At 70.4% G+C, this 190,533-nt stretch carries 137 protein-coding genes, 2 tRNA genes and 5 pseudogenes (1 of these 144 cut by a window edge); 84 read left to right on the forward strand and 60 right to left on the reverse strand.

What is annotated here, in order from left to right; translation table 11 throughout:
* Together H8N03_RS20535 and H8N03_RS26660 are read left to right on the forward strand one after the other, a co-directional pair.
* A protein-coding gene (locus H8N03_RS20535) for a glycosyltransferase family 25 protein (RefSeq protein ID WP_187078096.1) crosses the window boundary here: on the forward strand, nt 1–745 show its 3' portion. It extends 17 nt beyond the left edge of the window; only the last 745 of its 762 coding nucleotides appear in the window; its start codon lies beyond the left edge, outside the window; it ends in the stop codon at nt 743–745.
* A 38-nt stretch (nt 746–783) separates the two neighbouring features.
* A complete protein-coding gene (locus H8N03_RS26660) occupies nt 784–1,971 on the forward strand; it encodes an O-antigen ligase family protein (protein WP_187078097.1) in 1,188 nt (395 codons plus the stop codon).
* 6 nt (nt 1,972–1,977) lie between these two features.
* On the opposite strand, the gene rng is transcribed toward H8N03_RS26660, so the two are convergent.
* Complete coding sequence (gene rng / locus H8N03_RS20545) at nt 1,978–3,453, reverse strand: ribonuclease G (RefSeq protein WP_187078098.1); 1,476 nt, start codon at nt 3,451–3,453, stop codon at nt 1,978–1,980.
* Between the two features lie 63 nt (nt 3,454–3,516).
* On the opposite strand from rng, the gene H8N03_RS20550 reads away from it, so the two are divergent.
* The 3 genes from H8N03_RS20550 (at nt 3,517) to H8N03_RS20560 (ending at nt 7,253) form a co-directional block, all read left to right on the forward strand.
* Nucleotides 3,517–4,923 (forward strand): PAS domain-containing protein, encoded by a 1,407-nt coding sequence (locus H8N03_RS20550; RefSeq protein WP_187078099.1) that lies wholly within the window; start codon nt 3,517–3,519, stop codon nt 4,921–4,923.
* A gap of 85 nt (nt 4,924–5,008) precedes the next feature.
* A complete protein-coding gene (locus H8N03_RS20555; protein WP_187078100.1) occupies nt 5,009–6,313 on the forward strand; it encodes a DUF3300 domain-containing protein in 1,305 nt (434 codons plus the stop codon).
* A 34-nt stretch (nt 6,314–6,347) separates the two neighbouring features.
* The gene (locus tag H8N03_RS20560) at nt 6,348–7,253 is read left to right on the forward strand and encodes a DUF2950 family protein (RefSeq protein WP_187078101.1); all 906 of its coding nucleotides are present in this window, start codon (nt 6,348–6,350) and stop codon (nt 7,251–7,253) included.
* Nucleotides 7,254–7,314: 61 nt separating this feature from the next.
* Here H8N03_RS20560 and H8N03_RS20565 read toward each other — a convergent pair whose 3' ends face one another.
* The 8 genes from H8N03_RS20565 to H8N03_RS20600 form a co-directional block, all read right to left on the reverse strand.
* Nucleotides 7,315–7,932, reverse strand: a complete 618-nt coding sequence (locus H8N03_RS20565; protein ID WP_187078102.1) for a hypothetical protein — start codon at nt 7,930–7,932, stop codon at nt 7,315–7,317.
* An 85-nt stretch (nt 7,933–8,017) separates the two neighbouring features.
* Nucleotides 8,018–8,623 carry a Maf family protein gene (locus tag H8N03_RS20570; protein WP_187078103.1) on the reverse strand — a complete coding sequence of 202 codons (606 nt, stop codon included), beginning with the start codon at nt 8,621–8,623 and terminating at the stop codon, nt 8,018–8,020.
* Entirely contained in the window at nt 8,616–9,083 is a 468-nt protein-coding gene (rlmH, locus tag H8N03_RS20575) for a 23S rRNA (pseudouridine(1915)-N(3))-methyltransferase RlmH (RefSeq protein ID WP_187078104.1), read from the reverse strand. Before rlmH ends, H8N03_RS20570 begins: the two co-directional genes overlap by 8 nt.
* Before the next feature lie 2 nt (nt 9,084–9,085).
* Nucleotides 9,086–9,748 carry a ribosome silencing factor gene (rsfS, locus tag H8N03_RS20580; protein ID WP_187078105.1) on the reverse strand — a complete coding sequence of 221 codons (663 nt, stop codon included), beginning with the start codon at nt 9,746–9,748 and terminating at the stop codon, nt 9,086–9,088.
* Nucleotides 9,748–10,347, reverse strand: a complete 600-nt coding sequence (nadD, locus tag H8N03_RS20585; RefSeq protein WP_255428316.1) for a nicotinate (nicotinamide) nucleotide adenylyltransferase — start codon at nt 10,345–10,347, stop codon at nt 9,748–9,750. Before nadD ends, rsfS begins: the two co-directional genes overlap by 1 nt.
* Nucleotides 10,344–11,258 carry an oxygen-dependent coproporphyrinogen oxidase gene (hemF, locus tag H8N03_RS20590; protein ID WP_187078106.1) on the reverse strand — a complete coding sequence of 305 codons (915 nt, stop codon included), beginning with the start codon at nt 11,256–11,258 and terminating at the stop codon, nt 10,344–10,346. The genes nadD and hemF overlap by 4 nt, the downstream gene beginning before the upstream one ends.
* Nucleotides 11,259–11,262: 4 nt before the next feature.
* Nucleotides 11,263–12,543 (reverse strand): phosphoribosylamine--glycine ligase, encoded by a 1,281-nt coding sequence (gene purD / locus H8N03_RS20595; RefSeq protein ID WP_187078107.1) that lies wholly within the window; start codon nt 12,541–12,543, stop codon nt 11,263–11,265.
* A gap of 85 nt (nt 12,544–12,628) precedes the next feature.
* Complete coding sequence (locus H8N03_RS20600) at nt 12,629–13,354, reverse strand: YebC/PmpR family DNA-binding transcriptional regulator (protein ID WP_187078108.1); 726 nt, start codon at nt 13,352–13,354, stop codon at nt 12,629–12,631.
* 62 nt (nt 13,355–13,416) lie between these two features.
* Here H8N03_RS20600 and H8N03_RS20605 point away from each other — a divergent pair, with 62 nt between their 5' ends.
* The 12 genes from H8N03_RS20605 to H8N03_RS20660 all read left to right on the forward strand — a co-directional run bounded on the left by H8N03_RS20605 (nt 13,417) and on the right by H8N03_RS20660 (nt 26,814).
* A complete protein-coding gene (locus H8N03_RS20605; RefSeq protein ID WP_187078109.1) occupies nt 13,417–14,937 on the forward strand; it encodes a helicase HerA-like domain-containing protein in 1,521 nt (506 codons plus the stop codon).
* Nucleotides 14,938–15,208: 271 nt separating this feature from the next.
* Complete coding sequence (locus H8N03_RS20610; protein ID WP_187078110.1) at nt 15,209–15,748, forward strand: REP-associated tyrosine transposase; 540 nt, start codon at nt 15,209–15,211, stop codon at nt 15,746–15,748.
* 69 nt (nt 15,749–15,817) lie between these two features.
* The gene (locus H8N03_RS20615; RefSeq protein ID WP_187078111.1) at nt 15,818–17,065 is read left to right on the forward strand and encodes a GTP cyclohydrolase II; all 1,248 of its coding nucleotides are present in this window, start codon (nt 15,818–15,820) and stop codon (nt 17,063–17,065) included.
* Entirely contained in the window at nt 17,062–18,330 is a 1,269-nt protein-coding gene (locus tag H8N03_RS20620) for a URC4/urg3 family protein (RefSeq protein WP_187078112.1), read from the forward strand. Before H8N03_RS20615 ends, H8N03_RS20620 begins: the two co-directional genes overlap by 4 nt.
* A gap of 13 nt (nt 18,331–18,343) precedes the next feature.
* Nucleotides 18,344–18,982 (forward strand): uracil phosphoribosyltransferase, encoded by a 639-nt coding sequence (gene upp / locus H8N03_RS20625; protein WP_187078113.1) that lies wholly within the window; start codon nt 18,344–18,346, stop codon nt 18,980–18,982.
* A gap of 5 nt (nt 18,983–18,987) precedes the next feature.
* Nucleotides 18,988–20,163, forward strand: coding sequence for a tetratricopeptide repeat protein (locus tag H8N03_RS20630; RefSeq protein ID WP_187078114.1), 1,176 nt, complete (start codon nt 18,988–18,990; stop codon nt 20,161–20,163).
* 89 nt (nt 20,164–20,252) lie between these two features.
* Complete coding sequence (locus tag H8N03_RS20635; protein WP_354005154.1) at nt 20,253–21,347, forward strand: HupE/UreJ family protein; 1,095 nt, start codon at nt 20,253–20,255, stop codon at nt 21,345–21,347.
* A 62-nt stretch (nt 21,348–21,409) separates the two neighbouring features.
* Nucleotides 21,410–22,399 carry a BMP family protein gene (locus tag H8N03_RS20640; RefSeq protein WP_187078115.1) on the forward strand — a complete coding sequence of 330 codons (990 nt, stop codon included), beginning with the start codon at nt 21,410–21,412 and terminating at the stop codon, nt 22,397–22,399.
* A 5-nt stretch (nt 22,400–22,404) separates the two neighbouring features.
* The gene (locus H8N03_RS20645; RefSeq protein WP_187078116.1) at nt 22,405–23,352 is read left to right on the forward strand and encodes a 5'-methylthioadenosine/S-adenosylhomocysteine nucleosidase; all 948 of its coding nucleotides are present in this window, start codon (nt 22,405–22,407) and stop codon (nt 23,350–23,352) included.
* Nucleotides 23,343–24,839 (forward strand): ABC transporter ATP-binding protein, encoded by a 1,497-nt coding sequence (locus H8N03_RS20650; RefSeq protein ID WP_187078117.1) that lies wholly within the window; start codon nt 23,343–23,345, stop codon nt 24,837–24,839. The genes H8N03_RS20645 and H8N03_RS20650 overlap by 10 nt, the downstream gene beginning before the upstream one ends.
* The gene (locus H8N03_RS20655) at nt 24,836–25,897 is read left to right on the forward strand and encodes an ABC transporter permease (protein WP_187078118.1); all 1,062 of its coding nucleotides are present in this window, start codon (nt 24,836–24,838) and stop codon (nt 25,895–25,897) included. Before H8N03_RS20650 ends, H8N03_RS20655 begins: the two co-directional genes overlap by 4 nt.
* The gene (locus H8N03_RS20660; RefSeq protein ID WP_187078119.1) at nt 25,894–26,814 is read left to right on the forward strand and encodes an ABC transporter permease; all 921 of its coding nucleotides are present in this window, start codon (nt 25,894–25,896) and stop codon (nt 26,812–26,814) included. Before H8N03_RS20655 ends, H8N03_RS20660 begins: the two co-directional genes overlap by 4 nt.
* Here H8N03_RS20660 and H8N03_RS20665 read toward each other — a convergent pair.
* Nucleotides 26,811–27,167, reverse strand: coding sequence for a nuclear transport factor 2 family protein (locus H8N03_RS20665; protein ID WP_187078120.1), 357 nt, complete (start codon nt 27,165–27,167; stop codon nt 26,811–26,813). The two genes, H8N03_RS20660 and H8N03_RS20665, sit on opposite strands and share 4 nt — an antisense overlap.
* A 117-nt stretch (nt 27,168–27,284) precedes the next feature.
* On the opposite strand from H8N03_RS20665, the gene H8N03_RS20670 reads away from it, so the two are divergent.
* The 3 genes from H8N03_RS20670 to H8N03_RS20680 all read left to right on the forward strand — a co-directional run bounded on the left by H8N03_RS20670 (nt 27,285) and on the right by H8N03_RS20680 (nt 29,919).
* A complete protein-coding gene (locus H8N03_RS20670; protein WP_187078121.1) occupies nt 27,285–28,556 on the forward strand; it encodes an amidohydrolase family protein in 1,272 nt (423 codons plus the stop codon).
* A gap of 156 nt (nt 28,557–28,712) precedes the next feature.
* Complete coding sequence (locus H8N03_RS20675) at nt 28,713–29,225, forward strand: hypothetical protein (protein WP_222623082.1); 513 nt, start codon at nt 28,713–28,715, stop codon at nt 29,223–29,225.
* Nucleotides 29,226–29,271: 46 nt separating this feature from the next.
* A complete protein-coding gene (locus H8N03_RS20680; protein ID WP_187078122.1) occupies nt 29,272–29,919 on the forward strand; it encodes a Crp/Fnr family transcriptional regulator in 648 nt (215 codons plus the stop codon).
* Here H8N03_RS20680 and H8N03_RS20685 read toward each other — a convergent pair.
* Genes H8N03_RS20685 through H8N03_RS20695 form a run of 3 tightly spaced genes read right to left on the reverse strand, consistent with a single transcriptional unit; the run spans nt 29,885 to nt 32,534 of the window.
* The gene (locus H8N03_RS20685) at nt 29,885–31,090 is read right to left on the reverse strand and encodes a hypothetical protein (RefSeq protein ID WP_187078123.1); all 1,206 of its coding nucleotides are present in this window, start codon (nt 31,088–31,090) and stop codon (nt 29,885–29,887) included. The genes H8N03_RS20680 and H8N03_RS20685 overlap by 35 nt on opposite strands.
* Nucleotides 31,090–31,701, reverse strand: coding sequence for a hypothetical protein (locus tag H8N03_RS20690; protein ID WP_187078124.1), 612 nt, complete (start codon nt 31,699–31,701; stop codon nt 31,090–31,092). The genes H8N03_RS20685 and H8N03_RS20690 overlap by 1 nt, the downstream gene beginning before the upstream one ends.
* Nucleotides 31,698–32,534, reverse strand: a complete 837-nt coding sequence (locus H8N03_RS20695; RefSeq protein WP_187078125.1) for a serine hydrolase — start codon at nt 32,532–32,534, stop codon at nt 31,698–31,700. The genes H8N03_RS20690 and H8N03_RS20695 overlap by 4 nt, the downstream gene beginning before the upstream one ends.
* Before the next feature lie 242 nt (nt 32,535–32,776).
* Here H8N03_RS20695 and H8N03_RS20700 point away from each other — a divergent pair, with 242 nt between their 5' ends.
* Nucleotides 32,777–33,448, forward strand: coding sequence for a hypothetical protein (locus tag H8N03_RS20700; RefSeq protein WP_187078126.1), 672 nt, complete (start codon nt 32,777–32,779; stop codon nt 33,446–33,448).
* 51 nt (nt 33,449–33,499) lie between these two features.
* Nucleotides 33,500–34,267: an HAD family hydrolase gene (locus H8N03_RS20705; RefSeq protein ID WP_187078127.1), complete on the forward strand. Its 768-nt coding sequence runs from the start codon at nt 33,500–33,502 to the stop codon at nt 34,265–34,267.
* Between the two features lie 3 nt (nt 34,268–34,270).
* Here the strand turns inward: H8N03_RS20705 and H8N03_RS20710 are convergent, their stop codons facing one another.
* Together H8N03_RS20710 and H8N03_RS20715 are read right to left on the reverse strand one after the other, a co-directional pair.
* Nucleotides 34,271–35,476: a multidrug effflux MFS transporter gene (locus H8N03_RS20710; protein ID WP_187078128.1), complete on the reverse strand. Its 1,206-nt coding sequence runs from the start codon at nt 35,474–35,476 to the stop codon at nt 34,271–34,273.
* Between the two features lie 51 nt (nt 35,477–35,527).
* Nucleotides 35,528–36,418, reverse strand: a complete 891-nt coding sequence (locus tag H8N03_RS20715) for a ketopantoate reductase family protein (RefSeq protein ID WP_187078231.1) — start codon at nt 36,416–36,418, stop codon at nt 35,528–35,530.
* Nucleotides 36,419–36,555: 137 nt separating this feature from the next.
* On the opposite strand from H8N03_RS20715, the gene H8N03_RS20720 reads away from it, so the two are divergent.
* From H8N03_RS20720 to H8N03_RS20740, 5 genes are all read left to right on the forward strand, one after another.
* The gene (locus H8N03_RS20720; RefSeq protein ID WP_187078129.1) at nt 36,556–37,956 is read left to right on the forward strand and encodes a cytochrome P450; all 1,401 of its coding nucleotides are present in this window, start codon (nt 36,556–36,558) and stop codon (nt 37,954–37,956) included.
* A gap of 142 nt (nt 37,957–38,098) precedes the next feature.
* A complete protein-coding gene (locus H8N03_RS20725) occupies nt 38,099–38,599 on the forward strand; it encodes a hypothetical protein (RefSeq protein ID WP_187078130.1) in 501 nt (166 codons plus the stop codon).
* 57 nt (nt 38,600–38,656) lie between these two features.
* Complete coding sequence (locus tag H8N03_RS20730) at nt 38,657–39,127, forward strand: EVE domain-containing protein (protein ID WP_187078131.1); 471 nt, start codon at nt 38,657–38,659, stop codon at nt 39,125–39,127.
* A complete protein-coding gene (locus H8N03_RS20735) occupies nt 39,124–39,885 on the forward strand; it encodes a TSUP family transporter (protein WP_187078132.1) in 762 nt (253 codons plus the stop codon). The genes H8N03_RS20730 and H8N03_RS20735 overlap by 4 nt, the downstream gene beginning before the upstream one ends.
* A gap of 151 nt (nt 39,886–40,036) precedes the next feature.
* Complete coding sequence (locus H8N03_RS20740; protein ID WP_187078133.1) at nt 40,037–42,082, forward strand: M3 family metallopeptidase; 2,046 nt, start codon at nt 40,037–40,039, stop codon at nt 42,080–42,082.
* 175 nt (nt 42,083–42,257) lie between these two features.
* Here the strand turns inward: H8N03_RS20740 and clpA are convergent, their stop codons facing one another.
* Nucleotides 42,258–44,603 (reverse strand): ATP-dependent Clp protease ATP-binding subunit ClpA, encoded by a 2,346-nt coding sequence (gene clpA, locus H8N03_RS20745; RefSeq protein WP_187078134.1) that lies wholly within the window; start codon nt 44,601–44,603, stop codon nt 42,258–42,260.
* A 48-nt stretch (nt 44,604–44,651) separates the two neighbouring features.
* A complete protein-coding gene (gene clpS / locus H8N03_RS20750) occupies nt 44,652–45,020 on the reverse strand; it encodes an ATP-dependent Clp protease adapter ClpS (protein WP_187078135.1) in 369 nt (122 codons plus the stop codon).
* A 231-nt stretch (nt 45,021–45,251) separates the two neighbouring features.
* On the opposite strand from clpS, the pseudogene H8N03_RS26445 reads away from it, so the two are divergent.
* Nucleotides 45,252–45,449, forward strand: a pseudogene (locus H8N03_RS26445) (cold-shock protein); the annotation flags it as partial.
* A gap of 174 nt (nt 45,450–45,623) precedes the next feature.
* On the opposite strand, the gene H8N03_RS26450 reads toward H8N03_RS26445, so the two are convergent.
* The 7 genes from H8N03_RS26450 to icd form a co-directional block, all read right to left on the reverse strand.
* Nucleotides 45,624–46,346, reverse strand: a complete 723-nt coding sequence (locus tag H8N03_RS26450; protein ID WP_187078137.1) for an RT0821/Lpp0805 family surface protein — start codon at nt 46,344–46,346, stop codon at nt 45,624–45,626.
* A gap of 134 nt (nt 46,347–46,480) precedes the next feature.
* Nucleotides 46,481–47,611, reverse strand: a complete 1,131-nt coding sequence (cax, locus tag H8N03_RS20765; protein ID WP_222623083.1) for a calcium/proton exchanger — start codon at nt 47,609–47,611, stop codon at nt 46,481–46,483.
* Nucleotides 47,608–48,285 carry a VIT1/CCC1 transporter family protein gene (locus tag H8N03_RS20770; protein WP_187078138.1) on the reverse strand — a complete coding sequence of 226 codons (678 nt, stop codon included), beginning with the start codon at nt 48,283–48,285 and terminating at the stop codon, nt 47,608–47,610. The genes cax and H8N03_RS20770 overlap by 4 nt, the downstream gene beginning before the upstream one ends.
* A 74-nt stretch (nt 48,286–48,359) precedes the next feature.
* The gene (locus H8N03_RS20775; protein WP_187078139.1) at nt 48,360–49,688 is read right to left on the reverse strand and encodes a DcaP family trimeric outer membrane transporter; all 1,329 of its coding nucleotides are present in this window, start codon (nt 49,686–49,688) and stop codon (nt 48,360–48,362) included.
* Between the two features lie 107 nt (nt 49,689–49,795).
* Nucleotides 49,796–54,283, reverse strand: a complete 4,488-nt coding sequence (locus H8N03_RS20780; protein ID WP_187078140.1) for a calcium-binding protein — start codon at nt 54,281–54,283, stop codon at nt 49,796–49,798.
* Between the two features lie 159 nt (nt 54,284–54,442).
* Entirely contained in the window at nt 54,443–56,680 is a 2,238-nt protein-coding gene (locus H8N03_RS20785; protein ID WP_187078141.1) for an NADP-dependent isocitrate dehydrogenase, read from the reverse strand.
* 127 nt (nt 56,681–56,807) lie between these two features.
* A complete protein-coding gene (gene icd / locus H8N03_RS20790; protein ID WP_187078142.1) occupies nt 56,808–58,064 on the reverse strand; it encodes an NADP-dependent isocitrate dehydrogenase in 1,257 nt (418 codons plus the stop codon).
* A 122-nt stretch (nt 58,065–58,186) separates the two neighbouring features.
* On the opposite strand from icd, the gene H8N03_RS20795 reads away from it, so the two are divergent.
* From H8N03_RS20795 to H8N03_RS20805, 3 genes are all read left to right on the forward strand, one after another.
* On the forward strand, nt 58,187–58,441 hold the full coding sequence (locus H8N03_RS20795; protein ID WP_187078143.1) for a hypothetical protein: 255 nt from the start codon (nt 58,187–58,189) through the stop codon (nt 58,439–58,441).
* 166 nt (nt 58,442–58,607) lie between these two features.
* Nucleotides 58,608–58,826 carry a hypothetical protein gene (locus H8N03_RS20800; protein WP_187078144.1) on the forward strand — a complete coding sequence of 73 codons (219 nt, stop codon included), beginning with the start codon at nt 58,608–58,610 and terminating at the stop codon, nt 58,824–58,826.
* 74 nt (nt 58,827–58,900) lie between these two features.
* The gene (locus H8N03_RS20805) at nt 58,901–59,335 is read left to right on the forward strand and encodes a DUF192 domain-containing protein (RefSeq protein WP_255428317.1); all 435 of its coding nucleotides are present in this window, start codon (nt 58,901–58,903) and stop codon (nt 59,333–59,335) included.
* 78 nt (nt 59,336–59,413) lie between these two features.
* Here the strand turns inward: H8N03_RS20805 and H8N03_RS20810 are convergent, their stop codons facing one another.
* On the reverse strand, nt 59,414–59,995 hold the full coding sequence (locus H8N03_RS20810; protein ID WP_187078146.1) for a superoxide dismutase: 582 nt from the start codon (nt 59,993–59,995) through the stop codon (nt 59,414–59,416).
* Between the two features lie 37 nt (nt 59,996–60,032).
* Complete coding sequence (gene xseA / locus H8N03_RS20815; RefSeq protein WP_187078147.1) at nt 60,033–61,340, reverse strand: exodeoxyribonuclease VII large subunit; 1,308 nt, start codon at nt 61,338–61,340, stop codon at nt 60,033–60,035.
* A gap of 371 nt (nt 61,341–61,711) precedes the next feature.
* Here xseA and H8N03_RS20820 point away from each other — a divergent pair, with 371 nt between their 5' ends.
* From H8N03_RS20820 to adk, 6 genes are all read left to right on the forward strand, one after another.
* Nucleotides 61,712–62,341 (forward strand): MotA/TolQ/ExbB proton channel family protein, encoded by a 630-nt coding sequence (locus tag H8N03_RS20820; protein WP_187078148.1) that lies wholly within the window; start codon nt 61,712–61,714, stop codon nt 62,339–62,341.
* A gap of 4 nt (nt 62,342–62,345) precedes the next feature.
* Nucleotides 62,346–62,771 (forward strand): ExbD/TolR family protein, encoded by a 426-nt coding sequence (locus H8N03_RS20825; protein WP_187078149.1) that lies wholly within the window; start codon nt 62,346–62,348, stop codon nt 62,769–62,771.
* Complete coding sequence (gene lpxK / locus H8N03_RS20830; RefSeq protein WP_187078150.1) at nt 62,768–63,718, forward strand: tetraacyldisaccharide 4'-kinase; 951 nt, start codon at nt 62,768–62,770, stop codon at nt 63,716–63,718. Before H8N03_RS20825 ends, lpxK begins: the two co-directional genes overlap by 4 nt.
* 7 nt (nt 63,719–63,725) lie before the next feature.
* On the forward strand, nt 63,726–63,932 hold the full coding sequence (locus H8N03_RS20835; protein ID WP_187078151.1) for a Trm112 family protein: 207 nt from the start codon (nt 63,726–63,728) through the stop codon (nt 63,930–63,932).
* Nucleotides 63,933–63,936: 4 nt separating this feature from the next.
* Nucleotides 63,937–64,698, forward strand: a complete 762-nt coding sequence (gene kdsB / locus H8N03_RS20840; RefSeq protein ID WP_187078152.1) for a 3-deoxy-manno-octulosonate cytidylyltransferase — start codon at nt 63,937–63,939, stop codon at nt 64,696–64,698.
* Between the two features lie 126 nt (nt 64,699–64,824).
* Nucleotides 64,825–65,490, forward strand: coding sequence for an adenylate kinase (adk, locus tag H8N03_RS20845; RefSeq protein WP_187078153.1), 666 nt, complete (start codon nt 64,825–64,827; stop codon nt 65,488–65,490).
* On the opposite strand, the gene H8N03_RS20850 is transcribed toward adk, so the two are convergent.
* The 3 genes from H8N03_RS20850 to H8N03_RS20860 are packed head-to-tail and all read right to left on the reverse strand — an operon-like array spanning nt 65,491 to nt 67,309.
* Nucleotides 65,491–65,958, reverse strand: coding sequence for a DUF6152 family protein (locus H8N03_RS20850; RefSeq protein WP_187078154.1), 468 nt, complete (start codon nt 65,956–65,958; stop codon nt 65,491–65,493).
* Nucleotides 65,959–65,969: 11 nt separating this feature from the next.
* The gene (locus H8N03_RS20855; RefSeq protein ID WP_187078155.1) at nt 65,970–66,389 is read right to left on the reverse strand and encodes a hypothetical protein; all 420 of its coding nucleotides are present in this window, start codon (nt 66,387–66,389) and stop codon (nt 65,970–65,972) included.
* Nucleotides 66,389–67,309, reverse strand: coding sequence for an asparaginase (locus tag H8N03_RS20860; protein WP_255428319.1), 921 nt, complete (start codon nt 67,307–67,309; stop codon nt 66,389–66,391). The genes H8N03_RS20855 and H8N03_RS20860 overlap by 1 nt, the downstream gene beginning before the upstream one ends.
* Nucleotides 67,310–67,398: 89 nt before the next feature.
* On the opposite strand from H8N03_RS20860, the gene lexA reads away from it, so the two are divergent.
* Both lexA and H8N03_RS20870 read left to right on the forward strand, forming a co-directional pair.
* The gene (lexA, locus tag H8N03_RS20865; RefSeq protein WP_187078157.1) at nt 67,399–68,070 is read left to right on the forward strand and encodes a transcriptional repressor LexA; all 672 of its coding nucleotides are present in this window, start codon (nt 67,399–67,401) and stop codon (nt 68,068–68,070) included.
* A gap of 112 nt (nt 68,071–68,182) precedes the next feature.
* Nucleotides 68,183–68,527 carry a hypothetical protein gene (locus H8N03_RS20870; RefSeq protein WP_187078158.1) on the forward strand — a complete coding sequence of 115 codons (345 nt, stop codon included), beginning with the start codon at nt 68,183–68,185 and terminating at the stop codon, nt 68,525–68,527.
* A gap of 1 nt (nt 68,528) precedes the next feature.
* Here H8N03_RS20870 and H8N03_RS20875 read toward each other — a convergent pair whose 3' ends face one another.
* Entirely contained in the window at nt 68,529–69,044 is a 516-nt protein-coding gene (locus H8N03_RS20875; RefSeq protein ID WP_187078159.1) for a DUF1993 domain-containing protein, read from the reverse strand.
* 95 nt (nt 69,045–69,139) lie between these two features.
* On the opposite strand from H8N03_RS20875, the gene H8N03_RS20880 reads away from it, so the two are divergent.
* Both H8N03_RS20880 and H8N03_RS20885 read left to right on the forward strand, forming a co-directional pair.
* Nucleotides 69,140–70,147 (forward strand): D-2-hydroxyacid dehydrogenase family protein, encoded by a 1,008-nt coding sequence (locus H8N03_RS20880; protein WP_187078160.1) that lies wholly within the window; start codon nt 69,140–69,142, stop codon nt 70,145–70,147.
* Nucleotides 70,148–70,205: 58 nt separating this feature from the next.
* Nucleotides 70,206–71,396 carry an MFS transporter gene (locus H8N03_RS20885; RefSeq protein WP_187078161.1) on the forward strand — a complete coding sequence of 397 codons (1,191 nt, stop codon included), beginning with the start codon at nt 70,206–70,208 and terminating at the stop codon, nt 71,394–71,396.
* Nucleotides 71,397–71,403: 7 nt separating this feature from the next.
* Here the strand turns inward: H8N03_RS20885 and H8N03_RS20890 are convergent, their stop codons facing one another.
* Nucleotides 71,404–73,323 carry a type IV pilus assembly protein FimV gene (locus H8N03_RS20890; RefSeq protein WP_187078162.1) on the reverse strand — a complete coding sequence of 640 codons (1,920 nt, stop codon included), beginning with the start codon at nt 73,321–73,323 and terminating at the stop codon, nt 71,404–71,406.
* An 84-nt stretch (nt 73,324–73,407) separates the two neighbouring features.
* On the opposite strand from H8N03_RS20890, the gene H8N03_RS20895 reads away from it, so the two are divergent.
* The 5 genes from H8N03_RS20895 (at nt 73,408) to H8N03_RS20915 (ending at nt 79,137) form a co-directional block, all read left to right on the forward strand.
* Nucleotides 73,408–74,928 (forward strand): 3-hydroxyacyl-CoA dehydrogenase, encoded by a 1,521-nt coding sequence (locus H8N03_RS20895; RefSeq protein ID WP_187078163.1) that lies wholly within the window; start codon nt 73,408–73,410, stop codon nt 74,926–74,928.
* The gene (locus tag H8N03_RS20900; protein ID WP_187078164.1) at nt 74,928–75,707 is read left to right on the forward strand and encodes an oxepin-CoA hydrolase, alternative type; all 780 of its coding nucleotides are present in this window, start codon (nt 74,928–74,930) and stop codon (nt 75,705–75,707) included. Before H8N03_RS20895 ends, H8N03_RS20900 begins: the two co-directional genes overlap by 1 nt.
* Before the next feature lie 282 nt (nt 75,708–75,989).
* Nucleotides 75,990–76,709, forward strand: a complete 720-nt coding sequence (locus H8N03_RS20905) for a Crp/Fnr family transcriptional regulator (RefSeq protein WP_187078165.1) — start codon at nt 75,990–75,992, stop codon at nt 76,707–76,709.
* A 16-nt stretch (nt 76,710–76,725) separates the two neighbouring features.
* Entirely contained in the window at nt 76,726–77,835 is a 1,110-nt protein-coding gene (locus tag H8N03_RS20910) for a phosphotransferase (RefSeq protein ID WP_187078166.1), read from the forward strand.
* A 27-nt stretch (nt 77,836–77,862) separates the two neighbouring features.
* Nucleotides 77,863–79,137, forward strand: a complete 1,275-nt coding sequence (locus tag H8N03_RS20915; protein ID WP_187078167.1) for an acyl-CoA dehydrogenase family protein — start codon at nt 77,863–77,865, stop codon at nt 79,135–79,137.
* Between the two features lie 80 nt (nt 79,138–79,217).
* Here the strand turns inward: H8N03_RS20915 and H8N03_RS20920 are convergent, their stop codons facing one another.
* Both H8N03_RS20920 and H8N03_RS20925 read right to left on the reverse strand, forming a co-directional pair.
* The gene (locus H8N03_RS20920) at nt 79,218–80,360 is read right to left on the reverse strand and encodes an IS4 family transposase (RefSeq protein ID WP_222623084.1); all 1,143 of its coding nucleotides are present in this window, start codon (nt 80,358–80,360) and stop codon (nt 79,218–79,220) included.
* 308 nt (nt 80,361–80,668) lie between these two features.
* Nucleotides 80,669–81,349, reverse strand: a complete 681-nt coding sequence (locus tag H8N03_RS20925; protein ID WP_187078168.1) for a hypothetical protein — start codon at nt 81,347–81,349, stop codon at nt 80,669–80,671.
* A 57-nt stretch (nt 81,350–81,406) separates the two neighbouring features.
* Here H8N03_RS20925 and H8N03_RS20930 point away from each other — a divergent pair, with 57 nt between their 5' ends.
* Nucleotides 81,407–82,105, forward strand: coding sequence for a glutathione binding-like protein (locus H8N03_RS20930; RefSeq protein WP_354005155.1), 699 nt, complete (start codon nt 81,407–81,409; stop codon nt 82,103–82,105).
* 6 nt (nt 82,106–82,111) lie between these two features.
* On the opposite strand, the gene H8N03_RS20935 is transcribed toward H8N03_RS20930, so the two are convergent.
* Both H8N03_RS20935 and H8N03_RS20940 read right to left on the reverse strand, forming a co-directional pair.
* Nucleotides 82,112–84,328, reverse strand: coding sequence for an ATP-binding protein (locus tag H8N03_RS20935; RefSeq protein ID WP_187078169.1), 2,217 nt, complete (start codon nt 84,326–84,328; stop codon nt 82,112–82,114).
* A 31-nt stretch (nt 84,329–84,359) separates the two neighbouring features.
* Complete coding sequence (locus tag H8N03_RS20940) at nt 84,360–85,697, reverse strand: MFS transporter (RefSeq protein WP_187078235.1); 1,338 nt, start codon at nt 85,695–85,697, stop codon at nt 84,360–84,362.
* 132 nt (nt 85,698–85,829) lie between these two features.
* Here H8N03_RS20940 and H8N03_RS20945 point away from each other — a divergent pair, with 132 nt between their 5' ends.
* Nucleotides 85,830–86,828 (forward strand): recombination-associated protein RdgC, encoded by a 999-nt coding sequence (locus tag H8N03_RS20945; protein WP_354005156.1) that lies wholly within the window; start codon nt 85,830–85,832, stop codon nt 86,826–86,828.
* A 15-nt stretch (nt 86,829–86,843) separates the two neighbouring features.
* Here H8N03_RS20945 and H8N03_RS20950 read toward each other — a convergent pair whose 3' ends face one another.
* Nucleotides 86,844–87,686 (reverse strand): PRC-barrel domain-containing protein, encoded by an 843-nt coding sequence (locus H8N03_RS20950; protein ID WP_187078170.1) that lies wholly within the window; start codon nt 87,684–87,686, stop codon nt 86,844–86,846.
* A 362-nt stretch (nt 87,687–88,048) separates the two neighbouring features.
* On the opposite strand from H8N03_RS20950, the gene H8N03_RS20955 reads away from it, so the two are divergent.
* On the forward strand, nt 88,049–89,680 hold the full coding sequence (locus H8N03_RS20955; RefSeq protein WP_187078171.1) for an ATP-binding protein: 1,632 nt from the start codon (nt 88,049–88,051) through the stop codon (nt 89,678–89,680).
* Nucleotides 89,670–90,293, forward strand: a complete 624-nt coding sequence (locus H8N03_RS20960; RefSeq protein ID WP_187078172.1) for a response regulator transcription factor — start codon at nt 89,670–89,672, stop codon at nt 90,291–90,293. Before H8N03_RS20955 ends, H8N03_RS20960 begins: the two co-directional genes overlap by 11 nt.
* Nucleotides 90,294–90,392: 99 nt before the next feature.
* On the opposite strand, the pseudogene H8N03_RS26695 reads toward H8N03_RS20960, so the two are convergent.
* A pseudogene (locus H8N03_RS26695) lies at nt 90,393–90,863 on the reverse strand (surface-adhesin E family protein); the annotation flags it as partial.
* 177 nt (nt 90,864–91,040) lie between these two features.
* Between H8N03_RS26695 and H8N03_RS20965 the strand changes: the two are divergent.
* From H8N03_RS20965 to H8N03_RS20980, 4 genes are all read left to right on the forward strand, one after another.
* Complete coding sequence (locus tag H8N03_RS20965; RefSeq protein ID WP_187078173.1) at nt 91,041–91,547, forward strand: hypothetical protein; 507 nt, start codon at nt 91,041–91,043, stop codon at nt 91,545–91,547.
* A 451-nt stretch (nt 91,548–91,998) separates the two neighbouring features.
* Entirely contained in the window at nt 91,999–92,205 is a 207-nt protein-coding gene (locus H8N03_RS20970; protein ID WP_187078174.1) for a hypothetical protein, read from the forward strand.
* A 10-nt stretch (nt 92,206–92,215) separates the two neighbouring features.
* Nucleotides 92,216–92,395: a hypothetical protein gene (locus tag H8N03_RS20975; RefSeq protein ID WP_187078175.1), complete on the forward strand. Its 180-nt coding sequence runs from the start codon at nt 92,216–92,218 to the stop codon at nt 92,393–92,395.
* An 8-nt stretch (nt 92,396–92,403) separates the two neighbouring features.
* Nucleotides 92,404–92,730, forward strand: a complete 327-nt coding sequence (locus H8N03_RS20980) for a hypothetical protein (protein WP_187078176.1) — start codon at nt 92,404–92,406, stop codon at nt 92,728–92,730.
* A 29-nt stretch (nt 92,731–92,759) separates the two neighbouring features.
* Here the strand turns inward: H8N03_RS20980 and H8N03_RS20985 are convergent, their stop codons facing one another.
* The 4 genes from H8N03_RS20985 to H8N03_RS21000 all read right to left on the reverse strand — a co-directional run bounded on the left by H8N03_RS20985 (nt 92,760) and on the right by H8N03_RS21000 (nt 95,700).
* A complete protein-coding gene (locus H8N03_RS20985; protein ID WP_187078177.1) occupies nt 92,760–93,326 on the reverse strand; it encodes a DUF4142 domain-containing protein in 567 nt (188 codons plus the stop codon).
* Nucleotides 93,327–93,344: 18 nt separating this feature from the next.
* A complete protein-coding gene (locus tag H8N03_RS20990; protein WP_187078178.1) occupies nt 93,345–94,598 on the reverse strand; it encodes a DUF4142 domain-containing protein in 1,254 nt (417 codons plus the stop codon).
* Between the two features lie 163 nt (nt 94,599–94,761).
* Nucleotides 94,762–95,268, reverse strand: coding sequence for a DUF421 domain-containing protein (locus H8N03_RS20995; RefSeq protein WP_187078179.1), 507 nt, complete (start codon nt 95,266–95,268; stop codon nt 94,762–94,764).
* A 39-nt stretch (nt 95,269–95,307) separates the two neighbouring features.
* Nucleotides 95,308–95,700: a hypothetical protein gene (locus H8N03_RS21000; protein WP_187078180.1), complete on the reverse strand. Its 393-nt coding sequence runs from the start codon at nt 95,698–95,700 to the stop codon at nt 95,308–95,310.
* 216 nt (nt 95,701–95,916) lie between these two features.
* On the opposite strand from H8N03_RS21000, the gene H8N03_RS21005 reads away from it, so the two are divergent.
* From H8N03_RS21005 to H8N03_RS21050, 10 genes are all read left to right on the forward strand, one after another.
* Complete coding sequence (locus H8N03_RS21005; protein WP_187078181.1) at nt 95,917–96,090, forward strand: hypothetical protein; 174 nt, start codon at nt 95,917–95,919, stop codon at nt 96,088–96,090.
* Nucleotides 96,091–96,254: 164 nt separating this feature from the next.
* Nucleotides 96,255–98,216: a penicillin-binding protein 2 gene (gene mrdA / locus H8N03_RS21010; protein WP_187078182.1), complete on the forward strand. Its 1,962-nt coding sequence runs from the start codon at nt 96,255–96,257 to the stop codon at nt 98,214–98,216.
* A gap of 24 nt (nt 98,217–98,240) precedes the next feature.
* On the forward strand, nt 98,241–98,756 hold the full coding sequence (locus tag H8N03_RS21015) for a hypothetical protein (protein ID WP_187078183.1): 516 nt from the start codon (nt 98,241–98,243) through the stop codon (nt 98,754–98,756).
* Between the two features lie 140 nt (nt 98,757–98,896).
* Nucleotides 98,897–101,362, forward strand: a complete 2,466-nt coding sequence (locus H8N03_RS21020) for a membrane-bound PQQ-dependent dehydrogenase, glucose/quinate/shikimate family (protein ID WP_187078184.1) — start codon at nt 98,897–98,899, stop codon at nt 101,360–101,362.
* Nucleotides 101,363–101,460: 98 nt separating this feature from the next.
* Nucleotides 101,461–101,802 carry a hypothetical protein gene (locus H8N03_RS21025; protein ID WP_187078185.1) on the forward strand — a complete coding sequence of 114 codons (342 nt, stop codon included), beginning with the start codon at nt 101,461–101,463 and terminating at the stop codon, nt 101,800–101,802.
* Nucleotides 101,803–102,144: 342 nt separating this feature from the next.
* Nucleotides 102,145–102,669, forward strand: coding sequence for a hypothetical protein (locus H8N03_RS21030; RefSeq protein ID WP_187078186.1), 525 nt, complete (start codon nt 102,145–102,147; stop codon nt 102,667–102,669).
* 88 nt (nt 102,670–102,757) lie between these two features.
* Nucleotides 102,758–102,967 carry a hypothetical protein gene (locus tag H8N03_RS21035; protein ID WP_187078187.1) on the forward strand — a complete coding sequence of 70 codons (210 nt, stop codon included), beginning with the start codon at nt 102,758–102,760 and terminating at the stop codon, nt 102,965–102,967.
* A 63-nt stretch (nt 102,968–103,030) separates the two neighbouring features.
* Nucleotides 103,031–103,279 carry an FmdB family zinc ribbon protein gene (locus tag H8N03_RS21040; protein ID WP_354005157.1) on the forward strand — a complete coding sequence of 83 codons (249 nt, stop codon included), beginning with the start codon at nt 103,031–103,033 and terminating at the stop codon, nt 103,277–103,279.
* Between the two features lie 256 nt (nt 103,280–103,535).
* On the forward strand, nt 103,536–106,223 hold the full coding sequence (locus H8N03_RS21045; RefSeq protein ID WP_187078189.1) for a PAS domain S-box protein: 2,688 nt from the start codon (nt 103,536–103,538) through the stop codon (nt 106,221–106,223).
* A complete protein-coding gene (locus tag H8N03_RS21050; protein WP_187078190.1) occupies nt 106,220–106,873 on the forward strand; it encodes a response regulator transcription factor in 654 nt (217 codons plus the stop codon). Before H8N03_RS21045 ends, H8N03_RS21050 begins: the two co-directional genes overlap by 4 nt.
* A 24-nt stretch (nt 106,874–106,897) precedes the next feature.
* Here the strand turns inward: H8N03_RS21050 and H8N03_RS21055 are convergent, their stop codons facing one another.
* Both H8N03_RS21055 and H8N03_RS21060 read right to left on the reverse strand, forming a co-directional pair.
* Complete coding sequence (locus H8N03_RS21055) at nt 106,898–108,511, reverse strand: methyl-accepting chemotaxis protein (RefSeq protein WP_187078191.1); 1,614 nt, start codon at nt 108,509–108,511, stop codon at nt 106,898–106,900.
* Nucleotides 108,512–108,655: 144 nt separating this feature from the next.
* On the reverse strand, nt 108,656–109,438 hold the full coding sequence (locus H8N03_RS21060) for a GntR family transcriptional regulator (protein WP_187078192.1): 783 nt from the start codon (nt 109,436–109,438) through the stop codon (nt 108,656–108,658).
* A gap of 89 nt (nt 109,439–109,527) precedes the next feature.
* Between H8N03_RS21060 and H8N03_RS21065 the strand changes: the two genes are divergently transcribed.
* From H8N03_RS21065 to H8N03_RS21075, 3 genes are read left to right on the forward strand one after another with little or no spacing between them, the layout of a single operon-like run.
* A complete protein-coding gene (locus H8N03_RS21065; RefSeq protein WP_187078193.1) occupies nt 109,528–110,538 on the forward strand; it encodes a Bug family tripartite tricarboxylate transporter substrate binding protein in 1,011 nt (336 codons plus the stop codon).
* Between the two features lie 14 nt (nt 110,539–110,552).
* Entirely contained in the window at nt 110,553–111,914 is a 1,362-nt protein-coding gene (locus tag H8N03_RS21070; RefSeq protein WP_255428320.1) for an acyclic terpene utilization AtuA family protein, read from the forward strand.
* Nucleotide 111,915: 1 nt separating this feature from the next.
* The gene (locus tag H8N03_RS21075; protein ID WP_187078194.1) at nt 111,916–112,233 is read left to right on the forward strand and encodes a DUF4387 domain-containing protein; all 318 of its coding nucleotides are present in this window, start codon (nt 111,916–111,918) and stop codon (nt 112,231–112,233) included.
* A gap of 12 nt (nt 112,234–112,245) precedes the next feature.
* Here H8N03_RS21075 and H8N03_RS21080 read toward each other — a convergent pair whose 3' ends face one another.
* From H8N03_RS21080 to H8N03_RS21090, 3 genes and pseudogenes are all read right to left on the reverse strand, one after another.
* Nucleotides 112,246–114,483: a xanthine dehydrogenase family protein molybdopterin-binding subunit gene (locus H8N03_RS21080; protein WP_187078195.1), complete on the reverse strand. Its 2,238-nt coding sequence runs from the start codon at nt 114,481–114,483 to the stop codon at nt 112,246–112,248.
* Complete coding sequence (locus H8N03_RS21085; RefSeq protein WP_187078196.1) at nt 114,480–115,502, reverse strand: FAD binding domain-containing protein; 1,023 nt, start codon at nt 115,500–115,502, stop codon at nt 114,480–114,482. Before H8N03_RS21085 ends, H8N03_RS21080 begins: the two co-directional genes overlap by 4 nt.
* Nucleotides 115,499–115,783, reverse strand: a pseudogene (locus H8N03_RS21090) ((2Fe-2S)-binding protein); the annotation flags it as partial. The pseudogene H8N03_RS21090 and the gene H8N03_RS21085, both read right to left, overlap by 4 nt.
* 29 nt (nt 115,784–115,812) lie before the next feature.
* Here H8N03_RS21090 and H8N03_RS21095 point away from each other — a divergent pair.
* Together H8N03_RS21095 and H8N03_RS21100 are read left to right on the forward strand one after the other, a co-directional pair.
* Nucleotides 115,813–116,196 carry an STAS/SEC14 domain-containing protein gene (locus H8N03_RS21095; RefSeq protein WP_187078197.1) on the forward strand — a complete coding sequence of 128 codons (384 nt, stop codon included), beginning with the start codon at nt 115,813–115,815 and terminating at the stop codon, nt 116,194–116,196.
* Nucleotides 116,197–116,934: 738 nt separating this feature from the next.
* The gene (locus tag H8N03_RS21100; protein ID WP_187078198.1) at nt 116,935–117,279 is read left to right on the forward strand and encodes a hypothetical protein; all 345 of its coding nucleotides are present in this window, start codon (nt 116,935–116,937) and stop codon (nt 117,277–117,279) included.
* Nucleotides 117,280–117,286: 7 nt separating this feature from the next.
* On the opposite strand, the gene H8N03_RS21105 is transcribed toward H8N03_RS21100, so the two are convergent.
* The 9 genes from H8N03_RS21105 to H8N03_RS21145 form a co-directional block, all read right to left on the reverse strand.
* A tRNA-Arg gene (locus H8N03_RS21105) sits at nt 117,287–117,363 on the reverse strand.
* A gap of 34 nt (nt 117,364–117,397) precedes the next feature.
* A complete protein-coding gene (locus tag H8N03_RS21110; protein ID WP_187078199.1) occupies nt 117,398–118,243 on the reverse strand; it encodes an efflux RND transporter periplasmic adaptor subunit in 846 nt (281 codons plus the stop codon).
* Nucleotides 118,240–120,258, reverse strand: a complete 2,019-nt coding sequence (locus H8N03_RS21115; RefSeq protein WP_187078200.1) for a preprotein translocase subunit SecA — start codon at nt 120,256–120,258, stop codon at nt 118,240–118,242. The genes H8N03_RS21110 and H8N03_RS21115 overlap by 4 nt, the downstream gene beginning before the upstream one ends.
* On the reverse strand, nt 120,251–122,401 hold the full coding sequence (locus tag H8N03_RS21120; RefSeq protein WP_187078201.1) for a site-2 protease family protein: 2,151 nt from the start codon (nt 122,399–122,401) through the stop codon (nt 120,251–120,253). Before H8N03_RS21120 ends, H8N03_RS21115 begins: the two co-directional genes overlap by 8 nt.
* 1 nt (nt 122,402) lies before the next feature.
* Nucleotides 122,403–124,253, reverse strand: a complete 1,851-nt coding sequence (locus H8N03_RS21125) for a GAF domain-containing protein (protein WP_187078202.1) — start codon at nt 124,251–124,253, stop codon at nt 122,403–122,405.
* A 65-nt stretch (nt 124,254–124,318) separates the two neighbouring features.
* Nucleotides 124,319–125,107, reverse strand: a complete 789-nt coding sequence (locus tag H8N03_RS21130; protein ID WP_187078203.1) for a SapC family protein — start codon at nt 125,105–125,107, stop codon at nt 124,319–124,321.
* Nucleotides 125,108–125,177: 70 nt separating this feature from the next.
* Entirely contained in the window at nt 125,178–125,939 is a 762-nt protein-coding gene (locus H8N03_RS21135) for a SapC family protein (protein WP_354005158.1), read from the reverse strand.
* Between the two features lie 2 nt (nt 125,940–125,941).
* Nucleotides 125,942–161,284: an OmpA family protein gene (locus tag H8N03_RS21140; RefSeq protein ID WP_187078205.1), complete on the reverse strand. Its 35,343-nt coding sequence runs from the start codon at nt 161,282–161,284 to the stop codon at nt 125,942–125,944.
* A 292-nt stretch (nt 161,285–161,576) separates the two neighbouring features.
* Nucleotides 161,577–161,653 (reverse strand) — tRNA-Pro (locus H8N03_RS21145).
* Nucleotides 161,654–161,849: 196 nt separating this feature from the next.
* Here H8N03_RS21145 and H8N03_RS21150 point away from each other — a divergent pair.
* Nucleotides 161,850–163,418, forward strand: a complete 1,569-nt coding sequence (locus H8N03_RS21150; protein WP_255428321.1) for a methyl-accepting chemotaxis protein — start codon at nt 161,850–161,852, stop codon at nt 163,416–163,418.
* A 22-nt stretch (nt 163,419–163,440) separates the two neighbouring features.
* Here H8N03_RS21150 and boxB read toward each other — a convergent pair whose 3' ends face one another.
* The 3 genes and pseudogenes from boxB to H8N03_RS21165 all read right to left on the reverse strand — a co-directional run.
* Entirely contained in the window at nt 163,441–164,865 is a 1,425-nt protein-coding gene (boxB, locus tag H8N03_RS21155) for a benzoyl-CoA 2,3-epoxidase subunit BoxB (protein ID WP_187078206.1), read from the reverse strand.
* Between the two features lie 118 nt (nt 164,866–164,983).
* Nucleotides 164,984–166,678 (reverse strand): 2,3-epoxybenzoyl-CoA dihydrolase, encoded by a 1,695-nt coding sequence (gene boxC / locus H8N03_RS21160; RefSeq protein ID WP_255428322.1) that lies wholly within the window; start codon nt 166,676–166,678, stop codon nt 164,984–164,986.
* A gap of 5 nt (nt 166,679–166,683) precedes the next feature.
* Nucleotides 166,684–167,610: pseudogene (locus tag H8N03_RS21165) on the reverse strand (helix-turn-helix transcriptional regulator); the annotation flags it as partial.
* A gap of 96 nt (nt 167,611–167,706) precedes the next feature.
* Between H8N03_RS21165 and H8N03_RS21170 the strand changes: the two are divergent.
* The 13 genes from H8N03_RS21170 (at nt 167,707) to glgA (ending at nt 188,665) form a co-directional block, all read left to right on the forward strand.
* Entirely contained in the window at nt 167,707–168,195 is a 489-nt protein-coding gene (locus tag H8N03_RS21170; protein WP_187078209.1) for a flavodoxin domain-containing protein, read from the forward strand.
* Between the two features lie 62 nt (nt 168,196–168,257).
* Nucleotides 168,258–169,829, forward strand: a complete 1,572-nt coding sequence (locus tag H8N03_RS21175) for a benzoate-CoA ligase family protein (protein ID WP_187078210.1) — start codon at nt 168,258–168,260, stop codon at nt 169,827–169,829.
* Nucleotides 169,830–169,903: 74 nt separating this feature from the next.
* Nucleotides 169,904–171,091 (forward strand): ABC transporter substrate-binding protein, encoded by a 1,188-nt coding sequence (locus H8N03_RS21180; protein ID WP_187078211.1) that lies wholly within the window; start codon nt 169,904–169,906, stop codon nt 171,089–171,091.
* 140 nt (nt 171,092–171,231) lie between these two features.
* Nucleotides 171,232–172,095, forward strand: a complete 864-nt coding sequence (locus tag H8N03_RS21185) for a branched-chain amino acid ABC transporter permease (RefSeq protein WP_187078212.1) — start codon at nt 171,232–171,234, stop codon at nt 172,093–172,095.
* Nucleotides 172,092–173,084, forward strand: coding sequence for a branched-chain amino acid ABC transporter permease (locus tag H8N03_RS21190; protein ID WP_187078213.1), 993 nt, complete (start codon nt 172,092–172,094; stop codon nt 173,082–173,084). Before H8N03_RS21185 ends, H8N03_RS21190 begins: the two co-directional genes overlap by 4 nt.
* Entirely contained in the window at nt 173,081–173,836 is a 756-nt protein-coding gene (locus H8N03_RS21195; RefSeq protein WP_187078214.1) for an ABC transporter ATP-binding protein, read from the forward strand. Before H8N03_RS21190 ends, H8N03_RS21195 begins: the two co-directional genes overlap by 4 nt.
* Nucleotides 173,829–174,542, forward strand: a complete 714-nt coding sequence (locus H8N03_RS21200; protein ID WP_187078215.1) for an ABC transporter ATP-binding protein — start codon at nt 173,829–173,831, stop codon at nt 174,540–174,542. Before H8N03_RS21195 ends, H8N03_RS21200 begins: the two co-directional genes overlap by 8 nt.
* Before the next feature lie 285 nt (nt 174,543–174,827).
* Nucleotides 174,828–176,777, forward strand: coding sequence for a 1,4-alpha-glucan branching protein GlgB (gene glgB, locus H8N03_RS21205; protein WP_187078216.1), 1,950 nt, complete (start codon nt 174,828–174,830; stop codon nt 176,775–176,777).
* Nucleotides 176,764–178,065, forward strand: coding sequence for a glucose-1-phosphate adenylyltransferase (gene glgC, locus H8N03_RS21210; RefSeq protein WP_187078217.1), 1,302 nt, complete (start codon nt 176,764–176,766; stop codon nt 178,063–178,065). The genes glgB and glgC overlap by 14 nt, the downstream gene beginning before the upstream one ends.
* Nucleotides 178,062–180,245 (forward strand): glycogen debranching protein GlgX, encoded by a 2,184-nt coding sequence (gene glgX, locus H8N03_RS21215; protein WP_187078218.1) that lies wholly within the window; start codon nt 178,062–178,064, stop codon nt 180,243–180,245. Before glgC ends, glgX begins: the two co-directional genes overlap by 4 nt.
* Before the next feature lie 22 nt (nt 180,246–180,267).
* The gene (gene treZ, locus H8N03_RS21220) at nt 180,268–182,073 is read left to right on the forward strand and encodes a malto-oligosyltrehalose trehalohydrolase (protein WP_255428323.1); all 1,806 of its coding nucleotides are present in this window, start codon (nt 180,268–180,270) and stop codon (nt 182,071–182,073) included.
* The gene (locus H8N03_RS21225) at nt 182,070–187,139 is read left to right on the forward strand and encodes a malto-oligosyltrehalose synthase (protein ID WP_187078220.1); all 5,070 of its coding nucleotides are present in this window, start codon (nt 182,070–182,072) and stop codon (nt 187,137–187,139) included. The genes treZ and H8N03_RS21225 overlap by 4 nt, the downstream gene beginning before the upstream one ends.
* A complete protein-coding gene (glgA, locus tag H8N03_RS21230) occupies nt 187,136–188,665 on the forward strand; it encodes a glycogen synthase GlgA (protein ID WP_187078221.1) in 1,530 nt (509 codons plus the stop codon). Before H8N03_RS21225 ends, glgA begins: the two co-directional genes overlap by 4 nt.
* Here glgA and H8N03_RS21235 read toward each other — a convergent pair.
* Nucleotides 188,657–189,589, reverse strand: a complete 933-nt coding sequence (locus H8N03_RS21235; RefSeq protein WP_187078222.1) for a LysR family transcriptional regulator — start codon at nt 189,587–189,589, stop codon at nt 188,657–188,659. The two genes, glgA and H8N03_RS21235, sit on opposite strands and share 9 nt — an antisense overlap.
* Nucleotides 189,590–189,701: 112 nt before the next feature.
* Here H8N03_RS21235 and H8N03_RS21240 point away from each other — a divergent pair, with 112 nt between their 5' ends.
* Nucleotides 189,702–190,352, forward strand: a complete 651-nt coding sequence (locus H8N03_RS21240; protein WP_187078223.1) for an FMN-dependent NADH-azoreductase — start codon at nt 189,702–189,704, stop codon at nt 190,350–190,352.
* A gap of 73 nt (nt 190,353–190,425) precedes the next feature.
* Here H8N03_RS21240 and H8N03_RS26700 read toward each other — a convergent pair.
* Nucleotides 190,426–190,533, reverse strand: a pseudogene (locus H8N03_RS26700) (IS30 family transposase); the annotation flags it as partial.

The following is a 190,533-nucleotide window of genomic DNA, read 5'->3' on the forward strand; positions in this document are numbered from 1 at the left end:
CCTCGTCGATGCGGTGTACGTGCTGTCGGTGCGCAGCTTCGCGCAGCGGCATGCGCACATCGAGCGCGAGCTCGCGCGCCACGGCATAGCGTTCCGCTTCATGTTCGACCACGACGCGGCCACCATGGACCCCGCGCTCGTCGCGGCGACCTTCGCGCCCTCCGACATGCGCGCCGCGCACCAGTCGCTGGTGCTGAAGAACATCCAGGTCTGGCGCGAAGCCGTCGCGCACGGGTGGCGGCGCGTGCTGGTGCTGGAGGACGACGCCGTCCTGGCGCCGGACTTCGCCGCCCGCTTCGCCGAAGCGATGCGGGCCGCCGACGCCCTCGCGCCCGGATGGCTGGTGTTCCTGGGCGGCCTGGACACCAAGGTCCCCGACAGCTACCTGCTCGCGCGCGGCCCGCTCGTCGCCATGCCGCTGGCCACCGCGGAAGGCTGCGTGCACGACCTCGAGGCGATGCGCCGCCGCCTGGCCTGGCTGGAGCGCAACAAGGTGACGCTCGCCGCCGACCACCTGATGCAGCGCATCGACCGCGAGTGCGGCACGGCGCAGTACTGGCTGCGCCACCCGATCGTCGAACAGGGCAGCGTCGTCGGCCTGTTCGACAGCGTCCTCGACGCGCAGCGGCTGAAGCACAGCCGCGCCTTCAACATCCTGCGCAACCGCTGGAACAAGTTCCAGCGCCGGCGCCTGCGCGAGTGGCGTCTGCGCCTGCTCCTGCGACTCGGTCTCCGCAAGCCATGATCCCTGCCCCCGCCCGTCCCTCCTCCCCGGTTCAGCCCGTGGCGATCGCCCGCTGGCTGCTGGTGGTCGCGGTCGTCGCGCTGATGGTCTCGCCGCCGCTCACCAACACCTGCGAGTTCCTGGTGGTGCTGCTCGTCCTCTTCTCGCGCGACCTGCGCCAGCGGCTGTGGGCGACCTTGCGGCAGCCGATGGCGCTGGCGGCGCTGGCCTTCTTCCTCGTCCTGGCGATCGCCATCACGTACAGCGCCGCGCCGGCGCACGAGGGGCTCGTGGCGCTGGGCTCCTGGCGCAAGCTGCTCTTCCTGCCCATCGCCATGAGCCTCTTCGACGAACCCGCGGCGAAGCGGCAGATGGCGGCGGGCCTGGTCGCGGCCGCCTCGCTGCTGGCGGTGGTCTCCTTCGTGTCCTTCGGGCTGGACATCCGCTTCTTCCCGAACGACTTTGCCGGCATCGTCGCGCGCAACCACGGCACCCAGGGCATGCTGTTCGCCGCGGCGGCGTTCGCGGCGGCCTGCCTGGCCACCGAACCGCGCGCGGGCCGCTGGCGCGCCGCGCTGCTGGCCGCGGCCGCGTTCCTCGCGCTCAACGTGGTCGTGGTCGGCCAGGCCCGCAGCGGCTACCTCGTGCTGCTGGCCTGCATGGCGCTCTTCGCATGGAACAGCGCCTGGTTCGGGCGCACCGGCACGGCCGGCAAGTTGGCCGCCACCGCCGCCGCCGTGCTGCTGACCGCGGGCGCCCTCGTCGCGAGCCCGCAGTCGCGCGACCGCGTGCAGGAGGCGCTGAACGAGGCGCTGAACTACGACACGCACACGACCGTCACGTCCATGGGCATGCGGCCCATCTTCTGGATCAACACCGTCTCGCTGATCGAGCAGCGGCCGGTGTTCGGGTGGGGCACGGCCAGCTTCGAGCACGTCTACCTCACCACCATCGTGGGCCGCACGGGCGTCGCCGCCACCCCCGCGGCCGATCCGCACAACCAGTTCATGAAGATCGCCGCGGAACAGGGCGTCGTCGGCCTCGCCGTGTTCCTCGCGCTGCTCGCCGCCTCGCTGCGCCAGCCCGCATCGGCGCCCTGGCGGCTGCTGGGGCTCGGCGTGCTCGCGTCCTGGTGCCTCACCAGCATGGCGAGCTCGCACTTCTCCACCTTCGCCGAAGGCACTTTCCTCTACATGTGGGTCGGGGCCATGCTTGCGCGGGAGCGCGAAGGCGCGCCCGCGGGCTGAACGGCCTCAGAGCAGCACGATGTCGTACTGCTCGGGCCCCATGGCGGACTCGCTCTGCAGCGAGATCGGCTTGCCGATGAAGTCCGACAGCCCGGCGAGGTGCTGGCTCTCCTCGTCGAGGAACAGCTCGATCACCTTGGGCGCCGCGATCACGCGGTATTCGCGCGGGTTGAACTGGCGCGCCTCGCGCAGGATCTCGCGCAGGATGTCGTAGGCCACCGTGCGCGGCGTGCGCACCGTGCCCTTGCCCATGCACGAGGGACAGGGCTCGCACAGCATGTGCGCGAGCGATTCGCGCGTGCGCTTGCGCGTCATCTCCACCAGCCCCAGCTGCGAGAAGCCGCCGGACATGGTCTTCACGCGGTCGCGGGCGAGCTGCTTGCGGAACTCCGAGAGCACCGCCTCGCGGTGGTCCTCGCGCTGCATGTCGATGAAGTCGACGATGATGATGCCCCCCAGGTTGCGCAGGCGCAGCTGCCGCGCGATGGCCTGCGCGGCCTCCAGGTTGGTCTTGAAGATCGTCTCGTCGAAGTTGCGCGAGCCGACGTAGCCGCCGGTGTTGACGTCGATCGTGGTCAGCGCCTCGGTCTGGTCGACGATGAGGTAGCCGCCCGACTTGAGGTCCACGCGGCGGCTGAGCGCGCGCTCGATCTCCTCGTCCACCGAGTACAGGTCGAAGATGGGGCGCTCGCCCTTGTAAAGCTGCAGCTTCGCGGCGGCGGCCGGCATGAACTCGCGCCCGAAGTCGGAGAGCAGCGCGAACTGCTCGCGCGAGTCGATGCGGATCGTCTGCGTCCCGTCGGTCACGAGGTCGCGCAGCACGCGCTGCAGCAGATTCAGGTCCTGGTGCAGCAGAGAAGGCGGCGGCAGCCGCGTGGCCGTCTCGCGGATGCGCGCCCAGGTCTTGCGCAGGTAGGCGATGTCCTCCGCCAGCTCCGCGTCGCTCGCCTCCTCGCCGTTGGTGCGCAGGATGAAGCCGCCGCCTTCCGGTCCCACGAGCTTGTTCAGGCGGCGCCGCAGCGCGTCGCGCTGGTCCGCCGGGATCTTCTGCGACACGCCGACGTGGTCGTCCTGCGGCAGGAACACCAGCAGCCGGCCGGCGATGCTGACCTGCGTGGACAGGCGCGCGCCCTTGGTGCCGATCGGGTCCTTGATCACCTGCACCATGAGCGCCTGGCCTTCGAACACCTGCTTCTCGATCGGCACCTGCGGCTGGCCGTTGCGCGCCACGGCGGGCGGCTCGCCCTCGGGCTGGCGCTGCCACACGTCCGCGACGTGCAGGAAGGCAGCCCGTTCCAGGCCCATGTCGATGAAGGCCGACTGCATGCCCGGAAGCACGCGCGCCACCTTGCCGAGGTAGATGTTCCCCACCAGCCCGCGCTCGAGCGTCCGCTCGACGTGCAGTTCCTGCACGGCGCCGTTCTCGACGATCGCCACCCGCGTTTCCTGCGGCGACCAGTTCACCAGGATGTCCTGCTGCATCTTCTTGTGGGCGCTCCTCGGCCACAGGATAACGCAGGAGCCGCTACACTGGGCGGTTCCTCCATGCCCGCGTCCCCACCCGTTCTCAAGTTCCTGGAAGGCGGCGGCGCCATGGGCGAGCGCATTCGCGCCTTCGACTGGGCGAGCCATCCGCTCGGGCCTGCCGAGCGCTGGCCCGAAGCGCTGCGCATGGCGCTCAGCCTCTGCCTGAATTCGAGCTTCCCCACCGCGATCTACTGGGGGCCGGACCTGCACGTCCTCTACAACGATGCCTGGTCGGTGATCCCCGCGGAGAAGCATCCCTGGATGCTGGGGCAGCCCGCGCGCGTGGGCTGGTCGGACATCTGGGACATCGTCGGGCCGCAGTTCACGCGGCTGATGGAAACCGGCGAGGGGATGGCCCTGTACGAGGAGATGCTGCCCATGGTGCGCGGCGGCCAGCCGCGCGAGACCTGGTGGAACTACAGCATCACGGCCATCCGCAACCCGGACCACAGCGTCGCCGGCATCTTCAACCAGGGCAACGAGATCACGCAGCTCGTGCTGGCACGGCGACGGCGCGAGGCCGAACTCGCCCGCTGGCGCGAGATGTTCCGGCAGGCACCCGTGCCGGTGGCGCTGCTGCGCGGGACGTCGCACACCTTCGAGTTCGCCAACGATGCCTACCTCGCCCTGGTGGGCGGCCGCGACCTCGTCGGCAAGCCTCTGCGCGATGCGCTGCCCGAGGTGGTGGAGCAAGGCTTCCTGGAACTGCTGGACGGCGTGCTGCACACGGGCGAACCCTACATCGGCGCCGGCGCCAAGGTGAAACTGCAGCGCGCCGCCGAAGGCCCGGTGGAGGAACGCGTGCTGGACTTCATCTACCAGCCGATGCGCGATGCCGCCGGCGAGGTGGACGGCGTGCTGGTGCTGGCCACCGACGTCACCGAGCGCGCGCGGGCCGAGTCGGCGCTGCGCCTGTCGAACTGGCAGCTCGGGGAGGAACGCGCGCGGCTCGCGTCGCTGATGGAGGCCGAACAACGCGCTCGCCTGGCCTTGCGCCGCTTCAACGAGACGCTCGAGGCGCAGGTGAAGAGCCGCACGGCGGAACTCACGCGGGCGCTCGAGGCGCAGCAGGCCGCCGCCGACCGGCTGCGCGCCGCGTTCGCGACGGACATGATCTTCCAGGGCTTCATGGATGCGGACGGCATCCTGCGCGATGCGAACCCCACGGCGCTGAACGCCATCCGCTGCCGGCTGGAGGAAGTGGTGGGCCGCCCCTTCTGGGAGACACCGTGGTTCACGGCGACCGCAGGCGCGCCGGAACGCATCCGGGCCGCGGTGGAGGAGGCGCGCCAGGGCCGCACCGTACGCGGCACGCTCGCCGTGAAGCTGCCTGCCGGCGAGCGCAGCTTCCGCTTCTCGATCCGCCCCGTCGCCAACGCGCGCGGCGAGATCGTGGGCCTCGTCCCCGAAGCGATGCCCGCCTGACGCGCGGGGCAGCGCCCGCTGCCTCGCACCCGATACGACCAAGGTCCCATTGGCCGTGCTGGAGGCGGGGCCTAGCCTCTGCGGCATGTCGTGCCTAACCCTGCGGCGCTGCGGCGTGCCGCTTGCCCTCCGAGCCATCGCGGCCGCAGCCGCCCTGGCCGCCTTCGTCCCCCTGCCAGCGGCCGCCCAGGCGCCCGCTGCGCCGGTCACGGCGGCGGCGCCCCTCAACGCGCAGGAGCTGGAGCAGCTCGTGGGCCCCATCGCGCTGTACCCGGACGACCTCGTCGCGGTGATCCTGCCGGCCTCGACCAACCCGCTGCAGATCGTCCAGGCCGACCGCTTCCTGGACCAGCGCAAGGCCAACCCGAAGCTGGAACTCAACGCGCAGTGGGACGACGCGGTGAAGACGCTGTGCAACTACCCGGACATCGTGAAGATGATGAGCCGCGACCTCGACTGGACCACGCAGCTGGGCGAGGCGGTGGTCGCGGACACCGGCGAGGTCATGGAGGCCGTGCAGCACTTTCGCCGGCGCGCGCAGCAGGCGGGCAACCTGAAGTCGGACGACAAGACCAAGGTCGTCGTCGAACAGGAGATCATCACGATCGCCCCGGCGAATCCCGAGGTGGTCTACGTGCCGACGTACAACCCGTCCACGGTGGTGGTCGCCGGCGGCTATCCGGCCTACACCTACTATCCCGCGCCCTACCCTTCGTACTGGTATCCGTATGCGCCCGGCGCCGCGTTCGCCACCGGCGTCATCTGGGGCGCGGCCCTGGGCGCCGCCTGGAACGGCGGCCACTACCACGGCGACTGGAACGGCGGCAACAACACCATCAACATCGACCGCGGCGACCGCAACACGACGATCAACCGTGGCGATCGCACGAACGTGTCCGGCGGCGACCGTACCAACGTCGGCAGCGGCAACCGCGGGCAGTCGACGAAGTGGACGTCCAACAAGAAGCCGGGCCAGGTCAGCAACTCGGTGGGCGCGGGCAACCGCGCACGCGCGGGCGACGCGCGTCCGGGCGGCAGCGGCAGCGCGCTCGGTGCGGGTTCCGGCAACTTCGGCGGCGGCGCCGGAGCCGGTGGCGGCAATTTCGGCGGCGGCGCGGGTGCCGGCGCCGGTGCGCGGCCCAGTCCGCAGCCCGCCAACCGGCCGAGCGGCGGGGGCGGTGGCGGCTTCGACAACATGGGCTCGGCGCGGCAGACGCAGATGGACAGCTCGCGCGGCGCGGCCAGCCGCGGCTCCGCGGGCGTGAGCGCGGGATCGCGGCCTTCGCCCAGCGCAGGCGCCTCGCGCTCCGCCGCACCGCGTCCTTCGGGCGGCGGCGGCGGCGCGCGCGGGGGCGGCGGTGGCCGCGGCGGTGGCGGCGGACGCCGATAGGAGACCCGACATGCCGATCAACAGGATGCCCGCGATGCAACACCCTTCCCGCCTCCGCCCGCTGGTGCTCGCCGCCGCGCTGCTGCTGCCCCTTGCGTCCAGCGCGCAGCAGACCACCTTCCCCAACCCGCAAGCGGCCGCCGATGCGCTGCTGCGCGCGCTGCAGGCCAACGACGACGCGGCGCTCGGCGCCCTCTTCGGCGAGAAGTACCGCGAAGTCGTGAGCAGCGGCGATCCCGCGTACGACACCGCGCGCCGTGCCGAGGCCGCCCGGGCCCTTGCCACCCGCCAGCGCCTGGAGGAGCTGGGTGCCGACCGGCGCATCCTGCGCATGGGCGCGCAGGACTGGCCCTTCGCCATCCCGATCGTGCGCGAAGGCCTGGGCTGGCGCTTCGCCACCGAGCAGGGCATCGAGGAGCTGACCAACCGCCGCATCGGCGCCAACGAGCGCAATGCGATCTACGTGATGAACGCGATCGTCGATGCGCAGCGCACGTACGCGCAGGCGGACCGCGACGGCGACGGCGTGCTGCAGTACGCGACGAAGCTCGGGAGCTCGCCGGGCAAGCGCGACGGCCTGTACTGGCCCGCCGATGCCGCGCGCGCCGAGGAGCAGAGCCCGCTCGGCCCGCTGGTGGCCGCCGCATCCACCGAGCTGGCCGGCCACAAGGAAGGCGAGCCCTACGGCGGCTACCGCTTCCGCATCCTCACGCGCCAGGGGGCGAGCGCACCCGGGGGTGCCTACAGCTACGTGATCAACGGCCGCATGATCGCGGGCTTCGCCGCGATCGCGACGCCGGCCGAATGGGGCAAGACGGGGATCATGAGCTTCATGATCAGCCACAACGGCAGGCTCTACGAGCGCAACCTGGGGCCGAAGGCCCCGGCGATCACGAGCTTCGATCCGGCGGGGTGGAAGGAAGTGCCGCCGGCGCCGTGAGCCGCGCACGCGCATGAAGAAGGCCGCGAGCGGGGCCTTTTCCTCGTGCGCGCCGGCCCGCCTACTTCGCCGCCTCCACCTTCACGGCCAGCGATTCGCGGTAGAGCGCCAGGACCTGGTCGCCCTTCTTGATGTTCTTCAGCTGCTCCGGGTCCTCCACGGCGAGGTCCACCATGTTTCCGGCCGGGCCCTTGAGCGTGACGAGCTTCTTCTTCGCGTCGACCTGCACCACGTCGGCGAGCACCTCCACCTCGCGCACGGCCTGCCCGCCCGGCTTCTGGCCCGGCTGCGAACGCGTCAGCTTGCCGGATTCGGCCGCGCCAGCGACGCCCTTCGTCTTCTTCAGCTCCAGCGCGATCGCCTGCGAGTACTCCACGCTCACCTTGTCGCCGACCTTCAGCTGGTCGAAGTTGCGCACATCCTCGCCCAGCGGAATGGACACGACCTTGCCGTCCTGGCGCTTCAGCGTCACGGTGCGGGTGGCCGCCTCGATGCCGACGACCGTCGCGCTGGTCTTCAGCGTTCCGTCGGCCATGGCCTTGCCGGGCGCCGTGGCCGCGCCGCCGCTGAACGTGGCCGCGGGCGTGTCGCCGGCGGGCTTCTGGGCGGCCGCGGGCAGGCTGGCGGCGGCCACGAAGGCCAGGGCCAGCAGCTGGGTCGAACGGGAACGGATGCGCATCGGACTTCTCCTGGAAAGGAATGGAAACCTTTCGAGGATCGCGGCCGCCCCGCGCCGCGTCCATGGGACCTAGGTCCCACCGCGCTCACTGCATGCGCACGCCGGCGGCCTGCAGCAGCCGCGCCGTCTCGTGCAGCGGCAGGCCCATGATGCCGGTGTACGAGCCCGCGATGCGCACGATGTGCGCGGCGGCGCGGCCCTGCACGGCGTACGCGCCGGCCTTGCCCAGGGGCTCGCCGCTCGCGACGTAGGCGCGGATCTGCGCGGGCGTCATCGCCGCGAAGGTCACGCGCGAATCGTTGAGGTCGGCCAGCCGCCTGCGTCCCGCCTGCACAGCTACCGCGGTGAGCACGCGATGCGTGTGCGCCGACAGCTCGCGCAGCATGCGCGCGGCATCCTGCGCGTCCCGCGGCTTGCCGTAGATCGTGCGTCCCAGCGCCACGGTGGTGTCCGAACACAGCACGGGCGCGGCGGGAAGGCCGCGCCGCTTCAGGCGCGCGAGCGCGGCGTCGAGCTTCAGTCCCGTGACGCGCCGCACGTAGGCGGCCGGCGCCTCGCCGGGATGCACCTCCTCGAGCGCTTCGCTGTCCTCGTCGTCGTCGGGCAGCAGCAGCTCGTAGCGGACGCCGATCTGTTCGAGGAGCTGGCGCCGGCGCGGGCTCTGCGAGGCGAGGTAGACGAAGTCACTCACGGTGGTAAGGGTGGCCGGCGTTGATGGACCAGGCGCGATAGAGCTGTTCGGCGAGCAGCACGCGGACCATGGCGTGCGGCAGCGTGAGGTCGGAGAGGCGCACGCGCTCGTGCGCCGCCTGGCGGAAGCCCGGGTCCAGCCCGTCCGGCCCGCCGATCACGAGCGCGACGGCGTCGTTTTCCAGCTGCCACTCCTTGAGCTTGCCCGCCAGGGCCATGGTGGTGAGCGCGGTGCCGCGTTCGTCGAGGGCGACGACCCGCGCGCCCCTGGGGATCGCCGCTTCGATGCGCTCGCGTTCGGCGGCCAGCAGAGACTGCAGCGTCTTGGACGCCCGCGGCTCCGTCTTCACGGCCTTGAGTTCGAGCTTCAGCTCGGGCGGGAAGCGCTTGGCGTAGTCGTCCCAGGCCACCTGCGCCCAGTCGGGCACGCGCTGGCCCACGGCCACGACCAGCAGGCGCATGCTCAGGACTTGCGGGCCGGAGCCTTCTTCGCTGCGGCCTTCTTCGCGGGCGCCTTCCTGGTCGGCGCCTTGCCGGCCGGGGCCTTCAGCGCCGCCTTGCCGGCCGCGGTGCGGGCGGTGCTCTTCGCGCCGGCACCCTTCACGGGAGCCTTCTTCGCGGGCGTCTTCTTCGCTTCGGCGGCCTTGGCGTCACGCTCCGCCGTCTTCACCGCGCTGCTGCGGCGCAGGGACGGGCTCGCGGCCTTCTTCGCGGCAGGAGCGGCGTCGGCCTTCTTCGCGGGAGCGGCAGGCTTGGGCAGGCCGACGCGCACGCGCACCGGCTTCTCGCCCCAGATCTCCTCCAGGTGGTAGTACTGGCGGATGGCGGGCTGCATGATGTGCGCCACGGCGGCGCCGCAGTCCACGATGATCCATTCGCCGTTCTCCTCGCCCTCGATGCGCGGCTTCGGGAAGCCGGCCTCGCGCACGGCGTCGATCACGCTGGAGGCCAGCGCCTTCGTCTGCCGGTTCGACGTGCCCGACGCCACGATGACGCGCTCGAACAAGGGGGACAGGTGCTCGGTGTTGAAGACCTGGATGTCCTGGCCTTTCACGTCTTCGAGGCCATCGACGATGGCCCTCTGGAGTTTCTGCGTGTCCTTCTTCGCGGCGGTTTCAGTCGTCATCAGGCGGTGGTGTAAAGAGAATGGGAGGCAATATAACGGGCAACGGCCGGCTCAACCAGCGCGGAGATGTCCTGCCCCGCTGTCAGCCGGGCGCGGATGTCGGTGGCACTCTCGGGCATCTGCGGGAGGCCAAGGGAATGCACGCGCACGCCGGGCAAGGCCTGCAGGGCACGGACGCCCTCGCCCGAGCCACGGCCGGCGACGGCCAGCACGGCGAGCTGGGCGATGTCCTGCCACGCGTGCCAGCGCGTGAAGCTCGCGGCCTGGTCCTCGCCCATGAGCAGGTAGAGCTGCGCAGCGGGATGCCCGGCCTGGAGCTCGCGCAGGGTATCGATGCTGTAGGTGGGGCCGGTGCGCTCCAGCTCGCGGTCGTCGACCTGCACGGCCGGGATGGCGGCGAAGGCCAGCTTCGCCATGGCGAGCCGGTGCTCCGCGGGCGTGAGCGCGCGGTCCTTGTGCCAGGCCTGGCCCGTCGGGAAGACGTAGAGCCGGTCCAGCCCGAGCTGCTCCACGGCGGCGCGTGCGAGCACGGCGTGCGCGCGGTGCGGCGGGTCGAAGGCGCCGCCGAACATGCCGACGCGCTGCAGGGGCGGGCTCAAACCCAGTCCCTTCGCGGCAGGAAGCGGCGCAGGAGCTCCTCTTCGCGCGAACCGGCTTCCGGCTGCTGCTGGTAGGCCCAGCTCGCGTGCGGCGGCATCGACATCAGGATGGACTCGGTGCGGCCGCCCGACTGCAGGCCGAAGTGCGTGCCGCGGTCCCAGACGAGGTTGAACTCGACGTAGCGGCCACGGCGCAGCAGCTGCCAGTCGCGCTCGCGCTGCGAGTATGGCCTGTCCTTGCGGCGTTCGAGGATGGGCCGGTAGGCCGCGATGAAGGCATCGCCCACCGAGCGCTGCAGCGCGAAGCTGTTCGCGAAGCCCTGCTCGAAGAAGTCGTCGAAGAAGATGCCGCCGATGCCGCGCGCCTCGTTGCGGTGCTTGAGGAAGAAATACTCGTCGCACCAGGCCTTGAAGCGCGGGTACTTGTCGGCGCCGAAAGGCGCCAGGCTGTCGCGGCAGGTGCGGTGGAAGTGCACCGCGTCCTCTTCCTCGCCGTAGTACGGCGTGAGGTCCATGCCGCCGCCGAACCAGTACACCGGCTCGGCATCCTTCGGCAGTGCGGCCAGCATGCGCACGTTCATGTGCACGGTGGGGGCGTACGGGTTGCGCGGATGGAAGACGAGCGACACGCCCATCGCCTCGAACCCGGCGCCGACCAGCTCGGGGCGGTGCTGCGTGGCCGAGGGAGGCAGCTTCGGTCCCGTGACCTGCGAGAAGGCACAGCCGGCGCGCTCGAACACCTTGCCGCCTTCCAGGATCATCGTGCGGCCGCCGCCCTGCAGCGGCTCGCCCGGCTCCTTCTGCCAGAGGTCGGCGCGGAAGGGCTGGCCGTCGATGGCGCCGAAGGCGTCGGTGATGCGCTGCTGCAGGTCCCAGAGGTACGCGCGGACCGCGTCGCGGTGCTGGTCCACCGGGCTAACCCTTCACGGCGCGGTGGCCGATGTCGCGGCGGTATTGCGCGCCGTCGAAGGTGATGTGGCGCAGCACGTCGTACGCGTGCGCCTGCGCGGCTTTCACCGTGTCGGCCAGGGCCGTCACGCACAGCACGCGGCCGCCGGCGGTGACCGTCTGGCCGTCCTTCGGCGCGGTGCCCGCGTGGAAGACGACGGCGTCCTCGGTGTCCTTCGGCAGTCCGTGGATCACGTCGCCCTTGCGCGGATCCATCGGGTACCCGCCCGCGGCCATCACGACGCCGAGCGCGGTGCGGCGGTCCCACTGCAGCTCCACCTGGTCCAGCGTGCCGGAAGTGGCGGCCATCATCACGTCGTACAGGTCGGACTTCAGCCGCATCATGATCGGCTGCGTCTCGGGGTCGCCCATGCGGCAGTTGAACTCCAGCGTCTTCGGGTGGCCGTCCGCGGCTATCATGAGGCCGGCGTAGAGGAAGCCGGTGTACGGGATGCCGTCCTTCTCCATCCCGCGCACGGTGGGCAGGATGATCTCGCGCATGGCGCGCGCATGCACCTCGGGCGTCACGACCGGCGCGGGGGAATAGGCCCCCATGCCGCCCGTGTTGGGGCCCTGGTCGCCGTCCTGCAGGCGCTTGTGGTCCTGGCTGGTCGCCAGCGCCGCCACGTTCTTGCCGTCGCACAGGACGATGAAGCTCGCTTCCTCGCCCTGCAGGAACTCCTCGATGACGACGCGGGCGCCGCCCGCGTTGTGCGAGACGCCCAGCTTGTTGTCCAGGAGCATGAAGTCGATCGCCTCGTGCGCCTCGGCCGGCGTCATGGCGACCACGACGCCCTTGCCGGCGGCGAGGCCGTCGGCCTTCACCACGATGGGTGCGCCCTTGCGGTCCACGTAGGCGTGGGCTTCGGCTGCGTCGCTGAAGGTCTCGTATTCCGCCGTGGGAATCTTGTGCCGCACCATGAAGGCCTTCGAGAAGGCCTTGGAGCTTTCCAGCTGCGCGGCGGCCTGCGTCGGCCCGAAGATGCGCAGGCCGTGGGCGCGGAAGTCGTCCACCACGCCGGCGGCGAGCGGGGCCTCGGGGCCGACCACCGTCAGCGCGATCTTCTGCTTCAGCGCCCAGTCGCGCAGCTGCCGCAGGTCGGTGATGGGCACGTTCTCCAGGCGCGGATCCAGCGCCGTGCCGCCGTTGCCGGGCGCGACGTACACGGCCTGCACCTTCGGCGACTGTGCGAGCTTCCACGCGAGCGCATGTTCGCGCCCGCCGCCGCCGATCACGAGGACTTTCATCGCGACCTCCGCCGGGCCGCCCCATGGAGGTCGCGCGCCCCCTCGGGGGGCAGCGACGACACGAAGTGCGGAGCGTGGGGGCCGGTCATTCAGCGATCTCGGCGTTCGTGTAGACGTTCTGCACGTCGTCGAGGTCTTCCAGCATGTCCAGCAGCTTCTGCATGCGCTGGCCCTCGTCGCCGGCCAGTTCGATGGTGTTCTCGGGCCGCATCGTCACTTCGGCCACTTCGGCCTTCAGGCCGGCGGCGTCCAGCGCGTTCTTCACCTTCTCGAAGTCGCCGGGCGCGGTCAGCACCTCGATGGCGCCGTCTGCATCGGTGATGACGTCCTCGGCCCCGGCGTCCAGGGCGACTTCCATCACCTTGTCCTCGCTGGTGCCGGGCGCCAGGATCAGCTGGCCGACGTGGCGGAACTGGAAGGCCACGGAGCCTTCGGTGCCCATGCTGCCGCCGTACTTGCTGAAGGCGTGGCGCACTTCGGCCACGGTGCGGACCTTGTTGTCCGTCATGGTGTCCACGATGATGGCCGCGCCGCCGATGCCGTAACCCTCGTAACGGATTTCCTCGTAGTTCACGCCTTCGAGGTTGCCCGTGGCCTTGTCGATGTTGCGCTTGATGGTGTCGGCGGGCATGTTCGCCGCCTTGGCCTTGTCCACCGCGAGGCGCAGGCGGGGGTTGTCCTTGACGTCGCCGCCGCCCTGGCGCGCCGCGACCATGATTTCACGGATGACCCGCGTCCAGATCTTGCCCCGCTTCTCGTCCTGGCGACCCTTGCGGTGCTGGATGTTCGCCCATTTGCTGTGACCGGCCACGGATGCTTCCTTGCTCTTCTGCGTTAATCTTGCTGGATCCCCCCATTCTACTTTTCGCACCCATGGCCGAACCGATGTTGATCGCCCAGAACGGCAAGACGCAGGCGCACCTCCTCCCCGCGCTGGCCAACCGGCACGGGCTGGTGACGGGGGCGACGGGGACCGGCAAGACCGTCACCCTGCAGAAACTGGCGGAAAGCTTCAGCCGCATCGGCGTGCCGGTCTTCCTGGCCGACATCAAGGGCGACCTCACCGGCATCAGCCAGGCGGGCAAGCTCGAGGGCAAGCTGGCCGCGGCGATCAGGGAGCGGGGCCTCCCCGAGCCGGAGCCCCTCGCCTGCCCGACCACGCTGTGGGACGTCTTCGGCGAGCAAGGCCACCCGGTGCGGGCGACGATCACGGACATGGGCCCGCTGCTGCTCGCCCGCATGCTGAACCTGAACGACACGCAGGCCGGCGTGCTGCAGATCGTCTTCAAGATCGCCGACGCGAACGGCCTGCTCCTGCTGGACCTGAAGGACCTGCGGGCGATGCTGCAGCACGTGGGCGACAACGCCAAGCAATTCACCACGGAATACGGAAACATCAGCGCGGCGAGCGTCGGGGCGATCCAGCGCGGGCTGCTGCAGATCGAGGCGCAGGGCGGCGACAGGTTCTTCGGCGAGCCCATGCTCAACATCGCGGATTTCATCCAGACCGATGCCCAGGGGCACGGCGTGGTGAACATCCTCGCCGCGGACAAGCTGCTGAACTCCCCGCGCCTGTACGCCACCTTCCTGCTGTGGATGCTCTCGGAGCTGTTCGAGACGCTGCCCGAGGTGGGCGACCTGGACAAGCCCAAGCTGGTGTTCTTCTTCGACGAGGCGCACCTGCTGTTCGACGAGGCACCCAAGGTGCTGGTGGAGCGCATCGAGCTCGTCGTGCGGCTGGTGCGGTCCAAGGGCGTCGGCGTGTATTTCGTGACGCAGAACCCGCTGGACATCCCCGACTCGGTGCTCGCGCAACTGGGCAACCGCGTGCAGCACGCGCTGCGCGCCTTCACGCCGCGCGACCAGAAGGCGGTGAGGGCGACGGCGGAGACCATGCGGCAGAAGCCGGGGCTGGACATCGCGACGGCGATCACGGAGCTCGCGGTGGGCGAGGCGCTGGTGAGCTTCCTCGACGAGAAAGGGCGCCCGAGCGTGACCGAGCGCCTGTACGTGGTGCCGCCCGGCAGCCAGATCGGGCCGATCACGCCGGAGCAGCGCAAGGCTCTGCTGGCGAATTCCGTCGTGGCCGGGGTCTACGAGAAGGCGGAAGACCGCGAGTCGGCCTACGAGAAGCTGAAGGGGCGCGCGGCGGAAGCGGCGGCGGCGGGGGCGGCGGGGAGCACGGGCGGCACGGCCGGCGCCGCGTCTCCTGGCGGCGGCATGTTCGGCGGGCTGTCGGACGTCCTCTTCGGGTCGACGGGGCCGCGCGGCGGCAAGCGAGAAGGCCTCGTGGAGAGCTTCGCGAAGTCCGCGATCCGCACGGTGGGGAGTTCCGTGGGAAGGGAGATCGCGCGGGGGGTGTTGGGGAGCATCCTCGGAGGGAAGAAGCGGTAGGGCGCAGGCGCCGATCGGTGGGGTTCGTTTCACTCACCGACGGCGGCTTTCGCCGCCCCACCCTACAGGAGTCGTGGACGCCGCATTCGTAGGGTGGCGGCGCGCCAGCGCCGGAAGGTGAGCGACGCGTTCGAGTGCCGGCAGGCCGGCACGTAGCCCGAAGAGAAGACGAAGTCGAGCCTCGGACACCCCACCGATCGGCACCCGATCACACACGCCGCCACGCAAACTGCCGCTGCGGGTCCGGCTCGTCGCCCGTTATGGGGCCACCATGCCCAACTACATCCGCGCCGACGCCGCCGGCGCCACCTTCTTCTTCACCCTCACCCTGCAGGACCGCGGCGCCCGCTACCTGGTGGACCACGTCACGGAACTGCGCGCCTGCCTGCGCACCGTGAAGGAACGCCACCCCTTCGACATCGAAGCCATGGTCGTCCTCCCCGAACACATCCACGCCCTCTGGCGCCTGCCGGTCGACGACGGCGACTACTCCACGCGCTGGATGCTGCTGAAGCAGTCCTTCACGCGAAGGCTCACGGAACTGGGCGTGCTCGCGCCCGAGGCAGAGAAACCGAAAGGCCGCCGCGGCGAGCGCTCCGTCTGGCAGCGCCGCTTCTGGGAACACCAGGTCACCGACGAGGCCGACTTCGCGCGCCACGTCGACTACATCCACTTCAATCCCGTGAAGCACGGGTGGGTGTTGCGCGCGCGAGACTGGCCCTACTCCAGCCTGCACCGCTTCGTGCGCGAGGGGAAACTGCCGGCGGACTGGGGCATCAGCGCCGCCATCGAGGGCGAGTTCGGCGAGTAGCCCTGCCATGGCCATCGCGCTGTGGCCCGCGCTTTGCTAGAGTGGGTTTTTGGCTCCCTGCGAGACACGATGGCTGCTGATCCTTCCGCTCCCCGCCACATCCGGCTGACTTCGCATGCCAGCGGCCAGGGGGCCCTGCCGATCCGGTGGGGCGCGTCCACGCCGGCGGAGCGCGGCCCGATCGTGGGCACGACCACGAAGCGCAGCCACCGCAACGTGATCGGCACCCACAGCGGCTCGTACAGCGTCTATCGCGCCCTCGCCGTCGCGGCCGGCGCGCTCAATCGCGACCACAAGGCCGACCTCACGAACACCGCGCCCACCGACCAGATCGGCCCCTACCCGCAGTGGACCGACCCCGGCAAGATCGTGAGCCTCGACCCGTGGGGTGCCACCGTCGCGGAGGTGTTCGCCAACGAACTCGCGGCCGGCTACGACATCCGGCCGACCATCGCCGTGACCAAGGCCCACGTCATCCTGCCCGAGGTGATCGAGGCCATCCAGAAGGGGCGCCTCAAGCCCGACAACCGCATCCTCCTGGAAGGCGGGGCCGCCTGCGTGACCAAGGCCGCGATCGAACCGGTGTGGTACCTGCCCGGCGTGGCGAAGCGCTTCGGCTGTTCCGAGTCCGACCTGCGCCGCGTGCTCTTCGAGGAGACCGGCGGCATGTACCCGGAGCTCGTCACGCGCAGCGACCTCGAGGTGTTCCTGCCCCCCATCGGCGGGCAGACGATCTACATCTTCGGCAATGCACGCGACCTCGCGAACCCCGACGTGGAACTCACCGCCCGCGTGCACGACGAGTGCAACGGCTCCGACGTGTTCGGCTCCGACATCTGCACCTGCCGCCCCTACCTCACCCATGCCATCGAGGAATGCATCCAGGGCGCGCAGCGCGGCGGCGTGGGCCTGGTGGCCTACTCGCGCAAGGAAGGGCGCGCGCTCGGCGAAGTCACCAAGTTCCTCGTCTACAACGCGCGCAAGCGCCAGGTGGGCGGCGACACCGCCGACCAGTACTTCGCGCGCACCGAGTGCGTGGCAGGGGTGCAGGACATGCGCTTCCAGGAACTCATGCCCGACGTGCTGCACTGGCTCGGCATCAGGAAGATCCACCGCCTGGTCTCCATGAGCAACATGAAATACGACGCGATCACGGGCTCGGGCATCGAGGTCGGCGAGCGCGTCGACATCCCTGCGGAGCTGATCCCCGCCGATGCACAGGTGGAGATGGAGGCCAAGAAGGCCGCCGGCTACTTCACCCCCGACGTCGTGCCCGATGCGAGGACGCTGAAGGAAACGAAGGGGCGCGCCTTATGAGCGATGCCCACTTCGTCGGCGGCAACCCGAGGGCCGAGGAAGCCGCGACGATCCTGCGCCGCACGCACACCGTGCGCGAACGCTGCCGGCAACTGCTGGACCGCGCACGCGCCGGCCAGTCGCGGTGGTTCACCGTGGACGACGGCGCCCTGCCCGGCACCGCCCGCCTCGTGGCCGACCTCACCCGCCAGCGCTACCCGAAGGGCCACATCCCGTTCCACAGCCGCTGGCGCCACCTCGAAGCCGGCGGCGTCGATCGCCGCGCGCAGCTCGAGCGCCTGCTCGGCGACGTGCCCAAGGCGGTGCGCGGCGAGGCGATGTTCGACCTCACCTTCGTCAGCGTACTGCTCGATGCCGGCGCTGGCCCGGACTGGAAGTACGTGGAGCCCGCCACCGGCCAGGCCTACACGCGCTCGGAAGGCCTCGCGGTCGCCAGCTTCCACGCGTTCACGAGCGGCCTGTTCTCCAGCGACAGGAACCATCCCCTGCGCGTCGATGCCGAAGGCCTGCGTTCGGTGCTCACCGACCACCTGGCCGGCGTGTTCCAGGTGCGCGAGAACAACACGATGGTCGGCCTGGAAGGCCGCGCCATCCTGCTGCGCCGCCTCGGCGAGGTGATGCAGGAGCAGCCCGAGGTCTTCGGCCAGGTGGTGCCCCGCCCATCCGGCATCTACACGCAGATCCTCTCGCCGGCGCCCGACGTGCCGTACACCGCCGACGTCGCCGCGCACGACGTGCTGTCGCAGATCCTGCTCACGTGCTCCGGCATCTGGCCGTCCGGCAACGAGATCGACGGCGTCCCGCTGGGGGATTGCTGGCGTCACGAGGCCGTGCGCGGCGAAGGGCTCACCGATGGCTGGGTGCCGTTCCACAAGCTCTCGCAATGGCTCACCTACTCGCTGCTGGAGCCCATCGCGTGGTCCGGCGTGCAGGTGCGCGGCGTCGACCAGCTCACGGGGCTGCCCGAGTACCGCAACGGCGGCCTGCTGCTCGATGGCGGCGTGCTGCGCCTGCGCGACGAAGGCATGGCGCAGCAGACCTGGCAGGCGGGCGACGAACTGGTCGTGGAATGGCGCGCCCTCACCGTGGCGCTGCTCGACGAAGTCGCCGTGGAGGTGCGCAAGCTGCTGCACCTCGACGCGGAGCGCCTGCCGCTCGCCTGCGTGCTCGAAGGCGGCACCTGGGCCGCGGGACGCGAGCTGGCCGCGAAGCATCGCAACGGCCTGCCGCCACTGAAGATCGCGAGCGACGGAACTCTCTTCTGAGAAAATCGACCCCATGGCCCTCCCCGACAACGTCCACGTCATCGACCACCCGCTGGTGCAGCACAAGCTGTCCCTGATGCGCAACAAGGAAGCCAGCACGAACAGCTTCCGCCGCCTGCTCAACGAACTCGCCGCCCTCATGACCTACGAGGTGACGCGCGACGTCGGCATGCAGGAGGTCGAGGTCCAGACGCCGCTCGAGACGATGAAGACCCGGGTGATCGACGGGAAGAAGCTCGTGTTCGTGTCCATCCTGCGCGCCGGCACCGGCATCCTGGACGGCATGCTGAGCGTCGTGCCGGGCGCGCGCGTGGGCCACATCGGCCTGTACCGCGATCCCAAGACGCTGATGGCGGTGGAGTACTACTTCAAGATGCCGCAGAACATGGAGGAACGCGACGTGATCGTCGTGGACCCCATGCTCGCCACCGGCAACTCCGCCATCGCGGCGGTGGAGCGGCTGAAGGAACTCAACCCCAAGTCGATCAAGTTCGTCTGCCTGCTCACCTGCCCCGAAGGGGTCGCGGCGATGCACAAGGCGCACCCGGACGTGCCCATCTACACGGCCGCCGTCGACCGCCAGCTCAACGACCACGGCTACATCCTGCCGGGCCTGGGCGACGCCGGCGACCGGATGTTCGGCACGAAATAGCCTCCATGCGACGCTTGCGATGCGCTGCAGCCGCGGCGGCGCTGCTGTGCGCCTTCGCGGCCGGCGCCGCGCCCTTCACGCCGGCCGCCGACGACGAAGTCGTCGAACGCCTGCCGCTCGCCAGCGACCCCGCCCTGCGCGCCGTGGAGTCCCTGCGCCGACAGCTCGCCTCGCGACCGCAGGACGCCGCGCTGCGCCTCGACATCGCCGAGCGCTACTTCGCGCTCGCCATGGCGCAGGGCGATCCGCGCTACGTGGGCTATGCGCTGTCCACCATCGCGCCGCTGGCCACGGCCGCCGCGAACCAGAGCCGGTACTGGCTCGTGCGCGGGCAGCTGCAGCAGTACGGCCACGACTTCGCCGGCGCGCTGGCCAGCCTGGACCAGGCGAGCCGGCTGGCGCCCGAAGCGGTGGAGCCGGTCGCCTGGCGCGCCGCCATCCACATGGTCCAGGCGAACTACGCCCTCGCCGCAGCCGAATGCGACCGCCTCGCGCGCATCGCCACGCCGCTGATGGCGCAGGGCTGCACCGCCTACGTGCGCGGCACCACCGGCCAGCTCATCCCGGCTTACGACATGCTGTCGGAGGCGGTGGCGGCGTCGGTCGACGCGCCACCCGGCCTGATGCTGTGGGCGCAGACGCGCCTGGGGGAGATGGCCGCGCGGCTGCAGCGCTTCGGCGACGCGGAGCGGCACTACCGCCTCGCGCTGGACCAGGGCCTCACCGACCAGTTCCTGCTCGCCTCGTACGCGGACTTCCTGCTGGAACGCGAGCGCCCGGCCGAGGCGCTGCGGCTGCTGGCCGGCTGGGAGCGTTCGGACGTGCTGCTGCTGCGCCTCGCGCTCGCCGGCCGCGCCGCCGGCGATGCCCGCGCCGCGGACTGGGCATCGCAGTTGCGCGCGCGCATGCAGGATGCGGCACGACGCGGGGATCGGCTGCACGAACAGGAGGCGGCGCGCTGGGCGCTGGAACTGGAGCACGATCCGGCGCGCGCGCTGGCGTACGCGCAGGACAACTACACCCGGCAGAAGGAGCCGCGGGATGCGGAGGTGCTGATGGAGGCGGCGCTCGCGGCGAAGAAGCCGGGGGCGGCGGCGCCCGCGATCGCGTGGTGGAGGGAGAGCGGATACGAGGATCCGGCGATGCAGGTGCTGGCGGGGAAGCTGGGGGCGGTGCGGTGAGGTGGCTGCGTGCGCTGGCGCGCCGGTGGGGTTCCCTTCGGTCACCTTCCGCGGCTGTCGCCGCGCCACCCTACATCCTGGCGTTGCTGTTGGCGGCAACCCCCGCCTGGGCCCACAAACCCAGCGACAGCTACCTCACGCTGCGCGGGGAAGAGGACGGCATCGCCGTCCGCTGGGACATCGCCCTGCGCGACCTCGACTACGTGCTGCAGCTCGATGCCGACGGCAACGGCGAGCTCACCTGGGGCGAGGTGCGGCGGCGGGAAGGCGACATCACGAAGCTGGCCATCGAGCGGCTCGCGCTGTCCTCGCAGGGCGAGGCCTGTCCGCTCTCCGCCACCGGGCCGATGATGCTGGACCGGCACAGCGACGGCACCTATGCGGTGCTGGCACTGCACGCCCGCTGTGCGCGGCTCGCGGGCAGCATCCAGGCGCAATACGGCCTGTTCGTCGACGTGGACCCCAGCCACCGCGGCCTGCTGCAGTGGACGCCGCCGGGTGCCTCGCAGCCGCAGGCCCGCGTGTTCGCGGCGGACAGCGCGAAGCAGGAGCTGCCGCTGGCGGCACCCGGCGCCTGGGAGACGCTGCGCCAGTACGTGGTTGAAGGCATCTGGCACATCTGGATCGGCTTCGACCACATCCTCTTCCTGCTGGCGCTGCTGCTGCCGTCCGTGCTGGTGCGCGATGCGGGCGGCTGGACGCCCACGCCCAGCCTGAAGCGCGCCGGCGTGGAAGTGCTGAAGGTCGTCACGGCCTTCACGCTCGCGCACTCCATCACCTTGAGCCTGGCGGTCCTGGGCCTCGTCAGCCTGCCTTCGCGCGTGGTGGAATCGGTCATCGCGGCTTCCGTGGTGCTCGCGGCCCTGAACAACCTGCGGGGCACCGTGGACCGGCGGCGCTGGGTCATGGCCTTCGTGTTCGGGCTGGTGCACGGCTTCGGCTTCGCGTCCGTGCTGGCCGACCTGGGCCTGCCGCAAGGCGCGCTGGCGCTGGCGCTGGTCGGCTTCAACGTGGGCGTGGAGCTCGGGCAGCTGGCCATCGTGGCCGTGTTCCTGCCCCTGGCCTACGCCTTGCGCACCACGGGTTTCTACCGGGTGGGCGTGCTGCGTTTCGGCTCCATCGCGGTCGCCCTGCTGGCCGGCTGGTGGTTCGTGCAGCGCGCCTTCGACCTCGCCCCCTCTTGACGCGGGCGGCGGCTGGCACGACGCTTGCACCTCGCCACGCCATCGCAACAACGAGGAACTCCATGACGCCGACCCGCCGCCACCTGCTCGCCCTTGCCGCCGCCCTTGCCGCCGCCAGCCCCGGGCTGGCGCTCGCGCAAGGCAAGCTCAAGGTCGCCGCCATCTACACCGTGCCGTTCGAGCAGCAGTGGGTGAGCCGCATCCACAAGGCGCTCAAGGCGGCCGAGGCGCGCGGCGAGATCGAGTACAAGGCCAGCGAGAACGTCGCCAACGCGGACTACGAGCGCGTGATGCGCGAGTACGCCACCGGCGGCAACCAGCTGATCGTGGGCGAGTCGTTCGCCGTGGAGGCGGCAGCGCGCAAGGTGGCGAAGGACTTCCCGAAGACCGCCTTCCTCATGGGCTCCTCCGGCAAGCCGCAGGCCCCGAACTTCAGCGTGTTCGACAACTACATCCAGGAGCCCGCCTACCTCTCCGGCATGATCGCCGGCGGCATGACGAAGTCGAACAAGATCGGCATGGTCGGCGGCTTCCCCATCCCCGAAGTGAACCGCCTGATGCACGCCTTCATGGCGGGCGCGCGCGAGGTGAACCCGAACGTGCAGTTCATGGTGACCTTCATCAACAGCTGGTTCGACCCGCCCAAGGCCAAGGAAGCCGCCTTCGCCATGATCGACCAGGGCGCGGACCTGCTGTACGCCGAACGCTTCGGCGTCTCCGACGCGGCCAGGGAGCGCGGCAAGCTCGCCGTCGGCAACGTGATCAACACGCAGGACAAGTATCCCGACACCGTCGTCGCCTCCGCGCTGTGGAACATGGAGCCCACCATCGACGCGGCCCTGAAGAAGGTGAAGGAAGGCAAGTTCGCCGCCGAGGACTACGGCCACTACTCGATGATGAAGTTCAAGGGCTCGGAGCTCGCGCCGCTCGGCACCTTCGAGAAGAAGGTGCCCGCCGACGTCGTCGCCAAGGTCAAGGCAAAGGAGAAGGCGATCCAGGAGGGCAGGTTCGCCGTCAAGGTGGACGACTCGCAGCCGAAGTCGGGCAAGTAAGCGGAATGGTCCGCCGTCTCCTCGCCGCCGCGCTCGCCGCGGCCGCCCTGCTCCTGCAAGGCTGCGCCGGCACGCCGGCCGCGCCCGCAGCCACCGCCACGCAATCGGCCTCGCTCGATCCGACGCCGCGCATCGCCATCGTCTCGGCCTTCCAGCCGGAGCTGGTGCTGCTGCGCAGCCGCCTCGCGCAGCCGCGCGTCCACCAGGCCAACGGCGTCGAATTCGCCACCGGCACGCTGCAGGGCAAGCCCGTGGTGCTGTTCCTGAGCGGCGTGAGCATGGTGAACGCCGCCATGAACACGCAGCTCGCGCTGGACCGCTTCCGCGTCACGCACCTCGTGGTGAGCGGGATCGCCGGCGGCGTCAACCCGCAATTGCACGTCGGCGACGTGACCGTGGCGCAGCGCTGGGGCCAGTACATGGAGGTGCTCGCGGCCCGCGAGGTGGCGCCGGGCCGCTTCCAGCCGCCCCCGTTCATGAAGGACGCGACGATCCCGCCCTACGGGATCTTCCACCCGCGCCCGGTGGAAGTGCGTTCGGCCGCGAAGCCGGAGGTCGAGCGCCGCTTCTGGTTCGACACGGACCCGGCGATGCTCGCCGTCGCGCGCCAGCTGCAGGGCGTGGCGCTGGAGCGCTGCGACGCGGAGCGCCGCTGCCTCACCCGCACGCCACGCGTGGTGCCGGGCGGCAACGGCGTCTCGGGCCAGGCCTTCGTCGACAACGCCGCGTACCGCGAATACACCTTCCGTACCTTCGAGGCGAACGTGCTGGACATGGAGACCGCCGCGATCGCGCACGTGGCCCACGCCAACGGCGTGCCCTTCATCGCGTTCCGCTCGCTGAGCGACCTGGCCGGGGGCGGCGAGGGCGAGAACGAGATGGGCACCTTCTTCCGCATCGCCGCCGACAACTCCGCCCGGGTGCTGCTCGCCTTCCTCGCCGCATGGAAGTAGCCGTCGCCGCGGCCCCGGTGCTGCGCATGGAGCGCATCGTCAAGCGCTTCGGCGCGCTCGTGGCCAACGACGACGTGTCGCTGCAGCTAGCGCCCGGCGAGGTGCTGGGCCTGCTGGGCGAGAACGGCGCGGGCAAGTCCACCCTGATGTCCATCCTGTTCGGCCACTACGTGGCGGATGCGGGCCGCATCGAGGTGTTCGGCCGCGAGCTGCCCGCGGGCCAGCCGCGCGCCGCGCTGGCCGCGGGCATCGGCATGGTGCACCAGCACTTCACGCTGGCGGACAACCTGACCGTGCTGGAGAACGTGGTGCTGGGCACCGAGCCGCTGTGGCAGCCGTTCAGCCGCCGCGACGCGGCCCGCGCCCGCCTGCTGGAGGTGGGGCAGCGCTTCGGGCTCGCCGCGGCGCCGGACGCGCTGGTGGCCGGCCTCTCGGTGGGCGAGCGCCAGCGGGTGGAGATCCTGAAGGCGCTGTACCGCGGCGCGCGCATCCTGATCCTCGACGAGCCCACGGCGGTGCTGACGCCGCAGGAGAGCGAGGCGCTGTTCCGCACCCTGGGCGACATGGTCGCGCAAGGGCTGTCCATCGTCTTCATCAGCCACAAGCTCGCCGAGGTGCTGCGGGTGGCGCAGCGCGTGGTCGTGCTGCGCGGGGGACGCGTCGTGGCCGAAGCGCCGGCACGCGACACCGATGCGGCGACGCTCGCGCGCTGGATGGTGGGGCAGGACGTCGCCCTGCCGGAAGGCCGCGCCAGCACGGTCGCAGAGCGCCCGGTCGTGTGCGAGCTGCAGCACGTGCACGCCGGCACGGGCCGCGACCGGCTCGATGGCGTCTCGCTGCAGCTGCGCGGCGGCGAGATCACGGCCATCGCGGGCGTCTCCGGCAACGGGCAGCTCGCGCTGGCACAGCTGCTTTGCGGCATGCTGCCGGCGCGCGCGGGACGCGTGCAGCTGCCTCCTTCCGGCATCGCGCGCGTGCCGGAGGACCGGCACGGCACCGGCGTCGTCGGCGACCTGCCCGTGTGGGAGAACGCGGTCTCGGAGCGCCTGCGCACGCGCGCTTTCCGGCGCGGCCCGTTCGTGCGGCGCCACGCCGCGCGTGCGCACGCGCAAGCCATCGCCACGGCCTTCGACGTGCGCGGCGCCGGCCTGGACGCGCCTGCCCGCGCGCTCTCCGGCGGCAACATGCAGAAGCTGATCCTCGGCCGCGCCCTGCTGGCCCCCGACGGCAGCGCCCCTCGCCTCATCGTCGCGCACCAGCCGACCTGGGGCCTGGACGTGGGCGCGGTGGCGTACGTGCAGCAGCAGTTGCTGGCTGCGCGCGATGCCGGTGCCGCGGTGCTGCTGGTGTCCGACGACCTCGACGAGGTCATGGCGCTGGGCGAACGCATCGCGGTGATGCATGGCGGGCACCTGACCGACGCGCGTCCGGCACGCGAATGGACGCGCGAGTCGATCGGCCTCGCCATGGCGGGAGGCGCCCCATGAGGCTCGAACGCCGCCCCGCCGCCTCCCCGCTGGCCCTCGCCGCCGCCCCGGTCGGCGCGATCGCCTTCACGCTCCTCGTGAGCAGCCTGCTCGTGCTCTGGGCCGGCGCACCCGTCGCGCCCACCTGGGCCGCCCTGCTCCGCGGCGGCTTCGGCTCGGTGTTCGCCTGGACCGAAACACTCACGCGCGCCACGCCGCTGATCCTCACCGGCCTGTCCGCGGCCGTCGCCTTCCGCGCCCGGCTCTACAACATCGGCGCCGAAGGGCAGCTGTATGCAGGCGCGCTCGCGGCGGTCGCCGTCGGCGGCATGCACGGCGGCACCGGCTTCGCCGCGCCGCCCGCGGTGCTGATGCCGCTGATGTTCGCGGCGGCCGCGGTCGCCGGCGCACTGCTGCTCCTCGGGCCCGCGCTGCTGAAGGCGAAGCTCGGCGTCGATGAAGTCGTCACCACGCTGCTGCTCAACTTCATCGTGCTGCTGGGCGTCTCGGCCCTGCTGGACGGGCCCATGAAGGACCCCACCGCCATGGGCTGGCCGCAGAGCGTCGCGCTGCAATCCGAACTCGAGCTCGGCAAGCTGCTGCAAGGCACGCGCGTGCACACGGGCCTGCTGGTCGCGGCGGTTCTCGCCGTGCTGCTCTGGGCCGTCTTCAAGTACACGGTATTCGGCTTCGACGTCCGCGCGCTGGGCGCGAACCCGCGCGCGGCTGCCTTCGCGGGCGTGCCGCCGCTGCGCACCACCGCCTGCGTCGCCCTGCTTTCCGGCGGGCTCGCCGGGCTGGCCGGCGCGATCGAGGTGGCGGGCCGCACCAGCTACGTGACGCTGGACATGTCGCCGGGCTACGGCTACAGCGGCATCGTGATCGCCATGCTGGCCGGATTGCATCCGCTCGCCCTGCTCGCGGCCGCGGTGTTCGTCGCGGGCGTGCTGGTCGGCGCGGACAGCATGAGCCGCGTCATCGGCGTGCCCACCTACATCGCGGACGTGATCGTCGCCGCGTCGCTGGTGTCCGTGCTGGTCGCCGCCTTGCTGGCGCAGTACCGGGTGCGGCGCACATGAGCGCCATCCTGGACCTGCTGGGGAATCCGGCGCTGTGGATCGCGGTGCTGCGCATCGCGACGCCGCTGGTCTTCGGCACGCTGGGCGTGCTGCTGTGCGAGCGCGCGGGCGTGCTGAACCTGGGCATCGAAGGGATCATGGTGGCGGGCGCGTTCACCGGCTGGCTGGCGGTCTACGCCGGGCTGCCGCTGTGGGCCGGCGTGGCGGTGGCCGCGGGCACGGGCGCGATCCTCGGCGCGCTGCACGCTTTCCTGACCGTGGCCCTGGCCCTGTCGCAGCACGTCTCGGGGCTGGGCATCACGATGCTGGCGACGGCGCTCAGCTACTACGCCTACCGCGTGAGCTTCCCCAAGGTGAACACCCCGCCGACGGTGACGCCCTTCACGCCCATGGAGTTCCTGGGCATCCCCGTCCTCTCGGCCCAGACGCCGCTCACGCTGCTGGCGCTGCTGCTCGTTCCCGCGATCGCGTGGTTCCTGTACCGCACGCCCGCGGGCCTGGCGCTGCGCATGGTGGGCGAGAACCCGCAGGCCGCGGAGAGCCAGGGGATTTCGGTGCTGGCGGCACGCACCGGCGCGGTGGTGGCGGGATCGGCGCTGATGGGCGTCGGCGGCGCGTTCCTCACGCTGTCCGCGTTCGACGCGTTCTTCTTCAACATGGTCAACGGCCGCGGCTGGATCTGCGTGGCGCTCGTGGTGTTCGCCTCGTGGCGTCCGGGCAAGGCGCTGCTGGGCGCGCTGCTGTTCGCGTTCTTCGACGCGCTGCAGCTGCGCCTGCAGCAGTCCGGTGCCGGCCTGCCGTACCAGGTGTACCTGATGCTGCCGTACGCGCTGTCGATCCTGGCGCTGGTGCTGGTGGCGCGGCGGGCGGCGTATCCGCAGGCGTTGATGAAGCCGTACCGGAAGGGGGAGCGCTAGGCGAAGAACCCCACGACCTTCAACAGCCGCCCCTCCCCATCCAGCTCCGCGAAGTCCACGCCCTGCAGCACCGCGGCGCCCTTCGCATCCACCAGCCGCCACCCATAACGCGCAAAGCCGTGGTGCGCATCCACCGCCGTGCTGCGCTCGAAGCGGTGCTGCGGAAACTGCGACAGCAGGGTCGCCGCCTGGTCGGCGATGCCCTGGTGCCCGCGGGCTTCCAGCGGGGGGTCGACGAGGCGGCCTTCGGCATTCCAGGCCTGGCGGATCGCCGCGGCGCGGCGGGAAGCATCGGCATCGCAATAGGCGGCGAGGTGGGCGTCAACGAGGCGTTCGAGGGTGGAAGCATCCATGGCAAGCTCCTTGCGTGGTGGTGAAAGAAGGCCCCATGGTGGGCATGACCGGGGCGCCCGGCGATGACCCCGGAGGTCATGGACGACAGGCGCCGGCAACGCAGCTATCCTCTTCCCATGCTCGACCTCCTCGTCACCAACGCCACGCTGCCGGACGGCCGCACCGGCATGTCCGTCGCCGTGCAGGACGGCCGCATCCGCGAGGTCGCCGCCGGCCTGCAGGCGCAGGCGCGCGAGACCGTGGACGCCGGCGGCCACCTGCTGTCGCCGCACTTCTGCGACCCGCACTTCCACATGGACGCGACGCTCAGCTACGGCCTGCCGCGCGTCAACGAGAGCGGCACGCTGCTCGAAGGCATCGCGCTGTGGGGCGAGCTCAAGCCGATGCTGAAGGCGGAGGACATGGTCCGGCGCGCGCTCGCCTACTGCGACTGGGCGGTCGCGCGCGGCCTGCTCGCGATCCGCAGCCACGTGGACACGAGCGACCCGTCGCTGCTGCCCGTGGAGGCGATGCTGGAAGTGAAGAAGCGCGTGGCGCCCTACCTCGACCTGCAGCTCGTGGCCTTCCCGCAGGACGGCGTGCTGCGCACCCCGGGCGGCCTGCAGAACCTGGAGCGCGCGCTGGACCTCGGCGTGGACATCGTCGGCGGCATCCCGCACTTCGAGCGCACGATGGCACAGGGCGCCGAGAGCGTGAAGCTGCTGTGCGAGATCGCCGCCGCGCGCGGCAAGCTCGTCGACATGCACTGCGACGAGACGGACGATCCCCTCTCGCGGCACATCGAATCGCTTGCCTTCGAGGCGCAGCGCCTCGGCCTGCAGGGCCGCGTGAACGGCTCGCACTGCACGTCGATGCACGGCATGGACAACTACTACGTGTCCAAGCTGATCCCGCTGATCGCGGAGAGCGGCGTGAGCGTGGTGGCCAACCCGCTGATCAACATCACGCTGCAGGGTCGGCACGACACGTATCCCAAGCGCCGCGGCATGACGCGCGTGCCGGAACTGCTGGCCGCGGGCGTGAACGTCGCGTTCGGCCACGACTGCGTGATGGATCCCTGGTACGGCATGGGCTCCGGCGACATGCTGGAAGTGGCGCACATGGGGCTGCACGTGGCGCAGATGACGAGCCAGAAGGGAATCCGCGCGTGCTACGAGGCGGTGACGACGAATGCCGCGCGCGTGATGCACCTGCAGGGGTACGGGCTGGAGCCGGGGTGCGACGCGAGCTTCGTCCTGCTGCAGGCGGGGGACGTCATCGAGGCGATCCGGCTGCGCGCGCACCGGCTGAAGGTCTGGCGCAAGGGCAAGCTGCTGTCGCAGGCGCCGGAGATGGTCGCCAGCCTGGCGCTGCCCGAGCGGCCGGTGCAGGTTCGCTTCGGGCGCTGAAGCCGCAAGCCCCGGATTCCCGCCTCCGCGGGAACGACGGGCGCTTTCCTTGATCTTTGCCAAGTCCGGCGACGCCGGCTGGAACACACTGGCAGGGCATGCCTCCCACGAGGACCGGCTGGCAATCGTCGCCGGCACCTCGGAACGGAGCACGCCATGATCGCACGCAAGCCCTTCATCTCCACCCTGCTGGTCACCGCCGCCGCGGTGATCGCCGCCTGCGCACCTGCCGCCTTCGCGGCGACGCCTGCAAGCGGCGCCCATGCACACGAACAAGCCGCCGGCAGCCCCGCGCTGCGCCTCGACCACGGGCGCAAGTGGGCCACCGACGCCCCGCTGCGCCAGGGCATGGCGCGCATCCGTGGGCTGGTGGCGCCGCAACTCGCCGCCGCGCACGGGGGGCGCCTGGAGCCGGCCGACTACGCCGCCCTTGCGACGAAGATCGATGCGGAGGTCGCGGCCATCGTCAAGGATTGCAGACTGCCCCCGGAAGCCGACGGCGTGTTGCACGTCGTGCTCGGCGAACTCCTGGCGGGCACGGGCACCCTGGCCGGACGCACCGCCGGCGCCACCCCCGTGGACGGCCTCGTGCAGGTGGTCGCCGCCGTCAACACCTATGGGCGCTACTTCGAGCACCCCGGCTGGAAGCCCCTCGCCGAAGCGCACTGAACGCGCGGCCCCGGGCGGCGTCCCGGCGGCGGCGCTGCTCAAGGCGGTGCCGCTGTTCCATGCCCTGGACTCCGGCACGCTGGCACGGCTCGCCGCCGCGAGCGTGCGCCTGCCGCTGCCCCGTGGTGCCTACGCGTTCCGCCGTGGCGACCCGCCCACGGGCATGTACGTCGTCGTGTACGGCCAGGTGCGGCTGCTCGGATGCGATCGCACCGGCGGCGAGCGCCTGGCGGGCGTCGTCCACGCCGGGAGCAGCTTCGGCGAGGCGGTGATGTTCCTGGGCCGCCCCGCCCTGGTGGACGCGCAGGCGGCCACGGACACCCTGCTGCTGCGCCTGCCCCTGGAAGCGGTGGATGGCGAGATCGAGCGCAACCCGCTCTTCGCCCGCCGGCTCCTTGCGGGCCTGAGCGCGCGCCTCGAAGCGTTCGTGCAGGAGCGGGCGCGTCACGATCTCGGCAGCGGCCGCGAGCGGCTGCTCGATTACCTGCGGCGCCTCGCGGGCGGCACGCCGGCCGAACCGTTCGCCTTGCCCGCCACGAAGCGCGCGATCGCCGCCCACCTGAGCGTGACGCCGGAGCACTTCTCGCGGCTGCTGCGGGACCTGGCTGACGAAGGCCGGCTGCGCGTCGAAGGACGGCGCATCACCTTGCTGCCTGCCGCTACGGCCGCTCCCACTCCCCCAGGTGCGGGATGAGGTCGTCGATCGCGATCACCTCGCGCTGCGCATCGTCCCGCTCGAACACCACCGCCGACCAGCCCCGCATGCCCACGGGCCGCAGGTGGTGCCCGTTGACCCGCAGCTGCTGCCCGGACACGGCGCGCATCACCACGCGCTCGTAGCGCGAGCGACCGAGCTGCGCGGGCGGGAACTGCGCGTCCCACGCGCAGAGCCGGCCCACGTCCTCGTATTCGTCGGGCCGGTCGTCCAGGTCGAGGAGCGAAGGGCTGCGCCCCTGGATCACGGCCACCAGGAGCCGGAAGGTGAAGGGATCGCACATGCGGCGGATCGAGCGCCAGAAGTGCCGCAAGGTGTGCCCCGCGATCGCCCGCAGGCTGAGGACCCGGTGCTCCTGGGTCGGCCACAGGTGGGTGTCGACGTCGCAGATGAACGGGTTCTCCGGGTAGCAGTCGAAGCGTGCCAGCCAGCCCTTGCGCGAGGTATGGGGCATGGGACGGAAGCCGCTGATGACGGGGATGCCGTGCCGGGAGAGCGCATCCAGCTCGTAGCTCGGCCAGTTCATCACCTCGCGCACCACGCCGACGATCAGGGCCGCCGTCGCGATCATGAGCGAGGGGCTGGGCGTGAAGTCCGACGTGATCTCGATGCGGTCCTTGCGAGGACGCACGCCGACGCCCGTGGAGCGCCGGTTGGTGGCGAGCAGCATCACGGGCGCGGGCAGGATGTACGTGAGCAGGCGCGCGAGCTGCTCGATGCTGCGGCCGTTGGCCGGCTCGCCGGCCGGCAGCTCGAACGACACGTTGTAGTGGGCGCTGAAGCCGACGAGCCGCGTCTCGTGGTGGTTGCGCGCGTCCCAGGCATCGAGCTCCCGGCGGATGATCTGCAGCGCCTCCCACAGCGAACGCCCCGCCCGCGCGGCGCAGCCGCGCTCGATCTCGATCACCGGGGTGGCCACCTCGATCACGCCCGTGTCGAAATAGACCGCGCCCCCGGTCGGCAGGTGGTACGAAGTGCCTTCGCGGTGCATCAGCTCGCCGCGGATGAAGTCGCGCGGGCTGCCGAACAGGGCCTCCGGCCGCGTGGGCTCGCCGTCCAGGACGAGCGAGCACTCGGCCTCCATGCCCATCGCGGCGAGCCGCAAGCGCTCGGGCGCGGACGGGTGCTCCTGCTTCTTGCGATCCACCATCAGCTTTCTTCCGTCGGTTGGCTGGCGTCCTGCACGTCCACGGGATCGAACAGCGTGTAGCCGATGTCGATGTGCAGGTGGTCGTCCGCTTCGCCGTCTTCCTGGCCCCAGGGGCGGATCCACGCCCCGGGAATGACGCGCCGCGCGATGGCCGCGTACTTCTCGATCTCCTCGCGGTTGTCGAGGTACGTGTCACCGATGCGGTAGATGTTGGCGGCCGTGCCCCAGCAGTGGCGCGAGGCGTGGCGGCTCAAGGCGTGCGCGGGCGAGCGGTAGCCGCCGTTCGCGGCGACGTGCACGTACGTGCCGACCTCGAGGCGAAAGAGTTCGAGGGCACCCGCGAGCAGCAGGATGGCGCAGGGCACGTAGCGCGGGAACGAACGCGCGAGCAGCGTCTCGCGCACGTCCACGCCTATGAGTTCCCAGGCCTTGAAATGCACCGTCAGGTCCGTTTCCAGCGCCTGGTGCCAGGAGTCGACCCGCAGGAAGGAGGACGGCAGCACGCGTTCGATGCCGGAGCGGTCCCGCAGCGTCTCGCCGGGGCGCAGCACCTGCCGCCATTCGCGGGGCAGGTCCCCGGGGAGCACGAGCGGCAGCGGCAAGGTGGTCATCCCTTGTGTCCCGTCATGTATTCGTACACGGCGCGCGAGATGCGCGCGATGGTCTCCTGCCGCCGGCCGTTCACGTCCGCCGCCCACTCGGTCAGGATGACGACGACGTAGGCATCGCGGCCATCAAGGTACACGATGCCCGCGTCGTGCGCCACGGTGGAGATCTCGCCCGTCTTGTTGGCCACGCGCGCGTCCTCCGGCAGGCCGGCCGGAATGCCGCTGCGGAACTGCTGCTGGTGCAGGATGTCGAGCATCGCCTGCGACGCCTCGGGCGAGATGGCCCTGCCCTCCTCGATCAGGCGCATCGCGTCGCAGAGGCCCGCCGCCGTCACGCGGTTGTTGATGCCCGCCTCCCACGCGGCCTCGTCCTCCACGCCACGCTGCAGGTCGATGCCGCCCAGGTGCAGCCGCGCGAGCGATTCGCGTGCCGCCTCGACGCCGACCAGGTCCAGCAGCAGGTTCGTGGCGAGGTTGCTGCTGGTCACGATCATGTGCTCGGCGAGCTCGTGCACGGTGAGCATGCGTCCGAGCGCGGCATGCACGGCCGCGTTCGCGTCCCGCTCCGGCCCCACGCGGAACGGCTTGCCGTCGACCATGCTGAGGAAGCGGTTGCGGACGTGCACGCGCGAGAAGGGCGCGAACCGGTGCTGCTCGATGGCCTCGTACACGGCCAGCAGCACCGGCACCTTGATCGTGCTCGCCGCGTGGAACCAGCGGTGCGCGTTGACCGACCACGTGGTGTGGTGCTCGAAGTCGTACGCCGCGACCGCGACGGCGGACGCGGCGGCATCCTCGGCGATGCCGAGGACGGTGTCGCGCAGCGTCGCGGTCATGCTGCGAGGCGGAGCGCTGTGGCCTGCGCGTTCTTCAATCCACCGTGTGCCATGGCTGTTCGTTGCAGTTGAGGTTGGGAGCAGCTCTCCGTCTGCTCCACGATGTTGGGCCAAGCCGGAGCGCCGACGCGTCGGACAGGGCCGAAAGTGGACGATGGGGCATCGACGGCGCGGCCGCCCCCGCAGGACTTTCGTTCTCCTATCCTGCGGTCATGTACCTCCTTCATGCTCAGCACTGAGCCATGCGCACCGCCCTCGACTTCAGCTCCTGGAGCACCCTCTTCTCCGGCCTGCTCGGGCTGGTGCTGGTCACGCTGCTCATGGTGGGCGTGCGGCTGCTCGTCATGCAGACCGTGCAGCGCCGGCGCGAGCGCGAGAACCGGCAGATCAACGAGCGGCTGCGCACGCTCATCGCGGCGTACAAGACGCTGGGCGGCTCCTTCACGGGCCGGCTGGAGGTGGACCCCACGCACCTGCGCGACCTGCGCAAGCAGGGGTTGCCGGAGCCTGCATCGGATCGCACCCGCCGCATCCGCGATGCGGTCGAGGCCGCGCTCTCGGACGTCATCCTGCTCGGTACCGCGGAGCAGGTGCGGCTCGCCGTGGCGGCGATCAACGACATGCTGGCCGGGCGTCCGGTGCACACCGCCGCGCTGGTGGTCTCGCTGCGCGACCACATCCGCGAGGTGCTGGACCTCGCCCCGGTCGGCGTCGACGTGCCGGCGCAAGGCCCGGCACGCATCGCCGGCGGCGGACGCGGAGGCAAGGCCGACGCGCGCGGCGGCCGCGAAGGCGGCGGTCGTGGCGGTGGCGGTGGCGGTGGCGGCGGCGGCGGCACCGCCGGCGCCATGGGCCTCGGCGGCATCGCAGGCGTCGTCGCCGACGACGGTTCCGCGGACGACGGCAAGCGCTGAGCTCGCGCCAGGCGGCCCCGCAGCTGCCGCACTTGCAGTACCGTTCCGGCCATGGCACTGGAACTCCCCCGCATCCGCGCCCTCTGCTTCGACGTCGACGGCACCATCGCCGATACGGACGACCACCTGGTCGCGCAGCTCGCGGCCCTGCTCGACGCCGTGCCCGGCGTGAGCGGGCGGCGCGCCGAGCGCCTCGGGCGCCAGGTGGTCATGGGCCTGGAGACGCCGGTGCACGGCGCCTACGCCCTGCTCGACCGACTCGGGCTCGACGTTCCCCTCACCCGCCTGCGCATGCGCCTCAAGGCCGTGAAGCGCCGCCAGGCCGACCCCGCCGGCACGCGCAACCCGGAAGCGATCGACGAGGTGCCGCACGACATGGTGGCGGGCGTGCAGGAGATGCTGCACACGCTCGCACGGCACTATCCCATGGTCACCATCTCCACCGGCATGGCGGAACGCGTGGAGCGCTTCCTGCACAAGTTCGGCGTGCGCGAGCTGTTCGCGGACGTGATCGGCGCGCAGACCACGCACCGCATGAAGCCGCATCCCGAGCCGCTCCTGTACGCGGCGAAGAAGATGGGCGTGCACCCGGCCGAGTGCCTCATGATCGGCGACACCACGATCGACATCCGCACCGGCGTCGCTGCCGGCGCGCAGACCGTGGGGGTGCTGTGCGGCTTCGGCACGCAGCGCGAGCTGAAGGAAGCCGGCGCCAACCTGATCCTGCGCACCACCTCGGACCTGCTGGCGGTGCTGCAGCCGGCGGAGGACCCGCTGGGCAAGACGGCCAGCCCGAAGCCGAAGGAAGCGGCGTCGTAGCCGTCAGGCGCGGGCCATGCGCGTCCGCGTATGCAGCACGAACTGCGCGGTGAGCCCAAGGCAGGCCCAGGCCAGCATCTGCAGCGCCAGGTTCACCTGCCCGTCGTGCGGCACCAGGCCCACGACGAAAGCCCCGAAGGCGCCACTGAGCTGCTGGATCAGCCCCGCGATGGCTGCGGCGGCCCCCGCGAGCGCGGGGACCAGCCCCACCGTGCCCGTGAGCGTCGGCGGCGCGAGCAGGCCGTGCCCGATGCCCAGGAGCAGCAGCGGCAGGGCCAGCGCCAGCGGCGTGCTGGCGCCCCCGAGCCCCAGCGCGAGCACGCCCAGCAGCCCCCCGAGCGTCCATGCCTGGCCGAGGGCCATGATGCGGCGGTCGCTCGTGCGCCGCACCAGCCGGCTGGTCCACAGGTTGCCGACGATGTACGCGAGCGGGATGCACATGATGTACCAGCCGATGCGCTCGGGCGTCACGCCGTAGTTGCGCAGCACGATGGGCGCGCCGCCGAGGAAGGTGTAGAAGGTCGCGGTGGTCGACGCGAGCAGCACCACGTACAGCAGGAAGGCGGGCTCGCGCAGCAGGCGGCCGTAGCCGGCCAGCAGCTCGCGCACGCCCCCGGCGCGCGGCCGCGGCGGCGCCGCGGGCAGCCCGCGCCACGCGGTGAACAGCAGCACCGCCGCGAGCACGGCCATCAGCGCGAAGTTGGCCCGCCAGCCGAAGCGCACGTGCAGCTGGCCGCCCACGAGCGTCGCGAGCGGCGGGCACACGCCCATCGTCATGCCGACGAAGGCCATGACCCGCGTGCGCTCGTTGCCGGTGAAGAGGTCCTGCACCATCGCGCGGGCGATCACCATGCCCGCCGCGCAGCCGGCGCCTTGCACCACGCGCGCGAGCGTCAGCAGCCCGAGGTTGGGCGCGAGCGCCGCGAACACGCTGCCCGCGCAGGAGAGCACGAGCCCCGCCAGCAGCAGCGGCTTGCGCCCGATGCGGTCGGACCAGGGACCCCACACCAGTTGCAGGCCCCCGTAGGCCGCGATGAAGGCGCTCAGCGTGAGCTGCACGGCCGCCTGGCTCGCGCCGAACTGCGCCGGCCAGTCCTGCATCGAAGGCAGGCAGATGGTCATGGCGAGCAGCCCGAAGGCGAGTTGCGAGATGAGGTTGGCGGTGAGCCAGTGTGCGTGGCGCGGGGCCGTGTCGGGATCGGAGCTCATGGAAGGCGCGGGCGCAAGCTTAACCGCTCGCGCCCGGCTGCCGCGAAAGGCTTACTTGCGCTCCAGCAGCTTCACCAGCGCCCACAGCACGCGGTTCGCCGGCGTGGCGATGCCCAGCGCCTCGCCGCGGCGCACGACGTAGCCGTTGAGGAAATCGATCTCGGTCGGCTTGCCGCGCGCGAGGTCCTGCGCCGTGGAGGACGACTGCGTCGGCATGGTCTCCACCAGCTTGCGTGCCGCTTCGTGCGGATCGACGGCCAGCGTCACGCCATCGGCCTTCGCGACCGCCAGGCACTCGTCGATCACGTCGCGGATGACCTCCGGGATGCCCGTGCCCGCCACCGTGAAGCCGTACGGCTTCTGCGCGATCGCGGAGACGGCATTGAACGCGCAGTTCAGCACCAGCTTCAGCCACAGCGCGCTGCGCACGTCGGGCGAGACTTCGGTGGGAACGCCGGAGGCCACCAGCGCCTGCACCACCGTCTCGATGCCGCGCGCCGGTTCCACGACCAGCTCGCCGCGGCCATGGTGCTTCAGGTGGCCCGGGCCCGCCATCTCCGTCGCCACGTAGACGACGGCGGCGGCCACTTCGTGGTCCGGCAGCACGGTGCGCAGGCGGTCGGCGTTGTCCACGCCGTTCTGCAGGCACAGCACGAGCGCGCCGGGCCGCAGCACCTCGCGCAGCTGGCGTCCGGCGGCTTCGGTGTCGAGCGACTTCACGCAGAAGAGGACGAGGTCCGCGTCGCGCGCCGCGGCCGCATCGGTGCCGGCCTGCAGCGCCACGCGCTCGTCGAACTGGCGCGTCTCCATGCGCAGGCCGCCGTCGCGGATCGCCTCGACGTGCTGGGGCCGCGCGACCAGCGTCACGTGGTGGCCGGCGCGCGCCAGCATGCCGCCGAAATAGCAGCCGACGGCGCCGGCGCCCATGACGGCGACCTTCAGGGGGGTGGTGGTGGTGTTCACGGGCCCCATGCTACCGGCCCGGCCTCACCCGAATGGGGGAAGGGGAGTTCCTTAAGTGCATGGCTCACTGTTCCCGCGTTGCGGGGCCCTTATGCTCCGGCGTGAGGGAGAGAACCATGCAAGCCGTCGCCGCTTCCGCCATGCGCATCGCCGACCTGCCGGGACCCGCCGGGCTGCCCCTGGTCGGCAACGCGCACCAGATCCGCCTGCCCCACTTCCACCAGCAGCTCGAGGCCTGGCGCGAGCAGTACGGCGACGCGTACCGCATCCGCGTGTGGACGCGCCGCTTCGTCGTCATCGCCGACCCGCAGCTCGCTGCGGAAGCCTTGCGCGACCGCCCCGGCACCTTCGGCCGCACGGCGCGCGTGTCGCTCGCGGCCACCGAGATGGGCTTCGGCGGCCTCTTCGCTTCCAACGGCGAGAGGTGGCGGCGCCAGCGGCCCATGGTGATGGCCGCCTTCGACCCCGGCCACGTGCGGCGCTACTTCCCCGCGCTGGTGCACGTGGGGCACCGGCTCGCGGCGCGCTGGCGGCGCGCGGGCGATGCGCCCATCCCGCTGCAGGCGGACCTGATGCGCTACACGGTGGACGTGATCTCCGGGCTGGCCTTCGGCACGGACATCAACACGCTGGACGGCGAGGGCGAGGTCATCCAGCAGCACATGGACAAGATCTTCCCCGCGCTGTTCCGCCGCACGCTCGCGCCCTTCCCGTACTGGCGCTGGGCGAAGCTGCCGTCCGACCGCCGCCTCGACCGGCACCTCGCCGCCTTCTCCGCCGCCATCCAGGAGTTCATCGCCGCGGCGCGCGCCCGCATGGACGCGGATCCGGGCCTGCGGGAGGCGCCGCGCAACCTGATCGAGGCCATGCTCTCCGCGCGCGACCGGCACGGCCTGCAGGACGACGACGTGGCCGCCAACGTGGGCACGATGCTGCTCGCCGGCGAGGACACCACGGCGAACACGCTCGCCTGGATGCTGTACCTGCTCTCGCGCCACCGCTGGGCGCTGGAACGCGCCACGGCCGAAGTCCGCCGCGTGCTGGGCGACGACCGCGTGCCCGCGCGCATCGAGCAGCTGGAGCAGCTGGAATTCATCGACGCCTGCGCGCACGAGACGATGCGGCTCAAGCCGGTCGCCCCCCTGCTGCCGCAGCAGGCCGCGCGCGACACGACGCTGGGCGGCATCGCCATTCCCGCGGGCACCATGTGCATCTTCCTCATGCGCGCGCCGGCCAACGACGCGAAGCACTTCCCGCATCCGGCGGCCTTCGACCCCGACCGCTGGCTGCGCGAGGACGCCGCGACCACGCGCCGCGTCTCCATGCCCTTCGGCGCCGGGCCGCGGATGTGTCCCGGGCGCTACCTCGCGCTGCTGGAAATCAAGATGGCCATGGCCACGCTGCTCGGCGGCTTCGATCTCCTGTCGGTCGCCGCCGCCGACGGCGGCGAGGTCAGCGAACGCCTGTCCTTCACCCTCACTCCCACGCCGCTCGCGATGCGCCTGCGCGCGCGCTGAGCCCGGCCGTCGCGCCATGTCGGTGCGGCGCCGACATGGCAGAGGTATCGGATGACCTTGCCGCGCGGTGGGCTCATGCAGGCTGCGCGTCGGGCGCGCCAGCACGAGGCGCCCTCCCGCAACCATCCACAAGGAGCCTCCCATGACTGCGAAGAATCCGAACAACGCCGATCCCATCACCGGTGAACCCGGCGCGCACCCGGCGGGCACCGCCGCCGGCGCAGCCGCCGGTGCTGCCGCGGGTGCCGCCGTGGGGTCCGTGGCCGGCCCCGTGGGCACGGTCGTCGGGGGCGCAGCCGGCGCGATCGCCGGCGGCCTCGCGGGCAAGGGCGCCGCCGAGCGCGTCAACCCCACCGCCGAAGACAGCTACTGGCGCGCCAACTACGACAAGCGTCCCACGTACAAGGCCGGCTACACGTATGACGACTACGCGCCCGCCTACCGGACCGGCTACACGGGCTGGGAACGCGCGAGCGCCTCGGGCGAGTCCTGGGACAGTTACGAGCCCAAGCTGCGCACGGAGTACGAGCGCAGCCGCGGCTCGTCGCGCCTGAACTGGGAAGAGGCCAAGGCCTCCGCGCGCGATGCCTGGCACCGCGTCGAGCGCGCCATCCCTGGCGACGCGGACAAGGACGGCCGCTGACCCCGGCTTGCCGCGAGGACGGCGGCCCACGCCGTCCTTGCGGATAATCGGCCGGCGATGAACTACTGGCTGATGAAGTCCGAGCCCGACGAGGTCTCGGTCGACGACGCGTTCGCGGCACCGCGGCACACGGTGCCGTGGACCGGGGTCCGGAACTACCAGGCGCGCAACTTCATGCGCGACCAGATGCGCGTGGGCGACGGCGTGCTGTTCTACCACTCGAGCTGCGCCGAACCGGGCATCGTCGGCATCGCGGAAGTGGCGTCCACGCCCTACCCGGACCCGACGCAGTTCGACCGCAAGTCGCCCTGGTACGACGCGGCTTCGAAGCCGGACGCGCCGCGCTGGCTGCTGGTGGACGTGAAGGTGCTGGAGAAGACGCGCAACCTCACGCTGCCGGAACTGCGCGAGGACCCCGCCCTCGCGGACCTGGTGGTGCTGCGCAAGGGCAACCGGCTGTCCATCACGCCGGTGGAAGCCAGGCACTGGCGGCACCTCCTGAAGAAGCTCGGCGCAAGTTCCGCATGACCGCCTGGGAGATCGCAGGCTTCCTGGCCTGCGTGGCGGTCGCCACCTGCGCGCAGAGCATCACGGGTTTCGCGCTGGCCCTCATCCTGCTCGGGCTCACCGGCCTCTTCGACCTCGCGCCCCTGCCGGACGTGGCGAACGTCGCCACCGTGCTGTCGCTCGCCAGTGCCGTGATCGCGCTGCGCGGCACGCGCAAGTCGCTGGACCGGGCGATCTGGCGCACGACCGTCACCGGGAGCATCTTCGGCTACGCGATCGGCGTCGCGCTCATGGCGTGGCTGAACGCGAACGTCGTGATGGTGCTGCGGCTGCTGCTCGGCGTGGTCGTGATCGCCTGCGCGGTCATCGTGCTGGTGCGTACCGAGCCGCTGGCGCAGCGCTCGTCGCCTGCGTCGTTCCGCGGCTTCGGGGTGCTCTCCGGCGTGCTCGGCGGCCTGTTCTCCGCATCGGGCCCGCCGCTCGTGTACCAGTTCTACCGCCAGCCGATGGACCTGGAGGCCGTGCGCGACACGCTGGTCGCGACGCTGGCGGCCGGGTCGCTGGTCCGCCTGCTGATGGTGGTCCCGGCCGGGCAGTTCAGCACGCGCTCGCTGCTGCTGTGCCTGCTCTCGCTGCCGCTCGCGATGGGGATCACCTGGTGGATGCGGCGGCACCCGCCGGCCTGGCCGCGGGCGGCGGTGCTGAAGGTCGTGTGTGCGTTGCTGGTGGTGACGGGGGTGGGGTTGATCGGGCCGGCCGTTGCGGCGATCTGGCGCTGAGCGGTGGGGTTCGCTGCGCTCACCTGCCGGCGGCGCGCCGCCGCCACCCTACGACGGGGGCACCGGCCGCATTCGTAGGGTGGCGCGGCGACAGCCGCGGAAGGTGAGCGACAGCGAACCCCACCGATGGCAGCGTCCCTAGAATGAACCGATGCCCCCGCCCGCCAATCCCCTCCTCGCCCCCTGGACCGCTCCCTACGGCCTGCCGCCCTTCGGCGAGATCGCCCCCGAACACTTCGAGCCGGCCTTCACCCAGGCCCTGCAGGAGCACCGCGACGAGATCGACGCCATCGCGCACGATGCGCGCGCACCGGATTTCGAGAACACCCTCGCAGCCTTCGACCGCTGCGGCCGGCGCCTGGGCCGCCTCTCGATGGCCTTCTACAACCTGTGCGCGTCCCACACCTCGCCCGGGCTGCAGGAAGTGCAGCGGCGCATGGCGCCCGTGCTGGCGGCGCATCGCAGCGCGATCTTCATGCACGGCGCGCTGTTCGCGCGCATCGACGCCCTGTACGAGCGGCGCGGCCGCCTGGGGCTGGACCCGGAGCAGCTGCGCCTGCTCGAGCGGACGCACCTGGACTTCGTCCGGGCCGGCGCGCGGCTGGGCCCGGACGCGCAGCAACGCTACGCGGAAGTCATGCGCGAGCTGGCGGCCTGCCACACCGCATTCGGGCAGAACGTGCTGCACGACGAATCCACCTGGGCGCTCGTGCTGCGCGACCCGCGCGACCTGGCGGGCCTGCCGGAGTTCGTGCTGTCCGGGGCGCGCGAAGCGGCGCACGAGCGCGGGCTCGGCGACGACCACGCGATCACCCTCTCGCGCTCCTCCATCCTGCCCTTCCTCACTTTCTCCGAGCGCCGCGAGCTGCGCGAGCAGGCCTGGCGCGCGTGGGTGGAACGCGGCACGCATGCGGGCGAGCACGACAACCGCCCGCTGATCGCCAGGATCCTGCAGCTGCGGCAGGAGCAGGCGCGGCTGCACGGCCATGCCACCTACGCGGACTACGCGCTCGTGGACCGCATGGCCGGCACGCCGGCCGCCGTCGACCGCCTGGTGCTCGACGTGTGGGACCGCGCCAAGGCGGCGCTGGAGCACGAACGCGCCAGCCTGGACGCAACGCGACGCGCGGCGGGCGACGCCGGCACGCTCGAAGCCTGGGACTGGCGCTACTGGGCGGAGAAAGTGCGCCAGCGCGACTTCGCCGTCGACGATGCCCAGGTCAAGCCCTACTTCGCGCTGGACGCGATGGTGCAGGCCGCCTTCGACTGCGCGGGCCGCCTCTTCGGGCTGCGCTTCACCGAGCGCCACGACCTGCCGCTGTACCACCCCGACGTGCGCGCGTACGAAGTGCACGACGCGGACGGCCGCGCGGTCGGCCTCTTCCTCCACGACAACTTCGCCCGCCCGAGCAAGCGCAGCGGAGCCTGGATGAGCAGCCTGGCCGTGCAGGCGCGCAACGGCGGCGCCGTGCTGCCCGTCATCCTGAACAACAACAACTTCGCCAAGGGCAGCCCCACGCTCCTGAGTTTCGACGACGTGCGCACGCTGTTCCACGAGTTCGGCCACGGCCTGCACGGGCTGCTGTCCAACGTCACCTATGGCGACCTCGCCGGCACGCAGGTGCTGCGCGACTTCGTGGAGCTGCCCTCGCAGCTGTTCGAGCACTGGATGGCGGAGCCCGAGGTGCTGCGCCGGCATGCGCGCCACGTGGAAACCGGCGCGGCGATTCCCGATGCGCTCATCGAGCGCCTGCGCGCGGCGCAGCAGTTCGGCGAAGCGTACGAGACGGTGCGCTACTGCGGCAGCGCCATCGCCGACATGGCGGTGCATCGCCATCCGGATCCGGCCTCGGTGCAGGACTGGACGGCGTTCGAGGAACGGGTACTGCGCGAACACGGCCTGCCGCCCGCCGTCGGCATCAACCACCGCCTCGCGCACTTCCAGCACCTGTTCGCGAGCGACGGCTATGCGGCCGGCTACTACGTGTACCTGTGGGCGGAAGTGCTGGACGCGGATGCGTGGGATGCGTTCGTGGAAGCGGGCAATCCGTTCGACGCGGAAGTGGCCGCGCGGCTGCGACGGTGCATCTATTCGACGGGGAACAGCGTGGAGCCGGGTGAAGCGTTCCGCGCGTTCCGGGGGAGGGATCCGGTGATCGCGCCGCTGCTGCGGCAGAAAGGGCTGGTGGGTGCGTAGGCCCTGCGGTGGGGTTCGCTGTCGCTCACCGTCCGCGGCTGTCGCCGCGCCACCCTACGAGCGGCGCGCTCTCCATGTAGGGTGGTGGCGCGACAGCGCCAGACGGTGAGCGGCAGCGAACCCCACCGCAAGGAAAAAGCCGCCCGAGGGCGGCTTTTTCTTTGGAGGCAACAGCTTACTGGTCGCCCGTGGAGATCTCCTCCGGCTCCGGCTTCGCCTTGCCTTCCTTCTTCGGCAGCGGCTGGATGTCCAGCTTGACGTCCGGCGTCTCGGTGCCCTTGTCGTCCGTCTTCAGCTCGATGTCCACCGTGAGGCGGCCACCTTCGGTGAGGCGTCCGAACAGCAGCTCGTCGGCCAGCGCACGACGGATCGTGTCCTGGATCAGGCGCTGCATCGGGCGGGCACCCATCAGCGGGTCGAAGCCCTTCTTCGCCAGGTACTTGCGCAGGCCATCGGTGAAGGTGACTTCCACCTTCTTCTCCGACAGCTGCTGCTCGAGCTGGAGCAGGAACTTGTCGACCACGCGCAGGATGATCTGCTCGTCCAGCGGCTTGAAGCTGACGATCGCGTCGAGGCGGTTGCGGAACTCCGGCGTGAACAGGCGCTTGATGTCGGCCATCTCGTCGCCCGCCTGGCGCTCGGTCGTGAAACCGATCACCGCCTTGTTCATCGTCTCGGCGCCCGCGTTCGTGGTCATGATGATGATCACGTTGCGGAAGTCGGCCTTGCGACCGTTGTTGTCGGTCAGCGTGCCATGGTCCATCACCTGCAGCAGCACGTTGAAGATGTCCGGATGCGCCTTCTCGATCTCGTCGAGCAGCAGCACCGCGTGCGGCTTCTTCGTGATGGCTTCGGTGAGCAGGCCGCCCTGGTCGAAGCCGACGTAGCCCGGAGGCGCGCCGATCAGGCGCGACACCGCGTGCCGCTCCATGTACTCGGACATGTCGAAGCGGATCAGGTCGATGCCCATGATGTAGGCCAGCTGCTTCGCCGCTTCCGTCTTGCCGACGCCCGTGGGGCCGGAGAACAGGAACGCGCCGATCGGCTTGTCGCCGCGGCCGAGGCCGGAACGCGCCATCTTCACGGACGCCGCGAGCACGTCGAGCGCCTTGTCCTGGCCGAACACCACCGACTTCAGGTCGCGTTCCAGCGTCTGCAGCTTGCTGCGGTCGTCGCTGGACACGGACGCCGGAGGAATCCGGGCGATCTTCGCCACGATCTCCTCGACTTCCGCCTTGGAGATGGTCTTCTTGCGCTTGTTCACCGGCAGGATGCGCTGGGCGGCGCCGGCCTCGTCGATCACGTCGATGGCCTTGTCCGGCAGGTGGCGGTCGTTGATGTACTTCGCCGAGAGCTCCGCGGCGGCCTGGAGGGCGCCGGCGGCGTACTTGACGCTGTGGTGCTCCTCGAAGCGGCTCTTGAGGCCCTTGAGGATCTCGATCGTCTGCTCCACGGACGGCTCGACCACGTCGACCTTCTGGAAGCGACGGGACAGGGCCGCGTCCTTCTCGAAGATGCCGCGGTACTCGGTGAACGTGGTCGCGCCGATGCACTTGAGCTGGCCGCTCGAGAGCGCCGGCTTCAGCAGGTTGGACGCGTCCAGCGTGCCGCCCGAGGCCGCGCCGGCGCCGATCAGCGTGTGGATCTCGTCGATGAAGAGGATCGCGTTGGGCTTGTCCTTCAGCGAACGCAGCACGCCCTTGAGCCGCTGCTCGAAGTCGCCGCGGTACTTGGTGCCCGCCAGCAGCGCGCCCATGTCGAGGGAGTACACGGTGGATTCCGCCAGGATCTCCGGCACTTCCTTCTGCACGATGCGCCACGCCAGGCCTTCGGCGATCGCGGTCTTGCCCACGCCCGCCTCGCCCACCAGCAGCGGGTTGTTCTTGCGGCGGCGGCACAGGATCTGGATCACGCGCTCGACCTCGTACTCGCGGCCGATCAGCGGATCGATCTTGCCGTCCTTGGCGGACTGGTTGAGGTTGAGCGTGAACTGCTCGAGAGGCGATGCCTTCTCGTTCTTCTCGCCGCCCTCCTCGCCTTCGCCGCCGGTGTTCTCGCCGCTCTTGGCGGGCTCCGGCGGGTCGCTCTTCTTGATGCCGTGCGCGATGTAGTTCACCACGTCGAGGCGGGTGACCCCCTGCTGGTGCAGGTAGTACACGGCGTGCGAGTCCTTCTCGCCGAAGATGGCGACCAGCACGTTGGCGCCGGTGACTTCCTTCTTGCCGTTGCCGGTGGACTGCACGTGCATGATCGCGCGCTGGATGACGCGCTGGAAGCCCAGCGTCGGCTGGGTGTCCACGTCGTCGGTCCCGGCGACCTGGGGCGTGTTGTCCTTGATGAAGTTCGCCAGCGACTTGCGCAGGTCGTCGATGTTCGCGCTGCATGCGCGCAGCACTTCGGCCGCGCTGGGATTGTCCAGCAGGGCCAGCAAGAGGTGCTCCACCGTGATGAACTCGTGGCGCTGCTGACGCGCTTCCACGAAGGCCATGTGGAGGCTGACTTCCAATTCCTGGGCAATCATGACTTTTCCTTCTGCCTGTCGTTCAACTCTACTTCCTCTGAGGCCGGTTCATTCGACCGGTTCACTCAAACATTGCAGGGGGTGGCCCGCCTGGCGGGCGGCCTCCTGGACTTGCTGGACCTTGGTGGCCGCGACGTCCCGGGAATAGACGCCGCAGATGCCTTTTCCGTCCAGATGGATCTTCAGCATGATCTGGGTTGCCGTCTCGCGATCCTTGTTGAAAAACTCCTGAATCACCACCACCACGAATTCCATGGGCGTGTAGTCGTCGTTCAGCATGACGACCTGGTACATCTGCGGGGGTTTGGTCTTCTGGGTTTTCCGCTCTGCCACCACAGAGCCGCCGTCGTCGTCCGACGGCCGGATGACGGGACCGGCCGGAGGAGGAAGAGGTGTCTGACTGGCCATGAATTTCATTCTATCGACGGCACACAGTGCCCGCCGACCCTGGGTGAATTGGTGGCGGTCCCGTCACATTCAAGCGACAAGCCCCTGTCGATAGCCATCGCCTTCATTGCTCCGTGCGCGGCCGAGCAGAAAGCCTTGTGCGACGCGCACTTGGACACCACTAAGTGAAAATATTGACAGTTGAGCGGTTCTCAAGGACACTCGCGCGCTCTGAGGGAACAAAAAACGGGGGCGCGCATCATGGCGACCGGCACAGTCAAGTGGTTCAACGATGCCAAGGGTTTCGGGTTCATCGAGCCCGATGGCGGTGGCTCGGATGTCTTCGCCCATTTCTCGGCGATCACGATGGAAGGCTTCAAGACGCTGAAGCAGGGCTCGCGCGTGAGCTTCGACATCCAGCAGGGGCCCAAGGGCCAGCTCGCCCAGAACATCCAGGCGCAGCCGGGGGCCATCCAGACGCAGCCGGCCGGGCCCGCCGACCGTCCCCCGCGCCAGCCGAAGGTCCGCGCCCCGCAGTTCCATGCGACGGGCGGGCACGGCGGCAACGACCACGCGAACAAATAGGGGCGCCCCGCCCCGAAAAAAAGCCGCCCCCGGGCGGCTTTTCTCGCTTCAGGCGGCGATCCACACTCCGTCCCCGCGCCGGCAGGCCGTGCCGTTGCTGCGCTGCGTGCCGTACGGCCCGCGCACTTCCACCGTGTACGGGCGGCAGTAGGTGCCCTGGCGCATGACGGCCCTGGCGGGCACGACGACGTAGGTCGACGGGCCTTCCACCCACTGCACGCGGTGGTTCACGGGCGCCACTTCCAGCACCTGGCCCACGCAGGCCTGGTTGCCGGCATCCATCCGGCGACCCACGTCACCCCCCACGAGCACGCCGGCGATGGCGCCACCGATCGTGGCGGCCGTGCGGCCATTGCCCTTGCCGATCTGGCTGCCCAGCGCGCCGCCCACGACGCCCCCGAGCACCTGGCCGACGGTCTCGCTGTTGCAGTAGCTCGCGCCGGTCACCACGCGCTGCGGCTGGTACTGCGGCACGTACGTGACCTCGTTGTGCTGCCGGTGCATCCAGGGCGGGTACACGTACACGACCTGCGGTTGCGGTTGCGGCTGCACGATCACGACGCGCTCCGGTGCCTTGCACTTGCGCTTCTCCTCGTACTCGCCGTGCTTCCACTTGCGTTCGACCTTGCAGTTGCCGTCCCAGTACTCCTCCTTGTGCTTGCCGTGGCCATGGCCATGGCCGTGGCCATGGTGGTGGTCGTCGCGGTCGGCGCGCGCGGCCGGCGCGGCAAGCACGGCGGCGGCGGCCAGCAGGATGAAGCTACTACGCATGCGGTCCCAACTTTCTCGAGTGATGCCGGGACAAAGGTAGCGGCGAAACGGCCGTGCCAGCCGTCCGTCACGAACAGTTGCGATGCCACTGCCAACGAATTCACGGGAATTCGTTGCACGCGTGCCAAAGGAGCTCAGGCCCTCGGTGGCAGCAGGTAGAGCGCGGTCGCGAAGGTGAGATAGACGGCAAGCAGCAGCACCCCCAGGAACCAGGCGCTGCGCCCGCCGCTGCACACGAGGGTGACGGTGAGGGTCGCGAGGAACATCATCGCCACCGCGCTGGGCCAGAACTGCAGCGTCATGGGTTCCGGCCCCAGGAAGTAGCTGGCCAGCACGAGCACGGGCGCCACGAACAGCGCGATCTGCGCGGAGCTTCCCAGCGCGATGCCGACGCTCAGGTCCAGGCGGTTCTTGCGCGCCGCGGAGAACGCGGAGGCGATCTCCGCCGCCGCGCCCACCAGCGCCACGACGACGAAGCCGACGAACGCGTCGCTCATGCCCAGGGCGTCGGCCGCCACCTCCACGGAACCGACGAAGATCTCGCTCACCAGCGCCACCAGCACGGTGACGCCCGCGAGCACGGCGACCGCAACGGCGGGAGGCCAGGTCGCCTCGTGCTCCCCTTCGTCGGCCTCCTGCGCGCGCGCGGAGCCGAAGAACTCCTTGTGCGTCTTCAGCGAGAAGTACAGGCCCAGCGCGTACGTCGCCGCCAGCAGCAGCGCGAGCACGAGGCTCAGCTCCTGGATGAACACCTGGGCCCGTTCGCCCTCGTCCGGCACCAGCGAGGGCACCAGCAGTGCGACGGTGGCGATGAACAGCATCGCCGCCTGCAGGCGGGCGGTGGCTGCATTGAACTCCTGCGTGTGGTGGCGCAGGCCCCCGAGCACCAGCGAGGCTCCCAGCATGAAGAGGCTGTTGGTGACGATCGCTCCCGCGATGGAGCCCTTCACCAGCATGTACTGGCCCGCACCCAGCGCGGTGAGCGCGATCACCAGCTCCGTGAGGTTGCCCAGCGTGGCATTGAGCAGGCCGCCGACCGCGTCGCCCGTGCTCGCGGCCACCGACTCCGTCGCGTGGCTCAGGAGCGCCGCGAGCGGCACGATGGCCAGCACGGACAGCACGAAGAGCACCTGGCCGCTCGCGTGCACGACGTGTTCGGCGACGAGGACCACAGGCACGAACACGAGCAGCCACAGCAGCCGGTTGTGCCGGACTTCCTGCCACACGAGCCGGAGGCCGCCGGGGCGCACGACGGCGTTCATCATCCACCCAGTGCGATGATGGCCGCGGTGAGCGCGACGCCGACGATCGTCATCGCCAGGCCGGAGCGCCAGCCGCCGCCGCCCGCGTGACGGCCGAGGGCGAGCCCGCAGGCGAACAGGATCACGAGCGTCAGCACGCGCGACACGAGGAGCGCCGGCCTGGTCTCCATCAGGAGGAAGGGCAGCGCCACCGGCATCGTTCCCAGCACCACGAGGGCGAACACGCCCGCGGCCGCCAGGTAGTCGGCTCCATGGAGCCTGGCGCGCGCCGGCAGGTCGGGCAAGGCCGACAGCCGCGCGCGCACCGCCTCCAGCTCCACGTCGCTCACCAGCGTGCGCATCACGCTGCCCATTTCCTGCCGCAGCTGCAGCACCCCCGACACCGCGTCGGGCTCCGCGCGCACGGCGTGCGCGACGGCGACGCGGCGGGCGCGGTCCGTCAGGGTGCGCACGAGGTACATCACGGCGTCCGCCAGTCCCCACGCCAGGTTGCAGCCGAGCGCCGTGTAGAACATCGTGCGTCCCGCCTCCGTGCCCGCCTCGGTGCCCGCCGTGGCGGCCGACACCGCGCCCACGAAGGTGAGCGCCATGAAGAGGCCGAAACACAGTTCGCACACGCGCTCCACGGGGCTGAGCACCGGTTCGCGCGCCTCGTCCGGCTGCTGGTTGGCTGCCATGCGGATCCTCCTGCCGGGGATTCTGCGTGCGCCGGGCCGTGCGCCCCATTGGCCTTTGGACGCATCCGGCGGCCTCAGAAGCTCACGCGCGTGGAGAACTGGAACCGGCTGTCGCCGGCGGCACTGCCGTCCTTGTTCTCGCGCCGGGCCCAGAGGTATTCGCCGCCGAGGAGGACGTTCGACGTGAGGGCGTACAGGAGGTTGGCGGAGGCATAGCTGCCCGCGTGGAAGGCGTTGCCCGCCTGGCCGCCGGTGTTGTCCTGCCGGTGCTGGCTGTAGCCGATGGAGCTGGTGAGCCTGTCACTCCACGCGTGGCCGAGGTACAGGAAGTACCCCAGCGAATTCACCGCCTGCGCCCGGAAGCCCGCATCCGGCGCCAGGTCGGTGCCTCCGTCGTTCATGTAGCTGGCGATGCCCTTGCCACCGGCCAGCCCCCAGCTGAGCGTGTCGCGCGACGAGGCCTTCAGCGCGCCGGTGAGGTTCAGGCCGTAGCCGGTCCGCTCGCGTGCAGGCTCGCCGCTCGTGGTCGTCGTGGTCTGGAAACCGATGCGGCGCACGAGGGCCGCCGCCTTGACGTGTCCCCAGTCGCGATCCAGCCGCACGGAGCCCACGAGGTCGGGCCAGCGGTTGTGCGCGGCCACCCCGGCGCCCAGCGAGGGATCGACCTGCGAGAGCTTGCCGGTGTCGATGATGGCGTTCGGCGCTTCGAGCGACACCGACCAGGTGGCGCCCTCCCCCGCGGCCGCCGTGTAGCGCAGCTGCGGGTTGCGCACGAACACCATGCCGGGCGGCCCCCAGTAGTCGATGATCCCGGGAAAGGCGTCGATGTCCATGAAGGCGGAATCCGTCTGCCCCACGCCCCAGCGCCCCAGCTCCGCCCAGGCACGCAGCCAGTGGATGCTGGTGCTGCCGTCGGTGCCGAACAGGTCGAAGGCCAGGTCCGTCTTCACCTCGCCGGCGGTCGTGGGGATCGCGGCGCGCACGCCCAGGCTGGACTGGCGCACGCTCATCGTGAAGGCGCCGTCCTTGCCGCACCCCGGGTCGCCGGGGCATTGCACCGGAATCTGCGAAGGCCGCAGCGCCGCCTGCCACGCAGGGTTCATGCGCTTCGCGTCGTGGATGGCATCGAGCATGGCCTGGCCGTAGACCTCGACCCGCGGCTTGGCGTCGGCCGGCGGCGGAGCCACCGCGGTCGCGGGCGGCGTGGCGGGTGCGGCCGCCTGCGGGGGCTGGGGCGATGCCGCTGGCATCCGTTGCTGCGCCTCCAGGGCCTGCACGCGCGCCTGCAGGTCCTGGATGGTCCGCATGGCGGCCTCCAGCATGTCCTTCAGTTCGCCGGCGGTCTGGGCTTGCGCCCCGGCGGCGAACGCCAGGGCGCTGGCAGCGAGGACGGTCTTGCGCATCGGGCCTCCGTCGGCCCGCGGGGATGGGGCCGCAGCGCCCCAGTATCCCCAGCGGCAGCGCGGCGGGAATGGGACCTAGGTCCCGCCCGCCGCGGCTGCGGCCTGCATCACACGATCCAGAAGTCCTGCGCCGTGGGCGTCCCCGTCATCCCTTGCAGGTCGATCACGGCGATCGGCGTGGAGTAGTACTGGCCGTCGGAGCCGTCGGGGTCGTACATCAGCGTGCCGGTCTCCGTGTCGAACGCGACGCGGATCGGGATGTTCATGGCGCTGCCGTACGGGCCGGCCTGGTACGCCATGTCCCACAGCTGCCCCTTCGGCAGGCCGTCGAACAGCGCGCCCGAGAGCTCGATGTGGTCCTCGCCCGCGACGAAGTTCGCGATGTACTCCACGCCTTCGCCCCGCAGCACGTAGGTGTCGGCACCCGCGCCGCCATCGAGCGTGTCGTTGCCCGCGCCGCCGTCCAGCGTGTCGTTGCCTCCCCAGCCGGCGATCATGTCGTTGCCGCCGAGGCCCAGCAGCGTGTCGTTGCCGGGCGTGCCGGGGAGCCAGTCGTCGCCTTCGGTGCCCAGGAGCGGCGGGGGCGCGGAGCCCGGCACCAGTTCGTTGCCGGTGCGGTCGCCGTCGTAGAAGCGGAAGATCTCGACGGTGGAGACGAGGTCGCTGCCGTCGCGGCCGCCGACCAGGTCGGTGACGGTGTAGCGCTGGTTCACGGCATCCCAGGTCACGTCGTATTCGTAGCGCCAGCCGCTGAAGACCGCGGCGTCCTGCCCCTCGCCGCCGTCGATGACGTCGTGGCCCGCGCCGCCGGCCAGGAGGTCGTCGTCCGCCCCGCCGCGCAACACGTCGGCGCCGTCCTGGCCCCTCAGCGCGTCGCTGCCTTCGTAGCCCTCCATCGTGTCCGCGCCGGGCGTGCCGATCATGTAGTCGTTGCCGGCCGTGCCCGGGAGCACCTGGCCGGGCCACGTGCCGTTGTACGTGCTCCAGATGTCGCGCATCCCGTCGTAGAAGCCGACCTGCTCGACGCCGACGAGGACGTCGCTGTCGTGCCCCGGCGAAACGCGGTCGATGAAGCGGAACTCGCCCGTGCCGGCGTCCCAGGTGACGTCGAAATCCCAGGAGTAGCCGCTGAACTGCACCGTGTCGAAGCCGTCGCCGCCGTCGATGTAGTCGTTGCCCGCGCCGCCATCGAGCGTGTCGTCGCCGGCACCGCCGTACACGAAGTCGTCGCCGGCGCGCGTGTAGACGTAGTCGTTGCCGCCGCCGCCGGACACGGTGTCGTAGCCCATGCTGCCGTACAGGCCGTCGTCGGCATCGGTGCCGGCCTGCACCACGCCGTCGCCCTGGCCGGCCACCAGGTTGCTCCAGTCGCGCCAGCCGTCCCGGAACTCGAAGTACTCCACGCGCGTGATCGTGTCGGTGCCGTCGCGCCCGTATCCGTACTGGTCGGCGATGGTGTACTCGCGCGTGAGCGCATTCCAGGTGATGGCGTATTCCCAGGAGTAGCCGCTGTAGCGCGCCATGTCCCACTCGCCGTCGCCGCCATCGAGGCGGTCGTTGCCCACGTTGCCCACCAGGATGTCGTCGCCCGCGCCGCCGTCGATCACGTCGTCGGCAAGCTGGCCGTCCAGGAAGTCCTGGCCATCCAGGCCCTGCAGCGTGTCGTAGCCGAAGCTGCCGTACACCGTGTCGTTGCCGTCGGTGCCGGCGAACGACTCGCCGTCGCCCGCGCCCTGCACGAGGTCGCCGATGGTGTAGGTGCCGTTGCGGAACGAGAAGACCTCGACCGAGCCCACGGTGTCCACGTCGTAGAACCAGTCGTTGTTGTTCTGGATCGTGTAGGTGCGCGTGGCGGCATCCCAGCTGATGCTGTAGTCCCAGCGATAGCCGTCGTAGAACGCGATGTCGACGCCCTCGCCCCCGATGATCACGTCGCGTCCCGTGCCGCCGGACAGCTGGTCGCTGCCGGCACCGCCCTCGAGCGTGTCGTCGGCGCCGCCGCCGTCGAGGCTGTCGTTGCCGTCCAGGCCACGCAGCCGGTCGTAGCCCACGCTGCCCCGCAGGAGGTCGTCGCCGGCCGCTCCATCGAGCAACAGCCCGTCGCCGCCACTGCCGTCGCCCACGTTGTAGATGGTCAGCGTGCCGTCGGCGAAGCCGAAGAACTCCACGCCGCTCACGATGTCGATGCCGTCGCGGCCCTGCACCATGTCGACCACCGTGTACTGGCGCGCCACGGAGTCCCACGTGAACGTGTAATCCGTCCAGCGGCCGGAGAAGCGCGCCATGTCGTCGCCGGCACCGCCGCGCAGCGTGTCGTTCGCGGCGCCGCCGACCAGCATGTCGTTGCCGTCGCCGCCCTGCAGCAGGTCGAAGCCCGCGTCGCCCTGCAGGACGTCGTCGCCTGCGGTGCCGGTGAGCACGATGCCGTCGCCCTCGCCCGGCAGCAGGTCGGCGATGCTGCGCACGCCGTCGGCGAAGTAGAAATGCTCGACGCCGCTCACGACGTCCGTGCCGTCGCCGCCCCAGGGACTCGTGTTCGCGAGGGTGTACTGGCGCGTGGCCGCGTCCCAGGTCACCAGGTAGTCCGCGCGCATGCCGCTGAATTCCGCGACGTCGCGGCCGGCGCCGCCGTCGAGGACGTCGTCGCCGCGCCCGCCGCGCAGCTGGTCGTCGCCGTCCATGCCGTGCAGCGTGTCGCCGGCATCGCCGCCGTCCAGGCGGTCGTTGCCGCGACCGCCCCAGAGTTCGTCGTAGCCGGCGTCGCCCGCGAGGAAGTCGTCGCCGCTCGTGCCGATGATGCGCATGCCGTCGCCCACGCCCGGGACGAGGTCGGCGATGCTGCGCATGCCGTCCGCGAACTGGAAGTACTCCACCCCAGCCACGATGTCCGTGCCGTCGGTGCCCCAGGGGGAGGTGTGCGAGATGGTGTACAGGCGCGTGGCCGCGTCCCAGCTTACCGTGTAGTCGGCGCGCGAACCGCTGAACTCCGCCACGTCGCGGCCGTCGCCGCCCGAGAGCATGTCGTCGCCGCGCCCGCCGCGCAGGCGGTCGTCGCCTTCCCAGCCCCAGAGGATGTCGCCGCCGTCGCCGCCATCGAGCAGGTCGTTGCCCTCCAGGCCGGTCAGGGTGTCGTAGCCCATGCCGCCGACCAGCACGTCGCCTTCGGACGTGCCCGTGAGCGAGACGCCGTCCCCCTCCCCGGGCACCAGGTCCGCGATGCTGTACGTGCCGTCGGCGAACTGGAACACCTCCACGCCGCTGACGACATCGGTGCCGTCGGTGCCCCACATGCCCGTGTTGGCCATCGTGTACTGGCGCGTGGACGCGTCCCAGGCCACGAGGTATTCCGCACGGCCGCCGCTGAAGTGCACGACGTCGGTGCCGTCACCGCCCACGATGGTGTCGTTGCCGCGGCCCCCGCGCAGGCGGTCGTCGCCCGCGCCGCCCTGCAGCACGTCGGCGGCGTCCCCGCCGTCGAGCGTGTCGTTGCCTTCCAGGCCCCACAAGGCGTCGTAGCCCATCGCACCGACCAGCACGTCGCCATCGGACGTGCCCGTGAGCGAGACGCCGTCGCCCTCGCCGGGCAGCAGGTCCGCGATGCTGTACATGCCGTCGGCGAACTGGAACACCTCCACGCCGCGCACGACGTCGGTGCCGTCCGTGCCCCACATGCTCGTGTTGGCGATCGTGTACTGGCGCGCCGTGGCGTCCCAGGTCACGAGGTAGTCCGCGCGACCGCCGCTGAACTGCACCACGTCGGTGCCGTCGCCGCCCACGATGCTGTCGTCGCCGCCGCCGCCGCGCAGCCGGTCGTCGCCCGCGCCGCCCTGCAGGACGTCCGCCCCGTCGCCGCCATCGAGCGTGTCGTTGCCGCCCAGGCCGGAGAGCGTGTCGTAGCCGACGCTGCCGGAGAGAACTTCGTTGGCCGACGTGCCGGCCAGCGTGACGCCGTCGCCACCCTGCACGGGCAGTTGCGAGATCGAGCGCGTGCCGTCGGCGAACTGGAAGAACTCCACGCCGGAGACGGTGTCCGTGCCGTCGCGACCTGCGATCGTGTCGACGATGGTGTACTGGCGCGCGGTCGCGTTCCAGGTGATGCGGTAGTCCGCGAGCGCGCCGCTGAAGACCGCGGTGTCGTTCCCCGTGCCGCCGTCGATGCGGTCGTTGGCCGCGCCGCCCTGCAGCCGGTCGTCGCCGGCGCCGCCGTTCAGCGTGTCGTAGCCGACGCCGCCCGCGAGCGAGTCGTTGCCGGACGTGCCGGTGAACGCGGTGCCGTCGCCGGCGCCGGGCACCAGGTTCGCGATGCTGCGCGTGACGTCGGCGAACTGGAAGTACTCGACGCCGCAAACGTAGTCGACGCCGTCGCGGCCCGAGCGGTGCTCGATGCGGTAGCGCGCCGCGACCGGGTCCCAGCTGATGTTGTATTCGGAGATGGCGTAGCGGAAGCGGACCGTGTCCGTGCCGGCGCCGCCGAGGATCGTGTCGTTGCCCGCGTTGCCGGCCAGCGTGTCGTTGCCCGCGTTGCCGACGATCGAGTCGTTGCCTCCCCCGCCGGAAATGTTGTCGTTGCCCGCGGTTCCCTGGTACGTCGCCATCGGCGCTCCCCCTTGGTTGTTGGGCGCGAGTCTCGCCGCACTCGCAGGGAGCCACCTCATCCGGAGGGATGACTGTTGTGAAAAAGCCCCGGAACGCTCGCACGTTCCGGGGCTCGTAGAGGATTGGAAGTAAGCCGGAGGCTTACGTCGCCGGGCGCATCAGCCCTGGGCCGCCGCGAGCGCGGCGTTGAAGGTCTGGCTCGGACGCATGATGGCGCTGACCTTCTCGCGGTCCGGGAAGTAGTAGCCGCCGATGTCGACCGGCTTGCCCTGCACCGAGTTGAGTTCCTCGACGATCTTCTTCTCGTTCTCGGCGAGCGCCTTGGCGAGCGGCGCGAAGCGCTTCGCGAGTTCCGCGTCGTCCTTCTGCTCCGCCAGGGCCTGCGCCCAGTACAGCGTCAGGTAGAACTGGCTGCCGCGGTTATCGAGCTGGCCGGTCTTGGGCGAGGGGCTCTTGTTGTTGTCCAGGAGCTTGCCCGTGGCCGCGTCGAGCGCGTCGGCGACGATCTTCGCCTTCTTGTTGCCGGTCTTGAGGCCTTCGTCTTCCAGGCTCACCGCCAGCGCGAGGAACTCGCCCAGGGAGTCCCAGCGCAGGTGGTTCTCCTCCACCAGCTGCTGCACGTGCTTGGGAGCGGAGCCGCCCGCGCCCGTCTCGTACATGCCGCCGCCCGCCATCAGCGGGACGATGGACAGCATCTTGGCGCTGGTGCCCAGCTCCATGATCGGGAACAGGTCGGTCAGGTAGTCGCGCAGGATGTTGCCGGTGACGCTGATCGTGTCCTTGCCGCGGATCACGCGCTCCAGCGTGTAGCGCATGGCGCGCACCTGGCTCATCACCTTGATGGTGAGGCCGTTGGTGTCGTGCTCCTTCAGGTACTTCTCGACCTTCTTGCGCAGCTCGGACTCGTGCGGGCGGTAGTTGTCCAGCCAGAACACGGCCTCCATGCCGGAGTTGCGGGCGCGCGTGACGGCCAGCTTGACCCAGTCGCGGATGGCGGCGTCCTTGACCTGGCACATGCGCCAGATGTCGCCCTGCTCCACGTCCTGCGAGAGCAGCACTTCGCCGGTGGCGAGGTCGGTGATGTTGGCGACGCCGTCTTCCGGCACCTCGAAGGTCTTGTCGTGCGAGCCGTATTCCTCGGCCTGCTGCGCCATCAGGCCGACGTTGGGCACCGTGCCCATGGTCTTCGGGTCGAAGGCGCCGTGCCACTTGCAGAAGTTGATGATCTCCTGGTAGATGCGGGCGAAGGTCGACTCGGGGATCACCGCCTTGGCTTCGTGCAGGCGGCCGTCGGCGCCGTACATCTTGCCGCCCTGGCGGATCATCGCGGGCATGGAGGCGTCCACGATCACGTCGTTGGGCGAGTGGAAGTTGGTGATGCCGCGGGCGGAATCCACCATGGCCAGCGCCGGGCGGTGCTCCAGGCACTTGTGCAGGTCCAGCTTGATCTCGTCCTGCTTGGACTCGGGTAGCGTGGCGATCTTCTCGTACAGGTTCGCCATGCCGTTGTTGACGTTCACCCCCAGCTCGTCGAACAGCTTGCCGTGCTTGGCGAAGGCGTCCTTGTAGAAGGTGCGCACGCAGTGGCCGAACACGATGGGGTGCGAGACCTTCATCATCGTGGCCTTCACGTGCAGCGAGAACATCACGCCGGTCTTGTGCGCGTCCTCGATCTGCTTCTCGTAGAAGGCGAGCAGCGCCTTCTTGCTCATGAACATCGAGTCGATGATCTCGCCTTCCAGCAGCGAGACCTTCGGCTTGAGCACCACGGTCTTGCCGGACCTGGTGATCAGCTCCATCTTGACGTCGCGCGCGCGGTCCAGCGTCAGCGACTTCTCGCTGGCGTAGAAGTCGCCGCCGACCATGTGCGACACGTGCGTGCGCGAAGCCGGGCTCCACTCCGCCATGCTGTGCGGGTGCTTGCGGGCGTATTCCTTCACCGCCTTCGGCGCGCGGCGGTCGGAGTTGCCTTCGCGCAGCACGGGGTTCACCGCGGAACCCAGCACCTTGGCGTAGCGCTGGCGGATCGCCTTCTCTTCGTCGTTCTTCGGGTTCTCGGGGTACTCGGGAACCATGTAGCCGCGGGCGCGCAGCTCGCGGATGGCGGCGATCAGCTGGTTCTGCGACGCGCTGATGTTCGGCAGCTTGATGATGTTCGCGTCCGGCTGCAGCGTCTTCCTGCCCAGGTCGGCCAGCGTGTTCGGGACCTTCTGGTCGTCCTTCAGGAACTCGGGGAACTCGCCCAGGATCCGGTTGGCCACGGAGATGTCGCTCTCCACCACGTCGATGCCCGCCGCCGCCGCGAAGGTGCGCACGATGGGCAGGAAGGAATGCGTCGCGAGGTACGGCGCTTCGTCGGTCAGCGTGTAGATGATCTTGGAACGGTCGGCAGCCAAGTGGATGTCTCTCAGGAAGTTGGTGGAGGTCGGCGCATCGCCACTATGCGAGCCCCTATTTTACGCTGTGGAAACGACCCAAGAAAAAAGCCGCCCGGGGGCGGCTTTGCTCTGGATCAGGCGCGCGTCACATGTTGTCGATCATCACCTGCCCGAAGCCCGAGCAGCTGACCTGCGTCGCGCCGTCCATGAGGCGCGCGAAGTCGTAGGTGACCTTCTTGGACAGGATGGACTTCTCGAGCGAGCTGATGATCAGGTCCGCGGCCTGGGTCCAGCCCATGTGGCGCAGCATCATCTCGGCCGAGAGGATCTCGGAGCCGGGGTTCACGTAGTCCTTGCCCGCGTACTTGGGGGCGGTGCCGTGCGTGGCCTCGAACATCGCCACCGAGTCGCTCAGGTTCGCGCCGGGCGCGATGCCGATGCCGCCCACCTGCGCGGCCAGCGCGTCGGAGATGTAGTCGCCGTTGAGGTTCAGCGTGGCGACGACGCTGTACTCCGCCGGCCGCAGCAGGATCTGCTGCAGGAAGGCGTCCGCGATCGCGTCCTTCACGATGATGTCGCGGCTGGTGCGCGGGTTCTTGAACTTGCACCACGGGCCGCCGTCGATCTCCACCGCGCCGAACTCCTTCTTCGCCAGGGCGTAGCCCCAGTCGCGGAAGCCGCCTTCCGTGAACTTCATGATGTTGCCCTTGTGCACCAGCGTGACGGAGGGCTTGTCGTTGTCGATCGCGTACTGGTAGGCCTTGCGCACCAGGCGCTCCGTGCCTTCGATGGACACCGGCTTGATGCCGATGGCGGAAGTCTCGGGGAAGCGGATCTTGTTGACGCCCATCTCCTTCACCAGGAAGTCGATGACCTTGCGCGCCTTGGCGCCGCCGGCTTCGTATTCGATGCCCGCGTAGATGTCTTCCGAGTTCTCCCGGAAGATCACCATGTTGGTCTTCTCGGGCTCCTTCAGCGGCGAGGGCACGCCCTTGAAGTACTGGATGGGGCGCAGGCAGACGTAGAGATCGAGTTCCTGGCGCAGCGCCACGTTCAACGACCGGATCCCGCCGCCCACGGGCGTGGTCAGCGGCCCCTTGATGGAGACGACGTACTCGCGCGAAGCCTCCAGGGTCTCGTCCGGCAGCCAGACGTCGGGGCCGTACACCTTGGTGGCCTTCTCGCCGGCGTACATCTCCATCCAGTGGATCTTCTTGCGGCCGCCGTAGGCTTTCGCGACGGCCGCATCCACCACCTTGAGCATCACCGGGGTGATGTCGAGGCCGGTGCCGTCTCCCTCGATGTACGGGATGACCGGCTCGTCCGGCACGTTGAGGGACATGTCGGCGTTGACCGTGATCTTCTCGCCTTGCGACGGGACCTGGATGTGCTGGTAGGCCATGCGGAAATTCTAGCCCGCGGCCGGGCGGCGGCCGGGCGCTGTCAACCGCCGCCGGCACTGCCGCGTTGGCGGGATGTCTGACATTCGTTAGGCATTTTCCAAAACGATCCGAAGGAAACACCATGAGCAAGATCCTCGCTGCCCTGATCGCCGGCCTGTTCTCCGCCGCCGTCTTCGCCCAGGCCACCCCGGCCACCCCCGCGACGCCCGCCACCCCCGCCGCTCCCGCCGTGAAGGCCGAAGCGAAGAAGGAAGAAAAGGCCGCCGCCAAGACCGAGAAGAAGGAAGAGAAGGCCGAAGCCAAGACCGAGAAGAAGAAGGTCGCCAAGAAGGACGCCAAGAAGGCCGAAGCCAAGAAGGAAGAGAAGAAGTCGTAATCCGGCGTCTTCCATCCCTGGAAGCAAGGGCCGCCCTCGGGCGGCCCTTGTCTTTGGTTCGGGAGAAACCCTCGGGTGTCAACGCGCCGCGGCCACATGCCGTTACGGATGGGCCGCCCTGCACGGGGTGGTCGAAGACACCTGAACCACCTCGAAAGGACTCTCCATGAGCAAGCTGCTGGCCGCCCTGGTCGCATCCCTGTTCGCCGTCTCCACCGCGTTCGCCGCGTCGCACGCGGGTGCCCCGATGGCGGGTGCTTCCGGTGCCAAGGCCGAAGCCAAGGCGGAGAAGAAGGACGTGAAGGCCGACAAGAAGACGACCAAGAAGTCCGCGAAGAAGTCCACCGCCAAGAAGGACGCCACGAAGGAAGAGAAGAAGAGCTGAGCCACGGCTCGCCCGGATCACGGAAATGCCCGCTGCGCGCGGGCATTTCTCATTCCCGCCCGACAATGCACCCCATGAAGAAGTCCCTCGCCCTTGCCGCCGCCGTGCTGGCGTTCGCCGCCTTCGCCCAGGAACCGCAGATGAACCTGCCGCGGGTCAAGCTGCGGGCGGGCATGCACGTCATCGACGCCCAGGTCGCCGCCACCAACGAGCAGCGCATGACCGGCTTGATGTTCCGCCAGGAGATGCCGCAGCACGAAGGCATGCTGTTCGTGTTCGAGCAGCCGTCGCAGCAGTGCTTCTGGATGAAGAACACCCTGCTGCCGCTGGCCATCGCCTTCGTGGCCGACGACGGCACGATCGTGAACCTCGACGAGATGCAGCCGCAGACCACCGACTCGCACTGCTCCACGAAGCCCGTGCGCTACGTGCTGGAGATGAACAAGGGGTGGTTCGCCAAGCGCGGGATCAAGGCGGGGGCGAAGCTGGAAGGGCCGCCGTTCAAGTAAGCCGGAACGACAAAAGGGCCGCGATGCGGCCCTTTCTGGGGAAGCCCTGGGTCCCCGCCTTCGCGGGGATGACGGACGTCAGGCGAAGTTCTTCGCCGCGAAGTCCCAGTTCACCAGCTTGTCGAGGAAGGTCTCGACGAACTTCGGGCGCAGGTTGCGGTAGTCGATGTAGTACGCGTGCTCCCACACGTCCACGGTCAGCAGCGCCTTGTCGGCGGTGGTCAGGGGCGTGCCGGCCGCGCCGGTGTTGACGATGTCGACGGAGCCGTCCGGCTTCTTCACCAGCCAGGTCCAGCCCGAACCGAAGTTGCCGACGGCGGACTTCACGAAGGCTTCGCGGAAGGCCTGGTAGCTGCCCCACTTGCTGTTGATCGCCTGCGCCAGCGCGCCGGTGGGCTCGCCGCCGCCCTGCGGCTTCATGCAGTTCCAGAAGAAGGTGTGGTTCCAGACCTGGGCGGAGTTGTTGTAGATGGCGCCCGAGGACTTCTTGATGATGTCCTCCAGGGGCATGTTCTCGAACTCGGTGCCCTTCTGCAGGTTGTTGAGGTTCACCACGTAGGCGTTGTGGTGCTTGCCGTGGTGGTATTCGAGCGTCTCCTGCGAATAGTGCGGCGCCAGCGCGTCGATCGGGTACGGCAGGGGGGGCAGGACGTGTTCCATCTTCTTCCTCGGTGGTTCGTGGTTTGAACGGGGGATTCTAGGGACGATTCTGCGCGCCGGGCGGCAGCACCCGCAGATCAACCTCGCCGTCGGCAAGGGCGGCGCGCACGTGCTGGCCCGCATGGGCCTGCGCCGCGCTGGTGACGGGGTGTCCCGATGCGGCGTCGGTGAGCAGCGCGTAGCCGCGCTGCAGCACGAGCCGCGGATCGAGCAGCTGCAGGCGCATCTCCAGGCGTTCGCAGCGCTGGCCCGCGCGCTCCAGGCGCGCCGTCGTGCCGGTGCGCAGGCGCTCGCGCGCGGCGCGCAGCTCGTCCTGTGCGCGGCGGGTGCGCGCGGCCAGTGCGAAGCGCAGGCGCTGGGCCTGCCGCTCGATGCGCAGGTGCTGCTGGGCCGTGCGCGACGAAGGCCGGCCGAGGTGCGCCGCAGCCTGGTCCAGGCGCTGGCTCGCGCGGTCCAGGCGCCGCAGCGCGGCTTCCTGCAGGCGCTCGTGCATCATGCCCAGCGCCGAAAGCCAGGTCTCCAGCGGCTGGGCCGCGAGTTCCGCGGCAGCCGTGGGCGTCGGTGCGCGCAGGTCCGCGCAAAAGTCCGCGATGGTGAAGTCCGTCTCGTGGCCGACGCCGCTCACCAGGGGCACCGGGCTCGCCACGATCGTGCGCGCGAGCTGCTCGTCGTTGAATGCCCAGAGGTCCTCGATGGAGCCGCCGCCGCGCACCAGCAGGATCACGTCGATCGTGCCGCGTTCGGCGAGCCGGTACAGCGACTGCAGGCTCGCGACGAGTTCACCGGCGGCCTGGCCGCCCTGCACGGACGAGGGGGCGAGCACCACGGGCACGTGCGGCGCGCGGCGGCGCAGGCAGGTCACCACGTCGTGCAGCGCCGCGGCACCGAGGGAGGTGACGATGCCGATCCCTTTCGGCAGCAGCGGCAGGTCGCGCTTGCGCGCACCGTCGAACAGCCCTTCGGCTTCGAGCTTCGCCTTGAGGCGGAGGAACTGCTCGAACAGCGCGCCCTGCCCCGCGCGCCGCATGCTCTCGACGACCAGCTGCAGGTCGCCGCGCGGCTCGTACACGCCGAGCCGGCCCGTGACTTCCACGAGCTCGCCGTCGCGCGGCACGAATTCCAGCAGGCTCGCGGAGCGGCGGAACATGGCGCAGCGCACCTGTCCCTGCGCGTCCTTGAGCGCGAAGTAGCAATGCCCGCTGGCGGCGCGCGAGAAGCCGGAGATCTCGCCGCGCACGGCCACGGGGTTGAAGCGGGCCTCGAGCGCGTCGGCCACGGCGCGGCAGAGCGCGCCCACGGCCCAGATGCGGCGCGTGCCCGCAGCGGGTGCACCGTCCGTCAACAAACCAGCGGTCCCTCCGGGTAAACCCCATGGAAATCCATCCACAGAGCTTGGAATGCAGGGCTGCGCGCGACGACGACCGTGGGGATGCTGATTTTTCCGAGCAAGCCCTTGATTTCAAACGGTTTTTTCCTGCTCATTTCGTCATCGTTCTGTCACGGTGAAGCGTGGGTGCGGCCCGGCGGCCTGGGGAGGGGGGTTTCTCAACAAAGTTATCCACAACTTTTGTGAGTGTCGTCCTACGGCCACGGCATTGCGTCCTACGCGCGCGGGGACGAATCCTACAGTGGCGGCGTCCCTCATAATCCGCCGCACGCGACGCGCGAAAAACGCGTGCTTGCAGCAGTAAAGAGACCCCGGCGGAGGACCCCCGTTTGCTTTCGATCATACAAGCCGCAGGCTGGCCGATCTGGCCGCTGGTAGCCTGCTCCATCCTCGCTCTCGCCCTCATCATCGAACGGTTCATCAGCCTCAAGGCCGGCAAGATCGCCCCGCCCCGGCTGCTCGACGAAGCGCTGGCCGTGTCCCGCACTTCGGTGCCCGCGCCCGACGTGGTGCGGCAGCTCGAGCAGAACTCCGCCCTCGGCGAAGTTCTGGCGAGCGGCTTCCGCGCCCTGAACTCGGACCCGCGCTGCACCGAGGCCGACCTGCGGGCCAACATGGAGAACACGGGCCGGGCCGTGGCGCACCGCCTGGAGCGCTACCTGAACGCCCTGGCGACGATCGCCTCGGCCGCGCCGCTGCTGGGCCTGCTGGGCACCGTCATCGGCATGATCGAGATCTTCGGCTCCCAGAGCCCGGGCGCCGCCACCGGCGGCAACCCGGCGCAGCTGGCGCACGGCATCTCGGTGGCGCTCTACAACACGGCCTTCGGCCTGATCGTCGCCATCCCCGCACTGATCTTCTGGCGCTACTTCCGCGGCCGGGTCGACGAGTACCTGCTCACGCTCGAACTCGCCGCCGAACGCTTCGCGCGCCACCTGAACCACCTGCGCCGCGCCTGAACGCATGAACTTCCGTCCCCGCGCCAAGGACGAACCGGAGATCAACCTGATCCCGTTCATCGACGTGCTGCTGGTCGTGCTGATCTTCCTGATGCTCACCACGACCTACAGCAAGTTCACCGAGATGCAGCTGAAGCTGCCGGTGGCCGACACCGAGGCGCAGCGTGACTACCCCCGGGAGGTCATCGTCGCCGTGTCGGCCGACGGCCGCTACATGGTGAACAAGGTGGCCGTGGACGGCCGCAGCGCGGACACCCTCGCCCCGTCGCTGGCCGATGCCGCCAAGGCCGGCAAGGACTCCGTGGTCATCATCAGCGCGGATGCGACCGCCCCGCACCAGTCCGTGATCACCGTGATGGAAGCGGCACGGCGCGTCGGCCTGTCGCAGATCACCTTCGCCACGCAGTCCTCGGCGGCGGCCGGCAAGTGAGCGCGCTGCAGCGCGCGTGGCTGCGCCGCGGCGCGGTCGCGTGCCTGCTGTATCCCCTCTCCCTCCTGTACGGCGCGCTGGTCGCGCTGGATCGCAAGCGGCGCCGGCCCGAGCGCCTGCCCGTGCCGGTGGTCGTCGTCGGCAACGTCGTGGCGGGCGGTGCAGGCAAGACACCCGTGGTGCTCGCCGTGCTGGACCACCTGCGGCAGCGCGGGATCCCCGCGGGCGTGGTCTCGCGCGGCTACGGGCGCGAGGGCGACGCCTGCATCGAGGTGCAGCCGGACGACCCGGCATCGCGCACGGGCGACGAGCCGCTGCTGCTGCGCCGGCGTTCCGGCGTCCCCGTTTTCGTGGCGCCTCGCCGCGCCGATGCGGGCCGCGCGCTGCTGCAGTCGTATCCCGCGACGCGCGTCATCGTGAGCGACGATGGCCTGCAGCACCATGCGCTCGCCCGGGACGTGGAGGTCTGCGTGTTCGACGGGCGCGGCGTGGGCAACGGCTGGCTGCTGCCGGCGGGCCCCTTGCGCGAACCGTGGCCGCGGCGCGTGGACCTCGTGCTCGCGCACGGGCAACCGCCCGGGGTCGACGCCACGCCCATGCAGCGCGCGCTCGCGCCCTTCGCCGTGCGCGCCGACGGCACGCGCAAGCCGCTGGCGGAACTGCGGGGCGTTCCCGCGCAGGCACTGGCCGGCATCGCCAACCCCGAGGTCTTCTTCGGGATGCTGCGCGACGGCGGCCTCACGCTCGCGGCGACGCACGCCCTGCCCGACCACCACGACTTCGCCGACGCGCAGCGCTTCGCCGCGGACGCGACGCTCGTGTGCACGGAGAAGGACGCGGTCAAGCTCTGGCGCGTGCGCCCCGATGCCTGGGCCGTGCCGCTGCAGGTAGAGATTCCCGCCGCCTTCTGGCAGGCCTTCGATGCGCTGCTGGACGCGCGGCTATGATCGCGCCATGGATCCCCGCCTCCTCGAGCTGCTGGTGTGCCCCGTGACCAAGGGGCCGCTCGACTACGACCGCGAGCGCCAGGAACTGCTGTCGCGCAGCGCGCGCCTCGCCTATCCCATCCGCGACGGCATCCCCGTCCTGCTGGAAGAGGAAGCCCGCACGCTCTCCGACGACGAACTCGAGCGCCTGCCCGCGCGCACCCCGCTCGTCTAGCGCGATGCGCTTCACCGTGCTGATCCCGGCGCGGCTGGCGTCCACGCGCCTGCCCGACAAGCCGCTCGCCGACATCGCGGGCCTGCCCATGGTCGTGCGCGTGGCGCAGCGCGCCGAGCAGTCCGGCGCCGCGCAGGTCGTCGTCGCCGCCGACAGTTCGCGCGTGGCCGATGCCTGCAGCGCCCACGGCGTGCGCGCGGTGCTCACGCGCGCCGACCATCCTTCCGGCAGCGACCGCCTCGCCGAAGCGTGCGAGCTGCTCGGGCTGGAGCAGGACGACGTGGTCGTCAACGTGCAGGGCGACGAGCCCTTGATCGACCCCGCGCTGATCGACGCGGTGGCGCAATTGCTCGAGCAGCGGCCGCAAGCCAGCATGAGCACGGCGGCGCACGCGATTGGCAGCGTCGACGAGTTCCGCAACCCGAACGTCGTGAAGGTGGTCCTGCAGGCCGACGGCCTGGCCATGTACTTCAGCCGCGCGCCCATTCCGTGGTGGCGCGACGGCTTCGCGAACGGCATCGCCGCCCTGCCCGCGCCCGCGCCGCTGCGGCACGTCGGCATCTACGGCTATCGCGCGGGCTTCCTGCGCGCATTCCCGAAGATGCCGCAGGCGCCGGTGGAAACCTGCGAGGCCCTGGAGCAGATGCGCGCGCTGTGGCACGGCCACCGGATCGCGGTGCACGTGACCGATGCGGCGCCCGGCCCCGGCGTCGACACGCCCGAGGACCTGGAGCGCGTCCGGCGCCATTTTTCCGCCCTGGGCTGACCCCCGCCGCGTCAGTTCCGCGTAGAGGGTGCGTGCTATCCTCCGCGGCAACAGGTGCGACGGCGGCGCGGGAGGCGCCTTGCCCGCAGTGCCGCGAGCGAATCCAAAACCATCCGAGGACCCCCGATGAGACTGATCCTGTTGGGCGCGCCAGGCGCCGGCAAAGGAACACAGGCCACCTTTCTCTGCCAGAAGTACGGCATTCCCCAGATCTCGACGGGCGACATGCTGCGCGCGGCCGTGAAGGCGGGCACGCCGCTGGGCCTCGCCGCGAAGAAGGTGATGGATTCCGGCGCGCTGGTCAGCGACGACATCATCATCGGCCTGGTGAAGGAGCGCCTCGCGCAGCCGGACTGCGCGCGCGGCTTCCTCTTCGACGGCTTCCCCCGCACGCTGCCGCAGGCCGACGCGATGAAGAACGCCGGCGTGAAGATCGACTGCGTGCTGGAGATCGACGTGCCCTTCCAGGCGATCGTCGAGCGCATGAGCGGCCGCCGCTCGCACCCGGCTTCGGGCCGCACCTACCACGTCAAGTTCAACCCGCCCAAGGTGGACGGCAAGGACGACGTGACGGGCGAGCCGCTGATCCAGCGCGACGACGACCGCGAGGAGACGGTGCTCAAGCGCCTGGAGGTCTACGCGGCGCAGACGCGCCCGCTGGTGGACTACTACAGCAACTGGTCCAGGACCGACCCGCAGAACGCACCCAAGGTGCGCAAGATCGACGGGCTCGGCAGCGTCGACGAGATCACCGCGCGCGCGCTCACGGCCCTCGCCGACTGCGGCGCCTGATCACGAAGCCGGGCTGGACCGCAGCCCGTACGCCCTGCCGTCCACGTAGAGGTATTCCGCCCGGACGACGGGCTCCTTCTCCCCCTGCAGCGTGTACCCCAGCACGCCCACCGTCGCGCCCACCTTCACGGGCGCGACGCGCCATGCGTCCAGGCGCGTGAGCGGCGCGAGCTCGATGGTCCAGCGGCGGTCCTTGCGCGCGGGCGCCACGGCGCGACCCAGCAGCACGCGGCCGTCGACGGGCGCGGCTTGCGCCGGCACCTCGCGCGAAGCCACGTCCGCCGGGAGGCGGTAGTCGGGGGGCAGTTCCAGTTCCAGCTCCGCGTGCGGGTTCTGCCAGCGCACGGCGACCACGCGGCCCTGCACGAAGACGGGGCGGTCCTGGTCGAAGCTGCTCCAGCCATGGTGGGCGCGGGCAGCGAGCGGGGCGGCCAGCGTGGCCAGCAGCAGGGTACGGCGGGTCGTCATCGTTGCTCCTTCTAGCGGTAGGCGATCCAGCGGCCGCAGGCGAGCACGGCCAGCCAGGTCAGGGTGGACAGCACGAGTTGCGCGCGCGCGGCTGCGTCGCAGCGCGCGAGCGAGTTGCGTCCGTGGAACCAGAGCGCATTGCATCCTGCCACGAGGATCAACAGCATCTTCAGGGTGAAGGCGCGGTTGGCGAGCAGCTCGGCCGGCTGGCTCGCGAACATCAGCAGGCCGCTGCCGGCCGCGAGCGCGAAGCCGCTCACCGCGATCGTCAAGGCGAGGCGCGCGAGCGGCAGCACCGGCAGCGCGGCGCCGCGGCCGAAGACGCGCAGCTCCAGCAGCACGAGGTTGCCCAGCAGCAGCGCGATGCCGAAGATGTGCACCATCTCCAGCACCGGGTAAGCCCACGGGTGCGACTGCAGGCCCGCGAACATCAGGCCATCAGCTCCAGCATGAGCGCGATGCGCGCCTTCACCGGCGAGAGCCCTTCCGCCGCGGGCAGGCGGCTCCCCGCATGCGGCAGGATGCGCCCGAGCGGACAGCGCGTGGCGCGCCGCACCGCGATGCCGCTGGCCTGGGCGCGCAGCAGCGCTTCTTCCAGCGCGTGGTGGACGGTGCCGTTGCCGGTGGTCGCGACGACGAGGCCGGCGACGCCGTCCTGCACCAGCGCGTCGACGACGGCGCTCCCGGCGCCGGCGTGGCTCAGGACGATCTCCACGCGCGGCCAGGTCTCGGGCAACGCGGTCACCGCGCGCACCGGCTTGCCTTGCGGCCACGCCCGCAACATGCGCACGCGACCTTCCTCGACGTAGCCCAGCGGGCCGGCGTCGCCCGACGCGAAGGCGTCCAGGCGGTACGGGTGCACCTTCTGCACGTCCGGGGCGCCGTGCAAGGTGCCCGCGAACACGACGCACACGCCCGAGGCCTGCGGCGAAGCGGCGACGGCGAGCGCATCCGCGAGGTTCTGCGGGCCGTCCGGCGCCGCGGAGGTGGCCGGGCGCATCGCGCCCGTCATCACGACGGCCTTATGCGGTGCCAGCACGGACTGCAGGAAGAACGCGGTCTCCTCCATCGTGTCGGTGCCGTGCGTCACCACCACGCCGCCGACGTCGCCCTGGTCCAGCCAGTGCGCGCAGCGCTGCGCGAGCCTGCGCCAGATGGCGAAGTCCATGTCCTTGCTGTCGATGTTCGCGACCTGTTCCGCCACGAGTTCGACGCCTTCCGGGGCCACGACCCCCGAGAGCAGGTCCGCCACGCCGACCTCGCCGGCCTTGTAGCCGACGTTGTCCGCGGCCGATGCGGCGCGGCCCGCGATGGTCCCGCCGGTACCCAGTACCACGATTCTTCGCTGCATCACTTGCATTCCCGCCCAAACTGTTCAAAAATACAGATACTGGATAACAACACAGTAACCCTCTCGCGCAAGCGCCAGGAGCCGCGTTCATGGACACACCGAAGCTGACGCCCCGCCAGCAGCAGATTCTGGACCTGATCCAGAGCGCCATCGCGCGCACCGGCGCCCCGCCCACGCGCGCCGAGATCGCCGCCGAGCTCGGGTTCAAGTCCGCCAACGCGGCGGAAGAACACCTGCAGGCCCTCGCGCGCAAGGGCGTGATCGAGCTCGTGAGCGGCACGTCGCGCGGCATCCGCCTGCAGGGCGAGACGCTGCGGGCGCTGCACGAGTCGCGCACCAAGCAGTTCCAGCTGCCGATGCAGAGTTTCGCGCAGCTGGCGCTGCCGCTGGTGGGCCGCGTCGCCGCCGGCTCGCCCATCCTCGCGCAGGAACACGTCGACCAGACCTACTACGTCGAGAGCGGGCTGTTCCAGCGCCGGCCCGACTACCTGCTGAAGGTGCGCGGCATGTCGATGCGCGACGCCGGCATCATGGACGGCGACCTGCTCGCCGTGCAGTCCACGCGCGAAGCGAAGAACGGCCAGATCATCGTGGCGCGGCTGGGCGACGACGTCACCGTCAAGCGCTTCCGGCGCAACAAGCACCTCATCGAGCTGCACGCGGAAAACCCGGACTATCCCACCATCGTCGTGGAACCGGGCGAGCCCTTCGAGGTGGAGGGCGTGGCCGTCGGCCTGATCCGCAACACCATGCTCATGTAACCCCCGCGGCGTCCGCAGGTGGCAGGCGTATGGCGAGGCATCGCCATCACCCTGCGGCCGCCGCATGTCCCAGTGAATCCTGCCTGTGTCTTTCCATCCAAGGAGTTGTCACATGGCAAACGCTTTCTTCCTCCCGCTGGCCAACCTCTTCGCGTCGCTGCAGGGCCTGGCTTCGTTCTTCGCCGGCCGGCCTGGCGCCACCGCGTACGTGCCGGAGCGCGCGCCCGTGCGCACGCCGGTGTGGCAAGGGCCCGTGCGCCAGCCGCCCGCGCGCCCGCAGCCGGCCAAGGCGCTGCGCATCGTGCGGGTGGTGGAGCCGTGCGCCTCGCGCGCCGTGGCGGGGCGCATGGTGATCTCCGGCCGCATGGCCGACGTCTGCGCGGAGCTCGACCGGCTCGCCGCCCTGGAAGCGGGCAACGACACGGGCACGCTCGCGCGGGCCGTGGGCTGGCGCTGAATTACTTCTGCGCGCCCGCCAGGTAATCGGCCTTGCCCAGGTCCACGCCGTTGTGGCGCAGGATCGCGTACGCCGTCGTCACGTGGAAGAAGAAGTTCGGCAGCACCCAGGTGGTGAGGTAGGCCTGCGCCGTCATGGTGCGGGTCTTGTCGCGGCCGACCGGGAAGGTGACTTCCTTGTCCTCCGTGCCGTCCAGCTTGTCCGCCGGCACGGTCGCGAGGTAGTCCAGCGTCTTCTGGATGCGCGCCTTCAGCTCGGGGAAGGTCGCCTCGGTGTCGTCGAACCTGGGCGCCTCGACGCCGGAAATGCGGGCGACGCCCAGCTTGGCGGCGTCGCAGGCGATCAGGATCTGGCGCGTGAAGGGCAGCATGTCCGGCGCCAGGCGCGCGGTCGCCAGCACGGAGGCGTCGAACTTGCGCACCTGGGCGCTGGCCTCGCCCTTGTCGAGGATGTGGCTCAGGTTGCGCAGCATGTGCTGGAAGACGGGGACGCTGCCGGTGTACATGGAAAGGGCCATTCGCGGGAACTCCTGGAAACGAAAAGGCCGCATCCTAGCGCCGCCGTGCGACGCCTGCCGCGGACAGCGCGGGACCCAAGGCACAATCGGGGGCAATGAACATCGTCATTCTCGATGACTACCAGGACGCCGTGCGCAAGCTGCAGTGCGCGTCCAAGCTCGAGGCCTACCCGGCCAAGGTCTTCACCAACACCGTCAAGGGCATCGGCCAGCTGTCGGTGCGCCTGCGCGACGCGGACGTGATCGTCCTGATCCGCGAACGCAGTTCCATCACGCGCCAACTCGTGGAGAAGCTGCCGCGCCTGAAGCTGATCTCGCAGACGGGCCGCGTCGGCGCGCACGTGGACATCGAGGCCTGCACCGAGCGTGGCATCGCGGTGGCCGAGGGCGTGGGCTCGCCCATCGCGCCGGCGGAACTCACCTGGGCGCTGATCATGACGGCCATGCGCCGCCTGCCGCAGTACATCAGCAGCCTGAAGCACGGCGCCTGGCAGCAGTCCGGGATGAAGTCCGCGTCCATGCCGCCCAACTTCGGCGTGGGCATGGTGCTGCGCGGCAAGACGCTGGGCATCTGGGGCTACGGCAAGATCGGCCAGCTCGTGGCCGGCTACGGCAAGGCCTTCGGCATGCGCGTGCAGGTCTGGGGCAGCCCCGAGTCGCGTGCGAAGGCGGAGGCGGACGGCCTCATCGCCGCTCCCAGCCGCGAGGCGCTGTTCACCGACAGCGACGTGCTCAGCCTGCACCTGCGCCTGAACGAGGACACCTTCGGCATCGTGAAGCTGGAAGACCTCAATCGCATGAAGCCGACCTCGCTGATCGTCAACACCTCGCGTGCCGAGCTGGTGGAGCCCGAGGCGCTGATCGCCGCCCTGAACCGCGGCCGCCCGGGCATGGCGGCCATCGACGTGTTCGAGAGCGAGCCCATCCTGCAAGGCCATGCGCTGCTGCGGCTGGAGAACTGCATCTGCACGCCGCACATCGGCTACGTGGAGCAGGAAAGCTACGAGCTCTACTTCGGTGCCGCGTTCGACAACGTCGTGAACTACATCCGCGGCACGCCGACGAACATCGTCAATCCCGGCGCGCTGCAGGTACGCCGCTAGGGTTATTCGAAACACGGATGATGCGCTCCCGTCATCCGTGAACCCGCCCCGGGAGCCCATGTCCGCGTCCGCCACCACCCTTGCCGCGCCCCCGCGGACCGCCCTGCCCGCGGTGCTGTGGCCCATGCTGTTCGGCAACTTCGTGATCGGCACGGGCGTGATGACGGTGCCGGGCACGCTCAACGAGATCAGCGGCAACCTGACCGTCTCGGTGGCCACGGCGGGGCAGCTCATTTCCGCGGGCGCGATCCTGATGTGCGTGGGCGCGCCGCTCTGCGCGGCGCTCGTGGCGGGCTGGGACCGCCGGCGGCTGCTCGCGCTGTCCATGCTCTGGTACGCGCTGCTCCACCTCGCGTGCGCCCTCGCGCCGAGCTTCTCGTTCCTGCTCGCGATGCGGGTGCTGGCGCTGGTCTCGCCGGCGATCTTCACGCCGCAGGCCGCGGCCTGCGTGGGCCTGCTGGTGCCGCCCGAGCAACGCGGCCGCGCGATCACCTTCATCTTCGTGGGCTGGTCGGTGGCCTCCGTCCTCGGCATGCCGCTCGCGGCCTACGTCGGCGGCACGCTGGGCTGGCGCGCCGCCTTCGTCGTGGTGGCCGTCCTGAGCGTCGCCAGCGCGGTGTGGGTGTGGCGTGCCATGCCCGACGGCGTGAAGCCGCCCGCCCTCTCCCGCGCCGCGTGGGCCGAGACCTTCCGTTCGCGCGCGCTCATGACCTGCGTGCTGGTGACCGTGCTCTACGCCGGCGGGCAGTTCGTGCTGTTCTCCTACTTCGCGCCCTACTTCAAGCGCGAGCTGGGGCTGACGCCGGGCGCCTTGAGCCTGTATTTCATGTGGTTCGGCGCCTTCGGGCTCGTGGGCAACATGCTGATGGCGCGCTACATCGACCGCATCGGCGCGGCGCGCGCGGTGATGGTCGGCATCGCGCTCATGGCGGCGAGCATGCTGCTGTTCCCGCTGGGCACGAGCCTGTGGCTCGCGGCCGCGGTGAGCGTCCCCTGGGCGCTCGGCTGCTTCTCGTCCAACTCCGCGCAACAGGCGCGGCTGGTCGGCATCGCGCCGGCGCTCGCGGCAGCCTCGGTCGCCCTCAATTCGTCGGCGATGTACGCGGGCCAGGCACTCGGTGCCGCGTCCGGCGGCTGGCTGATCGAGAACGCCGGCATGCACACGCTGCACTGGGCCGGCTTCGCGGGCCTGCTGGCCGCCATGGCCGCCAGCGCACTCGCAACGCACTACGCGCGGCGTGGCGCCTGAACGCGCGTCAGCGCTGCTTGTCCGCCGCGTCCGGTCCGTGGGCGGCCGGATCGAAGGTGCTGATGTCGAAGTCGAGTCCGGGCAGGTCCGCGGGGGTGGTGTCGGGCACGGCCTCGCCCCCGAGATCGATGTCCACGCCGAGCCGCGCGGACGCGGGCGGGATCATCAGCTTCTCATGCTCCGTCAGCGGCGGCTCGTCCGGAAGGTCCAGGCTGTTCAGGGGCTGCAGCGAGGTTTCGCTGAAGCCGGTGGTCGCACGCGGCGCGCTCGCCGGCTCCTCGCCCAGCATGTCCTGCGCGATGTGGTACAGGAGGACCAGCTCGCGGTACGCCTCCAGCGTGAACGGCTCCGCGCCCGGCAGGTGCGGCTTGCGGAAGATGGATTCCTCGATCACGTCCAGCACGCGCCGCGCGGGCCACAGGGCGACGATGCGGCTCAGCGCGCGGCCGTAGTTCTCCAGCGAAGCCGAAGGCTCGTCGAAGTGCTCGAAATCCGGCACCTGCGCCGCGAAGCGCTGGCCGAATTCGGCGCGCAGGCGCTCGAACTCCGCGCGCCGGCCCAGGGAGTGGTACAGCTCCAGCAGGTCCATCCACGCCAGCGCCCCCGTCTCCACCTGGTCGTGCACGTGGGCCTCGAGCACGGCGAGCGCCTGCTCGGTCTCGCCGATGGACAGGAAGAAGTCCGCCTTGTCGTGGACGTCGATCAGCTCCTGCACGCCGACCATGCGCAAGGTGCCGCCGCGGCTCGCCTGGAACTCGTCGCCCGCGCCCCAGGCCGAGGCCGGCGCTTGCGGGGAGGCCGGCGTTCGCGCCGGCGCGGGAGCGGACGGCCGCACCGCCGGCGCTCGCGCGACGGGCACAGGCACGACGGTCGGCTCGCGGGGTGCCGTCGGAGGTTCTTCCGGGATCGTGGGCGCATGCGCCTCCGTCGATTCGCCGTGCGCCTCGAACCAGCGGCCCACCTGCTCCAGCTGCCGTACGCGCCACCAGCGCCAGGCCAGCGCGCCAAGCAGCGCCGCCAATGCTGCGGCGAGCGCGAGCACCAGCCACAGGGCCACCTGCCGGCTGCCGTCGGCCTCCTGCACCTGCGTCTTGAGCTGCGCGAGTTCGGCCTGGTTCTGGCGGCTCGTGTCGCGCAGCGTGCCCAGCTCCTGCTGGAGAGCCTGCAAGCGGACGAACTCGTCCACGGACTGCTCGGGCGACCGTTGCAGCGCCTGCCACAGGGTGACGAGCTGCTCGCGGCGTTGCGGGTCCACGCCGGTCTGCGTGGCCAGCTCGGGCGAGAAGCGCAGCACGGGAGCGCGCTCGACACCCAGGTCCAGCGGTTCCAGCCGCAGGCGTGCCTGCGGCGGCTCGCGCCGCGCACGCGGGGCGGGTGCCGGAGCCCGGGCCCTGACGGGCGCGCGCGGTGCCGCGGAAGGTGCCGCCGCCGCTGACGGCGCCGCGCGGCTGCGGGGCACGGCGGCAGGCGCCGGCGCGGCCCGCGCCTGCGTGCCCGGTGCCGTCGGCTGCGCCGCGGCCCGCGTGGCCGCGGAACGCGCGGCAGGCTCTTCCTCCGGGGGGAGTTCGGCCAGGAGCACGAAACGCCGCGTGCTCGCCTGCGTGCAGCCGACCCGCAGGTACACGGTCACCATCGGCTCGTCCACGGGCGTGCTGGAGGTGATCCGCACCTGGCCCTGCGCCGGGCCGCTCGCCTCCCAGCGCACGGCAGGCGCGGCCACGCGCGCGTCGCCGTAGAACACTTCGACGTTCGGGCAAGGGCTGTCGCCGGTGGCCGCGTCGAGGCTGACCGGCACCGTCACTTCCAACGGCCGCCCGATCAGCGCGGCGCCGTGGGCACGCCCCAGGGTGAGCGCGCCGGCTTCCCCCGCCAGCAGCCATCCGCATGCCGCGACGGCGAGGATACGGACGGTAACGGCGTGCAACATCGGGGCGATTCTAGGCACGGCCGGGCTCCCGCGACAAAAAAGTTTCGCGAGGAAGGGGCCCCGTCAGGCACCGATAATCGCCTGATGGAGACCCGTTACAAAACGACAGGCGTGGCAGGAGCCGGCGCCATGGGGCGCGGCATCGCGCAGATCGCCGCCCAGGCCGGCAGCACCGTCCGCCTGTACGACACGCAACCCGAGGCCGTGCAGCGCGCCATCCAGGAGCTGGGCGCGCAGTGGGACCGCCTGCGCGAGAAAGGCCGCATGGACGAAGCCGCGGTCGCCGCGGCCAAGGAGCGCCTGCGCCCGGCCACCTCGCTGCAGGACCTCGCCGACTGCGACCTCGTGGTCGAGGCGATCGTCGAGCGCCTCGACGTCAAGCGCTCGCTGTTCTCGCAGCTGGAAGACATCGTCGGCCCGGACACCGTCCTCGCCACCAACACCTCCTCCCTGTCCGTGACCGCGATCGCCGCGGGACTGAAGCGGCCGCAGCGCTTCGCCGGCTACCACTTCTTCAACCCCGTGCCGCTGATGAAGGTGGTGGAGGTGATCGCGGGGCTGAAGACGGATCCGTCGGTCTGCGAGGGGCTCACCGCCTTCGCGAAGCAGATGGGCCACACGCCCGTGCAGGCGCAGGACACGCCCGGCTTCATCGTCAACCACGCCGGCCGTGGCTACAACACGGAAGCGCTGCGCATCGTCAGCGAGGGCGTGGCCGACTTCGCCACCATCGACCGCATCCTGCGCGACCAGGTCGGCTTCCGCCTCGGCCCGTTCGAGCTGATGGACCTCACCGGCCTCGACGTCTCGCACCCGGTGATGGAGTCGATCTACCAGCAGTATTACGACGAGCCGCGCTACCGGCCCAGCGTCATCACCGCGCAGCGGCTCGCGGGCAACGTGCTGGGTCGCAAGACGGGCGAAGGCTTCTACCGCTACGCCGACGGCAAGGCGCAGGTCGCCCCCGAGCCGGCGGTGCCGAAGGTGGACGAGATGCCGCCCGTGTGGGTGTCCACGCGCGCGGCGCGCCGCGCAGAGCTGTTCCAGCTGCTGAAGGACCTGGGCGCCACGATCGAGACGGGCCAGTCGCCGTCCATGCAGGCGCTGACGCTCGTCGCGCCCCTGGGCTTCGACGTGACGACGGTCGCCGTCGTGGAGCGCCTCGACCCCGCGCGCACGGTCGGCATCGACATGCTCATCGAGGATGCGGCCACCAAGCGCCGCGTGCTGGCCACGAACCCCGCGACGCGCGCCGACATGCGCGACGCCGCGCACGCCCTGTTCGCGCGCGACGGCAAGCCGGTGAGCGTGATCCGCGACTCCGGCGGCTTCGTCACGCAGCGCGTGGTGGCCACCATCGTCAACATCGCGTCGGACATCTGCCAGCAGCGCGTCTGCACCCCGCGCGACCTCGAGACGGCGGTCACGCTGGGCCTCGGCTACCCGATGGGCCCGCTCGCCATGGGCGACCGCTGGGGCCCCACGAACGTGCTGGAAGTGCTGTTCAACCTGCAGACCGTCTACGGCGACCCGCGCTACCGCCCCAGCCCGTGGCTGCGCCGCCGCGGCGCGATCGGGCTGTCCCTGCTGCAGGAAGAAGCCTGATGGCCGCCGAGCTGAAGAGCGCGAGCGAGGGCCGCACGATGGTCCTCACCATCAGCAACCCCGACCACCGCAACGCGCTGGGCCCGGAGATCTACGCCGCGGGGGTCGAGGCGCTCAACGCGGCCGACAGCAACCCGGACGTGCGCAGCGTGGTGATCACCGGCGCAGGCAGCACCTTCTGCGCCGGCGGCAACCTGCAGCGCCTGCTCGACAACCGCAGCAAGCCGCCCGAAGTGCAGGCGCAGTCCATCGAGGGGCTGCATGGCTGGATCGAAGCGATCCGCACCTTCCCCAAGCCGGTGATCGCCGCGGTGGAAGGCGCCGCCGCGGGCGCGGGCTTCTCGCTCGCGCTTGCCTGCGACTTCATCGTCGCGGCGGACAACGCGGTGTTCGTCATGGCGTACAGCACCGTCGCGCTCTCGCCGGACGGCGGCGGCACGTGGTCGCTCTCCCGCGCCCTGCCCCGGCCGCTCGTGAACGAGCTGCTCATGTGCGGCGAACGCGTGGGCAGCGCGCGCCTGCAGCAGCTGGGCCTGGTCAACCGCGTCACGCCCGCCGGCGGTGCGCTGCAGGAGGCGCTGGCGCTCGCGACCCGGCTCAACGAGCGGGCGCCCAATGCGCTGGCGAGCATCAAGGAACTGGTGAACGACGCCCCGCAGGCGACGCTCGTCCAGCAGCTCGCGAGCGAACGCGAGCACTTCGTGAGGAACCTGCACCACGCGAATGGCGGGATCGGGATCCGGGCCTTCCTGGACAAGCAGCCGCCGAAGTATTCGTGACGAGGCAGCTGGGGTTCGCTGGCGCGAAACCCAGCCTACGGGTTCGCGCCGGTTTCGTAGGCTGGGTTTCGCGCCAGCGAACCCCAGCGACGCGCCACGCGCCACCTCGTAGGCTGGGTTTCCCGCCAGCGAACCCCAGCGACGCGCCGAGGCGCCACCTCGTAGGCTGGGTTTCGCGCCAGCGAACCCCAGCGATGGGACGCTCAGGTGACAACCCTGAGCGACCGCCCGCGTCCCGGGCGTGACAATGCGGCGCAGCAGCAGTCGCTCACAAGACAGACCATGGACGACCCGATTCTTACCATCGAGGAACGCGCGGCAATCAACAGCGGCCGCTGGTTTTCCTCCCTGTCACCTTCCCTCCGCCACGACATCCTCCGATGCGCCTTCGTCAAACGCTTCAAGGATGGCGACCTGATCTGTGCCCGCGGCGATCCGGCCGAGTTCTGGAGCGCGGTGGCGCGCGGCTCGGTGCGGGTGAGCTCGACCTCGATCACCGGCAAGCAGGTGACGCTGCAGTACGTGGAGCCGGGCATCTGGTTCGGCGACGTGGCGATGTTCGACGGCGAGCGCCGCACGCACGATGCCTATGCGCATGGCGACACGACCATGCTGATGGTCTCGCGCGCCGACCTGCAGAAGATCCTCGCGCAGCACGTGGAGCTGTACGAAGCGCTGCTGCGCCTGCAGGCGCGGCGCATCCGCCAGCTCTTCGGCCTGGTGGAGGACCTGAACACCCTGCCCCTGCGCGCGCGCCTGGCCAAGCAGCTGGCGCACCTGGTGCGCAGCTACGGCGTGCCCTCGCTCGCCAATGGCGGCGAGGTGCGCATCGGCCTGCAGCTCGCGCAGGAGGAACTGGCGCACCTGCTGGGCGCCTCGCGCCAGCGCGTGAACCAGGAGCTCAAGCAGATGGAGCGCGAGGAAGTGATCCGCATCGAGCCGGGAGGCCTGGTGGTGCGCGACCGCGAGGCGCTGATGCGCATCGTCGAGGCCGACAACTAGGACGGGGAGACGCAGCATGAGCGACAACAACTACGAGCATTTCGTCGGCACCCGTCCCGTCTCCGACAAGCACGCGTTCGACACGGCGGCGCTGTCCGCCTGGCTGGAGAAGAACCTCGAGGGTTTCCGCGGGCCGCTGTCCGTGGAGATGTTCAAGGGCGGCCAGTCCAATCCCACCTACAAGCTCGTGACGCCGCAGCGCACCTACGTGATGCGCTCCAAGCCGGGCCCGGTGGCGAAGCTGCTGCCGTCGGCGCACGCGATCGAGCGCGAGTTCGCGGTCATGAGCGGCCTGCATGGCACGGCGGTCCCCGTGCCCCGCATGCACGCGCTGTGCGAGGACGAGTCCGTCATCGGCCGTGCCTTCTACGTGATGGAGTTCATGGAAGGGCGCGTGCTGTGGGACCAGGCGCTCCCCGGCATGACGCAGGCGCAGCGCGGCGAGATCTACGACGAGATGAACCGCGTCATCGCGGCGCTGCACACGGTGAAGTTCGCCGAGCGCGGGCTCGCGAACTACGGCAAGCCCGGCAACTACTTCGAGCGCCAGATCGGCCGCTGGAGCAAGCAGTACAAGGCCTCCGCCGACGGAGCCGGGCCCATGAGCCAGCCGATCCCGGAGATGGAGAAGCTGGTGGAATGGCTGCCGGCGCACATCCCCGCCGCCGCGCGCGACGAGAGCAAGGTCTCCATCGTGCACGGCGACTACCGCCTGGACAACCTGATGTTCCACGCCGGCGAGCCGCGCGTGATCGCGGTGCTGGACTGGGAGCTGTCGACGCTCGGCCACCCGCTGGCCGACTTCAGCTACCACTGCATGGCCTTCCACATCCCGCACGGTTCCTTCCGCGGCATCGGCGGCCTCGACCTCGCGGCGCTCGGCATCCCGAACGAGGACGAATACATGCGGCGCTATTGCGACCGCACCGGCCTCGCCACCGTCGCCGACCTGAAGGCCGACTGGAACTTCTACATGGCCTACAACATGTTCCGCATCGCCGCCATCCTGCAGGGCATCGCCAAGCGGGTGGAAGCCGGCACGGCCTCGAGCGCGCAGGCCGTCGCCTCGGGCAAGACCGCGCGGCCGATGGCCGAACTCGCCTGGACCTTCGCGCAGAAGGCCTGACCCCATCCACCCCCGGGAGAAAGCAACATGGACTTCGACTACTCCGACAAGACCAAGGAACTCCAGGCGCGCCTGCAGAAGTTCATGGACGACCACGTCTACCCGAACGAGAAGACGTACAAGCAGCAGCTGCAGGCGAACACGGAGGCCGGCAAGCGCTGGACGCCGCTGCCCGTGATCGAGGAGCTCAAGCCCAGGGCCCGGGCCGCGGGCCTGTGGAACCTGTTCCTCCCGGTCGACACCGCCGAAGCCTCCGGCTACAAGGGCGCGGGCCTCACCAACCAGGAATACGCGCCCCTCGCAGAGATCATGGGCCGCGTGCCGTGGGCGAGCGAGGTGTTCAACTGCTCCGCGCCCGACACCGGCAACATGGAGACGATCGCGCGCTACGGCTCCGACGAGATCAAGGCGCGCTGGCTCAAGCCGCTGCTGAATGGCGAGATCCGCTCCGCCTTCGCGATGACGGAGCCGGAGGTCGCCTCCTCCGACGCGACGAACATCGAGACGCGCATCGAGCGCCAGGGCGACCACTACGTCGTCAACGGCCACAAGTGGTGGATCTCCGGCGCGGCGGACCCGCGCTGCAAGGTCTTCATCACCATGGGCAAGACCGATCCCGAGGCGCCGCGGCATTCGCAGCAGAGCATGATCGTCGTGCCGGCGGACACGCCCGGCATCCGCATCGTGCGGCCGCTCAACGTGTTCGGCTACGACGACGCGCCACACGGCCACGTGGAGATGTACTTCGAGAACGTGAAGGTGCCGGCCGGCAACATCCTGCTGGGCGAAGGCCGCGGCTTCGAGATCGCGCAGGGCCGCCTGGGCCCGGGCCGCATCCACCACTGCATGCGCCTGATCGGCCTGGCCGAACGCGCGCTGGAACTGATGTGCCGCCGCTCGCTGTCCCGCGTGGCCTTCGGCAAGGCCATCGCGCAGCAGACCGTCACGCAGGAGCGCATCGCGGAAGCGCGCTGCAAGATCGACATGGCGCGCCTGCTGACGCTGAAGGCGGCGTGGATGATGGACGTGGCCGGCAACAAGGTCGCCAAGACCGAGATCGCGATGATCAAGGTGGTGGCGCCCAACATGGCCTGCCAGGTGATCGACTGGGCGATGCAGGCCCACGGCGGCGGCGGCGTCTCCGACGACTTCCCGCTCGCCAGCGCCTACGCCGGCGCCCGCACCCTGCGCTTCGCCGACGGTCCGGACGAAGTGCACCGCAACGCGATCGCGAAGTGGGAGCTGGGGAAGTACGGGAGCTACGGGAAGGATGCGAACGTGCCGGTGACGCGCGGGTCGTGACAATGAGCAAAGCGGCCTTTCGGCCGCTTTGCTTCTCCGGGTCCCCGCCTGCGCGCACTGCTGTCCGGAATAAATCCTGATCATCCAAACAGCCCCGGCTGAAGGGCTGTTTGGATTTCTTGTTGTTGGCGTCGTCGTCGCCACCAGGACTCGTCCTGCTGGGGGCGATGGAACAACCCGGTGCGCAGCTCCGCCAAGGCAGCCCATAGACTGGGGTGCCTGGCCTTTGCGTTGAGGATGGCTACCAGCACGTAGGCGATCAGCGCCGTGAGGATCTGGATGCGGATTGCGTTTTCGTTCTGGCCGAGGAAACGCCGCAGCCGCAGGTGCTGCTTGATCCACTTGAAAAACAGCTCGATTTCCCAGCGCTGTCGATAGAGCTGCGCGATCTCGGCAGCCGGCGCTTCCAGGTCGTTGGTCACCAGCACCAAGCTGTCTTCCCCTGCACGCGCCACCTCGATGCGCCGCAACAGCCCAGCGTAGGCATTGCAGTGGCCACCGCGATTGCTTCGATGCGTGAATCGCACCACCGCGTCGTTCAGGATCTGGCTCGCATCGGCTTCGGCAATGGCCCTGGCGCACACCTGAGTCACGGCCGCGTTGCGCTTCAGGCGCGTCACAAAGCGAGCGCCGCCGGCGTCGAGTCGGTTCCACCACGAGTAATCGCAGTAGCCTTTGTCAAAGACGTAGCTCGCTCCTGCTACCGGCTGCAGCTTGCGGCCCTCCTCGACATCGTTGACGTTGGCAGCCGTGATCGTCTGCTGCACGGGCAACTGCTGGTTGCTTGAGAACAGCAGGTGAAGCTTCAGACCCGGAGTGCGCGTGGCGCTGGCGTGCGTCCATTGCGAGCCGCGGCCGCGCAGCGCGATGGTTGTGGAATCCAGCAGCAGCAATAGCTCTTCGCCCTCGCGCTTCAGACTCGGCCTGGCTACCTGGATCAGCGCGCGTAGCGTCTCAGCAAAGATCTGAGGGTTACGCTTGCCGTTGGCATCGGCCAGCGTCGTGCGGTGCACCGCTCGCGTGTTCAGGTGGTAATGCTGGCTGCGATGCTGGTTGAACCCCGCCTCCAATTCGCGCAGGCTGCCCACGCCGCTTAGCTGCGCGTACACCATTGCCACCAAGTGGCTCCAGCAACTGAAGCCCTTGCTGTGGCGATCGCCTCGGTACTTGTCGACGGCGTTCTGGAACGCCCCGCGGGGCAGGCCTTGGAGGACCTGCTGCATTCGGCTTATCCTGTAAATGTTGCGGCCCCTTTCTTGTTGAGGCAAAGGTTTGGCGACCGGGGTTCTACCCCCTTCAGCGGAAACGCCGCAACACCTTTTCTCTCCCGTGCGCCTTCATAGCGCGCGATCTATCCAGTGGATAAACGACAAAGCCGCTCCAGGAGCGGCTTTGCGCGTGGGCCTCATCCAGCCCGCTTCAAGTCTTGCGATCTCCCGTGTGGCCTTTTTGATAACGCCACGCGGGCTTGGCGCAACACGCCAGATTTATTCCGGACAGCAGTGCGCCTGCGCGGGGATGACGGATTCGCCTACTTCCTGAACGCGTGCAGCCCGCTCTCGCAAGCGCTCACGAACACGTCGGTCGCGTGGTCCAGCGTGTGCATCTCGGGCGGCATGTACTGCATGCGCAGGTAGCACTTGCCGCGCAGCAGGACGATCATGAAAGGCACCTGCGCGGTCGGCGACGGGTCCGGCCACGACATCAGTTGGGAGACGAGGTGCTCGTCCACCCAGGCGAGCGCCGTCTCGCGCGCGTCCGCCAGCACCGCGTAGCGCGTCCAGAAGTCGTTGGCCGGGCCTTCCCAGCCGATCTCGTCGTACATGGCGAGCCAGCGCATCTCCTCGGGCAGGCGCGGGTCCGCCGTGGTCTGCAGGGTGTCGGTGATCATGCTGTAGGCGCGGCGCTCCAGCGCCTCCTTCAGCGGGCGGTTGATCACCATGGCGCCGACGTCGTCGTCGACGCCCAGTTCGGCGCGGGCGCGCAGTTCCTCGCCGGTGATGTAGTCGCGGGTGGGCCGGCCCAGCTCCATGCGCCAAGGCCGTCCGCCGACCTTGCCCTGCATGGTCATGGAGCTCCCCAGCGTGCCGCCGGAGAACGTCATGCCCCGCGACGCGGCCCACTCGGACACCGGCCCGGGGGCCTGTGCAAGGGTGCTGTCGCTGCGCTCCTTGACCTCCCGGTGGAAGGCTTTCTTGATGCGTTCGAACATGCGGGGGGCTTTCGCCTAAAGTGGCGCCATTATGGATTGAAACAGGAGGTTACGCGCGTGTCCACCATCGAGGTCCATTCCTGGCCGACGCCCAACGGGCACAAGGTCCACATCATGCTCGAGGAATGCGGGCTGCCCTGGCGGGCCATCCCCGTCGACATCGGCAAGGGGGAGCAGTTCCGGCCCGACTTCCTCGCGATCAGCCCGAACAACAAGATCCCGGCCCTCGTGGATCCGGACGGGCCGGACGGCCAGCCGATCTCGCTCTTCGAGTCGGGCGCCATCCTCGTGTACCTCGCCGGCAAGACGGGACGCTTCCTGCCCGCCGGCGACCGCGGGAAGTACGAGGTGCTGCAGTGGCTGATGTTCCAGATGGGCGGCGTGGGGCCCATGCTCGGACAGGCCCACCACTTCCGCATGTACGCCCCCGAGAAGGTGCCTTACGCCATCGACCGCTACACCAACGAGGCGCGCCGTCTTTACGCAGTGATCGACAAACGGCTGGCGCAAAGCGAGTGGCTGGGGGGCGCCGAGTACTCCATCGCGGACATCGCCACCTTCCCGTGGCTGCGCAGCTGGCAGAACCAGGGCATCGTGCTGGAGGAGTACCCGCACCTGAAGCGCTGGTTCGACACCATCGCGGAACGGCCGGCGGTGCAGCGCGGCGTGCAGGTGCTGGCCGGGCTGCGCAAGCCGATCACCGACGACAAGTCGCGCGAGGTCCTGTTCGGCGCGACGCAGTACCAGCGGCGCTGACCGGGATCAGGCGGCCACGGCGGCGCCGGCCGCGCGCAGCGCCTCGCGCAGCTGGCGCATGGTGTACGGCTTGCGCAGCACGGTGCGCGCGCCGTCGACCTCCTGCGCGGTGTAGCCCGTGGCGACGACCACCGGCAGCTCCGGGCGGTGGCGCTCGCACCAGGCGGCGAGGTCGAGGCCACTGGCCGCGCCAGGCATCACGACGTCGCTGAAGACCACGTCGCAGGCGCCGCCGCCCTGCAGCCAGGCGAGCGCCTCGTCGCCGGTCGCGCAGAGGGTCACCCGGTGGCCTTCGGCCTGCAGGGCCGGCTCGACGACGCTCGCCACGAGCACGTCGTCTTCCACCATCAGCACGTGCAGCGGCGCGGCGGGCGCGCCGTCGTCCGCCAGCGGGCCTTCGTCGGCGTCCACGTCCCCGGACGCGGGCAGGACGAGGGTCACGGTGGTCCCGCCGCCCGGCGCGCTGGCGAGGTGCACGTCGCCGCCGCTGCCGCGCGCGAAGGCCAGCACCTGCGGCAGGCCCAGGCCGCTGCCGGCGCCCACGGGCTTGGTCGTGAAGTAGGGGTCGAACACCTTGGCCTGGAGCTCCGGCGGGATGCCGGGGCCATCGTCCCGCACTTCCAGGCAGACGTAGGCGCCCGGCGCCAGCTCGCGCAGGTCGCCGGGTGCCGCGGGCCGCGCGCGCAGGGTGATCTCGCCACCTTGCGGCATGGCATCGCGTGCGTTGAACACCAGGTTGAGCAGCGCCAGCTCCATCTGCGTGGGGTCCGCGTGGACCGCGCGCACGTCCGGATGCACGTCGGCGGAGAGGCGGATGCGCTCGCCCACCGCGCGCCGCGTGAGCTCCTCGTGCCGCAGGAGGAAGTCGCGCAGCGGCACGGCCCGCGGCTGCAGGGGCTGCCTGCGGCCGAAGGCGAGCATCTGCCGCACGAGGGCCGCGCCCTTGCTGCAGGCGTTGAGCGCCGCCGTGACAGCGCGCGTGTGCACGCCCGCGGGCGTCGAACGCTCCACGACGTGCAGGCCCATGCTGATGGTCTGCAGGAGGTTGTTGAAGTCGTGCGCGATGCCGCCCGTGAGCCGGCCGATGGCCTCGTGCTTCTGCGCCTCGTGCAGGCGCAGCTCGGCCTGGCGCGCCTCGCGCACGGCCTCCTCCACCTTCTCCTGCAGGACGCGCCCGGAGGCTTCCAGCCGCTGGCCGGCGTCGTGCATCGCGAACGCCACGGCATCGGCCTCGCGCACGCCCGTCCCGGTGCGCGCGGGGACCTCGTTGCGCCCGAGGGCGTCGGCGGACGCCCTGAGCACCGCGAACGGACGCGCGATGCGGCGCGCGGCATAGAAGGCCAGCCCCAGGCCGAACAGCAGGAGCACGGCCGACGCGAGCGAGGCCTGCACCGTCAGGCGCCAGGCCGGCGCCTCCAGCGCGGACATGGGCAGGGCCGTGACGATGGTCCAGCCGTAGCGATTGGGCAGGCTGACGTAGCTGAGGGAGGCCACCCCGTCGAGCGTGACCGACTGGCCAAAGCCGCCTTTCGCGGAGCGCAGGCGCTCGCGGATCTGGCCGGTCGCCGCGACGCCGACCCAACGCGCGGGGTCGCGGCTGCGGGCGATCACCTGGAACTGGTCGTCGACCGCGGACGCGATCATCCCGTCGACGCCCACGCCGCGGTGCTGCGCCAGCACGCGCTGCAGCACCGCGGGGTCCACGGCCACGCCGACGTTGTAGCGCGCGGGGCGGCGAGCCTCCGGCGCGAACACGCCGAGCACCGGCTTCTCCACGACGGGTGCGGTGGCGATGAAGCGCACGACGGGCGCGCCGTCCACGAGGAAGACCCTCGGATCCGGCCGGGGCAAGGCGCGCGGCCCCGGCAGCAGGGTGTTCACGAGCTGCTGCTCGCGGTCGACGAGGAAGACCCAGTTGCCCTTGTCGCCCACCGCGCGGCCGGCCTCCCCGTGGAAGCGGACCAGGTCGCCCGCATGGAGCGCGTCCGACGCGCTGAGCGCCCGGGCCAGCACGACGGCCTTGTCCAGCTCCGCCTCCACCGTCGCATTGAGGTTCTCGGCCGCCGCCTGCATGCGGCCGCGCGCCGCGCCCTCCTCGCGCAGGTAAGTGGCATGGGCGAGCAGCGCCAGCGCCAGCATGGCGGGCAGCCACACCGACAGCACCAGCAACACCAGGCGCGCCTGGATGCTCCATGCATTCGGGCGGGAAAAGACGGCGGGCATCGGGCGAGTCTAGCCACCCGGCGCCAAAGCGCTAGGGGGCGCGCACCCGCAAGCTGCTGAATACCGCGGAAGCCGCGGCCAGCGCGGCGGCCAGCCCCAGCGCGATCGCGGGCCCGCCGTCCTGCACGCCCTGCACGCTGAAGATCAGCCCGAGCAGCACGGCACCGAGCGACTGCCCCGTGAGCCGCGCCGTGCCCAGCATGCCGCTCGCCGCGCCGGCGCGGTGCAAGGGCGCGCTCGTCACGATCGTGTGGTTGTTCGGCGACTGGAACAGGCCGAAGCCCGCCCCGCACAGCGCCATGGGCAGCGCGATGCGCCAGTCCGCGGGATGGTCCGGCAACAGGGCCAGCAAGGCGAGCCCGATGGCCAGCAGCGCCAGGCCCACGCCCCCGAGCACCCCGCCGCCGATGCGGTGGATCAGCCGCCCCGCGACCGGTGCGACCAGGACGATGGCGGCCGGCCAGGCGGTGATCAGCAGCCCCGCCTGGAAGTGGCTGCGGCCCTGCCCTTCCAGCAGCAGGAAGGGCAAGGCGATGAAGGCGAGCGTCTGCGCCGAGAACGCGCTCACCGAGGTGCACATCGACAGCGCGAACACGCGGATGCGCAGCAGGTCCACGGGAAAGAGCGGCTCCGCCAGCCGGCGCTGCCGCCGCAGGTACCACCAGCCGACCAGGCCGCCGAGCGCCAGCATGCCGCACGCGAGCGCCAGCCCGCGCGCATCGACCGCGCCGCCCTTGCGCGCGCCGAACGCGTCCGCGGCGAGGAACACCAGCGAGAACATGGCGATGTTCATCGCGACGTCGACGACGCGCGGACCCGTGGCAGTCGAGGGCCGCGCATTGCGCGGGAGCGCGCGGCGGGCGAGGACGAAGACGACCACGTCCAGTGGGAGCTGCACGATGAACAGCCACGGCCAGGACGCGACCGACAGCACCAGCGCCGCAAGGCTGGGGCCCGCCACGGAGGATGCCGCGACGACCACCGAGTTGAGCGCGATGCCGCGACCGAGCACGCTCGACGGATAGGTCAGGCGCACCAGCGCGGCGTTGACGGCCATCATGCCGGCCGCCCCCACACCCTGCAGCGCCCGCGCGGCGGCGAGCAGCGGCAGCGTCGGCGCCAGCACGCAGGCGAGCGAGGCCACGGTGAACACGGCGAGGCCCGCCACGTACACGCGCTTGTAGCCGAAACGTTCGCCCAGCTGCGCGCAGGGCAGCAGCACGCCGAGCGTGGCGAGCTGGTAGGCATTGACGACCCAGACGGCGGCCGCGGGCGAGGCGCCGAAGTGGCGCGTGATGTCCGGCAGGGCGAGGTTGACGATGCTGCTGTCCAGGACCGACAGCGCGATCCCGAGCAGGATGGCCGCCATGGCCCAATAACGTTCCGGCACCGGCAGGCCGTCGGCGACGGCTGCGCTCCCCTCTTCCACTTTCTTCTGCACCGGCGGCAGTCTACCCGCGCGCGGGTGCCCTTGCCCGCCCCACTAGAATCGCACGCTTTCGTGTTCGCCGCGTCCGAGCGGCACCAGGCTGTACTCCCGATGTTCAAGAGCGCGTGTTTCTTCCGCATTGCGGACCATTTCGAACTGCCCGACCTCGCCGCGCTGGAGCGCGTGCTGCAGAAGGGCCGCTTCGTCCCGTGCGGCCCGACCCAGCCCGAATCCAGCGGCTGGGTGCCGCCCCGCAACAAGAGCAAGGTGCTGGCCGAATCCATAGCCGGGCACCTGGTGCTGAAGCTCTGCACCGAGAAGCGCGCCGTGCCGTCGTCCGCCATCAAGGCGGCGGTGGAGGAACGCGTGGAGCGCTACAAGCAGGAGACCGGCAACGAGCGCGTGCCGTCCAAGGTGAAGAAGGAATTCAAGGAGGAGGTCCTGCTGGACCTGCTGCCGCGCGCCTTCAGCAAGAAGGCCAACACCCTGCTCTGGCTGGACCCGAAGTCGCGCATGCTGGTGGTCGACGCCGGCAGCCTCGCGGCCGCCGACCGCGTCGTGTCCTCGCTGCTCGCCGCGCTGCTGGAAGTGCCCGGCGGCGGCCCTGCGCTGGACCTGCAGATCGTGCACACGCAGAGCTCGCCGGCCGCGTCGATGTCGCACTGGCTCAGCACCCGCGAGGCCCCGTGGCACTTCACGGTGGACCGCGACTGCGAGCTCAAGGCCGCCGACGAACAGAAGTCCTCGGTGCGCTACGCGCGCCACACGCTGGACATCGACGAAGTCGCCCAGCACATCGCCGCCGGCAAGGTGCCCACGCAGCTCGCGCTGACCTGGAACGAGCGCGTCTCCTTCATGCTGACCGAAGCCGGCCAGCTGCGCCGCCTGAAGATGCTGGACGTGGTGCTGAAGGAAGCCGAGGACGCGAAGGGCAAGGACGACGACAATTTCGACGCGAACGTCGCCATCCTCACCGGCGAGCTGTCCCAGCTGATTCCGGACTTGCTGGAAGCGCTGGGCGGGGAGGCGGAGGCGCCGGCCGTGGAGCAGGCGGAGAAGCTGGCGGCGTGACGCCGCCGCCGCGTCCTAGCCCTGTCGCCTGGTGGCGGGCCGGTTCACGAAGCTGCCGTCGCCGAAGTAGCCATAGCGGTCGTCGGTGAAGGGCCGCAGGCCCTGCGCCATGGAGCGGTCGGTCACCAGCGTGAGCGCATGGGCGCGCGTGCTGCTGCGGTGCAGTGCGGCGATGTCGATGGCAGCGCGCTTGTCCGACCCGAGCCAGCCGCGATCGAAGTCCACGACGACGTACTGCACCTGCTGGCGGCCGGGCGCGAACACGACGTCTTCGACGGTACCGATCTGCTCGCCCGTCGTGGAGGACAGGATGGGGCTGCGCATCAGGACGGAGGCGCGCACGAGTTCCTCCGGCGCGCGATCGCCGAGGCCCCACTCGCTGTCCAGCCGGGCGATCCGCGCACGATCGCTGAAATAGTCCTTGCTCCAGCCAGCGCCCTCGATGCCCGAGCGCTCGAGTCGTTCGCGCGGGATGTCGACGACAACGTGGTGGTCGAGCATGCGCAGCCGGTCCGCCGGGATCGCGAACACGCGCTCGAACTGCAGGAACCCGGGGTCGAAACGCAGCACCGCGTACCGGGCCGCCCCGCTCGCGAGGTTCACGACGACGTCTTCGATCTGCCCGATGTCCTGCCCCATCGGGTTTCGCACGCTGCTGCCGATGACGCGGCTGGCGCGCAGCCCTTGATGCCGGGCCCACGTGCTGGGGCGGGCGTCGGCCGGCGTGCGTGTCGCGACCTGGCTGTCCGTGCGCGCAGCGGCCTGCGCGTGGACAGGACTGTGCAGCGATGCCGCGAGGGCGACGGAAAACACCGGAAGCGCGACAAGGCGGCCCAGGTTCGTTCTGGTTGCAGGCATGGGAAACCTCCTGATCGATGTTCGGACAACCCAGGTTGGATCTGCTCGGGACGCCTCCCAGCCGGAAACGCCCGGAGCAGCATGTAGGGCCCGACGTACCGTAAGGCGCGCCGCGTACGGGGGACACCGGAGGGTCGGCTCCTCTCGCGGAGGCGCATGCCCGGGCGGCGGGTGGCCCCGTAAGGACGAACCCGTCCTCCACCCTGCCAGCGCGTCGTCGGCGCGATTTCGTGCCTATAGTGGGATCGCCACGCGGTACTTCCGTCGAGGCTTGCTCATCATTCACCCCGCCGCGGCGGGGTGCTTTCTTGGCGCGGCAGCCCGGTCCCCCGGACGCACCTGCCGCAGGCCAGAATGGATGCATGTCGGGTGTTCCATTCCATTCCCCGGAGCCCGCATCCGAGCACGGCCTCCCCCCGCTGCGCACGGCGATGCTCTTCTTCGCGCTCTACATGGCGTTTGCGTGGATCAGCTTCGTCCATCCGATGCGCGGACTCAACATCACGCCGTGGAACCCCCAGGCGGCACTGGCCGTCGCCCTGCTGTTCGTGAAGGCCGGCGCCTGGCCGGTGGTCTGGATGGCCGGGGCGTGCGCGGAAGCGATCATCGGCACGGAGCGCCTGCCGCCCGCGGCCGTGATCGTGTCCACGGCCGCCATGACCGCGGGCTCCGCGACCATCGCGGCGGGCCTGCGCCGCTGGCTGGGGAGTGACTTCCCCGTCATCGCACGGCAGTCGGCGCTCGTCTTCCTGGCGCTCGCAGCCGGGGGCGCGCTCCTCGCGGCCTTCCTGCGCGCCGGCGCGCTGTGGGCCGTGGGCGTGGTTCCTTTCGAGCGGATTCCCGCCGTCGTCCACCGGGCGGCGATCGGCGACGGGGTGGGGCTGGTCGTGACGCTGCCCGTGCTGCTGGCGCTGGCCAGCGCGAAGCTGCGCTCGCTCACGCATTCCATGCTCCGGACGCCGGAGTGCTGGGTGATCGCCTCGGTCACCGTCGCGGCGGTCGTGTCCGTCTTCCACCAGGCACCCCAGGACCAGTTCAAGTACTTCTACGTGCTGTTCGTGCCGGTGGTGTGGGCGTCGACGCGTTTCGGCGCCATCGGTGCCATCTGGGCGGCTGCGCTCGTGCAGGCGCTGCTGATCGCCGCGCTGCAGTTCGGCCACTACCTGCCCCTCACCGTGTTCGAGTTCCAGCTTCTCGTCGCGGCCTTCACCTGCACGGGCGTGCTCCTGGGCGCGATCGTCGACGAGAAGCAGGCCGCCGAGGAGGCGCTGCGCAAGTCCCTGCGCCTCGCCGCCGCAGGCGACATGGCCGCGGCGCTCGCGCACGAGCTGAACCAGCCCCTCACGGCGATGGGTACGTATGCCAGGGCGTCGCAGGTGCTGGCGCGGCGTCTCGGGCCCCACGACGAGACCGCGCGGGGAATGCTCGAGATCGCCGACAAGCTCGCGCTCGAGGCGGCGCGCGCGGGCGACATGGTCAACCGCCTGCGACGCTTCTTCCGGGAACGTGCGACCGATCTGCAAGTCACACCGCTCACGGACCTGCTTCGCGAAGCGATGCGTTCGCAATCGGCGCGCGCCCGCGCGCTGCGCGTGCAACTGTCCGGGACCGAGGGCGACCCGCTCCCGAGCGTCCTGGTGGATCCCGTGCAGATCTCGGTCGTCCTGCGCAACCTCCTCGCCAACGCGATCGAAGCCGCCTCGGATCCGCGACGCCCGCCGGATGCGCCGCGCTGGGTGCGGCTGCAGGCGCACCGGCAGGGGACCGAAGTCGTCGTGACGCTCCTGGACAGCGGCGAGGGCCTCACGCCCGAGCAGGCGCGCGACATCTTCGACGCTCCGGCTTCGTCCAAGCCGGGCGGCATGGGCATCGGCCTGGCAATCAGCCGCGCCATCGTGGAAGCGCATGCCGGCCGGCTCTGGGCCGAACCGGGCGCGGGCGGCCGTTTCCATTTCACCATTCCGTTCGACACGGGAGCAGTGCATGACGAATGACGCGCATCGGCAGACGGTCTTCATCGTCGATGACGACCCCTCCATCCGCGATGCCCTGGCGCTGCTGTTCAGCCTCCACGGGCATGCCACGGCCCTGTTCGCATGTGCCGAGGACTTCCTGCACGCGATCGAACCGGCCTGGCGCGGCGTCGTCGTCGCCGACATCCGCATGGGGGGCATGTCGGGGCTCGAGATGCAGGAAGTGCTGGCGAAACACCCCTCCCAGTTGCCGGTGATCGTGATCACCGCGCACGCGGACATCGCGGCCGCGCGCCATGCCTTCCGCTTCCACGCGGTGGACTTCCTGGAGAAGCCGTTCGACCACGACCAGCTGCTCGCTTCGGTGGAGCGCGCCATGCGCGGGCTGCCCTCGGCCGCGGAGGCCATCGGCACGCGGCCCGCCGCCCACGCGCTCTCCGGCCGCGAGCGGGAAGTGATGGCGCTGGTGGTGGACGGCATGGACAACCGCAGCATCGGGGCGAAACTGGGCATCAGCCCGCGCACGGTGGAAGTCCACAAGTCGCGCCTCATGGCGAAGCTCGGTGCACGCAACCTCGCCGAGCTGATCCGCATCGCGCACGCCCACGAGGCCCCGCGCGCAGGCACCTGGTGAAACCGCGGCGTCCCTCCTGCTGCGTTCGGAACGTGCGCGGGATTCCGCTACGCACCGCGCTCCGCGGAGCCCGCGCCAAGCCTCGCCGCAGGCGGCCTTCACCAGGGACTGCCGCTTGCCCGCGGAGAGTTCCTGCAGGACGTCCGGGGCGATACCCTTGTGCGTGAGATCGCTTTCGCTCCCGAGCGCGTCTCCCATGGCACGGGGCTGTCCGAAGTACGTCACCGCCTGGGGCAGGAGATCGCCCGCGGCACAGTCGAACCAGAGCCACGCGCGGTAGGAGCGGTAGGCGAAGCCGTCCCGGTGCCGCAGCGCGTGGGGGCGGCTCACCCGCATGGCGACCACGAGACCCGCCTCGGTGTCGTGCAGGCTGTCGACGTCGATCTCCACCACCGCCTGGTCCTCGGGTCCGTCCACGCGCAGCCACTCGGCCGGCCAGCACGCGGAGGAAGCCGCCAGCAGGACGGCGCCGGCTGCGATGGAGACGAGGTTGATGGTTGCCGCACTTCCGCACCCACTGTGGGCCGCGTGCCGCGCGGGCGGCGTCAGCCCGGCGCGCGCCACAGGCACCGCTTCCTGCCTCCGGCCGGCATGCGGCCGATCCTACATGCCGCCCCACGCGCACGACGCGCCCCCCGGGTTCGCACGTAAGGGCCGTGGCCGGATTGGATTTGAGCCAATGCATATACTGGCCTTGCCGGCCGCGGACCGCCTCGTGGCGTGCCTGCGGGCCGCCGGAGAACTGCCATGGACATCCTGCCATCGGAGGCGACCAGCGCGCCCGCGCATGCAGTGAGCCAGCCCGTGGCCGGCGTCGTCGCCGGCCTGGTCGGCGGGGCCGCCTACCTGGTGGCCCAGGTGTCCTTCACCGGACTGGCGGGATCCGGCGGCGCGGCGCCGCTGCAAAGGATCGCCGCGATGCTGATGGGGCCGGACACCGCACCGCCGCCGACCGGCCTGAACTTCACGGTGTTCGGCATGGCGATGATCGTCCACTTCAGCCTGGCCATGGCCTACGGACGCCTGATCGGCGCGCTCGTCTGGCGGCGCCGGCACGGCGCGGCCACCCTGGTCGGCGCCGCGATCGGGCTGGCGCTGTTCGCGCTCAACTTCGGCTGGATCGCGCCGCTCGCCTTTCCCTGGTTCTCCGAATCGCTCGTGCCCGTCACCATCGCCAACCATCTCCTCTTCGGTGCCTTGACGGCCGCGGTGTGCGTGGCGCTGCGCGACCGCGGCGCCCCGCGAAGGTCGTGAACGCGCCGTAAGGGCGAACCCTCGACGGACGCAGGCGCTGCGCGATGGCGCCGGTGCGGTGCCAAACTGGTGGTGCCCGCTCGCCTGCCCGTGGTTCCAACCAGGGCCGGAGCCGGCCGGGGCGATCGGGACGAGGACGTGGCAGCTCGCGACGATCGCTCACGGCACGAGAGCCGTCCTGCCTGTCGCTCCGGCCGGGCAGCGCGAGCAGGCTCCACCCCCTCGCCGCTTCCCCGATCGTTGGCGAAAGGAGATCTCGCATGCCATGCAGTGCGAAGGAACCCACTTGGCCACACGCGCTTGCCTCGTCGCGGGTCGGCCCTTAAGGGCGGCGTGGAAGGCCCTCGCCCGGCGTCGGACGATGCTGCGGTCGGCTGTCGACATCGGCGCATCGCGCGCGTTGGAACGCGCCAGCACACTCGAAGCAACCGACGAAAAGAAGGAGCGGCCGATGAATGCATTCGAAGGCAGGCACTACGTACTGTGTTTCCGGTCCCTGTTCGACAGCGGACGGGGGTACGCCTTCCCCTGCGACGGAAGGGGCACCGTGGACCTGGACGGCTTGACCGAGCAGGCCCGCAACAACTATCTCTATGCGCGGGCCATGGTGGGGCGCGAACTCTCCACGCCGGCCGTCGAGCGCCTGCAGGACGATTGAGGAGCGCGCGATGTTCGGCATCCCGATGTACGTCTGGTTCTTCCTGTTCGCTGCGATCGCCGCGGTGGCGGCCCGCGTCCTCGCGGGTCCGGTGGGAGACGACGCCGGCTCCTTTCCCGGCTGGATCCTCTACGCGGTCGCGGCCGGCTGCGTCGTGATCGCCCTGGCCCTCATCGCCCTGGGGCACTAGGGGGCGCGATGGACCTGCGCAGGACCGCTCTCTGCCTCGCCGCCTCGCTGCTGCCCCTGGCGCACGCCCAGCGCGGGCCGGCCGCGCCGGACGATGCGCCCGTGTCGGCCGTGCTCGGCCCGCGGGCGCCCGACGGTGCCATGGGCGGCCTCATTCCGTCCGCGGATCCGGCGTGGCGCCCCGGCATGCCGGTGGATGCGCGGGAGGTGACGGGCAAGCTGCAGCCGCCGCCTGTCCTCGTGTCGCCGGTCCTCGGCCCCGTGGACGAGGACGGCGTCACCGGCGGCACCTTCCCCACCGCCATGCGGGCCCGGCAGCAACAGCAAGGACACTAGCCTAGGGCGTCTTGCCCGACGCCCGTGGCCTAGGAAGGATCCGCGAAGTTGCGCCGGCGCAGTTCGAACTGCGCCTGCAGGGCTTCTGCGGCCGCGAGGTGGCGCCGCAACGTGGGCAGCGTTTCCTCCGCGAAGCGCGACAGCCTGCGGTCCTGGCGCGATCGGGCCTGTCGCTCGTACGCGGCGATCGCCGCGCGCTCCTGGGCGACGCGGTCCTCGACGAACGCGCGGTCGAAGGCGACGCCACGCAAGCGGCCATAGGCCAGCCCCACCGGTGCCTCCCGCGCACCGAGCCGCCTCAGCCGCTGCGCGAGCTGCGTGTGGTCTCGCAGGACACGTTCGGCGAACTGGCGCACGCGCACGTCGTGCGAGCGATCGAGCGCCAGGTGCGCGGCGCGCGCCGCCACGGTACTGTGCCGCATCGCGTCGGCGGCAAAGGAAGCGTCGCGTTGCCAGCGGCTCGCATCGGCGGACGCGGCGAGCTCGTGCGGTGCGGCGACTGCCGGTGCCACGGAGGCGGTCGCCAGCAGGAGCGCGGTGACGAGCGCCGGAAGGGACAGGCGCACGAGGCGCCGCACGTCGAATGCATGGGGCATGGTGGATCTCGGGGCCCGTCATGCGCCGAGCACGCGGCCGAGCGCGTTGCCGTAGGGGTCTTCCATGCGGCCGCCCAGGATCGTGAGCGGCGTGGCATCGGATCGGCCGTAGTAGGCGCGGTTCGCCTCGTTGTCGGGCAGCACGTCCGTGATGCCCAGCGACACGCCCGCGTAAGCGCCCTCGGTATCCGACCAGACCACCACGTCCTGCACCTTGCCGGTGGACGACTGGCCGCGCGCGGAGTAGTTGCCGATGGTGAGGCCGGCGTCGGCGTTGAGCGAGATCTTGCGGTCGGAGCGGAACTGCTGCACCGCGCGTTCGGTCATGAGCAGGAAGGCGACCTGGCCGGCGGCCGCGCCTGCCTGCGCACCGATGCTGAGCCCGCCCATGTTGTAGAACGCGGGGCTGCCGAAGTCCTGGCCCTGGCGCGTCACCAGCAGCCCTTCCCCGGCCTGCGCGCCGAGGCCGAGCGCGGCGCGACCGTAGTTGGGGACGATGAACACGCCGTGCGCCCGCTCCAGCAGTTGCGCCAGGCGCGGGTCGGACTTCATCCTCTGCACGACCTGCACGGACTCCTGCACCTTCTGGCGCGCGTCGGCGAGCTCGCGGGCCTGGTCGGATGGCGCGCGTGCCTGCTGCCGCGTTCCGGTGGCTGCGGTCGCGGAGGCGGTATTCGCCGCCGCGGACTGCAGCCGCGCGTGCGTGCCCTCGGCGCGCTGCAGGTGCGCCTGCAGCGTGGGCAGCACCTGCAGCGCGTAGTTGCGCACGGCGGGCGCGCCGCCGGCGCGCTGCGCCTCTTCCTGGAACAGCGAGATGGCCTTGCGGTGGTCGACGATCATCTGCTGCAGGAACTCACGGTCGAAGGCCTGCGCCTGCAGCCGACCGAGCTGCTGCAGCTTCTGCTGCTGCGCGGCCGCCGGGCCGGTCGGCAGGGTGATGCCGCGCGCGTGCGCGATCTGCACGAGCTGCGTGTTCGCCTTCTGGTGGTCGTCGACCAGCATGCGTCCGTAGTCGCGCACGGACGCGTCGGAGCCGTGCGAGATCGCCAGCCGGCCCGCCGCGACCTCCGCGTGCCCGGATTCGGCGGCACGCGCCATGAACTGGCGGTCGGCCGCGGGGACCTTGCGCGCGACGCGCGGCTGGGCCTGCTGCCCAGTGTCGGCCGCTGCGCGCTGCTGCTGCACGGCGGGCACGCTGTCCTGCTGCGCCCGCGCGGCGAACGCGCAGCAGGCAAGCACGGCAAGGGCGAGGGGGCGAAGGGGTCTGTCCATGATCTCTCCTGGTTTTGCACAAATACAGATCGTCACCCCCGATGGAGTGCCTCCCCGGTCCCAGGTTGCCCGGTCGGGCAGCGCCAGGCGTGACGCGCGCGTTACGCACGTGACCGGATTCCGCTGTGCCACGCGATGCGCGTGAGGTGTGGCGTGCGCGGCCTCAGCGCCGCACGTCGTCGAGCGTGCTCGCGTCGCCCCGGGGCAGCTCGCGCAGCACGCTGAGCGATCCGTCCGTCTCGAGCACGACGGCGCCCACCCCCTCGATGCTCGCGATGCCCTGCTGCCGCAGGACCGCCAGCACGTCCGCGCGCGTGAGGCGTTCGGCATCCAGTGCGTCGTCGAGAAGACGGCCGTGGTGGAGCACCAGCCGCGGCTCGGCACGCACCAGCCGCGCGAACCCGCGCTGGCGCACCGAGAGCTTCGCCACCGCGTACTGGCAGGCGACGAGCACGATGAACGCCGCGAGGCCCTCGGCCACGGGTGTCTGCTTGCTCAGGACCACCGAGGCCAGGGTCGATCCCATGGCGACGGTGACAACGAGGTCGAAGGCATTGAGCTTCGACAGCGTGCGCTTGCCCGAGGTCCGCAGCAGCACGACCAGGAAGGCATATGCAGCCACCCCTGCCACCACGATGCGGGCGATGCCCCACCAGTTATCGAACCACATGGGCGGTGACTGTCCTTCCTTGGTTGCTGCTGAAGTCGCTCAACGGCAAGCCCACATCGCGGGCAAGCGCAGGCACCGGGCCGGCGCCACCGTCACGGCGGCGCCCGCGCCCATCGTGCGCGTCGACGGGGGGAACGCGGTGGCGTCGTAGGCATCGGCCATGGCCACCTGCGTCTGCAGCAGCGCACGGTTGGCGTTCCGGATGGCCTGGTCGCGTCGCGGCCCCGCGGGTTGCTGCGCCATCGCCTGTATGGATTCGCGCAACGCGTCGGCCGCAGCCATCAGCGCCTGCACGGACGCGTCATAGCCGGACGTGGTCGCCACCGTGCCGGACGAGCGGTGCTGCGGCGGCAGGTCGGGGCGAACCTGTGCCGAAGCTGCGGCCGCGACGAGCGCGAGCGCGAGGCAGGCTGTGTGTCTGATGGATCGCATCATGGTCTCCTTGCGTCTGGGTTGCTGGACTGGGTTGCTGGACTGGGTTGCTGGACTGGGGTCCGGGAAATGGATCCCCGGCAGCACCAGCTTGTGCCGGCGTCGCGCAATTGGATTTGGGCAAATGTTGATTCGGATGGCAGACGCATCCGACACGCCCGCGCGCCGGCACGCGCCCCGGTCCTGCTTGCATCGGCCCCCACCGAGTCGCCTCAAGTGGGCGGCGCCCGCGGCCGCGTGCCCGAAGGCGTGACCGGCAGCGGCGCGCCGAGCGACTACCCCGGCGAGCTGCAGGCGAACGAGTCGGTGCAGCGTGCGCCGGGATCGGGACTCGACGGCGGGCTGGGAGCGCCGGAGCGGGCCACCGCGGCCGCGAGCGGGCGGACCTGAAGCCGCGGCGTGCGCCGAGGGCTCGCCCTTAAGGGCCGACCCTCGTGTGCGCAAGGCGTTCCCCGCGAAGCCCCGGCGTCCTACAGCTGCAGCTCGACGCCGTCCCACAGCCCGCGGCGCATGCCGTCCTATGCTGGCCTCTCGCCGGAATGCAAAGGGACCGGATGCACGCTCCGAACATCGACGCCGAAGCCAGGCTGCTGCGATTCCGCAGGCGCGTGCTGGTGGCGTGCGCCGCGGTGCTGGCGTGCTTCGGCGCGCTGGTCGCGCGGCTGGTGTGGCTGCAGGTCCTGCACCACGAGGACTTCGAGACGCAGGCCGCGCAGAACAGCACGGGCTTCTTGCCCATCGTGCCGAACCGGGGGCTCATCACCGACCGCAACGGCATCGTCCTGGCCGCCAACTACCCTGCGTACACGCTGGAGATCACGCGCGCGCGCACCATGCAGCCGCTCGAGACGCTGGTCGCCGCGCTCGGCAGGGTGGTGGACATCGAGCCGCGCGATCGCGAGCGTTTCCAGCGGCTGCTGCGCGACACCCCGGACACCGAACCCGTGCCCATCCGCTCGCACCTGAGCGACACGGAGGTGGCCCGCTTCGCGGTGGAACGCTTCCGCTTTCCCGGCGTGCGCATCCAGGCACGCCTGTTCCGCAGCTACCCCTGGGGGGAGCTCGCCGCGCACGCGATCGGCTACGTGGGACGCATCAACGCCGCGGAGAAGGAGCGCATCGACGACGGGCCGGAAGGGCAACGGGCGAACTACCGCGGCACCGACGTCATCGGGAAGCTGGGCGTGGAGGCCGCCTACGAGCGGGAGCTGCACGGCACGACAGGGGTGCAGGAGATGCTGACCACGGCATCCGGGCGCGCGGTGCGTCGCGTGGGCGGGCGCGCGCCGCGGCCGGGGAAGACGCTGCGCCTCACCATCGACGCCCGGCTGCAGAAGATGGTGGAAGACCTTTACGGCGAGCGCCGCGGCGCGCTGGTCGCGCTCGATCCCCGCAGCGGCGAGGTGCTGGCCTTCGTGAGCCAGCCCGCCTTCGACCCCAACCTGTTCGTGGACGGCATCGCGCCGGGCCCCTGGCGCGAACTCAATACCTCGCCGGACAAGCCCCTCCTCGATCGCGCGCTGCGCGGAACCTACCCTCCCGGCTCCACCTACAAGCCCTACATGGCGCTGATCGGGCTGGAGACCGGCGCGCGGCAGCCCGGCGACACGATCGCCGACCCCGGGTACTTCTGGCTGGGCAACCACAAGTTCCGGGACGACAAGCCCGGGGGCCACGGCCGCGTCGACATGTACCGGTCCATCGTGGTCTCCTGCGACACCTACTACTACCAGCTCGCCAACGACCTGGGGGTGGACACGATCCACGACTACATGCTGCGCTTCGGCTTCGGCACGCCGACGGGCATCGACATCCCGGGGGAAGTCCCTGGCCTGCTGCCCTCCACCGACTGGAAGCGCGAGGCGTTCCGCCGGCGCGAGCAGAAGACCTGGTATGCAGGCGAAACCATCTCGCTGGGCATCGGCCAGGGCTACAACAGCTTCACCATGCTGCAGCTCGCCAACGCGGTCGGCGGGCTGGCCAATGGCGGCGTGCGCATGCGGCCCCACCTGGCGAAGGAGCTGGTGGACGAAATCAGCGGCGAGGCGCAGGCCGTGCAGCCGGAGGTGGCGGGCCGCATGGACGTCCTGACCGGGCACCTCGCGTTCGTGCAGCGCGCGATGCAGGGCGTGAACCAGGAGGGCACCGGCTCGGCGGCGTTCCGCGGTGCACCGTACACCAGCGCGGGCAAGACCGGCACCGCGCAGCTGGTGGGCCTGCGTGGCCAGCGCTACGACGAGGATGCCACGCACGAACGCCTGCGCGACCACGGCCTCTTCATCGCCTACGCGCCGGTGGAAGACCCGCGCATCGCCGTGGCCCTGGTGGTGGAGAACGCCGGGTTCGGGTCCACCTCCGCCGCGCCGATCGCGCGGCGCGTGCTCGACTTCGTCCTGGCCGGCCTGTATCCCGGCGCGGAAGACATGCAGGCCGTGCGCGAAGGCCGCGCCACGGCGCCGGTGGGAACGCCCCGCACCGTGGACGCTGCATGGCCGCCCCTGCACGTCGCGCCTTGAGCACGCAGCCACCGGGAGAGCCGCATGAACAGGATAGCCACCGCCCGGTGCGCCGGGCCTTCCGCTCCCCGCGGCATCGGCCGCCGTGGCGTCCTGCTGGCGGCGCTGGCAGCCGCCACCCCCGCCCGCGGCGCGCAGCGGTGGCCCGACGCCGACCGCCTGCTGCCCTTGTTCCTGCACGGCACGGTCGCCCGCGTCGAGCCGAAGGCGCAGGGGCTCGTGCTCGTCCTGCACCACGACGCTCAGGCCGGCGGGGCACGGGCGACGTGGCGGCGGCTCGCGAGTCGCAGCCAGGCGAGCCACGTGCTGCAGGAGATGCTGGAGGACTGCATGGTGCCGCCGGTGCTGGATTCCGGGGAATGGCGGGTCCTGCTTCCTTCGGCCGAAGCCCTGCGCAGCGCCCAGGTTCCCATGCCGCAACAGGGCCAGCGCCTGAGCGTGCTCGCCCACTGGGTCCCGCCGGTGCAAGGCACCTCCACCGCGCAGGCGCTGGCGCTGCTGATGGCCCAGCGAGCCTGCTTCCTCCCTGGCGGCCGGTGAAGCCGGCGCTATCGCGGCGCGCAGCAGGCCTGCACAGGTACCGGGCGCCCAGCCGGCTTCTTTTCGCGCACGGCGGAGCACACGGGCGGAGCTCCGCGCGCTAGGATGCATCGAAGCATTCAGACAAATGCTTCGCCGCCATGCAGCACGCCACCCACCCCGCATCTTCCAGCCCAGGCGCCGTCGCCCGCGTCGCCGCCGCTCTGCTGCTCGTGGGCGGCGCCTGCCTCGTCGGCGGCGGCGCATGGCTCGCCGGGCTCGGCGGTTCCTGGTACTACCTGCTCGCCGGCATCGTGCTGCTGGTCGATGCGTGGCTGCTGTGGACGGGGCGGCCCGGCGGCGTCTTCCTGTTCGCGCTCGCGTTCGCGGCCAGCCTCGCCTGGGCCCTGTGGGAAGCGGGGCTGGACTGGTGGCCGCTCGCCGCGCGGATGGACGTCCTCTTCCTGCTCGGGTTCCTGCTGCTGTTCGCGCGCAGGAACACGCGCTGGCCGTGGGAAGCCCGCTTCGGCCGCACCGCGCTGGGCTGCGTCCTGGGGGCGTTCGCGGTGGTCGCCGTCGCCACCTGGTTGGGCGACCCGCACGAGATCTCCGGCACGCTGGCCTCCAACACGTCCGTCACCGCCCCGGGCGGCATGGCCGCCGCGGACTGGACGTCCTATGGCGGCTCGCCCTTCGGGCAGCGCTACTCCGCGCTGCGCCAGATCACGCCGCAGAACGTGGACAGGCTCGAGCCCGCCTGGCACTTCAACACGGGAGACTTCCGCGGCCGCAAGGGCGACCCGAAGGAGACCACCTTCGAGGTGACGCCGCTGAAGGTCGGCAACCGCCTTTTCTTCTGCACGCCCCACCAGAACGTGATCGCGCTCGACGCGACCACGGGCCGGCAGGTGTGGCGCTACGACCCGAAGATCCAGGACAAGCTGGCGCTCCAGCACCTCACCTGCCGCGGCTTGAGCTGGCAGCCGCCCGCCTCCGCACCCGCCGCGGCGGCGGCACCGGCCGCGCCCGCGGCAAGCGCGCCCGGCGTGGCCCCGGCGCAGCCGGGCGAGCTCCCGATCGCGGCGCGCGACGGCCCCACCGACGCGCAGTGCGCCTCCAAGCTCTTCATGCCCACCGCGGACGGCCGCCTGATCGCGCTGAATCCGGACAACGGCCACGTGTGCGCGAGTTTCGGCGGCGGCACGGGGCAGGTGAACCTGTGGCGCAACATGCCGAACTACCGGCCCGGCGCCTACTACTCCACCTCGCCCGTCGTCGTCACGCGCAAGCTCGTCATCGTCGGCGGCACGGTCCTGGACAACGTCTCGATCCACGAGCAGTCGGGCGTCATCCGCGCCTTCGACATCGACACCGGCGACCTCGTGTGGGCCTGGGACCCCGGCAACCCGGACCGCACGGGGCCCCTGCCGCCCGGAGAGACGTATACGGCCAACTCGCCGAACAGCTGGAGCATCTCCTCGGTCGACGAGCAGCTGGGCCTCGTGTACGTGCCGCTCGGCAACCAGCCGCCGGACCAGTGGGGCGCCAATCGTTCACCCGCGGTGGAGAAGTATTCGTCGTCCGTCGTGGCGCTCGACCTCGCCACGGGCGCGCCGCGCTGGGTGTTCCAGACGGTGCACCACGACCTCTGGGACTACGACGTGCCGTCGCAGCCGAGCCTGCTCGACCTGCGCGTCCGCGGCGAGACCGTCCCCGTGCTCGTGCAGCCCACGAAGCAGGGCGAGCTGTTCGTGCTGGACCGGCGCACTGGACAGCCCGTGCTGCCGGTGCGCGAGGAGCGCGCGCCGCAGGGCGCCGTGGAGGGCGACCGGACCGCGCCGACGCAGCCGCGTTCGGCGGTGTCCTTCGATCCGGTGCCGCTCTCGGGACGCCACATGTGGGGCGCGACGATGTTCGACCAGCTGTATTGCCGCGTCGCGTTCCACCGCCTGCGCTACGAAGGCCGGTTCACGCCCCCGTCGCTGCAGGGGTCCCTCGTCTACCCCGGCAACTTCGGTGTCTTCAACTGGGGATCGGTGGCGGTCGACCCGGCGCGCGGCTGGGCCTTCACCACGCCGGCCTATCTCGCCTTCGTGTCCACGCTCGTGCCCCGCCCCGACGCGACGACGCTCGTCGTGCAGGGAGGCGGGCCACCGGAAGGCAGCCTGCCCGCGCTGAACGAGAACTTCGGCGCGCCCTACGCGGCGAAGATGCTCCCCTTCACGTCGCCGCTGGGCATTCCCTGCCAGCAGCCTCCCTGGGGCTACGTGGCCGGCGTGGACCTGGGCAGCGGGCGCATCGCGTGGCGGCACCGCAATGGCACCGTGCGCGACCTCGCGCCCGTGCCGCTGCCCTTCCGCATGGGCGTGCCGAGCCTCGGCGGCCCGCTCGTGACCGCGGGCGGCGTCGCCTTCCTCTCGGGAACGCTGGACGACTACGTGCGCGGCTACGACATGGCCACCGGCGAGGAGCTGTGGCGCAGCCGCCTGCCCGCGGGCGGACAGGCGACGCCCATGACATACGAGGGGAGCGACGGCCGCCAGTACCTGCTGGTGGTGGCAGGCGGCCACGGCTCGCTGGGGACGAAGGCCGGGGACGACGTCATCGCGTACGCTCTGCCGCGCTGAGGCCGCTGGCGCCGGCCCGTACGGTCCGACCCGCCTTGGCGACAACGCACGCGCCGCGCGGGGTAGATTGGCTGGCAAGCCTGCCAACGAGACCTGCCATGATGCCCGTACGCACCCCGGATACCATCGCCTTCGAAGCCGCCGCCGCGCTCGACGCGTATGAAGCCCGCATGGCGCGGATGGCCCGCGGCGTCGCGACGCCGGCGGACCTCGCGCTCGCCGCGGGAGACCTGCACAGGCTCTGTGCCAGGTGCATGCACCTGCCGCGCGTCTCCGCATCCTGCATCGGCCTGCTGCTGTCGCACTATCGCCTCCTGGCCTCGCTCGCGGGTGCTGACGACGCCTGCCTGGCACCGTCCCTTCGAAGGGCGCACCAGGCCTGCATCGAGCGCCTGCGGCAGGAATGCCGCGAGTTCTTCCTGGCGCCGCACCTGCACTAGGCAGAGTCCTAGCGCAGCCGCTGCCGGCGCATCCAGTAACGCGGGGCGACGCCGCCGACCAGGGCGAAGAAGCCCAGGGTGGCAAGCAAGAGGTGGCGAGTGGTGGATTTCATCATGGCTCCTGTGCGTGTGCGCCCCGAGAGGCGTGGAGCACCGACCTTGCGCCCGCATGCGGCTCTCGCAACGCCGCGATCGACGCACGCCCGTGTAGGGCGCTTCGCACCGTAAGGAGATCGCCGTACGCGCGAACCCGCTGATCACCGGGGCCGAGCGCATTCGCCGGAACCGCACCGGCCGGCGTCCGTCGAACTGGATGATGCGAACCAATCCTTGGGAGTGATCATGAGAGATAGCACAGCTTCCCGCGCGAGGCGCCTCGTGTTGCCGCTCGCAGCGGCCTTGGGCATGACGGCGGGCGCGAGCCTCGCCCAGGCGCCCTCTTCCGCAACGGGCCTGGATGCGTCGCGCTCCAGCGCCGCCATCACGCAGCGCGAGACGACGATCGACGACTCCGGCCTGTACCGAAGCGAGGTCCGCGACTGCCTGTCCGGCTGGTCGCAACAGGACAAGGCGACCTGCCTGAAGGAGGCCCGCCATGCGCGCGCCGCGGAGCGCCGCGGGCAACTGGAGAAGACCGGCGAGGACTACGCCGCGAACGCGCTGGCACGCTGCGAGCCCTTCGCGGGCGAGAACCGGATCGCGTGCCAGGCGCGCGTGATGGGGATCGGCGGCAGCAGCGGCAGCATTGCCGGCGGCGGCCTGCTGCGCTGGGTGGAAACCGTGGTGCTGCCGGTGGGCCAGCAGCAGGTGCGCATCGAGCGGCAGACGCTCGACCCGGTGGTGGTCATCGAGGACACCGCCAGCTGACCGCTTTCTTTTCCGCCCGGCTGCAGGCTCCCCGCGGAGGCGGAGCGGCTGGCGGCCTGAGCGCGGGCTTCGTACAATTCGGCCCGCCATGAACAGTCAGGCAGTGCAGGACTGGCTCCAGATCCGCCGTGAGCTGCTCCAGATGGAGTCCGAGTTCACCACGTTCGCCATCCAGGTGGCGAACGGGCAGGAATCGGAAGAACTGCTGAAGGCGAAGCGCCAGGTCCTGGAAGCGACCCGCGCGCTGTGCACCGCGGCGTACGAGCGCGCATTCCCGGCCAACACCGGCCGGGGTTGAGCATCCCTGGCGGGTAGGCCCCCGCAAGAGTGCAGTCCTTCCTACAAGGCGCGGCCGCCGGACGTGGAACAGTGGCAGTCCGCCATGCCCACCTACGACTACGCCTGCGCCCGCTGCGGCACGTTTGCCGAGTTGCGGCGCATAGCTGACCGCGATCGCGCCGCGGATTGCCCGAAGTGCGGGAACGCCGCCACGCGGGTCATCGCGGCCAGCCCCCACGTCGGCGGCATGGGCTCCCTGCACGCGCGCGAGACCGGGGACGGGCGCTATGCGCGGATGCGGCACGCGGCGGGATGCGGCTGCTGCGTGTGAGCGCGCAGCAGCCGCTATGCCTTTCCGGTTAAACGCGAGCCCCGCGCAGGCCTAGGCGATCCGCGCCTTTTCTCCCCGGCCGCTCGACCCTAAGCTCCTCTCCGGTTTCCGGTGCTCGCGCTCTTCGTTCGCGAGCTCCCGGCTGCCCTTCGCGACGCGTCGCCGTGACAAAGATCTTCGTTCACTCCTGGCACGCCGATTTTGCGCAGACCATCCGTGCTGCCGGGGGATTCGCGGCCTGTCAGAATCCGGGACGATGATGCGCAGCCTTCCGCCGCCGCGGACCGGCGCCCCTGCGCAGTCGTCCGGCGACCCCACCACCCGGACCCTCCTGAAAAGCGCACTGCGGATCGCGGGCCTGGGCTGCTGGACCTGGAACCTGTCGACCGGCGCGGTGGAACTCTCCGCGGAGGCTGAAGCGATCTTCGGAGGTGCCGGGCCGCTCCTGACCTTCGAGTCGTGGCTGCGGTGGGTCGAGCCGGCCGATGCCGGGAGACTGCCGGCGCTCGAGCAAGCGGTTCTCGCGGGGCAGCGCACCTTCAGCTTCGAATACTCCTTCACCGGCCCCGACGGTTCGCGCCGGAGGTTGAAGACCGACGGCGAGGTGGTTTCCCTGGACGAGCACGGTACGCCGCTCGTGGCTGCAGGCACGGTCCTCGATCTCGGGGACGCCAGACCGGAGCAGCCGCGCGACGCCGGCCTGTCGCACCCCGGCTGGTGGTCGGTGGCGGATCGCGCCGTCTCGTGGCGTTGGGAGCAGGACGCGAGTTACCGCTTCACCCTGCTGGAAGGCGGCGAGCAGAGGCGCATCCCCGAACTGGAAGCAGCCCTCGGGCGCGCGCGGTGGCAGCTTCCGCACGCGGTCCCTCTTGCGTCTTCCTGGGGTGAACACATCCGCATGCTGGAGGCGCGGCTGCCCTTCCGCGAATTCGAGTACCGCATCGGTGACGGGGCCCGGGCAGCGTCGTTTTCGGTCAGCGGCGACCCGGTCCACGATGCCGAAGGCCGGTTCCACGGGTACAGGGGCACGGCGCACGAGATCACGCGGCGCGTCCATGCGGAAGAGGATGCGCGGCATGCCCGCCTGCTCCTTCGGCAGGCCTCCCGGCTTGCCCGCGTCGGTGCCTGGACGCTGGGCATCCCCGGGATGTCCGTCGAATGGACGCCCGAAGCGGCGAGGCTGTTCGGCTGCGCGAGCGACGCACCCGTCGCCTGGGAGGCGGCTTTCGCCGCCCTGCAGGAGCCGTATCTCTCGGAACTCCAGGACCACGTCGCTGCCTGCGTCGCGCCAGGGCGGGCCTTCAGGATGGAGGCCCGCCTGTCACTGGAAGACGGCCAGGAGCGATGGCTCGAGATCGCCGGTGAACCGGAACGGTCGTTCAGCGGTCCGTGCCGGCGCGTGATCGGGGCGGTCAACGATGTCACGGAGCGGAAGCTGGCCGCCCACCGCCTGCACGAAGTCAACCAGCAGCTGGCGACGACCTTCGAGAGCATCACCAGCGGCTTCTACACGCTCGACCGCCAGTGGCGGTTCACGTACGCCAACCACGAGACCGAGAGAGTGGCCCAGCGGCCCCGCAGCGAGCTCCTGGGCCGTTCGATCCTGGAGCTGTTCCCATGGTTCGGGGGCAGCCCCCTGCACCTGGAGTACGAGCGCGCGCTCTCGCAAGGGCGTGCAGCGCACGTGGAAGTGTTCCTCGACGCGCTCGGAGTCTGGGGGGAGGTGCACGCCTATCCGTCGCCCCAGGGCCTCACGGTGTACTTCCAGGACATCACGGATCGCAAGCTGGCGCGGGACGCGTTGCGCGCCAGCGAGGAACGCCACCGCCTGCTCTTCCAGGTGAGCCTCGACGCCCTGGTGCAGGTGGAGCACGGCTCCGGCAGGATCGTTGCCGCGAACGCAGCAGCGTGCCGGATGTTCCGGATGTCGGAAGCACGGATCCTCGGGCGCGGACGATGCGCTCTCGTCGCTCCCCGCGAACCGCGGGCCGCGCAGTTGCTTGCCGAAGTGGACGCGGCGGGAAGCGGCCGGGGCTGCCTCACCCTGCTGCGGGGCGACGGGACCGAGTTCGACGCGGAGTTGTCGGGGGCGCTGTTCCGCGGTGCCGACGGCGTCGTGTATGCGAGCGTCGCCATCCGGGACATCAGCGAACGACTGCGGCAGGAAGCCGAAATCCGCGCCCTCACCGACAGCCTGGCGGAGAAGGTGCGGGAAAGGACGCTGGAACTCGAGGCGGCCAATGACGAACTCAAGGCCTTCGCGCATTCGCTCGCGCATGACCTGCGCACCCCGATCGCGGCGATCACTGCACTGTCCCACGTACTGGAACAGCGCATGCAGGGCGCCGCCGAAAAGGACCGGCAGTACGCAACGCGCATCCGGCAGGCTGCGCAGCAACTCGACGAGTATGTCGTGGCGCTGCTGGAGCACGCGCGCCTGTCGCAGGCATCCCTCACGCCGAGGCGCGTCAACCTGACCGCGATGGCCGAGGCCATCCTGGAGGACCTTCGCATGCGCGATCCCCATCGTGCAGTGGCGACGCACGTCCAGCCAGGCCTGGCCACCGTGGGTGACCGGACGCTCCTGCGCATGGTGCTGGAAAACCTGCTGGGGAACGCCTGGAAGTTCACCAGGGAGCGACCGGACGCGCAGATCCGGTTCGGCACGACCGGCGATGCCGACGGATCCAGCACGTTCTGCGTGTCGGACAACGGTGCCGGATTCGACATGGAGTACGGCCACAAGCTGTTCGGCGCGTTCGAGCGCCTGCACACCCAGGCGGAATTTCCCGGCACCGGCATCGGCCTCGCCAACGTGAAGCGCATCGTGGCGCGGCACGGCGGCCGTGTGTGGGCCACGGGAACGCCGGGGGCTGGTGCATCGTTCTTCTTCGCCTTGCCGCACGGGTCATCCGAGCCTGCGAGACCGGAAGGACCAGGATGATCACCGCCCCCTCTGCCCCGTCCCCGGTCTCCAGGGGCGTGGTGCTCGCCGACGACCACGACCTGGTGCGTGCGGGCATCCAGGGCCTCGTCGAGCTGCTGCCGGACGTCGAGGTCATCGCGCAGGCGGGTTCCGGGGAGGAATTGCTTGCGGTCCTGGAACGGGTGAAGCCTGACCTGGTGATCACCGACATCCACATGCCCGGCATGGACGGCGTGGAAGCCGTGGCAAGGATCCGGTCGCGTCATCCCGCCCTGCCGATCCTCGTCCTCTCGATGTTCGACAGCGCCGACATCGTCCAGCGCGCCGTCGCCAGCGGCGCGAGCGGGTACCTGATGAAGAACGCGGCGCCGCAGGAACTCCAGCATGCGGTGAGCGTGATGCTCGGTACCGGCAGCTACTTCAGCGCCCAGGTCGCGCGCCTGCTCATGGAGCGTGACGTGGCGGGGGACGACGGTCTCACGGACCGCCAGAAGGAAGTGCTCGCGCTGCTGGCCTCGGGGCTGTCGTCGAAGGAAATCGCCTTCCGGCTGAAACTCAGTCCGAAGACCGTGGACGTGCACCGCGCGCGCATCATGGAGCGCCTCGATGTCCGCGACGTGGCGAGCCTCACGCGGTATGCGGTGCGGCGGGGGCTGGTCAAGGCCTGAGTGCGCCAGGCCTGGGGAGGCAGCTCAGGCCGGCAGCAACTGGAGGGAGGGCGGGGTTCGCCAGGGCTCCTCCGGCTCCACGGCGGCGGCGTCGCCGAGCCGGAAACAGCTCACGGCATCGCGCAGCCCCTGCGCCTGTTCCCGCATGGAGTCCGTGGCGGCCGTGGCCTCCTCCACCAGGGCGGCGTTCTGCTGCACGACCTGGTCCATCTGGGCCACCGCGGTGTTCATCTGCGCGATGCCGACGCTCTGTTCCTCGCTGGCGGCGGCGACCTCCGTGATCAGGCCGCTGACCTGCCGCGCGGCCTGCACGATCTCCTGCATCGTGCGGCCCGCCGCAGCCACCAGCTCTTCTCCGCCCTGCACCTCCGCGACGGAAGTCGCGACCAGCTTCTTGATCTCGCGGGCGGCGTCGGCGCTGCGCTGCGCCAGCGTGCGCACCTCGGCGGCCACGACCGCGAAGCCGCGGCCCTCCTGGCCTGCACGTGCCGCCTCCACCGCGGCATTCAGCGCCAGGATGTTGGTCTGGAACGCGATCGCGTCGATCACGCCCGTGATCTCGGCGATCTGCGAGGAGGACCGGGAGATCCGCCCCATGGTGCTCACGACCTGCCCGACGACCTCCCCGCCGCGGCCTGCCAGTTCCCTGGCCTCGTCGGCGATGCGGCTCGCCCGGCGCGCGCTTTCCATGTTCTGCTCGATGGTCGCGGTGAGCTCCTCCATCTGGCTCGCCGTCTCCTCCAGGCTGCTGGCCTGCTCCTCGGTGCGCTGCGCCAGGTCCGCGTGGCCATGCGCCACCTGCGCGCTCGTGTCGGCCACGGTCCGTGCGCGCCCCTGCACCTCCTGCACCAGGCTGCGCAGTTGATGCGTCATGGCCGCGGTGGCCTCGAGGAGGCGGGCCGCTTCGTCGTGCCCGCGCACCTGCACCTCGCCGCTCAGGTCGCCCCGGGCCACGCGCAAGGCCGCCGCGATCACCTCCGTGATGGGCCTGCGCAAGCTGGTCACCACCCACGCCGCGAGCGCGGCCGACAAGGCCAGCGCCAACAGGAAGACGCCGCCCTGCACCAGCACGCCTTCGCGCGCCTGGGACGCCGCGGAGGCGATCATGCGCGCCTCGTCCTCCCGTGCGTGCCGCTGCAGCTGGCTGACGAGGGCATCCAGCTGGTTCTCGAAGGGCTGTTGCTTGAGGACCGCTGCATCCGTCGCTTCCGTGCGGCCGCCGCCGGACGCGACCCCGGAGGACAGGTACGCGTCGGTGAGGTCACGGTGCAGCATCGCCGCGCGGTCCAGGACCTGGACGCCGATGCCGATGCGCACCATGGCCGCGCGGACGGAAGCGAGATACCTTCCGACCAGGTCGGCCCGGCTCTTCAGGTTCTCGAGGAAGAACTGCCGGCTGGCGGCATCGTCCCCGCGTTGCAGGAGCGATTCGAACTCCTGCGCCTCGCTGCGATAGTTCGCCTTGGCGCTGTGCACCGCCTCCAGCATCCCGGTCAGTTCGTGCATGCGCTCGAAGCCGCGCGCGTTGCGGTCCTGCGCGGCGCGCAGTTCCCAGGCACCGTAGCTGCCCGTCACGGCCAGCGCAGTCAGAAGCAGTGCCACGAGCAGCCAGAGCCGGCCCGCTATCCCCAGTTTCATCCTCTTCCCCCGAACGACGTAGTAATAAGTTCCAACCGTCGTTCGAACTCTACCGCAGCCCGCTTCGTCGCCCCGTGGAGTTCTTCACGCTCGCAACCGTTCGCGCGCGGCTGCGGCGATTCGGCGACAGCGCGTGCCGGCGCGTCAGAGCGTGCGCCCTTGCGCCTGCCCTCGCTGCACCTGCACCTTCGTGTGGTGGACGAAGCGGCCCGCGGGATAGAAACCGATGCTCACCTGCGTCAGCCGCCCGCGTTCGTCACGGTACCTGCGCGTCACTTCCAGCCCGTGGCCGGCGGGATCGCTGCGCAGGAGGTCCGCCACCTCGCGCGTGGCGACCACCGCCGTGATCTCCTGCTCCATCTCCGCGACCATGGCGCCGTAATGCTGCTCCACGAGGGAGAACACGGCTTGCTCGCTCGCGTCGATCAAGGGAACGACCCCCGCGAACTCCGGTCGCAGGAAGATGTACAGGAACCCGATCGGCTGGCTCTCTCCGCGGACGTACCGCAGCAGTGTCAGCTGCAGCCAGCTTTCGCCGGCAAGGGCCTGCAGCTTGGCGGCCATGGCCTGGTCGAGGACGACCTGCTCGTGCGCGAGCAGCTGCATGCGCGTCGCGCGCGAGAACTGGAGCAGGTCCTCGATGGACTCGGAGCCGTGCACGAAGCGGAAGGCGGGCTGCGCCGCGCGCACGCGCGTGCCGACGCCCTGCTGGGTGTACACGTAGCCCTGCTCCTGCAGTTCGCGCAGCGCCTGCCGCACCGTGTGACGGCTCACGTTGAACTGCTTCTGCAACTCCGCTTCCGTGGGGAGCTGCTGGTCCACCTGGTACTGGCCTGCCTTGATCTGCTCCGCCAGGGTGGCGGCCAGGGTCCAGTACATCGGCCCCGGCCGGGCCGGATCCGCGCGGTGATTGATCAGTGGCGCCATGCCGCGATCTTAACCCTTGCTGCCTACTTGACCGAATCGTCCGTACAAGTATCATCCGGCTTGTCCGTACAAGTACCACAGGAGACGTTGTGCCCAAGCTGTTCCCTTCCTCCCCCGCCCTGCATTGCACCCGCCGCGCGGGCCTGGCATTCATCGCCGCCCTGGGCGCCGCGGCCGTCACCGGCGTGCAGGCGCAGGAGCCCTTCCCCAGCAAGCCGATCAAGCTCATCGTGCCGTTCTCCACCGGAACGGGCAGCGACGCCATCGCGCGGATCATCGCGAACGCGCTGCCGGCATCGCTCGGGCAGAACGTGGTCGTCGACAACCGCGGCGGGGCCGGCGGCATCACCGGCACCGAGCAAGGCGCGCGTTCGGCGCCCGACGGCTACACGCTGACCATCGGCACCACGAGCACGCTGCTGACCAACCCGGTGCTCAACCCGCAGGTCAAGTACAACGTGGAGAAGGACTTCGCGCCGGTGGCGGGCCTCGGCCGCGCCTATTTCGTGGTGGTGACCGCGAACACGCCCGACGCGCCGAAGACCCTCAAGGAGCTGCTCGAGCGGCTCAAGGCGAAGGGCGGCTCCTTCGGCTCCGCCGGCGTGGGCACCATCACCCACCTCGCCGCCGAGGCGCTGATCCTGCGCGCCAGGGTGCCAGCCACGCACGTGCCTTACAAGGGAAGCGGCGCGGCGCTCGCCGACGTGATTGCCGGCCACACCCTGTTCGCCACCGACACGATGGCGGCGACGCTGCCGCTGATCCGCAGTGGCCGGCTGCGCGCGCTGGCCGTCACCGCCCCTGAGCGGCTGCAGGCACTGGCGGATGTCCCCACCGTGGCGGACACCGGCGACTTCAAGGGCTTCGTGGTGGACGCGTGGTGGGGGCTGATGGCGCCCGCCGGCACGCCCGAACCCGTGCTGCGCAAGCTGGGCGACGCCACGCTCGCCGCCCTCGCCGCGCCGGAGACGCGCTCGCGCCTGGCCGCGCTGGAACTCGAGCCGCTGCCGCTCGGTTCGCAGAAGTTCGGCGCCTTCATCCGCGAGCAGACCCCCTTCTGGGTCAACTTCATCAAGCAGGCGAACATCAAGCTCGACTGAGCAGGGGAATCACGTTGGAAGAACTGAGAATCGTCGCCATCAACGGCATGCTGGGCTACGGCTACGAATTCGCGAGCCTGCAGGCCGGCATGGACCAGCAACCCCACCTCGTCGGCGGGGACGCGGGATCCACCGACCCGGGTCCCTACTACCTGGGCTCCGGGACCTCGCTGGTCAAGCGCGAACAGGTGCGCCGCGACCTGTCGTACGCGCTGCGGGCCTCCCGCGCCGCGGGCGTGCCGATGGTGATCGGCTCGGCCGGCATGGGCGGCGGCAACCCGAACCTGGCTTTCGTGCGCGAGATCCTGCTGGAAGAAGCGCGCGAGCACGGCCTGCACTTCAAGCTGGCCACCATCCCGTCCGAGATCGACAAGACCGTCGTGCTGGATGCCCTGCGCATGGGACGCATCCAGCCCATGCCGGACGTGGGCCCGCTCTCCGAGAAGGCGGTTCGCGAAAGCGTCCGCATCGTCGGCCAGATGGGGACGGATCCCCTGGCGCACGCCCTGGCACAGGGGGCCGACGTGGTCCTGGCCGGCCGCGCGTGCGACACGGCGATCTATGCCGCGCTGCCCATCTCGCGCGGCTACGACGCCGGCCTGGCGCTGCACATGGCCAAGATCATGGAATGCGGCGCGCAATGCGCCCTGCCCCTCGCCCCCAACGACAGCCTGCTGGGCGTCATCCGCAAGGACCACTTCCTGATCCGGCCGCTCGCGAAGAACCGCACCGTCTCGCCGGAATCCGTGGCCGCGCATACCATGTACGAACAGGGCGACCCGCTGGTGCTGTACGAGCCCGAAGGCAACGTCGACCTGAGCGCTTCGGAATTCGAGCAGGTGGATGCCCGGACGGTGCGGGTCAGCGGCTCGCGCTTCATCCCGGCACCCCGGCCCACGATCAAGCTCGAAGGTGCGCGCAGCATCGGCTTCCGCGCGTTCACGGTGGCGGGCATCCGCGACCGGACCGTGATCGCGAACCTCCCGGTCATCGAAGAGGCCGTGCGCGCCGCCGTGCGCCGCAACCTGGGGACGCACGTCAGCGACGCCTCGTTCGGCCTGCAGTTCCGCGCGTACGGGCGGGACGGCGTGCTCGGCACGCTGGAGCCCGAACGCGACCGGATCCCGCACGAGGTCGGCATGCTGATCGAGGTCGTCGCCCAGACGCAGGAACTCGCCAGCTACGTCCTGTCGCTCGCGCGCTCGTCCTTCCTGCATTGCCCCTTCCCGGGCCGCAAGACCACCGCAGGCAACCTGGCGTTCCCCTTCTCGCCTTCGGACGTCCAGGCCGGCGAGGTGTTCGACTTCAGCGTGTACCACCTGATGGAGACCGACGACCCGCTGGGCCTTTTCCCCATTCACACGGAACAGGTTTGACATGACACGCCTCCAAGACCTCGCCGACGTCCTGCGCAGCAAGAACGCCGGCCCCTTCCAGGTCACGATCGACCTCATGTTCAACGACCCGGGCGTGTACCGGCGCGTGCGCGACTCGGGCGTGCTGACGTCCGAGCGCATCGGCACTGCGTACAACATCGAGGCGAGTGCGGTGCGCGTGATCCCCTTCGACCGGGTACGTGCCATCAAGGTGACCATGCCGCGCCGCTTCGGCAGCAACGGCAGCGGCTCGGCTTTCGACCGCGACGTCTACGGCGCGCAGCAGCACGGGCCGCTGGCGGAGTTCCTGGTCCCCTGAGCACCGGTGCCGCTAGGGCGCCATCACCTTGTCGGGCGTCATCGGCAGCGACCGGATCCTGCGTCCGGTCGCGTGCCAGATCGCATTGGAGATCGCGGCGGCGACGCCCAGGCCGCCGATCTCGCCCACGCCCTTGGCGCCCAGGCGGCTGACGACGCGGTCGTCTTCGGGCACGAAGTGGACCTCCAGCGCATGGATGTCCGCATTCACCGGCACGTGGTAGTTGGCCAGGTCCACCGTCATGAAGCGGCCCAGCGCGTGGTCGATGAGCGTTCCTTCGTGCAGCGCCTGGCCCATGCCCCAGACGATGCCGCCCAGCACCTGGCTGCGCGCCGTGAGCTCGTTGATGATGCGGCCGCAAGCCACCGCGCTCACGACCCGCGTGACGCGCACGGTCCCCATGGCCTCGTCCACCCGCACCTCGCAGAACACCGCCGAATGCACGGCGCGCTCGTAGCGGCCCTGTTCGTCCTCGTCGGGCTCGAGGTGGAAGTGCGCCTCGAGTTCCTCGACGCCGGAGGTCGCCAGCACTTCCTGCACGGAAATCCCGTCGCCATCCCGACCGCGCAGCCGCAGCCGGCTGCCGGCGAACTCCACGTCCGCCAGCTTGCTGTCCGCCAAGGGTGACGCCGCCGTGGAGCGCGCGAGCTGCCAGGCCTTCCTGCGCAGCTTCTCGCACGCGCCGTCCACCGCCGAGCCCACGCTCGCCACGTGCGAGGAGCCGCCCTCGGTGGGCGCCTGCGGCAGGCGCGTGTCGGCAATGTGCACGCGCACGTCGTCCAACCGCACGCCCAGCGCGGACGCCGCGACCTGCGCCAGCACCGTGACCGTGCCGGTGCCGATGTCGCTGGCCGCCGTTTCCACGTCGACGTGGCCGTCGACGTGCCACACCACCCTCGCCTGCGCTTCCTCCTGCTCGGCGATCCATTGCCCGCTGGCCATGCCCCAGCCGACCAGCTCGTCGCCCTCGCGCCGGCTGCGCGGCTGCGGGTCGCGCGCCGACCAGCCGAAGCGATCCGCCGCGAGCGCGTAGCACTCGCGCAGCTTCTTGCTGGAATACGGCTTGTCGCCGGAGGGCGCGCGCTCGGCGTAGTTGGCGAGGCGCAGCGCCAGCGGGTCCATGCCCAGCGCCTGCGCCAGTTCGTCCATCGCGACCTCCAGCGGGAACAGGCCGCTCGCCGCTCCCGGCGCTCGCATGTCCAATGGCGTCGGCAGGTCCAGCGGCAGCACACGGTAGTCGCCGCGCAGGTTCTCGCAGCCGTACAGCGTGCCCGACCACCGGGTGACCATCTCGGTGAAATCTTCCACGCGCGAGGTCTCGCCCACCGCCTCGTGGATCAGCGCCTGCAGCGCGCCGTCGCGTGCGGCGCCCAGGCGCACGCGCTGCCAGATCTCGGGACGGTGCCCGAAGGTGAACATCTGCTGGCGCGTCAGCACCACGCGCACGGGTCGTCGCAGGTGCAGCGCCCCCACCATGGCCAGCAGCAGGTTGTATTGCGGCCGCAGCCCGGAGCCGAAGGCGCCGCCCACGAAGGTGTTCAGCAGCGTGAGCTGGCTCTCGTGCAGGCCGAACACCTTGGCCACCCTCTTGCGCGTGCCGTGCGCGCCCTGGTTCTTGTCGTGGATGGTGAGCGTGCCACCGGCCTCGGGAATCACCGTGCTCGCGTGCAGCTCCATGGGGTTGTGGTGCTCCACCGCCTGGTGGAACTCGGCGTCGACCTGCACGGGTGCGACGGCGAACGCGGCGTCGGCATCGCCGCGCGGCTTCGGCGGGGCCGTGTCCTCGTCGAGCTCCTTCGGGGCGCGCCCCTGCGCATGGTGCCGCGGCAGGTCGGTCCCGTGCGCCTGCGCCTCGTACTCGACGCGGACCAGGGCGGCCGCGTAGCGCGCGGCTTCCCAGGTCTCCGCCAGCACCAATGCCACCGGCTGGCCCGCGTAATGCACGCTATCGCTCACCAGCGGCTTGACCGGCACGGTGGAGAAGTCCTCGCCGGCTTCGAAGTAATGCGCGAGCTGCGGCGCCTGGCTGCGATGGCCGTGCCACAGCACGTCCAGCACGCCGTGGACCGCGCGCGCTGGCGCATCATCGACGGCCAGGATGCGGCCGCGGGCGATGGCGGCATTGACCACCACGCCATGCACGAGCCCCTCGACGACGACCTCGGCGGCATAACGCGCCTGCCCGGTCACCTTGGCGCGCCCGTCGATGCGCGGTACGGGCTGGCCGATCGCGACGAACCCGGCGCTCATGGCCCATCCTCCGCATGGTTGGTGACCGTGCCGGCGGTGGCGAGCGCCAGCGCACGGACGATGGCCCGCCGGGCCAGCGGGATCTTGAACGCATTGCTGCCCTCGCGCGCGCCCTGCGGAACGGCCCCCCGCAGCAGCGCGTCGGCGGCGCGGGCGAACGATGCTTCCGTGGCCGGCTGGCCGAGCAGCAGCGCTTCGGCGGCCGGATCCCGCCACGGCTTGTGCGCGACGCCGCCCAGGGCCAGCCGTGCGGCGCGGATGGTGCCGCCGTCCAGGTCCAGGGCCGCCGCCACCGAGACCAGCGCAAACGCATACGACAGCCGCTCGCGCAGCTTGAGGTACACGCTGTGGGCGCGGAATCCATCGGCGGGGGGCAGCGTGAGCGCGACGATCAACTCGTCCTCCGCGAGCGTCGTGTCCTGGTCCGGCCGGTCTCCAGGAAGGCGATGGAACTCTGCGAAGGGGATGCTGCGCTCGCCGCGCGGCGAAGCCACCTGCACCGTCGCTTCCAGCGCGGCCAGCGCCACGCACATGTCGGATGGATGCGTGGCGATGCAATGCTCGCTGGCGCCCAGGATGGCGTGCTGCCGCGCCAGGCCGGCGATCGCCGAACAGCCCGACCCCGGCTCCCGCTTGTTGCAGGGCGTGGCGATGTCGTAGAAGTAGCAGCAGCGCGTGCGCTGCAGCAGGTTGCCGCCGTTGCTGGCCATGTTGCGGATCTGCGCGGTGGCGCCGGAGAGGATCGCGGTGGCCAGCAGGGGATAGCGCTCGCGCACGAGCGGGTGCCAGGCGGTGGCCGCGTTGCGCGCGAGCGCGCCCAGCCGCAGGCCGCCCTCGGGCGTGGCCTCGATGGCATCGAGCCCGAGCCGGTTGATGTCCACCAGCCGCGTCGGCCGCAGCACGTTCACCTTCATCAGGTCGAGGAGGTTCGTGCCGCCGGCGATGAAGCGCGTCCCGTCGCCGGCCAGCCAGAGGGCCGCGGGAACGTCGCTGACGGGGAAGAAGGTGAACGGGTTCATGCCGGCTCTTCGGGTCCGCGCACGCGCGCATTCACCGTGGTTCCCGCGATCCACGGCCCGCGCGCTGCCTCGCTCGCGTGCGGCCCGGGTCCGAGCACGACCTGCGCCACCGCCTGAGCGATCTGCGCGTAGGCGCCGCAGCGGCAGAGGTTGCCCGACATCAGCTCGCGCACGTCGTCCAGCGACTTCGCGTGGCCCTCGTTCGCCAGCCCGACCGCGGAACACAGTTGCCCGGGCGTGCAGTAGCCGCACTGGAAAGCGTCGTGCTGCATGAAGCTACGGCATCCCCGCGGCGCGATAACATCCGGGGATGAGGAACGAACAGGTCTGGGTCGAGCCGGTGGGCAGCGTCATCGTGGCGAGGATCCGCGGCAAGCCCACCGCGGAAGTGCTGCGCGAGTGCGAGCGCCGCGTGGTCGAACTCGCGCGCGACACGCAGCAGGTCCGGGTGCTCTACGACGCGCTGGAGCTGGAGCCACCCGAGATGGAGCTGGTGCTCCTGCAGCAGCAGCTCGAAGCCCAGAAGCGGGACTCCCTGGGGTCGGAGTTGCTGCGCACGGCCATCCTGGTTTCCAACACGCGCATCGCGTACCTGGCACGCATCGCGTTCGGCCACGCCGGCGAGGCGAACTATCGCGTCTTCTACAACGACTTCGCGGCGGCTTTCCGTTGGCTCGAGAGCCGCGGCGCCTAGTGGTGCGCCGCACTTCCCTGCGCTCCTAGCACGGAAGCCTCGAATCTGTACATCGCTCGCGTTCAGGATGGCCCTGGCCTCTGCGAACCCGATGATGTGGGAGGATTCGATCGGAGGCGGTATGTGGCAGCTGCCAAGCCTTTCAGTGACGCGGTCGTGGGTCGTGCGGGTCCTGGTCGCGACAGCCACCGGCGCGCTCGCTCAGCCCGTCCGGGACACGGAGCTCCCCGAGGCGCTCGCCGGACGGACTTTCTCGTTCCTCAATCCGGAAGGCAAACGACTGGAGTTCCGTTTCGACACGGAGGGACGCTTCGTGGTTCGCCTCCCGTCCGGCGTCGTGCAGGGCGGCGCCTGGAGAGTCGATGCCGGCAGGCTGTGCATCGACAGCTGGATGGTGTTCTGCGCTCCGACGCGCCGGGTCGATGGTTCATGGCAGATCCGCCGTCCGGACGGCGCCTTCACTGCCCTCGAGGAGCAAGCGGGCCACGGTGCCCTGCCTGGCGGCATCACGCAAGGAGCGCTGGCACTGGTGCCCGGAGCAACGGTGCTCCCATGGTGCGCGTCGGGGACAGCTGGACTTACGATTCCGTCCAGCCTGACGGGTCCCGCACGTCCCGGACCGAGACCGTGCTCGCCGTCCACACGGATGGAACGGTCACGATCCAGCGAGGAAGGAGGGCCCAGAGGCTCTCACCCGCCCTGAACATCTACGACGCGAAGGGTGCGGAGCTTCCGCAAGTGCTTCTTCCACTCGCCGTCGGCCAGAGGTGGGAGAACACGGAGTACTGGTTCAGTGCGCCTTATCACGGCGAGAACAGGCTCACGTACAAGGTGGTCGCGCTGGAGCAGGTGCAGGTTCCCGCGGGCACCTACGAGGCCTTCCGGATCACCGCTGAAGGCTGGCAGGTGCTGCGTTCCCACCCGGCCGGCAGCCAGGGGCGCGTCGAGCAGACCTACTGGTACGCCCCCGCAGCCAGGCGGATCGTGAAATTCACCGGCTTCGTCCGATGGTCCACGCCCTGGGATCGGAACGAGGCCTGGACAGGGAACTTCGAGCTTCGCAGCGCCAGCGTTTCGCCTTAGGTGTGGGTGGCCTGCCCGGAGGGAATCGAACCCCCGACAACCTGCTTAGAAGGCAGGTGCTCTATCCAACTGAGCTACGGGCAGCCGGGCCCAATGGTACCCGGCTTCGCCCGGGCGCTCAGCGCGCCGCCGGGCGCGTGTAGGAGGCCGGCGTCACCAGCTGGCGCAGCTCGGGGAAGTCGACGCGGCAGCGGATCCCCGCCGGCACCCTGCCGCCCGCATTGGGCATCTCCAGGCGCACGCCGAAGGTGCCGCTCGCGGTGTCGAAGACGCTGTCGATGACCTTGACCGTGGCCGCGTGGCTGCCGCCCAGGCCCTCGGGCACCACGGTGGCGGCCTGCTGCGGCTTGAGCTTGCCCCAGGCGGCCAGCGGCAGCACCACCTCCACCCGCAGCGGCTCCACCTGCACGAGCTTGAGGATGGGCTTGCGGCCGGTGCCGGACTCGGCCAGGTCGCCGGGGTTGAGCATGCGGTCCAGGACGACACCGTCGAAGGGGCTGCGCAGCACCCGTCGATTCAGCAGGTCCTGCGCGTGGCGCGCATCCAGGATGGCCTGCTCCTTGTCCTCTCGCGCGGCGCGCAGCTCCGCTTCCAGGATCCGCTTCTCCGCCTCCGCCTCGTCGCGCGCCTGCACGGACACGAACTTCTGCGCCTCCAGCTGCGCCTGCCGCTCCAGCTTCTTGTGCGCGTAGTCCAGCCGGTTCTGCGCCGACTGCAGCCGCCCCTGCGACTCGGCGCGCACGCGGGAGAGCTGCACCGCGGACGTTTCCGCCGCCGACTCCAGCTGCACCAGCACCTGCCCGGCGCGCACACGGTCGCCGCGCTGCACGTTCACCTTCTCGATGATGCCTTCGACCGAGCTGCGGACCTCCACCATCTGGTAGGGCTCGATCAGGCAGTCGAAGGGATTGGCCGCCGCGGCGCCGCAGGCGAGCAGGCACGCCATGGGAATGGAGGACTTCATTCGCTTCTCCCGGTGAACGCCAGCAGCTTCTGCAGCTGCCGGTCCTGTTTCAGGTTGGCCATGCGGATGCCGTGCTGGCGGCGCTCCGCGGTGTGTTGCGCGTGGCGGCGCAGTGCGGCGAGCAGCGGCCCCGGCAAGCGGGTGCCGGCCTGCAGGGCCCGGGCGACGGCACCCGCGAGCCGCGGCGCGCAGAGGCGGAAGATCTCGTCTTCCAGCGACACGATCGCCTGGCAGCTGCCGGGGTCGCCCTGGCGGGCGCAGCGGCCCACGAGCTGGCGGTCCACGCGGCGCGAATCGTGGTACTCCGTGAGGATCACGTGCAGGCCGCCGGCAGCGGCCACGCCCTCGCCCAGCTCGATGTCCGTGCCGCGTCCGGCCATGTTGGTCGCCACGGTGATGCGTCCCGGCTGTCCGGCCAGGGCCACCACGGCGGCCTCCTCGTTGTCCTGCTTCGCATTGAGCAGCGCGTGCGGCAGGCCGCGGGCGCGCAGCACCGCGCTGACCTGTTCCGAGGCTTCCACCGAGCGCGTGCCGATCAGCACCGGGCGCCCCGCACCGCAGGCGAGCGCTTCCGCCGCATCGGCCACGCGCTCCCACTTGCGCGCCGTCGTGCCGACGAAGGCGAAGCCGTGGTCGATGCGGCGCGAAGGCTTGCGCAGCGGCACCCTCGCGGTGTCCAGGCCGTACACCACCTTGATCTCGCGCGCGACCTCGGCGCCGGTGCCCGTCATGCCGGAGAGGTGCACGTAGCGCCGGAACAGCCGCTGGTACGTGAGCCGCGCCAGCGTGTCGCGGCGCGCGGTAGGCTCCAGGCCCTCCTTCAGCTCGATCATCTGGTGCAGGCCGCGTTCCCAGGACCGGTCGGGCATCACGCGGCCGGTGGACTCGTCGACGATCTGCACCTTGCCTTCGACCACGACGTAGTGCTGGTCGCGGCGGAAGAGGTGCAGCGCGCTCAGCGCCTGCTGCACGAGTTCCTCCCGCCCGCGCACGGAAGTCCACGGCCCGTCCAGGTCCGCCGCGAACGCGTCCAGCCGTTCGCGCCCCGCGTCCGTGAGGTGGATGCTGCGCTCGAAGCCCTCGCAGGCGAAGTGCTCGCCCTCGGCGAGCGCGCGCGCGAAGTCCAGGGCCTCGCGCCCATGCTGCGCATCCTCGCCTGCATCCACCGTGGCCGACAGGATCAGCGGCGTGCGCGCCTCGTCGACGAACACGCTGTCCGCCTCGTCGACGATCGCGTAGTAGAGCCCGCGCAGCACCGTGCCCTGCTGCGCGGGCCCGTGGCCGGCGAGCCGGCGCACCGACTGGTGCAGGCGCGTGCCCTTGCCCTGCAGCGCGACGCGGTCGCGCAGGTAGTCGAACGCGAGCTCCTTGTTCGTCGCGTAGGTGATGGCCGCCGCGTAGGCCTGGCGGCGCTCGTCGCGCGGCATGCCTTGCACGACCACGCCCACGTCGAGGCCGAGGAAGCGGTACAGCGGCCCCATCTTCTCGGCGTCGCGCCGCGCGAGGTAGTCGTTGACGGTGATCACGTGCACCGGGTAGCCGGCCAGGGCCACCGCGCAGGCGGGCAGCGTCGCACAGAAGGTCTTGCCTTCCCCGGTCGCCATTTCCACCAGTCGCCCGCGCAGCAGCTCGTAGCCGCCGTGGAGCTGGGTGGCGAAGTGGCGCTGGCCGATCGTGCGCCCCGCGGCCTCCCGCACGAGGGCGAAGGCCTGCGCGACCTGCTCCAGGCGGAAACCCTCACGCCGCAGTTGCGGCCGCAGCGCGGCGGCGCGCGCCCGCAAGGCCTCGTCGCCCAGGCGCTGCAGCTCCGGCCCGAGCGCGTCCACCCGCTCCACGAGCCGGCGCGCATCTCCGCGCAGCACGTGGAGGTGCCGGCGCAAGGGCGCGAGGGCCGTCGCATCGAGTGCCTGCGCCAGCCGGTCGTGCCAGCCCTCCTCGCTTTCCGCACGCTCCGCATACGGACGCCCCGAGGCGAACAGCGCGGGCTGGAAGGGAAGCGCGCGGCTGCTAGACATGGAAGTGCGACAGGAAGGCGCGGCGCAGGGCGCGCAGCCACTGCTGCCCGAGCGGCTCGTCGGGATGCTCGAAGCGGACGTGCAGCCGTTCGCCGTAGAACAGCGGCACCGGCGCGCCGCCGGTCTCGACGGCCACGTCGAACTGGAAGGTGCGCTCCAGGGTGCGGGCGCCGCGCGAATCGCGCCCGTCGGTGGCCAGCTGGCCGCCCCCTTCCGTCGCCAGCGCCTTGCTGGGCAGGTACTCCTCGCCCGCGGGCACCTCGCGTTCGATGCGGCCGGGCAGCGCGCGGTCCGGCGCATGCGCCATGCGGACCTGCACGCCGGTGACGGCGGTGCGGACCACGTCGGCGGCCTCCTGCGGCGCCACCACGCGCGCCAGCGGCCGCGGCCGGTCGATCACGTAGCCCAGGAGGTCGCCTTGCCGGTGGAAGCGGCCGGGCAGGTCCTCGCCGCGCAGCAGCAGGAAGGTGCCGTCGGTGCCGGCGCGCACGGCCAGCAGCGCGAGCTTCTCCCGCGCCGAGAGCAGGGCCGCGCGCTCGGCGGCCAGCTGCTCCTGCACCATCGCCGCGCGGGCGCGGTCCGCCTGCATGGTGGACAGGTACACGGCCTCCAGTTCCGCGACCTTCGCTTCCGCGACGCGGGCCGCGGATTCCAGCGCGGGATTGCGCACGTCGACCAGCAAGTCGCCCTGCCGCACCGGCGTGCCCGATGCCACCAGCACGCGTTCCACGAAGCCGTCGTGGCCGGCGCGCACCAGCGCCGAGTGCGGCAGCCACGCGACGCCTTCCAGCACCGTGCGGAAGGGCGCCGGGACGGCGAACAGGAGCAGCGCCACTGCCAGCACGAACCCGCCCGTGACGCCCCACACGCGCGTGCGCCGGGTCCGCAGGCGCGGGCCGGCCAGGTGCTGCACGCCCTTGACGAGCGGCACGAGGGCCATCATGACGACGGCCCACAAGGCGAGCAGCACGCCGATGAAGAAGAACTGCTGCGCGATGAACAGCGCGATCGCCACCGTCACGAGGATGCGGTAGATCGTGGACAGCACGGCGTAGCCGGCGAGCCAGGCGGCCGTGCGCGCGCCCTCCTCCGGCGGCTCGGCATCGCGCAGGCCGAACACGTACCGGTCCAGCAGCCACGTCCAGTAGCGCGTGGCGCGCGTGGCGAGGTTGGGCATCTCCACGACGTCCGACAGGATGTAGTAGGCGTCGTAGCGCAGCAGCGGGTTGCCGTTGAACAGCAGCGTGGAGACCCCCGCGATCACCATCACGTTGAACAGGATGGCGCGCAGCAGGCCCGGCTCGACGAGCAGCCAGAAGTAGAAGGCGACGGCCGCGAGGAACAGCTCCACGCCCATGCCCGCGGCGCCGACCACGGCCCGCTGCCAGCGGGAGCGGAACACCGACGAGGCCGAAGCTTCCACGTAAGGCACGGGCATCAGCACCAGCAGCACGATGCCGACGTCGTGGACCTCGCCGCCCCAGCGCTTGCAGGCGGCGGCGTGGCCGAACTCGTGCAGCGCCTTGATCACGGGGAACACGAGCCACAGCACCAGCAGGTTGTGCGTGGCGAGCACGCGGTCGGAGAAGTTGCCGGTGAGCTCGTCCCAGTGCGGCGGCACCATGATCGCGGCCGGCACCACCACGGCGAGCCACAGCAGCGCGCCCCAGCGGCTCCAGAGCAGGTCGATCGCCGGCCGGATCGCGTTGAGGAAGCGGTCCGGGTCCAGCAGGTGCAGCCGCCACGCCATCGGGTTCATCCAGCTGCGCCGGCGCGCCTGCTTCTCCTGCCGCTGTCCGCGCTCGAAGAGCTCCGCCACGTCGGGCGTCGCGTCGCTTTGCAGCAGGTCGGCGCCATGCAGCTGGCCGAGGAGCTGGATGATGTCGTCCTGCGCCGGCGCGTCCTCGCCGAGCTGCCGGTTCGCGAGCTCCCACAGCTGCTGCACGCTGCGCTCGCCGTCCATGGCGGCGATGAGGAGCCGCGCGGCGGGCGTGAAGCGGTGCACGCGGCCGCTCACCGGGTCCTGCAGCAGGTACCAGAGCTCGCCGCGATAGCGCATGCGGTGCAGCCGCGCGTGCGTGCGCAGCCGCGGCTTCAGCCCGGCGACGCGGTACCACGAGCTGGAAAGCAGGGGCGTCGCCATCTCAGGTCACCCAGCGCCACAGGGCGAGCTGCACCCATTCGACGAAGGTATGGGTCCAGGTCCACAGCAGCTTGCGTTCGCCGACCTCGATCTTGCCCACGCCCTCCATGCCCGGCCGCAGGCGCACGGAAGCGCTGTCCAGCTGCGCCTCGACGCGGAAGAAGTTGTGCCCGTCCTGCGCCGTGGACACCGGCGTCACGTTGCGCACGGTGAACGGCAGGCGCTCGTACGGCATGCCGGCCAGTGCGATCTCGCCGCGCTGGCCGACGGCGACTTCGCCGATGTCGCGCTCGTCCACGTTGAGGATCACGCGGTAGCGGTCCAGCGGTGCCACCTCGAACAGCACCTTGCCCTGCTCCACCGGCGAGCCGAGCAGCTGGCTGAGGTCGCCCACGACCACCAGCCCGTCGAAGGGGGCCGACAGCGTGGAGCGCGCGAGGCGCTCTTCCACCAGTGCGAGCTGCGCCCGCGCCTGTTCCTCCTGCGCCGAGGAGATCGCCATGGCCGCGCGGTCCGATGTCGCCGCGGCCTGGCGGTAGCGGCGCGCCATCTGTTCGGCCTCGGCCAGCCAGCGGGCGCGCTCGAGGCGCAGGTCGCGGTCGTCGAGGCGGGCGAGCACCTGGCCGGCGCGCACCGACTCGCCGGCACGGACGTGGCTCTCGGCCACGTAGCCCTGGAACGGCGCCACGATGGAACGCTGCACGGCGCCTTCGATGGCCACCTTCGAGGCCACGCGGTACTGCGTCGTCGCGAGCGCCAGCACGGTCGCCACCGCCAGCACGACGAGCGCGACCAGCTTCAGGCCGGGGTGGCGCGGGCCGAACAGCATGGTGGCGCCGCGTCGCCAGGCGCCAACGGTGCGCTCGGTCCAGGGCATCTCGGCGCGGCGCTTCATGGCGAACACCGGGCCGAGCAGTTCGCCGGCGGCTTCGCACAGCAGGAGGTCCTCGGCGCCGAAGGGCTGCTCGCGCCGGCGTTCCAGCGTGAGCACGCCCACGGTGTCGTTGTCGTCCGCGAGCGGCACGGAGAGCACGGAGACGTCGCCGCGCGAGGCCGACAGGGTCGCGTGCGCAAGGCCGCCCACGGCATCGGCTGCCAGGGGCGGATGGACGAAGGACTGCCCGAGGTCCGGCACCTCCTCCATCGCCTCGGCGAGCAGCCGGACGAAGTCCGTGCGGCGATCGAAGGTGGCGGTGTGGGAGATCGCCTCCACCTCGCAGCGGTCGTGGCGCACCAGCCCGATGGCCACGCGCTCGCACCCCAGGCGCCCCGCGAGGTCGTTGGCGACGGCGAGCGCCGACGCGCGCAGCCCGGCGTCCTGCATGGCCGTCGCGAGCACCTCCTGCGCGACTTCCAGCCGCTGCGCCCGCGCCTCGACCCGGAGCGCGGCACGCTGCCGGAACTCCGCCACCAGCCAGGCGCTGCCCCAGTGCAGCAGGCGCAGGGCACGCTGCACCTCGGCCTCCGGCCGCGGCCGGATCTCCATCACGACGGCCCCGTGCAGGAACCCGTCGACTTCCACCGGATAGCCGATGAGCGTGCTCGCGGCACCCGGCTGCGCCGCCGCGCCTTCCTCCACGACGCCGCGCCGCTGCTGCAGCGTGCTTTCGGCGAGCGGCGCCAGGTGCCGCAGGTTGTGCGACGCATCGGGCCAGCTCGCGACCGGGCTGTACTCCCCATCCTCGCCGAGGAGCACCAGCGCGCCCGCGACGCGGTCCACCTGGCCGCACAGGATGGCGAGCCAGCCGGCGCAGAACTCCGAGAGGCTTCCCGGCGCGGAGAACCGCGCCCAGGCCGCGGATTCCTGCTTGGCCTGGGTGTCCGCCAGCGAATAGATCGAGGCTCCGCTCATCGTGCATGCGGGCGCCGCGGCGCCCGTCCCTCGCTACAGCCCGTCCTGCAGGGGCTGGTCCTGCATCACTTCGCGGCCGCGGCCTCGCGCTCCTCCGCCGCCGGCGCCGTGTCGGGCGCCGCGGCCTCGGGCACGCTCAGCACCAGCTTGTCCTTCACCGAGACGAAGTTGCGCAGGGACTGCAGGTGCAGGTAGACCAGCTCGAGTTCGTCGGTGGCGGCGAGCTGGGCGAGCGTCTCGGGCGGCAGCGCCTTCAGGCGCTTGCGGTCCACCGCATGGAAGCCGGTGAGCGACATCTTCTGGCCGTTCGCCAGCGTGAACTGCGCCTGCATCGGCTCCAGCAGGTCCAGCTCGGCGACCTTGCGGCAGAACGCCTGCGTGCGGTTGAACTGCGCGGTGTACTCCTGCAGGAAGCGCAGCACGTTGTCGACGTAGGGCGTCTGCTTGCCTTCGGCGTCGAACAGCGCGTTCCCGCGGCCCTGGTAGTTCAGGCCCTGGAAGGCCTCGTCGACGCACAGCGTGAAGGTCTTGCCGTCGCCCTTGGCCGCGAACACGAAGGGATAGCGGCGCACGAAGGCGGGGACGTAGCGGGCGTTCCAGCTGCCGTCCTCCTTCAGGTACAGGTTCTCCTCGGAGCGCGCACCCAGGATCACCACGGGCACGACCTCGTCGCCGCTCTTGGCGAAGACGATCGCGTACTCCGCCGCCGCGAGGGGGAACTCGACCGCCGTGAGCGGCACGGAGTTGATCTTGCGCGCGAAGCCGAAGCCCTTGCCCGGTTCGATGGCGGCCTTGCCATGCCGCCCACTCGAGACGGGTACGGCGGTTTCGTAGATGAGCAGCTGGGTCGTCATGGGGGAACTCCTGTCGAAGGTGGGCCGCCTCGGGCGGCCCGGTACGAACAACGGGCGGCGCGCGCTTCTCCTAGTGCACGGTCACCCTCTTTTCGGCTTCCGCCGCGGGCAGCGCCTCCGCCGCCGCGAACGGCAGGCGATGGTGCAGGGACTCGAAATTGCGAAGCGAATGCAGGTGCAGGTACAGCAGCTCCAGTTCGTCCTGCGCGGCCAGGGAGGCGAGCGCGTCACCCGGCAGGGCCTTCAGGCGCTGCCGGCCCACGGCCAGGAACCCGCCGAGCGACAGCGGCATGGTTCCCACCGTGAAGCGCGCCTGCATGGGTTCGAGCAGCTCCAGTTGCTGCAGCCGCTCGCAGAAGGCGCGCGTGCGGGCGAACTGCGCCCGGTACTCCTGCAGGAAGCGCAGCACCCGCCCCACGTATGGCGACGGTTCGCGCGCCGGCGTGAACAGCGGCTCGCCGCGCCCTTGCCGGTTGAAGCCGGGGAACGCCTCGTCCACGCACAGCACCATCTGCCGGTCCCCGGCGGCGGCGGAGAACACGAAGGGGTAGCGGCGGACGAAGGCCGGGATGTACCGTCCCAGCCACTCGCCCTGTTCCGTCACCATCAGGTTCTCCTCCCGGCGCAGGCCCAGGACCACGGCCGGCCACAGCGAGGCACCGGACTGGACGAAGACGATCGGGTATTCGCCCGCCGCGGAGCGGAACTCCACGGCCGTGAGCGGCACGGAGTTCACCCCGCGGCAGAACCCGTAGCCGCGCATCTCCACGAAGCACTCCGCATGTCGCGCGCCCTGCACGGGCACGGCGTCCTCGTAGAACAGCATCTGCACGGTCAACGGCTTCCTCCTTGTCCCGCCCCGAGCGTCGGCTTCAGGTTGATGCGCAGCGACGCGTTCGGGTTGCGTTCCTGCTCGTTCCTGCCCCGGTGGTTCAGGAAGTCGTCCATCCACGCCGGCGCGGCCGGGGATGCAGAGTGCACCGGTGGCGGCGCGACGACCAGCGGGTTTTCCCACACCACCATCGGGGGAGTGGAAACCAGGTCCGGCGCGGGCGCGATGCTGCGTTCGCCGGCGGCCAGGGTGTCGTCCATCACCCCCACCTCGTCGTGCCCCAGCCCCGCGGCATGGCCCAGCTCGTGGGCGATGACGCTCAGCAGGTCCATCTGCCCCGCGGCCGGGCCGGTGCCCGGCACCAGGAACTCGCGATCGTCAGTCGGCGTCGCGTCGACGAACCAGCCGTGGCCGGCGGCGTCCACGTCGATGTAGACCACGCCGTCGTCGTAGGCGCCCAGCTGGTCGCCGGCCAGGTCCACCACCTCGAACGCCACCGCGCGCATGGCGTCCAGCGTCGCCTCGTCGGCGGTGCGGACCCAGCGGCGCAGGGCTTCCTCGAACAGCGGCTGGATCTGCGCCACGGTCACGGTGGAATCCGCGCCGCGCGCGTCCGGCGTGCCTGCGGCCCTCAGCATCGCCGCGCCGCCGCCCAGCGCGGTGAACTGCGGGTCGTTGGTCTGCAGCGAGACGTCGTCGAAGGTGCTGGCCGCCCCGCGGGTGAACAGGCCCATGCGTCCGTCGACCGGAACGCCGTTGTAGGCGTGGCTGAACGCGACGGAGCCGTTGACGCTGACGGTCACCACGCTGTAGCGGATGGACAGCGACAGCGTGTAGTCGGTGCCGGCCACGATGTCGCGCGCGGCGACCTTGTCGATGACCCAGCCGTCGCGCGGCGTGCGGTGGCCGACCAGCACCTGGTCGGTCGCGGCGTCGATCGCGACGAACTTGAAGTCCGACGGGCCGTAGTAGTCGAACACGAAGCCCGCGCGGCCCTGCGTGTTGACGATCGCGGACAGGTCCAGCGTGGCGCCGGGCTGCAGGCCGTCCACCGCCAGCGTCGCCAGGCTGATCGCGGGTTCGCTGCCCGCACCCGGCGCGCCCCGGTAGCGGCCGCCACTGACCGACCACGTGCCCGTCGTGGCGTCGCCGTACAGCGGGCCGTCGCCGGATGCGAACTGCTCCTTGTGCTCGAAGGTGATCGTCGCCGGCAGCACGCGCAGCGAGACGTTGTCGAAGGTGCCGCGCGCCTGGTCTGACCCCATGCCCAGCAGGCCCTTGTTGAGGCCGTAGCCCACGCCGTCGATCACGCGCGGCGCGTAGGTGTAGCTGAAGTAGGCCTTGCTGTCGACCGTCACCGTCACGTTCGTGCCGTTGACCGCCACCAGCACTTCGTAGGCCTGGTTCGGCTTCACCTGCGTCGGCGACTGCGCGTCCAGCACCCAGCCGGAAGCGGTACGGTGGCCCATCTCGATCTTGTTGGTCGAGACGTTGATGCCGGCGTACTTGAAGTCGGTGGGCGAGAAGTAGTCGAAGATGACGTAGGCGTTGGCCTTCCAGCCGCCCGTGGGCTTGTCGCTCTGGACCGAGGCGACGACCTCGTAGTAGGTCGGCAGGTAGGTGTCGTGGTACCAGACCGCCACCGCGGCGCTGACCGTCGTGGCCGCGGAGACCGACAGCTTGCCGCCGGTCACGGCGAAGCTGCCGCTGTCCACCGCCATCGCGTCCATCGTGCCGGCATTGAAGTCCGCCGTGCGCCGGACGTCGCGGCCGCCGCCGGGGATGTTGCCCGGCTGCGGATCGGTCGGCCCGCCGGTCTGGTCCTGCCAGTAGCCGTGGTCCTTCTGCGTGATGAGGCCGATCTCGCTGTGGATGCCGCCCATCAGCCCGTTGACGTTGCTGTACTTGTCGTCGCCGTTGCGGTCGCCGGTGTCCGCGGTGCGCGTGATGTCCGCGCCGTCGCTGTACGCCTGCCCGTAGAGGAAGTCGAACAGCTGCGGCGGCACCTGGCGGCTCACCGTCGACATGCCGAACGGCGAGAACGGCACGATGTAGCTGTTGAACTCGCCGACCCAGTCGATCAGCCGGTCGCCGCCGGTGTTGCCGATCAGGATGTCCAGGCCCGCGCCGCCGAAGACCCGGTCTTCGTACGAGACGTGCGTGTCCGGCGCATCGTTCAGCGCGCCCGTCGTGTCGTAGGAGACCGCCTTCGCGCCGATCACGTCGTCGGCGTTCATGAGGTCGTTGCCCCAGCCGCCGTAGATGTGGTCGCGGCCGGTGCCGCCCACGAGCCAGTCGTTGCCCAGGTCGCCGAAGATCGCGTCCTCGCCGTCGCTCTCGCGGTACTGGAAGGACGACAGGATGGGCGTGCCGTTGTTGTTGAACTGCGTGTAGCCGCCGATCTTCACGCCCTCGTTCTCGGCGAAGTTCAGGAAGTACTGCTTCAGGTCCAGCAGCGTGCCGCCCGGAGGCAGCGGCGTGTCCTCGTCCCACACCGCGCCCGACGTGCCGACGAACAGGATCGTGCGGCGCGGGTCGTACTCGTCGTACAGGAAGAACTCGCCCAGGTGCGGCTGCACCGGCTTGGGCGCGTTCCACGGGTCGGTGTCGTCGCCGAAGTACAGCAGGTTGCCCGGGTTCCACGGACGCGTGAAGTCGGTGCGCACGAGGCCGGCCACCTGGCCATCCGCGCCGAAGCGCACCGTGTACGACTCGGACAGCGCTTCCGCTCCGCTGATGGCGTCGTCGCCGGCGCCGCCGTGCAGGAAGTCGTCGCCCAGGCCGCCGAAGATCACGTCGTCGGCATGCATCGGGTCGAAGCGCGGGTTCTCGCCCAGGCCCAGCGCCACCGGCGACAGCGAGTACGGCGTGAGGTCCACCGTCTTCTTCAGCTCGCCGGCGATGTTGAGCGTCTCGGTCTGGTGCTGGCCCGGGGTGTACGCGAACTCGTTGATCACGTTGCCCTGGGTCGTGCGCGTGTCCGGGTCGGACGCGAGCAGTGCATCGACGCCGTAGAGGCTCTCCGCGTTGGCCGCCACCGAAGTGTTGCGGCTGGTGGAGATGCGGCCGTCGTCGCCGATCACGCCGTCCTGCCCCGTGCCGCCGGAGATCCAGTCGCTGCCCCAGCCGCCGATGATGTCGTCGTCCTGGCCGTCGCCGAAGGCGATGTCGTTGCTGGCGCCGAGGTAGACCGTGTCGTCGCCCGCCTCGCCGTGCACCTCGTCGGCCCCGCCGATGTCGTAGCGCGCGTTCAGGCCGTTGACCGTGAAGAAGCCGGCCGCGGCGGCACCGAACAGGTCGGGCCGGTAGGCCGGACCGCCGGGCGTGTAATCGAGCTGGCTGACGCCGCGCACGATGATCTTCTGGTCGCCGTATCCCTGGCCGGGGTACAGGCTGTTGTTGTCGTACTTGAAGGACAGGTACAGCTGTCCGGGCAGCACGCCCTGGCCGTCCACGTGGTTCAGGCCCACGAGGCGGACGATGTTGCCGTTGTCGCCGAGGATGGTGTCGGCGTCCAGCGAGTGGCCGTTCGCGACGTGCGTCACCACGTCCTGCGGCGCATTGGTGCCGGCCGCATTGGTCAGCGTGGCATCGCCCAGGTCATTGCGCGCGGCGTTGGTGCCGGCGCCGCCGAACAGGATGTCGTCGCCGTCGGGCCGCTCGTGCTTCAGCGGGTTGGCGTTGGCCGCCAGGCCGAAGTGCGAGGAGCTGCCGCCGACGATGTCGTCCTGCCCGAGGCCGCCGAACACGACGTCGTTGCCGCCGCCGCCCTCGATGTAGTCCTCGCCGTCCGTGGCCGCCTCATACGAGGTGACGACGCTCAGCGGGCCGATCGGGTCGTTCACGCCGCCCGGGGTGCGCGTGGCCCCCACGTGCGCCGTGGCCGCGAAGGCGCCTTCGATGCCGCCGTCGCCCTGCACGACGTCGTTGCCCAGCTGGCCGAACACGAGGTCGTGCTTCGCGCCGCCCGCGAGGTAGTCGTTGCCGAAGCTGCCCTTGCCGACGAGGCCGCGATCCATGTCGATCGTATGCAATGCCTTGTAGGCTATCGTGTACTCGGCCCACCACGGCGCGCCGTCCGGGTCGCGGTAGTTGCGCGGCGTGCCGTCCACCAGCAGCAGGCCGCTGTTGGCCGCCGTGACGGTGCCGAAGCCTGCGGGCACGGGCTCGTCGGTGCGGCTGTAGATCAGCGTCCCGGCCAGCGTCTGGAAGCGCGTGCTGGTGATGTCGCCCGGGCGGCGCGTGAGCGCCGTCACGTTGTCGCCGAAGACCAGGTCGTCCGCCTCGTCGCCGTCGGCCATGTCGTGGCCCGTGCCGGCGACGATGATGTCGCGGCCCAGGTTGCCGAAGATCACGTCGTCGTCGCCGTTCTGCAGTTCCGCCGAGTGGATGCTGATCAACGTGCCGAGCGCCGTCGTCTGGATCTTCTGCGGGCGCGGATCGGGCAGGTTGGGATCCGCCACCGCCTGCACGATCACGCCGTGGTCGCCGAAGATGATGTCGTCGTAGGCGTACTCCGGTCCGCCGGTCACCGTGCCGGCGCCGTCGCCGTGGATCACGTCGCGGCCGGCCTCGAGGCTGTCGCGCACCGGCGACTTCACCGGCTGGAAGGTCGAATCGCTCGCCTGCAGGTCCGGGTCGACGCTCGGCGCCGGGCTCGCGTCCACCGTCGGGATCGTGAGCGCGCGCGTGAGGATGTCCACGTTGACGCCCGAGTCGCCGTAGATGTGGTCCACGCCGCGCTGGCCGAGGATGGTGTCGTCGCCGGAGCCGCCGGCGAGGTGGTCGCCGGCCTGGCTGCCGATGATCACGTCGTTGCCGGCGCCGCCGTAGGCCGTGAAGCCCACGGACGGCAGGTTGGCCGCCGCCACGCCCGCGAACAGCGCGCTCGCGTCGATGACGTCGTTGCCCGCGTACGTATACGGGTTGGCGATCGGGAACACCCACTCGTTGTCCTCGTTCTCGCCGTCCGGCAGGTACGGGAAGGGATCGAAGGGCTTGGGCCCGAACTCGAGGCCGAGCCGGTCGTAGCTGTGGCCGGAATACCAGACGCCGTCCTGGCTCGTGTCGCCGTACACGACGAGCGGGCTGTTCGGGCCGGCACCACCGGAGATGGTGATGTGGTCGCCGCCGATCTGCCTGCCACCATCGAAGCGCGCGTCGAAGCCGAACACCTTCACGGTGGGATTCGCCGCGCTGGAGCCGACGGAGGCGCTCAACGCGGCGCCCTGCAGCTTCATGTCGCTGGCGGAGAGCTGGGCGACGGTGAAGCCGCCCGCCACGCCTTCGATGTACACGACCTGGCCCACGTAGAAGCCATCGGCCAGCCAGCTGCCGCTGGTGCGGGACAGCGTGTCCACCGTGACGGTCAGGGCCACGTCGGCCTCGGTGCGCAGGGCTTCGGACACGTGCAGTTCGCTTTCCGCCGTGGCGGTCGCGAACGCCGGCCCGGACAGGACCATCCGCGAACCCGTTCCCCAGGTGGCGAAGGAGCCGGCGGGCTCCAGCCCCGCCCGCGCATCGGCGAAGCCGAGGATGACGCGCGTCTGCGCCTCGCCCGCCAGCTGGATGTGCTGGCCGACCGCGTAGCCGTCCGCCTGCCAGTTGCGCCCGTCCATGCGGGTCAGCTCGTTGGCGCCCGTGACCGTCTGCTGGTGGAACTCCCCTTCGGTCTCCAGGTACAGGTTGCCGCCGCCGTGGACGACGGTCAGCGAACCGTGCGGGCCCTGGACCCAGAACAGCTTCGTCACGTTGACCTGCGTCGCGAGCGGCACGCCCAGCAGCTCCATCGTGTCGCCTTCGATGGACAGCACGCGGTACTGCACGGCGTTCTCCGCCGTCCCGATGGACACCAGGTGCCCGGCGAGGAAACCGTCGTCCTCCCAGTCGGCGCCGTCGCGGCGCGTGACCACGCCGCCGGTGGCCGTCTGGGTGACGTCCACGGCCAGGTTCTCGATCACCAGCGCATCGACGGCCGTGATCTTGCGGTCCTGCAGGCCGCTGGGCAGCGGAGCGCCCGCCAGCACCAGGATGGAGTTGTCGTTCGGGTCCTGCAGGCTCACGAAGCCGCCCATGCCGTCGGGCACCAGCTCGATCGCATCCTGCACCTCGACGACCGTCCAGGTGCCCGCCACGCCTTCGATGGAGACCTGCTGGCCGGGCAGGAAGCCCTGCGCCTTCCAGTCGAAGCCTTCGCGCTGGATCGTGCCGCCGGAAGGCGTGCCCGTGAACAGGAACTCGTTCTCCGCCGACACGAAGGGCGCCGGGTTCAGCGTGCCTTCGATGTCGAGGTGGTCGTTGCCCTCGCCCAGCATCAGGTTGACGACTTCGATCGTGCTCTCGTTGTTGTCGGTGCCGAACCCGCCCGAGCCGAAGTTCACCTTGCCGAAGCTGATGCCGCCCGGGAACAGGCTGGATTCGCCGAAGGTCGGTCCCGCGATGGGGCCGAAGTCCAGGTCCTCCGCCATGCCGAAGCCGCGCAGCGTGGTCTCGTCCATCGTGCCGGTGCCGTCGGCCTGGCTGGAGTCGTTGAAGATGTTCAGCACGTCGATCTGCTGGCTCTCCGGCGGCTGCGCGCCGATGGCGATCAGGAACGTGTCCTTCTCGCCCGGCAGCTTCACGCCGTTGGTGAGCGAGCGGTCGGCGCCGGTGGGGCCGCCTTCCACCGCCAGCGGGCCGCGCAGCTTGGACAGCATGTGCGTCGAGACCGGGAAGATCTTGACGCCCTCGCGCATCGGCGGCACGACGAAGTCGGTGTCCGCCTCCAGCACGATGTTCTGCTGCTGGTACCAGTCGGCGCCGGTGAAGGTCGCCTGCGCGGCGATGCGCACCACCTTGACCTGCAGGGAGCCCCCCGTCAGCCAGGCGGGCAGCGCCGTCTCGCCGGTGAACTGCAGCTTGGCGTCCTTGCTGTCGTTGTCGCCACGGATCAGCTGGATCTTGAGTTCGACTTCCTGCAGCGGGTTGGCGAGGTTGATCACGCGGACCCACATGCCTTCCAGGAAGCCTTCGCCCAGCCAGCCGGCCTCGTCGGCGGCGAGGTTGCGCAGCAGGTACTCGCCCGGGAAGTCGTCCGTGCCCGGCGTGACGCCGTAGGAGACCGTTCCCTCGAACACCTCGATGCTCGCCAGGTCGCTCAGGGCCACGTCGTCCGCCGACGCGCCGAGCGCGCCGGTGAGCAGCGTGCCCAGGGTGATGGTGTCGTCGGTGACGGAGAGGATCGTGAAGTCGCCGTCGTTGCCGGCGCCGCCGCCGCCGATGCGGATCAACTGCCCCGCATGGAAGCCCTCGTCGATGAAGCTGCCCAGGTCGGAGCCCGCGCCGCGCGTCAGCGTGGATTGCACGCCGTTGGTGCCGAACACGATGGTGCCGGAGAAGACCTGGATGGGCCGGAAGCCGCCCACTTCCACGTAGTCGTCGGGCGTCACCGCCACGCCGTCCACCGAGACGATGTCGGCCAGGCCGTCGGTCAGCAGGGCCACGTGCACGTCGTCGGTCGGCTGCCGCGTGAGGCGGATGTCGTAGTCGTCGTTCACGCCGGAGCCGGCGGGGACGTCGGGGACCAGCACCGTGCTGCCGCCGCTTTCCAGCACCACCGCGCCCGCCGTCTCGTCGTCGATCACGTCGACGTCCAGCAGCTGCAGGCCGGAGCGCAGGTTCGGGAACACGTAGTTGGCGTCCGTCGTGGCGGCGTTGCGCTCGAAGCGGACCACCGCGACCTGCGGGTCCTCGCGGGTGGCGTCGTCGCGCGCCTCCACCCCGAGGCGGATGGCCGCGTCCCAGCCGGCCACGCCGTTGTTGGTGAAGGTGGCGCGGCCCACGACCACGCGGTCGTTCACCGCGTCGTAGGTCGGGTTGGCGAAGATCTGCAGGCGGCTGTCGCCCGCGATGTCGAAGAAGGCCATCGCCTGGTCGGCGAAGTCGTTCAGCACGATGTCGATCACCACCGTCGTGCCGAAGGCGGGATCCTTCGCCAGCTGCAGGCGGATCTCGTCCTTCAGGCCGGTCACCGCCGTGCCCTCGACCACCAGGGTCCGGCCGTCCTCGTTGCCGAGCGCGTCGACCTCGGTGACGTACACGCCCGGCGTGTCGTTGTCGCGGACCTCGACCTCGACGTTGCGCACGTCGGCATCGTCGTAGTCGTCGGCGTTGGAGATCACCGTGTGCTGCACCACCACCACGCGGTCGCCTTCGGCGCGTGGATCGTCCGGCGCGTAGACGTAGACGGTCTGCACGTCGTCCCAGTTGGTGTGGTCGAAGCGCAGCACCAGGGCGCGGTTGTTCACCTGCGTCGGCACGCCGTTGACCAGCACCGTGCGCTGGAACTCGCCGTCCAGCGGCGCATCGAAGTCCGCCGGCGGCAGCGCCGACAGCCAGATCGAGTCGCCCTCGCCATTGGGCAGCGGCGCCGGGTTGGAGAAGGTGTTCTCGTCCTCTTCCTGCGTGGTGCGCGCGGCCGAGACCGTCACGTACACCACCTCGCCCAGCAGCAGTTCGCGGGCGAGCCGCACGGTGTAGCTGTCCACCTGGCGCGGGCCGCCTTCGCGCACCGCCGTGAAGCCGTCGGCGCCCTCGTCGATCACCACGATGCCTTCGCCCGCGGTGGCCACGTTGTAGTCGAAGCCATCCACCACCAGCCCGTCGTACAGCGCGTCGTCGGAGCTGACCAGGTGGTTCACCGCGCCGGAAGCGCCTTCCAGCTCGCGGGTGATGATGTCCTCGACGACGTCGCCGGTCACGTTGATCGTGTCGGAACCCAGCCCGCCGATCACGCGGTAGGCCACGCCGAAGGCGGTGGACTGCACGAAGAACTCGTCGTCGCCCTCCAGGCCGTCCACCTCCACCACCTCGACGTTGTCGTAGCGGACGTTGAGGCCCGCGCCGAAGATGCCGTCCTGCGTGATGGCGATGTCGTCCGCGAACTCGGTGCCGAGGATCACCAGCTTGTCGAAGCCGGTGCCGCCGTCCACCGAGACGGGCGCATTGACGTTGTAGCGCACCTCGTCCTGGCCGCCGCCGGCGCGGATGTCCGGCGCCTGCGCCACGGAGAAGCCCAGGCCGATCTGCGGCGTGGCGACGCCATGCTCGTCGAGCACGATCGTGTCGTCCGCCACCGTCGCCGTGAGCATCAGGTCGAGGAAGTTGATGCCGCCGTCGCGGTTCACGTCGAAGGGGCTGATGCCCACGCCCGCCGGCGGCAGGGCCGCCAGCTTCGCCAGCAGGTCCGCCTTGTACGTCGGCGAGAACGTGCCGATGAGGCTGGAGGGCAGCGCATTCACCACCTGAGCCAGCGTGAAGCCGGGGTTGGCAAGCCGGATCTCTTCCAGCTTCTTCAGCACGGCCACGCCGCCGTCCAGGTCCGCCTTGTCCTGCACGCCGTCGTTGTTCCAGTCGAAGTCCACCGTCGCTGCAAGCGCGAACGCCCGCACGATGAACAGGTCGTTGTCGTCGTCGCCTTCCAGCCGCAGTTCGGCCTGGTTGGAGTAGACGCGGAATTCGTCGTTGCCGGTGCCGCCGTGCACGAGCATGGGCGCGTTGCTGCCGGCACTGAGCCAGCCGCGCGTGGTGGCCACCAGGTTCGGGAACACGTCCTGCGCCAGCAGGTTGCCGTTGGCGATGTTGCGCTTCTCGCCGAACACCTGGCCGACCTGGAACTGGTCGTCGCCCGCGCCGCCGTCCAGGGTGGTGGTGACGGTGCTGTCGTCCGAGAAGAAGGCGTCGTTGCCGCCGCGGCCCTCCACGGTCAGGCGGCCGTTGAGGCCCGTGTCGTAGTTGATCCGCTGGACCTCGCGGCTGTCCTCGTTGTTCTGCACCACGTCCTGGTACTCGGCGAGGTTGCCGTGCAGCAGGGCCACGTAGGCAGGGCTGTCGGCGGTCTCGCCGGGCAGGGAGGATGCCGAGCGCAGCACGAAGATGTCGTCGGTCGCGTACTTCGCGTGCGTGACCGGGTCGCTGCCCGAGAGCGGGCTGTCCAGGCCGTACACGAAGGCCTCGTCCACCCCGTCGTGCGGCTGGCCGCTGTCCAGGATGTTGACGACGTAGTTGCGCTCGTCGGCGCCGTTGCTGCCCAGCGTGAACACCTCGTAGGTGTCGCTGTCGGCCTGGCCGTCCAGCGTGAGGGTGTGCCGCGGGTCGAGCGTCGGAACGCCGTTGACCAGCGCCACGGTGACGTAGGTGTTCGTCACCGGGTTCAGGTAGCGCGTGACCGGGGAGGTGATCGTCGCCGTGTCCTGCAGGAAGTACACGGAGAAGCGGTCCTCGCCGTCGTTGCCCGGCGCGGAAGGCGTACCGACGGTGCCCGCCGTCTGGCCGCCGTGCACCCGCGTCATGGACCCGAGGTAGATGTAGCCGTCCAGGCCCCACGTGGTGGTGCCGCTGGCGCCGGTCGCGTCGCCGAACTGGATGGCGTCCGCGTCCCCGTTGCCCCAGATGTTCGTCCGGTGCGTGGGCCCGGTCAGCACCTCGGCTTCCGCCACGCCGATCGGGTTGGCGCCGGACGTCGTTCCGGCCGTGACCAGGTGCGCGTTGGCGATCAGCCGGCCGCGCAGGACCATGTCGGTGCCGTAGCCGGCATCCGGGTCCGCCAGCAGGTTGTCGCCGTCGTAGAAGTTCGCGTCGCCGAAGATGTCGATGCCGAGGTTGGCCACGACCTGGCTGTTGTCGTCCAGCGCGATGTCGTCGCCGACCAGCAGCGTCACGGACCCCTGCTCCGCGAACACCTGGCCGTGCGCCACGTTGCGCAGCGCGTCCGGCTGGTTGCCTGGGTTGGTCGTGTTGTCCTCGGCGAAGCGGGCGGAACCGGCAGCGAGCAGCACCAGGTCGTCGTTCTCCGGCAGCGCGCCGGCGTCGCGCACCGTCAGCCGGATGTTGCCGGTGTACGTGTGCGCCAGGACCAGGCGCAGCGTGTCGCCCGTCTCGGCCAGCCAGATGCTGTCGGCCGCCTCCAGGGAGACGTCGCCGGTCGCGTAGAACGAGGAGTCGATCTCCAGGTCGTTGCCCGCCGTCCCGATGTCGGAACCGGTGCCGTTGGCGTCGATGTCGACCGAGTTGCCGATCACGTCCGCGGCGAAGTCCTTGTCGCCGGCGGCGCCGCCGGGGCGGCCTTCCAGGATGGAACCATCGACCGTGCGCAGCGCCACGTCGCCTTCGGTGTGGACGATGTCCACGCGCATGTTGGCGATCAGGTCGCCCAGGAACACGCCGTTCGTCGATGTCCCGTCGGTGTCATCCACCGTCAGCACGCCCGTGGCGTTGTTGCGGTCGACGTTGATCTCGAGGAAGTCGGTGGCGAGGCCGACGCCGCCGGTACCGCCGGCGGTGCCCGCGGTCATGGTGATGTCGTCGGCCGTGACGTCGATCGTCTGCTCCCCGTCCGCATCCAGGATCCGGACCGGCGAGAACAGCGTCACGTCGCCGCCGGTGGAGTGGATGTGGCCGACCAGCATGTCCCCGGCCACCTCGGTCGCCGTGATGTCGCCGTTGGTGGTCAGGAAGATCTGCTCGATGCCGTCGGGCTCGGAGGTGCCGCCCGTCCAGTCCACGTCGGTGTGGACGATGAAGTCGATCACCGTGTCGGGAGTCGTGTCCAGGCCCACGCTGGCGCCGTAGGGCGAACCGCCGATGGACGTCGTCGCGTAGCTGCGCGGCTCGCCGAAGAAGGCGGTCGTGGAGACGTGGCCGACGTCGATGTCGTCGCCGGCGCGCACGTCGGCGAAGGTGTAGACGGAGTCGACCTCGTCGTACCCGGTGCCGTAGCTGCGGCGGATGAAGTCGTACTGCGAGCCGTCGAACTCGTCCGGGCTGAAGTGGTCGAAGTACTCGTCGGAGCGCGCCTGCTTGGTGGCGAGGTCCGGCGGGTTGTAGGTCGCGACCGTGATGCCCTCGATGTCGGACAGGTCGTCGCCCGCCCGCGAGTCGTTCACCACCACGTCCACGTCGTCGCCGGCGCGGATGCGGTCGATGGTGACGGCGAGGTCGCCCAGGGCCGGGTTCTCGGACCGGTCGTGCAGGGCGATGTCCAGCACGGCGTCGCCGCCGGCGTCCGCGAACAGGTGCACCTGCTTCAGCGTCGGCGTCTCGCCGCGCTCGGTGGCGTGCGTGATCCGCATCAGCTCCACCATCAGGGCGCTGCGCGTGCCGCCGCTGGCGTTCTGGTTGCCGATGTCGCCGCTGGCGTCCACGTCCAGCTGGTTGGTGCGGATCAGGCCTTCGTCGAAGATGGCGGGCGGCAGCGCGCCCTGCTCCACGACCAGGTTGCGCTCGTCGACGCGGATGTTGCCGCGCTGGTTCTCGATCGTCGTCTTGCCGATCGTGTTCTCGATGCCGCCGAGCAGGATGATGTCGCTGTCCTCGTTGCCGTCCGCCTCGCGGTTGCGGATCTGGACGTGCGTCTGCGGATAGAACAGGTTGAGGTCGAACTCGAACGTGTTCCCGATCGCGCCGGCGTTCATGGCGACGTTGTTGCCCTTGCCCGCACCGTCGTACGGAATGGTGTCCACCACGATGTCCACGACGGAGGCGCCGTCGCTGGTGTCGATGTGGTTCACCACCAGGTCCAGGGTGGAGTCGTTGACCAGGCGCACGTAGTCCCAGGTGCGCTGGCTCTCGATCAGGCCCTCGTTGCCCCAGATGACGCCGTTGCGCGGGAAGCTGACGTCGTTGGCATAGAAGGTCACCTTGCCGGCTTCGTCGTAGATGATGTCGTCCAGGATCACCTGGGTGCCGACCAGCGTGTCGCCGACCTGCTTGCCGGCGTTGGCGCCGAGGAACTCCACGTTCACCAGCTTGGTGATCTTGCCGTCCGCGTCGATCTCGAGTTCGGGGTTCGGCTCGCCCAGCAGGATGACGTGCGATTCCCAGAAGATGTGGCGGTCGGCGTTGAGCGCGCCAGTGCTGCCGTTGTCGTACTCGGGCCCGATGAACACGCCGTGCGCATTGCCGATGCCGGCGGCGGAGACGCCGTGCTGCTCGGCCTTCACGTCCAGCTGCGCGGTGCGCAGGATCGCCTCCCACTCGCCCTCGACCTTGGCCTTGGTGGTGGTGGCGGTCGAGGCGTTGGCTTCGGAGTAGCCGCCGATGGCGTAGAGGGCCGCGTCGGCCGTGGCGTTGCTGACCACCTGCGAGAGGCGGGCCTCGACGAGGATGTCCTCGTTGCCGGTGATCTCCGAGCCGTTGCGCAGGATCACTTCGCTGTCGCCCCGCACCTGGCTGTTGGTGCTCGCGATCGCGAAGCCGCCGCCGCCGCCGACGTCCGTCTCGGCGAACGAGGTCGCCTTCAGCTTGTTGATGTCGGCGGAGACCACGACGTTCGTGCCGACCAGGTCCGCCTGGCCGCCGATGGTGATCCGGTTGTTGCCGGCGCTGACCGCCACGGGCGGGCCGCTCACCCCCGCGGCCGTCGTGGACGCGGTGCCGACGCGGGACTCGGCGCTGACCGAGGTGCCCGCACCGAGGCCGCCGGCGTCGGATTCGGCGTCCGCCGTCCCGACGGCGCTCACGTCGCTCGTGATGTCGATGCGGCCGTTGGCCGTGAGGTTGCCGCTGACGCTGACGTCGAAGTCGAAGTTGAGGTCCGTGTCCGCGTCGCCGCCGCCGCCGGCGAACAGGCCGCCGTTGCTGGTTTCGGCATAGGACGAGGCCGTGGACGTCCCGTTCAGGAACACCGAGATGTCGTGCAGCGCCGCGATGTTGGCGTTGTTGCCGATGGTGAGGGTGGCTTCGTGGGTGCCCACCGCCTCGGCATCCGCCGCGCCGACGGAGATGCCGCCGCCGCCGCCGCCGTCGGAGGTGGCGACCACGCCCAGCACGCTGGTGACGGAGATGCTGACGTTGTCGCCGGCGATGTTCGAGCCGCCGGCCACGGTCAGGTTGGTCTGCACCGTCTGGTCGGCGTCCGTGTTGGCGCTGCCGACCTCGATGGCGCCGCCGGCCACGCCGGTGGCCGAGGAAGTCACCGTGCTGTCGCCGGAAGGCGCGCCGAAGAAGCCGCGCGCGCCGCCGATGCCGTTGAAGCTGCCGTTGATGTTGCCGGTGAGGTCCAGCACCAGGTACTGGCCCGAGCCACCCAGCTGGTCTTCCAGGTCCACGCCGTCGACGACGAACCTGTGCGAGCCGCCGAAGATGCCGTCGTTGTCGAACGCGATCGCCGGGCCGCCTTCCGTGTGGGACAGCTGGAAGCTGCCGGCCGTGCGGTTGACGACGAAGTACGACTGGCCGTCCACCAGCCCGTCGAGGGCCTCGTTGCGGAAGTCCCGCAGCGTGTGGAGCACCTGCACTTCGGCCGTGGCCACGTTCTGCGCCAGGTTCATCACCACGGGCGCGACGTAGAAGTCGTCGCTCGTGTCGCCAGGCGTGCCGTTGTTGTTGATGAAGCCGACGGCCTCGTTGAAGGTGCGCGCCAGGCGGATGTAGTTGCTGTCGAAGTTGAAGCCCGGCGAGGTGCCGATCGCGCTGCCGCCGTTGGCGACGTAGTAGATCTGTCCATCCACCAGGTCCGCGCCGCCGATGACCTCGATGGTGCGTGACGGGTCGCTGGCCCGGTAGACCACCGCGGTGCCGGCCGTGAAGCCGTGGCCGGCGATGAAGATCCGGTTGGAGAAGTCCTGCGTGATCGTGCCGGTGGAGGTGTCCACGCTGGCGTCGACCACGTTGCTGCGGAACTCCTTGGGCGCCACCAGGCGGTAGGTGACCGGCTGGCTGGCGTCGGTGAAGTTGTTCGCCGCGGTCACCGTGTTGGCGGCCACCGCGCCGCGGCCCACCGTGACCTGGGGTTCGGCCTGGCCGAAGGCGAGCAGCTTGATGGTGTTCGCGTCGATCACCACCACCTTGTACTTGCCGCCGTGGTCCAGCCCGCCCACCTTGGCGCTGCCGGCGTTGGAGTGGTAGAAGACCACGTCGCCGGTTTCGAAGGTGTGGTCCGGGATGGTGATCGTGTCGCGCGCCGTGTTGACGTTCGCGCCGCTGAACACTTCGCCCAGGTAGACCGCGCTGCCGGTCTTGGTGACGACCGAGTAGTTGCGCTCGTTCTCGACGCCGCCGGACGTGGTGCCGGCGTAGGTGATCTCGGCGCCCGTGGCCAGCAGGTGCGGCAGGCCGAACTCGATGAAGTTGTTCTCGCCGGGCGTGGAGACGGCACCCGGATCGGACGCGTCCACGGACTGGATGGTGCCGTCGGAGACGTCCTGCGCCGCCGCGCCGTGGTTCGCATTGATCGTCACGTCGCCGCCGGCGGTCACGCTGCTGGCGGCACCGACGTTCAGGTTCACCAGCCCCACCGCGCGTGCGTAGGGGTCGAGGTTGGTGACGCGCACGCCGCCGCCGCCGGCGGACTCGGACTTGCTGTCGGCGTCGGTGAGCAGGTTGGACGTGACGTTGATCCCGCCGGCGAGGTGCATCACGCTGGAGTTGCTGGCGAACTCCAGGGTCTGGTCGGTGTCGGTGCGGGCACCGACGGTGCCGGTGTTCTCCACGCTCACGCCGCCGCCGCTGGTGGTGCCGAAGGTCGCTTCGGACACCGAGAAGGTCTGCGCCTGGACGTTGAGGTTGTTCGTCTGCGTGCCGAGCCCGTCGTCGACGTTGCCCAGGAAGGAGACGGTGGTGGCGCCCAGCGCGGTGGCGACCACGTTGCCCGAGCCCACGCTCACCAGGCCGCCGCCGGCGCGAGAGAACGCGCCGTAGGCGGTGTTGGAGTGCACGCCCGCGACGTTCACGTCGCCGCCGTCGGTGGTCAGGGTCGCGCCCGCCGCGATGGTCAGGGTCAGGGTGGAATTCGCATCCACCGAGACGTCGCCGGACGACACGTCCACCGCGCCGCCGGAGGCGTTGTCGGCCGTGCCGATGGCGCCCTTGCCGTCGTTCTGGTCCAGGAAGCCGCCGTCGTTGCTGTTGATCCGCGCACGGATGCTGACGTCGCCGTCGGCGTTGACCTTGCTGCCCGTGCCCACCGTCAGGGTGGCGGCGCCCGTGAAGTCCACGTCGGTCTTCGACAGCGCGACCGGCACCGCGCCGCCCGCCGCGACGGTGGCCATGCCGCGCGCGAGCGCGTCGAGGTCGATGAGGAAGTCGAAGGTCCCGCCCTGCACGTTCACGTTGGCGTTCTCGCCGATGCGGCCGACCACGCTGGCCTTGTTGTCCGCCTTGGTCTGGACGTTGCCGTTGGCCACGCCGAGCGCGAAGTTGAGGCCCTGCGATTCGGAAGTGACCGTCGAGTGGAGGACCGCGTCGGCGTCGATGCCGCCCGCCGTGGTCGTGACCGAGGTGGCGGTGCTGCCGGACATGGAGCCTATGCGCACCGTCGCCTTGCCGGAGTCGGTCGCATTGGCGTCGAGGTCGGAGATCGACGCGATCAGGGAGCCGCCGCCCGAACTGGCGGCCGCGTTGGCGATGTGGGTCGCGTCCGCGAGCAGGCGGATGCTGGTCGCCGAGACCGTCGCCCCACCGCCGATGAAGGCGCTGGTCTCGGACGTGATGAAGGTCTCGATGTCCGTGGAGCCGAGCGCGAGCGCGCCGCCGAAGTCGACGGTGCTCGAGCTCGGGCTGGCGTTGGACGTGGCGTTGGCGGTGGCCTGCAGCGAGCCGCTCAAGGCCAGGGTGGCGTCCCCGACGTACGCCTCGGTGTCGTGCCCGCCGGTCGCCGTGATGTCGGTCACGGAGATGCTCGCGATGCCGGCGCCGCCCACGGTGTCGATGATGGCCTTCGCCTCGGTGCTGGAGTCCGCATCCAGCACCACGTTGCCGGCCGTGACGTTGGCGCCGTCGGCTATGTAGGCGCGGGTGGCCGAGTCCTGGCCCGTCCCGGTGCCCACCGAGGAAGTGGCCTTGAGGACGGAGACCTGCGCGATGCCGGCGCCACTGCCCGAGGACACGGAGGCGTCCGCCATCGGCGTCGCCATCACGGTGTCCGCACGGGCCGTGAGCGTGCCGCCCTGCAGGTCGACGATGGAGTCCTGGCCGACGAAGGACTCGGTCTCGCGGCTGGCCGCCGCATTCGATTCCAGCACGCTGACGCTGGCCGCGCCCGCGGCCGCCACGTTCTTCACCGTGCTCTTCGCCAGCGCGGACGCTTCGTCCGCCAGCATGTCGACGTTGTTGGCCGTCAGGTGCGTGTTCTGGCCCACATAGGCACGCGTGCCGCCCAGCAGGAAGGCGTCCGCCCGCGCCTGCGAGACGCTGACCAGGCCGGACAGCGAGATGCCGCGGGTTTCGGAATCGGCGAGGCTCGTGCTCACCGCGTCGAGGTCGGCGTTCTTGCGGTTGCCGGAGGCGTCGCGCAGGAGGATCACGGCCTGGTCGGGATTGACCGCATCGACCTGCCCGCCGAGGAAGGCCTCGACGACGTTGCTCACCTTCGCGATCGGCTTGAGTTCCGTGATGCTCGCGCCGGCGGAGATCGACAGGTTGAACAGGTCGGCATCCGCGTGCGCGTCGCCGTTGGCCTCGAGCTTCAGGTCGGGCCCGACCAGCTCGATGTTGTCGCCGACGAAGGCGCGCGTGGCGCCTCCGGCGTCGGCCGTCGGGCTGTAGGCAGCGATGTTCACCAGGCCGATGCCGGCGCCGTCCGTGTCGGCCACGGCGTCGTAGTCCGCGTACGCCTTCAGCGTGAGCGGCGTGCCGGTGTTGCCGATCCTGATCGTCGCGTCGGGATCGCCGCCGCCCGTGGTGCCGACGGAGGCGCCCAGGAAGGCCTCGACGACGCCGGTGACCTTGCCGAGCGCCGCCAGGTCCTGCGCCGAGACGCCGAAGGTCACGCCGAGGGCGAACGCCTTGGCGGTCGCGTCGTACTCCACCTTGTCCGCGGCCGTGCCGGCCGTGACGTTCAGGGTACCGACCGTGAGGTCCACGCCGTCGCGCACGTACGCACGCGTGGCGCCGGCGGCGTCCGCCGTCGGCTTGAAGAAGGTCAGGTTCGCCACGCCGGCGAAGCCGCCGCCCTTGGACTCGGCCGTCGCCTGCATCAGGCTGTCGGCGTCGATGGTGATTGTGCCGCCGCCTACGTTGGCGCCCGTGGCGATGTTGGAAGCCACGTCCCCCGCCTGCGCACCCATGAAGGCTTCGGTGCGGCTCCTCACGGTGGCGTTCGCCTCCGCGAGGGTGGCCGCGACGCCGAGCGACGCCGAGATGACGTTGTTCCTGGCTTCCGCGCGGTCGGTCGAATCCGCGAGGATCTCGATGCTGCCGGCATTCACCGTGCCGCCCTGCCCCACGTACGCGAAGGTCTTGCCTTCCACCGTGGCCGTGGACCGGGAGGCCGAGTTGCCGTTCAGCAGGCCGAAGCCGAGCGCGAAGTTGTCGGCCACGGCCGTCAGCTGCGAGCCGGCATCCAGCTTCAGGTGCCTGCTGCCGATGTTCAGCACGGTGGCCGACGTCGGCGTGACGCCCGCGCGGGTGCCGACGTAGGCCGCGGTCTCGCGCGTCACTTCGGCCTTGAACTCGGCGAGCGCGGTGCCGGAGCCGAGGCCCACGGCGACCGAGGTGCCGGTCGGGCGCGCGTCGGCGAAGCTGTCCGCCGTGAGTTCCAGCGCGCCGCTGGACGTCACGCCGCTGGCGCCGTCGATGAAGGCGCGCGTGGCGCCGGACACGAAGCCGTTGGCGACCATCGCGGAGACCGAGAGGGTCGGCGCGAACGCGGCGCCGGTCACGGTCGGGGCGACGTAGTGGGTGCTGTCCGCATCCAGCTTCACCGCGCCGGTGGCGTGCAGCGTCGCGCCGCGCGCGAACGCCTCCACCGTGGAGGCGATCTGCTCGGTGCCTATGCCGCCCACGAAGGCGCCGCCCGCCAGCGTGGCCGCGACGGCGAGCACGTCGACGTCGGTCAGGAGGTCGACGTCCTGGTAGTCCGATCCGGCCTGGATCGTGAGCGCGCCGCCGTTGGCGCTGGCGCTGCTGTTCTCCACGGAGGCGCGGGCCTGCGTGCTGATCAGGTTCTTGCCCTCGGCCACGCCCGCGGCACCGCCGAAGGCGCCCAGGGCGACCGCGGTCGCGCCCACGTCGACGGTCGACGTGAGGCTGTCGAAGGCCTGCACGGTCAGCGTGGTGGAGGCGTCGACGTCGGAGCCGCCGGAGATCCTCGCCTGCACGAGCTGGGTGACGTCGGTGACGCCCGAAGCGCCGGCACCGGCCAGCGCCAGGCCGGCGATGGAGACGGAGGCGGACACCGCCACCGCCGTCGGTTCGTTGGTGAGCACGCTGGTGGTGCGGGCGTCGACCAGCACCTGGCCGCCATTCGCCGCCACCTTGCTGTTGTCGATCCGCGCGCGGGTCTGGCCGTCGAGCCGGATGTTCGACCTGGCGGCCGAGAGGCCCACCGTGCCGCCGCCCAGGCTGAAGGCGGTGGCGACCGAGACCGCCTCGGCGATCGCCGTCATCGTGTTGTGGTCCTCGGCCTCCAGCTTGATCTCGCCGCCGGCCGTGACTGCCTGGTCGGACGCGAGGTCCGAGCCGAGGATGCTGGCGTCCACCGTCTGGCCGATGTCGTTGTCGACCAGGCCGGCCGCGACGCTGAACCCTGCCGCGACGCTGCCCACGCTCATCGCGATGGAGACGCCGAGCGCGTGCGCGTTGGACGTGGTCGTGCTGTCCGCGGCCAGGGTGATGTCGCCGCCGGCGGTCACCTCGCTGTTCTGGATCGTCGCCTGCACCGTGCCGTCGTAGTCCACGTCGACCGTGGAGACGACGGCGGCCGCGCCCGCCGACAGCCCGAGGGCGACGGTGAGCGAGACCGAGACACCGGTCGCGTTGGTGGTGAGGGTCTTGGTGTCGTCCGCCTCCAGGCGCACGTCGCCGTTGGTGGCGACCACGTTGGAGTCGCCGGTGATCGCCGCCTGCGTGAGGTTGCTGGACGCGATGCGCGTGATGACGCCCGTGCCGGAGCCGGCGAGCGACAGGCCCGCGGAGGCACTGACCGTGACGGCCGTGGCGACCGCGTCGACTTCGATGGTTCCCTCGGACAGCGCCGTGAGCGTGATGTCGCCGTTGGCGGACGTCACGTCGGAGTCGGCGATGTGCGCCTTGGTCACCGTGTTGTACGAGACCTCGCTGAGCGACACCGCGATGGCGACCGACATGGCCCCGCCGGCGGAGATGCCCGCGGAGACGGAGGCCGCGACCACGTCGGTGTCGATCTTCGAGCTCTCGATCGCGCTCAGGACCACGTTGCTGGTCGTGTCCACGTCGGAGTCGCCGACGATGCCGGCCTCCACCGTGTTGTTCAGCTCGTTGCGCGCATCCGCGCCCGTGCCCGCGCCGCTGAGCGTGAAGCCCACCGCGCCGGACAGCGCCAGGGCCACGGCGACGGCCTCGCTGTCGATGTCCGCGTCGCTGCGGGCCCGCACGGCGAGCGTGGAGGCGTCCACGTCGGCGTCGTCCAGCAGCGCGGCGGTGTTGCCGTTCAGGACGTTCTCGGCGAGCGTCACGGAGATCGCGATGCTCATGGAAGCGCCACCGGAGAGGCTCAGGGCGACCGAGGCCGAGGCCAGGGTCGCGTCGATGACGGCGTTGTCCTGCGCGTCGACGGTCACGTCGCCGGCGGTCACCGTCACCTGCGCGTTGCGGATGTGGGCCTGCGTGGTGCCGTTGATGGTGTTGTGCGCCTCGACACCGGCGCCCGCGCCGGTGATGGACACGCCGCCCGAGCCGCCGCCGGAGAAGGCGACGGCGATGCCCAGCGCCTCGATGGTGGCGCCGCCGATGGCGTCGATGTCCAGCAAGTCGGTCGTCACCACGGTGCCGTCGGCGGCGCCGCTCACGCCGCCGATGCCGGCGTAGGTGTTGCTGCCGATGGTGTTCTCCGCGATCGTCGCGGCGATCGCGAGGCTCACCGCGCCGCCGCCGCCGATGGAGACGGCGACCGAGGCGGTCGTCAGGTCGGCGGAGACGTTCGACTTGTCCTCGGCCTTGACGATCACCGAGCCCGCGCCCTGCGTGGCGGTGACGTGCGAGCCGTTGCGGATCAGCGCCTGGGTGGTGTTGGTGGTGGTGTTGCGGGCTTCCACGCCGGCGCCCGCGCCGCCGATGGACATGCCGGCGCTGCCGGACAGGGTGAAGGCGATGGTCGCCGCGAGGGCGTCGATCGTGCTGTCGTTGAGCGCGTTCACCTCCACGTGGGAGGCGGTGACCGTGGAGTCGTCGATCAGCGCGGACGTGCCGCCGCCGATGCTGTTCTCCGCCACCGTTCCCGCCACGCTGATGTTCACGGCCACGCCGCCGCTGATGCCGATGGAGGCGGAGACCGTGGCGATGTCCGAGATGATGTCCGAAGTGTCCTGGGCCTTGACCAGCACGTCGCCGTTGTTCACCGTGACGGTGGAGCCGTCGCGGATGGACGCTTCGGTGACGTTGGTGGTGGTGTTGACGGATTCCACCCCCGCGCCCGCGACGCCCACGGCCAGGCCGGAGGCCGCGGTGACCGAGATGCTGATCGTGGCGGCCAGCGTGTCGATGCTGGAATCGTTGGTGGCCAGCACGTCGAGGTCGCCGGCGACCAGGAGGGAGTCGTCGATGGTGGCCGTGGTCGACCCGCCGATGCTGTTCTCGGCGAGGGTGGCCGCGAGCACCACGTTGATCGCACCGCCGCCGGAGAAGGACAGCGCCGCCGCGACGGTGGCGATGTCGGAGAGGATGGAGGCCGTGTTGTCCGCCTGCACCAGCGCGGCGCCCGTGCCCACGTTGACGCTGGAGCCGTCGCGGACCGAGGCCTCGGTCGTGTTGGTGAGGACGTTGCGGGCCTTCACGCCGGCCCCGGCGCCGTCCAGCGAGAAGCCGCCGCTGCCGGAGACCGACACGGCGATGGTGACGGCCAGCGCGTCGATCTCGGCGTCGTTGAGCGCCTTGACGTCCAGCGATGCGCCGGTGACGGTGGATGCGTCCACCGAGGCCAGCGTGGAGCCGCCGACGTTGTTCTCGGCGATGGTGGCCGCGACCGTCAGGGCGACGGACGCGCCGCCGCTGAAGCTGAGGGACGCCGCGACGGTCGCGATGTCGGAGGTGATCAGCGACTTGTCCTGCGCGTCGACCAGCACGGCGCCGGTCATGTTGGCGGCGGACCCGTTGCGGATCGACGCCTCCGTGGTGCTGGTGATCGTGTTGACCGCTTCCACGCCCGCGCCCGCGCCGCCCACGGCGACGCCGCCGGAGCCGGCGACGGTGAAGGCGATCGTCGCACCGAGGGCATCGATGTTCGCCTGGTTCAGCGCCTTCACGTCCAGCCTGGCACCGCTCACGTTCGAGTCGTCGACGGTGGCCAGGGTGGCGCTGCCGAGCGTGTTTTCGGCGATCGTCGCCGCGATCGACAGCGACACCGAGGCGCCGCTGGAGATGCCCACCGAGGCCGCCACGTTGGCGATGTCGGAGGTGATGGTGGACTTGTCCTGCGCCTGCACGAGGACGTCGCCGCCGGTGAAGGTGGCGCTGGAGCCGCGGATGGACGCTTCCGTCTGGTGGGTGGAGCTGTTGACGGCGCGGATGCCGCTGCCGGCACCGCCGATCGCCGCGCCGCCCGAACCCGTGACGGAGAGCGCCACGGACACGCCCAGGGCGTCGATGTCGGCCTGGCTCAGCGCTTCGACGTTCAGGTCGTCGCCCGAGACGGTGGAGTTCTCGATGCTGGCCACCGTGATGCCGCCGATGCTGTTCTCGGCGATCGTCGCGTTGATGGTCAGGCTGACTGACACGCTGCTGGAGATGCCCACGCCGACCGAGACGTTGGCGTTGTCGGAGGTGATGCTGGAGAGGTCGCGTGCCTTCACGAGCACGTCGCCGTCCGCGTGCACGGAGGCGCTGTCGACGATGGACGCTTCGGTGGTGTTGGTGGTGACGTTGCGCACCACCAGGCCCGCCACGGACACGCCGCCGGAGAAGCCGCCGCTGCCGGCCAGGGTGATGGCGAGCATGACGCCCAGGGCGTCGATGTCCGTGTCGACCAGCGCCTCGACCGTGATGCCGCCCGTGGTGTCGACGGTGGAGTCCTCGATCGTCGCCTTCGTCGTGGAGCCGATCTGGTTCTCCGCCAGCGTGATGCTGACGGCGAAGGAAACCGCCGCCGAACTCGAGATGGAGATCGCGGCCGTCATGGCCACGAGCTCGGACTTGATGGCGGACTCGTCGGTCGCATCCAGGTCGACGAGGCCGTCGGCGGTGATGTCCGAACCGGAAATGCTGGCTTCCAGCGTGTTGGTGAGAACGTTGGTGGCCGACACGCCGGTGCCGCCCACGCCGACCGCGAAGCCGCTGGAGCCGCTGACGCTGATGCCCACGGCCATGCCGAAGGCATCGATGGTGTTGTCCGCATGTGCCGTGACGGCGACGCCGCCGCCGAGCGCATCCACGGTCGAATCCTCGATCGCGGCCCGGTAGGTGCCGCCGATCTCGTTCTCCGCGATGGTGATGGCCACCACGCCGGAGATCGCCGCCCCGCTGGACACGGAGACGGAAGCCGCCACGGACGCCGTATCGGCGGTGATGGTGGACTGGTCGGTCAGTTCGACGTCGACTTCGTCGCCCGCCGTCACGGTGGACCCGACGATCCCGGCGCTCACCGCGTTGGTGATCACGTTGTGCGCGGAGGCGCCCGAGCCGGAGCCGGAGAAGGCCAGCCCGCCGCCGCTCGCGGCGACGCTGACGGAGGCGGCGACCGCGACGGCATCGATCGTGTTCTGCGTGTCGGCGTCCACCCGCACGTCGCTGAGCAGGCCGTTGGCGGTGACGGTCGAGTCCTCGATCGCCGCCCGGCTGTTGCCTTCGATGCTGTTCTCGGCCAGCGCCACGGAGACGGCCAGGCCGCCCGAGACGCTGCTGGAGACGGAAACGGAGACCGCCGCCGCGACCACGTTGGACGCGATGGCCGCGTGGTCCTTCAGTTCCAGCGACACGGTGCCGCCGGCGGTGACGGAGCTGCCGCCCTCGATGACCGCTTGGGTCGAACCGGCGATGGTGTTGGTGGCCGAGGCCACGCCCACGGCGCCGCCCAGGGCCGCGGTGTTGCCCACCGAGACGCTGATGCCGATGGCCACCGTGTCCGCAGTGATCAGGCTGTTGGCGATCGCGTCGACGGAGAGGAAGCTGTCCGTCGTCACCACGGAGTTGGCTATGCCGGCCCGGGCCTCGCTGGTGATGGTGTTGTCCGCAACCGAGGCTGCGCCGGCCAGCGAGATGGTGACGGTGCCGCCGCCGACCGCCACGGAAGCGGCCACCACGACCAGGGTCGCGTCGATGGTGCTGGTGGTGTCCACCAGCATGGTGAGCGGGCCGCCCGCGTGCACCAGCTGCACCTCGCCCGCGTCGGCATCCTCGATCACGGCCTCGACGACGCCGCCGATGCTGTTGCTCGCCTGGCTGACGCCCACGGCGCCGCTCAGCGTCAGGCTGCCGCTGCCGATGCTGACGTCCACGGCCAGGCTGACGCCCAGCGCGTCTATGTCCTTGTTGGACACCGCTTCGACCTCGACGGCGCCGTCGGCCTCGAGCGAGGCATCCAGCACGTGCGCCCGCACCTGGTTGGCGATGCTGTTCTCCGCCACGGAGACCGAGGCGGTCAGCGAGATGGAGGCGCTGGAGCCGCCCGCGGCCACGCTGACCGCAGCGGTGACCACTTCGGCGTCGACGCTGGCGGAGTCGGTGGCGGTGATGCTGGCTGCGCCGCCCGCGTCCACGGAGGAGTCGCCGGTGACGCCCGCCTCGACGACGTTCGCGATGCTGTTGGTGGCACCCACGCCGGCGCCCGCGCCCGACAGGGACCAACTGCCGCTCGTGATGCCCAGGCTGAGGGCGGCCGCGGCGCCCGTCGCATCGATGGAACCCGTGGAACTGGCGTGCGCGTCGAAATCGCCGCCGGCCGTCACGTCCGCGTCGTCCTGCACCACGGCGCGCGTGGTGTTGGCGATGGTGTTCTCGGCCACGCTCACCGCGACCGACAGCGAGCCGCCGCTGCCGCTGCTGCCGATGGCGCCGCCCAGGGAGGCGGCGACGACGTCGGCCGTGATGCTGGTGGAATCCGTGGCGGTCAGCGAGACGGAACCGGCATCGGCCGTCACGCTCGCATCGCCGACCAGCGCCAGCACCGAGTTTGTGATGGTGTTCGTGGCACCCGCGCCGGCGCCGGTGAGCGCCACCGTGGTGCCGCTGCCGCCGCCGGCGGAAACGCCGACCGCCACGGCCACGACGGTGGCAGCTATGTCCTTGCTGGAGGAAGCGGCCAGCGTGATGTCGCCGGTGTCGGCCGTCACGTCCACGCCGTCGATGACGGCGCTTGCGGTGTTGGTGATCGTGTTCTCGGCCACCGAGGCCACGATGTTGCCGTTGATGGAGGTGCCGCTGCCGCTGCCCACGGTGACGTTGGCGCCGACGGAGACCGCGTCGGCGTCGATGATGCCGGACTCCGTGGCGCTCAGGCTCACGCCGCCGCCCGCCTGCACGGCGTTCGCATCGCCCGCATCGCCGTCCTCGATCGCCGCCCGCACGTCGTTCGTGACGGTGTTGAAGGTCAGGGCGACCGATGCATTCGCGTTCACCGAAGTGTCGCTGCTGCCCGTGGTGATGCCGAGGCCCACGCCGAAGGCGATCGCCTCGATCGAACCGGAACCGGCCGCGGCCAGGGCGACGTCGCCGCCCGCGAGGACGCTGCTGTCGTCGATGATCGCGGAAGTGTCGTTGTCGATGGAGTTGATGGCGAGGGAGACGCCGAGCCCGACGCCGACGTTGCTGCCGCTGGAGCTGACCGCGATGTTGATGCTGACCGCGCCGGCGAGCGCGTCTATGGTGCTGCTGTCCGTCGCCGCCACGCTGACGCCGCCATCCGCGTCCACGCTCGAACTGCCGATGCGCGCCCGGATGGTGTTGGCGATCTCGTTGTAGGTGCCGGAGCCCGCGCCGGCCACCGCGGTCGCGCCGTTGCTGCCGCCGTTGGCCACCGAGCCCGCGATGCCCAGCGCCAGCGCGTCGATGTCGCTGCTGGACGTGGCCGTGACGCTCACCGATCCGCCCGCGGTGACGCTCGTGTCGTCGATGGCCGCCAGGGTGTGGGTCTCGACCAGGTTGACCGCGACCGCGGCGCCCACGGAGATCGCTTCCGCCTTTTCGCTGTCGCCGCCCGTGACGACGACGATGGCCGCGGAGGCCGCGTCGGCGTTGATGGTGGTGTTGTCGGTCGCCGCCACGGAGACGTTGCCCGTGGTGGTGATGCTGCTCGGGTCGATGACGGCCTCGATGCTCGCATCGATGTCGTTGCCGGATGCCGATCCGGCGCCACCGAAGGCCGTGCCGCCGCTCGTGTCGACGCCGACCGCCCCGGCCAGCGTCAGGGCGCGGATCTCCTGCGCGTTGCTCGCGGAGACGGAGACGCTGGCTGCGTCCACCGTGCTGTCGGTGATCTTCGCGCGGACGACCACGTCCACCAGGTTGACCGCGATGGAGACGCCCACCGCGACGAGATCGCCACCGTCGGAGGTGGCGGCCGCGATGGCGGCGCCGCCCGCGTCGACGTGCAAGGAGGTGTCGTCGCTCGCGCTCAGCGCCACGGCACCGCCGGCATCCACCGCGCCGCCGCCACGGATCTCGGCCAGCGTGGCGTTGTCCACCGTGTTGCCGGCGCCACTGCCGGCGCCGGTGAAGTCCGTGCTGTCGTCGCCGCCATTGCTGTCGCTGGAGCTGCCGGTGTCCAGCACGCCCGCCACGCCGATGGCGATGGCGCCGATGTCGCCGTGCGTCTGCGCATCCAGCGTGACGTTGCCGGCCGCGTGGACGGTGTTGTCGCACAGGGCCAGCGCCTCGACGTCGTTCTCCACGATGGCGACGGTGATGGCGCCGCCGATGGCGGTCTCGGTGGCGATCGCGAGCCCGCCCGCGACCTGCTCGATGTCGGTGGTGTCCACCGCGCGCACGAGGACGCCCTGCTCCGCATGGGCGCCGGTGTTGTCGGCGTTGATGCTCGTGCCCGCGCCGACGTGCGCCAGCGTGTCGCCCTGGCTCACGTCGACCGTGACGGACAGGCCGAGGCCTGCCTTGTCGTCCTCGGTGGTGCCGCCGGCGCCGATCGCCAGCAGGAAGTGGTCCTCGTACGAACTCGCCCCGAGGGCGAAGCCGCGCACGGACTGCGTGCCCTGGTTGCCGTCGCCGTCGTGCACGCCGTCGCGCACGTCGACCGCCTTGTTGCCCAGCGCCGTGACGGAGGCGTCGTCGCCGACGAAGGCGACGGTCCGGTCGAGGTCCACGAGGACCGTGACGGAAGCGCCATAGCCGCCATTGGCGAGCGAGACCGCGGCACTGCCCGTGGCCAGGTCCGCCGTGGTCGTGCTGTCGGCCGCGATGGCGACGCTGCCCTGGGCCGCGATGGCCACCGTGCCGGCAGCGGGAGTGCCGGACTCCAGGTCGCGCCCCACGTAGGCGCGGGTGTCGGTGTCCAGCCAGGTGACGATCAGGCCGCCGGCACCGGCCGGCGCGTCCTTGTCCTCGTCCTCGCCGCCGCCGAGCGCGAGGCCGATGTTGAGGCTCAGCGCGAAGACGTCCTCGTCGCTGTCCGCGTCGACCACCACGTTGCCGCCCGCCGTGACCTGCGTGGGCGTGACGAGGTCGTCCGCCGCCGCGATCCAGGCCTGCGTGTCCTTGAGGACCACGCTCACGTCCAGGCTGACGCCGACGGCCTTGCCTTCCTTGCTGCCGGCGAGGCCACCGACCACGTCCGTGATCGTCGTCCTGTCGGTGGCACGCACCTCGACGTCGTCCCCCGCCGTCACCTGCGCCCCGGCGCCCACGAAGGCATGGGTCTGTCCCTGCACCACGTTGACCGCGGCGGAGCCGGCCGCGGACCAGCCGGCCGCATTGCCCTCGCCGCTGCTGCTGGCGCCGATGGCCGCCCCGATCACGAGGTTGGACACCTCGATCGTGGGTTCGTCGATCAGCGGGATGTCCGGGATGTCGATCGGGGCCGCGGCCGTGACCGCGTCGGCCACCACCGTCACGTCGCCCGTGGCGCTGACGGTCGCGGCGTCGCCTATCGACGCCGTCGTGTCCAGGTCGACCCAGTTGAAGCCGATCGCGAGGCCGATGCTCTTGTCGCTGCTGCCGCTGTTGCCCTGCGTGAGCGCACCGCCGCCGGCGATGTTCTGCACGCCGACGTGGCGGCGCGCGGTCACGTCCACGTCACCCGCCGTGGCGGTGACGGTGGCGCCCGCGCCGATGGTGGCGGACGCCTGGCCCGTCACGATGTTGACGCCGGCGGCGCCGGCCGCCGAGGTCTTGCCTTCGTTGGACTGGCCCTCGCCCTCTTCCTGCGCCGCGCCGCCGCCCGCGAGCGCGATCGTCTGGATGTTGCTCTGCTGGCCGGCGGTGGTGCCGGCTTCCAGCTCCACGCTGCCGGCGGTGATGGTCACGTTCTCGCCGATGGCGACCGTGTCGAGGAGCTCCACGTAGTTCACGGCGACCGCGGCGCCGACACCCGTCTTCGCGTCCTTGGCATAGGCCAGGCCGGTGGCGAGGGTCGACACGTCCGTGTCGCTGGTCGCGGCTGCGCGCAGCAGCCCGCTGGTGTCGATGGTGACGTCGTCCTCGATGGTGACCTTCGCTTCCGACTGCACGTACATGCCGGCGATGGCGCCGGCCACGCGCACGGAGCCGCCCTGCTGCTGGGTGGACGCGTTCTGCGCCGTCCCGCCCTGTTCGCCCGGGTTGCCGGTCTGCTCGCTCGCGGTGGCGTTCGCGCCGTCGACCTGGTTGCCCGCCGTGGGCGCGCCGAGGTCGGCGCCGGACTTCTTCTTCGCCGTGTCGGTCTTCGCGGTGGTTTCCTCGTCCGCGTCCTTGCCGCCTTCGGCTTCCTTCTTGCCGCCTTCCGCGCTGCCGCTGACGGCGGTCGCGACCGCGGTGCCGGAAGCCGCCGACAGCGTCACGCTGTCGGCCGTGGCCGCGCCGGCGGACACGTCGCGGCCCAGGGTCACGTCGGGATCGTCGGCGACCCAGCCCAGGCCGATGGCGATGCCCACGCCCGTCTGCGCGCCCTTCGTGTCGGCATCGGCTTCGGTGCGAACGTTCTCCAGCCCGGTGGCCGTGATCGCCAGGTCGCCGTCGACTTCGAAGGCGGCGGCCGCATCCGGCGTGGCATCGTCCTCGCCGACGACGGTGGTGGAGGTGTTGTTCAAGGCCACGTTCAGCGCCACCGCGCCCGCAATGGCCGTGCCTTCGCGGGCCGCTTCGCCGCCCGCCTTGGCCTGCGCGGCCATGGCGTAGCTGCCGTTGCTGGCCAGCGTGACGTCGTCGGCCGCCGCGATGCCCGCGGTTTCCGCGACCGTCACCAGCGTGTCGCTCGCCGACACGTTCACGGCGAAGGAGAGGCCGAGGCCCAGCGCCTTGCCGGAAGCCGGCTCCGCCTTCGGCGTGGCGCCGGCGAAGTTGTAGGTGGACTGGTCCGCGCGGACCACGATGGCGCCAATGGCCGCGTCGCTGCCGTCGGCCGTGCCGTCCTGCGCCGTGAGCAGCGCGCCATCGCCGAGGCCGGCCTGCACCGTGCCCGTCGCGAGGTTGCCGGCGAACGACCCGGCCACGCCGTACTTGCCCTGCCCGGCGCCGGAAACCGCCATGGCGCCGCCGCTGTGCACGCTCTCCTTCAGCTTGCCCTGCGTCCCGCCGCCGGTGTCGATCTCGACGGCCTTGCCGGCGAGCGCATCCTCGCGCGACGCGGCCAGCTGGAAGGTACCGCCGGTGCCTGGCGGCGCCGTGATGACGAAGTAGGTGGTGCCGTCGGTGAGCTTCCTGGTGCCGGTGCCGATGTCGGGATTGCCGTCGTTGTCGTAGACGACCGCGTCGCCCGTGACCCACGCCACGTCGTCGCCCAGCGTGAACTCGACCCGCTTCTTGTCCGGGTCGAAGGTGATGTCGTTGTCGTCGCCGGCGCGGTCGATCTTGTGCGAATCGCCATCGCCGTCATCCGTCAGGTCGATCGCGGTGCCGGCCTGCGCGTTCTCGAGCGAGCTGGCCAGCTGGATCTTCTGTCCGTCCAGCTTGATGACGTAGTACTTGGTGGTGCCGCCGTCGTCGGTGAGCCCGCCGATGCTGGTGCCGCCGCCATTGCTGTAGGTGACTTCCTCGCCGGTGGTCAGGCCGTCGGCGTCGCCCACGAAGATCGTGTTCGCGGCTACGTCGACCGTCTGCGGTTCCGTGGCCGTGAGGTCCACCGTGCGCTCGAGCATCCGCGTTTCGACGGTGATGCCGTCCGCCGTGACGATCGCGCCGGCGATCTCGGCCTGCTGGTCGGCGTCCGACCAGTTCAGCGCGATGGCCGCGCCGACCGCGGTGCCGCTCTCGCTGGTCACCGAGGTGCCGTCGGCATAGGCCGCGGCGTTCATGTTCGCTTCGCTGCGGACGATGAGCGTGCCCTGGATGACCAGCGTGATGTCGCCGCCCACCGAGGCGGCGGTGCTGGCTTCGGCCATGTCCAGCGCGAAGGCCGCGGCGACGGCCACGGCCCCGTTCTTCTCCTTGCCTTCCTCTTCGCCCTCGCCATCCTCGGGCTCGGTCTCCGTGGTGGGCTTCTTGACTTCCTCCTCGCTGGGCGGGTCCTGTTCGGTCACCGACGCGGACTTGCTCAGGTGCACCGAGAGCAGCACGCGGCGATTGGGCGTGTTCTCCGTTTCGTCGGGCGTCGGCACCGCGAGGTCGGTCTCGCCGAGCCAGACGACGCGCAGCTGGTCGCGGTCGACGTCCAGCTCGTTGACCAGGTAGTTCGCGACCATCTTGGCGCGCCGCTCCGACAGCGCCATGTTGTATTCGGGCTGCGCCGTGGTGCTGGTGTGGCCTGCCACCGTGCCGATGGCATCGCGGTTGGCGTTCAGCACCGCGGCAAAGTCGGCGAGTTCCGTCAGGTTGTCCGCGTCGAAGTTCAGGTCCGTGTAGTCGGTGAGGCTGTCGCCGGGGAGCGGCTCGTCGACGGCGAACTGGATGCTGCGCTGGAACTTCTCGGAGTCCGGCCCGTGGATCTGCACCTCGACGCGGCGGTTGCGCTGTTCGGCCGCATTGGTGTTGGTGGCGAGGTTCGTCTCGCCGTACCAGAACATGGTGATGCGGTCGGCGTCGACGCCCTTGCTCACCAGGTAATTGAAGACCGTCAGCGCGCGCTGGCGGGACAGCTCCAGGTTGTCCGCGTAGGTATCGACCGCATCGGTGAAGCCCGACACCGTCGCGCGGGCACCTTCCGTGCCCGAGGCCTGGTGCGCGACGAGGTACTCGGCGTAGCGATCGAGCATCTCGCGCTCGTCCTGGTCCAGCTCCGCGGTCCCCGACTGGTCCGTGTTGAAGTAGACGTAGCCCGCGCCGGGAGGCGCCGGCAGGTCGCGCCGGCGCGTCGCGCCTTCGACCTTGCGCTTCTCCGTGGCCTCGCCGACCTGCTGCTCCGTCTTCTGGTCCGCGTTCTTGTCGCCGGTGTCGGTCTCGGTGTCGCGCGCGCCGGAGGCCGTGGCCTTCGAGTCCGCGCTCGCGTCGTGCATGCCCCTGGCGTTCACCAATGCGTTGCCGCCCACGGTGAGCGAGCGTTCCAGGTAGGCGCGCGTCTGTTCGTCCGTGTGCGTGACGGCCACGGCGATGCCGACCGCGGCGTCCTGGGAGTCCGCCGAGCCGGCCGCGTGGCTTTCCACGTTGCCCGTGTGCTCGGAGACGATGGACAGGTTGCCCGTGAAGTTGCCGCTGCCGGACTCCAGGCCCGCCAGGCGGGCGATGGTGAAGGTGTCGACGAGCGCCACGGCCACCACGGGCGCGATCGCCACGTCGCCCTTGACGCCGGCCTTGGCGGTCGCGTCCACGTCCAGGTTGGACTTCGCCAGCAGCGAGACGTCCTTGGCGCCGTTGACGATGCCGTCCTGCGCCACTTCGGCGACGACTTCGTGCGTCGCGATGGAGAAGGCCGCGGATGCGCCGAAGCCGAAGCCGCCCGTGGCGGTGACGGAGGGTTCGGCCTTCGAGGTGTTGCGGCTGTCCTCCTGCGCGCTCACCTTGAACTCGCCCGCATCGGTGTTGCCGGGGTCCGTGCCGTCGGCCAGGGTGACCGTGCCGCCGGTGGCGACGCCCGCCTCGACCAGGCTGGTCGTGATCGTGAGGCCGAACGCGCCCGCGATGCCGATGCTGTCCTCGGAGCCCGCGCCGGCCTTGGCGCTGGAACTGCTCGTGTGCTTCTTGTCGCCGTCGACCTCCAGCATGCCGGCTTCGATGGTGATGCCGTCGGCGGTGATCGTGCCGCCGTCCTCGACCTGGGCCCGGTTGATCACGTCGGTGCGCGTCGCGGCCGCGGCCGCGCCGATGCCGGCGGAGCCTTCGGACACCGCGGAGCCGTCGGCGTTGGTGCTGCTGTCGTGGTTGACGAGCGAGCTGACGGTGACCGTGCCGTTGGCGGCGCTGATGCTGCCGCCCTGCCCCACCGTGGCGCTCGCCGAGGCATCGTTGACGCTGATGCTGATCGCCGCGGCGGCGGCGATCGCGCCGTCCGACGTGCTGGAACTCGGCTTCTTGTTCCCGGAGCCCTCGGCGCCCTGGGCTTCGGCGGCCTCGGCCTGCGCATCGCCCTGCTCGTCGACGTTGGAATCGCCTTCGGTGGCGCCGCTGGCGCTGGCGGTCGTGCTGGTCTGCGACTTGCCCTGGCTGCGCGCCTTCAGGCCCACGTTGCCGCCGCTGCTGCTGATCGCGCCCAGCGTCCGGGCCGCGACGATCTCGGCGGAGCTCGTGTACGCGAACACGCCGCCGATGGCCAGGCTGTCGTCCGCCTCGGCATCGCCCTTGCCCTCCGTCTCGATGTCGACGGCATGGGTCGCCACGGCTTCGATGTTGCCGGTGGCCGCGAGGGTGGAGGCGGTGTCGAACAGCACGCTGGTCGTGTTGTTCGTGAAGCTGAGGGCCACCACCGGGTTGATCGCGGTGCCGCCCGAGGCGCTCATTTCGGCCGTGGTCGCGATGGCGTGCTTTCCGTCCGCCGTGACGTTCGCCGTGGACGCCTCGGTGACGGAGGCGCCCGTGCCGAACAGGGCTTCCGTCTTGTGGTCGACGATGCTCAGGGCGAAGGAAGCGCCGATGCCGACCGTGTCGCCGGTGACGCCGTCCTGCTCCGGCTTCGCCTCGGCGGTCGCCTTCGTCTCGCTCTTCGCCACCAGGGTCAGGGACGCCCCGTTCAGGTCGATCGCGGCGTTGCTGGCCACGTGGGCGCGCACGGTGGTGCCGATCCAGTTGACCGCGAAGGCACCGGCGGCGCCCAGGCCGTCGGTGGAGCCCGCGCCCGAGGTGGCCAGGGACTTGTACGTATTGTCCGCGTCCAGGGTGGCCGTGACGTTGACGGCCGGCGTGGTGACCGCCAGCACGCCGCCCAGGAAGGCCTCGACGCCGATGTCCACGTGGTTGATCGCGGCCGCGGCAGCGATGCCGGGCGAGCCGGCGGCCGTGGCGTCGGCTTCCGCGGACACGGTGTCGGTGACGGTTGCCGTCACGTCCACCTTGCTCGTCGCGGTGATCGTGACGGAGGCACCGTCGACCGAGGCCCTGGTGGTGCCCTGCGTGTGGCTGATGGCGATGGCCGCGGCGATGGTCAGGTCGCCGTCGCCGGTCTGGGCGTCGTTGTCCTCCAGCGCCTGCTCGCCTTCGGTGGTTTCCGCTTCGTCGTCCTGCACGCCGCCCGGTGTGGCCGTGGCGCTGGTGGTGATGGAACGGGTCGTGCTCGCGGCGACCGTGACGGTCGGCGCGTTCACCACCGCCGTGCCGCCGAGGGCGGCCGTCGTGTCGGAGTCGACGATGGTCAGGGCCAGCGTGCCGCCGAAGGTGTCGGTCTCGTCGTCGCCGTCCGCGGTGTTCACCACCGTGATCACGTCGGTTGCGAGGAAGGCCGCACTGGTCCCGGCGGTGATGCTGGTGGTTCCGCCGACCAGCATGTCGGCGCCGCTGGTGAACCCGTCCGGCACGAGGACGGGAATGCCAACGTCGACGACGTTGACGTTGGTGATCGCCGCGTCGGCCGACTGCGCCTCGGCCTCCTCGCCTTCCGCGGGCGCGACCGGCTTGGCCTCCGCCTGGATGTTGACGTCGCTCTTCGCCTCGGCGCTCAGCGCCTGTGCGATGTTCAGCGTGGTCGTGCCCGCCGTCGCGTCGCCGATGTTCACCCGCGCGTCCCCGGCAGCCCACACGCTGAGGATCTTGACGGTGGCCGAGGCGGAAGACACGCTCGCCTCGATGTCGCTGTCCACCTCCGCCAGCACGTTGAGGTCGTCGGCGGTGATGGTCGTGGCGCCGACGATGTCGACCCTCGCCGTCGCGAAGCTGGTGAACACCGTGCCCGCGAGGGTGTTGCCGAAGTACTCGTCGCCGTCCTCGGCCTTGTCGCCGGTCGCGTCCACCACGCCGCGCGCGGTCACGTTGACCGTGCCGCCGGTGGCCGTGAGCGTGGTGCCGCTGAGGACCACCTTGCCCGTGGCGTTCGCGAGCAGGCCCTTCACCAGCGGCGAGCCCGTGGCCTCGGCGAGCAGGCTGATGTTGCTCGCGGCGACGGAGGTGCCGGCCAGCAGTTCGATGCGCGAATCGGACTTGATCTCGAGGTCGCCCGTCATGCTGATCGCGACGGTCGAATCGTCCGTGGCGGTACCGGTGATGTCGGAGCTGCTGTGGATCCTGACGTCGCGCGTGAACGCGGTGCCCGAGCCGCCCAGGACCATCTGGTCGTCGAGGACCGTCAGCGGCGACGGGATCTCGATGCCGAAGATCGCCCCGATGTCCAGGTCCTTGCCGCCGGCGAAATCGATGTCCACCGTGGCGTCGCCGAACTGCCCGTCGAGGACGGCCAGGCTGTCCATGTCGATGGTGATGCGGTCGCCGACGAAGTCACTGAGCTTCAGGCCCAGGCCGCCGATGTCGGTGAAGCCCAGGTCGGAGCGACTGAGGTTCACGTCCAGGTCGGTGGCATCGGCGATGAGGAATTCCTCGACCTGCACCTCGGGGATCGGCAGGAGGTCGGTGCCGGTGCCGTAGAGGCGCCAGTAGAAGTCGGACCCGTCCTGCTCCGCGCGCAGCGTGAAGTTCGTCGATACGAGCGACGCCGCATACGCGGGAATGTCGGAGAAGGTCGCCGGCGGCGTGTCGAGCTCCGCGTAGACGATGTCCGCCGACAGCAGGAGCCGCGGCTCCATCGGCTCGAGGCCGAAGGCCCCGCGCCTGGGCATGGGACGACGCGAGCGCCGGTAGTGCACCTGCGGCCGCTGCGGGAGCGCGCCTTGGCGCCGTTCGCGCGCGCGCCGCGCTTCCTCGCGCGGTGACGGCAATTCGGGTGTGTCGGAGCCGAAGGCCTGGCGGATCTGGGTGGCGATCCACGAACGCGCGAATGCCTCGCGCAGAGTGCGAATGCTTTGCATGGCAACCCCTCGGACAGGCGCCTGGGCCTGTCCACACTCGTTGTCGGGTTCGAATCTCCCCCGGTCTCGAGTACTTTTGGGGTACCGGTTATTCGAGTTCTCGTCGACCCACGTGCATCGACGGACCGCTGTTATAGGGCAAGGCCTTAACGATGCCTATGTGCTTTTCAAGTGCACACAAAGTGTCACGCCGTTGTTTCAAACGCTCGCATGCGCATGCGATGGCGGGTTCCGATGCACGGAACGGCGTGGCAGTCCGGGGTCTCCGCGAAGTGCGGCGAAGGTGGGGTGATGGTCGGAGCGATAGGATTCGAACCTACGACCCTCTGGTCCCAAACCAGATGCGCTACCAGACTGCGCTACGCTCCGACTGGCCTGCATTCTAAGCCGCGGGCGGGCGACCCCGCGATCCGCACGCGCGGCGCGACTGCGTGAACAAGGTTGTAGCGCTCGCACATCAGGGAGCGCCAATCGCATTGCGAGCGCGGCGGAGCGCATGCACACTCGTTGCTCCCCAAAACAATTCGAAACACCGCCGCTGTCGCGCGCGTCCGCAGTCCCCCCGATGACGTTCCAGATGACCATCGCCCGCAAGATGCTCGGGCTGAGCCTCCTTGCGGTCCTTTTCATGGTGGGGGTCGGCGTCGCCGGCCTGTTCGCACGCCACTACCTCACGGTCGGCGCCGACCGCGTGCTCGCCGCGCAGGAGGTGCTGCGCGACCAGTTGCAGGCCGACCAGGCGCACGATGCGCTGCGCGGCGACGTGCTCGCCGCCATGCTGTCCGCGCGCGAGATCGACCAGGAGGAAGCGAAGGCCATCCGCCAGGAGCTGAACGCGCATGCGGGCCAGCTGACCCACGCGCTGCAGAAGCTGGACAAGGCCGACCTCGCTCCCGCGACCCGCGCCGCCCTGGAAAAGACGCGTCCCACGGTGGAAAGCTACGCGGCGCAGGCCCGCACGCTGGCGAGCCTGGCCTACAGCGACCGCGTCGCCGCCCAGGCGCAGCTCGAGGGCTTCCTCCAGGTGTACCGCCAGCTCGAGACCGAAATGGGTGCGCTGAGCGACCTCATCGGAGAGCAGGCACGCGAGGCCGAGGCGGAGAGCCGCGCCACCTCCGAACGCACGGGCAACTACGTGACGGTCGGCCTCGTGGCCGCGGGCCTGGTGCTGCTGGCCGTCGGCCTGGCGATCAGCCGCGGCGTGGTGCGCCGCCTGGCCAGCGCCGTGGAACTCGCGCAGACCGTCGCCACCGGGGACCTGCGTTCGCGCATCCACGTGGAAGGCAACGACGAGGCGGCCCAGCTGCTGAAGGCGCTCGCCGCCATGAACGGCAGCCTCGTGCGCCTGGTGGGCACGGTGCGCCAGAGCAGCGACAGCATCGCCGCCGGCAGCCTGCAGATCGCGCACGGCAACCAGGACCTGAGCCAGCGGACCGAGGAACAGGCGAGCAACCTGCAGCAGACCGCGGCGTCCATGGAGCAGATCAGCGCCACGGTGCGCGCCAACGCGGACACCGCACGCGCGGCGACGGACATGGCGGGCACCGCGCGCGCGAGCGCTTCCCGCAGCGGCGCGGCCGTGGGCGAGCTGGTGGCCACCATGGGCCAGATCACGGAGGCGAGCCGCCGCGTGGGCGACATCGTCGGCGTGATCGACGGGATCGCGTTCCAGACCAACATCCTCGCGCTCAACGCCGCGGTGGAGGCGGCGCGCGCGGGCGAACAGGGGCGCGGCTTCGCGGTGGTCGCGTCCGAGGTACGCATGCTCGCGCAGCGCAGCGCCGCGGCGGCCAAGGAGATCAAGACGCTGATCGCGCAGAGCGTGGCGAAGGTCGAGGCCGGCGAGCGGCAGGCGAGCCATGCCGGCGAGAGCATGGGCGACGTGGTGCGGCAGGTGCAGCAGATGGCGGACTTGATCGCCGAGATCGGCGCCGCCACGCAGGAGCAGACCAAGGGCATCGCCGAAGTGAGCCAGGCGGTGACCCACATCGACCAGGTCACGCAGAGCAACGCCTCGCTCGTGGAAGAAGCCGCCGCGGCGGCCGAGAGCCTCAACCGCCAGGCGGAGCGCCTGGTGGAAGCCGTGTCGCTGTTCCGCGTGGACACGGGGACGCCGCTGCTGGCCGCCCCCTGAGCGGCCGGCAGCGGAGCGCCGCTCAGAGCTTCACGTATTCGTAGTCGACCGGCTGCGCGTTGATGCCGCGGTCCGGCGGCGCGATCCACGCGGCCATCTTGCCCGGCTCGGTCACGCGCTGCTGCAGGCTCTTGACGAAGGCGACGTCTTCCGCGGTGGGCAGCCATTCGTCCTTGCGCGCCTCGAATTCGGCTTCGGTGATCGGCTTGCCCTGCAGGTCGGTGTGCAGGCCGGACCAGGCGCCCACGCTGCGGCGGAAGCGCGTGGAGGGCAGCTTGAACTCGAACGGCACGCCGGACTTCTTCACCAGCATGTTCCAGCGGGTCACGCCGACGTTGCAGTCCTTGGCGTACTCCAGGCGCGTGATCTCGTTGATGCCGTTGCGCACGGAGATCGTCTCGTCCTTCACGCCGCCCTGGCCGTCCGGCACCTGGATGGTCATGGTGGTGCCCGACTCCACGTGGTCCGCGAACTTGCCCTCGTCCGGCCGGCCCTTCAGGCCGTTGCTGAAGTAGTTGGCGGCGTTGGACGAGGCCTCGGAGCCGAACAGGTCCAGCGAGCTGGTGAACCAGAAGTTCATGAACTTCTGGATCGTGGGCAGGTCGATGGCGCCGGCGTTGCGCACCTTGCGCCAGTCGTCGGTGTCGAGCTCCTTCATCACTTCCAGCGTGCGCTTGATGACGCGACCGACGCCGGTCTCGCCCACGAACATGTGGTGCGCTTCCTCGGTCAGCATGAACTGGCAGGTGCGCGCGAGCGGGTCGAACGCGCTCTCGGCGAAGGACTTCAGCTGGAATTTGCCGTCGCGGTCCGTGAAGTAGGTGAACATGAAGAAGGACAGCCAGTTGTCCATGGGCTCGTTGAAGGTGCCCAGGATGCGCGGCTTGTCGGGGTCGCCGGAATGGCGCTCCAGCAGCTCCTCGGCCTCTTCGCGGCCGTCGCGGCCGAAGTACGCGTGCAGCAGGTAGACCATGGCCCAGAGGTGGCGGCCCTCTTCCACGTTCACCTGGAACAGGTTGCGCAGGTCGTACAGCGAAGGGGCGGTGTGGCCCAGCATGCGCTGCTGCTCCACGGATGCCGGCTCCGTGTCGCCCTGCGTGACGATCAGGCGGCGGAAGGTGGAGCGGAACTCGCCGGGCACTTCCTGCCAGGCATCCTGGCCCATGAAGTCGCCGAAGCCGATCTTGCGGTCCTTCTGCTGGTCGGCCAGGAAGATGCCCCAGCGGTAGTCGGGCATCGGCGTGTAGCCGTACTGCGCCCAACCCGAGGCGTCCACGCCCACGGCGGTGCGCAGGTAGACGTCCTTCGCGCGGAAGTCGCTCGGTCCCATCTCGTCCCACCAGCGCAGGAAGGCGGGCTGCCAGTGTTCGAGGGCGCGCTGCAACTGGCGGTTGTCGGCCAGGTTGACGTTGTTGGGGATCTTGGCTTGGAGGTCGATCGTGGTCATGGTTGTGTTTTCCTCTTGCTGGGGTCGCCTTCGGCGAACCCAGCCTACGTTTCGTTGGTCGTTCGGCGGTTCGTAGGCTGGGTTCGCCGCAGGCGACCCCAGTTTTCCTCTCCCACCCTCAAACCCTCTTCCAGTCGAATCTCGCCTTCTTCCCCGTACCGAACAGCTTCAGGGCACCCTCTTCGCCGACCGCATTCGGGCGGATGAAGATCCAGTTCTGCCAGGCCGACAGGCGCCCGAACACGCGCGTCTCCATCGTTTCCTTGCCGGGGAAGCGCAGCGACGCTTCCATGCCGGTCAGCGCGTCGGGCGACAGCGAGGCGCGCTCCTCCAGCATGAGGCGGATCTCGTCGTCCCAGTCGATGTCGTCGGGCGTCAGCGTCACGAGGCCCAGGCCCAGCGCCCGGTCGGCCCGCAAGGGGCTGTCCTGCAGGCCCTGCAGCTGCGCGATCGTGGCGTCGTCTTCGCAGAAGCGGGTCTGCAGGCGCGTGAGCCCGTTCACTTCCGGATAGCGGCCGAAGTTGGCGGCGTTCAGGCGCAGCGCGGGCGCGGCGTCCGGCGCATCGGGCAGGTCCAGCATGTAGATGCGGTCGCAGGCCAGCGCGAGCTCGTACAGCGTGCCGGCGAAGCAGGAGCCCTGGTCCACCAGCGCGATCAGCGAGCGGCTGGTGACATCCAGGCGCGCCAGCGTGCGGCGGAGCATGCCGAGCGTCTCGCGCACCAGCCAGTGGTCCTTCTGCGCTTCCAGCGTCGCGTCGGCGCGCATCACCAGGTTCGCGTCGCCGCGCGTCTTCAGCACCCAGGTGCCGATCTCCAGCTCGTTGGTGCGCAGGTTCAGGATGGCGTCGTCCAGCTCGCGGGCGAGCTGCAGCGGCCACCACGTCACGCCGGCGGCGACGATCGCGTCGGGCGTGGATTCGATGGCCGCAGCGGGCGCCTGCACGGTGATCGTCGCCACGCGGGTGGCGCGATCCACCTGCACGTCGACCAGGCCGTAGTGGTAGCCCTGCTCGTCGATCTTCGCCTGCAGCGGCGTGAGTTCCACGCCCTGCTCCGGCCCCTTGCGCGTGGACTGGCTGCGCAGCGCCGCCACTTCCTTGTCCACCAGCGCACCGAAGGCCTGCGGCTTCGCGTGCTCGTCGATCAGCTTCCAGTCCTTCGCGCGGTCCGCGCGCACGCCTTCGCTGGTCGTGCAGAAGATGTCGGCGAGGTCGCGGCGCACCTTGCGCTTGTCGGTCACGCGGGTCAGGCCGCCGGTGCCGGGCAGCACGCCCAGCAGCGGCACCTCCGGCAGGCTCACGGTGGAAGAGCGGTCGTCCACCATCACGATGCGGTCGCAGGCCAGCGCCAGCTCGTAGCCGCCGCCCGCGCAGGCGCCGGTGACGGCGGCGATGGACTTCAGGCCGTCATGGCGCGAGGAGTCTTCCAGGCCGTTGCGCGTCTCGTTGGTGAACTTGCAGAAGTTGACCTTCCACGCGTGCGTGGACAGGCCCAGCATGTAGATGTTGGCGCCGGAGCACCAGATGCGCTCCTTCGCGCTCTCGAACACCACGACCTTCACGCCGGGGTGCTCGAAGCGGATGCGGTTGATGGCGTCGTGCAGCTCGATGTCGACACCGAGGTCGTAGCTATTGAGCTTGAGCTTGTAGCCGGGCTTGATGCCGCCGTCCTCGTCGATGTCGAGCTTCAGCCGCGCGACGTCGCCGTCGACGTTGAGGGTCCAGTGGCGGTAGCGCGAAGGATGCGTGGCGAAGCTGACCAGCTCGCGCTCCTCCCCGCCCAGCACCTGCTTGAACAGCAGGGGTTCGGTCATGGCGTTCATCTTGTCTCCAGGGTCGTGGCTTGCGGGGCGGGGACGGCCCGCTCCAGGTCTTTCAGGGATTGGCGGACGCTGCGCGCGGCGGTGTCCACCACGGCGTCGGCGCGGGCATACAGGGCTTCGCGGCTGGCGAGGATGCGGCGGATGTCCTCCAGCGCCTCCGTCATCGCCCCGCGCGGCGCCTCGGCCCCGTCGCCCGCGTTGAAGGGCCGCATGTCGCCTTGGGCGACGACGCGGCTCACGTGTTCCTCCGGGCTGGCTTTCACCCAGACGCAGTAGAAGCGGCTTTGCAGCAGGTCGAAGGTCTCGCGTTCGCTCACGATGCTGCCGCCGGTGGTCATCACCACGCCGTCGCCATGCTCCTCCGCGATCCGCATCAGCGCGCGGCGTTCGTAGCGGCGGTAGCCGGCCTGGCCGTGCAGCAGCAGGATCTCGTTCATGCTGGTGCCCGCCTCGCGCTCGATCTCGCGATCGAGCTCGACGAAGGGCACGCCGCGCTGCGCGGCGAGCTGCGCACCCAGCGTGGTCTTGCCGGCGCCGCGCAGGCCCACGAGCGCGATGCGCTGCTCGCGGCCCTGCACGTCGGACAGGCCGAAGGCCGCGGCCAGCAGCGAGTAAGCCTGGTCCAGCTGCGGATCCTCCAGGCGCGCGAGCAGCCCGTGCAGGCGCGCGAGGGCGGGACGCGGCGCGTCCTGCAGCAGGTCGAGGATGGTGATGTTCAGTGCGCGGGCGGCAGCCTCGAGCGAATAGATGGAGACGTTGCCCTTGCCCGTCTCCACGTCGGCGAGGAAGCGCTCGGACAGGCCCGAGTCCGCGGCGAGCTGCTTGCGCGTCATGCCGCGGCGAGCGCGCCACGCGCGGACGCGGGCGCCGAGCTCGCCCATCGTGGCGCGGGTATCGGTGTCGGTCGTCGGCTGCATGGTGGCGTCGTTTTCTGCGGAAACCTTGCGCTATATCAAGATTGCAGTATACTTCCGGCAACTCACCTGTCAAGCAGTTTACTGCATACGATCGGAAGCAGCATGAAGCTCAAGATCCTCGTCGGCACGATGACCAGCACGGCCGACTACGTCGCGCAGGCGATCCAGATGGATTGCGCCGACCTGGTGGACGGGATCGACGTCGTGATGATGGACAACCTGGACATCTCCGCCTTCGACGAAGATGCGCTATACCTCATCTGCTCGTCCACCTACGGCTCCGGCGACGTGCCGGACAACGCGCGCGCCCTCTACGACTCGCTCGATGCCACGCCCAAGTTCCTGGGGCACGTCCGCTACGGCGTGATCGCGCTGGGCGACCGCACCTATTCCCAGACCTTCTGCTTCGGCGGCAAGAAGTTCGACGAGCGCCTGCAAGGCCTCGGCGCGCAGCGCATCGGCGAGGTCTGGTGCCACGACGCGACCGCGGGAACGATGCCGGAGGAACTCGGCACCGCGTGGTGCCGGGAGTGGCTGGAGAAGGAAGCCATTCCGGCGATGCAGGCGGCCAAGGAAAAGACCGCCGCGTAAGGACGCGTCGCGGAGCGAGTCCGCAACGACCCGGTTTTCGAAGGGGCACGAGGAGACAACAGATGCACCTGAGCCACGCCGACCACGGCAGCAGCCCGCCGCGGGTCGAGATCCCGCGCGACTACAACGCCGCGCACGACCTCCTGCGCCGCAACGCGGCGCGGCCGGCCAAGGTCGCGTACATCGACGCTGCCAGCGGCCAGTCCCTCACGTACGCGCAGCTCGAGGAGCAGTCGCACCGCTTCGCCGCTGCGCTGCGCGATCGCGGCTTCACGCCGGAAACGCGCGTGCTGGTCGCGATGCTGGACACGCTGGAGTGGCCCGTCGTCTTCCTCGGCTGCATCCTCGCGGGCGTGGTGCCGATCGCGGCGAACACGCTGCTCACGGGCAAGGACTTCGAGTTCATGCTGCGCGACTCGCGGGCGCACGCCCTCTTCGTCTCGAGGCCCTTGCTGCCCACGTTCGAACCGCTCGTGGGACAGGTCGCGACGCTGAAGCACATCTTCGTGGCGGGTGACGCCGGCGAGCGCTCGGTGGCGCACCTCGTCGCCTCCGGCGAAGCGAACTCCGAAGTCGCGAGCACCTGCAGCGACGATGCCTGCTTCTGGCTGTATTCGAGCGGCTCCACCGGCACGCCCAAGGGCACGGTGCACCTCCACAGCCACATGGTGCAGACGGCCGAACTCTACGGCCGCGCGATCCTGGGCATCCGCGAGGACGACGTCGTGTTCTCCGCGGCGAAGCTGTTCTTCGCGTACGGCCTCGGCAACGCCCTCACCTTCCCGTTGAGCGTCGGCGCGACGACCATCCTGCTGCCCACGCGCCCGACGCCCGCGGACGTGTTCCGCATCCTGAAGGAACACAAGCCCTCCATCTTCTACGGCGTGCCCACGCTGTACGCCGCCCTGCTCGCAGACGCGAACCGGCCGAAGAAGGACGAGGTCGCGCTGCGCGTGTGCACCAGTGCGGGCGAGGCGCTGCCCGCCGACATCGGCGAGCGCTGGACGCGCGAGTACGGCTGCGAGATCCTGGACGGCATCGGTTCCACGGAGATGCTGCACATCTTCCTGTCGAACCGCCCTGGCAAGGTGCGCTACGGCACGACGGGCCAGGCCGTTCCCGGCTACCAGCTGCGCATCGTGGGCGACGACGGCCGCGAATGCGCGGACGGCGAGATCGGCGAGCTGCAGATCAGCGGTCCCAGCGCGGCGATCATGTACTGGAACAACCGCACGAAGACCAAGGCGACCTTCGCGGGCGAGTGGACGCGCAGCGGCGACAAGTACACCCGCGACGCCGACGGCTACTACACCTACGGAGGCCGCAGCGACGACATGCTGAAGGTCGGCGGCATCTACGTCTCGCCCTTCGAGGTGGAAGCCTGCCTCATGACGCACGCGTCCGTGCTCGAAGCGGCGGTGATCGGCGTGGCCGACCAGGACGGCCTCGTCAAGCCCAAGGCTTACGTGGTGCTGAAGCCGGGGCAGCAGGCGAGCGCCGAAGACCTGCAGGGCCACGTGAAGACGCGGCTCGCACCGTACAAATACCCGCGCTGGATCGCCTTCGTGCCCGAACTGCCGAAGACCGCCACCGGCAAGATCCAGCGCTTCAAGCTGCGCGCCGCCGCCGCCTGAGGGAAAGCCATGTGGCGCCGGCCAGCCACCCGCAAGGACAATCGGCCGCCACGAATCAAAACGAAGGAGCCATCATGACCACCCGCCGCCTCGTCCTCTCCCGCGGCGCCGCCCTCGTTGGAGCGGCCTCCACCGGACTGCTGCTGCCCGAGATCGCGCGCGCACAGTCCAACAAGATCCGCGTCGGCTTCATGCTGCCGTACACCGGCACGTTCGCGCAGCTCGGTGTCGCCATCGAGAACGGCGTGCGCATGGCCATCGCCGAAAAGGGCGGCAAGCTCGGGGGCCGCGACATCGAGTGGTTCAAGGTCGACGACGAGTCCGAGCCTTCCAAGGGCGTCGAGAACGCCAACCGCCTCGTGCAGCGCGACAAGGTGGACGTGCTGATCGGCACCGTGCACTCGGGCGTGCAGATGGGCATCCAGCGCGTCGCGCGCGAGTCCGGCGTGCTGAACCTGATCCCCAACGCGGGCGTGCATGCCGCGACGCGCGCCCTGTGCGCGCCCAACGTGTTCCGCACCTCGTTCACCAACAGCCAGCCCACGCTGGCGCTCGGCAAGCCCATGATGGACAAGGGCCTGAAGCGCACGGTGTGGATCACCTGGAAATACGCCGCCGGCGACGAGGCCTTCGAAGGCTTCCGCGACAGCTACACCAAGGCGGGCGGCACCATCGTCAAGGAACTGGGCCTGCCCTTCCCCAACGTGGAGTTCCAGGCGCTGCTCACCGAGATCGCCTCGCTGCGCCCGGACGCCGTGGCCTGCTTCTTCGCGGGCGGCGGCGCGGCCAAGTTCATCCGCGACTATGCCGCCGCCGGCCTCAAGGACAAGATCCCGCTGTGGGGTTCGGGCTTCCTGACCGAAGGCGTGCTGCAGGCCGCCGGCCCGGCCGCCGAAGGCATCATGACCACGATGCACTACGCGGACTCCCTGGACACGCCGCGCAACAACCAGTTCCGCCTGGCCTACGCCAAGGAATTCAAGATGCAGCCGGACGTGTACGCCGTGCAGGGCTACGACACCGGCCTGCTGCTCGCGCAGGGCATCGCCGCTGTCAAGGGCGACATCGGCAACAAGCAGGCGCTGTACAAGGCGATGGAGACCCAGACCATCGACAGCCCGCGCGGCAAGTGGACGATGAGCAAGGCCCACAACCCGGTGCAGGACATCTACCTGCGCCGCGTCGAGAAGGGCGACAACAAGGTGATCGGCGTCGCCGCGAAGGCGCTGTCGGATTCGGGCGCGGGCTGCCGGCTCGCCTGAGCGCATTCGCGCTCCGGCTACGCAGGGACTAGGGGCGAGGGCCTAGGGGCTAGGGAAACCGCCTCTGGGCCCATGTCTTGCGTGCGCAGCACGCGGTATCCCCCTCGTCCCTAGCCCCTAGCCCCTAGTCCCTTTCCCCCATGGACTTCGCCAACTTCCTGATCCAGCTCCTCAACAGCGTCCAGTACGGCCTGCTGCTGTTCATGCTCGCCGCCGGCCTCACGCTGATCTTCGGGATCATGGGCGTGGTGAACCTGGCGCACGGCAGCTTCTACATGCTGGGGGCCTACCTCGCGTGGTCGCTCGCCGCCAAGACGGGCAGCCTCGCGCTCGCCATCGTGCTGGGCACCGTGCTGTCGGTGGCGTTCGGCCTCGTGCTGGAACGCATCCTGTTCCGCCACTTCTACCGCCGCGACCACCTCGACCAGGTGCTCCTCACCTTCGGCCTGATCTACATCTTCGAGGAAATGCGTTCCATCCTCTGGGGCGACGACGTGCACGGCGTGCCCATCCCGGCGGTGCTCTCCGCGTCGCTGCCGCTCACCGACACCCTCTCCTATCCCGTGTACCGCCTGTTCATGTCGGGGCTGTGCGTCCTGCTCGCGATCGGGCTGTACCTGCTGATCTCGAAGACCCGCCTGGGCATGAAGATCCGCGCGGGTGCCTTCAACCACGAGATGACCGAAGCGCTCGGCGTCAACGTCAAGCTGATCCACGCCGTGGTCTTCGCGCTGGGCGTGGGCCTCGCCAGCATCGCCGGCATGATCGCCTCGCCGATCTCCAGCGTGTACCCGAACATGGGCTCGCAGGTGCTGATCATGTGCTTCGTGGTCGTCGTGATCGGCGGCATCGGCTCCGTGCGCGGCGCGCTGATCTCCGCGCTGCTGGTCGGCCTGGTGGACACCTTCGGCAAGGTGCTGCTGCCGCAGGTCGCGGGCATGCTGGTGTACATGCTGATGGCCGCCGTGCTGCTGTGGAAACCGGAAGGGCTGTTCAAGCAATGAGCGTCGCCCAGGCCCACCTCGAGACGCTGCCGCGCGGCCTGCAGGTCGCGCTGCTGCTCGGGCTCATCGCCCTGCTCGCGTTCCCCTTCTTCGGCACCGACTTCTACACGCAGATGGTCGCGCGGATGATGATCCTCGCCATCTTCGCCATGAGCCTCGACCTGCTGCAGGGCGTCACCGGCCTCGTGTCGCTGGGGCATGCCGCCTACTTCGGCCTCGCGGGTTATGCGCTCGCCTTCGTGTCGCCGCCGGACACGCCGGCCAGCCTGTGGTGGACGCTTCCCGTCGCCGTGGCCGCCGCCGGCCTCGCCGCGCTGGTGATCGGCTTCTTCGTCGTCCGCACGAAGGGCATCTACTTCATCATGGTCACCATGGCCTTCGCGCAGATGGTGTTCTACCTGTTCTTCGACAACAAGGCGCTGGGCGGCTCCGACGGCATCTACATCAACTTCAAGCCCTCGGCCGGCCTGTTCGACCTGGAGGACAAGCGCGTCTTCTACTACTTCACGCTGGCGATGCTGGTGCTGGCGTACCTGTTCCTGCGCCGGCTGCTGTTCAGCCCGTTCGGTCGCGCGCTGGCGGGCATCCGCGTCAACGAGCACCGCATGCGCGCGATGGGCTTCGGCACCTTCGGCTACAAGCTCGCCGCATTCACGCTCGCGGGCGCGCTGGCGGGCCTCGCCGGCTACCTGTGGGGGGCGCAGACCGGCTTCGTGAACCCCGAGCTCATGGGCTTCCACATGAGCGCGCACGCCATCATGATGGTGATCCTCGGCGGCATGGGCAACTTCGCCGGCGCCATCGTCGGCGCGTTCGCCTTCGAATGGCTGCTGCACGAGTTCAAGGACCTGCCCGCGATCGGCAGCTTCAACACCGGCAAGCACTGGCAGCTCTGGATGGGCCTGTTCATCGTGCTGGTGGTGGCGTTCGCGCCGCGCGGCCTGCTCGGCCTGCTCGAACGCGTGTTGCGCAGGAAGGGCCCGCAATGAGCGAGACCCTGCTGACCGCGCGCCAGCTCACCAGGCGCTTCGGCGGCCTCGCCGCGGTGAACGAGGTGACGCTGGACCTCTGGCGCGACCGCATCCACGCCGTCATCGGCCCCAACGGCGCCGGCAAGTCGACGCTGACCAACCTGCTCTCCGGCGACATCGCGCCCACCACCGGCACGGTGACGCTCGCCGGCCGGGACGTGACCGGCTGGAGCCCGGAGCGCATCTCGCGCGCCGGCCTCGGGCGCAGCTACCAGAAGACCAACATCTTCCCGCCGTTCACGGTGTGGGAGAACGTGCGGCTCGCGGCGCAGTCGCGCACGCCGCACGCCGCACGCTGGCTGGCCCGCGCGGCCGGCGTGCGTGCCGCCAACGAACGCGCCGAGCGCGCGCTGGAACTCGCCGGGCTGCAGGCCCGCCGCGACCACCTCGCCGGTGCGGCAAGCCATGGCGAGCAGCGGCAGCTGGAGATCGCCATGACGCTCGCCACCGACCCGCAGGTGCTGCTGCTCGACGAGCCGCTCGCCGGCATGGGCACCGCGGAGGCGGAACGCATGGTCGAACTGCTGCTGCGGCTGAAGAAGGACCACGCGATGATGCTGGTGGAGCACGACATGGACGCGGTGTTCACCCTCGCCGACCACCTGACGGTGATGGTGAACGGACAGGTGATCGCCAGCGGCACGCCGACCGCGGTGCGCGGGGACGCGGCCGTGCAATCGGCTTACCTCGGGGAGGAGGCCCATGGCTGACCGGCTGATTTCTGCGCGCGGGTTGCAGACGTACTACGGCGCGAGCCACATCCTGCGCGGCGTCGACTTCCACGTCGACCGCGGCGAGACCATCGGCCTCATGGGCCGCAACGGCATGGGCAAGAGCACGCTGCTGAAGTCGCTGATGGGCCTCGTGCGGCCGCGCGCGGGCACCGTCGAAGTGATGGGCCGCGCGACGGTGGGACGTCCCTCCTACGAAGTGGCCCAGCTCGGCGTCGCCTACGTGCCGGAAGGCCGCGGCATCTTCGGCAACCTGAGCGTCAAGGAAAACCTCGTGATGGCCGCGCGGCCCGGCACGCGCGGCCAGCGCGACTGGACGTACGAGCGCGTGCTCGAGACCTTCCCGCGGCTGAGGGAACGCCTGGGCCACGGCGGCCAGCAGCTGTCCGGCGGCGAGCAGCAGATGCTGACCATCGGGCGCGCGCTGATGACCAATCCCGACGTGCTCATCCTGGACGAGGCCACGGAAGGCCTCGCGCCCCTGATCGCGCGCGAGATCTGGCGCATCTGCGCGCTCGTGCGCGAAAGCGGCATCTCGAGCGTGATCGTCGACAAGGCGTGGCGCCACGTCACGCAGGTCACGGACCGCAACGTCATCCTCGTCAAGGGCGAGGTGGTGTACGAGGGCAGCTCTGCCGAGCTGCGCGCGCGGCCCGAACTGCTCGAGCAGCACCTCGGCGTCTGAGTCCCGCCGGTCGGCTGGCGGGTCCGCGCCTCCGCTTGCCTTGACGAGCGTCAAGATCTGCCGTCTTGATCGGCACAGGATCGGCGGCTCGTCCATTCGAGGAGCCCTGCATGAGACAGCTCGTCGTCGGCCCCCGCGCATCCCTTCGTCAGTGCAGTCCGGACGGTGGCGTGACCGCCCGTGGCCTGTGAACGTGTAGGTTCCCACCTACGCCGCTTGATCGGCGCATCCTTCACGCCGCGCCGGGCAGCGCCAACAGAATGGCCCGTCACAACGACGAAGGCCATGAAGCCCAAATTGCCCGAAGAGGAGAGGAATTCTCCGGTCGCCTCGCGGACGGACGTGCGCACCGAGCGCCGCGCGAGCCACCACCACCGCCAGTTCGAGGTCATGGGTGCGCACCCGACGGAGCGCGGCACCTGGTTCACCGTGTGGGCGCCGAACGCGCGCGCGGTGGGCGTGATCGGCGCCTTCAACAACTGGCATTGCGAACCCCTCTACCGCCTCGATGACGGCAGCGGCCGCTGGGCCGGCTTCGTCGAGGGTGCGCGCGCGGGCCAGTGCTACAAGTACCGCATCCAGGACGCCGCCGGCCACTGGATGGACAAGGCCGATCCCTATGCCTTCCGCATGGAGCTCGCGCCGGGCACGGCCTCGCAGATCTGGGACCTGTCGCACGAATGGGGCGACGGCGAGTGGATGCACACCCGCTGGCAGCGCCAGGGCCAGAAGACCGCGATCTCCATCTACGAGGTGCACCTCGGGTCCTGGCAGCGCGAGGAGGACGGCCGCTTCCTCAACTACCGCGACCTCGCGCTGCGCCTGGCCACGCACTGCCACAACATGGGCTTCACGCACGTGGAGCTGATGCCGATCGCGGAGCATCCCTTCTACGGCTCCTGGGGCTACCAGATCACCGGCTACTTCGCGCCGACCTCGCGCTACGGCACGCCGCAGGACCTGATGGTCTTCGTCGACACGCTGCACCAGCAGGGCATCGGCGTCTTCCTCGACTGGGTGCCTTCGCACTTTCCGGCCGACCCGCATGCCCTCGCCCGCTTCGACGGCACGGCGCTGTACGAGCACGACGACCCGCGCCGCGGCTTCCACCCCGAGTGGAACAGCCTGATCTTCAACTACGGCCGCTACGAAGTCCGCGACTTCCTGATCAGCAACGCGATCTTCTGGCTGGAGAAGTACCACTTCGACGGCCTGCGCGTGGACGCGGTGGCGTCGATGCTGTACCTGGACTACGCGCGCCGCCACGGCGAGTGGATCCCCAACGCGCAGGGCGGCAACCAGAACCACGACGCGGTGGCTTTCCTGCAGGACCTCAACACCTCCGTGTACGCCGCGTTCCCGGACGTGCACATGATCGCCGAGGAGTCCACCGCCTGGCCCGCCGTCTCGCGGCCCGTCGACTGGGGCGGCCTGGGCTTCGGCATGAAGTGGAACATGGGCTGGATGAACGACACGCTGCGCTACTACTCGCGGCCGCACTTCTACCGGCACTGGCACGGCGAGGACATCCGCTTCTCCGCCGTCTACGCCTTCCACGAGAACTTCATCCTGCCGCTCTCGCACGACGAGGTCGTCTACGGCAAGGGCAGCCTGCTCGATCGCCAGCCGGGCGACGACTGGCAGCGCTTCGCGGGCCTGCGCAACCTGTATGGCTACATGTGGACGCACCCCGGCAAGAAGCTGCTGTTCATGGGCGGCGAGTTCGGTCAGCAGGAAGAGTGGCACCACGAGCGCACGCTCGACTGGCACCTGTGGGCGCGGCCCTACCACGCCGGCCTCGCGCGCTGGGTGGCGGACCTGAACGCGCTGTACCGCCGCCTGCCGGCGCTGCACGCCAACGATTTCCAGCCCGAGGGCTTCGGCTGGCTGCCGGCCGAGCGGCACGAGCCCACGCTCCTCGCCTACGTGCGCCGCGGCGCACCGGGCGACGCGCCGGTGGTCGCCATCGTCAACATGACCCCCGAGCCCCGCACCGGCCTGCGCATCGCGATGCCGGAAGCCGGGACCTGGCATGAACTCCTGAACAGCGACGCCGCGTATTACGGTGGCAGCGGCGTCGGCAATCTCGGGGCCGTGCAGGCCACCTCCCACGGCGTGGGCGGGTGGCCGGCGAGCGCCCTGGTCACGGTGCCGCCCCTGGGTACCGTGATCCTGTCCACCACACCTACTACTTCAACGATTGCACCTCAGGGAGTTCCCCATGCCCGCGAATAGAAACGTCCTGGCCTTCGTCATGGCCGGCGGTGAAGGCTCGCGCCTGCACCCGCTGACGGCCAACCGCTGCAAGCCGGCGGTGCCGTTCAACGGCAAGCACCGCATCGTGGACTTCGTCCTGTCGAACCTGGTGAACTCGGAGATCTACGCGACCTACCTGCTCGTGCAGTACAAGTCGCAGTCGCTGATCGAGCACGTGCGGCAGTCGTGGACCATGGCGCGCTTCATCCCGCAGCACTTCATCACGGTGGTGCCGCCGCAGATGCGGCACGGTCCCGCGTGGTTCCAGGGCACGGCCGACGCCGTCTACCAGAACATCCACCTGATCGAGAGCATGCAGCCCGACATCGTGGCGGTGTTCGGCGCGGACCACATCTACCGCATGGACGTGCGGCAGATGATCGACTTCCACGTGAAGAGCAATGCGCACGCGAGCGTGGCGACCATTCCCGTGGACCTGCGCGAGTGCGACCAGTTCGGCATCGTCGACATCGACGACGAGCACCGCATCGTGGACTTCAAGGAGAAGCCGCGTTCCGCCAAGCCGATGCCCGGCAGCCGCAACCAGGCGCTGGCCTCCATGGGCAACTACATCTTCAACGCCGACGTGCTGCTGCAGCAGCTCAAGCGCATGCACGAGAGCGGCGAGACCGACTTCGGCAAGCACATCCTGCCGTCGATGGTGAAGACCCACAAGCTGGTGGCCTACGACTTCGCCACCAACACCATTCCCGGCACCGAGCCTTACGAGGAACACGCCTACTGGCGCGACGTCGGCACCATCGACGCGTACTTCCAGGCCCACTTCGACACGCTCGGCGCGCAGCCCAGGTTCCGCATGACCAACCGGCACTGGCCCATCTACGCCAGCCCGGACCAGGCGGAATCGGCGCAGATCGAGAACGGCGTGATCAATCGCTCCGTGGTCGGCTCCGGCAGCATCGTCGACGGTGCCACGCTGGACCATGCGATGCTGCGCCGCTCCGTGCTGGTGGAGCGCGGCGCGCACCTGGAGCACTGCATCATCATGGAGCGCTCGCGCATCGGCCGCGGCGCGCAGGTGCGCCGCTGCATCATCGACCAGGACAACGACATCCCGCCGGACGTGCGCATCGGCTACGACCTGGAGCAGGACCGCAAGCGCTTCCACGTCACGCCTTCGGGCATCGTCGTGGTGCCCGCGGGCTCCTTCCCGGCGCGCAAGAACGCCACCTCGCCCTTCCTCGCGCCGATGAACGAGGAGTCCTGCCTGGGCGAGGCCGCGCCACGGATGGAGGTGCTTGCATGACGGCGCAAGCCGTCGACAAGTCCCGCGCGCACCGCGTCAGCTTTCATCCGGCCCCTGCCGGGACTCCCGGCGCCTGCCCTCCCGGCCGGCCCTGGCCCCTCGGCGCGACCCTGCATCCGGACGGCGTCAACTTCGCCGTGCATGCCAGCTCCGCCGAGAAGGTGGAGGTCTGCATCTACGACGCCACCGGCGAGCACGAGGAGCGCCGCATCGCCCTGCCGGCGCGCAGCGACGACGTGTGGCACGGCTTCGTGCCCGGCCTGGGCGCCGGCACGCGCTACGGCCTGCGCGTGCACGGCCCGTACGACCCGCACCACGGCTGGCGCTGCAACCCGCACAAGCTGCTGCTCGACCCCTATGCCCGCGCGCTGGACCGCCCGCTGCGCGGCGCGGCCTGGCAGTACGCGTATCCGCTGGGCCACGACCGGCGGGACCTGCACATGGACACGCACGACAACGGCGCGCAGGCGGCCAAGTGCGTCGTCGTGGACCCGCATTTCGACTGGGGCGACGACACGCACCCGGGCATCCCGATGGAGGACAGCGTCCTCTACGAGGTGCACGTGCGCGGCTTCACGAAGCGGATGCCGGACGTGCCCGAGGCGCAGCGCGGCACCTTCGCCGGGCTCGGGAGCGACGCCGCCATCGCCCACCTGAAGAAGCTGGGCGTCACCGCGGTGGAACTGCTGCCCGTGCAGGCCTTCAACGACGAGCGCCGCCTCATCGACCTGGGCCTGGCCAACTACTGGGGCTACAACACCATCGGCTTCTTCGCGCCGGACCCGCGCTACCTCTCCGACGGCGACTACAACGAGTTCCGTCGCATGGTGAAGGCCCTGCACGCCAATGGCCTCGAGGTGATCCTCGACGTGGTCTACAACCACAGCTGCGAGGGCAACCACCTGGGGCCGACGCTGTCCTTCAAGGGCATCGACAACCGCAGCTACTACCGCCTGACCGAAGACCACCGCCACTACCTCGACTTCACGGGCACCGGCAACACGCTCAACGCCAGCCACCCGGCCATGCTGCGCCTGATCATGGACAGCCTGCGCTACTGGGTGGAGGAGATGCACGTGGACGGCTTCCGCTTCGACCTGGCGCCGGCGATCGCGCGCAACAGCAACGGCGGCTTCGACCACCGTAGCCCCTTTCTTTCGGCCGTCGCGCAGGACCCGGTGCTCAAGCGCGTCAAGATGATCGCCGAGCCCTGGGACCTCGGCGACCACGGCTACCAGGTAGGCGGCTTCCCCCAGGGCTGGAGCGAGTGGAACGGCCAGTACCGCGACCGCGTGCGCGACTACTGGCGCGGCATCGAGGGCAGCCTCGGCGACTTCGCCGCGGCGCTGTGCGGCTCCGCGGACATCTACGGCCACTCGCGGCGCAGCCCGCGCGCGAGCGTCAACCTGGTGACGGTCCACGACGGGTTCACGCTGCAGGACCTCGTGAGCTACAACGACAAGCACAACGAGGCCAACGCGGAAGACAACCGCGACGGCGAGAGCCACAACCGCAGCTGGAACTGCGGCGTGGAAGGGCCGACCGAGGACCCGCAGATCCTCGCCTTCCGCGAGCGGCAGAAGCGCAACTTCCTCACCACCCTGTTCTGCTCGCGCGGCGTGCCGCTGCTGCTGGGCGGCGACGAGATGGGCCGCACGCAGGGCGGCAACAACAACGCCTACTGCCAGGACAACGAGGTCAGCTGGTTCGACTGGTCGGACGCGCGCCGCAACGACCCCCTGCTGCCTTTCACGCAGGCGCTGCTGCGGCTGCGCCGCGAACTGCCCGTGCTGCGCCACAACGCCTGGCTCACGGGCCGCCCCGACGAGGACAGCCGGCGCGACATCGTCTGGTACAGCGTCTGGGGCCTGGAGATGACCTCCGAGGAATGGACGAACCCCGCGGTGCGCTGCGTCGCGGCGGTGCTGGACGCGCGCTTCGCGCCGACCCACGCGGACGAAGGCGTGAACCGTTCCGTGCTGCTCGTGTTCAACGCAACGAGCGAGGCGGCCACCTTCACGCTGCCCGTGGTCGCGGGCCACACCGGCGAGTGGGCCTTGCGCATCTACACGCCGGAAGGCCATTTCGAGGAGTCGCAGGCGCGCACCTACGCGCCGCCCGCGAAGCTCCAGTTGCTTTCGCATTCGATGGCCCTGCTGACGCAGGCCCCCGAGGAGTAATCAGTTGCGCTGCCAGCATGACATGCCGTTCGGCGCCCGCCTGCGAGACGGCGGGGGCGTGGACTTCCGCCTCTGGGCACCCGGCGCCCGCCAGGTGGAGCTCGCCATCGAGACGCCAGGCGGCTCGCCCGAGCTGCATCCCGCCGAGGCCGACGCGCAAGGGATGTGGGAATGCATGGTGCCGCACGCGGCCGCCGGCACCTTGTACCGGTGGAAGATCGACGGGAACCTGCTCGTCCCCGATCCGGCTTCGCGGCACAACCCCGCAGGCCCGCACGGTCCCAGCGCGGTGGTGGACCCGCGCCAGTTCGAGTGGGATCCCGCGTGGAGCGGCAGGCCCTGGCCGGAGACGGTGCTGTACGAACTGCACGTGGGCACCTTCACGCCCGAAGGCACCTTCGCGGCCGCCGCGGAGCGCCTGCAGGGACTGGTGGACACCGGCGTCACCGCCGTGGAACTCATGCCGGTGGCCAATTTCGCCGGGCGCTTCGGCTGGGGCTACGACGGCGTGCTGCCCTACGCGCCGCACCACGCCTACGGCACGCCGGACGACCTGAAGCGCCTCGTGCAGCGGGCGCACCGCCTGGGCCTGATGGTCTTCCTCGACGTGGTCTACAACCACTTCGGTCCCGACGGCAACTACCTGCACGCGTATGCGCCGCCCTTCTTCTCGCAGACGAAGAACAGCCCCTGGGGTGCCGCGATCAACTTCGACGGTCCGGGCAGCGGTCCCGTGCGCGAGTTCTTCATCCACAACGCCGTGTACTGGATCCAGGAGTACCGCTTCGACGGGCTGCGCCTCGACGCGGTGCACGCGATCAGCGACGACAGCCCCGTGCACGTGCTGCAGGAACTGTCGGAGCGCGTGCGCACCGCCGCGCACGGCCGCCACGTGCACCTGGTGCTGGAGAACGAGGACAACGGTTACCGCCACCTCGCCCCCTCCCCCATGCACGGCTACTACGACGGCCAGTGGAACGACGACTTCCACCACGTCGTGCACGTGGCCATGACGGGCGAGACGCAGCGCTACTACCACGACTACGGCGCGTCCACCATGGACCTGCTGGCCCGCTGCCTCACGCACGGGATGATCTTCGAAGGCGCCAAGCGCAAGGAAGGCGGCGCGCGGCAGGTGATCGAGGCCGCGCCGGCGCAACCGCTCTCCGCGCTCGTGAACTTCGCGCACAACCACGACCAGGTGGGCAACCGTGCGCGCGGCGAGCGCCTGAGCGAGCTCGTTCCCGCCGAAGCCCGGCGCCTGCCCACGCTGCTCGCGCTGCTGACGCCCGCCATTCCGATGCTGTTTTTCGGCGAGGAATGGGGCGCGCCCGAGCCCTTCCTCTACTTCGCGGACTGGGAAGGCGAGTTGCGCGAGGCCGTGCGCGCAGGCCGCAAGCGCGAGTTCGGCCACGGGGACGCGCACGACCTGCCCGATCCTTGCAGCGAGCAGACTTTCGCCCGCAGCCGCCCCGACCCGGCTCGCGCCAAGGAGCACGACCACGCCGCATGGCTCGCCGACGTGAAGGCCGCACTCGCCGCGCGCCGCAAGTGGATCACGCCGCGCCAGGCGCAGCTGCTCACCGGCCGCCACAGCGCGCAGCGCGTGGGCGAGCGCGGCCTCTCCGTCCAGTGGCGCTACGAGGACGGAAAGATGCTCTGCCTCGAACTGAACCTCGGCGAGGAGCCGCTGCAGGTCGAGCCGCAGCACCTCGGGCCCGTGGAAGCGGAAGCCGTCTTCAGCCACCGCGTCCCGGCCGGTGCGCCCCGCGGCACCTGGCCGCCCTACAGCGCGCGCTGGACGCTGGGCGAGGAGATCACGCTATGAACTCCCCGGCGGACCACCCTGCGATCTCGCTGGCGGAGCGGGCGCGGGCCCTCGGCGTCGCGGACCGCTACCACGGCTTCTGGGGCAAGGAGGAAACCGTCCCCGAAACGGTGCTGCAGCAGGCCATCGCCGCGATGGCCGGCGACGGCCGCGAGCCTGTGGCGCAGCACCTCGGGCTGCCGCCCGTGCACGTCGTGCGCGAAGGCGAGGCACGCGACCTGCGCTGGACGAGCCACGAAAGCACGCCGGCACGCTGGACCTTGAGCACCGACGACGCCGGCACCAGCGTCGCCTCCGGCGAACTGCAGCGCAGCTACCAGGAAGCGCGCATCGCCCTGCCCGCTGGCCTGGCCGCCGGCTATTACCGCATCGCGCTCGAGGGGGCGCCGGCCGGCGAGCACTGCCGCCTGGTCGTCGCTCCGGCGCACTGCTACGTCGCGCCCGGCCTGCAGCAGGGCGAGCGCTGGTGGGGCTGCACCATCCAGCTGTATGCGCTGCGCTCCTCGCGCAACTGGGGCGTCGGCGATTTCGGCGACCTGCGCCGCCTGTGCGATGCCGCCGCCCACCAGGGGGCGTCCTTCATAGGGCTCAGCCCCTTGCACGCCCTGTTCCCGCACAACCCGGCGACGGCGAGCCCGTACAGCCCGTCCAGCCGCAAGGCGCTGAACCCGATCTACCTCGACGTGCAGGCGCTCGTGGACCTCAGCGGCTGCGAGGAAGCGCAGCAGAAGGTGCAGTCCGAGCCTTTCCAGGAGAAGCTGCACGCGCTGCGCGAAGCGGAGATGGTCGACTACGAGGGCGTGGCGCGGGCCAAGGAGGAAGTGCTCCGCATCCTCTGGCGCCACTTCGAACGCCACGAACTGGACAAGGACCGCTCGCGCGGCGCGCACTTCCTGGCCTACATGCGCGAGCGCGAGCACTCGATCGGCCGGCACGCGCTGTTCGAGGCATTGCAGGACCACCTGTACGCGCAGGACCCGGCCGTCTGGGGCTGGCCCGCGTGGCCCGAGGAATACCGTGACGTGGACGGCCCCGCCGTGCGCGCCTTCCAGCAGCAGCACGTCTCCGACGTGCGCTTCCGCTTCTGGCTGCAATGGCTGGCCGAGGTGCAGCTGGAGTCCTGCCAGCGCTATGCGCGCACGCGCGGCATGGGCATCGGCCTGTACTGCGACCTCGCGGTGGGGGTCAACGGCGGCGGCGCCGAGACCTGGATGGAGCACGAGCTGTTCGCCCTCGGCATGCATGCGGGCGCGCCCCCCGACCCGCTCGCTCCCAAGGGGCAGGACTGGGGCCTGCCGCCCTGGAGCCCGCAGCGGCTGAAGGAAGCCCGCTACCAGCCCTTCATCGACACGCTGCGCGCCAACATGCGCCACAGCGGCGCCTTGCGCCTGGACCACGTGATGGCGCTGATGCGCCTGTTCTGGACCGGTCCGGACGGCGGCACCTACGTCGAATACCCGCTCGAGGACCTGATGGCGGTGCTCGCGCTCGAAAGCCAGCGCCACCAGTGCATGGTGATCGGCGAGGACCTCGGCAACGTGGCGCCGCGCATGCGCGAGGCGATGCAGGCCGGCAACCTGCTGTCCTACCGCCCGCTGCTGTTCGAGCGCGAGGAGGACGGCGGCTTCAAGCGGCCGGCGCACTGGCAGCCCAAGGCGCTCGCCGTGGTCAGCACGCACGACCTGCCGACGCTGCGCGGCTTCTGGCTGGGCGAGGACATCGAGCTGTCGGAGAAGCTGCACCTCTACCCCGACGCCGCCGCACACGAGAACCAGGTCCTCAGCCGCGCGCAGGACCGCGCGCGCCTGCTGCTCGCCCTGCAGCGCGAGGACCTGCTGCCCGAGGGCAGCAGCGTGCAGCCGACCTCGCTGCCCGACGCGACGCCGGCGTTCGTCGACGCGGTGTACGCCTTCCTCGCGCGCACGCCGTGCTGGCTCGTCGGCGTGCAGCTGGAAGACGTCACCGGACAGCTGCTGCAGGTGAACGTGCCCGGCACCACCGAGGACCGCTTCCCCAACTGGCGGCGCAAGCTGTCGGTGACCGTCGAAGGCCTGGCGAGCGACGCGCGCTGGGCCTCGCTGGCGGCGGTGCTGCGCGCGGAGCGCAGCGGCCCGTCGCCGCTGGAGACCGCGCCGCTCGAACTCCCCGCGCTCGAGACGGCCAGCGTGCCGTGCGGCACCTACCGCGTGCAGTTCCACAAGGGCTTCACCTTCGAGGACGCCGCGCAGGCGCTGCCCTACCTCCAGGCGCTGGGCGCCAGCCACCTGTACAGCTCGCCCTACCTGCGCGCGCGGCCCGGCAGCACGCACGGCTACGACATCATCGACCACGGCCAGCTCAACCCCGAGGTGGGCGACGAGCTCGCGCATGCACGCATGTGCCAGGCGCTGCGCCGCAACGGCATGGGGCAGATCCTCGACATCGTCCCGAACCACATGGGCGTGCTGGAGGCGGACAACGCCTGGTGGCTCGACGTGCTGGAACACGGGCGCGCTTCGAGCCATGCCGAGACCTTCGACATCGAGTGGAACCCGGCGCAGCCGGAGATGGCCGGCCGCGTGCTGCTGCCGGTGCTGGGCGATCATTTCGGCAAGGTGCTCGAAGCGGGCGAGATCCAGCTGTACTTCGAGGCCGAGGCGGGCGAGTTCGGCCTGCGCTACTGGGACCACCGCTTCCCCATCGACCCGAGCAGCTATCCGGAGATCCTGTCCGCCCTGCCCGCGCCGCCTGCGCGCGACGACAGCGAAGGCGACAGCCACGCCGTGGTCGCCTCGCTGCTGGACGCCTTCGGGCGCCTGCCTTCGCGCGACGATCCCGACGAAGACCAGCGCCGTGCCCGCGTGCGCGACGCCGCCGTGTACAAGCGGCAACTCGCGCGCCTCGCCTCGCACCACGAGTGGCTGGCGCGCTGGATCGAGGCCTGCGTGCAGCGCCTCAACGGGCAGGCGGGCGAGCCGGACAGCTTCGATGCGCTGGAGCGCCTGATCGCGTCGCAGGCCTACCGCCTCGCCGACTGGCGCGTGGCGAGCGACGACGTGAACTACCGGCGCTTCTTCGACGTGAACACGCTCGCCGGCCTGCGCATGGAACGCACCGAGGTCTTCGAGGCGACCCACCGCAAGGTGCTGCACTGGCTGCAGGACGGCCTGCTCTCGGGCCTGCGCATCGACCACCCGGACGGCCTCAGCGATCCGCTGGCCTACTTCGAGCAGCTGCAGTCCCGCTACGCAGGCCTGGCGGAAGTCGGCGGCCACCAGCCGCGGGCCCTCTACCTCGTGGTGGAGAAGATCCTCGCCGAGCACGAATCGCTGCCCGAGGACTGGCCGGTGCACGGCGACACGGGTTACCGTTTCGGCACGCTCGTCAACGGCCTCTTCGTCGAGCCGCGCAACGAGAATGCCATCCTCGCCGCGTACCAGGCCTTCACGGGCGAGACGACCAGCTTCGACGAAGTGCTGTACCAGTGCAAGAAGCTGATCATCGAGACCTCGCTGTACTCGGAGCTGAACTGGCTCGCGCACACGCTGCACCGCCTCACGCGCGGCAACCGGCGCCGCTGCGACTTCACGCGCAACCGCCTGCGCTGGGCGATGGCCGAAGTCGCCGCCGCCTTCCCCGTGTACCGCACCTACCTGCGCACCGACGAAGCGGCAGGCGCCATGGACCGCCGCCACATCGACTGGGCGATCGCCGCGGCGGAGCGGCGCCTGGGCAAGTCAGAAGCGACCGTGCTGCAGCACCTGAAGGAGGTCCTGCTCGGTGAAGGCGAGGCGGCGAACCTGCCGCAGGACATGCGGCGGCGCTTCCTCGCGCGCTGGCAGCAATTCACGGCGCCCGTGACGGCCAAGGCGATGGAGGACACCGCCTTCTACCGCTACGTGCCCCTGCTCTCGCTCAACGAGGTCGGCGGCGACCCGCGCAGCTTCGGCGTGTCCGTCGCGGCCTTCCACTTCGCCAACCAGCAGCGGCAGCGGCACCGCCCGCATTGCCTGCTCGGCACCTCCACCCACGACAGCAAGCGCGGCGAGGACCTGCGCGCGCGCATCGACGTGCTCTCCGAGATTCCCGCGCAGTGGGAGGACTGCCTGCTGCGCCTCTCGGGCTGGGCGCACCTGTACGTGACGAAGACGCCGGACCAGACCTGGCCGAGCAACAACGACGTGTGGATCCTGTTCCAGACGCTCGTGGGCATGTGGCCCGCCGAGGCGCCGGACGAGGCGCAGCGCGAGGACCTGCGCCAGCGCGTGCAGGCCTACATGCGCAAGGCCGTGCGCGAGGCGAAGCTGAACACCACCTGGGTGTGCCCGGAGAACGAGTACGAGGAAGCGGTGGAGCGCTACGTCGACGGCGTGCTGCGCGCCGGCGCCAATCCCTTCGCGGACGAACTGCAGAAGATCACGGCGCGCATCGCGCCCTTCGGCTTCCGCAACAGCCTCGCGCAGGTGGCGCTGAAGTTCACGGCTCCCGGCGTGCCGGACGTCTACCAGGGCTGCGAGCAGTGGAACTTCAGCCTGGTGGACCCCGACAACCGCCGCCCCGTCGACTACGCGGCGCTGGCGCAGGAGCTGGAAGCCGTCAACGCCCTGTACCTGCAACGGTGGCCGGCAGCGCAGGAATGGGCGGCCCTGCACCGCAACGCGGCGAACGGGCGCATCAAGCAGCTGGTCACCTGGCGGCTGCTGCGCCTGCGCCGCGAGCGCAGCGCCCTGTTCCGGCAGGCGAACTACGTCGCCTTGTCGGTGGACGGTCCGGCGGAAGAAAATGCCGTCGCGTTCGCGCGCATCCACGAACGCGAAGCGGTGCTGGTCGTGACCGCGCGCCTCACCTGCACGCTGTGCCGCGGCGAGGACGCGAACTGGAGCCCGCGCCTGTGGCAGGGCACCACGGTGGGCTGCGGCCCGGAAGCCGCCGGCGTGCGGCGTTTCCGCCGCTGGCGCAACTGGCTCACGGGCGTGGAAACCGTCCTGGGCAACGATGACGACGCCGCGATCGACCTGGAGGCGCTCTTCGCCGGCGCCGGCGGCTTGCCGTTCGTGGTGCTGGTGGCGGAAGCGGAGACCGCATGAAGATCCTGTTCGCGACGCCGGAGTGCGCGCCTTACGTGAAGACCGGCGGCCTTGGCGACGTCAGCGCCGCGCTGCCCGCGACCCTGGCCGCCCTCGGCCATGACGTCCACATCCTGATGCCCGCGTACAAGGGCATGAAGGTCAGTGGCGAGATCGGCGACGGCGTCGAGCTGCCGCCATGGGGCCCGTGGCCGGCCGCGCAGCTCGTGCCGGTGAAGATCCCCAACGGCGTGACGCTGCTGCTGCTGGCCTGCCCCAGCCTCTACCAGCGCCCGGGCGGCCCTTACGTCGATGCGAGCGGGCGCGACTACCACGACAACGCGCTGCGCTTCGGGCTGCTGTCCTGGGTCGCGGCGCAGATCGGCACCGTGCATTCGCCGCTGCGCGGATGGACGGCGGACGTGGTGCACGCGAACGACTGGCCTTGCGGCCTGTCCATGCTGTACCTCGCGCAATCGCGCATGGTGCTGCCGCACGAAGCCACGGCCGCGGGAATCGTCACCATCCACAACCTCGCCTTCCAGGGCGTGTTCCCCATGGGCAGCGCCGACCTGCTCGGGGTGCCGCACCACTGGCGCGGCATGGACGGCGTGGAGTTCTGGGGCCAGCTCTCCATGCTGAAGGCCGGCATCCAGTTCGCGGACGCGATCACCACCGTCAGCCCCACCTACGCTCGCGAGATCCAGACCCCGGCGCACGGCATCGGCTTCGATGGCATCCTGCGCGCGCGCTCTTCGCGGCTGCACGGGATCCTGAACGGCATCGACACGAAGCTGTGGGACCCCCGCGCCGACGAACTGCTGCCCTTCCACTTCGGGCCCGACAACCTGCAGGGCAAGGCGCAGTGCAAGGCGGCGCTGCAGGCGCGCATGGGCCTGCCCGCGGATCCCAAGGCGATGGTGTTCGCCGTGGTGAGCCGGCTCACGCCGCAGAAAGGCATCGACCTGGTCCTCGGGGCGCTGCCGCGCCTGGTCGCATCGGGCGCGCAGTTCGTGGTGCTGGGCCAGGGCGAGCCCGGACTGCAGCAGGCGCTGAAGGACGCGGCGCAGAAGCATCCGAAGCAGGTGGCGGTGCAACTCGGTTTCGACGAAAGCCTGGCGCACCTCATCGAAGCCGGAGCGGACGTCTTCCTGATGCCTTCGCGCTTCGAGCCCTGCGGCCTCAACCAGATGTACAGCCAGGCCTACGGCACGCCGCCCATCGTCGGGCCGGTCGGCGGCCTGCTCGATTCGGTGACCGACGCCAGCGAGGACGCGCAGCACGGTACCGGCTTCGTGATGCGAGGCGTCGATCCGGCCGGACTCGACGACGCGATCGCGCGCGCCACCCGCCTCTGGCGCGAGCCGCAGCGCTGGCGGCGCATCCAGGCCAACGGCATGGCGCGCCACTTCGGCTGGGAAGACAGCGCCCTGCAGTACGTGGAGGTCTACGAGCGCGCGCTCATGGAGACCCGCGGCGCGGCCGCCGTCGGCACCACGGGCAGCAGCACCAGCAACACCAACACCAACACCAACAGCTCACGCTGATGCGGCGGGCGGCGCGGCGTCCAGGACGCGCTCGCCCACCATGTTGGAACCCAGGAAGTCCAGGAAGCGCCTCACCGCAGGCACCATCCCGCGCCGCGAAGGGAACACGGCCAGCACCTTCGATTCCGGCGGCTCCCACCCGGGGAGCACAGGCACCAAGTCGCCGCGCCGCAGTTCCTCGGTGCACAGGTAGTCCGGCAGCACGCACATGCCGGTGCCATGCAGCACCGCGTACTTCAGGGTGAACAGGTCGTCCGCGGTGTAGACCGGATGGTGCGCCAGCTCGTGCTGGGCGCCGCGCGGGCCGTGCAGGCGCCACGTGGCGCGGCCGTCGGCCGCCGACATCGCCACCGTCGGCAGGTTGCGCAGGTCGTCCGGGCCCTCGGGCTGGCCGAATCGCTGCAGCAATTGCGGGCTGGCGACCAGCACGCCGTGCGTCGGCCCCAGGTTCTTGATCACCAGCGTGCCGCTGTCGTCCAGGCTCGAGCGCACGCGCAGCGCCACGTCCACGCCTTCCTGCACCAGGTCCACCACGCGGTTGCTCACCTGCATGTCGATGCGCACCTGCGGGTGCGCCGCGAGGAAGCGCGGCAGCAGCGGGCCGATCGTCGTCTGCGCGAGGGTCACGGGGCACGTCACGCGCACCGTGCCGCGCGGCTCGTTGTGCACCTGCGCCACGGCTTCCTCCGCGGCCTCGGCCTGCTCGCGCATCGCGACGCAATGCCGGTGGTAGACCTCGCCGGCCTGCGTGAGCGACAGCCGCCGCGTGGTCCGCTGCAGCAGGCGCACGCCCAGGCGCGCTTCCAGCTCGGCCACCCGGCGCGACAGCTTGGACTTCGGCAGGTCCAGCGCCCGGCCGGCCGCCGCGAAACCGCCGCGGTCCACGACCTCGGCGAAGAAGAGCATGTCGTTCAGGTCCTGCATGATCGTCCTATGGATGGAACAATCTATCCCGGAATTGGCGGCTTATCAATCGATCGATGCAGTCCGACAATACGTCCTGTCGCCCGCACCGGGCTCCCCACAGGAGAAGAGAATGAAACTGCTGCACATCGATTCCAGCCCGCTGGGCGCCCAGTCCGTGTCCCGCGAGCTCACCCGCCGCGTCGTCGCCGAGTGGAAGGCGAACCATGCGGGCACCACCGTCGAGTACCTCGACCTGGCTGCCGACGCGCCGAGCCACCTCGACATCGACTCCCTGGGCTTCCGCCTGGGCCTGGATGCCGACAGCCTCACGGACGCGCAGAAGCGGGAGAACGCCCTCACCGAGCGCCTGCTGAACCAGTTCCTGGCCGCGGACGTGGTGGTGGTGGGCGCGCCCATGTACAACTTCTCGATCCCCAGCCAGCTCAAGGCCTGGATCGATCGCATCGCGCAGGCGGGCCGCACCTTCAAGTACACCGAGCAGGGCCCCGTGGGCCTGGCCGGCGGCAAGACGGTGATCGTCGCCTCCTCCCGGGGCGGTGCCTACGCCGGCAACCCGGCGCTGGCCTTCCTGGACCACCAGGAGAGCTACCTGAAGGCGATCTTCGGCTTCTTCGGCATCACCGACGTGCGCTTCGTGCGTGCCGAAGGGGTGGCGATGGGCGAAGCGGCGAAGGCGCAAGCCCTGGCCGCGGCGGACGCCGAGATCCAGGCGCACACGGCCGAAGCCGCGAACGAGGCGAAGGCCGCGATCCGGGCCTGACCCGACGCGACGCGACGCGACGCGACGCGCACGCACACGCACACTGTCATCCCCGCGCAGGCGGGGGGCGGTCTCAAGGGATCAATGCAACGCTGGCAGCCAGTCTTTCGACTGGCTTCTCAAATCCCAAAGTCTCTCTGGGACGGGTATTTAGCTTCCTTGCGATTTCGTCGAGCTGCTC

Source organism: Ramlibacter cellulosilyticus, from assembly GCF_014297465.1.
GTDB classification, from domain to species: domain Bacteria; phylum Pseudomonadota; class Gammaproteobacteria; order Burkholderiales; family Burkholderiaceae_C; genus Ramlibacter; species Ramlibacter cellulosilyticus.

Coding starts and splice junctions, on each gene's coding strand:
- H8N03_RS21000 (WP_187078180.1), bottom strand. CDS start 95,700: ATGCGATCCATCAGACACACAGCCTGCCTCGCGCTCGCGCTCGTCGCG.
- H8N03_RS20825 (WP_187078149.1), top strand. CDS start 62,346: ATGAACTTCCGTCCCCGCGCCAAGGACGAACCGGAGATCAACCTGATC.
- H8N03_RS20965 (WP_187078173.1), top strand. CDS start 91,041: ATGGACATCCTGCCATCGGAGGCGACCAGCGCGCCCGCGCATGCAGTG.
- H8N03_RS21180 (WP_187078211.1), top strand. CDS start 169,904: ATGACCACCCGCCGCCTCGTCCTCTCCCGCGGCGCCGCCCTCGTTGGA.
- H8N03_RS20980 (WP_187078176.1), top strand. CDS start 92,404: ATGGACCTGCGCAGGACCGCTCTCTGCCTCGCCGCCTCGCTGCTGCCC.
- H8N03_RS20770 (WP_187078138.1), bottom strand. CDS start 48,285: ATGGCAGCCAACCAGCAGCCGGACGAGGCGCGCGAACCGGTGCTCAGC.
- H8N03_RS20985 (WP_187078177.1), bottom strand. CDS start 93,326: ATGCCCCATGCATTCGACGTGCGGCGCCTCGTGCGCCTGTCCCTTCCG.
- H8N03_RS20555 (WP_187078100.1), top strand. CDS start 5,009: ATGTCGTGCCTAACCCTGCGGCGCTGCGGCGTGCCGCTTGCCCTCCGA.
- H8N03_RS20550 (WP_187078099.1), top strand. CDS start 3,517: ATGCCCGCGTCCCCACCCGTTCTCAAGTTCCTGGAAGGCGGCGGCGCC.
- upp (WP_187078113.1), top strand. CDS start 18,344: ATGGCCCTCCCCGACAACGTCCACGTCATCGACCACCCGCTGGTGCAG.
- H8N03_RS20895 (WP_187078163.1), top strand. CDS start 73,408: ATGGAGACCCGTTACAAAACGACAGGCGTGGCAGGAGCCGGCGCCATG.
- H8N03_RS20975 (WP_187078175.1), top strand. CDS start 92,216: ATGTTCGGCATCCCGATGTACGTCTGGTTCTTCCTGTTCGCTGCGATC.
- mrdA (WP_187078182.1), top strand. CDS start 96,255: ATGCACGCTCCGAACATCGACGCCGAAGCCAGGCTGCTGCGATTCCGC.
- H8N03_RS20920 (WP_222623084.1), bottom strand. CDS start 80,360: ATGCAGCAGGTCCTCCAAGGCCTGCCCCGCGGGGCGTTCCAGAACGCC.
- rlmH (WP_187078104.1), bottom strand. CDS start 9,083: ATGCGCCTGCTGGTCGTGGCCGTGGGCCAGCGCGTGCCCGACTGGGCG.
- H8N03_RS20885 (WP_187078161.1), top strand. CDS start 70,206: ATGTCCGCGTCCGCCACCACCCTTGCCGCGCCCCCGCGGACCGCCCTG.
- rng (WP_187078098.1), bottom strand. CDS start 3,453: ATGCAGCAGGACATCCTGGTGAACTGGTCGCCGCAGGAAACGCGGGTG.
- H8N03_RS20605 (WP_187078109.1), top strand. CDS start 13,417: ATGGCCGAACCGATGTTGATCGCCCAGAACGGCAAGACGCAGGCGCAC.
- H8N03_RS21055 (WP_187078191.1), bottom strand. CDS start 108,511: ATGAAACTGGGGATAGCGGGCCGGCTCTGGCTGCTCGTGGCACTGCTT.
- H8N03_RS20675 (WP_222623082.1), top strand. CDS start 28,713: ATGATCGCACGCAAGCCCTTCATCTCCACCCTGCTGGTCACCGCCGCC.
- H8N03_RS21020 (WP_187078184.1), top strand. CDS start 98,897: ATGCAGCACGCCACCCACCCCGCATCTTCCAGCCCAGGCGCCGTCGCC.
- H8N03_RS20720 (WP_187078129.1), top strand. CDS start 36,556: ATGCAAGCCGTCGCCGCTTCCGCCATGCGCATCGCCGACCTGCCGGGA.
- H8N03_RS20610 (WP_187078110.1), top strand. CDS start 15,209: ATGCCCAACTACATCCGCGCCGACGCCGCCGGCGCCACCTTCTTCTTC.
- H8N03_RS20740 (WP_187078133.1), top strand. CDS start 40,037: ATGCCCCCGCCCGCCAATCCCCTCCTCGCCCCCTGGACCGCTCCCTAC.
- H8N03_RS21170 (WP_187078209.1), top strand. CDS start 167,707: ATGAAGCTCAAGATCCTCGTCGGCACGATGACCAGCACGGCCGACTAC.
- glgX (WP_187078218.1), top strand. CDS start 178,062: ATGACGGCGCAAGCCGTCGACAAGTCCCGCGCGCACCGCGTCAGCTTT.
- lexA (WP_187078157.1), top strand. CDS start 67,399: ATGGACACACCGAAGCTGACGCCCCGCCAGCAGCAGATTCTGGACCTG.
- H8N03_RS21240 (WP_187078223.1), top strand. CDS start 189,702: ATGAAACTGCTGCACATCGATTCCAGCCCGCTGGGCGCCCAGTCCGTG.
- H8N03_RS20730 (WP_187078131.1), top strand. CDS start 38,657: ATGAACTACTGGCTGATGAAGTCCGAGCCCGACGAGGTCTCGGTCGAC.
- H8N03_RS20665 (WP_187078120.1), bottom strand. CDS start 27,167: ATGGATGCTTCCACCCTCGAACGCCTCGTTGACGCCCACCTCGCCGCC.
- H8N03_RS20655 (WP_187078118.1), top strand. CDS start 24,836: ATGAGGCTCGAACGCCGCCCCGCCGCCTCCCCGCTGGCCCTCGCCGCC.
- H8N03_RS21085 (WP_187078196.1), bottom strand. CDS start 115,502: ATGAACCCGTTCACCTTCTTCCCCGTCAGCGACGTTCCCGCGGCCCTC.
- H8N03_RS20735 (WP_187078132.1), top strand. CDS start 39,124: ATGACCGCCTGGGAGATCGCAGGCTTCCTGGCCTGCGTGGCGGTCGCC.
- H8N03_RS20775 (WP_187078139.1), bottom strand. CDS start 49,688: ATGCGCAAGACCGTCCTCGCTGCCAGCGCCCTGGCGTTCGCCGCCGGG.
- adk (WP_187078153.1), top strand. CDS start 64,825: ATGAGACTGATCCTGTTGGGCGCGCCAGGCGCCGGCAAAGGAACACAG.
- H8N03_RS20630 (WP_187078114.1), top strand. CDS start 18,988: ATGCGACGCTTGCGATGCGCTGCAGCCGCGGCGGCGCTGCTGTGCGCC.
- H8N03_RS20860 (WP_255428319.1), bottom strand. CDS start 67,309: ATGCAGCGAAGAATCGTGGTACTGGGTACCGGCGGGACCATCGCGGGC.
- H8N03_RS21235 (WP_187078222.1), bottom strand. CDS start 189,589: ATGCAGGACCTGAACGACATGCTCTTCTTCGCCGAGGTCGTGGACCGC.
- H8N03_RS20810 (WP_187078146.1), bottom strand. CDS start 59,995: ATGGAACACGTCCTGCCCCCCCTGCCGTACCCGATCGACGCGCTGGCG.
- H8N03_RS21225 (WP_187078220.1), top strand. CDS start 182,070: ATGAACTCCCCGGCGGACCACCCTGCGATCTCGCTGGCGGAGCGGGCG.
- H8N03_RS20925 (WP_187078168.1), bottom strand. CDS start 81,349: ATGTTCGAACGCATCAAGAAAGCCTTCCACCGGGAGGTCAAGGAGCGC.
- H8N03_RS20960 (WP_187078172.1), top strand. CDS start 89,670: ATGACGAATGACGCGCATCGGCAGACGGTCTTCATCGTCGATGACGAC.
- H8N03_RS20875 (WP_187078159.1), bottom strand. CDS start 69,044: ATGGCCCTTTCCATGTACACCGGCAGCGTCCCCGTCTTCCAGCACATG.
- purD (WP_187078107.1), bottom strand. CDS start 12,543: ATGAAAGTCCTCGTGATCGGCGGCGGCGGGCGCGAACATGCGCTCGCG.
- H8N03_RS21045 (WP_187078189.1), top strand. CDS start 103,536: ATGATGCGCAGCCTTCCGCCGCCGCGGACCGGCGCCCCTGCGCAGTCG.
- H8N03_RS21080 (WP_187078195.1), bottom strand. CDS start 114,483: ATGAGCGCCGGGTTCGTCGCGATCGGCCAGCCCGTACCGCGCATCGAC.
- boxB (WP_187078206.1), bottom strand. CDS start 164,865: ATGACCACGATCGACCTCCAAGCCAAGATCCCCAACAACGTCAACCTG.
- H8N03_RS20670 (WP_187078121.1), top strand. CDS start 27,285: ATGCTCGACCTCCTCGTCACCAACGCCACGCTGCCGGACGGCCGCACC.
- H8N03_RS20905 (WP_187078165.1), top strand. CDS start 75,990: ATGGACGACCCGATTCTTACCATCGAGGAACGCGCGGCAATCAACAGC.
- H8N03_RS20560 (WP_187078101.1), top strand. CDS start 6,348: ATGCAACACCCTTCCCGCCTCCGCCCGCTGGTGCTCGCCGCCGCGCTG.
- H8N03_RS20835 (WP_187078151.1), top strand. CDS start 63,726: ATGGATCCCCGCCTCCTCGAGCTGCTGGTGTGCCCCGTGACCAAGGGG.
- H8N03_RS20645 (WP_187078116.1), top strand. CDS start 22,405: ATGGTCCGCCGTCTCCTCGCCGCCGCGCTCGCCGCGGCCGCCCTGCTC.
- H8N03_RS21150 (WP_255428321.1), top strand. CDS start 161,850: ATGACGTTCCAGATGACCATCGCCCGCAAGATGCTCGGGCTGAGCCTC.
- H8N03_RS21195 (WP_187078214.1), top strand. CDS start 173,081: ATGAGCGAGACCCTGCTGACCGCGCGCCAGCTCACCAGGCGCTTCGGC.
- H8N03_RS20710 (WP_187078128.1), bottom strand. CDS start 35,476: ATGAGCTCCGATCCCGACACGGCCCCGCGCCACGCACACTGGCTCACC.
- H8N03_RS20915 (WP_187078167.1), top strand. CDS start 77,863: ATGGACTTCGACTACTCCGACAAGACCAAGGAACTCCAGGCGCGCCTG.
- H8N03_RS20950 (WP_187078170.1), bottom strand. CDS start 87,686: ATGCCTGCAACCAGAACGAACCTGGGCCGCCTTGTCGCGCTTCCGGTG.
- H8N03_RS20705 (WP_187078127.1), top strand. CDS start 33,500: ATGGCACTGGAACTCCCCCGCATCCGCGCCCTCTGCTTCGACGTCGAC.
- H8N03_RS20620 (WP_187078112.1), top strand. CDS start 17,062: ATGAGCGATGCCCACTTCGTCGGCGGCAACCCGAGGGCCGAGGAAGCC.
- H8N03_RS21025 (WP_187078185.1), top strand. CDS start 101,461: ATGATGCCCGTACGCACCCCGGATACCATCGCCTTCGAAGCCGCCGCC.
- cax (WP_222623083.1), bottom strand. CDS start 47,611: ATGATGAACGCCGTCGTGCGCCCCGGCGGCCTCCGGCTCGTGTGGCAG.
- H8N03_RS20955 (WP_187078171.1), top strand. CDS start 88,049: ATGTCGGGTGTTCCATTCCATTCCCCGGAGCCCGCATCCGAGCACGGC.
- glgB (WP_187078216.1), top strand. CDS start 174,828: ATGAAGCCCAAATTGCCCGAAGAGGAGAGGAATTCTCCGGTCGCCTCG.
- treZ (WP_255428323.1), top strand. CDS start 180,268: ATGCCGTTCGGCGCCCGCCTGCGAGACGGCGGGGGCGTGGACTTCCGC.
- boxC (WP_255428322.1), bottom strand. CDS start 166,678: ATGACCGAACCCCTGCTGTTCAAGCAGGTGCTGGGCGGGGAGGAGCGC.
- H8N03_RS21130 (WP_187078203.1), bottom strand. CDS start 125,107: ATGACGACCCAGCTGCTCATCTACGAAACCGCCGTACCCGTCTCGAGT.
- H8N03_RS21120 (WP_187078201.1), bottom strand. CDS start 122,401: ATGGCGACGCCCCTGCTTTCCAGCTCGTGGTACCGCGTCGCCGGGCTG.
- H8N03_RS21030 (WP_187078186.1), top strand. CDS start 102,145: ATGAGAGATAGCACAGCTTCCCGCGCGAGGCGCCTCGTGTTGCCGCTC.
- H8N03_RS20685 (WP_187078123.1), bottom strand. CDS start 31,090: ATGGTGGATCGCAAGAAGCAGGAGCACCCGTCCGCGCCCGAGCGCTTG.
- H8N03_RS21190 (WP_187078213.1), top strand. CDS start 172,092: ATGAGCGTCGCCCAGGCCCACCTCGAGACGCTGCCGCGCGGCCTGCAG.
- H8N03_RS20970 (WP_187078174.1), top strand. CDS start 91,999: ATGAATGCATTCGAAGGCAGGCACTACGTACTGTGTTTCCGGTCCCTG.
- H8N03_RS21200 (WP_187078215.1), top strand. CDS start 173,829: ATGGCTGACCGGCTGATTTCTGCGCGCGGGTTGCAGACGTACTACGGC.
- glgA (WP_187078221.1), top strand. CDS start 187,136: ATGAAGATCCTGTTCGCGACGCCGGAGTGCGCGCCTTACGTGAAGACC.
- H8N03_RS21060 (WP_187078192.1), bottom strand. CDS start 109,438: ATGGCGCCACTGATCAATCACCGCGCGGATCCGGCCCGGCCGGGGCCG.
- H8N03_RS20640 (WP_187078115.1), top strand. CDS start 21,410: ATGACGCCGACCCGCCGCCACCTGCTCGCCCTTGCCGCCGCCCTTGCC.
- H8N03_RS20900 (WP_187078164.1), top strand. CDS start 74,928: ATGGCCGCCGAGCTGAAGAGCGCGAGCGAGGGCCGCACGATGGTCCTC.
- H8N03_RS20995 (WP_187078179.1), bottom strand. CDS start 95,268: ATGTGGTTCGATAACTGGTGGGGCATCGCCCGCATCGTGGTGGCAGGG.
- clpA (WP_187078134.1), bottom strand. CDS start 44,603: ATGATTGCCCAGGAATTGGAAGTCAGCCTCCACATGGCCTTCGTGGAA.
- H8N03_RS20890 (WP_187078162.1), bottom strand. CDS start 73,323: ATGTTGCACGCCGTTACCGTCCGTATCCTCGCCGTCGCGGCATGCGGA.
- H8N03_RS20855 (WP_187078155.1), bottom strand. CDS start 66,389: ATGTTCGCGGGCCTGCAGTCGCACCCGTGGGCTTACCCGGTGCTGGAG.
- H8N03_RS21185 (WP_187078212.1), top strand. CDS start 171,232: ATGGACTTCGCCAACTTCCTGATCCAGCTCCTCAACAGCGTCCAGTAC.
- H8N03_RS21140 (WP_187078205.1), bottom strand. CDS start 161,284: ATGCAAAGCATTCGCACTCTGCGCGAGGCATTCGCGCGTTCGTGGATC.
- H8N03_RS21125 (WP_187078202.1), bottom strand. CDS start 124,253: ATGAGCGGAGCCTCGATCTATTCGCTGGCGGACACCCAGGCCAAGCAG.
- H8N03_RS20690 (WP_187078124.1), bottom strand. CDS start 31,701: ATGACCACCTTGCCGCTGCCGCTCGTGCTCCCCGGGGACCTGCCCCGC.
- H8N03_RS21050 (WP_187078190.1), top strand. CDS start 106,220: ATGATCACCGCCCCCTCTGCCCCGTCCCCGGTCTCCAGGGGCGTGGTG.
- H8N03_RS21115 (WP_187078200.1), bottom strand. CDS start 120,258: ATGTCTAGCAGCCGCGCGCTTCCCTTCCAGCCCGCGCTGTTCGCCTCG.
- H8N03_RS20910 (WP_187078166.1), top strand. CDS start 76,726: ATGAGCGACAACAACTACGAGCATTTCGTCGGCACCCGTCCCGTCTCC.
- icd (WP_187078142.1), bottom strand. CDS start 58,064: ATGGCCTACCAGCACATCCAGGTCCCGTCGCAAGGCGAGAAGATCACG.
- H8N03_RS20695 (WP_187078125.1), bottom strand. CDS start 32,534: ATGACCGCGACGCTGCGCGACACCGTCCTCGGCATCGCCGAGGATGCC.
- H8N03_RS21035 (WP_187078187.1), top strand. CDS start 102,758: ATGAACAGTCAGGCAGTGCAGGACTGGCTCCAGATCCGCCGTGAGCTG.
- H8N03_RS20795 (WP_187078143.1), top strand. CDS start 58,187: ATGAGCAAGATCCTCGCTGCCCTGATCGCCGGCCTGTTCTCCGCCGCC.
- H8N03_RS21075 (WP_187078194.1), top strand. CDS start 111,916: ATGACACGCCTCCAAGACCTCGCCGACGTCCTGCGCAGCAAGAACGCC.
- H8N03_RS20780 (WP_187078140.1), bottom strand. CDS start 54,283: ATGGCGACGTACCAGGGAACCGCGGGCAACGACAACATTTCCGGCGGG.
- H8N03_RS26450 (WP_187078137.1), bottom strand. CDS start 46,346: ATGCGTAGTAGCTTCATCCTGCTGGCCGCCGCCGCCGTGCTTGCCGCG.
- H8N03_RS21175 (WP_187078210.1), top strand. CDS start 168,258: ATGCACCTGAGCCACGCCGACCACGGCAGCAGCCCGCCGCGGGTCGAG.
- H8N03_RS21095 (WP_187078197.1), top strand. CDS start 115,813: ATGAGGAACGAACAGGTCTGGGTCGAGCCGGTGGGCAGCGTCATCGTG.
- H8N03_RS20850 (WP_187078154.1), bottom strand. CDS start 65,958: ATGACGACCCGCCGTACCCTGCTGCTGGCCACGCTGGCCGCCCCGCTC.
- H8N03_RS20565 (WP_187078102.1), bottom strand. CDS start 7,932: ATGCGCATCCGTTCCCGTTCGACCCAGCTGCTGGCCCTGGCCTTCGTG.
- H8N03_RS20725 (WP_187078130.1), top strand. CDS start 38,099: ATGACTGCGAAGAATCCGAACAACGCCGATCCCATCACCGGTGAACCC.
- H8N03_RS20615 (WP_187078111.1), top strand. CDS start 15,818: ATGGCTGCTGATCCTTCCGCTCCCCGCCACATCCGGCTGACTTCGCAT.
- clpS (WP_187078135.1), bottom strand. CDS start 45,020: ATGAAATTCATGGCCAGTCAGACACCTCTTCCTCCTCCGGCCGGTCCC.
- H8N03_RS20660 (WP_187078119.1), top strand. CDS start 25,894: ATGAGCGCCATCCTGGACCTGCTGGGGAATCCGGCGCTGTGGATCGCG.
- kdsB (WP_187078152.1), top strand. CDS start 63,937: ATGCGCTTCACCGTGCTGATCCCGGCGCGGCTGGCGTCCACGCGCCTG.
- H8N03_RS20880 (WP_187078160.1), top strand. CDS start 69,140: ATGAACATCGTCATTCTCGATGACTACCAGGACGCCGTGCGCAAGCTG.
- H8N03_RS20870 (WP_187078158.1), top strand. CDS start 68,183: ATGGCAAACGCTTTCTTCCTCCCGCTGGCCAACCTCTTCGCGTCGCTG.
- H8N03_RS20940 (WP_187078235.1), bottom strand. CDS start 85,697: ATGGCGGCCATCCTGCTCGGGATCGCGCTGTCGGTCCTGGACAGCAGC.
- H8N03_RS20990 (WP_187078178.1), bottom strand. CDS start 94,598: ATGGACAGACCCCTTCGCCCCCTCGCCCTTGCCGTGCTTGCCTGCTGC.
- glgC (WP_187078217.1), top strand. CDS start 176,764: ATGCCCGCGAATAGAAACGTCCTGGCCTTCGTCATGGCCGGCGGTGAA.
- rsfS (WP_187078105.1), bottom strand. CDS start 9,748: ATGACGACTGAAACCGCCGCGAAGAAGGACACGCAGAAACTCCAGAGG.
- H8N03_RS20650 (WP_187078117.1), top strand. CDS start 23,343: ATGGAAGTAGCCGTCGCCGCGGCCCCGGTGCTGCGCATGGAGCGCATC.
- H8N03_RS21110 (WP_187078199.1), bottom strand. CDS start 118,243: ATGAAGTCCTCCATTCCCATGGCGTGCCTGCTCGCCTGCGGCGCCGCG.
- H8N03_RS21015 (WP_187078183.1), top strand. CDS start 98,241: ATGAACAGGATAGCCACCGCCCGGTGCGCCGGGCCTTCCGCTCCCCGC.
- H8N03_RS20700 (WP_187078126.1), top strand. CDS start 32,777: ATGCGCACCGCCCTCGACTTCAGCTCCTGGAGCACCCTCTTCTCCGGC.
- H8N03_RS20935 (WP_187078169.1), bottom strand. CDS start 84,328: ATGCCCGCCGTCTTTTCCCGCCCGAATGCATGGAGCATCCAGGCGCGC.
- H8N03_RS20800 (WP_187078144.1), top strand. CDS start 58,608: ATGAGCAAGCTGCTGGCCGCCCTGGTCGCATCCCTGTTCGCCGTCTCC.
- H8N03_RS20805 (WP_255428317.1), top strand. CDS start 58,901: ATGAAGAAGTCCCTCGCCCTTGCCGCCGCCGTGCTGGCGTTCGCCGCC.